This is a genomic window from Streptomyces sp. NPDC054765 (assembly GCF_053612065.1).
On sequence record NZ_JBSHBP010000003.1, the window covers coordinates 1 to 230,686 of the forward strand.

Sequence of the window (230,686 nt, forward strand, 5' to 3'; positions counted from 1 at the left end):
CCAGTCCACGGTGCCGTCCTCGCGCTCGTACGGCGTCTCGCTCGCCGGGAAGCGCAGCTTGACGGTGACGGGCGTGCTGGAGACGGGGGTGCCGGGCGGGGGCTCCGAGTCCGACACGGTGGACACGGTGGACACGGCGGACACAGCGGTCTCAGCGGTCTCAGCGGTCGGGGCCGACTCGGTGGTCGGGGCCGACTCGGCGGACTCGCCCTCCGCGTCGGCGGCGGTCTCGCCCGCCGCGGCGACGGCGGCCCGCTCGCCGGCGGCGGTCAGCGGGTCGAGGGGGATCCCGTCGCCGGAGGCGGTGGCCGGCATGGGCAGCGTCCCCTCCTCCGCCGGGGTGCCCGACGCCCGGCCGAGGGCCCGTCCCAGCCGGCGCGGCAGTTCGCTCGTCATGCCGTCGGCCATGCCGCTGATCAGCCGGCGCAGCCCGGTGGTCTCACTCGCCGACAGCGCGCCCGCGGCCAGCAGCTCGGCCAACTGCCCGAGCGAGACGACCTGGTTGATCAGGAAGCCCGGCACCGTGTCGGGCAGCCGCTCCGAGTAGGCGGCCACCCGGTACTCGTACTCCACCTCGAACTGCGCCGACGGCGCGTAGGTGCGCAGCCACTGCTGGCGGTTGCGGGAGAGAGTGAGGGAGGTGGAGCGGGAGCTGTTCGAGGAGAAGGACGCCGAGGCTCCGGCACTGCCCGTGTTGTCCGTTCCGGTCGCGACCGTGAAACCGCCTGACGGGCTGAGGCCGAGGGTGAAAGTGCCCGACCTGGAGGCCCCGCGCGTCACCGAGCTGGGTGCCGAGGAGTAGATGACCTCCACACCCGACTTCGGGCGCAGCGCGCCGCGCACGTCACCCAGGTCGCGGTGCGGCACCGGGCGGGCGTTGACCGCCAGCGTCACCCGGTACAGGCCCCCCCGGCCCTTGTACACGAAGACGATCGGCCGCTGCCACTTCTCGGCGCCCGTGCCGGCCAGTGCCCGCGTGCCGATGACCGAACCGACCTCCGCGATACGGGAGTCCAGGCCGTACACGTGTGTACCGCTGCCCGGGGTGAGCGCACCGGGGGCCTCCCGCGTCGCCTCGGCGCGGAGCGCCTCGACGAACGCGTCCAGCGGACCGGTCGGCAGGGCTTCCGGCACGGTGGCGGGGCCCAGGGCCCGGCCGTTCGAGCGGACGAAGTACGGCGGGAGGAGCCGGTCCAGCTTCGGCACCGCGGGGGACAGCCCGGCCAGCGCCGCCAGCCGCGGGTTCTCCCGGACGTCGGTCTCGGAGGCCCAGAAGACCGCGGCGCCCGGCACCCGCACCGCGAGGGTTTGGGCACCGCGCGGACCGAGTCCGACGGCGTTGGCCGGCGCGTTGCGGTAGCCCTGGGCCAGGGTGAAGACATAGGTGATGTCGGTGCGGAAGACGTGCAGCGGTTCCCTGGCTTCGACGTGCACCCGGTCGTTGAACACGGCGTCGGTGTCCGTCTCGCTCCACGACACCGAGAAGCTCTGGCTCCCGCTGCCGGTGACCGTGCGCGAGGTGTCCCCGCTCGTGCGGGTGGTGCCCGAACCGCTGAAGCCGAGCTGCACGGTGCGCTTGCCGCTCCGGCCCCGCCAGGCCGAGTCGGTAGCGGTGACGTCGCTCTCCATCCAGTTCTCGGCGCCCCGGAAGTCCTCCTCCCCCGACTGGAAGCCGAGCCCCTCGTAGACCACGTCGTGCAGGAAGCCGCGCACCTCCCCTTGGACGTCGGTGCCCAGCAGGGAGCCGGCCGCCCCGGCGTCGAAGACGTAGACGCCGCGCAGGAACTGGGGGGACCGGGCGAGGACGACGGTGCTGGACAGGGCGGCCCGGCCGGCCTCCTGGGCAGGGCTCTCAGGGTGCGTCAGGGACTCGCCGAGCGTGACGTCCTTCAGCCACTGGGCGGGCTGGGTGACGAACGACGGCAGCATCCGGCCCACCTGGCTGCCGTGCTCGGCAGTCCAGTTCAATATCCGGGCCAGCGCCCCGGGCTCGGGGCTGCCCTCAAGGTGGCCACCCGCCAGGAGCTGCTGGAACGCCGTGAACAGCTCAGCGCTGCCGAACGCCACCTTGACGTGCGCGGCGGCCGGGAGCAGCAGCGCCTCCTGTGGCCGGTTGCCCTCCTCGTCCGGCTGCATCCGGGCCAGCCGGTAGTCCTCGTCGGTGGCGGGCCGGCTGGTGGGCGCGGGGAGCAGGGCCGGCCGCTCGGCGAGGGTGCTGGCCAGCGGGACGGTCACCGCAAGGTTCCCGTTCCGCGGGGCGGAGGTCCACACGGGCTCGGTGCCCCGTCCGAAGTAGAGCTCCGCGGAGTGGGTGACCGGGATGTCGAACTGGGCGAGGCCGGCCTGGGGGTACATGAGCATGTCCAGGCCGAACCCGGTGGAGGAACCCGCTGTGTTCGCGCGCGTCCCGCCGATCGAGGCGCTGGAGGGGATGCCGCCCTTCATCGTCGTGTCGTCGGAGACCGGGCCGTGGGCCTCCCCGGAGAAGTCGCCGGACAGCGTGTGCGTGGCGGTGAACGACTCGCCGCTCGCCGTCGACATGCCGTTGCCGGACAGCGAGGACCAGTTCGGGAAGTTCCTGCGGTGGCGGGGGGAGGTGCCCTCCTGCGGCTTGGCCCGCACCACCGCGCAGGCCCGCCAGCTGTCGTACTCGAAGGGCAGCTCGAAGTAGATCGCGTGACCCGCGCCCACCATGTCCCGCGAGGCGCAGCGCAACCCGACCTGCGAGAGGGCGAGGGACAGCGCGCGCTGGTTGGCCGCCCACGCCTGGAGAGTCTTCTTGCGGCCCACCTCGTCCATCCAGGACAGCGACCGGCGTTCGGCCGGGGACAGCAGCCCCAGGGTGCGCAGCTGGGTCGCCAGCTCCTCGAACTGCTCCTCGGTACCGGTGACCTCCAGCGGCGTGGCGAACATCCCGAGCGAGCGCAGCTCCAGCATCTCCGGCGGCAGGTGCCGCTCCTGGCCCGGCAGGACGGGGACGCCGTCGACCTCGGCCTGGCTCGGCACCCGCAGGAGGTGGCCCGCGGGCCGGCTGAAGGTGAACGCATCGGAGCGGCCGCCCTCGGCGAAGACCAGGACGGCCTCGAACTCGATGTCCGCCTCCGTCAGGAGGTGCGGGTTCTCGGTGACGAGACCGAACCAGTCGTACGCCGTCCCGCCCGAGTTGAAGGCACGGTCGCGCTGGTACTGGTAGGCGGCGGAGAAGGCCGGGCCACCGCCGACACCCGAGCCGCCGGGGTCCGCGAAGGCGGGGGCGAAGGAGAAGCCCGGCTTCACGGCATTGGACACCGTGTGGGCGTTCTTGGCACCCACCGTGTAGATCAGGCTGTTCTCCAGCACCACGTTCTTCGACCTGGCCAGCACATCGGGGCTCAGCCACTTCAGCCGCGCCCTGACCTCCAGGAAGCCCAGCGGGTCTCCGGCGCGGTCCTGGAGCACCGGTGACGGGTAGGCGTTGGCCAGCATCAGCGGCAGCCCGAAGCGCTGGTTGTTCTCCGAGAGGAACTCGCCCAGCTGTTCCGCCGACTCCGACGACATCCGGCGCAGATGCGGGCGCAGTTCATCGGCCGCGACGATCGCGTCGTGCAGCGCGGCCGGGTCGCGCACGGTGTCCACGCGGATCGGCAGCACCCCGCCGGCGAGGGTCTGCGGATCGGCCGGCAGCTCCTCCGCCGACGCGAAGAGCGAGCCGAACGGGCGCGGCTCCGGGTCCTCGGTGAGGTAGTCAGGGAACCGCGCGGCGAGCCGACCGGGGGCGGACACGGGCACGATGTCGCCCCAGCCGTCGTCTTCGGCCGCCTCGTCGGTCGCGGACGCGTCGTCGGTCGCGGACGCGTCGTCGGTCACGGGAGCGGGGGCGGTCACCGGAGCGGGGGCGGTCACCGGAGCGGGGGCGGGGGCCGGAGCGGGGGCGGGGGCCGGAGCGGGGGCGGGGGCCGGGAGCGCGCCGTCGAGCGGCTCGACCTTGATCTGCGACGTCACGCCGTAGTCGTAGATGGACGACGGACCGCTGGCGAAGCCCAGCGCGGACATCACCACGTACTCCCTCACGACCGTCACCGAGGTGGCTTCCTGGTTGTGCATGAGCGTCAGCTTCGGGGTGAATCCCAGGGATGCCAGCACGGAGTTCCCCGAGCCGTTGACCGGCCGGGTGTGGCCGTAGGAGAGCGGGATGCTCCGCACCGTCTGCCGTCCACTGGTGTCACTGGACGAGACGGTGGTCTTGTTCCGCTCCTCGATCTGGACCCGCTGCCCCTCGGGCACGTCGGGGGCCATCGCCGGCGCGGGCCGGGCATCCCCGAGATCGAGCCGCCACGCCACCTGGTACCGGCGGCCCCGGTAGGTCACGATCCGGACCATGCCCTTGGCGCTCAGCGCATACGGCAGCGCCTCCAGCACCGCGTCCTGGGTGTACTCGGCCGCCACCTCCTTCTCCAGCGCCGCCCTGCCACGCTGATCCTGCGCCTCCAGGTCCTCGGCCGACCCGCCCTCGACCGCCTGGTGCATGGCGCGGACGGCAGCGCTGATACGGGCGCGCTCCCACTCCAGCATCTCGCCCAGGAGCGTGACGTGCACCGAGCCCAGGAGCCCGCGGTGGCCGTGGCCGAAGTTCGTGACGATGGCGGAGAGGCCGTCGGGGTCGGACGACTCGTCCCTGCCGGAGCCCGGGTCGTCGTCCGGGTCGTTGTCCGGCTCGTCGTCCGGGTCGTCGTCCGGATCGTTGTCCGGGTCGTCGTCCGGGTCGTCGTCCGGGTCGTCGTCCGGGTCGTCGTCCGGGTCCGAGTCGAGCGCCGGTTCGGTGTGCTGCTCGGCGGGCGGCGACGTGGGGTCGGGGGCGGACGTGTCCTCGGGCGCGGACTCGGACTCCGGCGCGGACTCGGACTCCGGCGCGGACTCGGACTCCGGCGCGGACTCGTCGCGCGCCCCGTCGGCGTCCTCCACCGTCGCGGGGGCGGCGGACTCGCGTACCGGAGGCGGCACGGACAGCGAGGACACCTCCGGGACCGAGAAGGGGGGTTGGGGACGCGCGACGTCCCAGCCCTCGTCGGCCGGCGCCGGCGTCTCCGTGCCGTCCGTGCCGTCCGTGCCGGGGCGGAACGTGAGCACGGGCAACCCGCGCTCGCCCACGCCGGACAGGTCCGTCGGCACCCTCGTGAACAGCACCTTCCGGCCGAGCCGGCCGGCGGCCCGCTGCGCCACCAGGGCAACGGACGGGTTGACCTCCGACAGGCTCAGCAGGACGGGAGTGGTCGGCTTCCACAGCAGCAGCTTGCGATCGGCGGCCAGCATCTCCAGCCAGGTGTCCACCGACACCCACTGCTCCACTCCGGCCACCTCGATCCGGACGAGGTCCGGGTCCGTCGGGTGCAGGGCGGCGCCCGCCAGGAACGGGCACGGTTCGCCCGTCCACGGCGCGTCCTCCAGTCCGGCGGACGTACGGATCTGGGACAGGTCGACGCGCATGGGCCGCGGGCCCGGCCGGAGGTCCCGCCCGGCGCAGTCGAACCCGCGCCCGCTTTCCGCCACCCGCTCCAAGGTGGCCTGGTCGGAGACGGTCAGTACCAGTGAGTCGCTGTCCTGGGCACCGAGCCGCTCCAGGCGGTGGGCGGCGACCGCATCGGGGTTGGACCCGTCCCAGCCGGCCGCGTACGTGTACGTGAAGTCCCTCCGCAGCTCCGCGTGCGGCGTGTCGTCCGGTTCGGTGGCCGGGTCGATGGCCGGGTCGATGCCGAGCACCTTCGGCAGCAGCGCGTCGGCGTCGAGCGCCGCCAGCGTCTCCTCGGCCTTGACCCGGGCCCAGAACATCCGCGAGCGCTCCGCGTCCGTCACCGCGTCCCGGTCCATCCGCAGGGCCTCGGCCGCCTCCCCCGCCAGGTCCGCGCCGCTCGTCCAGGCGACCGCCCGGTCCACCGCGTCCGGGAGCCCCGGCGCGAAGTCCCGCAGCGACGTGCCCGACCGCTGCCGCCCGGCCACCGCCAGCACCGCGCGGTACGCCCCCTGGTCCGGATCCGCGCCGCCCTCCGGCCGGGCCGCCACCACCCGGTGGAACATGTCCAACGTGAACCGGCCCAGCCCCGTGAACCGGTCGTCGGCCCGCCACATGTCGTCCAGCGCGGCGACGCCCCGCAGCAGCTCCTCATAGCCGCCCTGCCGCGCTGCCTCGGCCTGCGCCTTGACGTTCCAGCCGAACACCAGCCGCAGCGCCCGCACCCCGCGCAGCACCCTCAACCGGACCTCGGCCGACGCCTCACCCGAACCGTCATGCCAGCCGACCACCCCGGCCAACCGGTCCAACTCGGCGCCCTTGGGCTCCGGCAGGAAGATCAGCCACCGGCCGCGCCGGCCCCAGGGGTCCGTGTGCAGGATGCGGACCCACCTGCCGTCCGTCAGCTGAGCGCCCGACTGCGAACGATTGGGGGCGCGCACCGCGCGGTCGGCGATGTTCGCCCTCCACTGCCCAAAGGGAATGTCCGCGAGCGGGTCCGCTGTGAACGCCTCCTCGTCGGCCCACAGGTACTTGCGCGGCGGAACCGATCGGTCCTCGTAGGCGCCCGGCCGGCAGCCCGCGATGTCGTCCCAGCCGTTGGGGTTCGCGGTCACGCTCGGCCGCCGGCCCCACCGGCGCAGCTCCTCCGTCCCGGACACCTCCCGCTGATCCTCCAGCCCGGCGAGGAGCAAGCCGCGCTGGCTGGCGTGCAGGTCCTCGTAGTTCGCGTCGTCCTCGTCGCCGGGAGCCGGCACGGAGAGCTCCTCCGAGACGTCCTCGGCGTTCAGGTCGAGGTGCACGAACGTCCTGGCCTCGCGCAGGTGGCGGCCCAGCTCCTCGAACCCCTCCTCGACCAGGTCCGCGTCCGTGTGCGAGCTGCGGCCGTACTGCTCGCCGGTCTCGAAGTCGATGAGGGCCCGGGTGAGCACGTCGCGGAACTCGGCCATCGGGTCGCCGTTCCGCGGGTCGCGGCCCATCCCGGGCGGGTTGGGGACCCAGTCGCCCTCCGGCTTCGACGGCCGGTGCACGACCTGGATGGTGACCGCCTTGCCGGGCCGCACCCGCAGCGCCACCTCACCGCTGTGGGCCAGCACCAGCAGATCGGTCCGGTCCGCGAGCCACCGCGGCCAGTCCAGCAGCCCGTCGCCGGCGAGCGGGATCGCCAGCACGATCCGGGTGCCCAGCGGCAGCTCCAGGCGCCGCACGTCGGCGGTCACCAGCTCGATGAACTCCTCGAAGTCGACGAGCACTTCCCGCCCGCCGACGCCGCCCAGCCGCACGACGAGCTTGCCGGCCCGCACGTCGGCCGCCACGGCGTAGGGGCGCGGCACGGGCTTCGGGTCCGCCTGCTGGTCGGCGGCGCGGCGCTTCCCCGTCACATGGACCGGGATGCCGTCCAGGTCCAGTTCGACGACCTCGGACTCGCTGAAGTTCAGGCCGGGGACGCGGACGCCGCCCATCGTGAAGTACCGGCCGTCGCCCGCCGGGGCGCGCAGCTCGTCCAGGTGGAAGGCGGCCAGCGCGGCCAGGCTCGTCGCCCGCCCCGCCGCCCGAGCGCGCTCCACCAGGTCGAACAGCTCCGCACGCTGCGGCGCATCCACCGGCGTGTCCTCGTCCAGGTGCAGGATCTGCCGCGCCGACGCGTCCAGGTCCAGCGGCTGTCCGTCCAGCCGCCGGTCCTGCCCGCGCAGCACGTCCAGCAGCTCCACGGCCGCCGGGACGCCGTCACTGGTCGGCGACTTCGCCTCGGTGTCTGCCGGTTCGGTGTCCGCCGGGGCGGGCGACTCCGGTTCGGTGTCCGCCGGAGCGGGCGTTTCCGGCTCGGCGTCCATCGGCGCCGACTCCGGCTCGGCGTCCATCGGCGCAGGCTCCGACTCCGACTCCGGCTCCAACTCCGACTCCGGCTCCAACTCCGACTCCGACTCCGACTCCGACTCCGGCAGGAGTACCGGCAGGGGCGCGACGGTCATCACCGTGGCGGCCGTCGACGGGTCGGGCAGCGGTGCCGATACGGGCAGCGGGTCCGGTACCGCGAGCGGGGCGTCCTGCGGCTGGGCCGGGGTGCGGGGTGCGCTCCGGTTCCAGGCCGGCGAGGTGTCCGGATCCCGCGGCGAGGGCCGCAGGGTGAGCACGGAGCTGCCGTCCCGGCCGGTGCGCTTCAGGCCGGTCATCGCGGCCGTCGACCAGACGCCGCGGCCGAGCAGTTGGGCGAGGTCGTCGGCCAGGCCGGGCGCCAGCCGGTCCAGCTCCGGGATGTCCAGCACGACATCGACGGCCAGGTCCATGGCCAGCAGGGCGGGATCCGCGGCGAGCAGGTGGAGGATCTCGCTGTGCGGCGCCCGGTGCGTCGTCCCGTCCGGCAGGGTCAGCAGGACGTAGCGCCGGTCGGCCGGGTCCAGCGTGCCGCGGACCAGGGTGGGCATCCGGCGGCGCCACTCGTCCTTGTGCGGGTACGGCCATGGAGCCGGCTGCCGTGCGCCGTCCACCTCGACGGTCGCCAGGTCCACCACCGGCAGGGTCCGCAGGCCGGTGAAGTCCCGCGCCTGGCCGGTCTCGTCCCCGGTGCCGAGCGTGCCCGAGGCGGTGCGCTCGCCCAGCATTCCGGCCTGTTCGAGGTGGTAGACGGCGGCCACGTCCGGGTCGGTGGCGGCGCGGCCCTCGGCGAACGCCCACGTGAGCACCCGGTGCAGCTCCTCCTCACGGGCCGCGTCCACGTCTTGGTCCGGGTCCAGGTGCAGCACCTTCCGGGCGAGCGCGGGGAGGTCCGCGCCCGCCAGCGCGTCGTACGTCTTCACCCGCGCCCAGAACATCCAGGAGCGCAGGTCCGCCCCGGTGTAGGCGGTCTCCGGGGTCCGGGCGGTCAGCGCGTCGGCGCCCGTCTCGCGCAGCCACTGGACGGTCCGCGCCACCGCCGGCATCGGGGCGAACCCGCCCAGCAGGGTGCCCGGCGCGGCGCGCCGGGCGGCGGCCAGCACGGCGCGGTAGCCGTCCTGGTCCACGCCCTGCCGGCCGTCCGGGTGCGCGGCCACCGCCCGTTGGAACGCATCCAGGGTGAACGGGCCCATCCCGGACAGCGCCGGGTCGTCCCGCCACATCCGCTCCAGGGCCGCGGCTCCGCGCAGCAGGTCACGGAAGTCCGCGGCGTCCTGCACATCGCGGCCGAAGGTGATCTTCAACGCCCGTACCAGCCGCAGCGTGCGCACCCGCGCCGCGTCGGAGGCCGGCCAGGGGCCCCGGTGCAGCCCGGCCACCCGGGCCAGTCGGCCCAACTCGGCCGACCGCGGCTCCGGTCGGAAGTACCGCCACCGGGTGCGCCGTCCCTGCGCGTCCGTGTAGAGGGCGTGCACGTACCGGCCCGCGTCGTTCCGCATCGGGGCGTGGATGTGGTCCGGGGCCCGCACCGGGAGCTGGCAGGCGGTGGAGACCTGCTGGCCCGCCGGGATGTCCCGGAGCGGGTCGACGACGAACGGCACTCCGGCGGCCTCGCCCCGGCCCATCCGGCCCCGGCCGCCGTCGAGGTCGAGCGGTGTCCCGCCCCAGCAGGCCACCAGGCTGATCCAGCGGGCCCGGGAGCGGCGCAGCAGCCGGCCGGCCCAGGTCTCCGTCTCTCCCTCGCCGAGGAGCCAGTACGTACCGTCCCGCATCGCCTGGAGGAGGCGCCCCGGCAGGCCGTGCCCGAACAGGTGCGCGGCCTTCTCCTCCGAGTCCTCCGGCGTCGGGCCCGCCAGCGCGAATTCCTCGGATATCTCGTTCGTGGCCGGGTTGTAGTGCACGAACGTCGGCTGCTGTGCCAGTTGGCGGCTGAACTCCTCCCGGGGGCCCGCCAGTTCCGCTGCCGAAAAGAAGGAGCCGCCGATCCGCCGGTGGTCCCGCGTGTCGACCGCGGGGCGCAGGTACGTCTCCCGGTACCAGTCCGGCCCGTCCTCCGCGGGCTCGGACGGACGGGGGGAATCGACGGCCAGCCAGTCGCCCTCCGGCTGCCCTTCCTGGTGCACCACACGGATCACATCGGAGCTGGCGCGGAAGTCCACCAGGCCGCTGTGCACCCACACCGTGCGGTCCGTGAGGTGCGCGAACAGCTCGATCAGTGCCAGGTCGGCCTCGTCCGCGACGGAGGTGGGCCACACGATCGGGACGTCCCGGCCCAGGCCCTCCCGGGCCAGGTCCGCGCGCATCACGACGGCGGCCTCCTCGACGCTCTGCTCCCGCACCGAGCCGTCCGGCAGCCGCATCCGTACCAGCCCGTCCCGCAGGGCGGCGGAGACGGGGTAGACCGGCCCGCGCCACGGGGCCGGCTGGTGGCCGGCCCCGCCCACCAGCGAGCCGTCGGCCGACCGGCGCAGGATGTCGAACTCGGCGGCGTCGAACTCGGCGACCTCCTGCTCCCCCCAGTTCAGGCCCGGGATCCGCTCCCCCCCGTGGGTGAAGTACCGGGACCGGTCCCCGGCGGCCGGCCCGAGCCGCTCCAGGACGCCGGGCTGTTCCAGGTGGAAGGCGGCCAACTCGCCCATCGACCGCGCCTGGCCGGCCGCCCGCGCCTGCCCCACCAGGGTGTAGAGCGCGCCGAGCACCGCGAGGTCCACCACGGCGTCCGGAGCCAGGTGCAGCACCTGGCGCGCCTGCTCCTCGCGCGTCATCCGGGGCCGGCCGAGCCGGTCGGCCTCCCGCGCCGCCAGCGCGCCCAGCGTCCGCCGCGCCTCCGCGACCGACGGGCCGGACACGTTGACCACGGTGTGCCGCCGCGCGCTGTCGGTGCGCGGCGGTACGGCGGCGGCCCGTCCGCCGCCGTACCGGGCCCGCACGGTCACATCCGCCGCCCGCAGCGGCACCTGACCGGCCGGCAGGTCCGCCTGGAGGGCGGCCAGTTCCCGGTCCAGCGCCCGGTTGAAGACGGCGGCCACCGCCGCGGCCCGCGCCGTGCCGACCCGCTCGGCCCACCACTTGGTGCCGGGCAGCCCGTCGCTGTAGCCAACGATGTCGACCTCCTGGGGAGCCACCCCCAGCTTGTGGTGCGACAGGGCGACCCGCGCCACCCGGCGGGCCGACTGCTCGATCGACGCCCACTCCTTGCGCGCCGGCTGGGTGGACGCCCGCCAGAACGGTACGAACGTCGCCGAGGAGCGGGCGGGAAGGGCGGGCGCCGTTCCCGTGCCGCGCGTCGGCGCGGTGACCGGGGCCGCGAGCACCGGCTTGGCGACGGCCGGGACCGGTGCGGCGCTCGACACCGGTGACGGCTGGGCGCTCAGGGCGGACTTGAGAGGGGGAGCGGAGGGGCGCCGCACAGCCGCATCCGGCTCGGAGCCCGCCTCGGAGCCGGCGTACCCCGAATCCGCCTCGGAGCCGGCGTACCCCGAATCCGCCTCGGAGCCGGCGTACCCCGAATCCGCCTCGGAGTACTCGGTCAGCTCGGAGGACTCGGTCGCCACGGAGCCGGCGTACCCGGAGTCCGAGTACGCCCCCTCCGAGGTGACCGAGGCCGAGTCGTCCGAGGCTGCGTCGTCCGAGGCCGAGGGGCCGGAAAGGTCAGAGCCGTGGGAGCCGTCGGAGACGTCAAAGGCGTCCGCTTCGAAGACGTCCGCGGCGAAGACGTCCGACGCCGAGACACCGGACCCCAGCGCGGCGCGCACCGCGGCGCGGTCGGCGGAGCGGGACACCGGCGGCGGGACGGAAACGGAGTACGCCGCCGGAGAGTTGTGGCGTTGGGGCCCCGTCCATCCCCAGGCGTCGGCGGTCGGCGCGGGCGTTCCCGGGTGGCCCTTCTTCAGTTCGAGCAGCGAGCGTCCGTCCGGTCCCCCCTTGACCAGTTCCACCGGCAGGCTCGTCCACCACACGCCCCGGCCCAGCCGGTCGGCCAGCCGCTGCACCAGGAGGGGAGCAAGCCTGCCCAGCTCCGACAGGGCCAGCACGACGTCGACGTCCTTCGGACGCCCCTTCAGGAGGCGGTCGGCGGCCACCAGCTCGACGAACGCGTCGAGCGTGACCCGCCACTCCCGCCCGCCCACGTGCACCTTGATGCGGTCGGGGTCGAGCGGGTCCGGGGTGGCCACAATCAGGTGGGGGCACCGTGCTGGGCCACTCTTCGGATCCATGGGCTGCCACTTGGCGCGCTCCGGCCCGCTCGGAGTCCGGATCCAGGACAGATCCACTTCCCGGTGCTCATCGGCCGGCCCGAAGTTCCGCCCGTCGCCGAGGGATGTTCCCAGGACGGTGTCCTGCAGGGTGTCCGAGCCCATCGCGCCGTCGATCTCCAGCTCGTGCGCGGCCACCACGGCGGGGTGGGAGGCATCGCGTCCGGCAGCGTAGGCGACGGTGAAGGCCTGCCACATCTCTTCGCGCAGGAAGTCGTCGGGTACCAGCCGTGGGTTGAGGTTGAGCACGCCGGCGATCAGACCGTCCGGATCCACTCCGGGCGCGCGCAGTGTCTCCTCCGCCTTGACCCGGGCCCAGAACATCCGCGAGCGCTCGGGGGCACCCACCGCGGTCTGGCTCACGGCCAGGGCGTAGGACGTGTCCTCGTCCAGGTTCACCTTCCCCCGCCAGGCCAGGGCAGCGTCCACCGCCGGAAGGGTCACGAAGCCGGCGAGCGTGGTGCCGGGCCCGGCCGCCGCGGCCTGGGCCAGAACCGCCCGGTACGCGGCCTGCTTGGCGTCGGGGCCGCCCTCGGGGCGGGCCGCCACCACCCGCCGCAGCAGGTCCATCGTGAACGGGCCCAGGCCGTCGAACCGGTCGTCCGCCCGCCACATGTCGTCCAGCGCCGCGATGCCGCGCAGCAGGCCGAGGTACTCCGCCTCCGTGGACGTCCGCTCGATGTCCCAGCCGAACGTCAGCCGCAGCGCCCGGACCGCGCGCAGCGTCCGCTCCCGCGCCTGCGTCCGCGCCTCGTCCGTGTCGGCGAGCCAGCCCACCTCGGCGGCCAAACGGTCCAGCTCGGCGTCCTCGGGCTCCGGCAGGAAGATCATCCACTCTCCGGGCCGCCCCCAGGCATCCGTGTTCAGGTACCGGACGTACTTGCCGTTGATCCTCGTCAGCCCCTGGGAGCGGTTGGCGGAGCGCACCCCGAGGCGGGTGAGGTTCGCGATGCGCTGCCCGTGCGGGACCACCGCCAGCGGATCCGGGGCGAAGCTCCCCTCGACAAAGTGGGTGAGGTCGCGTATCTGCGGCATGGACGAGTCCTGGAACGCACCGGCCCAGCACCCCCCGATCGACAACCAGGTGCCGGAGATGCTCTTGCGCCGGTACCAGGCCCGCAGGGGCTCGTCCTCGGAGAGCCGCAGCTCGCTCCCGTCGTCCCGTGGCAGAGCTTGCCCCTGAGGGTCGGCGTGGGTGTCCTCCTGGAAGGCGTCGCTCTCCTTGCCGGGCGCCGGCAGCGGCAACTCGGCCGAGAGTTCCCCGGTCAGGGGGTTGCGGTGAACGAACGTCGTGATCTGGTCCAGATAACGGCCCTGGTCCTCGAACCCCAAGTCGACCAAGTCCTCGACAGAGTGCGCGGAGCGGCCGATCTGCAAGCCGGTCCGCTCACTGATGATGGCGTGGGTCAGTACGTCACGGAATTCGGCCAGCGGGTCGCCGTCCCGCGGGTCCCACGCCATACCCGGCCGACTCGCTGCCCAGTCACCCGATCGTTCCCCCCACCGGTACACCACGTCCACGGTGCTCGCGGCGCCGGACCGCACACGCAGCACCACCTCAGCGGTGTGCGCCCAGACCGTCCGCCCGGTCCGCTCCGCCAGCAGCCTGGGCAGATCCATCAGCCCGTCAGCCGCCCCGGCGAAGGCGAGCACGATCGGGTTGCCGGCGGGCAACTCCGCCAGCGCCGGATCGGCCGCCACCAGCTCGGCGAACTCCTCGATGTCCAGCTGATGCGACGACCCGTCCGGCAGCTGTGCCTGGATCCCGTCGGACGAGCCGACACCCGCCACCACATAGGGCCGCTGCCAGGAGTCGCTCCCCCACGGAACGGTCTGCCTCGGCAGCTCCTGCCACGAGTCCGTGCCGTCCGCCGACTGCAGGTGGACGAACTGGCGGGTGGTGTCCAGCTCCAGGACCTCGGACTCATGGGCCCAGTTCAGGCCGGGAACCCGGGTCTTGTCCTTGGTGAAGTGCCGGGCCCGGTCGCCCGCCACCGTGCCGCGCTCCACCAGGTCGAAGGCCGCCAGCGCCGCGAAGCTCCGCGTCATGCCCGCCTTCCGGGCCCGGCCGACCAGCGCGAACAGCCTCACGCGCGAGACCCCGTCCACGACCGCGCCCTCGCCCAGGTGCAGCACCCGGCGGGCCAGCGCCGGGATGTCCAGCGGCTTGCCGTCCCACCGCCGGTCCTCCCCGCGCAGCACGTCCAGGAGTTCCACCGCCTCCGCGTCCGCGTCCAGCCAGACCTCAAGGGTGGCGTGCCGATCCTTCGCCTCCCGCAGATCCGCCCGCTCCGGCGCGGTCGCCGTCCAGGTGCGGTCCGAGACACTCGCCTTGCTCCGCGTCCGGACCCTGAAGTGCCTGGCCTTCAGACGCTCCTCGGCCGGCAGGTCCTGCTGAAGATCCCGCAGCTCCAGAGCCAGGCGCCGCATGAACGTCCGGAAGGTCCGCTGCGCACGCTGCTCACCGGACTGCCGCGCGTCCGCATCCCAGTCCTGGCCGGGACCGCCGCGCACGGTGTCGGCGCCGTAGCCGCTGATGTCGATCTCCGGCAGCGACACACCCAGCCGCCGGTTGCGCAGCCCCGCCCAGGCCACCTGCTCCGCCAACCGCCCCACCGTGTCCTCGTCGCCATCGGTGAACACCGCGGTGAAGGGAACGAACGGCACCAGCGTCGCGTACGGCAGAGCCGGCAGCGGCGCCTCGACCGGCTCCGCGACCGACTCCGCGACCGGCGAGGACGGCACGGGCGAAGCCGGCGCCGACGGCACGGGCGAAGCCGGCGCCGACGGCACGGGCGAAGCCGGCGACGGCACCGGCGAGGACAGCACGGGCGAAGCCGGCGACGGCGTGGGGGAACCGGCCGCCCCCACCCCGGGCATCGGCTGCCCGGAGGTGGAACGAGCCAGCACCTGGGCCCGGTCGCGGGTCCGGGCACGGGCGCGGGCGCGGGCGCGCCGGTCGGCGGCGGTGCGCTCGCCGTCCGGGGCCGCGGCCCGGGTCCGGAGCTGTCCGGCGGAACCGCCGGCCCGGTCGGCGGGCGCGGCGGAGTCGGGCCGGTCGAACGGCGCGGCGCCACCCGGCCGCGGGACCTCCGCCGGGTCCTCGGGGTCCTTCGGCCGGGCCTGCTGCCAGCCGCTGTTCCGCAGCGTCGGTCCGGAGTCGGAGCCGGAGCCGGAGCCGGAGTCAGAGTCAGAGTCAGAACTCGAGTCCGTGTCGGAGTCCGACTCGGGACCGGGATCGAAGTCCAGCGTCAGCACCCGCACACCGTTGATGTCCGACTTCGACGTGCCCACCTCGAAATCGGTCCAGAAAACGGTCCGCCCCAGCCGCTGCGCGATCTGCTGGGCCAGTCCGGGCGCCCGTCGGCCCAGGTGCGATATCGCGAGGACCACCGGGACGTCCAGCGGCTGCTGGCGCAGCTGAGGGTCGACGGCCAGCAGTTCGACCAGTTCGCCGACGGGGACGCGGTCCGTTTCGCCGTCCAAGGTCAGGGACACGAAACCCGGGTCGGCCGGGTCGAGTTCGGCGCGCACCAGGGCGGGGACGGGCCTGTTCTTCGTTCCCGTCTTCTTGCCCGCTCCGCTCCACGGCGTCGCCTTCGACCCGGCGCGGGTCTCGATCCGCGCGAGATTCACCTTCGCCGGCTTCTCTCCGTCGGTGAAGTCGCGCCCCTCGGCCGTGTCCGAGCCCATGAGCGTGCTCAGGGCCGTGCCGTCATCCAGCAGGCCGGTCCTCTCCAGGTGCAGGGCGCCCACCACGTCCGGGCCCGTCACCTCACGGCCCTGGGCGAAGGCGATGGTGTAGAGGGAGCGCAGGGCGGCGTGGTCGGCGCCCTTCCCGGTACTCGCTTCGGGCAGGTGCAGCACCTTCGCGGCGAGCCGGTTGCGCTCCGCACCGGGTGGGGGCAGTGCCTCGGCGGTCTTCACCGCCGCCCAGAAGATCCGCGACCGGTCGGCGTCGCTCACCGCGTCCGGACCGGGCAGTTCGAGGATGTCCACGACTCCGGCCGCCAGGTCCACGTTCCGTGCCCAGGCCAGGGCCTCGTCCACGGCCGGGAGCGAGACGAAGTCGCGTATCCGGGTGCCCGGCGCGGCGTCCCGGGCCGCGGCCAGCACCGCATGGAAAGCGGCGGCGTCCGGATTCTGCCCACCGGCCGGGTGCGCGGCCACCACCCGCCGGAACAGGTCCATCGTGAACCTCCCCAGCCCCGCGAACCGGTCGTCGGCCAGCCACATCCCGTCCAGCGCGGCGACCCCGCGCAGCAGGTCCTCGTAGTCCTTCCGGTACTCCACCCGGTACCCGAACGCCAACCGCAGCGCCCGCACCGCCCGCAGCGTCCGAACCCGCACCTCCTCCGGAGCAGGGCCCGTGCCCGCGTGCCAGCCGACCACCGCCGCCAGCCGGTCCAACACCCGCTCCGACGGCTCCGGACGGAAGATGTCCCACCATCCCCGGCGGCCCTGGGCGTCACCGATCAGCGCCCGCCGGTACCTCCGCAGCAGCTTCTTGCCCCTCGTCGCCTGCATGAGGTACGAGACCCGGGTGACCATTCCCAACCCGTTGGCGATCTGCTGCCCGAAGCTGATCGTGTCGAGCGCATCGGCGACGAAGGGCCCGGAGTAGGAGTCGTTCAAGAAGTGGGGGTCGACGGCGTCGTCCTCCAGAGCCCCGGAATAACAGAGCACCAGGTCCATCCACTTCTGCGCGGGGCGCCCCGTGCCACCCCGCTCGGGGGGCACGGGGAGAAGGGGCGCGGTCAGGCTCTTGCGCCGCTTGAGCCAGCGCACGAACCCCCACCCCAACCCCTTGCTTTCGCCCCCCTCCATGGGGACCGTGACGCCCCCCGGTTCCGCGTGGGCATCCAGGGCGTACGGGTCGCCGAACGGCTCCTCGCCCGGACCCGGTTCGGGCCGCGGCAACGGCCGCTCGACGGAGACGCCGCCGGTCGCGGGGTTGACGTGGACGTACGTGGTCATCTGGTCCAAGTACGAGCTGTGCTGCGTGAGCGTGAAATCGCCTTCCTTGTGCAGCGAGCGCCCGATGTGCTTCCCGGTCAGGGCGCTGATGATGGCCCGGGTGAGCACCTTGGGGTACCACTCCGCAGGGGCGTCGTCGGGGTCGGGCGCCATCCCGGGCGGGTTCTCGATCCAGTCGCCCCGCCGCGTCCCGGGGGAGAAGATCTGGACCTCGCCCACCCCGTCCTTGCCGGTACCGAGCCGTGCCTCGCCGCTGTACGCCCACACCGTCATGCCGGTGCGGTCCGCGAGCGTGCGCGGCAGGTCCAGGGTGCGGTCGCCGGCGAACGGGATCGCCAGCACGATCGGCGTCCCCTCCGGCAGTCCGCGCCGCTGGGTGTCCGCGGCCACCAGCTCGACGAACTCCTCGATGTCCAGTGTCAGCTCGGAGTCGTCCGGCAGCCGGACCACCACCTGGTCGTGCCGCCCCTCGGCCGCCACCACGTACGGCGTCGTGCCCGTCGGCCACTTGGCCGGGAGCGAGTACAGGGAGTCCTTGCTGCCGGGCACGCGGACGCCGACGGCGCCCGGCCGCAGTTCCTGGACCTGCACGCCCGACCAGTTGAGCCCCGGGACCCGGGTCTCGTCCACCGTGAAGTGCGTTGTCCGGTCGTCGTCGAGCAGCCCGAGCCGCTCCAGGTGGAAGGCGCCCAGTGCCCCCAGGTTCCCCGCCCGGTCCGCCGCCCGCGCCGCCTCGGTGAGCGCGAACAGTTCCTCCCGCGCGGCGGTGTCCACCGGCGCGCCGTCCGGCAGGTGCAGCACCCTGCGCGCCACCGCCGCCAGGTTGAAGTCGCCGCCGCGCAGCCGCGCGTCCCGCCGCCGCAGCGCGTCCAGCAGGTCCCGCAGTTCCAGGCGCGGCGGAACGGCGACGCGCACCGCGGCCTGCGGGCTCGCCGCCGCGCCACCCGTTCCAGCGGCCGGCGCGGCGGGGGCGCTCTCCTCGTGCCCCTCCCAGTCGATGCTGAAGTCCGAGACCCGCAACGGTGTCGCGTCCGTGGGCAGCCTGCGCTGGAGCCGCTTCAGCTCCTTGTCCAGGCCGCGGGTGAACTCCTCGTACACGGCCTCCGCACGACGCTCCGCCACGGACGTCCGGCCGGAGGCACCCGCGCCGTAGCCGTGGACGGTGACCGACGGCAGCGGAAGCGCCTCGCCCCGCGCCCGGATGCCGAGCGCGGCCACCTGGCCGACCAGCTTCCGGATCCCGTCCCGCTCCGCCGCGGTCAGCTCGGTCCGGTCCGACGCCGGGTCCGCGAACAGCGTGGGGAGCAGCGAGGGAACGTCCGCCGCCGGGTCCGCGGACGGCGCGGCGGCCTGGTCGGTGACCGGCCGGGTGTGGACCGGCCTGGTGTGCACCGGGAGGACGGTCGAGGTGTGGGACGGACCGTCCTGCGGTCCGGGAGCGCGCGCGGTGTCCGCCGCCCGGCGCAGAGAGGGGCCGGACTCGTCGTCGGACTCGACGTCCGACGTGTCCGGGGTCCCGTCGTCGGACGTGGCGGTGGTGTCGGTGTCCGAGCCGAAGGACTCGTCGAACACCGAGCTGACGACGGAGCTGAATTCGCTGCCCGCGTCCGACGCGGTGTCCGTGTCCGACGCGGTGTCCGTGTCCGACGCGGTGTCCGTGTCCGACGCGGTGTCCGTGTCCGACGCGGTGTCCGTGTCGTACCCGGTGTCCGGGTCGGCCGCGCTGGCGAAGTCGGCGCCGACGGCCGGGCGCATGCCGGCCCCCTGGCCACTCGCGCCGGCTGCTGCCGGAGCGGACGGAGCCGCCTCGCCCGGCAGCGGCGCATGCTCCGGCACCGGGTCCGGTATGGAGCCCGGGGATTCCACCGGCTCGGCCGGGTCTTCGGGCAGGCTCTCGGTCCAGGTGACGCCGGACGACGTGCCCGAAGCGGCGGCCCGGTCCCGCACGCCGACCACCGAGCTGCCCTGCCGGCCGCCCTTGTGCAGCTTGGTCCGCAGGGCCGTCGACCACACGTGCCGGCCGAGCCGCTGGGCGAGGCGCCGCGCCATGCCGGGCGCCAGCCGGTCCAGCTCCGGGATGTCCAGCACGACGTCGACCCGCAGCGAGGACCGCCGGGAGACCACGTCCTTCAGGTTCTGCAGCACCGGGTCCTCGGCGAGCAGTTCGATGAACTCCCGCTGCGTCACCCGCCAGGTACGGCCCCGGGCGACGAGGAGAAGGTGGTTCGGGTCGGCCGGATCCAGCTTGGCCCGTACCAGGTAGGGGTCCGGGCGCAAGTTCTTCACACCCTCGGTCAGCCACGGCGCCTCCGACGGCCGGCCGTCGGACCCGCTGTAGGCGAGATCCACCACCGGGCGGGGCGACTCGCCGGTGAAGTCCCGGCCCTTCCGTGCTGCGCGCACGAGGTCCAGCGTGCTCAAGGAGGTATCGGAACCCAACAGCTTGGCGTGCTGGAGGTGGTACGCGGCCGCCACATCGGGATCGGCCGCGTCGCGGCCCTCGGCGAACGCCCGGGTCAGCGTCCAGCGCAGCTCCTCCAGCCGCGCCTCGTCCACGCTCTCGGCGGACTCCAGGTGGAGCACCCTCCGGGCCAGCGCCACCGCGTCCGTACCGTCCCGGCCCAGCACGTCGTACGCCTTGACCCGCGCCCAGAACACCCGCAGCAACTGGGTCTCTCCGGGCCGGTCCTTCTCCAGCACCTCCCGGATCACCTCGTCCGGGTCCCTGCCGTCCAGCCACCGGAGAGCGGCCTGCACCGCCGGCATCGTCACGAACGCGGTCAGCCCGGTGCCCGGAGCGGCCTGCGTGGCGGCGGCCAGTACCTTGCGGTAGCCGACCTGGTCCACGCCCTTCCGGCCGTCCGGGTGCGCGGCGACCGCCCGCTGGAAGGCATCCAGCGTGAAGAGCCCCGCCCCACGCAGGCTCGGGTCGTCGCGCCACATCCGCTCCAGCGCCGCGACCCCCCGCAGCAGTTCCGCAAAGTCCCCGACAACCTCCACATCCCGGCCGAACGTGATCTTCAGCGCCCGCACCAGAATCAGCACCCGCTCCTGCGAATGGGCCCGCCACATCTCGGTGTCGGTGCGCATGCCCAGCTCGGCCGCCCACTGGTCGAGGTCGGTTACCGACGTCTCCGGGTGGGCTGCCGACGGCTCCGGACGGCAGAGCTCCCACTGGGTACGCCGCCCCTGGGCATCCGTCCGCAGGGCATGCGTGGGATTGCCGTCGGAGTCCTCCCGCGACAGGTGGATCCGCTTGCTGCCCAGCACCCACATCCGTGACCTGTTGGAATCCCGCTGCACCGGCGAGATCTCCCGGAGCGGGTCGACGACATACGGCGCGGACACGGAGTCCTGCGACCCCCGGGCGTGTCCGGGCACCGTGCCGCGCCCGCAGCGCACGCTGTGCAGCCAGGTGCCCTTGAACGTGCGCACCAGATGGTCGATCCACTGGGCCTGCTCCGCCTCGTTGAGCTGGCGAATGCTGCCGTCCAGCAACTGGACGCTCAGGTGGCCCTCGGCGTTGCCGTGCCCGTAGTCGTGGATGGCCCCGGCTGCCGTCTCGCCGGGGGGCGTCGGCGCCGCATACTCCCGGGACACGGTGTCCGTTGCCGGGTTGCGGTGGACGAACGTCGCGATCGCGTGCAGTTTGCGGCTGAACCGCTCCCGCAGCCCCGCCAGGTCGTCGGCGTCGAAGCTCACGCTGCCGATCGGCCGGTGCGAGGACTCGCTGACCGCGGTCCGGGTGTCGACCTGCCAGAGCCAGTCCGGCATGTCCTCGTCCAGCAGCGAGTCGGGGTCGATGCGCATCCAGTCGCCCTCGGGCCGCCCCTCCCGGTGGGTCACCACGATCATGCCGGTACGCGGGTCGAAGGCGGTCTCGCCGTTGTGCGACCACACCGTGTGGCCGGTGCGGCGGGCGATCATCCGCAGCAGCATTTCGTGGTGGAGGTGCGCGGGGGCGGCGCGCACCACGAGGGGGACGCCCTTGTCCAGGCCCGCGCGCTCCAGCCCCAGGGCCACCACTTCGGCGACCTCCTCGTGGGCGGCCGGCCGCTCCCCGCCGGGCAGCGGCAGCATCATGCCGGACGGGTCGTCGTCCAGCACCATGAACGCCTTGTCCTTCCAGGGGCCGGACTTGGTCACGGTCTTGCCCTGCCGCTTGCCCGCGCCGTCGCGGCGCACCAGGCCGAAGCTGGTTCGGTGCAGCTCGGCCTTCCGCTGCGCCGTCCAGTTCAGCCCCGGAATCCGGCGGCCCTTGGAGTCGGTGAAGTGGCGCCCGGAGTCGGTGGAGTGGCCCTTGGGGTCCGGCCCGAGCAGGCCCAGCTCCTCGGCCACACCGGGCTGGCGGAGGTGGAAGGCCGCCACCTGCCCCAGGCTCTTCGCCTGCCCCGCCGCCTCGGCCTGGCCCACCAGGCCGTACAGCGCGTTGAGGACCGCACCGTCCACCTTCGTGTCCGGGTGCAGGTGCAGGATCCACTGCGCCTGCTCCTGGGGGCTCATCCGTTCCCCGCCGAACCGGCGCACGTCCCGCTCGTCCAGCGCGACCAGCGTCTCCTTCGCCTTCTTGTTCGGCGGGCTGACGACGTCGATCATCGTCTGCCACCGGGCGTCCGCCGCCTGCGGCGAGCCGGGGCCCGCGGGTGCGTCGTCGCCCCGCACGGTCAGCGTGAAGTCGCCGACCGTCAGCGGCCGCCGCCCCTTCGGGAGCTTCTTCCCCTGCGCGGCCAGCTCCCGCTCCAGCTCCCGCCGGAAGACCGCGGCCACCGCCTCGGCCCGCTGCCGCCCCACCTCGGTGACGTGCGAACGGTCGCCGTCCGGCAGGCCGTTGCCGCGCCCGACGATCCGGACCTCCTCGGGCCGCACGCCGAACGTCCAGCGCGGCAGCGCGCCGGTCACCACCTGCCGGGCCCGCTTCTGGACCGACTCGCGCTCCCCGTCGGACAGTTCGGCGGCCCCGCCCGAGAACGGCACCAGCGTCGCCGAGCGCGGGGTGGCCGCGCCCCTGCGCGCGGCCGGGCCCGCCGGTGCGTCCGGTCCGGTGGCAGGCGCTGCGTACACCGGGCCGGCGGAGGTCGCCAGCGGGGTGGGCGGCCGGTGCGCCGACGCGGCGCTGTCGGACCGGGGGCGGGAGGTGACGTCGGCGGAGCTTCCCTCGGCGAAGGACGGCAGTTCGGAAGGCGCCACAGGCCGGGGGGCCGTCGGGCCGGTCGTCCTCGCGGGTACCCGTCCGGACGGCGCCGTCGACCCGGGCCGGGCCCCGGCACCGGGCGCACCCGGGCCGGCGGGGCCCGGGAGGGCAGCCTGCCGCGGCGGTGTGTCGTCGGGGCGGGGGGAGACCCACTCCCCGGTCACCCGCCCGAACCGGCTGATCAGCACGGCCCGGCCGGTGTCGTAGGAGAAGGTCACCATCCCGGAGTGCCCGAACGCCTGGTGGCCGGTGTACCGCTCCAGCAGCCGCAGCAGCTTGAGGTCGTTCGCGGTCGGGGACGGGACGATCGCCACGATCGGGATGTTCCGGTCCAGGCGCTCCCGTGCCACGTCCGCCGCCACCACCACGGCGGCCTCTTCGACACTCAGCTTCCGGACCGACCCGTCCGGCGTGCGCCACTCGAACACACCGCGCGGTCCGTTGGCCACCCAGAAGTAGGCGTCCCCGCCCCGCCACGGGAGTTCCGTGCCGGCGGGGCCAGGCATCTGGCCCTCCAGCTGGACGCCGTCCTCGTCCAGCTGCTTGAGCCCCATACGGGTCGTGTCGAGCCGGACCATCGGCCGGTCGGTCCGCCCCTCCCTCATCGACTCGTCGATGTTCACCGTGGGGCGGCCCCAGTTCAGGCCGGGCCTCCGGCGGCCCCGCGCGTCGGTGAAGTAGCGCTCCGGGTCCGGCTCGCTCCAGCCGAGCCGCTCCAGCACCCCTGGCTTGCGCAGGAAGTAGGCACCCACCTCGCCCAGGGTCCGGGCCTGCCCGGCCGCCTCCGCCTCCCCGAAGAGGGCCACCAGCGCCAGCATCAGGTCCTGGTCCATGTCCACGGACTCGTCCAGTTGCAGCACCCGGCGTGCCTTAGCCCACGGGTTGCCCGTGCGCGGGTCCTGCCGCCCCAGCGCCGCCAGCTTCCGCGACGCGACGGTGGGGTGGACCGTGGTCACCCGGATCAGCGCCACTCGCCGCTGCTCGCGGTCGGCCATGGCCGGCGGCACGGCCACCAGACCCGAGACGCCGTTGTGCACGGACACGATCTCCTGTGCCCTCCGCGCGATCTGATCGCCCGTCCACCCCGGGTGCCGAACCCCCAGCTCCCGCTTCAGCGCCTCCTCGAAGACACTGAGCACCCGCCCCGCCCGCTCACGGCCCCGGGTCTCCGCCGACCGGCCCCTCGACCAGCGCGAGCCGTTGCCGTAACCGGTGATCACCACCTTCAGCTGATCATTCGAGGCGAGCGCCGCCACCTGCCGCGCCAACTCCGCGACCGGCGCCTCCTGCTCCCGCGACAGGGCCGAGGACGCCCGGTCGAACGGCACCAGGGTCAAGGCCGCCGGCCCGTCCTGACCCCGGCCCGCCGGCCCACCGTTCGCCTCCGGCGCGTCGTCGGACTCCGACTCGTCAAAGTCCGACGAGTCGCTCTCTCCCCCGAAGAGGGAGTCCACGTCGACGCCCGCCAACGGCCTGTCGTCCTCGTCCGACTCGCTGTCCTCGATGAGGGTCGATGAATCGGAGTCGTAGGCGGTCGACGACCCGGAGTCGCCGGCATCCGACAACCCGGCGTCGCCGGCGTCCGACGCATCGGCGTCGCCGGCATCCGACGCATCGGCGTCGCCGGCATCCGACGCATCGGCGTCGTCGGCATCCGACGCCGGCGCCAGCGGCGCGGGTGCCGGCCCGGACCGGGGCTGGAGCCTGCTGCTGCCCGCGTGGGCGGCGGTGCCGGAGGGCGTCTCGGCGGCGGGCGCCTCACCGGGCAGCGGCGCGCGCTCCGGCAGCGGGTCCGGCACCGAGCGCGGAACCGCCACCGGCTCGGCCGGGTCGACGGGCAGATGCTCGGTCCACGCCGCGCCGTTGTTCTGTCCGGGCACGCTCAGCACCGAACTGCCGTCCGGGTCGGCCGGGGACAGCGCGCTCTTCCGCTCGGTCGCGAACACGCGCTCGCCCAGCTCCCGGGCGACACGGTCCGACAGGCCGGGCACCAGCTCGTCCAGTTCCGGGATGTCCAGTACGACGCCGGCCCGCGCGGAAGGCCGCCCCGTAGCCGGGTCCACGACCGTCCGCGAGGCGATGTCCACCCGGAGCAGCTCGATGAACTGCCGGTGCGTCACGCTCTCGTCCCCCAGGAGAAGGCGCGTGGTGTCCCTCAGGTCCACCTCTGCCCGCACCAGGTGGGGCAGCAGCCCGCCCGGACGCAGCCACGGCGCTGCCGACCTGCCGCCAGCCGTCCCCATCTCCCCCAGATTCACCGGGGACGGCCCCCGACCGCGCCTGGTGAAGTCGCGGCCCTGGCCGCTGATGCCGTCGGGGCCCCACGTCGGCACGGCGGTGTCGGGACCCAGCAGGCCCTCGCGTTCGAGGCGATACGCGATGGCCGTGTCAAGGTCGGTGATCGTGCGGCCGCGCGCGAACGCCTCGGTGAGGAGGGTACGCACCTCCTCCAGCTCTTCCGGCTCCACGTCCGTCGGCGAGCTCCAGCCCAGCACCCGCGCGGCGAGCGTCTTCTCGTCCATGCCCAGCCGGAGCGGCAGCTCGTGCGCCCTGACCCGGGACCAGAACACCAGCGGGTACAGCGCCGGATCGCTCTCCGTGCTACCCAGCACGTCCGCGACCAACTCCGGCACACCGGTCGTCCGTTCCTGGACCCGCATCCACTCAAGGGCGCTCTGCACCGTAGGCATCGTCGCGAACTCGGTCAGCGCGGTGCCCGGCTCGGCCTTCCGGGCGGCGGCCAGCACGGCGCGGTAGCCGTCCTGGTCCACCCCCTGCCGGCCCTCGGGGTGCGCCGCGACCACGTGCTGGAGGGTGTCCAGCATGAACGGGCCCGCGCTCCACACCCATACGTCGATCCGCCGCATCCGCTCCAGCGCCGCGATCCCGCGCAGCAGGTCCAGGAAGTCCCCGGCATCAACCTCCACATCCCGGCCGAAGGTGATCTTCAACGCCCGCAGCCAGACCAGCAGCAGCTCCCGCGATTCGGCCTGCCGCGCCGCGGTGCCGACGGGCATGCCCAGCTCGGCCGCCCACTCGTCCAGCGTCCCGTCCTCCGGCTCCGGACGGTCGATCCCCAACCGGGGACGCCGTCCCTGAGCGTCGGTGAACAGCAGGTGCAGATGCTTGCCGTCCAGCTCGTCGAAGGTGATGAGGCCGTTGTCCGGCCCGAGCGTGAACATTCGCGTCCTGTTGGCCGCCAACTGCCGTGCCGACAGCTCCCGGAGCGGATCGACGACGCGCCGCACCGGCGCCGTCGCCGCGTGGCCCCGCTTGCCTTCCGGGTCACTGCTGTCCGGGGCCATGCCTATCAAGCAGCCCTCGGTGTTGAGCCAGGACTTCTTCTTGAACAGGCCCGTGATCCGGCCGGTCCAGTCGGCCGTCTCGTCCTCGGTGAGCATCCGGGTACTGCCGTCCAGCATCTGCAGCATGATCCGGCCGGGCAGAGCGTGCCAGAGCAGATGGACCGCGTCGGCCGGTGACGCCAGGCCGGGGCGCGGCAGCTCATAGGCCTCGGACACCATGTCCGTGGCGGGGTTGTAGAACGCGTACGAGTCCGCCTGGCCCAGGAAACGGGCGTTCCGCTCCCGCCTGGGCAGTTCGCCGGGAGGGAAGGACATACTGCCGAGTTCCCGCCCGTCCGCACCGACGGCGGGCCGCTCGTCCACCTGGAAGTACCAGTCCGGCACATCCTCGTCGAGCGGCACATCGGGATCGGCGAACACCCAGTCGCCCTCGGCCTGCCCGATCCGGTGGGCGACCTGGATCACGTTCAGGCTCTCGTCGAACTCCACCCTGCCGCTGTGCGCCCACACCCTGCGGCCCGTGCGGCGCGCCAGCATCCGCATCAGCATCCGGTAGTGACGCGTTCCGTGCGAGAGGGCCAGCACGATCGGAACACCCGCTGCCAGACCCGTCTGCTCCAGCTCCAGGGCCATCCGCTCGACGGTCTCTTCGATGCTCAGCACCATGGCCGATCCGGGTCCGTTCGGCAGCGGCATCCGCACCGCCCCGGCCGTCCCCTCAGCCCCCAGGACGAAAGCGTCCTCCCCCCAGGGGGCGGACCGCTGCGTGGCGTTCCCCCGCCGCGCGCCGGTGGCCGACTGCGGCTGGACGCTGTACTGGGAGGTGTCCAGTTCCACCGCGCCGGCCGCCAGCCAGTTCAGACCCGGGATCCGCTTGCCCCCCTGGGTGAAGCGGGCTTCGCGCAGCGGGTCGAGCACCCGCAGCCTCCGCGCCACCCCCGGCTGCCGCAGGTGGAAGGCCGCGACGTCGCCCATCGTCTTCGCCCGGCCCGCCGCCTTGGCCTGGCCCACGAGCGTGAACAGCGCCTCGCGCACCCCGCCGTCCACCCGGTGGTCCGCGGCCAGGTGCAGAATCCGGCGCGCCTGCTCGTCCAGGGTCGGCCGCTCCCCGCCGTACCGCTCCTTCTCCCGCACGGCCAGCGCGGACAGCGTCGACGCCGCCTCCGACGCCGACATCGGGCCGCGCACCTCGATCTGGGCCCGCCCGCTCTCCGCGCCGCGCGCACCACCGGCGCGGCCCGGTACGAAGCCCTCGGCGGTCACCGTGAAGTCCGTCACCGTCAACGGCAGATGACCCTTGGGGATGCTGGGCTGGAGCGCGGTCAGCTCCGCCTCCAGCGCCTGCCGGAAGACGGTCTCCACCGCGCGCGCCCGCCTGCGGGCCAACCGGTCCCGCAGAGCGGCGGGGCCGCTGCCGAAGCCGGTGATCCTGATCGGCCGAGGCGGCACTCCCAGCTTCCAGTGCGCCCAGGCGACCCGCGCCACCTGCTGGGCATACTCCTCAACCGCCTCCCGCTCCGTCCGCGAGAGGGTGGCGGAGGGGGACGAGAACTTCACATACCGCGTGGAGAGCCCCGGCCGCGGGGACGCGCCCGCCGCCTCCGCCACCCCGGACCGCGTCGGCGACGCTCCGCCGACCGGCGCGACCAGCACCTGGCCGGCGGTCGTCGCCACCGGAGTGGCGGCCAGCGGCTCCGGACCGCCGGTCACCCCACGGTACTGGGTGACCATCGTGCCCTGCTCGGCGTCGTAGTAGGAGTAGGTCCCCCCCCTCAGGCGCGACCCCGCCCGGGGCCCGGTGACCGGTGCGACGGGCACCGTCCGGCGGCCCGCCGCGGTGGGCACCATCCAGCCGCCCGGCGGCATCTCCGCGACCGGCACGCTGTCCTCTCCGACGACGGTCGATGCATCGGAGTCATAGGGGGAGTCGTAGGCGGTCGATGCATCGGAGTCGTAGGCGTCCGGCGACTCGGGGACGCCGGCGGCCGACGTCGGCGCCAGCGGCTCGGGCGCCGGCCCGGACCAGGGCCGGAGCCCGCTGCTGCCCACGTGGGCGGCGGTGCCCGAGGGCGGCTCGGCGGGACCTGCCAGGCCGGTGCTGTCCGGGAGGCCCGCCAGGTCCGCCCATACGCCTGCCCGCACGGCCACGTACCAAGGAGTCAGGTCGAAGCCGGACAGCACCAGGGCTTCGCCCAGCGAAGCCGCCGTCGCTTCCAGCATCAGCGGGAGCCCCTGCTCGAGCGGTGGCGCCTGCTGCCCGTTCCGGGTGAAGTACGAGTCCGTCAGCCCACGCAGTGCGGACCAGTTCAGCAGGGACTGGTCCGCGCCACCGGACGACTGGAAGCGGTACTGGTCGAGCAGCCAGAAACCGCGCAGCACCGCCTGGAACGACTCCTGGTTGTCCTCCAGGAACGGGCCGTAGACCAACCTGATCGCCCGCACCCAGCGCAGCACCTGCGCGGTCGTGGCGAACCCACCGGTCAACTGCGCCGAAAGGGTACGGAGTTCCTGCTCGGTCGGCCACGGCCGGAAAGCGGCCCACCAGTCGTCCGCAGGCAGGAGGAAGCGGTCCTCCAGGCCTTGCGCCGGGTCGGCGGGCGCAAGCCCCGGCTCCCGCCCGGTCGCGGTCGCCCACACCCACCGGTCCCAGCCGTTGGCCAACAGCTCGCCGCCCAACGGGTACTCCAGCGGATCCACGCCGAGCGGGCCCGCCACATCGGCACCCATCACCACCACGGAGGTGGTCGAGGCCTGGGCGGTCAGATCCGGTGCCAGGGAGAAGAAGGCATCCACCACCTGTGCGTAGCCGAACTCCTTGACCGCTCCGGACGACAGGGCGAGCTGGGCCCGCGTGCTGGTGCCGTCGATGCCCACCAGGAACGCCTTGGTGAAGGGCAGGTCCAGCGGCGCCGTCTCCCCCATCACGGATCCCGGGCTGAGCTGGGAGAAGTGCCGGGCCGTGGCTGCCAGTCCGTAGTGGTTCTGCCGTCCGTCCCACGCCACCCCCCATCGGGAGGTCACTCCTACGGGCTTCCCGTCCTCGCCGACATGCCGGGCGACGGCCAGCTCGCTCACCGGTATCTGTTCGCCATCCGCCGCGGGGATGGTACCGGCCCAACTCAACGGCTGCGGCGTCCCGTTGAGCAACCGGTCCCGCGCGTCACGTACTCGCTGGACGTTCAACGCGACAGCGTCACGGCGCTCGGCGGAGAGGCGGGGCATCATGGCCCGCGCATCCCTGACCGCCTTTTTCAGCAACTCGTCCGCGGTCCGGGGGAACGGTGTGCCCAGCACCCAGGCGCCGACGGCCGAGGCGAGGTCCATCATCGCGAAGGGCTCCAGCAGGCCGTCCACCGACGCCAGGAACGACCGGATGTCCCGCACCACGGGATCGTTCAGGATCCGCAGCAGGGATTCCCGCAGGACGGCCTCCGGCATCGGGACCGCGTTCGCCTTCGCCCGCGCGTAGTCCTTCCGGAGAACGTCCCGGAGCTGTATGGCCAATTCGGCGAGCTGAGCGGGGGTCAACAAGCGGTCGAGACCGTAATGCCGCAGCTCCACCAGGATGAGTGCGACCGCCAGCCGCCCGGAGTCGGTGTCCAGCGCACCGAACTCCTCCATACCGACGATCTGGTGCTGGGTTGGCCGCTGGCCCCCAGGGGTGCGGCCGGTCAGGCCGGTGATCACCTGATCCCGCGCGCTGAGGTTGCCCAGGCGCAGGTCGAAGGAATCGGGGGTGAACCCGCCGAGTCCCGCTGTCCGCTGGAGGGACCGCATCACTCCCAGCGTGTGCTCGCCGGCGGTCGCGCTGATCCGGTCGGCGTGGTCGCGGAGGAACTTCCGGGTGCGAGGCCTGAGTGCCCGAAGGATGTGGTCGAAGGAGTGCCGGGACGCCACGGGCAGCATGTTCTTTACGAGCATCCGATCGCCGCGCCGGCCCTTCGGCCACAGCGGAGCGGCCGGGAGAGCGGCGGTCTGGCCGAAGAGCAGCCAGGAGTATCCCCAGATCTCGTCGACGTCCGGAACCGCCGCGAAGAAGGGCATGAAGCCGTTCACGACCGACGTGTCGGCGCGGAGCAGTTCCACCACATAGTCCTGGGACACCGACTGGCCGAACCGGGAACCCCAGACCAGCAGCGGCTGGACTTCGGGGAACCCCAGATGCTGGGCGGCCATGTGGTGGATGGCCCGCAGGCCGAGAGTGCTCACCCCCTCGGTCAGCTGGGAGTAGTAGCTGTTCGCGGGGGCCTCCTCGTCCGGGAGGGTGGGGTCCAGCGTGGCCCGGTGCCCCAGGTCGGTGAGCGTCCAGCCCTCGGTCTCGCGCAGGAGGCTGCTGAGCGGGAGCGTCCTGCCCTCCCGGTCGACACGGGACACACCGTCCAGGGCCCGGCCCAGCTCGGCCACGAGATGCTCGACGGACGGCCGCGCCTCCTCGGCCGTCGTCTGACCGGGATCGCTGACGAACTCCAGGATGTACGCCGCCTCCGGCTCCTGGCCCTCGAATTGCCGGGTGGCCCGGAATTGCCCGGTGGCCGGGTCCCGGAAGACGACTCGGGTGTCGAGGAGGACCTGCCAGCCGTGTCCCTCGGCCAGTTCCCGCTTGGTCAGATCGTCCGGATCGCCCGGCTGGAACGGAATGTTGACGACGTGGTGGTCCTCGACCTCGAAACCGCCCCCCTCGTACTCCGGATTCGTGGGCGCGTCCACCAGCGCCTGCTGGGGCTCGGCCGACGGCGGGACGAGAGGCAGGCCCTCCGGCAGCACCTGGCCCGAGGGGTTCACGATCACGGCCCGCGCGTCCAGCGGCGCGATGAGCCGGGGCCTGCTGCCCAGCAGACGCCTCCCCGGGGGCAGGGTGAGATCCACCCACACCACACCGTCCTCGCCACCACGGTGATACGCCGTCCACGCATGCCCCGGTCGGCCACCCTGCCGACCCGCCAGCGCGAAGGCCACCGATCCGGCCTCCGCCGTGGCGAGCCGCTGTTCCACCGTGTCCCATGAGGTGACCGACCGCCATCCCGGCCCCGGAGCCAGCGTGTGTTCCGCCGCGCTCCGTCCCACCGCCAGATCATCCAGCGTGACCGCGGAGCGGACGCCGCCAGGGAACAGGTCGCTGCCCCGGAACAGCCTGCGGCCGAACTCCCGCACCAGCCGCACGCACCAGCCCAGCGACGGCTCCCCCGCAGTCCCGTCAGAAGGCACCGCGGCCGCCGCCACGTCCACCAGGTCGGACAGCTCAGCCGTCGTCAGCACCCTGCCGGGGCCCTGGCTGGTCGTGCCGGCGGAGACGGTCTCCGCGCCGTCGGCCGGCGCCGGGTCCGGGGTGGCGTCGGGCTCCGGGGCGAGCGCTTCGGCCGGCTGCCAGCGCTTGCGCAGCCCCAGTTCGTTCTGCCGCAGCGTGTCGGCCAGTTCGGCGGCCGAGGCCAGGCCCGGCCGGCCGAAGGTCACCAGGTGCAGCGCGACCTGCCGGACCGCGCTCCTGAAGAGGGGCTCGGCGTAGCGGGAGTCGGCGAGCACGTCGTGCAGCTCCAGCGGCAGCACCAAGAAGACAGCGGCGGCCCAGGCCGGCTCGACGCCTGTCTCTATGGGACTACCGTCGGGAAAGACGCTCGTGAGCTCTCTGTCCATGGCATACACGAACTCCTGCTTCGCCTCGCTCCACAGCCGGCGGGCGGTGTTGGCCGCCGCCGCGTGCAGCTCCGGCGTCCAGCCATGGGGCAGCACCGCCCGCAGCTTCGCCTGCGACAGCGGCTGCTTGAAGCCGTCCAACGACACCGACTCGCCGCCGTTCAGCACCAGCTCCATCCGCTGGTCGCCGGTCAGCTCAAGGCCCGCAGCCTCGACTTCCGCAGGGCGGACGCGCTCGCTCGGGGCAGCGCCCCGCAGGCCGGCGGGCAGGTCCTCGCCGGTCATCGCGCGGGCCAGCCAGCTGCGGTGGTCCGCGTCCCTGGGCACGAGGGGGGCGGGGGGCGGGCCGTCGGAGTCGGAGCCGGTCCCCGCGTCGGAGTCGGCGGTCTCGGAGTCGGTGATCGGCGCCGTGCGGGCCGCGGTCAGGTCCGGCAGCGGGACGCCCAGGGTCCGCAGCCGGGCCTCGGCGTCCTCCCACTCCGCGCGGGCCTCGGCGACCCGGGTCCAGGGCTCCGCCGCCGGCTCGGCAACGGTGGCGGCACCGGACCGTGCGTCCGCCTCGGCGGCGGCGATCGCCTCCCGCATGTCTGCCAGCGCCCGCGCGTGCGCGCGCCACGCCGAGTCGAGCATCGGGTCCGGCGCGGGCTCGGCCTCCGGCGCGGGCTCGGCCTCCGGCGCGGGAAGGGCGGCCGGGGGTACGGGCTGCGCCGGGAGGCCCTCGGCGGCGGCAGAGGGGACCTCGTCGCCTTCGAACGCCGGGGCGGGCAGCGCGTGGTGGTCCGGCTCGGTGGCGGGCGCGGCCAGCGCGAAGGTCCCGGTTCCGGCAGCGGATCCCGAGGCGGCGGGGACTGAAGGTGCCGCGGTCGCCGCCGGCTGCGGCGAGGGGGCCGGCAGCGGGTCGAGGTGGGCCGGTCCGTCGCCCAGGTCGGGGGTGGCCATCCGGATGGAGTTCTTCGGGGCCTCGGTCTGGCCGGGGAGCGGGACCACGGCGAGGGTGAAGACCCCGGTGACCGGATCGGGCCAGAGCACCATGCCGTTGGTGGAGGCGTACGTCGTCCGGGCGGTGCTGCTGGCGAACGCTCCCAGCAGTCCGCCGCCCACGGGCGCGGAGCCGGCCGGCATGGGGCCGGCAGGCAAGGTCAGGATCAGCGGACCACGCCACATGGAAGCCCGCACGCGCGGGTCACGGTAGGCCAGGTCGGCCAGCGCCTCGACCCGGTGCAGCCAGTGGACGGGCACGTCGTACACGAAGGCCGGGCCGGTGTCCCCGGACCACGGGGCCAGCTCCCTCCCGCACGCCTCGAACGTGCCGTCGGCGTTCTGTTGCAGCCGGGTGAGCCAACGGGGGTCGAAGGACTGCCCGCGCGGGCGGAGTACGTCGTGGAACTGCCGTCCCCAAGCGTTGTCGGACGTGCCCAGCACACGCGAGCGCGACAGCATCCCCTTCAGCTCCAGCTGGAAGGACGCCAGCTCGGCACGCCGGAGGTAGTTCCGACCGGCGGCGATCGCCTTGAGCATCACATCCCAAGCCTCCGGGTGGGTGGCCGCCTGCGCCGCGGGCCGGTCCAGGATGAACCCGGCGAGCTCCGCCCATCCCGCCTCGGTGAGCTTCGCTTTGTGCTGCCGGTACTTGATCACGGTCCACACCGCTCGGGACCAGTCCGACTCCTCCAGCGCCTGCGACGCGGGGTAGCTCAGGATCATCCGGGCTTGGCTGCCGCCGTCCGGAGTGGCCAGGAAGCTCAGCGCGTTGGACAGGAACCCCACGGGCATGAAGCGGGTCAGCGGCGTCCCTGGCTGCGCCTGCCACGCCCGGTTCACCACCAAGAGGAAGTCGCGGAGGAAGGTCGGCACATCCGACGCCATCGCCAGCCCCTGTGCCCGCATCCGGTCGGCGTAGGCGTTCAGCAGAGCCCCGCTCAGCTCGATGGTGAACTCACGACCGCCGGGAAGGTCCAGACTCCGATCGGCCGCCCGCATCCGCTCCAACTGCCCCATGCCGCGCAAGAGCTGCGGGAAGTCGGCGGCCTTCACCACATCGCCGTCCATCCAGTGGACCAGCACGCGTGCCAGGGCCAGGGTCTGCTCCCGGGCCTCGGCGCGCTCCTGCTCCGAGGCCCCGGGGCGCGGAGTGAGACCGGCCGCGCTCACCCACGGGTCGAGCGCCTCGCCCTTCGGTTCGGGATGCTGGACGTACCACTTGAGCGCGCCTTCGCCGCGCTCATCCGTGTACATCGTGACCGAATGCCGGTACGCGGGAGGGTTGCTGCCGGGGATCAGGTCGCTACGGCTACCGAACGTATCGTGGACAGCAAATCCCGACCTTCCCGACCGGTTCGCCACCTCGCGGAGGGTGGAACGGTCGCGGTCGGAGAGGACATTCGACACTCCCATCTGCGCACCGGAAGCAAACCAGGACGGCAACGCCGCGTCCCGCCCACCGGGAGCCGCGCCATAGCAGTTGACCAGCACGAAGCAAACGTCCAGCGGAGCCCCGGTCAGGGCCAGTTGGTGGGCGATACGCCGCCCGCTTTCCTCGACCTGCACCGCCACTTGCCCGCTCGGGGTGTTGAAGGCGCACCGCCCCGGCAAACCATGCAGGTCGACGCTGATGACGGGCCGACCGCGCCACGGCACCTGGAGCGGACCCGCGAGGGGCGTGGACCGACGGGGACGCGTGAAGTAGAAGTCCTCGATCTGGTGGAGGTTGGTGGCCCACAGGGTGACACTCCAGGCACTCATTGCCTTGGAGAACTCCATCGACACGAAGCCCACCATGCGGTGCGACCGGCCGCGATAGTCCCTTCCGCTGACGGGCAGGGCCATGATGTCCCGGTCCCACACGAGGTCCCCGCCCGGCAGGGCAGCCACCGCGGCCAGGGTCTCCCGGTCCCGCACCAGCCAGCGCGAGCGGGGCGCGACACGCGTGCGGTTGTCGTTGTCCAGTTCGAGCTGGTACCTGCGGTTGTCCTCGCGTCGCCCCCAGCGGGTCGGGCCGGTCGCGGCCCAGGTGTCGTTCCCGTACCGGCGCACGAGCTCGTCCTGGAGGTAGGTGTTCCACAGGTTGATGTCCGGCATCACCAGCAGGAAGGCGTCGTCCGGTCCCATCACGGTGGGCCCCTGCGGATCGCCCGTGACCGGTTCGAGCCGCTGCGGATCGAACTTGACCAGTTCGACGAACACCTCGAAGGGAATCGTCTCCTGGTAGCTCCCGATGCCCCGTACGGTGACGGACTGCTTGTCGGCCGGGGCGGAGTAGACGTACGGCTGGTAGTCGGCCGCCCGTCCTTCGGTCCAGGGGGCGGGCCCCTCCTCGTCGAAGACGTACGCGGTCCCCCTTCTCCCCGTCGTCAACGTCCGCGTCCGGGTCAGGTCGAGCTCGGGCATCAGCAGCGAATCCCAGTTCCAGCCGCGCGGATTACCGGGGGACACGGGGATGCGGTACTTGCGGTGGAACACCCCCTTGCGCACCAGGTAGAAGGCGGACACCGTCTCCAGGCTCGACGCGTCCCGCACCTCGTCGGCCATCGCCGCCTTCATCAGGTCCTGCTCGTCCTCCGGCATCACCACCCGGCCTTGCTCGAACATCAGAACCCGGGGGATGAGCTCTTCCAGGTCGAGCAGCCCGCCGCTCAGCTCCGGAACGTTCGCCCGCAGCCGGTCCAGCAGGGCCAGCGCGGCCCTCCGCTTGCGCCAGATCGCGGCACCGGTGGGCTTCTGGCCGTACACGTCCGTGAGGATGTCCTCGTAGTGCTGTGCCACGGCCTGCGGTACCGGGACCACGGCCACGGCACCGGGGACCGCCGTCCCGGCCGGCGCGTTTGCGTCCGGCATCTCGGTATCGGAGCCGGGCATGGCCACGTCCGCCATGTGGGCGCTCACCGGCCGGGTGAACACCGGCCGGGCCGCCGGGTCCGGAGCCCGGAAGTTGGTTGGTGGCTGGTGCAACCGGGCGGGGGCCGGGCGGGGAGCGGGCGGGGGCCCGGGTACCGGGGACGCCGGGGCGGACGGCACCTGAACCGGGGACCCAGCGGAAGAACTCGACGAGCTGCTGGACGAAGCCGACCCGAGGGGCGAGGAGGCCGGCAGGTCGGCGTCCCCCGGGAGGACCAGTCGCAAGGCCGTCTGGGCCTGGGGGTCCCCGGGCTCCGGGTAGACCGCGACCGTGCAGAGTCCGGATTTCGGATTGATGTACAGCTTGCTCGGGATGCTCCAGCCGAACGCCTTCTTGCCGGTGTTGCGCGCCAGGGCACCCGGCCCGTGGAGAACGGGATCCTCACCGGCCGGTACGGCCCGGTCACTCGTCAGCAGCATCGTGCCGCCGTGCGGGTCCTGCCGCACCCAGTGATCGCGGTACGCCAGGTCGCCGATCTCGCCATCCGTGGCATGGTCGCCGGCCACGTCGTAGATGATCGGAACCGGTATGCCCCTCCGGGACCAGGGGGACTGGACTCGGCCCACGACCATGTCCGAGCCATCGGCCGCCTTCCTCAGCAGCGTGATGTGGTCGGGGTCGAAGCGGTCGAATCTCCCAAGGCCCCTGCCGAAAGAACGGGCCCACACAGTCCGCTGGGAGTCGTACGCCCACGTGGCAGGGGTGAAGGCACCGCCCCGTTCCTTGACGTGGGAGGCCAGCTCATCGAGGTTCCTGCTGTCGCGGCCGTCGGCCACCGCTCTGCGTACCGCGTCCAATGCCTCCGGCCAGCGCGTCGGGTCGGGGCCGGGCAGGAGCAGCATCCTGCGCGCCAGCTCGCCCCGGTCCTGGCCGCCGCGCGAGAAGCGGGCTGTTTCGACGTCGGCCCACACGGTCCGCGCCCACTGGTGCTCGGCGACCGGCGCGCCGGCGTGCATCCCCAGCACGTCCCGGATCATCGGCTCCGGGTCGGCGAGGGACGACAGCCACTGCAGTGCGTCCGTCACGTCCGGCAGGGGCAGCCATCCGGTCAACGGACCCTGTTCGCCCGCCTGCCACCGACGTGCCGAATCCGTCAGCAGGCCGGTGTAGTCGTCGACGGTCACGTCCGGCATGTCCTGCCCGCCGCCGGCGTGCTCCCAGGCCAGCGCTTCGAACAGGTCCATGGTGAACTGCTCGCCACCGGCACGGTTCAGGTCCGGGTCGTCTTCCCGGCGCGCCTCCAACGCCCCGATGCCGCTGATCAGTTGCCCGTAGTCAGGCCGGTCGCCCACGTCCGCGCCGAAGACCAGCCGCAGCGCCCGCACCAGCCGCAGCGCCCGATCCCGCACCTCCGGCGACGCCGGGTCGGAGCCGTCGTGCAGATGCGCCCGGACCGCCACCGCGTCGAGCTGGTGGCCCTTCGGCTCCGGACGGAACTTCTCCCACCCCGCCTCGTCGCCCCGCAGGTCCCCGTGGGCGATCATCAGGGCCTCTTCGGGGGGGAGTTGCGGGGCGTACTTCTCCGCGAATTCGACGGAGTTCGTGAAGTTGGTGGTGAAGACGGTCCGGTCGGACTCGTTCGACGTGTACTGGCTCGCCGGCGGGTCGGTGAGCGGGTCGGCCCCGGCCGGCATCCGCCCACGAGAGGTCGCCGAGCGGCGGCCGTCGGCGACCGGCGGATTCGGTACGTCGCGGAACTTCCCACCGGGCATGGCGCCGAAGCAGGACAGCAGCACGATGGGGTGGTCGAGCGGCAGACCGGACAGCGCCACCTGGCGCGCGACCCGGCGCCCGGTCTCCGCCCCGTCGGCTCTCTCGTGCCCGTCCTCGGTGAACCACTCGGACCACCCGGCTCCCCCGTGCATGTTCGCGAAGAACGGGGTGGGCCGCTTCTCCTTGACCCACGGCAGGAGACGCGCGGTGCGCAGTTCGGCGCGGCCGGGACGATAGAGGATCCACCGGGTGGTCTGGGCAAGCCGGCTGTAGATCCGGCTGCGGTAGCTTCCGCCGTCCGGCTCCTCGCGGAAGTCCATCGAGATGTAGGTGTTGAAGCGGTGGTCCGGGCCCGCGATCGGGATGGCGATGTCGCGCCTGCTCCAGTCGACCGGGCCGCCGTGCGGCAGCTTGGCGGCCGCGGCCACCGTCGCCGGTTCCCGCAGCAGCCACTGTCCGTGGAACCCCTTGCCCTCCTGGATCTGCCGCACGAGCATGGCCGGGGTCGACTTCCCCTGCGGAACCCATCGCAACAGGCCGTTGGAGGCCCACACGTCGTGGCCGTGCTGAGCGACCAGCGCGTCCTGGAGGTTGAGGTTCCAGCCGCTGGCCTCGGACATCGCCAGCAGGAGGGGGACGTCCAGGCCCACCTTGGGCCCCGCCGGCTTCGGGTCCGCCGGAGCCGCCGGAGCCGCCGGAGCCAGGTCCTCGTTGAACGCCATCAGCGCGGCGAACACCTCAGGGGTCACCACCTGTTGGAAGCCCTTGTCGCCCCGCAGCAGGATCCCCGCCTGGTCGGACTCCGCGGCCAGCAGGTACGGGTCGGTGCCCCACGGCGCGGAACCCTCCTCCTGGAAGGAGACTCCGCCCTGCGCGTCGGTCACCTCCAGTGCCGTCCTGCCCAGATCGGCGTTGATCGGCACCCGCGAGCCCCTCGGGCTCCAGTCCCAGCCCCTCGGCTCGCCGTTCTTGCCGTAACGGCGGAAATCGGCATGGAACACGTCCCGGCGCACCAGGTGGACCGCGGTCAGGACCACCAGATTCGGGGCGCCCTCGGCCCGCGAGTCCATCGCCACGTTCAGCAGCTCGCGGCGCTGCTCCTTCGTCACCGCTGCCGCGGGGTCCAGCAGCAGCACATGACGGGCCAGCTTGTCCAGGTCGAGCGGGCCGCCTTGGAGAGCCAGTTTCTTCTTCCGCAGCGCGTCCAACCCCCGCAGAGCCGCCCGCTGCTCCGACCGGACGGTCCGGGCGTCCGGGTCGCCGCTCGGCGGACCGTACAGCTCGGTGAGGAGGTGCTCGTAGGGGTCCACTACGCGCGACGGCTGCGTGGCAGGGGCCGCCGCAGGCGTGCCGGGCCCGGTGGTGGCGGTGCGGGGCCCGGCCGGGGGCCTGCTGCTGCCGGCCGGGGACGTGCCGGGCCCGGTCGAGGACTTCGTACGCCCGCCGGACGACTTGCCGCGCTTGCCCGACGGCGCCGTCCCGGCCCCGGACCGGGGCATGTTCGTCCGCGGCTCCGGGCGGTCCGCGTACGCCGCGATCAGCGGTGCGTCGCTCTCCCACCCGGGGGCGGGCGAACGCAGCGGGGACTTCGGGTCGTCCACCGGCTGGGTGTACACCGGCCGGGTCGCGGCGGGCCGGTCCGCCTGGTCCGCCGGGACGCGGTTGGCCGGCGGGGCGGGCAGGCGGGTGGGCACCCGGCCCGAAGACTCCTCGGCGGAGGAGGAGACCGCGGGCAGGGGATCGCCGTGGACGGGGTTGGCCCATCGCCATGTGCCCTCCGGGGCCCGCTGTTCCCCGGTCTCCGGGTACACCGCGAGGGTGAGAACCCCGGTCTTCTCATCGCGGTGCAGTCCGGTCGTCCGAGTGGAGGCCCACGCTTGCTTGGCCATGCTGCGGGCGAGTTCGGCCAGCGCGCTGCCGAAGGGGCCACGGCCGGCCCTGGGGGCGCGCACGAGCGTCGTGACCACCGGGACGTCGGTGGGCAGCGCCCGCAGCGCCGGGTCCCGGTAGGCCAGATCGGCGAGCTGTCCGAGCGGCGGAAGCGAACCGAAGCCGGCGTAGACGAAGGGAGACGACCCGCCCTCCGCGTTCCAGGGAGCGTCCTCGGTGATGCCGCTGGGTACGAACGAGCCGTCCGGCGCCCGTTCCATCAGCGTGATCTTCGTCGGATCGAAATTCTCGGGGGCGTAGGACTGACCGGGCCGCTGGGATATCCCCCTGCCCCACGACGAGCCGTCCGGCGCCTTCAGCAGCCGCTCCGGGGACAGCAGGCCGGCCAGCTCCAAGCCGTGCGAGGCCAGCTCGTCCAGGTTTTGGGCGTCCCGGCCGGCCGCCAGCGCCCTGCGTACCGCGCCCATCGCCTCCAGGTAGCGGCCGGGATCCGGCTCGTCGAGGCGCAGCATCCGCTGGGCGAACCCGCCCTGGTCGGTGACCCCGGCCGCGATCTGCTCGGTCCTGACCAGCGCCCACAGAGCCCGGGAGTAGTCCGCCTCCCCCAGCGGCGCCTCGGCACGCAGGCTCAGGATGTCCCTGGCCGCGTTGTCCCGGAACTGCCGTGCCGACATCGCCTCCAGCGCCCGGGTGACCTCCGGCAGCCTCAGCCAACCGGTCAGTGCCGCACCGCGCTCGCCGTCCTCCCACCGGTCCGCCGACTCCGTCAGCAACGCCCGGTAGTTGTCGGGGGAGACTGCCGGGATACCCATCCCGCTCCCCGCGTGTTCCCGGGCCAGCTCCTCGAACAGCTCCATGGTGAACTGCTCGCCACCGGGGCGATGCAGGGCCGGGTCGGCTTCCCGGCGCGCCTCCAACGCCCCGATGCCGCTGATCAGTTGCCCGTAGTCAGGCCGGTCGGCCACCTCCGCGCCGAAGACCAGCCGCAGCGCCCGCACCAGCCGCAGCGCCCGGTAGCGGTTCGCCTCCGACGCCGGCCCGCTGCCGTCGTGCAGATGCGCCAGGCGCGCCACCTCGTCCAGCTCCGCGCCCTCCGGCTCGGGCAGGAAGAACACCCAGTCCGCCGGGACGCCCCGCTCGTCCGTGAAGAGGACCCACACCAACTCGTCGGAGGTGCTGCCCTCCACGACGTCGCGCTCGGGCTCCAGGGCGATCTCGTACGGGGCGGCGTACGCCCCGCGCTTGGCCTCGTTCGCGGCGTACTGGCCGACGGGCAGGTCCGCCAGCCGGTCGAAGACGGCGGGCCTCGGCGTCGCGGCGGAGCAGGAGCCCACCAGGAGGGGGGCGCCCGGGTCCAGCCCGGCCCGGTCCACCTGGCGGGCCATCCGGCGTGCGGACTCCCGGGCGGGCAGGTGCCGTTCCCCGAGCACCGTCTGCCAGACGCTGGACCCCGGCAGGCCGTGCATGCCCGCGTCGAACGGCGATACCTTCCAGCGCACCTCCTTGGGAGGCTCGGCGGACTTCCCGCGGCCCTTCCCGAGCACGACATAGCGCCTGACGGCAGCGGCTCGGGCGTAGTTCCTGGTGCGGCTGCGGCCCTTGTCCGGCTCGGCCGCGAAGTTGAACGAGACCGAGCCACTCATGCGGTGGTCCGGGCCCGGCAGGGGCCAGGTGATCTCTTCCTGGTACCAGTCGACCGCCCCGTCCCGCACCTCGGCCGGGTCCCGCCGCAGCCAGCTCCCCCAGACGCCCTCGGAGCCCCGGTTGTCGAGCGCGGGCACGAACCGGGGCTGCGGCCCGGACAGCGGTACCCAGACCAGGTTGCCGCCGGTGGCGAAGGCGGACCGGTTCTGCTGGTGCGCCAGGGCGTCGGGGAGGTTCAGGTTCCGCGCCAGGACGTTCGGCATCCACAGCAGCAGCGGGACCTCGGCCGGGACCTCGGGCAGCACCGGGTCGAGATCCACCAGCTCGGCGAACACCCGGTGGGGGGCCCGGCGGGTGAAGCCCTGCACCCCGCGCACCCGCACCGAGCGCGCGGTGCTGGTGCCGGCATAGAGGTACGCCTTGTCACCCCACGGGGCGGCGCCGATGTTCGTGACGGCCGTCGCGCCGCTCTGATCCGTCGTCACCATTCCCGACGTGCTCAGGTCCGCCTGTGGCGGAACACCGGAGCCCCAGTCCCAGCCCCTCGGGTTCCCCTGGTCGTCGAGAATGCGGAACCGGGCGTCGAACACGCCCTTGCGCACCAGGTGGACCGCGGACAGCCGGTCCAGGCTGCGCGGCCCCCCGGCGCGCGGATCCAGCGCCGCCTTCAGCAGGTCGCGCAGGTCCGCCGGCGTCGCGGGCTCGGTCCGCTCCAGCATCAGCACCCGGCGGACCAGCGCCTCCAGATCGAGCGAACCGTCCGGCCGAAGCCGCCGGTCGCCCGCGCTCAGCGCGTCCAGCCGCTCCAGCGCCGCACGTACGTGCGTCCGCTCGTGGTCCCCACCAGCCGACGCCCCGAACAGCGCGTGGAGCACCGCGTCGTAGCCCGGTCCCACCGCCTTCGGGAACGGCACCGGCTTCGCCGCCGGCACCGGCACGACCGGGGACGCGGACCGGGCGGGGGACGACTGTCCGGTGCCCGGCGACGGGGCGTTCGTCGGGTGCGCCCGCAGCCTGGACGCCGTGTTCACCGGCGCCGGCACCCTCGGAGGCGCTCCCGGACCGGGCTTGGGCGCCGGACCGGCCTGGGGCCCGGACTCGGAGCCGCTGTCGGAGTCGGAGTCCGAATCGGAGCCGGACTCGAAGCCCGAGTCGGGGCCGGAATCCAGGCCGGGGCCGGGGTCGGAGTCGGTCTCAAGGCCCGAGTCGACGCTGTCGTCGGAGTCGGACTCGTCGTCGGAGCTTGAACTCGAACTGGAGCTGGAGCTGGTCTCGTCGTCGTAGTCGGACTCGTACTCCGAGCTGGAGTCGGAACTTGAGCTGGAGCTGGAGCCGGACTCGGAGTCGGTCTCGTGCTCCGATCCGGAATCGGAGCTGGAGTCGGAGCTGGAATCGGACTCCGACTCCGCGTCCGCGTCGTCGGCCAGCTCCTCCACCGGCCGCGCGAAGATCCGCCCGGGGGTGCCCGAGGCGTTGGTCGGGATCGAAGTCGTCGGGGCCTGGAGCGAGTTCGAGTCGCCGTACCAGGGGGTCGCCGGCGGATCCGTCGCCGGCGCGGGGGCCGCACCGGGGATCCCCTGGGAGAGCACGTCGGCCTCGTCGGGACCGATCTTGCTCCACGTGCCGGGCGGCGCCTGTGTCATGCCCTCCAGCGGGAACACCGCAACCGTGTAGACCTGCTTCTTCTCGTCGAAGTGCACGCCGACCGAGAGCGTGGAGAAGTGCTGTTCCCTGCCGGTGTTGCGGGCCAGCTCGACCGGCAGGCTGCCCGCCACGGGCGGCCCGGCCGGGCCGGTCCGGCGGATGGCCTGCACCAAGTGGTGCTGCGTGGTCAGCGCACTCAGGAAGGGGTCGTGGGAGGCCAGGTCGCTGAACTGCCCGGCCGGAGCGAAGTCCTCGTTCGCCACGTAGACGATGGGGGCGGCGGCGTCCTTGCCGAACCAGGGGGCCGGTTCGGTGCCGTACGGCTCGAAGGAGCGGCCGTCGTCCGTCTGCTGCATCAGCGTGACCACTCTGAGGTCGATGTTCCGCGGCGGGTACGACTCGCCGTTCAGGATCCGCGCCCACGTGCCGCCCTGACGGTTCTTCAGCAGCCGGTCCGGAGACAGCGCACCGTCCCGCTCCAGCCCGTGCGAGGCCAACTCGTCGAGGCTGCCCGGGTCACGGCCGGCCGCTATCGCCCGGGTGGCCGCCATACGGGCATCCGCGAACCGCGCCGCCGCATCCGCCGCGCCCAGGCGCAGGATCGTCGCCGCGAAGGCACCCCGGGCGGCCGCACTGGTCATCCCGTCGGTGAGCAGTTGGGCCTTGCCCCCCGCCCACAGCGTCCGGGACCACTCCCACTCCCCGACCGGCGCGCTGTCGTCCAGGTCCAGCACGTCCCTGATCACCGGCTCCGGGTCCGGGAGGGAGGCCAACTGCCCGAGGACCTCGATCGTCTTCGGCAGTCCGAGCCAGCCCGTCAGCGCAGGCCGCGCGCGCTCGTTCCACCGGTTCCCGGCGTCCTCCAACAGTCGGCCGAAGTGCTCCTCGACGAGCGGCGGCACCGCGCCCACCGCGCCGCTCCGGGCCGCCGGCGCCTGCCCGTACAGCTCGCGGTGCTTGTCGACCAGGGCCTCGAACAGGTCGACGGTGAACAGCCGGGCGCCCCGCCGCTGCGGGTCGTTCAGCGCGGGATCGGCCGCCCGCATCAGTTCCAGCGCGCCCATGCCCCGCAGCAGCAGCCGGGCCCGGTCGTGCCGCGGATCCGGTACCAGCCGCGCGTCCCGCAGCGGCAGCGCGTGCTCGTCGACGGCCAGGAACCGCCCGTTCATGTCCTTGAAGGGAGGGGCGATCCGCCGCAGCGCCCGCACCACCCGCTTCGTCCGCGCCCGCACGTCGTCGGACGCCGGGCCGGTGCCCGGGTGCAGACCGGTGAGGCGCGCGCACTCGTCCAGCGCCTCGTTCTTCGGCAACGGCCGGAGGGCGACAATGCCGGTCTCGACGGTCACCCCCTTGCCCCGGGGGTCCGTGCCCGTCCCGAGAACCGGCTGCTGGGGGTGCAGACCCAGCTGCGGGAGCTCCGAGCCGACGCCGAGATAGCCCTCGGCCGGCAGCGCGAACACCGTCTGCCCCCGGTCGTCCGCCAGCAGTTCGAGTTCCGACATGTCCGCGAGCGGATCGGTGCCGCGCGCTTCGCGGCCGTAGACCGACCCGCTCATCTGGGGGCGGTGCCGCTCTCGCCCGGACGCCCCGAAGCAGTTCTGCGCCACGATGGGGTGCCGCCTGGAGCGGCCCAGCTGGTCGATCGCCGCGCTCATCCAGGCGACGGACTCCGCCCCGGAGGTGGTCCTCGTCCCGCCGGGCGTGGGGAAGCTGGTGCCGCCCCTTACCCCGTGGATGTCGAGGTAGACCGGCGACGGGAGATCGAACTCCACCCACGGCACCTGTCGCAGGTCCGCAGCGCGCACCTTGCGACCGAAGCGCATCAGGACGGACCACGAGAGCCCCGTCAGCAAGGTGTCCCGCACGCTGCGGCGCCAGCGCTCGGGCCCGGACATGGCGGTGTAGTCCATCGCCGCGACCACGCTGGGACGACGGTCCGGACCGCCGAACGTCCTAAAGGCCAGCTCCCGGCTCCAACGGGCCGCGACGCCCGTGCCCGAGGCCACCGCTGCCCGTGCCAGGGCCGGATCCGCCCGCAGCCAGTTCCCCCACGCGTTCTCGTGCTCCCTGGCGAACAGCGTGAGCATGAACGGATCCGAGGTGCCGCGAGGCTGCTCCCACTTCGGGACGGTGTCGGTGCTCCAGGTCTCCCGCTCGTACTTGGCCGCCAGCCCGTTGGGCAGCACGAGGCCCCGCTCGCGGATCCGGCCCATCGCCAGCAGGAAGTCGGCATCCGCCGGGACCCGCCCGAGATCCGGGTCGAACGCCGGCAGCTCGACGAAGACCCGGTGCGGTACACGCCGCCAGAAGTCGCCCCGCCCGGCGATCCTCATCTCCGTCGGGCTGCTCGGCGCGGAGTACACGTACGGCTCGGGCTTGCCGTCCCTGAGCCACGCACTGCGGTCCACGTTCACGGAGGGCCTGCCGTCCCGGCCGACGATGACCGTCGCCGACTGCCCCAGGGTGAAGCCCTTGGGCATCTGCCCGGTCCAGTCCCAGCCCCGGGGGCGGTCGCCGGCGCCGGGCGCGAGGCGGAACTTCTCGTCGAACGCCCCATTGCGCGCCAGGTAACCGGCGGAGAGCACCGCCAGGCTGTCCACCGTCAGCCCGAGTTCCTCCAGCGTTTCGGCGTTCAGGGCCAGGTCGAGCAGCTCCCTGCGCTGCTCGGGCGTCGGCTCGCCCTGCCCGAGCATCAGCACATGGCGGGTGAGCGCGGCGATGTCGAGCGGTCCGCTCGCCAGCTCCGGCTCCGGCTCCAGCTGCCGCAACCCGTCCAGCCGGGCCAGCGCCGCCCACTCGGCGGAGTTCTGGTCCTTGCCCTGCCCGGCGTACAGCTCGTCGAGGATCTCCTGGTAGCGCTCCTCGACCGACTGCGCCTCCTGCGGGCTGTCCAGCTCCATCGGCGAACCGGGGGACGTGGAGCGGGCCGACGGCGCCGGGGCGCCGGACCGCGGGGCGTGGGTCACCACCCTCGGCCGGTCGGCCAGGGCGGCGTCCCGCCTTCTGCGCGACGTCCTTCGGTCCTCTCCCCGCCCGCTGTTGGCGTCCCGCATCGTGTCCGCCACCGGCAGAACGGGAATGCGCGGCGCGGAGGCGGCAGCGGAGGCGGCTTGGCCGTCGGCCGTCTCGAACACGCGGCTCGGTGCATAGCGGGGTGTCAGGTCGAAGCCGGACAGTCCCAGTTCCACGCCCGTCTGGTCGGCCAGCGTGGCCATCAGCGCCGGCAGCCCCTGCGCGAGCGGCGGCACCGGCTGCCCCTGCCAACGGGCGAAGGACGTCATCAGCCGGTCGAGCGCATCGGCGGTCAGCAGCGCCTCGTCCTCGCGGGAGGCCCGGAACTGGTCCACCAGCCAGAATCCGCGCAGCAGCGCGTCGAACGCCGCCCCCTCGTCCTGGTCCTCCAGCTTCGGGCCGTAGATCGACCGGATCGCCAGCACCCAGCGCAGTGCCTGCGGACCACGGGCCCGGTCGCCCGTTATCCGCTCCGCGATCGCGCCGAGCTCGGGCCCGGCCGGGTCCGGACGGAATCCCACCCACCGGTCGCCCTCCTCCAGCTGGAAGCGCGCGGACGGGTGCTGTTCAGACGGGTGCTGTTCAGGGGCGAGGCGCACGATCTTCGGTTCCCGCCCGCTCGCGAGCGCCCACACCCACCGGTCCCACTTGTTGGCCAGCAACCGGCCGGCCACCGGTTGCTCCAACGGGTCCGCCGTCGCGGGCCCCGCCAGGTCGGTGCCCATCGCCACCACAGCCGTCTCCGACGACAGCGCGGTCAGCTCCGGAGAGAGGGAGAAGAGCACATCGACAAGCTCTGCGTAGCCGAACTCCTTGACCTCACCCGACGTCAGAACCAGCCGTGCCCGCGCCGCGTCCCCGTCGACATCCAGCAAGAACGCCTTCGTGAACGGCAACGGGTGGCCGTCCGTCTCCCCCGCGTCTGCCGGGCCGCCCTCGTCCCGCGACTTCCGCGGGAACACCCTGGTCAGCAGGGCGTAGGAATCCCGCTTCCCGTCCGCCACACCTGCCGGACGGGAGGACACCCCCACCGGCACCCCGTTCTCGTCCACGTGCTTGACGGTGGCCACCTCGGACACCCGCACCGGCTCACCGTCCGCCGCGTCGACGGTGTCCCAGCGCACGACCGGAGCAGGTGTCCGCGCCGCCAGCTCCGCCAAGGCGGCTCGCGCGTTGTCGATGACCGAGCGAGCCGACCGGCGGAGCTGCGCGGGCACTTCGGAAAGCCGGTCCGCCGCCTCCTGGACCGCCTTCGACAGCAACTCCCGTACGGGAGAGTCCTCGGGCAGGGGCACTCCCATCGCGTAGGCACCGATCGCTGCGGTGATATCCCGGGCTTCCGATGATTGCAGCAGCAGATGCTTCGCCTCATCGGGCTGCGGCAGACCCTCGACAGCCAGTTCCAGGAAAGGCCCGAGACCCTGTACCACGGGATTCTGCAGGATGCGCGAGAGGGCTTTCCGCAGAGCGGACTTGGACAACGGGACCGAAGACGCTTTCGCCTGCTCATAGTCCTGCTGGAGAAACTGCGTGATCTCCGCTACCGCCTGGGGCACCTGCTCCGGCAGCATCTGTCCGGAGTCATACCCGAAATTCCGCAGCTCCACCAGAATGAGTGGCACTGCCAGCCTGCCCGAATCCGTGTCCAGAGCGTCGAAATCCTCCATGCCGACGCTGTCGAACTGGCTTACCCGCTCTCCCTGGGAAGTGCGCCCCGTCAACCCGAAGATCGCGTGCTCGCGCACACTCGGAGCTTTCTCGGTGGAGATGTCGAAGGCCCCGTCGGGCAGACTGCCGAAATTCGGATACTTCTGCCGGTATGCGTCCATGGCGCTCTTGATGTCCTCGACGGACATCCGGCTGATGTGATCTGCGAAATCTTGCAGGAATTCCCGCACACTGGGCCTGAGCGCGCGTCGAACATGATCGAATGAATGACGAGAAGCCGCAGCCAGGAAATTCTTGGCGTTTACGGTGAGGCGCTGCCGGACTTCCGGCCTCTGCATAGCCATGGAAATCTGTACAGCGAGGGTCCTGGCGGCGACGCCGTTAAACAAGAACCACGCGTATCCCCATGCATCCTTGATTTCCGGAACGGCTGCGAAGAAGGGCATGAGCCGCTTCGCCCTCGCTCCATCGACACCCATCACCTCGCCCACATATTCGGCGGCGGCCGCTTGGCCGAACTCGCTGCCCTGCTCGAAGAGCGGCCGCAACAGCTCGCCATTGACCAACCGCTTAAGAGCCAGGTGCTGAAGACCCAGCAGACCGAGCGCGCTCACACCCGGGGTGGGCTGCACATAGACACGGCCGTCGTAATCGCGGAGGGCGCGGGGAACCCTGGCCAAGTCGCCCAGGCTGCTGGTACGCCAGCCGTCTTCTCTCCGCAGAAGGCCGGCCAGCGGCATCTGGTGCTGCTGTTCATCAGGAAGGCTCAGCGCCCGCCAGGCCTTGTCCAGATGGCGCATCGCCTCCTTGGGGGATTGCCGAAGCTCCTCGTCCACCACAGCCATCGGATCGACGACGAATTCACCGATGTGCGTGACTTGCGAAGCCGGCAGCTGTCCGCCGGGAACGTCTGGTTGAGAACTGTGCTGCAATGCCCTGGTGGCGGGATTCCGGTAGATCGTCAAATTCTCCACGACGAGTTTCAGACCGGGGCCCTCGGCCAGCACCATCTTCTGGAGATCCCGCGGGGGGCCGTCGATCGTGATGAGGATGCGATGCCGGTTCTCGAGCTCCAGGCCCAAACCCTCGTACCGATGCTCCGTGGGCGCGTCCACCAGCGCCTGCCAGGAATCGGAGGACAGCGGGGAGAGCGGCAGCACGTCCTCCTGCACCTGGCCCGTCGGACCGACGATCACCGCGCGGGCGTCCAGCGGAACGGTGTCCGGCAGCTTGGCGGTCAGCCGGCTGCCCTTCGGCTGCAGCAGATCCACCCACTCCACACCGCCCCCGGCGAGGTGGTACGCCGCCCACGCATGCCCCGGCCGGCCACCCTGCGCTCCCGCCAGTACGAAAGCCACCGACCCAGGACCCGCGCCCTTCGCGGACAGTCCGTCCGCCACCTGATCCCACGACCGCACCGACCGCCACCCCGGCCCCGCCGCCAGCGCATGCTCGGTCGCACTCCGGCCCACCGCCAGATCATCCAGCGCAACAGCCGACCGCACCCCACCCTGGAACGGATCCACTCCACGGAACAGCCTGCCGCCCAGCCCCCGCACCAACGCCGCGCACTCGCCCAGCGTCAGCACACCCACCGGGCCCTGCTCCACACCCGTCGGCACATCCGACCGACCCTGCTCAAAGGCCTCAACGACCTCATCGACCAGGCCCGACAACTCCTCTCGCGACAGCGCCCGATGGGAGTCCCGCGACTCCGCCGCCGGCGCCACAGCACCGTAGGTCGCCATTCCGGGTGGCAGGGGGAGCGCCGCGCCGGGCGGCAGGGGGGCCGGCAGGCCGACCAGCGTGCCGGGCAGCGGACCGACCGGCATGCTGGTCGGCGGACCGACCGGCATACCCACCGGGAGGGGCATCCGCATGCCCGTTGGTATCGACCCCGGCAGCAGCCCCGGCACCCCCACCGGGGCAGGGCGCGGCAGGCCGATGGGCGCCGGGCCCACGGGCGGTGCCACGACCGGGCGCGCCGGGGCCGGCGGGTCGCCATGCGACGGATTGATCGCCGCCCACACGCCAACCAGGCTCGCCGGACTTCTCCAGTCCAGGTACAACGCGACTCTGTAGACCCCGTCGGCCCCACGGCGCAGTTCGACTTCGCACCACGGGACGAACTGCCTCCGGCCCGTATTGCGTCCGAGTTCACCCGGCAAGCTGCCCCTGAGGAGGCCAGGGTCAGGCGGCAAGGCAGGGTCGTACGGCATGGCATGGGAGATCACCCCGAGCATCGGAGTGTCGGGGCTCAGCCTCCGCAACACCGGGTCACGGTAGGCCAGATCACCGAACTGCTCCGGGTGCGCGAAGTCGCTGTCCGCGACATACACGAAGGGTGGCTCGCCCTCGCTCCAGGGAGCGGGTTCCGTGGTTTCGAGGACGGTGCCGTCGGGCTGCTTCCTGAACACCGTGACGACGGAGGTGTCGACTCTTCCGGCGCTGAACGGCCGATTGGTGAAGTTCCTGCCCCATATCTCCCCGCTGCCGTCCGTCAGCAGCGTGGTCAGTGACAGCGCTCCGGCCCGCTCGAAGCCGTGGGAAGCCAGTTCGTGCGGCCGCCTGATGCTGCGGCCGGCCGCCACCGCCCTGTGGACCGCGGTGACCGCATCGCCGTAACGCGACGGGTCCGGGTGGTCCAGGTGCAGCATGGCCTGGGCGAACGCGCCCTGGTCAGTGACCTCGTTGAGGACGAACAAGTTGCCCTTGACCTGCGCCCACAGCGCCCGTGACCACTCCCTCTCCTCGACCGGGTCGTTGGCTTCGAGCCCCAGGAGATCCCTGAGCCAGTTCTCTCGGGACGGCCGGGAGGTCATCTCCGCAAGTGTTTGGATGACGGGCTGCAATGGCAGCCAGTCGACCAGGTAACTCCCCGGCCGCTGATTCCACCTGGCCGCCGCTTCCTTCAGCAGCGCGCGGTAGCTCTCGACAGGGACCGGCTCCCCCTTCTGGGCAGGCGGCCCGTGCAGCCGGATGTGGTGGCCCATGGCGAGAAACTCGAACAGATCGAGGGTGAACTGGCGGGCACCGTCGTGGTCCAACGGACGGTTCAACGTGCTGTCGGCCTCCCGCATCCGCTCCAGCGCGCCGATACCGCTCAGCAACTCCGGGAACTCCGGGTCGATTTGCACGAAACTACCGAAGATCAGCTTCAGTGCCCGGAGCAGCTCCCGCGTCCGCTCCGGAGTCTCCGCCTGGCCGACAGGCAGATGAGCCTGGCGCCCGTACGCGTCGAGGTCCGTCCCCACCGGTAGGGGCCAGCAGGCGACCCAGCCGGCTCGGCGGTCGCGCTCGTCCGTGTGCATGATGAACACCGCTTCGTCGGAGTTCATCTGCGGGAACAGGTTCTTCATCCACGCGGTGGAAATCGTGTAGTTGGAGGCCAGCACCAGCCGCTGTTCCCTGTCCGCCACCCAGTCGGCGACGGACAGATCCCTGATCGGATCGACCCCGGCCGGCCACCCACCGGTAGAGGGCACGTTCGCCGCCCTGCGATGCCTCGGGCTCTTGGGCATCGCGCCGTAACAGGACACCAGCACGAGGGGGTACTCAGGGGGCAGCCCGGTCTGCCGTATCAGGTACGAGACCCTGCGGGCACTCTCCTCCGGTTCGAAGTATTTGGTCCCGTCCGGGGTGGGCCATATGCCCAGCCCGGGGATGGCGTGCACGCCCACCTTGACCGTGGGCATATCGGAGGGCCAGACCACCCGATACACATCTGCCGGTGAGATCGGGCGCCCTGGTTGACTGAGGACGTAATACCTGGCCGATCCGATACCCAGGGCGTCGTTGACGCGGGCCCAGCCCTTGTCGCTGTCACTGTTCAAGTCGACCGCAAGGAGCGTGTTGACGTGGTGGTCCTGGCCGACGATCGGCCAGGCGATCATCTCCCCCTTCAGGTAGGACAGATCGTCGCGTCCGGGACCGGGCCCGGCCGCGACGCGTGCCGTGGCCGGGTCCCGCTCTATCCAGCTCCCCGGGGGCCTCTTCCCCTCCTGGGAAGTCAGCCCGAGCACCGGCGCAGGCCCGTTCTCGTCTTGCATGACCTCCACCGTGGCGCCGGAGACCCAGACAGGCTGGTTGAACCGGATGGCCAGCCCGTCCGGGAGGAAGAGGTTCCGCTCGGTGACCCCGGACATCGCCAGCAGGAAGCAGGAACCATTCGCCGAGGGCAGCGGCCGCATCGGGTCGAGCGCCACCAGTTCGACGAACGCATCGAACGTCATGCGCCGCTCGAAGCGGTTGGGGCCCCGCACCGTGACCGTCGCCGAATCACCGTCCGCGGCGTAGAGTTCCAGCTTGGGTGACGTGCGATCGGCGCGCCTCCACGGACTGCGACCGGTCATCTTGAACGCCAGGTTGCCGTTCTTGTCGAACAGCGACTCTCCGGTCTTTTCCAGGTTGATGTCGCCCGGCACCTTCTCGGTCCAGTCCCAGCCCAGGTGGTTGCCCGCGGGGTCGGTCCGGCGCCACTTGTCGCCGAACACCCCCCGGCTCTTCACATAGGCCGCGAACAGCTGCGCCGTGCTCTGCACCCCCGAATGTTCCGACACCACCTTCAGCAAGTCGGCACGCATCTTCGACGCGAACCGCCCACCCGGCTTCATGATCATGTTCCGGGCCAGCTGATCCAGCTGGGTCGGACCGAACGGCCCGTCCGTCGGGCCCGCCTCCTGCGCCCACAGTCGGTCCAGCACGACCAGGGCGTCACGCGCACCGGGCGGGTAACTCTGGCCTGCGGACTGACGGCCGTACGCGTATTCGAGAAGATCGTCGTGACGCTGCGGCGCCGCCTGCTGCGCCGAGGGCGCCGCCGCAGACGTCCCGCCGGTCGCAGGGGGCGCGGACACCGGACCGGCGGAGCCGGGCGGCGAGGTGTAAGTCGCCCCGGCCCCCCACGCGGCAGGCGCCGGACGGAGGACCGCCCGGTCCGACACCTGCGGTGCGCCGTCGGCCTCCTCCCACGGCGCCGTCCGGCCGGATCCGGCCTCACCCACCGGGCGCGTGAAGATGTGCCGCGGCGGCGGCTCCAACAGCGCGCGGTTCTCCCCGGCGTACTCGCGGTTGGTGGGCGCGTCCACCAGCGCCTGCGCGGTGGAACCGGACTCCGCGAACGGCTCCAGCGCGCCCGGCTCCACCTGGCCCGAAGCGCCGACGATCACCGCTCGCCCGGCCAGCGGCGGCAGCTCCAACGGTGAGAGCCCCTGCCCCTGCCGCCGCAGCAGCTCCGCCGGCGGCTGCCCCTCCTGCGTCGCCGAGAGCCGGCCGCCCGGCTCACCCGTCAGGTTGATCCATGCCACCTTCTCGTCCGCCAGGAGGTACGCCGCCCACGCGTGGCCCGGCCGGCCCGCCCGCAGCTGTCCGGCGTCCTGCCGCCGCCCCAGCACGAGCGCCAGCGACCCCGCACCGGACCTGCGGAGTCCGCGCTCCACCTGCGCCCACGACTCCACCGAACCCCAGCCCGGCCCCGCCGCGAGCGCGTGCTCGGTCGTCGTCCGGCCCACCACCAGGTCGTCCAGCGCGAGCGCCGCCCGCGCCCCGCCCGCGAGCACCCCGGAGCCGGGGAACACCGCGGCGGCCAGGCCCCGCACCAGGGCCGCGCACTCGCCCAGCCGCGGCTCACCCACCGGCCCCCGGTCGGCGACCGCGTCCACCCGGGCGGTCAGCTCGGCGCGGGTGAGCACCCCGCCGGGCGCGGTCGCGGCGGCCGGCGAGTCGGCCACCGAGCCGTCGCGCGGCCCGCGGCGGGCGGACGAGGCGGAAGCCGCCGATCGGCCGCCGGGGGCGGCCTCTTCCTTGCCCGTGTGGTCGAACGCGTGCCAAGTGCCCTTTGGTGCTTGCGAGTGGCCGTCCTCCGGATACACGGCGATCGTGTAGACGCCCTTGTCCTCGTCGAAGTGGAGCGCGACCGGATGGTCGGAGCCCCACGTCCCACCGGTCGTGCCGAGGGCGGCCTGGGCCGCCAGACCCTCCGGCTGCCCGGCGCGGTCGACCACCAGGATCCGGACGTCGTCGGAGCCCGCGGAAGGGTCGTGGTGGAGCAAGTCGGCGAAGGGGCCGGGGGGCGCGAAGTCCTCGCCCGCGGCATACACGAACACGTCCCGCGACACCACGTCCTCGCCGCTCTTCGTCCACGGAGCGGTCTCCGTGGCGTACGGCTGGAAGGAGCCGTCCTTGCGTTCCATCAGCGTGACGACGCCGCGTTTGAAGGTTCCGCGCGGGGGATTCTCGCGGTCGGGTTGCCGGCCCCACATCCGACCGCCGCGGCTCCGGAGCAGCCGGTCGGCGGACAGCGCTCCCTCCAGCTCCAGGCCGTGCGAGGCCAGCGAGTCCAGGCGCCCGATATCACGGCCGGCGGCCACCGCCTTGACGACCGCCGTACGGGCCTGGCCGAACAGCTTCGGATCGTGCTGGTCGTGCTCGTCCAGGCGCAGAATCCTGGCGGTGAACGCGCTCTTTTCGGCGTCGCTGCGGATCCGGCTCGTGAGCTGCTCGGTCCAGATCCCCGCCCACAGCGCCCGGGACCAGTCCGCTGCCCCGACCTCCTCGGCGCCCGTCAGGCCCAGTGCGTCCCGGACCAGTCGCTCGGGATTCTCCACAGCGGCCAGCGTCCGCACCGCGTCGGTCACCTGCGGCAGCGGCAGCCAATTGGTGAGCGGAAGCGTCTCGGCCGCCGGCCCCACCTTGGCCGCGTCCATCAGCAGACGAAGGAAGCTCTCCCGAGTGACCGGCGGCAGCCCGAGCGCGAGGGTGGCCTGAGCGAGAGACGCCTGAACGCGAAGAGCGTGCTCCCACGCCAGCGTTCCGAACAGCTCGACGGTGAAATGACCGACGGCCGGGTGAGCCAGCGCCGGATCGGCCTGGCGCATCCGGTCCAGCGCGGCCACGCCCTGCAGCAGCTGTCGGCTCTCCTCGCCCACCGGGTCGCGCCGGTCCCGGAGCAGCCGCGCGTGCTCGTCCACGGCGCGCAGCACCCCGTCGCTGCCCCTGAGGGGAGGGATGGCATCTCGCAGCGCCATCACCAGACGCAGCGTCCGCTCGCGCACCGTCTCGTCCGCCTGCCCCGGCCCGGTGTGCAGACCGGCGATGCGCGCGATCTCGTCGAGCGCCACCCCCGTCGGCCTCGGCCTGGCCGTGTGCACCGCGTTCTCCGGGGTCACTCCCTGGCCCCGCGCATCCGGGTACGCCTGGAAGACGGCCTCCCCGGCGCCCGCGCCGGGGATGTCGTTCTCCAACCGGGAGACGCCGCTCACGTAGTAGCCGAGGGAGTACACGGTCGTGCCGGGGACGTCCGCCATGTGCTGGATCTCCGGCACGTCCACGAGCGGATCGGCCCCGCGCGGCTCCTGCCCGAGGAGAGCGGGCTCCGTCGTACCGCGGCGCGTCCTCGTACTGGGCATCGCACCGAAGCACTGGCTCTTGAAGACGGAGTAGTCCCCGGACGGCCCGGTCAGCGCCAGCAGGGCCTGGACCATCCGGCCGGACCTGCGCCCGGAGGTGCGCATCTGCCCGTGCGGGGTGTGCCAGATGGTGAAGCCGGGCCTACCGTGGTTGTCCGCGAAGAGGGGAGCCGGCTGCTGCAGCTGCACCCAGGGCAGCTGAAGCGCTTCCCACCGGCTCTCGTCAGGGTCCTCGATGACGTACGACTGGGCGGGGTAGCCGAAGGTGAACTCGGCGAAGAACGCGGTGGTCCACCAGCCCTTGTCCGCCTGTTCGGAGAAGTCGTCCGACGAGTAGCCCTGGAGGCGGTGGTCCGCGCCGATGACCGGCCAGAAGATCACCTTCCGGCTCCAGTGGGCGGCGTCGCCCAGCCCCAGCTCGGCCACGGTGCGCACGGTGTCCGGATCCCGCCGCAGCCAGCCGCCCCGGGGTCCCCGGTCCTCCCGGGCCGTGAGTGTCAGCACGGGCCGGATCTGGGCCGGGGCGGAGCCGGGCACATCCCAACCCGGCCTGCCGCTGGTGGACCACACCGTGCGGTCGAGCCCGGTGACGAGCCCGTCGGCCGCGTGGATGCCCTGCGCGCTGATCTGCGGCATCACCAGCAGAACGTGCGCGTCCTTCGGAACCCGGGCCAGGTCCGGGTCGAGGGCCACCGCTTTGATGAGCACCTCGAACGACCACTGCCGCATGCGCCCGGCATAGCCCGGCAGCGAGACCTCCTCCGCGTCGCCGTCAGCGGAGTACAGGTGCGGCGGCACGTCGCCGTTCATCCAGGGAGCGGGGGAGAGCACCTCCTCGCGTGTCCCGTCCGCCCGCTCGACGACATCCAGCGCTTGGCTCGGATCCATGTCGGCCGGCACGTCCGCCGTGCCCCAGCACCAGCCCCGGGGATGACCCTGGCCGTCGGGCGAAAGGCGGTGCCGGTCGGCGAACAGCCCGTCCCCATGGGTCCACAGGTGGTGGACCGACAGCTCCGTCCAGGACGTCGCCTCGGGCCGCTCCACCGCCAGCCGCACCAGTTCCTTGAGCCCGGCGTCCGACTCCTCGTACGCCTCGCCGTCCTCGAGGCGCATCACATGGCGGGCGATCACCTCCATGTCGGACCGGTCGAGCGGGCCGTTCTGCGGATTCGCAACCGCGTCGGAGCCAGGGTCCGAGCCGTAGTCCGAGTCGGAGTCCGGGTCGAAGTCCGAGTCCGGGTCCGGTTCGGAATCCGCGTTCGGGTCCGGGATCGGGTCCGTACGGTACAGCCGGGCCAGCCGGGCCAGCGCCTCCGCGCGCTCCTGCCAGGAAGCCTCCCCCTGCACGTCCCGCGGGCCGTAGAGGTGCTCCAGAAGCTCGCTGACCGGCTCGGGCGACCCCTGGCCCGCCGATCCGAACAGGGACCGGGGCGAACTCGCGGACACCGGGCCCGGCGTCCGCGGAGAACGGACCGGCTCCTGGATCCGGCCGCTGCGCCGGCCGCGGGGCGCCTTTGGCCCGGAGACCGCCCCCTGCCGGGAGCTGCCGGGCCGGTCCCCCACCTCCGACACCGGTCGCGTGAACACCGGCCTCGGCGGCCGGGCGGCGTTCGTCCGTACCGACGCCGTCGCCTCCGGCTCGGCGCCGCGCACCTGCGACGGTGATGCGGCACCCGGGCCGGTGGACGGCACGCCGCGCCCCGCCCTGGTGGCGGAGGACCGGCGGGATCGATGTGCATGAGGAGATGCCGAGTCGAGGAGCGAGCCGGCGGAGGATGATGCCGTGCCGGAGGCAGCCGCGAGCTCCTCCCGGACACCCTCGTAGGGCACATAGCCCCAGATGTCTTCCGGAACCGTGGAGCTGCCCGCCTCCGGAGACACAGCGACGGTGAGGGTGCCGTCCTCGCCCCGGTACAACGTCACCGGGTGTGTGCAGGCGTACCAGTCCTTGGACGTGTGGAGGGCGACCTGCGCCGGAAGACTGTCCACTTCGAGGTCGTCGCCCGGCGGCATGGCCCGGCCGACCACCAGGATGCCCGGGGTTCCCTTGTCCAGCCCCCGCAACACCGGGTCGCGGGAGGTGAGATCGGCGAACGCGCCGGTTGGTGCGTAGCCCTCGTCCGCGACGTACACGAACGGAACCGGGTTGTCCGGGTCGTCCTCGTCGTACCAGGGGGCGGTGACCTGCCGGTCCGGCACGATCGAACCATCGGGCAACCGCTTCATGAGCGTGATGACCGTGTGGTCGAAGTCCCCGTCCTCGAACTCCCCGGTGAAGTCCCTGGCCCACAGGTTGTCGTCGGAGTCGGAGCGCAGCGCGTCCGAGGACAGCACGTCCTCCAGCTCCAGGCCGTGCGAGGCCAGCGCGTCGAGGTCGCCCGGGTCGCGGCCGGCGGCGATCGCCCGGACCGCCGCGAGATGAGCCTTCGGGAACAGCCCGGAGTCCGGCTGGTCCAGGCGCAGGACCGCCGCCGCGAACTCCCCCTTGGCCGCCGCGTCGGCGTCCCAGCCGACGATCCGCGCGGCCTTGACCTCCGCCCACAGCAGACGCGACCACTCCCGCTCCCGCACCGGCGCATCGTCCGCCAGCCCCAACGCCTCCCGCGCCAGAGCCTGCGGGTCGCTCGCGCGCCCCACCATCTCCAGCGCCCCGGACACCTCCGGCAACGCGATCCACTCACTCAGGCCACGTTCCGGCTGCTCGGCCCATGCCCTGACCGCATCCTCCAGCAGACGGACGGAACTCCGCTGCCGGTCCGCCGACGACAGCGCCGCCGCATCGCCGGGCTGCCCGCTCAAAGCCCGGTGCTTCTCCCCCAGCAGCTCCAGCAGATCCATGGTGAACAGCGGGGCATTCGGCCGGTTCAGTTGGACGTCCCGCTGCCGCATCAGCTCCAGCGCACCGATGCCCCGCAGCAGCACCCGGCACATCTTCCCCCTCGGGTCGTCGGGGTCCCGCAGCTGCAGCGCATGCTCGTCCACGGAACGGAAGTTTCCGTTCCGGTCCTTGAAAGGCTGGAAGACCCGGCGCAGCGCCATCACCAGAAGCAGGGTCCGCGCCCGGACCTCGTCGGACGCCGGTCCGGAGCCCTGGTGCAGACCCGCGCCGCGCGCGAGCACGTCGAGCCACTCGGCCTTCGGCCTCGGCCGGTCGACGGCCCACGCGTCCTCCGGGGTGATCTCCTTGAACCGCTGGTCGGGGTGCACCTCGAACACGCCCTCGTCCGCGCCGATCCCCGGCATGGACACCCGCGTGACGCCGACGGTGGCGAGGTAGCGGAAGGGGAACACCGTTTTGCCGAGGTCGTCCGCCCGGTACTGGCTCTCCGACAGGTCCACCAGCGGATCGGCCCCGCGCGGATCGGTGTCGTGGACCGAGCCGTCTTCCTCCCAGGAGCTTCCCCCCTCCCTGGGCGTGGCGCCGTAGCACTGGTCCATCACGAAGGGGTGGTCATCGGACAGCCCGGTCAGCGCCACCAGGGCAGCGGTCCTCCGGGCACCCTCCCGCCCGGAGGTGGTCTCCCTCCCGTGCGGGGTGTACCAGGCGGTGGCGCCCACTTCACCGTGGTTGACCCCGAAGACGGGAGACGGCAGGTTCTGCGCGACCCACGGCACCGGGCGCGCTGCCAGCCGCTCGGCATCGGGGTAGCGGATGACGTACTTCTCGACCGGCGTACCGGCGGTGAACCGGGCGTAGAACGAGGTGACCTTCCAGCCCCCGTCGCCCTCCTCGGCGAAGTCCATCGAGATGTAGCCGGTGAGGCGGTGATCGGAGCCGATGATGGGCCAGTAGGACAGGCGCCGGCTCCAGTAGGCCGCGTCGCCCAGGCCCCGGGCGGCGGCGGCGCGTACGGTCTCCGGGTCCCGCCGCAGCCAGCCGCCCAGGGGGTCTCGCTGCTCTCGCGCGGTGATCGCGAGCACGGAGCGGTTCGGGTCCCCGGCCGGCCGCGTCCACCCCAACCTGCCGCTGGTGGACAACACGTTCATGCCGTACTTGGCCACGAGCCCGTCGACGAGGTGGATCCCCCGGGAGCTGACCGCGGACATCGCCAGCAGGAGGTCCGTACCCTCCGGGACCCGGGCGGCGTCCGGGTCGAACGCGGGCAGCTCGATGAACACCTCGAACGGCACACGCCGCATCCGGCCGCCGAAGCCCGGCAACGCGACCCAGGACGCGCTGCTGGACGCGGAGTAGAGATACGCGTCCTCCCACGGAGTGGCGACCAGCTTCTCGTCGCGCGTCCCGTCCTCCCGCTCGATGACCTCCGCCGCGACGCTGAGATCGGCGTCGGCAGGCACACCCTCCGGGTTCCAGTTCCAACCTCCAGGACGGCCCTGCGCACCGGCCGGAAGACGGTACCGGTCGGCGAACAGACCCTCCCCGAAAGACGACAAGTGGTAGGCCGACAGCTCCGCAAGGCTCTGCGCCTGCGGACGCTGCACCGCCACCCGCAGCAGCTCGGTGATCGACTCGTTCGTCAGCTGCTCCTCCGGATCGAGGTGCAGCACGCCGCGGGTCAGCTTCGCCAGATCGAACCGGCCCCGTGCCAGGTCGGGGTGCGCCCTGCGCAACCCGTCCAACCGCTCCAGCAGCCCGTCCAACGCCCCGTCCTGAGCCGCCGCGACCGGGTCCAACGACGCGAACAGCTGCTCCATGGCGCGCAGCTGAGGCTCCGGAACAAGCTGCCCCTGCTCGTCCTCGGAACTGTCCAGGGACATGTCCGAGCTACCGGACTCCGACGTGACGGGGGAGGTCGGCACCGGGCCGGGCCGCGAAGCGTGGGGCCGCGAGGAGAAGATCATCTCCTCGGGCCGGGCGCCCCGCCGGCCGGGGCGTGCCGGTGCCCCGGAGGCCGCCCCCGACGTGCGGGAGCTGCCGGACCGGTCCCCCACCTCCGACACCGGTCGCGTGAACACCGGCCTCGGCGGCCGGGCGGCGGGGGCCGCCTCGACCATCCGCGACGGGTGATAGACGGGGATCAGTGCGTAGCGGGCCAGGTTCAGGTCCGCCCCGTTCGCACTGGCCACCACGTTCATCATCGGCGCCAGCTCCTGCGCGAGCGGTCCGTCCGGCTGTACCAACCCGTCGGGGAAGGACGTCATCAACCGGCGCAGTGCGCCCATCGTCAGCAGCGACCGGTCGCCCCGTGTGGCCCGGTACCGGTCCAGCAGCCAGAATCCGCGCAGCACCGCGTGGAACGCTCTCCGGTCCGCCTCCAGCAGCGGGCCGTAGACCAGCCGGATCGCCCGCACCCACCGCAGCACCTGTGCAGGCGTGGCCTGTCCTGCCGTCAACTCGCGGGAGAGGGCCAGGAGTTCCGGCGTGGCCGGGAACGGACGGAAGCCCACCCACGAGTCGCCCTCCGCCGGCTCGATCTGCGCGGACGGGTTCCGGTCCCGGGCGTAGGCCACGATCTTCGGCTCGCGCCCGCTCGCGGTCACCCACAGCAGCCGGTTCCACTCCGTGGCCAGCAGCTCACCGGCCTGCGGATGCTCCAGCGGATCCGCCTCCGCCGGACCCGCCAGGTCGGCGCCCAGCACCACCACGGCCGTCTCCGACGCCTGCGCTCTCAGATCCGGGGCGATATCGGGGAGCACGTCGGCCAGCTCCGGGTAGCGGAACTCCTTGGTGACACCCGACTTCAACGTCAGCCGCGCCCGATCCGCGTCCCCGTCGATACCCACCAGGAACGCGTGGGAGAACGGTACCGGATGGGTATCCGTCACCCGCGGCACACCCTTCGCGCCGCCCTCGTTCTCCGGCGTCCTGGGGAAGACCCGGGGCAGTAGCCCGTAGGACTCCTGCCGCCCGTCCCAGGCCGTCGCCGGACGGGAGTCCACCCCCACCGGTTCGCCCTTCGGGGCCCGGTGCAGGGCGAGGGCGATCTCGCCGACCGGCACCAGCTCCCCGTCCGCCGCCTCGATCACCGCGTCCCACTGCACCGCTTCCGGCAGCTCCGCCGGATCCGCCAGCTTCGCCAGGACGTCCGACGCGTCGTCGACGATCGGCACGATCCGCTGGAGGTCCCGCCGGGAGAGCGCCGGGAAGTGGGACTCCGCCTCCTGCACCGCATCCCGCAGCAGCCCGTGCACCTCGTCGGGCAGCGGAGTGCCCAGCACCCAGGAACCGACCGCCGAGGCGATGTCCATGGTGGTCAGGTTCTCCAGCAGCGGAGGCGCACCACCGGGCAGCGGCAGTCCCTGGGCCGCCAGCGCCAGGAAGGGGCGGAGGTCCCGCACCACGGGGCTGTCCAGGATCCGCAGCACAGACGCACGCAGCGCGGACTCGGGCATGGGGAAACGGTGGGCCTTCGCCCGCGCGTAGTCCCTCCGCAGGACCTCCGCCAGCTCCGTCGCCAACTGGCGCAGCTCCCCCGGCTGCATCAGGCGGTGGAAGCCGTAGTGCCGCAGTTCCACCAGGATGAGGGCGATCTGCAGCCGGCCGGAGGCCGTGTCGAGTGCGTCGAAGTCCCGCATGCCGGTACTGGCGTACCTGTCCAGCCGCTGTCCGTCGGAAGTGCGTCCGGTCAGCCCGGCGTTCATCTTCTCGCGGGGGCTCACGTTGTCGCTGCGGATATCGAAGATGTTGACGGGGACTTTCCCGAAGTCCGGCACGCTCTCCCGCAGACCCTCCCGAAGCCCCTCCATCAGCAGCTTCAGCTCGTCAGCGGCGTTCTCATTGATCTGGTCGACGTGAGCGTGGAGGAACTTCCGGGTGCGCGGCCTGAGGGCCCTGAGGAGGTGTTCGAAGGAGTGCCGGGACGCCACGGCAAGAAGGTTCTTGATGAGAATGAGGTCGTTGTCGCTCTCCTTCATCCGACGCGAGATCGGCTCGGCAGCGGCCTCGTTGAACAGCAGCCAGGCGTATCCCCACACCTCGTCGACATCCGGGACAGCGGCGAGGAAGGGTGCGAGTTCTTCGGCCAACGACGCATCGGCACCGGTGAGTTCGTTCACGTACTCACTGGCGACACGGTGGCCGACCTTGTTGCCGCTGAGGAGGACCGGCCTCATGGTCGGCTGCGTCAGCCGGCGCAGGGCCAGGTTCTGGATGTTCCGTAGGCCGAGGGCGCTCACGCCCGCCGTGAGCTGATCGCTGCGGCCGGGGCCGTCGTCCGGGAGAGCCGGATCGACCGCGGTGACCCTCTTACCGAGACCGGTCAGCTCCCACCCTTCGGTCTCCCGCAGGAGATCGCCCAGCGGCAGCGACTCCCCCAGGACGTCGACGCGGCTCAGCGCCACCTGGGCCCGCTCCAGGGCGGAGAGCCCCTCTTCGAGGGATTGCCGCTCCTCCTCGGGCACCACCTGCACCGGGTCGCCGACGAGCTCGACGACGTACCGCTGCTCGTTCCGTGGCCCGGGTTCCCCGGGTGCGACCCGCGGGGGCTTGGCCTGGAACTTTCCGGTGGCGGGATTCCAGTAGACCTTTCTCCGCTCGACAACGGCCTTCAGACCGCGCCCGTAGGCCAAGGGGGAACCGCTGAGATCCGGGGGGTCACCCTCCTTGTGCTGGATGTGGATGACCCGGATGTCCTCGTCCTCGGCCCCCCACCCGGCGTACTCGCGGTTGGTGGGCGCGTCCACCAGGGCCTGCCAGGGGTCGGAGGACGGCCCGCCCTCGAACAGCGGCAGCCTGTCCTCCCGCACCTGCCCCGACAGGCCGACGATCACCGCCCGTGCGTCCAGCGGAACGATGTCCAGCGGCTCGTCCGACAGCGGGGCGCTGCCCTCCCGCGGCGTCAGGTCCGCCCACACCACACTGCCGTCCGCGAGCGCGTACGCCGCCCACGCATGACCCCGCCGGCCGCCCTGCGCCCCCGCCAGTACGAACGCCATCGACCCCCGCCCGGACGCCCGCACCGCCTCGGCCACCACATCCCACGACCGCACCGGCCGCCACCCCGGCCCCGCCGCCAGCGCATGCTCGGTCGCGCTCCGGCCCACCGCCAGGTCATCCAAAGCGACAGCGGCCCGCACCCCACCCTCGAACACCCCGTTGCCCAGATCCCCCACCAGCGCAACACACTCGCCCAGCGTCGGCGCACCCACCGGCCCCCGCCGGATCACCTCGTTCACCAGCGTCTCGAACCGGTCCCGCGACAGCGCCCGGCGGGATGCGAGGTCCGGGACCGGCGCCAGGTGCGGGTCCAGCACCCGCGTCCGCGTGCTCTCCGGCGTCGGGGTGCTGGCGGCCGACTCGGCGTCGCTGCCCTCGTAGTGCTCCTCCCCCGCCGGAACCCAGCGGGTGGTGGTGACGCCGTTCTCGGTGACCGTCCGCTGCTCGTAGGACGTGCTGTGGAACAGCTCGATGGTGCGGGTGGCGTCCGCCGGGCCGACGGGCTGGTGCGTCCGGAAGTCGAGCGGCCCGACCTCGCCGTACCGGCCGGCCCGGAAGACGTCGACGCGGACGTCGAGGACGTGCGCCAGCAGTGGCAGGAACGCCTCGCCCTCGGGGGAGTTCCAGTGGTCCGCCCAGTCCAGGACCGCGGCGGTGAGGGCGGTCAGCTCCTCGTCGCTGAGCGGCTCGTGGCGGAGCAGCAGGTCGGCCAGTTCGCCGCGCAGCCCCTCGTCGGTCGCGAAGCGGCCCTCCGCCGGCAGCTGGACGTCGAGTTCGCCCAGCCTGGTGACCAGTTCCGCCAGGTCCATCGCGGCGACGCGGGCCGCGAACGAGTCGTCCCCGAGGTTGCTGAGGCGGTACTGCCACAGTGCCTCGGTGGCGCCCCGGCCGCGGCGGGTCAGCAGCTCGTCCGCGACCAGCCCGCGGGCGGCGGCGAGCACGGCGGCGTGCGGGGTGTCCGCCAGCGCGTCGGCGGGTCCGGCCAGCTCGCGCCGGACCCGGGCCGGGTCGGACAGCCACGCGTGGGCGTCCGGGTCGCGCTCGGCCAGGCCCGGAAGGCGGTCGCGCAGCAGCGTCGGGTCGCTCGCCAGGACGGCGGACAGCAGACCGTTGCCGTCCTGCGGCACCGACTGCCGGGCGCCCCGGGGGCGGGGCGGGCGAGTGTCCGCCTCGCCGGTGGCCTCCTCGTTGACGCTCTCCTCGTTGCCGCTCTCCTCGTCGTCCTCGCGCCGGCCCGCCGCGGCGGGGGCGGGGAGTGCGGCAGTGGTGACGTCGCGGTCGGGTGAGGCGGGGGCGGCGTCGTCCGCCAGGTCGCTGGACGTGGTGGCGGTGGCGGTCGGCGGAAGCGGGGTTGCGGGGGCCGGGGAACCGGAGCCGGTGGACGTGGTGGCCGCGCGCACGAGGGGCGGCAGGCCCAGCTCGCTGCGGGCCTCGTCGGCGCGCGCGACGCCGGACTCCGCATCCGGTCCGTGGGTCAGCAGGTGGCCGGCGACCTTCCGTACGGCGCCGCGGAAGTCGACGCCCGCGAACCGGGAGTCGGCCGACGCCGGGTGCGGATCGGGCGGCAGCACCAGCGAGAAGGCCGTGTCCCAGGCGCGGGCGACGTCCTGGGGCGCGGTGCTCCCGGGGGCCGTGCCGGCGAAGTCCTGGTACGCCGACTCCCAGATCCGGCGCGACGCCTGGGCCGCGACGGTGTCGAGCCGGTCCGACCAGGGGCCGGGCCGCACCATGAGCAGCCGCGCCTGGTCCAGCGGCGTGAGCCCGCTGTCGCGCACGGGCAGCTTGCCCTCGTTCAGCTCGGCGGCGGTGCGCTGAGCGAGGTCCGGGGTGAAGCCCGCCGCCTTCAGCTCGGCGACGCCCACCATCTCGTCCGGAGCGAGCGGCGCGGGGCCGTCGGTCAGGTCGGCCGCCACCAACTGCTCGGCTATCCAACGGCGTTGGGTGTCGTCACGCTGGACGCGGGGCACCTGGTCGGCGGCGGTCCCCGGGCCGGCTGTGGTGCCTGGCACGGTGCCGGCGCCCGGCATGCCGGCGGTCTGGGTGGGCACGGACGCCGGGGGCGTGGGGGCACCCGGTTCGTCGCGCTGCCCAGGGTCGGCGGCCGGGGCGCGATGCGCTCCCGCCTCGTGGTCCGGGTCCGCCTGCGGATCCCCGGCCGTCACCGCGTCCGGGCGGGAGTCGGCGTCCGGCTGCGACGTCTCGGAGCCCGTCGTCCCGGACACATCCCGGGCGCCGGGGCCACGGGTCCCCTGGCCGCCGGGCTGCCCGCTCCCCTGGTGCTGTCCCGACGACTGCTGGCCCGACGGCTGCTGACCACCGGGCGTACCCGGCGTCTGCGGGGTGGAGGAGGCAGGGGGCGGGCTGCTCATCTCCGGGTGGAGCGCCGGGTCCGGGCCGGAGGTGGTGGACTGGTCTGCCGGGCCCACGGCGGACCCCGGCAGCCCGCCACCCGGCAGCGGCGAGGCGCCGACCGGGCCCGGCCCGGCCCCGAGGCCCGGCCCCAGGAGGCCGTTGCCGGTGTTCAGGCCCGTGGCGCCGGGGTGGGCGCCGGGGGTGGACAGCGGACCGCCGTCGGTGCCCTCGCCGTCCGGCAGCGGGTTGCGGGCGCCGTCCGAATCGAGCCCGTCGCCGTAGCCCGGGGTGCCGTCGAAGCCCTTGGTGAGGGGCGAGTTGAGGTTCGACCCCTGCGGCAGGCTGTTCGCAGGCAGGTCGAGGCCGGTGGTGGTGTTCGTGCCGGGCGGCATCGCCGGCGGGATCTCCGAGGTGGTGGAGCCGAAGTCGGAGCCGGCGTCCGACCCGCCGTCGAAGATGCTCTCGTAGTCGGTCGAGTCGGAGTCGTACTCGGAGTCGGTGGAGATGCTCGACGGCGTACGGACCGGCGGGATGGCGGGCGGCGTTCCCAGCGGGGTGGTGCGCGGAGTGCCGGTAGGGGTGCCTGGCAGGGGGGCGTTGTGGGTGGGGGCGGTCTTCGGAGTCGAGGACAGCGGCAGCGGGCCGGACGGCGCGGGCAGTGCGGGGGGAGGCGTGACCGGGGGGGTACCGGAACCCGTCAGGGAGTCGGTACCTCCGTTCACGCCTCCTCCGGCACCGCCCGAGTCGTGGGAGTTCGTGGTGTTCGGGGAGAAAGTGCGGTTGTGGAAGCCGGTGAAGAGGTTCCCGTTCGGGAACACCTTCTTGTGCAACCAGTTGCCGGGGCCCGTGAGCCCGGAGTGCAGGCCGCCGTGGATGTTGTCGCTGGCCCCGGCGCCCACGAGGGTCGACCAATTGAACTGCCACTGGCCGTACAGCGCTCCGCTGACGAGGATCTCGGACAGGGTCTCGCCGAGCCCGTGGGTCGCGAAGGTCTCCGGGATGCGGTAAGCGGCGTTCGCGATGCGGTCGTGCTTCTTGAAGTGGTTCGCGAGATCCGGGTTGTTGAAGAAGTTCTTGTTGTTGAACAGGTCCTTGTCGAGACCCGCGAACTTCTTCTTGTCGAACTTGTTGAACAAATCCTTGTCGAAGTGGTTCTTGAAAATATCCGAGAGCTTGTTCTTGAAGAGGCCGCCCAGGGACGAGAACCCATGGATGAACCCGCCGGCCGCCAGGCCGAACAGCCCGCTCTCTGCGACGTTCTGCCAGTCGATCCCGGACGGCCGCTTCTCGGGCGGATTGATCGTCAGCTGGGCCAGGTTGACCGCGAGGGACTGAACCATCTCCTCGAACATCTCGAAGACGCTCGGCCCGAGCGGCAGATAACTCAGTAGCCGGTGCATCGCCATCAGGATGTTGAACGCCGCCCGCGCCTTGGCCATCGCCGCCTCTCCCATGGAGAGACCGCCGGTGAAGAAGGCCATCGCGGCGTCTATCGCCAACTCGATGATCATGGTGGCCAGCTCGGCCCAGATCTCCCACTGCGCCGACTGCAGCTTCTGGGAGAGCATGACCTGCTGGCCGCTCATCTTCCGCAGCTGGCCCCTGAACTGGTCGAAGACGTTCGCGCCGGCGCTGGCACCGGTCAGCATCCCCATGGCCTGCTTGAACGAGTCGGCCACCTCCGACGGGAACGCCTCGGAGGTCAGGCGGACGGTGTCCTGGATCTTCGTCTCGAATTCGGTGACCCTCCCCGAGAGGTCATCGAACAGAGCTTGGCTGTCGAAGCCGAGATCCGCCACGCCGCTGGGCGGGAACTCACCGGTCAGCGCAAACATCCACCCCCGCTCTTCGGCGCTATAGATCTGGCCCTGGTACTTCTCCAGCATCTAGTGCTTCCCGCCACCGGTGTGGTCGTCACCGCTGCCGTCACCACTGCCGTCACCGTTGTCCGGGTTACTGTGCGCCTTCGCTTTGCTCTGCGCGTCGCTGATGAGGTCGTTGGCGACCCCCTTGGCTCCCTTAATACTGTTGACGGTCTCCAGTACGGCGGCGGCCGCTGCCGGGAAAACCTGTTCGAATGAGGCCAAGAGTCCGATGGGCAGCTTCTTCGCCTTTTCCCAGTCCGGTTGCGTCTGCTGAAAGAACTGGTCGGTATCCTCACTGCCCTTCTGGCCGTTCCACCCGTCGTAGTCTGCGGCGTGCGCGACGAATTCCTCGTGCATTTTCTGCGGAAATTCCCCCAGGTCGTGGAGGGCTTCCGCAGCCTTGCGCATCGCGGGGAGATCGGGGTGGAACGTACCGTCGCCGCTCACGCCCGGCCTCCCGGAGTCGCGTCCGTGTCGTCCTCGACGATCTCGTCACGCAGCCGGGACTTGGACCGCCCGGCGCCGGTGCGCTGACCGCCGGAGAGGGCCGAGCCGAAGATCCGCTCCCAGTCGATGTCGACACCGCGGCCCTCCGGCACATGCGGGTTGGGCGCGGTCAGCGGCGCGAAGGTCTCCATGACCCGCTCGGCGATCCGCCGCCGGCCCTCGCCGAACGCCTCCATCACCGAGGCCGCCAGCTGCGGACCGGCCATGCCGGCGAACTTGTTGTCGGGGAACGTGAGCCCGGTCAGTTCTCCCTGCGGCCCGACGGTGACCTCCACCGCGCGGTCGCGCGAGCGCACCGTCTCCGAGGTGTTCCGCAGATCCTGCTCGGCGCGGGCGATGGCCGCCCGGGTCTCTTCCAGATGGGCCCGTGCCTGGGCCATCCGCTCCTGCATCGATTCCGTCATCGCGGCCTCCTCGCTTCCTGCTCGTCGCTCATCGCCCGATCACCGCCGGTGCGCCACCCTCGTCGGAGCCCCAGACGTCCTCGTCCTCCGGCATCCACGCCTCGCGCTCCCGGTCACCGCTCTGTGTCTGCTGCCGGTCCGGACCGCCGTGCCCGCCGCCCATCGGTGTCGAGAAGGGGCTGCCGCTGCTGGTGTTGATCACCGCTTCGCGATCATCGTAACGCCCGTTGCCAGAACGACCGTTCGACGGCCTACGACGGTTGCTGACCACGTCGCCGCTGTCGATCACGGTCCGGGTGCGCTCCGAGGGGCCGCCCTCGCCGCCGCGGCCGCCGCCGCCACCCATGCCGCCCATGCCGCCGCCCATCATTCCCGGGCTCATCGGCATTCCACCGGGGGCACCGCCCGCACCGGAGGGAGGCCCGCCAAGGCTGGCGGCGGCGCTCCCGGCGCCGCCCTGCCCGCCGGCGCCCCCGGGCTGGGGGTCGTACAGCTCCTGCTCGTAATCCGGCTGCTGACTGCCGTGCGAGCGCAGGCCACCAGGACCCGAATGCGGAGTATCGGGCCCTGAACCGCCGTTCAGGTAGCCGGAGTTCGTCGTGCCGTCCGGGCTCATCAGGGAGGTGGCACCGGTGTGCGGGTCCACCGTGCTCCTGCTGCCGTCCGGGTACTCGGTCACCACCTGCCCGTGCGAGTCCAGATGGGAGACGCTGCCGTCGGGGTTGGTGAGCACATCCCCCGCGTTCAGCGGCCCGGAGTGGACCGCGCCGTCGGGGCCCGTGACGGTCGAAGTCTGTGTCTGCGGGTCGATCATGGTCTTGCTGTGGTCCGGGTAATCGGTGACCACGCGCCCGTGCGAGTCCACATGCGAGTGGCTGCCGCCGGGGTTCGTCAGCGAGTCGTCGCCGTTGACCGGGCCGGTGATGTGGTCCGGCAGATGACTCTGGTGATCGCCGTACGAGGAACCGCCGTGCTGGTTCCCCAGGATGTCGCCGGCCTGATTCCGGTACTGCTCCTGCTTGTGCTGCAGCTCGTCCTGGCGCTGCTGCTGCTTGTTCTGGAGCTCGTCCTGCCGCTGCTGCTGCTTGTTCTGCAGCTCCTCCTGGCGCTGCTGCTGCTTGTTCTGCAGCTCCTCCTGCTTCTTCTCCTGTTCCTTGCGCTGCTCTTCCTGCTGCTTTTGCTGCTCGTCCTGCCGCTGCTCCTGGTGGTGCTGCTGTTGCTCCTGCTTGGTCTCCTGCTCCTTCTGCAGCTGCTCCTGCTTCTTCTCCTGCTCGGCCTGCTTCTCCTCCTGCTTGTGCTGCTGCTCCTCCTGCTTGGCCTCCTGCTCCTTCTGCAGCTCCTGCTGCTTCTTCTCCTGCTCGGCCTGCTTCTCCTCCTGCTTCTTCTGCTGTTCCTCCTGCTTGGCCTCCTGCTTCTTCTGCAGCTCCTCCTGCTTCTTCTCCTGCTCGGCCTGCTTCTCCTCCTGCTTGTGCTGCTGCTCCTCCTGCTTCTTCTCCTGCTCCTTCTGCAACTCCTCCTGCTTGCGCTGCTGTTCGGCCTGCTTCGCCTCCTGTTCCTTCTCCTTCTTGTCCTGGTCCTTCTTCTGCTGCTCCTGCAGGATCCGCTGCTGGACCACCTGCTCGTTCTGCCGCTGCTCCTGCTTCTGCTGCTGCTCCTCCTGCTTCTTCTCCTGTTGGGCCTGCTTCTCCTCCTGCTTCTTCTCCTGCTCGGCCTGCTTCTCCTCCTGCTTGTTCTGCAGCTCCTCCTGCTTCGCCTCCTGCTTCTTCTGCAGCTCCTCCTGCTTCTTCTCCTGCTCGGCCTGCTTCTGCTCCTGCTTGTGCTGCTGCTCCTCCTGCTTCTTCTCCTGCTCCTTCTGCAACTCCTCCTGCTTGTGCTGCTGTTCGTCCTGACGCCGGCGGTCCTCGTCGCGCTGGCGGTCCGCCTTGTCCTCCTGCTCCTTCTGGTGCTTCTTCTCGTCCTCCCGGATACGGTCGGCTTCCGCCTTGTCCTTATCCCTCTGCTCTTCCTGCTTCTTGTTCCAGGCGTCCATCTTCGCCTGGTTCTCTTTGTTCAGCTTGTTCTGTTCATCCTTATCCTTCTTGGCGTCATTCTTGTCCTTGAATGCCTGGTCCCCCCGGAGGGTGCTCTTGAGGTCCTCACCTCGCGGCGGACGAATGTCGCCAATATCAAAGTTATGCGCATTCCATGCATTGGTAACGTTCCGCATCGCGGTTTCCGCCGGCTTGCCCAAATACTCACGGACACCGTCCCACCAGCGATTCCGCGCCTCCTCGCCAATGGCCTTCCACGTCGCCACGTTGTCCAGCGGCCCGTACCTGTGCCCGTACCCGTCCTCGGCCTGGTTCTCGAATCCCGGTTTCGTCACGAGGCTCTCGGTGTCCGGCTTGTAGCCGCCGTCGAGGGAGTTGTAGCCGCCGCCGGAGCTGCTGGTGTGCACCTTGAGCATGAAAATGTTTTTGTTCCAGACGTTGTCCATGACGTCGGAGAGGATCTCGCTGAGAAAGAACAGCGGGTTACTCCTGCGCCCGGTCGACCACAATTCCCATGCGTCGTACAGCTTCTGGACTTCCTTGCGGAGCACCTCACCCGCAGCGCGGACCGCGGCACCCTGCCGCGATCCGTAGGACTTGCCGGCGGTGTTCTCCATGTCCTCGACGATGCGCTCGTAACGCCGCACCAGAAAATGGACCAGATTCCACCAGACTCCGGCGGCCTCACCCTTCCAGTTGTCGTTCTCGACCGCGCCGAGGATCTTCTCCCAACCGTCGAGCTCCGCCTTCCGTTCGCCGACGAAATTCTGCACGCGGTCGAACGACTTGGCCGTCGCCTCGAAGGAGGACAGATCAACGTAATTCGCCTCCGGAATGGCCGGGGGCCAATCGAAGTCGCGCGTGCCACTGTCCTTCGTGAGCAGCCAACTCAGCGCATTCCCCGTACCAAAGGAGTACCGGTCGAGATCCCGGGTATCCCAGGTTTTTTTATCGGTGTCGTCCTTACCAGGGAACTCCCCAGTGGTCCCCCCGTTGACTTTGACATCGGGAGTCGGCTTGCCCCCGTCATCATGCGTCCGGTCACCGAGCAGCTGAATCTTGACCTGGCGCTTTTTGGCCCCGCCGTCATTGATGTAGAACGGCAGGACAAATTCCAGGTCCTGGATCTGGGTTCCGAGGTTCTTGAGCGTCCAGTCGGTATCAGCGACCTCGGGGATCTTGCCGTTGTCCGGCTCCCCGATCGTGACATGCATCAGGGGAATGCCGTCGGCGCTCGTCAGCGACGTGAAGATTTGTTCGACCGTCGGCGCCTTGTAACCGGTGAAGGTCTCGATGACGTTATGCCAGTCATCGTTATCCGGACTCATCGGCACTCGGTCGATTGCCATCACGGGGCTCCAGCGGAAGGAATTCGAACGGGACTCGGGGCGGGATCACACGGCGCGGATCACCGGTGACAGTTCAGGTTAATTTTTGCCACCGCCACCGCCGCCGTCACCGCCGCCGCCGTTACCGCCGCCGCTACCCATGGACTCGGAAATGTCGTCCGCCACGTCCTCGAAGACGTTGTAGAACTTCTCGCCGTCGATCTTGTCCAGGCTTTCGCCCTCGGTCTTGAGCAGCGTCTCCATCGCGTCGCGCAGGTTGCTCTCGATGTGCTCGAACAGCTTCTTCTGATCTCCGACGAAATCGCCGAGCTTTTTGGCCGAGCCGGCGATGCTTTTGACCAGATCCCCAGCGATGCCGTCCTGGCCCATCTTGCCCAGCGTCAGCGGCCGCTTCTGGGAGTAATGAACATTATCCGGAATGTCCATCAGGTTGGTGATGCTCTGCACCATGATGTCGTTCCGGCCACCCGCGAACCGATCCGCGGGCGCGTCGACGAGGATCTTCTCGATCGCCCCCCGGAATTCATGGAGGTCCCCGTCGATGAACTTTTTGATCCACTCTTTGTTGAGGACGAGCGGTCCGCCGCCCTTGTTCTCGTCTGCCATGGTGCCGCTCCTTCTCCGTCCGTAGCCCGCCCTCGGCGCAGCTCTCGCGCGCCCATGAACCAGCACGGGCGGCCCTCCGCGTTCGTCCCCGACGCCGACGACCGCCCGTTACCGCATCCGTCGCCGGTCAGGCGCCGATCCGCACGCCTTCCCAGCCCTGCGCCGAGCGCTTCTGGTTCTGGTCGAAGGCCTGGGACACGTCGTTCAGCACGTCTGCGTGGCTGGTGAGCAGACTGCCCATTTTGTCGGCGGCGCGGTTCCACGCCTCCTGCTTGGCCTGGTAGACGTCCGCGTCGTCGCCGACCCAGCTCGCCTTGAGCGTCTGCAGCTCCTGGTTCAACTGCTGGAGCCAGCTCTGGACCTGATTGGTCTGCACGCGCAGGTCTTCGATCGCGTTGTTGGAGCGATTGAAGTCGACGTAGATATTGCCGTCGGAGAAGTCATTCGCGCCACCGGGCATGGCGAACCTCGTTTCGGTCGGTGTGTACGTTCAGGGAGATGCTGAGTCGACGCGTCGCGGCCTCGGTACGCGGGCCGGCAACCCGATCAGCCCGCGAGCGTGTCGAAAACGGCGCTGGACTTCTGGAACGCCTGATTCACGTTGTCGTTCGCGGAACCCCGGGTCAGACCGCTCTGCTGCAACGTGGTGTTCAGCTCGTTGACCATGTCGCGCAGGTTCTTCTCGATGATCTGGGCCTGCTCGTCCCACTGGTCCAGCAGAGAACGGAAGTTACCGCCGACATCGCCGCCGAGACCCACGTTGTTCTTCGTGTTCTCCAGTTCCTGACGGCTGCGCTGCACACCGGTGAACGCCTGCTCCAGGGCGTTGATGCCGTTCCGTGTGGCTTGCTCTTGCTGCTGTGCCATCTGTCCCATGGGCGCGTCCCCTTCGGCTGTAATTCGCCGCCAGGCGAGGCGCGCTGGCAGCCGGTGCCCTCAATTGCATGGAGCCGACCTCCAGTTGGCCCATACAAAGCGATACTAGAAGTCCGTAAACCTCTTTTGCAATACTATCTGCCAAGAATCCACGTGATGTTCGCAATTTTCCGATCCGGCTGTAGGCAGATCGCTACGGCGTGCACTCGCCGCCGGCCCGACCTCATTCCGCCCCTTGCCGATGCTGTGTTGTCGCCCGCTGGTTCTCGCACTTCGGTGCCGTCGATTTCTCGTTCCCGGAACTCGCCGCCTGCGGCGTCAGATCCGGCCCGGTCGGAAGCATGGAAAGCAGTGAGGACGGCAAGCCCTGCGCGCGGGCCCCGGTATAGCCGAGCGCTTTCAGCGTGTCCTGCGACGGCAGCCGGTACTTCATTCCGGTGTCGGTCACCAGATACAGCGTGCTGCCGACATCGCTGCCGTCGGCGCCGAGCGCGTGCACCAGGGCGCCGCGGCCCGGTCGCACGGCGATCCGGTTGACCGTCACACATGCCGGGACCATCCCCTCCGTCGGCGCCTGCGCGGTGGGGCCCAGCTCCCGGGGGTCGGCCAGGGTCACGCTCACCCGCGTACCGTCGCCGGCCGACCGCACCCCCACGCACGGCGTCTGCCCCACGCCGAGGTCGACCAGCTCCGGCGGAGCCTCGGGCATCCCTTCGGCGTGGTCGGACAGCCCGGAGACCGGTGCCAGATGTCCGTTCAGCGCATCGGTGCCCAGGCTCCGGGCGGCGGCCGAACGGCCCGCGTACGTCTTCTCCTTGGTCTCCGGGGCGCCGAGCACCAGCGCCGCACCGGTGGCGGTGAGCGGGGCCAGGCCCTCCTTGCGCAGCTGGTAGTAGCGGGCCCGCGCACCGGAGGCGGCGACCTTGAAGATCTCGCCGACCCGGGTCTGCCCGCCGCCCAGCACCGGTCCGGCGTCGCCCAGGCCCGGCACCTCGGGCGGGGTCAGATCAGGGCCGGCGGGCAGCGAGTTGAGGAGTGCCGCCGAGACCTGCAGCGGCTTGTCCGCGCCGTAGCCGAGCGCCTCGGGGGCGTGCGCCGTGCCGTCCAGGCGCAGCTTGCGGCCCTGCCACACCAGGTAGTTGTCCTTGTCGGGACCGCTGACCAGCAGTCCCTGTCCCTCCTTGAGGCCCGGCCCGGCGGGCTCGGTGCCCACGGCGACCGTGGTGCCGGTCGAGCCGGTGCCGGATCCCGAACACACCTGCCACGGGCCGCTGTCCAGGTTGCCGGTGCCGGGCGGCTCGTCCGGGGCACCCGGTATGCCGATGGGTGCGCCGTGCGGGGTGCCGTCCAGCGAAGGGCCGCCGATCGGCATGACCTTCATCTTGTCGCCGACCAGCAGCCGCGCCGAGGTGAAGTTGCGCACCGGCCGCAGCCTGCCGCCGAGGAAGAGGTAGCGGGCGCCGGTGTCCTTGTTGACGACCAGGGTGCCCGGGGCCCGCCAGGACTCCTTGGTACCGGGCTTGAGCAGTCCGAAGACGAAGGCTCCGGCGCACAGCAGTATCGCGATCAGCACGCTGATCGCGATCCCGCGGTTGGTGCGGCCCTGCGGGCTCTCCGGGGCGTCGGGGTCGGCACGCAGCATGCCGGAGGTCAGCCGCCCCATGATGAACAGGTGCGCCTGGACCTGGTCCCGTTTGTCCTGCATCGCTCACACTTCCCGTCTCAGGCCAGCAGCCCGCGCAGGGCGCCGTACACACCGAGCACCCACAGCGCCAGCGGCAGCAGGCTGACCGCAGCCAGGGTGTGCAGGATCTCCGCCGCCCGGCCCCAGTAGGGCACGAGCCGGCGGCCCGGCACCGTCCAGGAGGCGATGGACACGGCAGCGGTGAGGGCCAGCAGCGCGACCATCACCAGGGGACGCCGGTCGGGTGCGAAGGAGACGGCGACGGCGAGGATCAGCAGGAGCGGGCCCACCGCGCCCGGAATGATCAGCGAGAGCCGCTGCCAGGCGTTGCCCAGGCCGCGGCCGTGCAGCAGCAGGAGCAGCGACAGCGCCACGACCATGATCGAGGCGGCCAGGTCCGCGTACCACGCGAGCACGCCCAGGCAGCCGGCGCAGACCGCGCCCACGGCCCCGTACAGCGAACTCATCCAGCCGTCCGCGAGCACCGCGCGAGCGGCGACGCCGCTGGGCGAGTGCGGCTCGATGCCTACCTGCAGCTGCTGGGCGTTGGTGGGCAGGGGCGGCATCCGCAGCCCGGACATCCGGAAGGACAGCGAGGGGACGAACGCGCCGAGCACCACCGCCACCAGGGCGACGACCCCGGCGACCTGGTGCGGTGCGAGGTCCACGGTGAGCATCAGGGCCCCGGCGAGCGCGCCGAACACCGCGACGACGGCGATGCCGAGAAAGAGCGAGGCGAAGGCGGAGACCGCCGCGAGGACGACGATCGCGCCGCCGGCGCCCGCCGCGCAGGCGGCCAGCAGCCGGAACCCGACCATCGCATGGGCGTCCGGGCCACTCAGCTCGCCGCCGGGCAGCAGCCAGCCGGCGAACGCGAGGTAGGGCGCCGCCATCGCGCCCAGTGCCGCGCCCGCTCCGGCGTCGCCGACGGCACGGCTGGCCGAGCCCGCGCCGGCAATCAGCAGCAGACCGGCCACTGCCGCGCACACCGCGCGCAGCCCCGCCGACCCGCCGGGCAGCGCGAGGACGGCCAGTCCGCCGGCGAGGGCGAGGACCGCGAGGCCGCGCAGCAGCCGGCGGCTGGCCTGCGGGGTCCAGCCGTAGGGGCTTGCGGCCATGGTGGTGGAGATGCCGTCCACCAGGTCGTCGAGGTGGACCTCGGGGAGCGCCTCGGTGCGCGGCCTGAGATAGAGGGTCTCGCCGTCGCGCAGGTCGTAGGAGTCGAGGGTGCGTTCCTCGTCCATCGGCTCGGCGCCCAGCCGTTGCAGCACCCAGCCGCCGTGGTCGATCCCCGCCTCTTCGAGGTCGTCACCGCCATAGCCGACGACGGCGGGCAGCAGGTCGGCCACGGGAACGTCGGAAGGCACCGCGAGGTCGACGCTCTTGCCGGGCGCGCGGACCGTCAGACGGCACAGCCCGGCCGTCTGGATATCACTCATGGGGCTGGCTCACGCTTCTCCGGACGGATTCGGAAAGTGCTCCGGACCCGTGCGAGGGTGGCTGGGTCGATCGGTTCGTGGGCGAAGGCGAACTTCCTCCCACACGTGGTGGTGTCGGGCATTCGCCGTACGGTGCTTTCACCGTACGGGGCGACAGAGCAAACCGAAATACCAGGTGAGCAAAGTGGGCACAGGCAAGGGCATGTTGGCCATGAATTGACACAAAAATGAGCACGTCAATTCTGACAACGACCCTTCCCTCCATCGAAGATGCCCTTGTGCCGCGCAGCGCTGCCCGTTAGGAGACCGTCCGTTGAGTGTGGTTCTGTTCCGCAGGCCGGCCCGCCGCCGCGGCCCGGACATGCCCGAAGGGGAGTTGACCCTCCAGGAGCCGCCGACACTGCCCGAAGTGGTGCCGGACAGCTCCGCCGTGTGGACCTATCTGCCCATGGCGATGATGTCGGTCTCCATGATGCTGATGTTCATGCGGCCGGGCATGAGCGGTAACTCCGGGGGCCACTTCATGTACCTGGCCGTCGGCATGATGGTGCTGGCGTCCGGGGCCATGATGGTCGGTCAGATGATGCGCAAGGCCAGTGAGCGCAAACAGCGGCTCAAGGGCGAGCGCCGGGACTACCTGCGCTACCTCACCCAGACCCGGCGCAAGGTGCGGGCCGCGGTGTCCGACCAGCAGAAGGCACTGGCCTGGCGGCACCCCGAGCCGGCCGCACTGTGGTCGATGGTGGGCACCACCCGGCTGTGGGAACGCCGCCCGCAGGACGAGGACTTCGGCGAGGTCCGGGTGGCCGTGGGCGACCAGCAGCTGGGGCTGCGGCTGACGCCGAACTCCACCACGCCCGTGGAGGACCTGGAGCCGCTGTCCGCGCATGCCCTGCGCAGCTTCATCCGGGCCTACGCCACCGTGCCCGAGCAGCCCATCGCCATCTATCTGCGGGCCTGGGCCCGGGTGCTGCTGCGCGGTGACGAGGAGCGCACGCGCTCCCTGGCCCGCGCCATGATCGCCCAGTTGGCGACCTTCCACGCGCCGGACGACGTGTGGGTGGCGCTGTGCGTGTCGGATGAGCGGCGCGCCGAGTGGGAATGGGTCAAGTGGCTCCCGCACAACCTGCACCCGCAGGAGAGCGACGGCGCCGGCCCGGCCCGGATGTTCGTCTCCGCCTTCAACGAGCTGGAGGACCTGCTCGGCGCGGAGTTCCTGGAGCGCCCGCCGTTCGACCCCGACGCGGTCGCCGGGCGCGAGGAGCCCTTCACCGTGATCGTGGTGGACGGCGGGAGCGTCCCCTCCGGACACCGGCTGGACGGCTCCGGCTTCCGCAACACCGTGGTCCTCGACCTGAGCGGGGCGCTGACCTGGCGGCCGGGCCGGGTCACGCTGCGCTTTGAAGTGTCCGAGGACGACTTCGCGCTGGTGCGCACCGACCGCGAGCGCAAGGAGCAGACCACCCGGCTCGGCCGTCCCGACCGGTTCGGGCCGACCGGCTCCACCGCGCTGGCCAAGCGGATCGCCCCGTACCGGATGGGGGTGGGCGCGGACACCTCCGCACCGCTGTCCACCAACCTGGAGCTGACCACGCTGCTGGGGATCTCCGACCTGTCCCGCCATGAACCGCACGCCCATTGGCAGCGCAGCACCGGCCCCGCCCGGCTGCGGGTGCCGATCGCGGTGAGCGCCGACGGCGCCCCGGTGGAGCTGGACATCAAGGAGTCGGCGCAGGGTGGCACCGGGCCGCACGGCATGCTCATCGGGGCCACCGGCTCCGGCAAGAGCGAGCTGCTGCGCACCCTGGTGCTGGCGCTGGCGCTCAACAACTCCTCCGAGACACTCAACTTCGTCCTCGTCGACTTCAAGGGCGGCGCCACCTTCCTCGGCCTGGACGAGCTGCCGCACACCTCGGCCGTCATCACCAACCTGGCCGGCGAGGCCGCGCTGGTGGGCCGGATGCAGGACGCGCTGCACGGCGAGCTGATGCGGCGCCAGGAGCTGCTGCGCTCGGCCGGCAACTACACCTCGGCGCTCGACTACGAGAAGGCGCGCGCCTCCGGCGTCCCGCTGGCGCCGCTGCCCAGCCTGTTCGTCGTGGTCGACGAGTTCAGCGAACTGCTGGCCGCGCACCGGGAGTTCATGGAACTGTTCGTGATGATCGGGCGGCTCGGGCGCAGCCTCGGTGTCCATCTGCTGCTCGCCTCGCAGCGGCTGGACGAGGGCCGGATGCACCAGCTGGAGAGCCATCTGTCCTACCGGATCGGGCTGCGCACCTTCTCCGCCATGGAGAGCCGCGGCGTGCTCGGGGTGCCGGACGCCTACCAGCTGCCGCCGCAGCCGGGCAGCGGCTACCTCAAGTCCGGGGTGGAGGCGCTGACCCGCTTCCGCGCCGCCTATGTCTCCGGCCCGTACCAGGAGCGCCACTCCAGCGCCAACCAGGCCCGGGTGGCCAGCCAGACCGTGCCGTGGACCTCCGGCTACGTGGTGCCGCGCCAGCTGCCCGACCTTCCGGAACCCGAGCCGGAGCCGGAGGAGGAGAGCGGTGACACCCTGCTGTCCGTCGCCGTGGACCGGCTGCGCGACGCCGGTCCGCCCGCCCACCAGGTGTGGCTGCCGCCGCTGGACCAGCCCGCCACGCTCGACCAGATCCTGCCGCCGCTCACCCCCGACCCCGAGCTGGGGCTGACCACCGTGGGCTGGCCGGGCCGCGGCCGGCTGACCGTGCCCATCGGCATCGTCGACAAGCCTTTCGAGCAGATGCGCGACCTGCTGACGGTCGACCTGTCCGGCGCCGGCGGCCATGTGGCCATCGCGGGTGGCCCGCAGAGCGGCAAGAGCACCCTGGTGCGTACCCTCCTCACCGCGCTCGCCGTCACCCACACCCCGCGCGAAGTGCAGTTCTTCTGCCTCGACTTCGGTGGCGGCACGCTGGCCTCGTTGTCCGAACTGCCGCACACGGCCGGCGTCGCGGCGCGGCTGGAGAGCGAGCGGGTGGGCCGTACGATCGCCGAGATCACCTCGCTGCTGAGCGCGCGGGAGCGGTTCTTCCTGGAGCACGGCATCGACTCGATGCCGACCTTCCGCCGGCGCCGGGCCGCCGGGGAGTTCCCCGAGCAGCACTACGGCGACGTGTTCCTGGTCATCGACGGCTGGTCCACGGTGCGGGCGGACTTCGACCGCTACATCCAGACGTTCAACGGGATCGCGGCCCGCGGCCTCAACTACGGCGTGCACCTCATCGTCACCACGGCCCGCTGGGTCGAACTCTCCTCGGGCGTGCGCGATCAGGCGGCCACCCATCTGGAGCTGCGGATGGGTGACGCGATGGACTCCGAGATCGACACCCGCCGCGCCTCGACCGTCCCGAGGCTGGCCGGCCGCGGACTGACCCGGGAGGGCAAGCTGCACTACCTGGGCGCGCTGCCCCGCATCGACGGCAGGGAGAGCGCCGAGGACCTGGCCGACGGGGTGGCCGGCCTGGTGTCCGCCATCAAGGAGAGCTGGCCCGGTCAGCAGACCCCGCAGGTGCGGATGCTGCCGACCCGGCTGCCGGTCGGGCAGCTGCCCGCACCGGAGGGCGACATGCGGATGCCGATCGGCCTGGAGGAGAACGAACTCTCCGTGGTCTGGCACGACTTCGCCGAGAATCCGCACCTGTTCGTGGTGGGCGACACCGAGAGCGGCAAGACGAACATGCTGCGGCGGACCGCCAAGGCCATCATGGACCGCTACACCCCGGCCGAGGCCCGGATCATGGTGGTCGACTACCGCCGCGACCTGGTCGAGGCGATCCCGGACGAGTACCGCCTCGGGCACGCCGTCTCCGTCGACGCGCTCAAGGACCTGGTCGACGGCGCCGCCCGCGCGGTCCGCACCCGGCTGCCGGGGGAGGAGATCACCCCGGCCCGGATGCGGCTGTGCGACTGGTGGACGGGGCCGCGCCTGTTCATCCTCGTCGACGACTACGACATGCTGGGCACCGGCATCGGCAACGCGCCCTTCGACCCGCTGCTCACGCACCTCGCGCTCGGCTACGAGGTCGGGCTGCACATGGTGGTCGCCCGCGCGGCGGCCGGGGCCAGCCGCGGTCTGAGCGAACATCTGATGCGACGCCTCCAGGAGGTCAACACCCCCGCCCTGCTGCTGTCCTGCCCGCCGACCGAGGGCTACCTCATCGGCAACATCAAGGGCCGCACCATGCCGCCGGGACGCGCCACGCACGTCGTCCGCCGGAAGGCGACCCAGGTGCAGACGGCACTCATGGACGACGGGGAGTGAGGTGCCGCGCCCGGCGGGGCCGCCCTCCCGCCGGGCCGCGGTCCACGCGCCATGACGATCCGGTGCCCTTCCCCGTGAACTTTTGCCGCTGTGCGTGCATCTGACTTAGCGCATGAGGTTGAAGCGGCCTCTGCGGATGGGACAGAGCACGATGAATGAGCAGTACGGCAACACCGGCGTCACCCGCACCACCCGGGCACGCGGGCGCATGGCCCGGCCCGTCGGCGGCGCCCGCACGCCGGACACCGGACGCAACCGATGAGCAGGCCGCGGTCCGACGGGGAGTCATCGATGTCACCTGTCCCGCCGTCGCAGGGCAACGGGCGCCGGCGCTCGCGGTCACGCTCCGTGCTGCTGGTGGTGTGCGGTGTCACGCTGGTCGCCGCGGCCGCGGTCCTGGGCGTCGGGTTCGTCTCGGAGCACCATCCCGGGCGGGCCGGCGGCGGGGCGACCGCGCCGCCGCCGGGCGCATCCGACGGGCGCTACCCGGCGAACGGCCCCGGGGAATTCCGCATGGCGACGGTCTCAGGACCGCGGATCGGCAGCGCGGGCCGGTTCTTCCACTACGAGGTCAAGGTGGAGAACAACCTGGCCCAGACCCCGAAGGCGATCTCGGACGAGGTGCATCGGATCCTGGCCGATCCTCGCGGCTGGACGGCCGGTGGCGAGGCGTCCTTCCAGCAGGTCACCAGCGGCGCACACGACTTCACCGTGGTCGTCGCCACGCCCGGCACCGTGGACCGCATCTGCGGGCAAGGCGGCCTCGACACCGGGGGCGAGGTCAACTGCCGCGTCGGCAAGAACGTGGTGGTCAACATCAAGCGCTGGCTGCTGGCCAACCCCTACTACCAGCACAACCTGCCCGACTACCACGCGCTGACGATCAACCACGAAATAGGGCACTTCCTCGGGCACGGGCACGCGTCGTGTCCCGCGCCGGGCCGGCCCGCTCCCGTGATGATGCAGCAGATCAAGGGGCTGCACGGCTGCGTGGCGAACCCGTGGCCGTACGACCGTCACGGCACCTATCTGACGGGGCCGCCGGTCGCCTGACCGGCCGGGACCCGGAGGGGACCCGGCCGGGCCGGATTGCCGCCGGTGATGCCGTCGCCGCGGACGTCGCCCCGGGCGACCGAGCCGGGCGGCGACGGCGTCCTGGCGACGACGGTGGGCTACTTCCCGGCGAACCCTTCCATGGTTCGCCGGTTCTCATGCCACAGCTCGGCAAAGCTGCTGAACTTCTCCAACTGGCCGTACTTGGGCTGGAAGAGGTAGGCGGCCCACTCGCCTTCCGGGCTGCTCTCCGTCGGGTCGAGAAACCAGAAGTCCTCGCCGTTCGTGACTTTCAGCGTCCGCTGGAACACCGGCACATACTCTCCGGGGTCATCCCCTTGGCCGTAGAGGTCGATGAAGCTCCGGCCCCAGTCGGAGTCGCGCAGCCAAGAGATATCCGCACAGGAGAGGACGAGGTCGACCCAGCAGCCGGCAGTCAACGCGGGACCGGCCCCGTCACTGTTTCTTGTCCCTCTCACTTGGGCGCCGCCGGCCGGTGGCCGTCCGCTCCGACACCCGGCACGCGCCCCGGAAACCTGAAAAAACCTCTGCCCCGGCGTGACACCGGGGCAGAGGAAGACACGGTCTTACCGGTCGTTATGGAATGAATGGGTCACCAGGGGTACATGATGACCGCAAAACCGTTGTCGACACAGTCGAACCCCGTCAGCAAACCCTGCTGGGCAGCCTGGTTACCGAGCGTCTGGCACTCCTGGAAGGATGCCGTGTAGTGGGGCAGGAGACGGGTCTCGGCGGAAGCCGGGCCCGCCATGGCGAGGACCAGGGCTCCCGTGGCGAGGACGCCGAGACCGGCCTTTGCGGCCAGTGCGGTCTTGAACATGACTTCTCTCCCGTTTCGGTCACAACGTAGCGACCATGACGGGATAGCGCACCGCCTGGCCCTACGGAGCATCTGCGCGCAACCGCGCGCCATCACTGGCGTGATGGGCGCAATGCTGGAACATCACGATGCTCACCACAAGGTCAGGACATATCCAGCACGAGGTCAACGCGCGCTCGCGACGACGGGCCGGGACCGAACCGCAGGGGAACTGCTGGTGGGCGCCGATCAGCAGATGCCGGTAACCGGGCTCTACGGACCTGAGGGTGGGTCAGGGGTGGGCGCGGTAGGCGGTGGGGGGCCGTCCGAGCGCGGCCGTGAAGGCTGCGGTGAAGGCTGCGGGTGAGGAGTAGCCGAGGCGCGTGGCGACGGCCGTGACGGGCGTGTGGGCGAGTAGGGGGATTGCCGCGAGGATGCGGGCGCGGGTGCGCCACGCGGCCGGTGATGTTCCGGTGGCGGCACGGAAGGTCCGGTCCAGGGTTCGTTCGCCGAGGTTGAGCCGGGCGGCCCAGGTGGTGTTCGTGATGTCCAGGGTCGGGTTGGCGAGGTAGTCCAGGCACAGGTCGCGCGTCGGCCCGCGCGCGGGGAGCGGCAGGGACAGCGGCAAGGGGGTTGCTGCGGCGAGTTCGTGCAGGATCAGCAGGACGAGCTGTCCGTCGCGACCGTGGGTGTCGTAGTCGACGGGCACGTCAGCGGCGGCGACGAGGAGCTGGCGCAACAGGGGTGGGACCTCAATGACGGTCGCGGCGCCCGGCCACCACGGCACGGCGCGGGGTTCGACGTACAGGCTCAAGGTGGTGACCCCGTCGAAGTGGACCTCGTGATCGGTGTCGGGTGGGATGAGGACGGCTTGCGCGGTCGGGACGGTCCAGGCGGCATCGTTGAGCTGGACGTTCATCACGCCGTTCGCGGCGTGCAGAACTTGCGCACGGCGGTGTCGGTGCGAGGGCAGCAGGTAGCCGTCCGGGTAGTCCGTGGCGATGGGCAGGACGTCGCGGTCGAGGTGATCGATCCGGGCGAGGGGGATGTTCCGCACGCACCGACCCTACTGTCGGAAACTCGATAGGTTGTGGCGTCCTGTCGATTGCTGGCCTTCGGGTCGGGGTGGTGGCATCACGGGGTGACTTTTCTTGTGCTGCTGCTCATCGGTGTCCTGGTCGGAGTGACGACGGTCGTGTTCGGGTTCGGTGGCGGGTTCGTGGCCGTTCCGCTGATCGCGTGGGCCGACCACGCGCTGGGCGGTGAAGCGTTGCGGGTGGCTACCGCGACGTCGCTGCTCGTGATGGTGGGAAACGCGGCGATCGCCACGGCGGCCACGCCGCGTTCGACGTTGGCGTGGCTGGCGCCGCGTCGCGTCCTGCTGGGGTGCCTGGCCATCGGTGGTCTGTTGGGAGCGGTTGCGGCGCCGGGCTTGCCCGGCGCGTGGGTGCGGTGGGCGTTCGTGGCATACATCGGCGCGACGTTCGTCGATCTTGTCTTGCGGCGCGGGTTCGTGCGGACGCGCCCGGTGGCCCCGGACGCCGGCGCGGACGGGGAAGGCCGTGGCGCGCGGCACGCGATCCCCGCCCCGGCCGGGGTGCTCATCGGGGCGGTCGCGACTCTGCTGGGTGTGGGGGGCAGTGTGATGACCGTTCCTGCCTTGCGTCGAGCGGGTGCGCCGATGGCTCAGGCCACCGCGTTGGCGAACCCGTTGACCTTGGCCATCGTGGTGCCCGCCGCGGTGCTGACCCTGGCGACGGGGCGGCCGGTGCCGGGCGCGCAGGGGATGGTCGGTTCGGTCGATGTCTTCGCGGCGGCCGCGCTGCTCGTCAGCGCGCTGCCCGTCATCGTGGTGCTCCGTCGACGTCCGCTGCCGCTCCCGGACCGAGTTCACGCGATCGGGTATCTGGCCCTGCTTGTGGCCTCCGGTGCGGCTGTCGCGGCAACGTGAACCGCCTGCTGGAGACCTGGGCCCGTACCCGGGCGCTGCGCCCGCCCTCGCCACGCGGCGGGGGCCGTCGTCCTGTTCGCAGAACCCTGCACATGCGCGCCGGCCTGCGCTTTTCCGTCTCTGTCGAGCGACGGGCCTACCGGCCCCCGCCCCCCGCAGGCGCCGGCCGCTCGTCGTCGGGCGCCCCGGCCGGCCGCCAGCCCCTGGCCCGGCCCCGGGGGATCACCACGGCGCCGCCGGCCACCAGCAGCACCAGCGCGCCGCCCGCTCCGGCGATGAGCAGCGCACGGTTCTGCGGCCCGCGCGGCGCCGGCGCCGGGACGTGCGCCGCGGCCTGCCGGGGTGCGGTGCCCTGCTTGTCGGTGAGCAGCGTCGTGAGCGCCGCGTACGGGTCGAGCCGCGGCGGGTCGTCCGGGTAGCCGGCCACCGTGAGCTGGCGGGCGACGTCCTGGGCCGTCATCTTCGGGTGCCGGGCGCGGACGAGGGCCGCGGCACCTGCCACATGCGCGGCTGCCAGCGAGGAGCCGGATCCGAAGTAGTGGCCGTCACCCTTGGGCCCGACGCTGACCACCGCGTCGCCCGGGGCCCCCAGGTCCGCGTTGCGCGCCTGGGGGGCGTCCTGCGGACGCTGCCCGTCGGGGCCGTAGTCCATGACGGAGAGCACTCCGGGCGCGGACGCGGGCCAGTACCAGGGCGCGGGCTGCACCGGCTTGCCGGTACTGCTGTCCTTCGGGAGGGTGTCCGGGACGATCGGAGCGACAACGAGGGCGCCCCGCTCGGCCGCGTACGCGACGGCCGCGGTCAGCTCGTCCTTGCCGGTGGCCACCGCCTGCCCGACGTAGATGACACCGGCTCCCCGGTCGGCCGCCGTGCGGATCCCGTCGGCGAGCTGACCGGCCGTCGTCTCGCCCCGGGCGTCCGTGCCGCGCACCGCCAGGATCCGGGCCTGCGGCGCGAGTCCGGCCACCCCCACGCCCGCGCCGGGCGCGGCGGCGATCAGGCCCGCCGCGAAGCTGCCGTGGCCCACGCAGTCCTCGCCCGCGTCACCGACCGCCTCGACCCGGCCGGACAGCGCGGGGATGCCGGTCCCGACGCCGGTGTCCACCACGGCGACGGTCACCCCGGCGCCCTCGCTGAACTTCCAGGCCCGGGACAGCCCCAGCGGCTGGTAGGTCCACGGCTGCTTCTCGGCCTTGTCGGTCGACGCCTTGGCGCACGGCGCGCCGGCGGGCAGCACCGAGGTGACGGTGGGCAGTTGGATGTCACCGGCGGCGGCCGGCGCCGCTGCGGCGGCCAGCGAGAGCGCGGCCAGCAGTGCGGCGGCCACCGCCCGTGCCACCGGAAGACGGTGAGAGAGTGCGCGTCGCATGCGCGCATGGTACGTGGCGGGTACCCACGTTCGACAGTGCGGGCGGCCCACCAGGACGGGTAACTCGCCGGACATGCCTGGCTGATGGCGACCGACTTCCCGTAGCCTGCTGGAGTGCGCGTCCTCTGACCGCCACCACAGCCCCCAAAAAACTCGGGTCACCGGGGCCGGAAAGCACCACAACGAGGAGGTCCCAGCGTGTCACGGCAGTTGCTCAGGGTCGACCCGGACGGGACGGACGGTTTCCCGACGATCGGCGAGGCCCTGGCGCAGGCGCGCACCGGAGCCGTCATCCGCGTCAAGCCCGGCCGCTACCGGGAGAACCTCACCGTCAAGACCCGGCTGACCATCGTCGCCGACGGCGAGCGCGGCAGCGTGGAGATCTGCCCGGCGCGCGGCACCGCCGTCGTGCTGGTGGCGGACGCCGTGATGCTCACCGACCTGATGCTGCGCGGCGGCAGCGAGGACCTGCCGGTGGTGGACGCGCCGCGCGGCCAGGTCGCCATGGACGGCTGCACCGTGGTGGGTTCGGGCTGGACCGCGGTCCTGGCCCGGGAGACCGGCTCGCTGGCCATGCGTGACTGCCGGGTCTCCAACCCGGAGGGCGCCGGTGTGGTGGACACCGCGCCCACCGACAGCGTCGTCGCCGACTGCCTGATCGAGCACCTGGGCACCTCCGGCGTCGTCCTCGGCGAGCAGGCCCGCACCACGGTGCGCGGCTGCCGCATCCGGGACGCGCAGGGCAACGGCGTGCTGGCCAACGGCGAGGCGCAGGGCCGGGTGGAGAACTGCGACATCTCCGGCACCGAGAAGCCGGCCATCGCTCTGGAGGGCCGGTCCGCCACCCGCGTGGTGCGCACCACCGTGCACGACACCTCGGTGGGCGTCTACGTGACCAGCGGCGCCCGGCCCACCCTGGAGGAGGTCACGGTCACCGACACCAGCGGCCCCGGCATCGTGCTGTCCCAGGGCGCCGACCCGGAGCTGCTGCGCTGCGCCACCGCACGGACCAAGGGCAACGGGCTGACGGTGACCGAGCGCTCCCGGGGCGTCCTGGAAGGCTGCAGGTTCGACACCGCCGCCGTCGCCGCGATCCGGGTGGCCGGGTCCAGCGCCCCGCTGCTCACCGGCACCACCGTGCGCGAGTGCGCCGACAAGACGGCCGCCGTCCTGCTGGCCGAGGACTCCTCGGCGGAGTTCGACCGCCTGGAGGTGCTGGACGCGTCCGGCGTCGGCGTCTCCATACGCACCGGCGCCAATCCGCTGCTGCGCAAGGCCCGGATCACCGGCGCCGGCGGCCACGCCGTGGAGGTCCTGGAGGACGGCCGCGGCCGGCTGCACGACTGCACGATCGAGCGCTCCGAGGGCGCCGGTGTGTTCATCGCGAACGGCGGCGCGCCGGAGCTGGCCGACACCGTGCTGCGCGCCACCGGCCAGGCCGGCGTGCACATCGGCTCCGAGGGGCGGGCCACGGTACGCGACTGCGAGATCGACGCCGGCCACGCGGCCGGCCTGCACGTGGACAGCGGCGGCGAGTTGACCGCGAGCCGCACCCATGTGACCGGCTCCGGGGCGCACGGCCTGCTGGTCGCCAACGGCGGCCGGGCGGCGCTCGACGGCTGCCAGCTGAACGGCAGCACCGGCGACGGCGCCCGGGTCGACAGCTCCGAGCAGGTCACCCTCACCGACTGCGCCGTCCGGGACAACCGGGGCGCCGGGCTCAAGCAGACCCGCGCCAGCGAGCGGCTCACCGTCGAGGGGCTCAACAGCACCGGCAACTCCGCCCCGGACTCCTGGGGCGAGACCGCGGGCGACCTCGCCGCCGAGGGGGCCGGCAGCGGGCCGGGCCGGCAGCTGCAGCAGGGCCCGCTGGGAGAGCTGGAGTCGCTCATCGGGCTGGGCGACGTCAAGCACCAGGTGCGCACCCTGATCAGCCTCAACCAGCTCGCGCAGCGCCGTGCCAGCCTCGGCATGCCGGCCCCGCCGATGAGCCGCCACCTGGTCTTCTCGGGCCCGCCCGGCACCGGCAAGACCACCGTGGCCCGGCTCTACGGCGGCATCCTGGCCGAGCTGGGCGTGCTGCCCTCCGGCCACCTGGTGGAGGTCTCCCGGGCCGATCTGGTCGCCCAGGTCATCGGCGGTACGGCCATCAAGACCACCGAGGCGTTCAACGAGGCCATCGGCGGCGTGCTGTTCGTCGACGAGGCGTACACCCTGTTGTCCGACAGCAAGGGCTCCGGTGCCGACTTCGGCCGGGAGGCCATCGACACGCTGCTGAAGCTGATGGAGGACCACCGGGACGACGTGGTGGTCATCGTCGCCGGATACACCGAGGAGATCGCCTCGTTCCTGACCTCCAACCCCGGTCTGGCCTCCCGCTTCACCCGCACCGTCGAGTTCGCCAACTACTCCGTCGCCGAGCTGGTGACCATCACCGAGAGCATGTGCGAGGCGCACCGCTACGCGCTGGACCCGAGCACCCTGGACGCGCTCGCCCGGCACTACGAGCAGATGCCGCGCGATGCCGGGTTCGGCAACGGCCGTGCGGCACGCCAGGTGTTCGAGGAGATGGTGGACCGGCAGGCGTACCGGCTCGGCTCGCTGGACAACCCGGCCGAGGCCGACCTGTCACTCCTGCTGCCCGAGGACGTCGCGGACCAGGCGGCGGCCGCCCAGACTGCGGACGGGCGCGGCTCCGCCGAGCTGCTGGCCGAACTCGACGCCATGATCGGCCTGCACGCCGTCAAGCAGGAGGTCACCGACCTGGTCAACCTGCTCTCGGCCACCCGGCAACGGCAGGCCGTGGGCCTGCCCGTCCCGAAGATCAGCCACCATCTGGTCTTCTCCGGCCCGCCCGGTACCGGCAAGACCACCATCGCCCGGCTCTACGCGGACCTGCTGCACTCCCTCGGGGTGCTGAACACCGGCCGGCTTGTGGAGGTGGCCCGCGCCGACCTGGTGGGCCGCTATGTGGGCCACACCGCGCAGCTCACCAAGGAGGCGTTCGACAGCGCCCTGGGCGGCGTGCTGTTCATCGACGAGGCGTACACCCTCACGCCGGAGCACGCCGGCTCCGACTTCGGCCGGGAGGCGGTGGACACGCTGCTGAAGCTGATGGAGGACCACCGCGACGAGGTCGTCGTCATCGTCGCCGGATACACCGAGGAGATGCACCGCTTCCTGGCCTCCAACCCGGGCCTGGCCTCCCGCTTCGCGCGCACGGTGGAGTTCGAGAACTACTCCACCGACGAGCTGGTGGAGATCATGAGCCGCTACGCGACGGCCTCCGGCTACGACTGCGCGCCCGAGACCCGCGAGGCGCTGCACGCCTACCTGGACCGGCTGCCGCGCGACCGCTCGTTCGGCAACGCCCGCACCTCGCGGCAGACGCTGGAGGCGATGATGACGCGGCAGGCCCGCCGGATCGGGGCGATCTCCGCACCCAGCCTGGACGACCTGCGGCAGCTGCTGCCCGAGGACCTGCCCCAGGAGGCCCGGCTGACGGCGGGCTGACCACCGGACGGCCCCCCTCCCGGCCGAAGCGGCAGGGGCCGCGTCCTGGCTGCGTTCCGGCGGGGCGGGCCAGGGCGCCGGTGCCCGAGAGCTTCTCCGGCCTGCTCGGTGCGGAGACCGGCACCACGTTCGGTCCGGCCGGGGCCGTGGCGGGGCGGATGACCGGGCAGTAGAGGTGCGGGCAGGTCCGCCCGTGCGGGCAGGTCCGCCCCCGCCCGCTCCGTCCCCTCCGTCCGCCCCGCCCGCCCCGCCCCCGGCCGGTGAATCACCGGGGGCCCCGCGCGGGTCCGGTCCGTGGGCAAGAGGAGCGCGAGATCAGCGGCGTCGGTGCCGCCTCACCGCGGTACCGGGCCGTACAGCTCGCGCTCCCGCAGCAGTTCCGCCGCCCTCGTCAGCGCGGCGGACAGCCGGCGCCGGTAGGTGCTGAAGGACAGTGACGCCCGGCTCGCCGCGGCCTGCTGGCTGCGCGGCCCGCTCAGATAGGTGATCTCCAAAACGTCACCCAACTGCCGCTGTCCGGGAAGCGCACGCAACTGCGCCACGGTCTCGGTCAGCACCGCGCGCAGCGCCGCCGCGTCCGCGCCGGGTGCCACCAGCCGGGTCCCCAGCAGCGCGCTCTCCGCGAGCTGCCGCGGGTTCAGCGCGCTGCGGTAGGCGTGCTTGACGGCGTCCGCGAACTGCGGCCACGGCATGACGGGAGCCGCCCCGTCGGTGACCGGCGCGGGGTTCGCCGAGGGCTCGTCGGCCAGCAGCCGGGTGCGCAGCGCCACGGCCCAGCGGTCGAAGGGTGCGCTGCGCCAGTCCTGCACGAACGGCGCCACCCGCTCGCCGTGCGGGCCGTCGACCGGGGCCGTGCGCTGCTGCCCGTACAGCTCGAGCAGCGACGACAGCGCACGCTGGTCCTGCGCCGTGCACGTCCAGCTCATCGCCAGGCCGGGCGTGGTCGCCCACAGCGTGGTCAACGCGGAGCAGGCCACCGCCGCGCCGCCGGTGCTCCAACGCCCCAGCAGCAGCCGCTCACTGCGCCGCAGCGGCGACCGGCCGGCCGCGTGCTCCAGCGCGGCGTGCGCCACCGGATCGTCGGGCAGCCCGGTGGCACCGGCCTCCAGGCAGGGCGCGACGAGCGTGCCGGCAATCCCGCGGCGGCCGTCCTTCGCGACGATGAAGGCCGTCGGCTGGTGGTCCCACCACTGCCGTGCCAGGCGGCCGGCCGCCCAGCCGTGCTCCTTCTCGATCGCGGCCAGCACGTCGTCCAGGTCCGCCGGACGGGCGGCCCGCAGCTGCAGGCGGTCCGCGCCGTGCCAGTCCACCGCCTCCCGCGCGATCCGGTTCGTCCGGCCCAGGTAGGCCAGCCCCGCACCGAACACCCAGCGGCCGCCGCCGTGCTCCGCCAGCCGCTCGGCCAGGTGCGCGTGCAGCCGGCGGAAGAGGCGCTCGTACGTCTCCAGTCCGCGCCAGCGCAGATCGGCCACCAGCGCTTCCCGCACCAGTTCGTGCGGGACCAGGCCGTCGGCGGTGCTGTGCACGAACGACAGACCGCTCAGCCAGGCGCACAGCGTCCGCGCCTCGGCCACCGGTACCTCCAGCGTGTGCCGCACCAGTTCCTCGGTGGTCACCCGGGCCAGCGCCAGCACGCGGAGCGCGTCGGCCCGGTCCGGCGACGGGCTCTCCCGCAGCAGCAGTCGCAGCAACTCGCGCACCAGCTCAGGGGAGTCGCCCAACTCCCAGCCGCGGTGCGGCTCCCCGGCCCGCGTGGCACGTTCCCGCGCGTCGGCGAAGAGCGCCAGGGCCAACGGCAGTCCGTGTGCGGCCCGCACGAGGTCCGGGACGGCCGGCCCGTCCACGTCCCGGTGGAGCAGCAGCTGCGCGGCCTCGGCGTCGTCCATGCCGTCCAGCTCCACACTGCGCAGCGCGTGCCACCACTGCGCGTCGGTGCGCCACTCGGCCGACGGGGGCCGCCGGCCGCCGACCGCGACCAGCACATGCGCGGGCATGCGTGGCAGGAACTCGTCACGCAGCCAGTGCTCCAGCGCTCCCAGCGATTCCGCCGAGTCGACCAGCAGCACCTGCGCCTCCTCCAGCGGGCCCTGCGCCTCCAGCGCGGCCAAGAACGCCTCCGGCGTCGGATCCGTGCGCCGCATGTCGACCCAGCGGGCGGCCCTGCCGTGCGTCTTCGCCTCGTCCGCGAACCGGCGCAGCAGGGTGCTCTTGCCCACGCCGCCCATGCCGTGCAGCCATACCACGAAGCAGCTCCGCCGGTCGCTGAGCAGCAGGTCCCGCAGCATCCGCAGTTCGGCGACCCGGCCGGTGAACACCCGTCTCCGCAGGGCCGCCAGCGCGTCCCCGTGCGAGTCGGCCGGCAGGGACGGGGAAGATTTCCGCATCGTCTACCCGCTGAACCGCTGGTTGCCGTCGGCGCGCGCGCCGAGGACACCGACGACATCGCAGCCGGTCGCCGCCCCGCCCACCCGCGCCTGCCCGGCCACGAGTTCCGTGCCGGCCGATAGAGCCACATCTGTGATCATTGAGCCTGTGTTTCCTGCTTCGGGGGGCCGACGCCCTGATGGCGGATACTGACGATGCCGCGCCGCAGGGCACCGGCACATCGGTGAAAACTACGTAGTGCGAACGGTTGCGCAATGTGGCGCCCGATGGCCATAGGGACAACTCCCGCAGCCGGCCGCGCGAGGAAATCGCCGGCTTGCGGCAGACGTTGCACAGGTGTGCGTCGCTCCGTCAGCCGGCGCACCGCTGAACGCCGCCCCAAGGGCTCCGCCTGCCGGCACCGCGCAGGGTGCGGCGACGAGCGGTGGGACAGTGGCGCTGAAGCTCATTTCGGGTCCCCCCGGGGCAGTCGGTGTCGCTGTCTCCTCGGTACGTCACCCACTCTCACCGGACCCGCTATCGCAGGGCTGCCACTCCGCTAACATCCGGCTAACACGGGTGTGAGCAGCGGGGACGCCAAAAAGAACCCGAAGAACCGGGCGCGGCCGCCTGGTCGGGATACACACAACTGCGGGCGGTATCCGGGGTCGTCTTGCCTCGCTCGACAGGATTCGGCCCCGTCAGTTCCCCCCTGCCGGCTCTCCTCCCCGCCGTCCTCATCGGCGGCGCCGACTGCGCACTGTCCGCCTGGCCCGTTTGTCCGCTTCCTCCACGCGTCGACCATGCGGAGCTTCGCGCGGACCTTACCTTCCGGGCTGCCAGAACGACATCGTTTTCTGCTCGATAGTGGTATCGTTTACTGAGCTGGGTATCACGAAGGGAGTCATCCACATGGCGAGGACCGTCATCGACCTCGACGAGGACATGGTCACCGAAGCCATGCGCATCTTCGGCACCAAGACGAAGGCGAAGGCCGTGCGTCTCGCCATGGAGGATGCCGTCAAGCGTCACCTGCGCCAGGAGCTCTTCGACGCCATGGATGCCGGCGAGCTCGACTTCAGCGAGATCATCGAGACCACCGGCCCGCGCAACGCCGACGGGTCCCTTAAGCGCGACAACGGTCAGGACAAAGGCCGCGCCGCCTGATGCAGGACCGCTACCTGATCGACAAATCCGCCCTGGCACGCTGGACGAAACCGGGCGTGAAGGAAGTTCTCAAGCCGCTGCACGAGCGCTACCTGCTCGCAGTGTGCCAACCCACCGAGTACGAGATGATCCATTCGGCACGGGACAACGCCGAGGCCACCCGCATCAGCACCTGGCTTCACGCTTTCGACTACCTACCCACCGACGACAGCGCCTTCAGCCGCGCTCTGGAGATCCAGCGCTGCGCCCTCAACGCGGGCTTCCACCGCGCCCTGTCCCTCCCGGACCTGCTGATCGCCGCCACCGCCGAAGCCAACCGACGGACCGTCCTCCACTACGACGGCGACTTCGACATGATCTCCTCCCTCACCGGCCGGCCCACCGAATGGGTCGTCCCACCCGGCACCGCCGATTGATGAGGACGCCGGCCATTTCTGCCTGCGGTGATGTGTCTGACACCAGGGCTGACGTGCGCCCATCGGAACATGATCACTAGACGCCGACGTGCCCCTCGGAACCTGATCACTAGACGCCGACGTGCGCCCATCGGGACATGATCGAATGGGGCTTCACCCTTCCACGGACGTCGCTACGGGACAACACCCACCGGTTGCGGGCCGGATGCACGCGCTCGTCATCGGCCTCCAGGGTGGCCATTGCGGTCGTGGCCACCCGTAGGAATTCCGGGCTCATCCATCCTTCCCAGTGGCCGGTTTCCCGTTCGCGCCCGCGTTGTCAGACCGGTCTGAGAGTCTGGGATGCGTGTCCGTGAAGTCCAGTCCGAAATTCGGCGAGAGGTCCAGCGCTTCGCCGCCTCAGCCCTTCTCCTACCTGCAAGCGCCGAACGCCGCCCTGTACGGCCGAGTCCTGGAGGTGTTCGCAGAAGCCAGGGAGCGGTTCATCGTTCATCTGCGGCCCGAGGACGTCGCCGCGGAGCTGCGGTCCGAGGTGGACAGGGCGCCGGTGCCGGTCGAGGCGGTCGGCGGCGCGCTGGACCAGCTGGTCGGCTGGGGCAATCTCCGCGCGGACCCCGATACCGGCCGGGTGACCTCGGTCGAGGACTTCCACCGGGCGCGCTTCCTGTACCAGCTCACCCGTCACGGCCAGGCCGCGCTGCAAGCGGTCGCGGTGTACGACGAGGCGCTGGGCCGGCGCGGCCAGCTGCAGTCGGTGGCCCTGGCGGACATCGCCGAGCAGCTGGCCGCGCTGCTCGTACTCGCCCAGAAGAAAGACCCTGACCCGGCCAAGGCACATCTCGCGCTGCTGGCCCTTGCCGAGCGGTTCGGCAGCCTCGCCGACAACGCCCAGGCGTTCATGGCCTCACTGCGCCGCACCATCGACTTCCAGGAGGGTGACGAGGAGGCGTTCATCGCGTACAAAGACCGGCTGGTGGAGTACGTCGAGCGCTTCATCGCCGACCTCGCCAACCGCGGCGCGCAGATCGCGGACCTGCTCACCCGGCTGAACGCGGCAGGGGTGGAGCGCTTGCTGCTGTCCGCCGCGCAGCGGGAGGCCGGCGACGCCGTACCGGAAGCGGGAGCGGACGGGCAGGAAGCGGAAGAAGCCCGGCTGGCTGCGTCGCGGGCCGCGCTCACCGCGTGGGAGAACCGCTGGCGCGGCCTGACCGACTGGTTTCTCAGCCGGTCCAGCCGGCAGCCGTCGCAGGCGAAGCTGCTGCGCGGGGCGGCGGTCAGCGCGATCACCAGCCTGGTCAACACGGTGGCCACGCTCAACGAACGGCGTGGCGGTCGCTCCGATCGGTCGGCCGACTTCCGGGCGCTGGCCCGCTTCTTCGCGCAGGCCCCGGATGACAACGCGGCGCACCGGCTGTGGCGGGCGGCCTTCGCCCTCACCCCGGCCCGCCATCTGACGGTGGACGCCGAGACCGAGGCGGCATGGCAGGAAGCGGATCTGCCGGGCACCACGCCATGGGCACAGGCACCGCCACTGGAGATCAGTCCGCGGCTGCGTGAGACGGGTTCGTACGAGCGGCGTGGGCGGCCCACCCGGGTTGCCGACCGCTCCGCGGCGCGGCAGGTGCTGGCCGAGCAGGTCGAGCGCGAAGCCGCTCAGACTGCCGCGGCCCGTGCCCGGCTTGCTACCGGCGGCCCTGTCCCGCTGTCCGACCTGGCCGGCCCCGACGGGCTCGACCCGCATGCGTTCCGGCTGTTCCTCGCCGTACTCGCAGACGCGCTGTCCGCGCGGCTGCCCGGTGAGAGCGAGTCCTCGGCGATCACTGGCGACGGCACCATGGAGGTCCGCCTGAAGCTGGTGGACCCCGACGCGGTGGTGCGGATCCCGACGGCGGACGGTGTGCTCTCCGGTCCTGAGCACGTGATCGAGATCATCGACCTCGTTTCCGGGCCGAGCTCCAGGGAGGCCGAGCCGGCCTCGACAGGTCTGATGCCGGCCGGTGCCGCGGGAGGAACGAGCCGACCGCAGTACGTCCGATGACGCTTGCAATCACGAACGACACTGAGGGAGGGACGCACCGATGAGCACCGTTCCAGCCACCGAGGCACAGGCAGAACGCCGCCGGGCGACCCGCGCGCTGCTGGCCTCACCGCTGCTGACCAGTGGGAGTGAAGAGTTCCGGCTGGTCCGTAAACACGGGGGTGAGCTGGCGTCCTGGTTCACCCAGGAGACCGGCTGGCGACTGGTGGTCGATGCCGAGACCGCCCGGCTGTACAAGACCCCCGCCCGGTTGGACGACGCCACCAGACCGGCCCGCGCGCCGCGCACCAAGGTGCCGTTCACCCGGCGCCGCTACGTCCTGCTGTGCCTGGCGCTGGCGACACTGGAGCGGGCCGACGGACAGACCACCCTGGGCCGGCTCGCCGAGGGGGTGCTGACCGGGACCGCCGACCCTGTGATCGCGGACGCGGGAATCGTTTTCCGCATGGAGCGCCGGGAAGAGCGCTCCGACCTGGTGGCGGTCGTCCGGCTGCTGTTGGAGTGGGGAGTGCTGCACCGCGTCTCCGGCGATGAGGAGGCGTACCTGTCAGAGGCCTCCAACGATGTGCTCTACGACGTGCGCCGGCGTGTCCTGGCTGCGCTGCCGGCCGCCACCCGCGGCCCGTCCACCGTCGAAACCACGGATCCGGATCCGGATCCGGACCAGCGGCTCAGCACGCTCACCTCGGAAGTCGCCCCCGACACCGAGGAGTTGCGGCTGCGAGCGCTGCGCCACCGGCTCACTCGCAGACTGCTGGACGACCCTGTGGTGTACTACGCCGAGCTACCCGAGGACGAGCGCGCCTATCTGGTTTCCCAGCGCTACGCGATCACGCGCAGGATCACCGAACTCACGGGTCTGGTGCCGGAGGCGCGGGCGGAGGGCGTCGCGATGGTGGACCCGGACGACGAGCTCACCGACGTCCGCATGCCCGAGCAGGGCACCGACGGGCATGTCACGCTGCTGATCGCCGCCCACCTGGCCACGGCCGAGGCGGCCCGCACCGAAGAGCAACTCCACACACTCATAAGAGAGTTGGCCGTACAACACCGTTCCTACTGGCGTAAGTCCGCCGCCGAGCCCGCGGCCGCCGCCGAGCTGGTGGCCCAGGCCCTGGACCGGCTCGCCGCTCTCGGCCTTGTCAGCCGGGACGGCGGGACCGTCACAGCCAAGCCCGCTCTGGTCCGCTATGCCCTGGCCGCACCGACCATCCGAAAGGCCCGCTCCCGCGCATGACCGCCGCGCCGTCCACCGCTTCCGCCGCCCTGCCCGAGCCCGTCCGCAACCGCTGGCAGCCGCTGCGCGCAGGGCTGACCGACATCTTCTACTACGACGCCGAGGAGTTCCGCTTCCACGACGGGCGGCTGCTGTTGCGCGGCAACAACGGCACGGGCAAGTCCAAGGTCCTCGCGCTCACGCTGCCGTTCCTGCTCGACGGTGACCTCGCCGCCCACCGCGTCGAGCCGGACGGCGACCGCGCCAAGCGGATGGAGTGGAACCTGCTGCTGGGCGGCAAGCACCCGCACGACGAACGCACCGGTTACACCTGGCTGGAGTTCGGACGGACCGGTGAAGACGGCCGGCCTCGGTACCGGACCATCGGCTGCGGGCTGAAGGCGGTCAAGGGGCGAGGCATCGCCAAGCACTGGTTCTTCACCACCAGCCTGCGGATCGGTCCCGACCTGCCGCTGATGTCCGCCTCCCGGGTTCCCGTCACCCGCGAACGGCTGCGTGAGGTACTGCAGGGCCACGGACTCGTCCACGACACCGCCGCCGAGTACCGCAGGGCCGTGGACGAACAGCTCTTCGGCCTCGGCCAGGAGCGCTACGAGGCACTGGTCAATCTGCTCATCCAGCTGCGTCAGCCGCAGCTGTCGAAGCGGCCCGACGAGAAGCTGCTGTCCAGAGCACTCACCGAGTCGCTGCCACCGCTCGATCCGGCGTTGATCGGGGAGGTCGCCGAGGCGTTCCGCGGCCTGGACGACGAGCGACACGCGCTGGCCGCGCTCACCGAGGCATCCACGGCCGCCACCGCCTTCCTCACCCACTACCGCCGTTACGCCCAGATCGCCGCCAAGCGGCAGGCCGCCGTCCTGCGGGTCGCGCACAGCCGGTACGAACACCTGGGCCGCGATCTGACCGAGGCCGAGACCGAACACGCGGAGGCGGACGAGCGGTTGGTGACGGCGGGGTCCCGGCTGGAGGAGCTGGCGGACGCGCGGGCGGCGCTGACCGCCACCCGGGACGCGTTGAACCGCAGTCCTGAGATGGACGCCGCTCGCGAGCTGGAACAGGCCGGCAAGGCAGCCGGGACGCTGCGCGCGGTCGCCGACGACCGCGCCTCGGCCGCCCGGACCGCCCAGCGGCTCGCGGACGACTGGCGGCGGCGGGCCGCCGACTCCCGGGCTCGCAGGGATGCCGACCGGTCGGCTTTCGCTGAGGCCGACGGGGCGGCCCGGCAGGCCGCTGAGGCCGCCGGAATCGATCACGGCCCGGTCGCCGAGTCGCTGGAAGAGGAGGATCCGGGGTCCCGACTTCCTGAGTCCGGTTTTCCGGAGGCCCGCAGGGCAGGCGAGCGCGCCGTTGAGCGGCGCCGCCAGGCCGTGGCCGGTCTGGCCCGGCTGCTCACCCGGAATGAGCGAGCCGAGGGGCGGGCGCGTGCGGCGCAGACCGAAGCCGCCCGCGCGGCTTCGGATGGGGAAGCGGCGAGGGAGCGTGTCTCCGAGGCCGGGCAGGCCGTCAGCGAAGAGGCAGCCGGCCTCATCGCAGCGTGGCGCGGGTGGGCTGCGGGAGCGGTCGAACTGCGCCTGGACGATCCCGACCAGGCCGGCGCCGCATTGGAGGCGTGGACCGACACCCTGGACGGTCCCAACCCGGCCGCCGAGGCGGCCGCCGCGGCCTACCGCACTGCGATCGGCACGCTCACCCGACGGGAAACGGAGCTCGACGCCGAGCGCGCCGCCGCGCGGCGTGAACTCGCCGGGGTTGACGAGGAGATCACCCGCCTGGAGTCCGGCGGCCATGACACCCCGCCTCCGGCGTACACCCGCGATCCACAGGCCCGCACCGACCGTCCCGGCGCGCCACTGTGGCGGGCCGTCGACTTCGACGACGCCGTACCGGAGGCCGATCGCGCCGGGATCGAGGCAGCCCTGGAGGCCGCCGGACTGCTCGATGCCTGGATCGCGCCCGACGGCACACTGCTCGACGCCCGCACCTACGACGCGCTGCTGCTGCCGGGTTCCGCTGCCGCCCCCGGCCCCGGCCTGACTGCCGTACTGCGCCCGGCCGTGGACCGGGCAGACCCGCAGGCCGGCGCGCTGGACAACGGCGCCGTGCACGCCGTCCTGGCCGCGGTCGGCCTCGGCGAGAGCCCGGACCACCACACCTGGGTCGCCGCTGACGGGAGCTACCGGATCGGCGCCCTCACCGGGCGCTGGGCCAAGTCGGCCGCCCGCTTCATCGGCGAGGGCGCCCGGGAAGCGGCCCGCCGCACCCGCCTCACCGAACTGGCCACCACGCGCACGGAACTCGGCGTACTCCTCGACGAGTTGGACCAGCGGCGCCGCGCCCTGCGGGAGCGGGCCACGGCACTCACCGCCGAACAGCGCGCCCAGCCGTCCGACCAGGCGCTGCGCGAGGCCCATGCCCGCGTCGGCCATGAGGCCGCGTCCGCCCGCCGCCTGGCAGAGCGACGGGCGGAGGCCGAGCAGGACGCGGCCACGCGCCGGGAGGAAGCCGAGAGGGCGCACCAGGAGGCCGCGGAGTACGCCTCGGACACCGGGCTGCCCGCCGCCCGCGAGACACTGGACCAGATCCGCGACGCGGTCTCCGGCTACGCAGCCGTCCTCGCCGCACTCCTTCCGGCCGCCGCCGCCCGGACGCGTTCCGCCGCCTTCGCCGCCGAAGCCGCCTCGGAGGCGGTCACCGCAGCGGGTGCGCAGGCCGAGGCCGACGAGGCCGCCACCGTCGCCCGCCGGAGTGCCGACGCCGCCGCCGAGCGCCATCGGGTGCTGGACGACACCATCGGGGCGAGCGTGGCGGAACTCCACCGCCAACTGGCCGCAACCGACGCGGCGCTCGCCGCACGGGACGCCGAGGAGAAGTCGACCCAGCGCGCTCGCGAGGCTGCCCTGACCGCCCGAGCCCGAGCCGAGGGCCGCTGCACCGAGATCCGCAGCCGGATCGAGGAGGCGACCGGCGAACGCGACCGCGCGGTGACCGCCCTGCGCTCCTTCGCGGCCACCGGCCTGCTCGCCGCCGCGCATCCTGCCATCGCCGTCCCGCCGCTGGACGAACCATGGGCCCCGACGCCCGCCGTCACGCTGGCCCGCACCATCAACACCGAACTCGCCGGGACGGACGACTCCGACCGCCGCTGGGAGCTGATCCAGCAACGGATCTCCGCCGAGCACAAGGTGCTCACCGATGCCCTGGGCCGTCACGGCCACTCCGTGGGCATGACCCTGCACGACGGCATCATGATCGTTGACGTGGTCTTCCAGGGGCGCACCCACGACGTTCCGGCCCTCGCCGACTCCCTGCGCGAGGAGGTCGACCAGCGCGACCGGCTGCTGTCCGCCAAGGAACGCGAACTGCTGGAGAACCACCTGGTCGGCGAGGTCGCCGGAGCCTTGCAGGAACTGATCGCCGCAGCCGAGGAGCAGGTGGCCGCGATGAACCAGGACCTGGCCGCCCGTCCCACGTCGACCGGTATGACCTTGCGCTTGCGGTGGCAGCCCGCCAAGGCAGCCCCCGAGGGTCTGGAGGCCGTACGCGCCAGGCTGCTGCGGCAGTCCTCCGATGCCTGGTCGCCGGCCGACCGTGCCCAGGTGGGGAAGTTCCTGCAGGCCAGAATCGCCCAGGACCGCGAGGACCACCCCGGGGACTCCTGGGCCGACCAGCTCACCCGCGCCCTGGACTACCGCGCCTGGCACGCTTTCACCATTCAGCGGCGGCAGGACGGCCAGTGGAAGCCGGCCACCGGCCCCGCTTCCGGCGGCGAACGGGTGCTCGCCGCCTCGGTCCCGCTCTTCGCCGCGGCCTCCTCGCACTACTCCTCCGGCAGCCCGCACGCCCCGCGCCTGATCGCGCTGGACGAGGCGTTCGCCGGTGTGGACGACGACTCCCGCGCCAAGTGCCTCGGCCTGCTTGCCTCGTTCGACCTCGACGTGGTGATGACCAGCGAACGCGAGTGGGCCTGCTACCCGACCGTGCCCGGCATCGGCATCGCCCAGCTGAGCCGGCGCGAGGGGATCGACGCCGTCCTGGTCACCCCCTGGCGCTGGGACGGCAGCGCCCGGATCCGCCGGCAACGCCCCGACCCCTACGTCCCCCTCCCCGCCCAGACGTCCACGGCCGCCGACGAACCGGCACAGACGTCTCTCCTGGAGGGCGAGTAACCCGTGCCGGAGACCGACCAACCACGGCTGCGTCGCCTGCTCGGCACACCCGAAACCTCCTGGCTGCTGGAACGCGTCCGAGACCGGATGGCCACCGGCCGCGCACTGGACACCGCCGTCACCCTGAAGGCCGCCACAGCCGAACAGCGCCGCGCGATCGAGCTGCTGCTCGGGCGCCGTCTGCGCTCGGGCGCTTCGCTCACGGTGCCGCTGACCGAGGTCGACCGCACCCTGCGCGAGTCGCTGACCTGCCCGGACGGCCTCGCGGCAGCGGTGGTGGCGCTGACCGGCCCCGTGACCGACCGGCGCGCTCAGCACGCCGCCGAGGCCGCCGCCTGGCAGCAGGCACTGGCCGAGTTCGACATACCGGCGATCACCGGGCGAGCCGGCCTGGCATCCTGGCGAGCCGAGCTGGAGGCGACCGGTCTCCTCAAACGCCTCTCCGGGGGCGCCCCCTCGACGGCCCGCACACTGGCCACCGAGGCGGTACACGTACTCTCCCAGCTCCCGGCAGCCCACAGCATCAGCCTCCCCGTCCTCGCCGCCCGCGCCCTCGGCGACGCTCACGCACTGGACGAAGGCCGTCCGCTGGCCGCGCTCGTCTTCTCCGCTGTCCGTGCACTTGCCGCGCTGCCCGCGGGCGCGGCGTCCGATACCGAAGGCCGCCGGGCCGCCTGGTCGGCCGTAGGCGTGGCCTTGGACGAACTCTCCTCGCGCGTACTCGTCCTCGGTCTGCCCGGCTCTCCCCGCAGTACCACCGGCCGTATCCTCGCCGCCGCGCACGAAGGCGGTGAACCCTGCTTGCTGACGCTACGTCAGCTGACCCGGGAGCCGCCCGATCTCGGAGTGGCAGGACGGCGGATCCGAGTCTGCGAGAACCCCGCCGTACTCGCCGCCGCCGCTGACGAGCCGGCCCCCGGCCGCTGCCCACCGCTCGTCTGCGTCGAGGGCAACCTCTCCCTCGCCGCACGTACCCTGCTCACCCAACTCGCCGACCGTGGCTGCCCGATCGCCTACCACGGCGACTTCGACTGGGGCGGCGTCCGCATCGCCACAGGCGTCCTGCGCCTGCCCGGCGCCGCACCGTGGCGCTACGACGCCCCCGCCTACCTGGCCGCCGTCGAACGCGGCCTCGGCACACCGCTCACCTCCGGCACCCCGACCCCCACCCCCTGGGACCCGGCACTCGGCGAGGCCATCGCCGAGCACGGCATACGAGTCGAGGAGGAACATCTGCTGAACCAATTGCTCGCAGACCTCAGCTCGGGGTGAACACGAGGTTCGGGATGAACACGAGGTCACGCCGCTCGTAGGCGCCATCCCAGTAGCGCTCGTCGAGACCGTACGGGCTCCAGCCCTTCAGGCAAGGCTTCAGATCCTCGCCCACAGCGCGTGCGCTTCCCCCATTTTCCGGCCTGCTCGCGAAGCACACCGGCGTACCGGGCCTCAACGGCTGCTCCTTCGCCGCAGGTGCGGAACGTGCCGCACGGCCGGTACCCCGGAGCGCCGCGGCGCCCCCACACGCAGGCCGGCGATACCTCATGCATACGGACGTAGATGAGGAGCAGAGTGACAGACCATGTACGACGGTGGCTGGCGGAGAAGGCGATGCCGCTGCGCAGCCTGGACGTGGACGCGCCCGACGACGACTTACGGGCTCTGATGCCGCTACTGAGCGACGTGCGGGTGCTGGGGATGGGAGAAGCCACCCACGGTACCGCGGAGTTCTTCCGGCTCAAGCACCGCCTGCTCAGGTTCCTCGTCGCCAGGATGGGCTTCACCACACTGGCGATGGAGGCAAGCTCATCCGCATCTCAGGCGGTGAACGATTATGTCCTGCACGGAAGCGGCGATGCGGCAAGCGTGGTCGCCGGCCTCGGATTCTGGACCTGGCGCACCCACGAGATGCTGGCAGTGGTCAACTGGATGAGGGAGCACAACCGCACGGCACCGCCTGGACGGACGGTGCAGTTCATCGGCATCGATCCGCAGCGCTGGCGAACCTCGCGCCGGGACCTCCTGCCAAGGGCCTCCACCGCGAGGCCGAAAGCACGACGAGCTGCTTACTGACCGCCGCCCTCATATCCCCCTACATCGGCAGCCTGACCGCGAGCGAGTGGCTCGACCGGTGGCTGGCGGACAAGCGCATACAGAAGTCCGGCCTGAACCGCTATGAGACCGACATCCGCGTGCACTTGAAGCCGCGCATCGGGAACCGACGCCTCGACCGGCTGCGCGTCAGCCACCTCAGCCAGATGTTCACGGATATCCGCGACGCCAACGCCCAGATCCTGGAGCAGAACGCTCAAAAGGCAGGCCGCGATCGACGAATTGGCGGCTGTGCCGTGGAAGGGCGCGGAGAACCGCGCCCGCCGAAAGGCAATGAAGGCGGCGATCGACGCGATGCCACCCTTCCGACGCGTCACCGGCCCCGCCACGCGCCTGCACGTGCAAGGCCACACTCCGCGCGGCCCTGAACGACGTGATCGGGCGGCAGATCATCACGTTCAACCCGGCCACCCACGTCGAGATCGACCCCGTACGCAAGCCGAAGGCCCTGGTGTGGACGGACGAGCGGGTCGCCAAGTGGGAGCAGACGGGCGAGAAGCCGTCGCCCGTGATGGTCTGGACGCCCAAACAGACCGGCTCCTTTCTCGATCATGACACGCGATTGCCGAACGGAACCAATAGGGGCTCGGTGCTACTGACCCGCCCTCGCCAGCGCATTTCGGACCAGCCAGCCATAATCGCAGGCCACAGGCAACGCTCTTTATGTGTCCCGTTCCGTGAGATACTCCTCGATGGCTCGCCTCACCGAGGAAGGCGTGGACGCATCACGGGGGTTGTTCATACCTAGTAGCGAAAGAGAAAAGACTACTCTTCGGACCACCTGCTCGCCTTCCGCGTTGAGAGCGTCAATTACCTTGAGCGTGTGTGAAATCGCGTAATAGGCGGGGCTCACTTCCGTATAGTCAGGATGAACAACGGGCCTTTTCTCCGAATCGAGGATCACGGGCACGCTTGGCGGAATAATAACGACGCCAGGAAGCCCGTCGCCCGTTACGTTGGTGACGATCTGCGCCGCGGTCGTGTTCGGACGCCCACCGTACCGCTCAAACGCGTAGACCCCAGAGATGACTACGGCGTCAGCCTCGATATATGCAGCTCGCTCCTTGGTGAATGAAACCTCCGGAAGCGGAGAAAGGTGCGCTTCCCAGAGGGCGAGCGTTGAATCATTATCCGAGGTAATGATGATGTTCAAGTTCATTCGAGTCACCGATGCGGCAGGGACGGGATGACCCTCACGCGCCCTGCATGCCTGAGTTGGTCGGAGTTAAGGATAAATGGGCTATCAACGCCCTCATCTGCCAGGTGGTGCAGGTAATTTTCCGGCGGAATGACGTCGCGACGGATCACCGCCCGGGTCAGGGTATACGGTTGGTAGCCGTCATGTGCCCCGAAATCGCGGTAGGCGCCTCGTGCGTAGGCTGCCGCTCCTTCCGGAGTTTCGGAGAAGTACTTGACTTCTTGGCCGGGGCCGTTGCGGTAACGACGGTTGGCTGACCCCATGATGTCTCCCAACTCTCCTGGCATGACAGCACGGTAGATGTACATCTCGCCGGTTTTGAGCCGATCAGAGCACCCCTCTTCGGGCGCCAGCCCCAGAGGGTCGGCCCATGTGTGTGGGTTGGTGACGTAGGTGGCGGGGTTGGGTGCAGGCTTGAGACCCAACGGATCCGTTGTGATGTAACGAGCTGTCTCTGGATCGTAGTAGCGGTGGAAGTTGTAGTGGAGCCCGGTTTCGGCGTCGAAGTACTGTCCGGGGAATCGCAGCGGCGTGTAGGCAGTGCTGCTGCTCGTCCAAGTCGTGGTTCCCCACAATGTGCTACGGGTTCGCCAAGTGATTTCACCTCGGAGATCGACCAGTTCGGTCGGTGTGCCGACCAGGTCGGTAACAATCGCAAAGAAACGCTGGTCGATGTCCTCTTGGGAGGCGTTGGGCGCCGTGATGCGTTCGGTCTGCGTTAGGGGGCGTACCCCGTCGTGGTCCCAGGAGAGCGTGACGGGGTACTTGTGCGTCGGCGAGGTGGTGGTCTGCTCGGCGAGGTTGGCGCCGTCCCAGGTGAAAGCGGTCTCCTCAGCCGTTTCCCCCGCGGCTGTCAAGCGGCGCTTGACAATGCGCCTGCCCAGGGGATCGTGAATGTAGCGCCATCGCGTGCCGTCGGGTGTGGTAACTGCAATGAGGCGGTCTTCGCCGTCCCACTCGTAGCGCCAGGTCTCGGGACGGCTGGACAGACGAGTCTTCTGTCTGAGAGTGATACGTCCTTGTGCATCGTGCTCGTAGCGGACATTGCCGGCTCGGCCGACCCTGGTGCCGGCGACGGTGCGCGAGCCGCGGGCCTCCGCACCGGGATGTTTGGCCGGCCAGTCGGCGCTGGTTTGGTTTCCTGCCTCGTCGTAAGCGTAGGACTCTGTCCAGTTGTGGGCGTGTACCCCTGTGACGCGGCCCACTTCATCGACATCGAAGCGACGTGTACCGCTCAGACCGTCCTCAAGCGCGGTCAGATGGCCATCAGGCCTGTAGGTGTACTGACGCTGCTGGAGCGTCAGAGAAGCGGTTCTCACCGTTTGGCTTATAAGGCGACCGGCGGGGCCCCAGGAGGAATCGAAGGAGAGATCATCGCCGAGGCGGCGGCTGATCTCATGACCAGCCACATCGTACCGGAAGGCGATATCACGGCCGGAAGCGGTTAGCTGAATGGGATTACCTACGGCGTCGTATCGCCAGTGCGACTCTGTTCCCATGGGGGTACGCCGGGAAGTACGACGTCCGAGGATGTCGTAGGTGTGCGCAAGAGTACGGCCGTTGGTGGTCTCAGATATGACGCGCCCCATCACGTCGCGCTCCAGTGACATTGTGGCGTCAGCTGAGCCCGCGTGCACCAAGTGTCCGGCCGAGTCGTACGCGAAGGTGGTGCGTCCGCCATCGAGCACCTTTTCGATGACCTGCCCCAGCACGTCGTGGCCATAGGTGATGGTTTGGCCGAGTGCATTGGTACGGCTGGCCAATTGTCCGGCAGCATCATAAGTGTAAGTTATGGTGCTGCCGTCGAAGTCGGTCTCAGATATAAGCCGACCTGCCGGGTCATAGGTGTATGACCACTCCAAGCCTTGAGCATTGATTACCTTGACCAGCTGGAGTCCGGCGTCGTACGAGTACCTGGTCCGCGCTCCCTCAGGGGTGGTTTTGGTTGCCAGCTTGTCGAAGTGTGTATACGTGTACCACGTAACACCGCCGATGGCGTCAACATGTGATGTGCAGTTACCTTCGCCGTCGTAGGCCCATGACTCGCGTGCGCCGTCCGGTTTGATCCGGGACGCAATCTTGCCTTCCACGGTCCATGCAAGCTGTGTGGTGGCCCCGAGAGGATCGATGACAGCCGTGATACGGCCGAAGGAATCGCGCTCGTATCGGGTGGTCGCACCCTGCGGATTCGTTTCGACGACAGGCAGGCCAGCACGATTGCATTCTATTCGGGTGACGCTTCCCAGCGCGTCGGTGACTGCGGAGAGGTTGCCACGACCATCATAGGTGTACTGAGTGCTTGCTCCGCTGGGATCGGTAGCGGATGTGCGGTTGCCACGTTCGTCGTAGCTGTAACGCCATGTACCGCCTCCGGGACCCACTATCTGAACCGGCAGGTTGAGCTCGTTGTACGCCACGGTGGCTGTGCGACCATCGGGGCGCGTCGCCGAAGCGGTGTTCCCTGACTCATCGTAGGTAAAGCTAGTGGTCCGCCCAAGTGGGTCGGTCGTGCTCAGCAAGTGGTTATAGCGGTCGCGTTCGGTGCGTGTGACACCACCGGCAGCATCGATCTCTGCGACTACCTGGTTCGCGCGGTTGATGTGGAATTGCTGAATGTGGCCAGATCCGCTGGTCGTTGTGGTGACCTTCAGTCCTGTGGCCTCATCGAGATCGCCGTAGTCGATGCGCAGGCTCATGTGCCCGGCTTCGCCGCTCTCTGCGACGCATCGGTCCTGGTCGTCGTATGTGTAGTGGTAGCTGCTGTTGTTGGTATCGGTCCAGGATTCGACTCGGTCGAGACGGTCGTAGCTGAACTGCAAGGGCAATCCAGAAGAATTGGCAACCGCAGTGAGATTGCCGTTGGTGTAGCCGTAGCTGGTAAGAAGCTGGTCACCCTCGTCCGCGGAGGCTCCCGCAAGGTAGAGGCCGCTTATGCAGCCGCCTTCCGTTGCGATCTTCAGGTGGTAACCGGATCCGTGCTGGATGTCCGTAGGGGCGCCGTCAGCGTCATATCCGAAAACAATGAAGTTTCCGTTACGGTCGGAGATCTCATCCAACAGGGCGACGGATTCGCTGTAGTCGCTGAAGCTCCAGGTGATTCCGCTGGCCGGATCACTGACGACGTATCCGCGATCGTCCGTGCGCTCCAGGGGCCAGCGCGGCCCCTCAGAGGGCAGCACCGAGGTGCCGTCTCGTGGGTGGGGATAGGTCAACAGCAGGCCGTCCTCATGGACGAAGATGAGGCCCTGCGAGTCGATTTCCAGACGCTGGTCTGCCGTGCTCGTCCACGATGGCCCGAACCATTTGCCAGCACGGTATCCGGACTCGACGCGTCGGCGGAACACCAGCGGGAGGGTGCCGGGCAGCTCTACGTCAGTCTGCGGCAGGTACATCTTCCCGGTCGCCAGGTCGATGGGGTCGGTGCCGTTGGAACAGACACTGTCCTGGGTGCGGCTGTTGCCATGAGGATCGCTGTCGGTTGCTTGACGGGCCGGCCCCTTGGACTCGCTGGCACCCTTCGTGCCCGGCCCCTTGCCACCGCTGTTGTTCGGCCCTTTGGGATCCTTCTTGCCGTCCTTGCCGAGGCCCCTGAAGTGGTCAGCCAGGCCCTTTTCGTTCTCGTGATGGTTCTTGGCCATCTGCTTGATGCCACGGGGCATGTTGTCGTCGAGGTGCTTGGCGGTCTTTTTGAGACCGTCCTCGATGCCTTCGATGACCTTGTCAAGCATCGTGTTCGCCGCATCGGCGATGAAATCCTTGCCACGGGTGCGTCCGTGGTGGCTCTTGGCCCGGCCGATCTTGCCGCCAGCCTTGTTACGGAACGTGCCGCCGGCGCTCTCCAGACTGGTGACGACGCGGTCGTGCTCGTCCTTGTCGAAGCTGAACCCGCCAGCTCCGCCCGAGCTGCTGCCGCCTCCATCGATACCTCCTCCACCACCGCGGCGGCCGCCGGCGCTGAGAAGTTCCATGTGGCCGCTGGCGGCCGACTTGGCGGCACCCTTGGCATCCTGTACGCCTTGGCTGAAGCCTTCCTTGCCCGCCTTGGCTGCATGACCGAGGTCGATGCCGTCCTGGGCACCGAGGGCGTTAGCCCCGAGCTGGACGACCAGGTCGCCGACCATCGCGCCGAGGGCTTCCTCGACGGGGGTCAGCGCGATGCTGATGACCTGTTCGGCTACCTGCTGGCATACCTCCTTGAAGAGGCGTTTGACGATCATTCGGGTCGCCTGGGTGGCGCCGAGCGCGCCGATTTCGGAGAGCCCCAAGGTGAAGGGGGCCGCTGCTTGCGCGGCGATCACTTCTGCCGCGAGGATGCCGAGCTGGATGAGTGCGGCGACCTTGGCACCCTCGATGAGGACGGCAACGCCGTCCATGGCGGTACCCGCCATACGGCCGCAGTCGGCCAGCCCCTTGAGATGCTGGCCGTTGATCTTCCCCCAGTGCGCGTTCAACGCCTCCACGGCAACGGAACCGCCCGCCGAACCCACCAACCCCTGGATCGCGGTGTGGGCCTCGTTCGCACCCTCATCGATGTCGTCGGCGAACTCCCGCATGGAATTGGCCATCTCGCGGTAGTCATCCTCGTCCACGTTCGGCCACGAAACACCGATCAGGTCGAGCAGTTCATCCGCCCAGCCCGGCAGCACAACACCCACGCGAAACACGCCCCCCAAGGCAAGCTGAAGTTCTCGGACGAAAGACGCTCTCACCTCGTCAGGCGGTTCCTCAAGTCAGAAGCTGCCGAATTACCGGTATATGGAGAGGACGGTTGAGGTGGGAAGCAGCCCGCTGGCTGCCGAGCGCGCACTGGGCCCCATCGAGCACAACACCGTTGAATTCTGCATCAAGCGGTCGCCCCGTACGGCTCACACTTCGAGATATTCGAGCCCAAGACGGATAGCGGATTCCGTGTGATCGCGCTCTATAACGACACGGTCGGCGTGCTGAAGCAGCACCGCACGGCAGGACGCCGAGCGCGATGAATAGAGTTCAGCCCAGAGGTGAGACCGGCCTGGTCTTCCCTGAGGAAGACGGTCCCCTGGGTGCGCCCCAGCAAGGTTGAGGCCACTGTCCAGCTGGTCCCGCTCCAATGGATGACCGAGGCGGAGATGGCTCCCGAGGCCGCCAAGAAGGCGAAGGACGCAGCGAAGGCCCAGGTCACAGGGGAGAAACAGACCAGGCGGAAGAGCCCGAAAGGTAGAGCACCGGACCGCTCCGCTCACGCAAGTCACCCCACGGCGCCTCGGCCGTGTGATGCGCCATGCCCCGAGCAACAGAAAACCCCAGGTCACGACCTATGTAACCTGGGGTTTCAGCTGAGCCGCCTTCGGGATTCGAACCCGAGACCTACGCATTACGAGGGCTCGCAAGATCATCCCGGGTGGTGCTGGGCGGTGCCGTCGAATCCCGTTTTCCCTGACCAGAGGCTTGCGACCTTGATCGGCGTGATGCCTGGTCCGCCCCCGTGTCACCCAGTCCGCTCACGCAGCGCTCACGCAGATCGCAACCGTCGCAGGCTTGATCGGCGGCTTCAGATCACCGTTGAGGGCGAGTGCTTGTTCAGGTAACTCTTGAAGGTCTTCCTGATCTCTGCCTGGAGGTAACCCGCCTGCGGCGAGTTGGGCACCACATCACGCTCGAAGCCTCGCTTCCGAGCATCGAGGTACCTGACGATGCTCGGTGAACCGATGTTGGAGACGAAGAGCTCGCTCTGAGTACGGATGTCGGCGCGCAGGCCCTCAAAGTTCCGCGCCAGCCCGATGCCGAGGTTGGACGTGTAGTACTTGCACTCGACGATGAGGATGCTCTGACTTCCGCGCGGCGCAACGTCCTGTTCACGGCTCAAGGCCGCCTCCTCGGCGGGCAGTACCAACACGTCACACTCGTGTAGGACACCTGACGAGCCGGTCACGAAGACGCCAAGGTGGACTTCGAGGGCGGGAGCGCCGTCGAACTCGATCACGGCGTGGGTGAAGGGCTGGCTGTCCCCGTAGAGATGACCCGGCCCTGTCCGGAAGACGAGGTTGTTGACCTTAGCCCCGTAGACGTCTTCATACCTGACGGTGGCGCCATGCCGACTCGCGGTAGCCACGATCAGCGAGAAGATGAATCCTTCGTAGACATCGGACGGCTTCGATGCGGCGTCGTACGAAATCGTCCCCACCGCCAGAAAGCTCTTGATCTCCCCAATCAGCTGATCGACCGCAGTCACCTCTGCACCTCCCGCGACACCTCAGTCACCAGTTGGCTAACTCGTTCACGCCGTTCCATGGGCACCCGGTTCGCCAGGATCTCCGTTCGGCTGCGACGCGACCGAGTGCTTTCGTCTGGTTCGAACACGACTCCCTCAACCATGGTGCGGCGACCGTCGTCACCGTCGGGCTCTGTCTGAAGCGTCTTCAGCGTCTCCAGTTCGATCTCAGGCAGCTCGACAAGCACCCGCCTCACCGCATCAAGCAGAAGCTGGACACGTTCCTGGTCCGTCATGGCTCGCGTAGCGATAACCAGCGTCCCTCGCTTACGCGACGCCTCATACTCACCGGCGCCGAGCAGGTTCCGATCCACCGCCTCGTAGCGGAGCGCTGCCGATGCCGGCGTTGCGGCATGGGACTCATCGCCGCGGCGTTGGGGGCGCCGACGCAGGATCTTCTCCTCCGGCACGCCTGCTGCAATCGCGGCATCGACATCATCGAGAACCCAGGCCAATGCGGTTCCTTGTAGCGCTTCGCGGAGCGCCTGCTCAGTGCGGCGCAGTTCGAACGGGTTCATGCCCCCCCTTGCCTAGAAGACCTACGGCCGTTGACGCTCACCGCCTTGTGGCGCGCCTGTCACTCGTGACAGGCGCGCCATGCAGAGTCTCTGGCGACTGGGCGGTGGTGTCGGCACCGGGAGTCGCCAAAGCAGGCAGGGCACCATTCCCCCAGACCAGAGACGCCCGACCTTGAACACCCTGACGCCGGGTCCACCGGGGTGCCGCCCAGTACACTCACGCAGTAGGGGTGCTCATTCCGGCTTGGCAAGCGCGATCAGAGACTCCCACGACCCCTTGGCATCCTTGATGGTCTTCTCAGTCGCGAAGATGTACCGCCACGTGCCGAACTCGCCATAGTCCCGTACGAAGCGCGCCCAATCCTCAGCAGCTCGCCGCTTCTCCAACACCTCGGGATCATTCGCTCGGTCGTTAGCCTTGCCCTCCACGACCCAGTACGTTCCCTCGGCGTCGAGGACGATGAAGTCCGGATAGTACTTCTTCCCGTTGTCCCGCTCGATCCAGATGGGTCCCGGGTCGTAGTTGCGCAGCCACCACTGAACGCTGGGGCTCGCGTCAAACAGGTGCGCCATGGCGTACTCGGTGCTGCCGGCGTCGAAGGAGGCAACCGGTTCGACCGAGTGCTCCCAGCCCTCGTACCAAAGGTCCTTACGGAAATCCGCCCACTTGCTGACGACGTTCGAGGGCATGGGCGGCGGAGGGACAGTCGGAACGTCTACCGGCCGGAAGGCGTAAGCGGGCTGGAGCTTACGGGTGTCGTAGGCGGTCTTGACCAACTTGCCGAGGGCAGTGGCTGCCTGGGCGGCACGCAGTTCACCCCACTCGTGCTCCTGGTCTTCCGCGGTGACGCCGGCTCCCGCCAAGAACTCGCGGACAACGCGTTCGGCCGCTCGGGATTCGGCAAGCGTCTCCTCCACGTAACCGCTGTTCCAGATCCGCCCAAAGAGATCGTTGCGGAGCTCGGAGATTGAGATGAACTTTTGGGTGGCGTCAACCGATTCGGTTGCCGTCACGAACGTGCCCACCTTGCTGTCCAGCCCACGCTGGGCGTCGACCGCCTGCCGCACCAACGGGACCTTGAACTCGTGCTTGTAGGCGGCGCCCTCAGACCGCGCGGCCGCGTTGTCGATGTAGCTGAAGGAGAAACGAACAGGAAGAATCTCCCGCTCACGCCTGGGGAAGCGGATCGTCGGCGCACCGGCGACCTTGGCGCGAAGCGTTGCGACGGCCTTCGTGTCACGCTTGCCTTGGGCCATGACAGCGTCAAACGACTCCACGTGCAGCAGCGGAGAGCCGTCCACCAAGTCGTCACCGATGACACGCGGACGGGAGGTGAAGGTCAGGATCTGCTGCTCATCGCCGCTGCTCGGCTGGTCCGCAATAGGGGCCGGCTGCGGACGGCCCTTGTCCAGGTCACCACCGTCAGCGGGCAGAACCTGTTGCAGCAGCGCATCCTTGTTCGCCAGAAGTTGCCGGTAGGACTCGTGGGCAACGAGGTCAACCGTGTCCACCATGGGAGTACCGACCCGCCGCCCGTAGGGCAACCGCAGCCCTCGGCCGAGGACCTGCTCCGTCAGGGTCTCCGACGCGAGAGCCCGCAGGCCGACGATGACCCCAATGTTCTTGACGTCCCAGCCTTCCTTCAGCTTGTTCACTGAGACCACGACGCGCACCGGCGAGTCGGCCTCTTCCACCGCAGCCAAGGCCCGCAGTGCGGTGTCGCTCGACTGCGAGGTGACGGTGAGCACCTGCCTCTCACCGGGAAACATGTCATCGGCTGTCAGCCTGTTTGCGACGCGCTCGGCGTCAGGGATGTCACGGCATACCACGAACAGCACAGGGTGCACGGGCGTCCTGCCTTGCGCTTCTGCCCATGAAGTCCATGCGGCGTCCTTTATCCGCAACAGGTGGCAGGCGTCGGCAAGGACCGTGCTCTCGTCCTTCCGGCCATCCGGGCGGTAGACGATCACAGGGATCTTCACAAAGCCATCGGCAATGGCCTCGGCGAGGGAGTACTGGAAGATCGGCTTCACACCTGGTGCTGGTGTTGCGGTGAGTCCGACGACTGCCCGCGCACCCAGGTCCTCGATGGCCTGGTTGAATGACTTGGCCTTTGAGCTGTAGACGTGATGCTCGTCCGCGATGACTACGAGGTCCTCTACCTGCTGAAGGTGCTGATAGAGGCCCGTGCCGATGAACTCGTCTCGGGCCCGGACCCGCCTGGACGTCTTGTCGCTGGGCCGGATCAACTGCTGCACGTTGAAGACGAACAGCTTCGTGACCGTGGTGTCGTGCAGCGCGTCGCCCACCTGCCCTCGAGAGAAGTTATCCGAGGTGATCACCAACGGCTCGACATCGCTGCCCTGCACAAACTTCGCATGCCCAGGGGTGAAGTTGGCGACCGTCTTGTCCTGGATCGTCGTCCCCGGCGTGACGACCAGGATGTTCCGAACTCCCTGCGCGGCCAGGTAATCCACCAGGCCGGCAAGGATGTACGTCTTGCCGACACCCGTCGCCAGATCGCACACCACTTCGCGGCCATCCCCGTCCGCGATCTCCTCGGCAACCGCGCGGACGGCGGATGCGTTGGGTGCCCGAAGGTCCAACCTCGCCGCGATGTCGTCCACAAGCGAGGCGTCATAGTCGATCCAGGTCATCGCACAGCCTTCCCGCGACGCACCAGGTCGCGAGGTGCCTTAAGCACCTTGGACCCCCGGCTCAGCTCCGCAACGAGACTCTCAGCTTCGGGCGTGACGCCCCTGCCGACGATCACTGCTCGTTCTCCCTCATCCAAATGCCCAATAACGCCTCGGGCCACGACCTCGTCCACGACGCCGTCGACAACGGCCAGCCGAGCACGTCCCTTCGTGCCGCAGAACGGCCCATCGTCGGTGCTGTCGTACATGAAGCCCAACTGGGCTGTGACGACGGAGGCAAAGTCTTCGCCCTTGACCCAATCCGCGAGGAAGACGCGGCCATCTACGATCTCGAACGCGGACGGTGCCGCCTTGAGGCTCCTGAAGCCGCCTCCGCCTTCCCATCCAACGGTCTTGGTGACGCCTCCCGGATCGTCGCCAGCGACGACCTTCTCCAATCGGGGACGGGTGAAGGTCTCAGCCGTCTCGTCGAGGATCTCGGCGGTCACCCAGCGGCGTCCCATCTTGTGCGCTACCGCAGCAGTAGTGCCCGAACCGGCGAACATGTCGACGACAACGTCGCCCGGATCAGTGGCGATCTGGATCACGCGCTTCAAGAGGGCCTCAGGCTTCGGGGTCGAGAAGATCCGCGACCGGTCGAAGAGCTTGGTCACCTCGGCCTTCGCCTGGCGGTTGTCGCCGACCTCGTCGTGCGTCCAGAAAGTGGTAGGCACGAGGCCGCCCAATTCCGACTGGAATCGCTTTCGGAACGGGAAGGTGCGCCCCGTCTTCCCCCACCAGAGCCGGTTGTCCTCACGTAGTCCGTCGAATGTCTCCCTTGAGCACGACCACCAACGGTTGCCTCGCGGGGAAAACACGTCGCCGTGTGGACCGACCACCTCATAGCGGCCGTCCTCGTATGCGTGGGAGGCCGTGAGGTCCGACCTGCGCCAAGGGCCACGAGGGTCGTTGTCCGGGTTCCAGAACTCCTGATCGCTCAACTCAGTGCGATCGATCTTGTTGAGCACAAGATCGCTCTTGGAGCGGGCGTAGACAAGGAGGTAGTCATGCACCGAGGAGAGGTGCTGGGCTGAGTTGTTGCGAGCGTGGATCTTCTGCCAGACGACGGTCCCGACGAAGTTGCCACGCCCGAAGACCTCGTCCATGAGAACGCGGCAGTACGCCATCTCGGCATCGTCCAGATGCACCCAGACCGATCCGCCAGGGGCCAGGAGGTCGCGGATAAGCAGAAGTCGGTCACGCATCATCGTGAGCCAGACAGAGTGCTCGAGCGCGTCGTCGTAGTGCTGGAAAGCCTGGCCCGTGTTGAATGGCGGGTCGATGTAGACGAGCTTCACCTTGCCGCGGTAGTGATCACCGTACTCTGGGTTACGAACCAGGGCATGCAGGGCGTCATAGCTGTCGCCGTGAATGAGAAGGTTGTCCGCTGCCGTGCCGGTGACATCGCCGGCCTTGCCGGTTTCCTGCAGTAGCCGGACTTCTGTAACCCGCGGGTCTTGCCGTGAAACCCACTCGTATCCGCCGTCCGCCGTGTTCCGCAGGGCCTCATCCCTGCCGACCCACGACAGGGTCAGGCGCCCACTCGTCACCCGCGACCACTCCCATGCACCTCGATCGGTCCGCGATTCAGACGCAGACCACAACACTCACTGCAAAGGTACCGGCCACCGCCGACAGCGACGGGCGGTTGCGAGTCGTCGGTGCTGCGGTTCTGCAAGTAGGCGCCATCCAGCACAGGCGGTGTGTGGCGCCTCACAACCTCCTAGCCGGCCTCGGACCCCTACTACTCGCGAGATGCCCGTGGCAGATCACCGTCTTGTGGACGACATAGCAGTCCGGTGATGAGCGGATGTCGTCCATGGCGAGCCTCGCACCCTTGACTCCACGAGAGGCGTGAGGCGGAAGAGAATCCGCACGAGGTAGACGTCGGCAATCTCCTGGACGAGATACAGGTGACTGCCGTGTCGGTGAGCAGAGGTGGTCCTACAGGTCGCGAAGCGCTACGAGAGCTCGCCCCACCACAAAACGGGCCCTAGCGGACTCGACGCCGTCAGGCGCGGCGGGTAGCCATGGCGGTGGTCGTCCCCGACAGCGATGCCCTCCTGGTGGGCCGGCGGTGCGACGACGCTGCCGGAATCACGTGGCAGTTCCCGGCCGGGGTCATCAAACCGAGAGGCGCGGCGGAGACCACCATCGTGCGGAAGGCCTTGGACGAGACGGGTCTCCGTTCGGACCAGTGGAGGTCACCTCCCAACAGCCAGACAGCTGTTCCACGCCTGGTGACGTCCGGATGGACTCAGTACAGGGCGAGGGGGCGCGGGATCGTGTTAGGTGATTACGTCACGTCCTGTTTTGGCTGTTCAGGGACTTGCTGGCCTCGCGGATCTGCATTGACAGTGGCGTCGGACATGTTGCTCGCTCCCGTTTCGGGTCCGCCAGTAGCCCTGTGACAAGGCATGGGTGGCTGTGGATTCCTAAGATTGCCCCCGGTCACCTTGGTGAAGGTGCAAGGGTGTCGAGATGGACGCTGGAGTGGCTGCCCTTCTCGGTGCGGCAGTGGGAGGTCTCCTCGGCGCGGGTGGGACCATCGGCGCGGCTGCGCTGTCCGGACGAGCTCAAGGGCGCAGCCAGCATTCACACTGGCGACGTCAGGGGCGGCGCGAGGTTTACAGCCGATTTCTTGAAGCCATCAGCGCGCACCAAGAGGCACTTGGGCACCTCTCCTCTATCGCATACGCCGCGATCCGGGGAGATCACTCCCCGGAGGAACTCAATGTGGCCTGGCAGGAGGCATCGGCTCTACTTCCCGCAGTACGAACCGCCGGCCCAATTGTCGTGATCGAAGGGCCACGCAGCGTGGCTGAACTGGCCGAAGACATCGTGAACCTTGCTACCACGGCGACCAGCAACGCCCGGTCCTATTCCCTTATCCACGCCCGACAGGCGTACGACGACTCGGCGTTGGGGCAACGCTCCCGGAACGTGAACGAGGCAGTCTCAGAGCTGAAACAGAAGCTCTCAGCCTTCGCCGATTTGGCGCGGAATGCTCTGGATGCCCCGGATGGCGTCCATTCATGACGCATGGCCCCCTCTGCGCCCCACGCCGGGCGATTCCGCCAGGCAAGTCTTTGCGGCCTCCTGGAGGAGGGCTGGACATCCAACGTGAGCCGTCCGCGGAGTCGGGGCCACCTGGCGACCGGATGCGCAACATGTACGTACTCCACCCCATTGGCCGGGGTGGATACCGAAGAGACGGATGAGGTTGACCGGTTCGGCCGTCCAGCGAGCATCGCAGGGGCAGCATAGGCGTGGCATGTTCGCCGGCCGCAGCCATCGCACGCAGGGCGGCGAGGAAACAAGCAGCAGGGCAGGAGCAGATCACGTGACCGAGCGAACCATCTACCTCGACCCCGACCCACGCGACTGGCGCTCCCGGAAGATCTGTGTCCGGGCCACTCGCTGGTACGCCAAGATCGGCCTCGATCGTGATGGGTACGTCGACTCCACGTCCTCGCGTAGAGACGACCCCGAGCTGCCCACCGCCTACACAGAAGCGGTCGACAGGGCGCGCGACGCGTCAATCGACCGCATCTGGTACGACGGCTTCCCGGGAAGCTTCTCGTGTGGGAACGGCCCACGTTGGGTCGATCTGTTCGTCCAGTTCCCGCATGTCGAGGCTACGGTCGAAGCGCTCCGCTTAGCCGAGCTCGACCGCGACTACAGCGGACTCCACGCGCTCGCCGACCTGCTGGCACTCCCCATCGATGACTGGCTTGCTCCTGGCGAGCGAGAGCTGGTCCGCGGCGTCGACTTCGACTCGCAGCCCGGCGCGTTTCTGAGGTTTCTGCGCGGCAAGGCCAAAGGGCGCGGAGTGCGCCTCAACGGTCGGGCGACCGCCGGGAGCGTGTGGGTACGGCCGACGCTGTCGCTCGCCGAGAAGCAGCGACGGGAAATGTTTCCCGAGCAGTACCCCGGCTGGGAGGATCGCTGGACCGGGTACGTCGAATCGGATAATGCGCCCGTCCGTCCCTGGGTGGGCGGCCGAGACCAGGGCCTCAGTTACGGCGCAACACCCGTTCATTTCCGCGCTGTGGAGACGCCGGGTAGCCGCGATTGCCCTTGTGGCATGGACTTGCGGGAGCCTTTTGGAGACGGCAAGGAGCACACCGCTCACCACGCGGCGTGGGCTTTCGGCATTCGGGTACCCAGGAACCTGGAGTGGTGGGGTGATCTGGCCGTCGTGACGACGCAGTCACCCATTTCGTGGAGGAAGCTGTCCTACCAAGTGGCGCGGATGCCACAGAAAGAGAACCACTACGACTTTCGCTCGTGGTCCCACCTTGACGAGCCTGAGGCGACCCCAGACAACATGCGCGCATACCTCTTGAAGGTGAACGGGTACGTCATCGGCTACCTCGCCGCCCATGACACCAGCGAGCACCGCAGCTGGGATCTGATCGACGGGTCACGGTACGGCGACCAGGATGACACCCTGCGCCCACGGATCATCCTCGTCTGGGTGGCGGACTCCTACCGCCGTCAAGGCGTCGGCGCCACGCTCGTGCAAGCACTCGCCGACGACTTCGGATGCCAGATCCCCGATGTGTCCTGGTCGAGCCCGGTCAGTGACGCGGGCCAACGCCTCGCACGCCGGGTGTCACCCGCAGGCATCTGGGTCAGCTGACCCGCCGGCAGGTTCCGTGCCGCCGGCCGGCGGGCAGTACCAAAGGTAGGCGCTGCCCGCCGAAGTTGCTCCTACCCCTCGTGGTCCGCGGCCGCCAGTAAGCCTCAATAAGACATGACGTGCAGTCCTCAGACCAAAGGTTCACTTCGGATGCCTGCCCCCGAAAAGGCTACCGACGGCGCCTACGCGGACAGAGACCGTCAACATCTCTGAAGGTCCTCGGCGATCTGTGCCGCCATGTGGCGTGCGGGTTCGAGGCGCGGATCCTCGGGGTGGGCGTCCGGGACCAGGATCTTCGCGCAGATAAACAAGATCATTAGCTTGCCATCCCGGCTCTCCAGATCCTTGGACCGTTCGCGGCGGACGCGCTCCGCCAGAACCGGAACGGCAAGGGAGTTGCCCCACAGTGACGCAGAATCCAACCCTTGAGGAGCCACGCCCCAGTCCTCCCAGTCGAACAGGCAGAACTTCGGCCCGGTCACGTTCGCCCAATTCAGATCCGCGTGCGCCGGCAGCCACCGTCTCACTGTCGCATCGACACCACCGGGGAGAAAGCGATGGACCGCTTCAGCGACACGGCTCTGCGTGATCATCACGGTGTCTGGGGTGGCGACGCGCCTCGTGTGCTGCTCGGCCAAGGCATCCAGCGACGTATTGAACGCCTGCCACCAGTCGTCCGGCAGCGTCGGCTCGGCGGCTAGGACACTGTTGCCGACGGGCGCTCCGGGCAGAAGGTCCGTCTCATCGGCCCGCCACATCACGGCGTCCCCAGGCTGTCTCCACGCAGCTCCTCGATGCCACTGCGGCTTGGACACCCCCTCCAGAAGAGCAGCGCATTCGGTGCCGTTCCAGCCTTGGCTGCCGATCTTGTCAAAGCAACGCCGCTCAACCCGCACCCACGTGCCACGATCTGTAGGCGCCCCCAGCGTTCGACGCTTGCGCACCAGAGAACCCCGGTCCAATTGTGTTCGAAGTGCACGCTCGACCTCGTCGAGCACGCCATCGAGCGGCGCAACTCGCAGATCTGCTGACGCGTTGGCAGATGAGGAAGATGACACCGAACCTCCTTGGGACGGACCGAAAGCTAGCAAGAAACCGGGATGTCCAATCCACTTATCTGCTGGAGAGCGCCCGAATGCCAAAAGTTGGAGCGCTGATTGGGATGCCTCAGCGAGACAGGCTGTGACGCCACTGTCGCTCACATGCCGCCTGACCGTCCGAGGACGACGATCCGAACGCCGTTCAGTGCCGTGACGGCAATGCCACTGCGTTCGTCTTCGCACGGTTCGATGGCGAAGCGCGCGAGACCCTCGACGGCCCGCCACGGGGAGTCCTAGATCGTCGCCCCAGGAGATCACTCGCGGCACCAGAGGTTATGCAGTCCCAGCAGCTACGTGACGCTCGAACCAGTTAGCCTCCCGGCTGCCCGTTTCCGTACGACGCGGTCTGTGCTCAGCGCAGCGTCGGCGAGCAGGTGGATGCGCCAGTACAGATGGAGTCGGCCTTCGGCCGTGACGTCGGGCCGACTGGCGAGAGCGAGTACCGGCGTGGGGTCGTCGAGGTCGAGGCGTACGGCGAGACGAGCGAGGTCGGACCGATGGTCGCCGAAGATGGCCAGCTCCCAGTCGATGAGTAGTCGGGCACCAGCAGGTCCGCAAAGAAGGTGCCCCGGCTGCAGGTCGTGATGGAGCAGCACTGGCTGAATGGCATTGTTGCTGGCGTCGACTTCTTGGTGGAGGCGTCGGGCCACGGCGCGTAGGGCCGGGACGGCTGCCGCGTACATGCGCAGGCGGTCGTGGAGGTAGTCGGTCCAGCTGGGGTGTTGTCGGGCTCCGGCGAGGCGGCCGAAGTGCGTGCCGGGGATGCGGTGGATGGCGGCCAGCGGTTCGGCGAGGTCTGCCAGGAACCGGTCGATGGGCACAGGCTTCGCGTGCAGTGCGGCCTGTGCGGTCCATGGAGGGGTGCTGCTGCCGCTGGACGCGGCGAGCAGCTGTGGACATGGGACACGGTGGCTAGTCAGGAGCCGGAGAGCGGCAACTTCGTTGGCGGCACGGCTCGGGTCGCCGTAGTGCTTGAGGATGTACGGCGTCGGTCCTTCCACCGACCAGACGCGATTGGCCTGGCCGGTGGTGATCTCGCGGGCGCTGGGTGGGACGCGGCCGTCGATACCGTCCATAGCGCTGTCAGGCGACATCGCCGAGGTAGGTGCCGGGGGGCTTAGGCGCCTCCGTGAGGGAGGCGACTGGCTGGCGGATGGCCTGCGGCAGCAGGTTGAGGGCAGGGACTTTGCCCAGCGGCACCCATTCCAGGCCGGTCTGCACCTCGTCCTGGGCATGGCCGCCGAGTTGGCCGGGATCGCTGGTGGGGGTGCACAGGAAGATCGCTTCGATGCGGTGGGTGTCGGCTTCGCTTTCAGGGTGGTCGTGGTTAGCGCCGATGTATTCACGGAGCCACAGCAGCCGCTCGACGGTGACGGTCAGGCCGGTTTCCTCGTCGACTTCGCGGGCGACGGCGTCGCCGAGACTCTCTCCGGGGTGTTGGCCGCCTCCAGGGAGGAAGTAGCACTCCTGGTCCTCCCAGACGGCACGCATGAGGAGGATCTGGTCGTCGTGGAGGACAACGGCTTTGGCCGAGGTGCGAATTTCGGGGGTGGCGGATTCAGTCACTTGCTGGTCCAACTTCCTATGTGGATTGGGTGGTGCTTCAGCGCTCAGTCTTGCCGAAGGTGGTCGCGTGTCCGGTGATGCGGCGGAAGATCATCCGCCAGGGGCCGACGAGACGGATGAACGGTTGGGCGGGGCTGCTTGCGATCAACCCTGCTCGGCGGCCGCGTGTGGGGCATGGAGCAGCAGCGACGCGGCCGGTCGGGAGTACCACCGCGGTATGGAGGGCAGGGGCCAGTCCGATGAGCCGAGCGGTCAGGACCGGGCCATGCAGCAGGACACCCGCGAGGGCAAGCGCGGACCACAGGGGACTGGCCCAACAGGCGGAGATCACGGCGGCGGCGATCAGCGGAGCGCCGGCGACCCAGGCGATCTCGTCGGCCCATTCCCGGAGTACCAGGAGTGCCTTGCCGATGCGGGTGAGTGCGCTCGGCAGGTGAGCAACGGCCTTCGCATGGCGGCCCGGTCGGGCTGACGTGAGGAAGGCGAGGGCGTGGAGGTTGGTCAGACCGCGAGGCTCGGTATAGGGCTCGTCCAGGACGGCGACGGTGGCGGGTGCGATGTCGGCACCGAGGAGGGAGAGGCGGTGGCCGGTGCCCAGATCCTCCATCGGTTCGGGGAAGCCACCGAGGGTTCGTACGGTCGGCAGGTGGACGGTCATGCCACAGCCGACGCCGTAGATCATTGGCCGCAGCAGTGTCCTTATAGATCTTGGGGCCTGGGTGGTGGTGAGCCATTGCGTCAGGCGGACTCGGGCGAGCTCGATACCGAGTGAGCGGCGGAGCTGGTACAGCCATTCCCCCGCGAGGAACAGGCCGGTGGCACCAGACGGAAAGGGGCGTCGGCCGAGCAGTGGCAGGCGCTGCTGTTGGATCAGGGCCGGTGGCCGGCCGGTGAGGGCTCTGTGGCGAGTGGCCGTCTCGGCGAAGGCGGTCAGCGTGCGGACGTCCGGGATAGCGTCGGCGTCATAGACGCAGAGAAAGGTGTTGTCCGCGTCGTTCTCGTCGTGCCAGCCGAGGGGGCCGAGGATCTCGTCGAGGCGGTTGACGGCGTGGTTGAGCTGTCCGGCTTTGCGGCCGCCGGTGTCGGGTTGGTGCAAGTGCACCAGACGCAGTCCGACCGCTGGCTGGTCTTCGGCAAGGGCTGCGACGGTTTCGCGGGTCGTGGGCTCTGCGTCGTACAGCTCGGCGAGAAGGGGGAGGCGCTTCTCTCTGGGAGCGGCATTGACCTCCCGGGCGACGTCGCCGCAGCGGGCGCGGGGGAACATCCCGCGCAGTTGCACCTCGGTGAGGCAGCTGGTGTCCGCCAGTGCCGGAAGGCGATCACGGTCGCGCCGGCGGGCGTTCTCTTCTCGTTCGGTGGTGATGGCGACGACCACTGCACGTTCTCGTGGGTAGTCGAGGGCCGTGAAGGCGGCGATCGTCTCGGGGGCGAGGGTTTGCTCGCGGAGCATGGGCAGCAGGACCACCAGCCACGGTCGGCCCTCGTCGGTCGAGACGGGGTCTCGGCGTGCGTTGTCCAGCAGCCAACGGGCGCAGAGTTCGACTGCGACGAGTGCCCAGAGCCCGCGGGCCAGCAGGAGGGCGAGCAGGACGGGAACGGCGTAGTGGAACCACAGCTCGACCAATATCATCGTTCCTCCTCCAGCAGGCGGTAGACGGAGCGAACTTGATCGGCGATGCGCGGCCAGGCGAAGAGCTCGGCGCGCTCCCGGGCCGCGGCCCGTCGTGAGGCATGGGCGGCGGTTCCGAGTTCGCCGAGGAGGGTTTCGACGGCTTCGGCGGCGGCAGCTGCGTCACCGGGCGGTGTGAGCAAGGCGGCCGGGCCGTGGCCCGTGTAGTACGAGATGCCGCCGGTGTCGGTGGCGACCACCGGGGTTCCACAGGCCAGAGCTTCCAGGAGTGCGTTGTTGGCAGTTGCGTCCGTCAGGGGGAGGAACACAGCCGCGGCCCGGCGGTAGAGCAGGGCGATAGTGAGTTCGCTGACTCCTTCCAGCACGCGCACGGCCGGGTGCCAGGTGCGCCGGTCGGCCTGGCGCGTGACGACAACCATCTCGATGTCGTTGCCGTACCGTCGGTGGAGCCGGTCGTGGACCATGTCCAGGACGTCCCAATCGCGCAGCCACCAGCCCACGGTCAGGAGCATTGGCCGACCGCCGGTCTCTGGGGCCCCTGCTGGCGTGAAGGCGGCGGTGTCGATGCCATGCGGGATCAGGTGCACGCGCTCCTCGGACAGGTAGTTGGCAAAGAACGCCAACTGGTCGGGGGCAACGGCGATGATCTGGCTTGCGTGGGCGGCGAGCCGCCGCCAGTCCGTGGCCTGCATGAAGCGGGCCAGGTGTGCGGGTGGCTGGTGATAGGTGACGGCGGTGGGACCCGGTCGGTGGCGGGAGAACCAGAACTGCTCGTCGCCGTAGAGGATGTGGGCGGGCCCGCGCCCGGCGAGGACGCGTGCATCCGTGGCGAAGTGCTCGGCCGGGTAGAACGGCAGAGGGCAGCGGCGGCGGAGCCAGTGATGGGTGGCAGTGGCGATCTTCTGGCCGGTGATTCCTCGTGGCGCGGTGATGCGCCTGGCTTCCGGCAGGTAATCAAGGAGCCGGTCGTAGCCCCCATGGTGGCTGTGCCAGGGAACGCGGACAGCCGAGGCGATCACCGTGTGCGGCACGGTGCCACCGCCCTCGTAGCTGCGGGCAACAGACTCATGGCTCGGAGCGCCGGTGCAACGGCCGTGGATCTGGTGAGGCGCAGCACGGGCAGCCCATGGGGCTTGTTGGGGCCGAGATGGTGGCGCCAGCGACGGCGGTGCTGGCGGTGATGGGCCGGGCCCCAGAGGAGAATCGAGTCCCTGGCGAACAGATGTCGGAACGTCTCCTGGTTGCCGGCGAACAGCTCCTCGCCACGGGCGGCTCGCCGGAGTGAGCGCTTGAGAAGCCTGGGCAGGCAGGTGCGCAGGGGGAGGTCGAGCCAGATCGCCAGCTGGGCGTGGCCCAGCAGCATCTCGCCGACAGGCCCGCTGTAGTTGCCATCGGCGATCCAGGTCTCTGCGCTGAGCGCGTCCCTGGCCCGCTTCTGGAAGATCACGGCGTCAACGGGCGTCCAGCCCGCTCCCCAGAACAGGTTGTCGAGGTCCAGGTGAGGCAGTCCCGTGTGTCCGGCAATCTCGGCGGCGATGGTGGATTTCCCAGAAGCCACGGGACCTACAACGGCGATGCGTTTCGGTGTCACGAGAGCCTCCTGGCCACGGCGTCGGCGAGGTGTTCCAGCAAGTGGGGAATACGAACGCCGGCGGTGACCCTGAACACCGGGACTTTCGCTACCAGGTCGTCCAGTACCTGGTCGGCCTGAGCGCGCAGTCCCTCCACCGACCGGGTCTGACACGCGAACCACGGATGGAGCCAGTCCTCGTCATCCGGGGTACAGCACGCGGCGGCCAACTCGGCGCGGGCGGTTTCGCCGTGCAGCCCCTGGATGCTGAGCGGGGTGTCGTCGTTGCGAAGCCGTGGCAGAAGCACGAGCCGCAGTGGAGCGCCCTCGCGGACCTGGGCCGCGAAGGCGGCGGCGAAATCCCGCGGGGTGCAGCTTGCCTTCTGATCCGTACCGAACGTGCGAGGGAGCACCCGGTGCGGTGGCAGGGCCTCGCGCGGCGTCAGAGCGGACAGTGTGCCTCCGGCGATGCGGATGGACAGCGGGACACCGATGACGTCGGCCGCGTTCTGAGTGAGCATCGCGCGGTCGGAGGCCACCAGGTCCGCGCGGCGGTGGCAGGCGAGAGCGGCGAGCACGGTGGTCTTGCCAGCTGTGGTCGGTCCGGCGATGAGCACCCCGTTTCCGTCGATGGACGCCGCAGCGGCATGGAAAGCGGTCCAGCCCCGGTCTTCGCCGCACCGCATCACGACTTCCCGGACGATGCGCAGCAGATAGCGCTCTCCGCGATGTGCATCAGGGTGGAGAACGATATGCAGGCGTCCGGTGGAGTCGTGCGCATAGAGATGGTCCTGGGACAGGTGCGAGCGGGGATGAGGGCGCCACCAGTCCACGTCACCCACCCGCGACCGCAGGTACGGCTCACCGCGGAACGGCTCGACGCACCGGCTTTGCACCGTCTGGAGGCGGGCGGTCCGGTCTGCGAACAGCTCACGGTCGTAGCGGATACGGATGCTGGACAGCCGACCACAGGGTGGGGCCAGCGCGGCCTCGGGGACGAAGCTGTGCAGGTGAGTGCGCTGTTCGACGGCGAAGTCCTGGTCCACCTCGACATCGAAGGCGTGTCCGGCGAAGGTGACAGACGTCGTCGTGGTGGTGGTCATGAGCGGCTCCCCGCGGGAACCGCGTCCTGGCTGCTGAGAAGCTCCTCGGTGGCCCCCGTGACCAGACGGCGTGCGATATCGACGCCCATCTTCACCGCGTGGTCCATGTTGCCGATCTCGTACCGCCAGGTACCGAACCGGCCGCGAGGGTAGATCGCTTGGTCTTCCAGCCACGGCACCGTCAACGCCAGCGCCTCGCCCCGGTCCAAAGTGGGGATCGGGTAGGCGTACGGGATCATCTCCACATGGGCTGTGGCCAGCTCGGCCAGCCCGGGAACCAGGCGATGTCGCCGCAGCGCAGCATCGGCGGCTTTCACCAGGGCACGCTGGTTGACCCGAGTCCCGGGCATCACGGAGATCTCCGTCATCCATGAGCTGAAGGCGGTGGTGTCGGCGCCGGGGACGTTGGCAGGCGCGTACTTGCTGAAGTTGGTGGCGCGGTAGAACGGCACGTCGTCCTCTGGGAAGTAGAACCATGACCGTTCGTCCAGGGTGGGGGCTCGGTATCCGAGGCCGACCATGGCGACGGTGGTGTGCTTCAGCCGGCGGGCCGCCTCCCGTACGTCGGGTGGGCTCGTCGTCGTCATGGCGGCGAGTCGGTCCAGTGGCATGGTGGCTACGACCTGGTCGTAAGGGACCGCCTCCCCGCTCTCCAGTCGCACGAGGCAGGCGCTCGGGTCGATCGACGTGGCTGGGGCTCGGGTGCGGACTCGGTTGCCCAGGCGGGCGCCCAGTCGTCGCCAGATCTCTCCAGTGCCCCCGATGGAGGGGAAAGCGAACGTGGAGTTCGGCCCCCATTTCGGTGCGGGGGCTTTGACGCCGTAGAAGGCTGCCAGGATCTCGTCGAGGTCGACCGGTGCCACTCGCTCCGCGACCCAGCCCGCGCTCATCTTCTCTGGTGAGATCGCCCAGACCTTGGTGTTGTACGGGGCGAAGAAGCGCTCAACGAGGCCGCTTCCGTACTGGGCCTGTAGCCACGTCGCGAAGTCGGTGTCAGTCGGCAGGGTCTGTTCGCGCTGTTGGCAGGCGTGGGTCAGCGACACCAGGCACGCTTCGGCGTCGGCCTGCGGCAAGCAGTGGAGGTGCTGCTGGAAGGGGTAGGGCACCCAGCGGTCGCGGAATCGGATGTACGAGGACCGGTCGTGGTGCAGCAGTTCATGCGGGGCGAAGAGCTCGCCCAGGAGCCGGTCGAACTCCCCGAAATGGGAGAAGACCACGTGGCCCCCCAGGTCCCAGGTGAAGCCGGCACGATCGACCACGGATGACGCCAGCCCTCCGACGGTGGGCGACGCCTCCAGCAGGGTCCAGTTGCGGTGGCCGAGCCGGTCCAGCTCGCTCGCGCACGCCAGTCCGCAGGGGCCGGCACCGAGGATGACGATGCGGCCGGGTAAGGGATCTTGGGCTTTGGGCATGGATTCCTCTTTCCTGTAAAGGCGTTCGTGATCGGTGTGAACAGGTCGCATCCCCGTCAGATCTCGCCTTTGGGCGTGCGAGGGTTGGGAGCAGTGATCTTGAAGGTGATCCAGACGGTCTTGCCGATGCCGTGCTGCTCGTCCACGCCCCACCCATCGGACAGTTCGTCCACCAGGAGCAGGCCGCGACCCGAGGTGTCATCAAGGCGCGGATGCTGCCGATGCGGGCGGTCCGCATCCTGATCGTGAACCTCCAGCCGAACCACCGATCCGCTGATGGCTAGCCGTGCCCGAAATCCGAAGCTGGGCGGACCTGCATGTACGAGCGCGTTGGTGGCGACCTCTGACAGGCACAGACACACGTCATCGAGGCGGTCCCGGACTCCCCAAGCCGACAGAGCCTCGACGGCGAACTTCCGTGCCTCACTCACGGACGAGCCGTGTGGAGAGAAGGTCCGCTCGCGCCGCAGGGGTGGGCCGCTGTCGCTCCAAACCTCCGCGCTCCGAATCCCGGTACGGGGCGCTGCCTGTCGCCGCATCGCGCTGTCACCTGCTGCTGGCATTGCCGGAACACCACCTCGTCGCTCGCGTTCAGGGCGGGCATCGAGCCTGACGTCCAAGCGGCACGCCTCACCACGACATGAGTGCCGACGTCTGATTCGGGCTTGGCGAAGTGGACGACATGGGTACCGTCACGTTGCCGCCGTCTCCACCGCCATCTCCTCGCACACGGCAGCTTTCACTCCCGTATGGCGGCATTGCGGGGCTACCGTCGAACCGACGAGCCGACCGGAACCCATCGGGGGATTGATGGCTCAAAGGCCCACTCTTCTACGGACATTGATCACCAGGCGCCACTGGCAGGTGTTCGAGACCTTCAAGCTTCACTTCGAGCGCACTGCCAACGAACTCGCCGAACAGGACCGTGATCCGACGCTTGTCGGCCTGACGGTGTCCAAGCGGCAGTTTGAGCGGTGGTACGGGGGCGAGGTGAAGACCCGCCCCTACCCGGCCTTGTGCCGGGTACTGGAGGCGATGTTCCGATACCCCGTCGACGTCCTGCTCGGTCCAGCGGACGAGGGCGTTGGCGCAGTCGATGCCGTTCCCCAGCTTCGGCTTGTCATGCCGACACGGCCGCCGTCCCCCTCGCTCGAACCCAGAGAAGGAGACAGCGGCTTCGACGGCATCGATTTCACCAGCAGACCCGTTCCAGGCGACAACGCCGGCCGGGACACGTTAGAGAGGCAGGTCGCCATGGCAGCTCGCCGTGCATTCCGCTTCAGCGCGATGGCAGAAGGCAGCAACGTAGGTCCCGAGACCCTGGACGAGCTCCACCAGGAGGTACGTCGTCTAGCCGCCGCCTACCCGCAGCTGCCGCTGGCTCCCCTCCTCGGCGACCTCGTCGAAGTCCAAGACCTCTCCTTCCGCTTGCTCGAACACGGCCATGTCCGCCCTGGCCAGGCCCGCGAGTTGTACCTGCTCTCCGCCATCACCTCCGGCATGCTCGCCAAGGCCAGCCACGACCTCGGCGACCCGCGATCGGCCATGACACAGGCCCGCACCGCCTACGTATGCGCGGACAACGCCGACCACCACGCCATGCGCGCCTGGGTCCGCGGCCTGCAATCCCTGATCGCCTACTGGGACGGCCGACACCAGGAAGCCTCCAAATACGCTGCCCTCGGCATCTCCCAGGTGGCAGGCGTAACCGGCACCAGCGCCGTATGGCTGTCTTGCTTGCAAGCCCGTGCAGGAGCCGCACTCGGCGATGTGGCAGCCGTACGGAATTCCCTCGCAGAAGCCGAACGGGCCCGCGATGCGGCGTCCCCCAACGACCTGGACGAGTTCGGCGGCATCATGACCTTCCCCGTACCACGCCAGCTCTACTACGCCGCCGACGCCACCGCCTGGCTGCCGAACGCCCCCGAGGCGGAGCATCAAGCTGAAGCGGCCGTCGCCGCCTACCGCCAAGCGGAACCTGAAGAGTGGGCTTTCGGCGACCAGGCCGGCGCCCACACCGACCTTGCCCTCGCCCGAATCCACGCCGGAAGCCTCGACGGTGTCGACGAGGCCATGCGGCCCGTTCTCGACCTGCCCGCCGATCAGCGCATCAACGGCATCGTTGCCTCGGTGCGGCAGGTCCACACCGCGCTGCGTGATCCCCGCTGGCTCACCGCACCCGAGGCTCGCACGACACGGGAGGAAATCGAAGCGTTCACCGCGACCCCTGTCGCCGCCCTGCCCAGGTAACACCGCCTGCGAGTAGGGTCCCGACCATGCATCCGGTCGACATCGCAGGCCCCCGGCTTCAGTTGCGCGAACTCACCAGCGACGACGTGGACGCCGTACACGCCATCTACGGCGACGCCGAGGCCACCCGCCACCTGAGCTTCGAACCCCGAACCCATGAACAGGTCGGGGAGATCGTCGCCCGATCCATCGCCTCCTCCGGCGAGCAACCCCGCACCGAATACGCCCTCGGTGTGGTCCGCCAGGAGGAAAGGGACCTGGTGGGCTTCGCCCGCCTGGCGCTCGACCCGCACGCCCAGAAAGCCGCCACCATCGGCTTTGCCCTGCGCCCCCACACATGGGGAGCGGGCCTGGGCACCGAAACCGTTCACCTCATGTGCGACCTCGGCTTCAACCACCTTGGCCTGCACCGCATCTGGGCCGCTCGCGCACCGCTGAACGCCGCCTCCGCCAAGACCCTGCTCCGCGCCGGCATGACGGAGGAAGGCCGCATTCGGGAGCACGTGTTCGTACGAGGAGCGTGGAGGGACTCGATCACGTACTCAGTCCTCGATCATGAATGGCGGGGTTCAGATGGATTCGCGGCAGTTGGCGGATGACACTCCCTGCATCGTGACCAGGCGCAAAGCGCCCCGCCTGCTATGAGCGAGCCGTGCGATCAGGGGGACGCTGCATCCCCACCGCTCTCAATCCGTCGCCCGGCCAACACATCCGCGGCCCGGCGCACTCGACATACCGGGCCGCGGTTGCTTGGTCTCAGATCAGGGGTCGCGCCAATCGTCACTTCTGCGCTGGCGAGCATCCGGGCGATTTACATCGGAAGGCTTCCGACTTCCGATGTATCCACTTCCGTCGACGCAAGAACACCCCGAAATCGCATTAACCCCAAGGCGAAGGACGCTTAGGGAAAATTTCGGCCATGATTTCTCGCGCACGCTCGCCAGATACCACCGGAGCCCGATACTCCGATTTCCGTACATGTTCGAGGAAATCGACTGGAAGGGCAATGTGGTAACGCGAAAGGTAGTAAACGAGGTCAACAGGCCAGACCCATTCACCATCCGTCACCAGCGACCCGGCACCACCGACCCACTCGTCTCCGGAGATGACATCACGCTCAGCGCCCATGGTGCTGAAGATCTCCTCCCCGCCTTTGAGGTAGGAGAGAATTCGATGTTCATCAGGTGCGGGCGGGCCGTCCATGGCTTGGGTCAGAGACTCGCTGTAGACAGCGGGGTCACCATCCTCATTGCCTTCGGCAAAGAAACCTACTCGGCGAATCATCATTCCTCGCAGCTGTGGGCGTCAGTCGGTGATGGGAAGGAATATCCGCCAGTATCCACCCTTGTCGATGACGGGTTCCTGGATTCCCAGCGTGCGATCCACTCCCATGCGATTGGTCGGCGCGTAGACAGGGGCTCCCATTTCATTTGCCACGGACTGCGCCAGCGGCTCCGCCCCGGCTCCCGAGTGGCAGGATACCAAGCGAATAGGCCCACCCGTGTAGTTCGGATTGTTGCGAATACTTTCCACTACCTGGTGAGGGCTTATCTCGTAAGTGGTCTTCGCTACGCCTGCTGGATTGACGTGTCCTGCGATAAAGACGTTGTCGGGCGTGCCGTGCACGACAACGTCGTGGACACCATCAACACGTCTTACCCGTTCCAAATTTGAGAGAGTACGTGGATCGTAGCCGATGGTTGTCGTCTGCTTACCGTGGTAGATCGGATGGCCGGACGGCAGTATGTCGTCACCTGCTTTGGCAGGAGGGGCCAGGGCTTTCGATTCCTTTGCGTGATAGAGCTGCCAGGTACGCCGCTTGCCCATCTGGTCGATCGCTGGGCGAAGACGGAGACCGTCGAGCTTGGTATCCGCAAGGACCGCCTTGAAGCCGCCGGCGTCTCCAACAGCCTTGGCAGTGCGGGCCGCGCCACCAAATGCACCACCCAGCAAGACGCCGGTGACCCCAGCATCTCTGGCCTCGGCAAGGTTGATGCCGTGTTGGTCGCCGAGGAGGTTGCGTCCGCCCTGGGCGACGACCACGTCTACGGTGATGGCTTCGATGCCGCCGATGGCGGCGGTGGCCAGGACAGTTCCGGCGATCTCGGCGACGGTGGCGGAAACGGCGACGCCCGCCGTACTCGCTGCGGCGACGATCGCCTCGGTGGCGCCGAGTGCCGCGACCTCGGTGATGCCGCCGGTGAAGACGGCCAGGGCCGTACCGACGACCAGGACCGCACCGGCGATCTCCAGCTCGTGCTCGATCTTCTTCTTGGCCTCGGCGACCTGGTCGGCGTACTTGTCCAAAGCCTTAGCCATGTCACGGGCAGCGCTGGCCACGTCGTCAAGGTAGCCCTTGCCACCGCCGTGGTATTTGCGCCAGAACTCCCCAAACGAATCGATCGACTTGCCCTTGTTGTTGTCGATTACGTCCTGGGCCTTCTTGTGGCAGGCGGCCGTGCAGTCCTCGACGTCGTCGGCGAAGGTGCGCCAAGCGCGGGCGGCCTCCCGGAGTTCGTCCTCGTCGCCCTCCGGCCACCACATGCCAGTGAGGTCCTGGACGATCTCCTTGGCTTTGTCGCCAGCGCCCATCACTTACCGCCCTCAAAGCCGGCCTTGGCTGAGTGGTCAGCGTCTTCGTGGTTGGCTGCCATGTCGTTCATGGCCTTGGTGATGCTGGACAGGCCCTTGACCAGGGCCGCGGCCGCCTTCTCGATCTGCGCCCGGTGCGGGGCGTAGGCGTGCTCGAACTTCTTGCCCTGCTCGTCACCGCCCCACGGCTCCCCCAGCCCGCCGAGCGTGTGGCGAAGCTTGGTCGCCGCCCGCTCCAAGGCGACAGACTCTCGGTGGAATGTTGGAGCGGCGGACTTGAGTTGGTCGGTGTCTACGTCAAAGCCGTCGCCAGCCATGCCGTGCCTCCCCCTTGGCCGTGTACTCGTAACGCGTCGCGAGCCGCCGACAATGCTTCGGCTCACAGATGGCGACCCTCGCATACAGCACTGACAATCGCCCTGGTAGGAGCGCATTTCAGCCACGGTGCAGCACCGCCCGGCAGTAGGCCCAGGGCAAGACCGCAGCCCCCTACCAGCCGGATTGCGGCAGGGGGCGATGCACCCAAGCTCACGTCCAACCACTCGCTGCACGGCCGCAGCGAGCCACGGTCATGCAGCGGCGTATTGGGCAGCTAGCGACGCGGGCGGCGCTGCTGCGCGGCCGGTGCTGTAGTTGCCGCCGTTGGCTGGGCGACGTCAGGCCCGAGGGGCGGGTGCGGGACCGCGGTGGTGGTGCGGAGGCGGGCTGCTGCGGCGCGGCGGTTGGGGATGGGGTTGCGTCCGGTGTGTTGGATGCGGGTGATCAGGACGCGGGCGGGTTGGCGGGCGGTGGCCAGTTCGCGTTGGGCGGCTGCTTCCTTGAGGAGTTGGTGGGGTTTGTGGCCGCGGGCTTCGGCGTCGGCGAGGACGGTGGCGAGGGCCGGCCAGCCGGTGTCGGTGAGGATCTGCTCGGCGTGTTCGGGGATGGCGGCGCGTATGTCGCTGGCCAGAGAGCGACGGGTCTCCTCCTTCGGCTGCCGTTGCGCGAGGTCTGTGAGTTCCTGGGTGAGGGCGTGGTCGGCGGCGCTCTGAAGGTGCTGGAGGGCTTGGCGAGCGGCGTCGGCTTGGTGGGCGTGGCCCTTGGCCTCGTGCCAGCGTCCCGCGACGATTGCGGCCCAGACGAGGGCTGCGACCAGGACGGCGAGGGCGCTGCCGTCGGGGCCGGTGGCGGTGTGGGCGATGTCGCGAGCCGCGTTGCGCAGAGTGTGGGCGGCTCGGTCTTCTGCCCGGATCTGGGAGCGCTGGGCCCGTGCGAACGTCTTCGAGGCGGCTTGAAGTTCAGCGCGCAGGTCGGTGGGCGCTGTCTGGGCGGTGGCTTCGATCAGTTCACCGAGCGCGGCGACGTGTGCCTGGGCTCGTGCGTCGTCGGCAAGGTCGGTGTGGAGACTGTCGAGGGCGTCAATTGCTCGGTGCCAGGGGGTGCTGGGCTGGGCCCGGCGGGCGGTGGGGTGCTCTTCGGGCTGGCTGGATTCGAGGCGGGCCTTGATCTTGGGAAGGGAGAGGTCAGGGGCGATCTTTCCGCCGGGGTGGAAGATCTGTTCGTCGTCCTTATTGAGGTCGCCGGGGCGTCCGACTGCGTAGCCGAGGAGGTCGCCGGACGGTCCCCGCTTGGCCTTGACTCGGATGCCCTCGGCTTCGAGGTAAGCGAGGAGTTCCTCGGCGCTTGTGGCGTTGGGGATAGCGGCGCGGATGCGGTCCTGGAGCCACTCCTTGCTGGTCTGCTCCCAGCCGAGGCGCTGGGCCTTGTGCATCTCGGCCTGGCTGGGGTGCCGGGTGCCGGTGCGGTCGCCCTTCTTCAGACGGCGCAGACCGTAGTCCTTCTCGATCTCGCGGCATGCGTCCCCGACGCGGATGCCGCTGTCATGGAGTTTGGGGCGTCGGCCGTCTTCGCGGACGGTGGTGGCGAGGATGTGGATGTGGTCGTCGGCGTGACGTACGGCGATCCAGCGGCAGGCCAGGTCATCACCGGCAGGGGCGATGCCGGCCGCGGCGACGACGCGCTGGGCAATCTCGCCCCATTCGGCATCAGAGAGATAGCGGTCTTCGGGCGCGGCACGGACGGGGCAGTGCCAGACGTGGTCGGTGACAGGCTTGCCGAACTCGCTGTTGCGCAGGCGGACGGGCTCGTCGAGGTGGCGGGCGAGTTCGGTGAGGGTGGCCATCTCATCGCGGCCGGGATCGGGCATGCCGAGCATCACGAAGCCCGCCACGATGTGCGGATCGAAGTGTTCGTCGTGGGTTCCCCGGCCGTAGAGGTAGGCAAGCAGGCCACGGGTGTTGGCGCCGGGCGCCTTGATGGCGGCGATCACGCGGCAACGTCCTCCCCCGGGTCGACAGGCTGGCGCAGGGCCTCGGCGATCAGTTCCAGCACATGGTGGAGTTCGTCGAGGCGCTCGCGGATGTCGGGTGGGGTGAGGTCGCTGTTGAGGGCGCGGGCGATCTGGTTGATGTTGACGCCGATGCGGTTGAGCTGGCGCAGGACCTGGGCACGGAACATGTGCGTGCGGCGGCGATCCTCGGACAGGGGCAGGTTGGCAGTGAACCGGCCTGCGATGAAGGCCAGGACGACATCGGCGGCGAAGCCGGACTCGCCCTTGTAGCCGTGCTCGGCAGCAGCCTCCTGAAGGCCGGCGTGCTCGTCGTCGGTGAACCGCAGCGGGCCGACGCGGACGGTGCGCTTGTTGCCGCGGAAGCGACGGATCGTGGGCTGGGCGCTCTTCACGACGGGCTCGCCGATGGCGGTCTCGGCGGCACGGGCGGGCCGAAGGGTCTCGCGTTGGACTGCGTGGAGCGTGTCCGGGTCGGGGCCGCCCTCGGCCCCGACCTCCTGGCCCGGCGTCCCCTGGCGCTGGGCCGTCTCCGCCACCCCTGGGGCGGGGACCCCCGAAGTCCGGCCTTGAGTCGGACTCGGGGTACTACTGGCTCCGCCAGGGGCCGCCCTTCCGAACGCCCGCCGCAAACGCCCCATCAGACCAGGGGACTTCGTCAGCGGCAGCGGCTCATCGAGGGTGTCCTCGGCCTGGTGTGGGTCATGCGTCATGGGTGTTCTCCGGAAGGGACAAGCGGGGCAGGCGGGCTGACGGGGAAGGTTGGGCAGAGCCGGCGGTCACCGCCTCGCCCACAGGTGTGGATGACTGGGCGGTGAGCGTGACGGTGACCGGCTGGTGGGGTGACCGGAAGGGGTTCCGGCCACCCCCTAGGGCAAGCGGTCAGTCCCTATCGGGGCCGGTGCCGGAGGCGGCTTCGAGCTCGGGTCGAAGGACTTCCATCACCTCGGTCAGCCGTTCCCCGCTGACCGTCAGTCCCTTGTCCCGTATGGCCTTTTGGACAAGGGCCCGGGTGGCTTTGCCCTGCTCTGCAGCGGCGATACGACCGATCTCCACGAGTTCCTCGACCGTGGCCCCAGCTGGGCGGCCCCCACGTGGCTTGCTGTCCGATTCCCGGAGCTGAGGTTCCGGCGACCGGGCGGAACTGCCAGCCGGTGGCTCAGTGGCACGGACAGCAGCATTGGTCGCTGCCTCCGGTCCCTCATCCAACGCCGTTCCCAGTCGGCCGATCGGCTGGTCGACCAGCTGGTGGATCTGCCGCATCAGGACGCCGAAGGCCAGCAGCGCGGCGGTCGGGGGTACGGCAGCGACCACATAGTCGAGCAGGGGCTTCGCTCCGGGCCCGCCGGCTCCGCTGACCCCGGCTACGTTCAGCGCGATGGAACCGACCGACCCAGTGGCCGTGAGGGCGATGGCCCACCCATCGGTGAGCCGCCGCAGGCCCGCGCGGAGCATCAGCAACTCCCCCGCGACGATGAACGCATCCAACGTCGCGGGCCAGGCCCATTGGCGTACGGGGGAACTCTTGAGCCCGTGCTGTCCGGCGACCTCGGCGAGGTGCGCGTAGGAGAGCCAAAACCCACCGGCGGTCAGGGCGACAATGACGGTTCCCGCCGCAACGAGCGCATACGTCTCGGCGGTCTGTTTGGTCATCACCAACTGCCCTCCTGAGCGCGGAGTGCGGCACGCACCGGTCTCCTGATCGGTGTGGTCGGCGAGTGGTGCGAGGGTCGTCAAGCGGGGTTCTCCTGTGGTGGTGGCGTGGTCCGTCTTGGCCGTCTTGGTCGTTGAAACCGCAGGTCAGGGCAGGTACGGCACAGGTGTTGGCGTTCCGTCTCGGCGGCGGTGCCGACGTGTTGCGGCACCGCCGCCCTCGCGGAACGTGGAGGTGGCGGTGGACGGGGCGGATCCGTCTTCCGTCTTGCTCGAAGGCCCTGTGACCTGCGGTGATACGGCAGGGACGCCTAGGACGGCACAAGACGGAGGTGGGAGACGTCCTGGCGGTCAGCGCGCCGTTGGTGATCGCGTTGCCGTCTTGGGCCCGGCTGCCGTCTTGCCTGCACTGCGTTTGACCTGCGGGATCACGGCAGGGACGGCAAGGACGGCAAGGACGGCAACCGGAGGGGCGGGGCTCAGCCCGAGCTGGGCGCGGGACCGGCGTCGACCGGGTGCACGGTGGGGCAGTAGCGCCGCCACGCGTCGAGGAACTTGTTGCGCATGTAGCCCTTGAGCTGCCTTCCGTCGGCCATGCGCACGTTGCCGGGCCGAATGTCGAAGTCGCGCAGCATCCTGCTGAGCTCTCGGGCCGTTAGGCCGTCACGTCCCCGCTCCGCCCACGGGGCTTCGGGGTCTTGGCGCAGGTGGTGGAGGAGGTCCCCTGTGGACAGGCTGTCCACCTCACGCTGGGCGAAGAAGACCCGGCGGATGTCGGCGAGGATTCGTGCACCACTGGGGTGGTCTTCCTCGGCCGCCACTTCGGCGGCGACCATCCGCGCGCAGGCGACACGCGCCAGCCGGGGCCAGCGACCGCCTGCCAGATCGGCGACGATCACCAGGGGCTCCCACGTGTCGGCGGCGCGGTCTTCGACCGGCATGACCGGCTCCAGGTTCGCGGCCTCCTCCAGCAGCGGCCTGGCCCACGCGTGGATGCGGTCGCGTATCTCGTGCAGGGCGGGGATGTCGCGGCGGGAGCGGAAAGGCCGGACCTTCTCGCCCTCGGCCCGGCGCCGCATGCGGATCACCACCGACCGGTCCATGACCGTGTCCGGCAGGTCCCCGATTCCCGCGATGGCCGCCATGGCGAAGGTGGCGAACTTGTGCGGGGTGTGGTCGTTGCCGACGACCCGGGTGACGTACCGGCCGCGCTGATGACCGGCGTTGAGCAGGCCACGCGTCTCCTCGTTCTTCTCCGCGACCTTGGGGCCGAAGATGGTGTCGGCCTCGTCCACCAGCAGCGTCGGCGGCTCCTCCTCGTTGATCGAGCGGAAGATGGCCGCCGGTGTGGTGTTGATGGTCAGCATCGGCTCGTGGACCGTCTCGGTCAGCACGTCCAGCAGCCGCGACTTTCCGCAGCGTTTCGCCGGTCCTACCACCGCCAGACGCGGGGCGTGCTGCCACGCGGGCTGGAGATGTGTCGCCGCCACCCACAGAGTGATCGCGTCCAGCGCCTCCGACGAGGGTGGGATCACGAACTGGGCTGTGCCTCTAACTGGCTCCGCTTCATTCGCACTAACCGTGCACCCCCACAGCCCCTGACCTGGGAACAAACCACGTCAGAGACCTGGGCCCTTAGCGAAGCGTTAGCAACCAACTTCGCCACCGGCGCTCACCTCGCGTCACACCACACGATCGCGCGCATCGGCGCGAGGAATGGGGGGCCAAGAGTCACAGGTCCATGACTGCTCCCATAGCGTCTCCGAGCCTCTCGGAGATCTTGGAGGTCTTCATCCGGCTCTCTGCCATCGTCTTCGCGTGGGCACGCTGCACCTCAGCCGGCTCCGGGGCAATCCCGGCCTCGCCTCTCGCCTTGATGGCGTCCTCGATCAGATCCGCGAGTCGCACAGTTTGGGCGTGCGTAGCGTTGATGTAGTCACGGATCACTTCGATCTGCTGGCCCAACTGCGCGCGCAGTTGGGCAGTACGGATCGCCGGATCCACGAACTCCTGATCTGTGCGGGCTGACTGCTCTCCCTCTTCTTCGTCCTGGTCCACGGGCTCTTGGTTTTCGTCCGGCAGTTCGCTTCCCGACTCGTCGCCCACACTGCGCACACCAGCGACCTTGGGAAACATGAGGTCGTACCAGCCCTTGTCTGCCAGCATGTCCACCTGCGGCTGTCCATCTGAGCCGGGCGCCCAGAAGGTCCCTGGCGCCTTGCCACCGACGCCTTCTGTTGCCTCGGGGGCGGCAAGCACTGCCGAGGCAAAGGCCACCAAGAGCTCATGGGTCACCATGTCGTGCGCGGGCTCGGCAAAGGCGCGTACGAGCGCGAGCACAGCATTTGACGGCGTCCGCCGAACGCCCTTGCGGTCAGCGCTGGTCTCGGATCCCTGCCCCGCCGTGATGAACGGTTCCGGGGCGTTGACGAGTCCCGGCACTAGATGCCGACGGACCAGTACACGCCATGCGTCACCATCCCCCGCCTCACAAGCGCTGAGGAGTTCCTTGAGGGACCGCGCATCTGGGCTGACGCCGAACTGGGCCTCCTCTGCGGTGAACAGTCCGCCCATGCTTGCCAGGTTGCGCTGATGCACGAAGTGCTGCGCGATGGCAGCCGCCCATACCTCGGTCCTGCGCTCAGCTCTCTTACCGGCCTTCGAGCTCCACGGCGCCTCCTGCAGGGCCCCTCGCACAACCGGCCAGTTCCGACCTGTAGGCATCCACGCACGGGGAGGAAGATCCTCAGGACGTGGCGGCACCGGTGGGAACATAAGCACCGTCGTGCAGCGGATCGCCGTATCTCGCAGGTTCGCCGATGTCGGCTCCGCCTCTTCCGGAAGCAACGGCTCCAATGGATCAAGCGGCCCCGCCCCCACAAGGGCGTCAACGATGCCTGGCTCATCTAGGTCCGACGCCTCCACGCGCCCCTTGGCCACCTCGCTTGCAAGGAGAGCGGTAAGCTGATTTGCCTCTTGGTAGGCAGTGAGCACGAGCGTCCACAGACCCAGACTTCGGTCACCGTCTTCGAAGTGGAGCTGGCCACGAAGGTGATCGTGGATGTTGAGATCCCGCAGGGAAGCCTCAAGCCGCGTGGGTGACGCGGCACCAACAACGACACGAGCCGGGACCTGCGCGATCCTCTCCGCACGATGGGCACGCCTCTCCGAAGCCTCGCCCGGAGCAGAAGGCTCGATAAGCTCAGCGTTCAGCCGGGCACTGATGCGACGCAGAATCTCTGGCAGACCACGCAACAGCAGGTTGCGGTCTGGCTTTTCGCCCTCACGCACTAGAAGCGGTTGCGGCACCCCCGTGAGCAGTTGCTCGGACTCGATCCCAAACAGTTGCAGGCGCGCGTCCGCTCGGTTGTTGCCTGTCACCTGCATCAACCGCCAGGCGGCAAACCTGCTGCCATCCGGATCCGACATTCGCGTCTGCTGCAGGACGGCGACGGTGGGCTCCCGTTGCCCCTCATGCGCAAAGGCTTCCGTGAGGGAGTACGGACGCATGCGGCCTCGGTCACGCAGCTTTCGCACCGCAAACCGTTGCACGGATGCCGCCAGCTCTACAGTCATCACTTCTGTGGTGAGCGCAGTTCGAGCAACGCCGTCCTCTTGAGCAGCCTCGACTTGAGGAAGCGGCCGACGGTCACTCAGTGAAGCCACAGCCTCCCGGCAATCGGCGGCAAGTCGCTCACGCATCTGCTCAGCAGCCTCAACCGCCTTAACCGCCGCGTCCTTCTCGGCTGCGGAGGCATCCTGCTTCATGGCCCGCTGCGCGTCCTTCGCGCGGCGAAGAGACGCCTCGGCCCCAGCTAGGGCAATCTCGGTGGCCACAAGGTGCTCATGGCGGTCGGTGTTCTCCCGAGTGGGGCGTACCCAACTACTACGCGTCCTGTCGTTAAGGGGCCACGGCATTGTGCCGGCACCATTCAACGCAACGTTTAGCAGGAGGAGAGCATGCGCCGTGCCTCGCCCTTCAATGTGATAGGCGGAGGCTTTCAACCGAGACTCGCCGCCCTTCCGCGACGTCTCGATGATGCGCTTCGCTTCTCCCGTGGCAAGGGCAGGCGCAAGGCCATCAATGACAGCTTGTCGAGGAGGCGGGACGAGGCCCTCTTCCTCACATGTGTTGGCGATCGCCCGGTACAGCTTTTCCGGGTAATCCTGAGCAGTCGGGTATGAGAATGCCCCTTGGGGGTCTTTCCGACGTGATGCCATCGCGGGGACAGCCTTCCTCCCGGCAGCAGGCAACCACGCATCGCCGACCGGGTGTATACGAACGCGGCTAGCAGGAGCCAGGCGCGGCACGCACCCGGAAACCGCAGGGCGCTGTTCCACCAGAGCCGTACGTGGGCTACCGCTTGCCGCTCTGTGGCCCTTGAGCCACGAAGCGGGACGGCCGTCGACCCCAACGAGGCCGTCCTATGAGCGGTATGGCAGCTGAAGGCTCCGCGCCCAACTTCTTGAGAGCAGAGACCTCATGGCTCACGCTCATTGCCCTCCGCCGACGGCGGCACGGGGGAGACGGTAGCGACAGGATCACTGACGTGCTCCGCCAGCATGCCGGGCGAGGTACGCCATGCGCATCAACTTCGGGAAATTTCTGGGCAGTTCGGAGAATATTATGTACACAACCAACATATGCGGTAGGGGTCCTCATGCACGCAATGCCGAGGCATGGGCATCATTCAGCTGCACCACGTCGCCGGCGGTGGCCATACTCGAGGTAGGCGACTTAGCTCACCTCGCAAGCCGCACAGGGGCCTGCGGCACCATCTGGCAAGCAGATCCACCCCGACATGCTGTCGCCCCTCCAGCCGAAGTTCACCGCGAACCACAACAAGTCAGCCAGGGCTGAATCTGCCCAGCCGCCTCACGGTCGGCGAGTGGCATCGACGTGAAAGATCGCGTCGGACACACTCGGGCACAGCGGCCACTAAGACCGCCAAGGAGGCGAAGAGCACGTCGGAAGCCCAGGGCAATGTCGAGAAGAAGAGCAGCAGAAGACCCTCCAAGATGTACGCACCGAGCCGCTCCGCTCACGCATCGCTCACGCAAGCCATCCCACGGCACCACGGCCGTGCGACGTGTCATGCCCGGAGCAACGCAAAAGGCCAGGTCACGGGCTATGTGACCTGGCCTTTTCACTGAGCCGCCTTCGGGATTCGAACCCGAGACCTACGCATTACGAGTGCGTTGCTCTGGCCAACTGAGCTAAGGCGGCGTGGTGCGCGGCCCAGTTTACACATCGCAGAGGGGTGCTCTGTAACCGGTTCAGGAGCTGGTCAGGGGAGGGCGGGGAGTGGGGTGATGGGGTGTGAGGCGGGTCACTTGCAGTGCTTGTTCTTCGGGGGGACGGTGCCGTCGAGGAGGTAGGTGTTGATCGTGGTGTCGATGCATTCGCTGCCGCGGCCGTAGGCGGTGTGGCCGTCGCCCTCGTAGGTGAGGAGGGTGGCGCTGGAGAGCTGGGCGGCGAGGGCCTTGGCCCAGATGTAGGGGGTGGCCGGGTCGCGGGTGGTGCCGACGACGAGGATCGGGGCGGCGCCCTTGGCCTCGATGCGGTGGGCCGCGCCGGTGGGCTTCACGGGCCAGTACGCACAGCTCAGTGCGGCCCAGGCGAAGGTTTCGCCGAAGACCGGGGAGGCCTTGCGGAAGCTGGGCAGGGCGGCGCGGACCTGGGCGGGGGAGGTGAAGGCGGATGCCTCGTCGAGACAGTTGACGGCGGGGTTGGCGTACATCTGGTTGCTGTAGGTGCCGTTCGGGTCGCGCTCGTAGTAGCTGTCGGAGAGGGTGAGCAGCCCGCGGCCGTTGCCGTCCTTGGCCTGGGCGAGGTATTCGCGCAGGACGGGCCAGACGCGTTGGTCGTACATGGCGGCGATGACGCCCGTGGTGGCCAGGGACTCGGTGAGCTTGCGGTCCTCGCCCGTCGCTGCCGGGTGGGCATCCAGCTTCTCGAAGAGGGCGGAGAGCTGCCGGCCGGCGTCCTCGGTGCTCTTGGTGCCGAGGGGGCAGTTCTTCTGCTTGATGCAGTCCGCGGCGAACGCCGTGAAGGCGGTGTTGAAGCCGCGGGTCTGGTCGAGGTTGACGGTGCGGGCGTCGAGCACCGGGTTCATCGCGCCGTCGAGGACCAAACGGCCGACACGGGAGGGGTAGAGGCCGGCGTAGGTCGCACCGAGGAAGGTGCCGTAGGACGCGCCGACGTAGTTGAGCTTGTCGTCACCCAGGACGGCGCGCAGCACGTCCATGTCACGGGCGGCCTCGATGGTGGAGACATGTGAGAGCAGCTTGCCGGAGTGGGCGGCGCAGCCCTTGGCGAAGGCACGGAAGGCGCCGGTGAGCTTGTTGACCTCGGCCTGGGAGTCCGGGGTCTGGTCGACCTCGGTGTAGCGGTCCATCTGTTTGTTGCCGAGGCACTCGACCGGCGCGCTGCGGGCCACGCCGCGCGGGTCCATCGCCACCATGTCGTAGCGCGCACGGACGGCGGGGGGCTGTGGTGCGTACTGCTGGAGGTAGTCGATCGCCGAACCGCCGGGGCCGCCCGGGTTGACCATGAGGGAGCCGATCCGGCTGCCGGTGCCGGTGGCCTTCTTACGGGCCACCGCGAGCTTGAGGTCACCCGCGCCGGGGTTCGCGTAGTCCAGTGGCGCCTTCATCGTCGTGCACTCGAAACCGCTCACACCGCAGGGCCGCCAGCTCAGCTTCTGGTCGTAGTACGGCCGGAGGCCGGCCGGGGTCGAGGCCGGGAGGGGCGCGAGGGTGGCGTCGGCGGCGGGGCGCTGGGCACCGGCCTCCGACGTACGGCCCGGGGATCCCTCGCGGTCGGGGGAGGAACTCCCCGAGGAGCAGCCGGAGATCAGCAGAGCGGTGGCCGCGAGGAGGGCGGCGGAGGTGCGGAGCAGGCGGCTGGTGGCCATGGATGGTCCCTTGGTCTCGGTCCCTGGAAGGTGGAGTGCGGTGTGTGTGGGTCCCTGGAAGGTGGAGTGCGGGTGGAGGCGGTGGTGGCAGTGGTGGCAGTCGAGGCGGGGGTGGCAGTGGAGGCGCCGGCTGAGGCCCGGGGTGGAGCCGGGCCCCGGCAGCGGCCCTGTTCGCGGGCCCCGGCAGCGGATGGCGACGGTCAGACGGCGGCGGTCAGATGGCGACGGTCGGATGGCGGAGCCAGGTAGCCGTTTCGAACGGAGAGTATCCGGATGGGAACGTTATGTATGCATCTCCTTGAAGGGGCGGCCGGTGAACGGCGGGGTCGGAGTGCTGCGGCGGGGTCGGAGTGCTGCGGTGGTCGTGGTCAGCCGGCGCGGAGGGCGGCCGTCATTGCCTCGACCGCGAGGAGGGGGGCCACATTGCGGTCCAGGGCCTCGCGGCAGGCGATCACTGCTTCTATGCGGCGGAGGGTGCGTTCGGGGGTCGAGGTGGTGGCGATGCGGTGGATGCTGTCGCGCACCTCGTCGTTGGCGAGGGGGACCGAGGCGCCCATCTGGCGGGCGAGGACGTCGCGGTAGAAGCCGGTGAGGTCGACCAGGGCGAGGTCGAGGCTGTCGCGCTGGGTACGGGTGGAACGGCGCTTCTGCTTGTCCTGGAGCTCCTTCATGGCGCCGGCCGTGCCGCGCGGCAGACGTCCGCCGGTGCCGGCGGCGGCGCCGAGCGCGGCGCGCAGTTCCTCGGTCTCCTTGGTGTCGACATCCTCGGCGACCTGCTTGGCGTCCTCCCCCGCGGCGTCGATCAGCTCCTGGGCGGCCTTGAGGCAGCCGCCGATGTCGTCGACGCGGAGCGGGAGTGTGAGGACGGCCGCCCGGCGGGCACGGGCACGCTCGTCCGTGGCGAGCCGGCGGGCCCGGCCGATGTGCCCCTGGGTGGCGCGGGCGGCGCGGGCGGCGGCCTCCGGTTCGATGCCGTCCCGGCGGACAAGGACATCGGCGACGGCGTCGACCGGCGGCGTACGCAGGGAAAGGTGGCGGCAGCGGGAGCGGATGGTGGGAAGGACGTCCTCAACGGAGGGGGCGCAGAGCAGCCAGACCGTACGGGGGGCGGGCTCCTCCACCGCCTTGAGGAGGACGTTGCCAGCGCCCTCGGTGAGGCGGTCGGCGTCCTCCAGGACGATCACCTGCCAGCGGCCGCCGGCCGGGGAGAGGGAGGACCGGCGCACCAGGTCGCGGGTTTCCTTGACACCGATGGACAGCAGGTCCGTACGGACGATCTCGACATCCGCGTGGGTACCGACCAGGCTGGTGTGGCAGCCGTCGCAGAAGCCGCAGCCGGGGGCGCCGCCCTCATGGGCGGGATGGGAGGAAGCCGGCACAGCGCGGTCCGGGCTGACGCACTGCAGGGCGGCGGCGAAGGCGCGGGCCGCGGTGGAGCGGCCGGAGCCGGGCGGACCCGTGAACAGCCAGGCGTGCGTCATCTGAGAGGCGCCGCTGCGGTCGGCGGACGGCTGCGGCTGCTCACCGGGCCGGGGCGCCCCGGCCGCACGCTCCGCAGTGATGAGGGCGTCCGCGTCGCGCGCGGCCGCGGCCAGCTGCGCGGTCACCCGGTCCTGGCCGACCACGTCGTCCCATACCGCCATCGCTGTCCGCCGTTCCTGATCCGTTCGTGCTGCTCGTGGTGGGCGGAGCGCGCCTGCGCCCGGCCGCACACCACGCATTGCTCCGTGCTCGACCCATTGTGGTGCAACCCACTGACAAACGAATCCGGAAGCCGGCGCCGGACGGCCCCGCGGACACCCATCCGGCGTCCCGGACGGCCCCACGGACACCCGTCCGGGACGGAAAACGGCCGGGGGCGCCGCGCGTGCGCGGGGGCCCCCGCCGGGGGGGGGGGCGGGCCGGCCCCGCGCGCGGGGCCGGCCCCCGCCCCCCCGCCCCCCCCGGGCGGCCCCCCCCCCCCCCCCCCGCCCCCGCCCACCCCCCGCGGGCGCCCCGGCCCCCCCCCCGCCCCCCGGGCGGGCACTAAACCGGGCGGGGGCCGCAGCTCTGCCGCGGCGCCCCCGGCCGTGGGTGCGTACGTGCCGGCCCGGCTAGCGGCGCCGTCCCCGGCCGCCGCGACGGCCGTTCCCGCCCGCCCCGCCGTCCGCTTCCCCGTCCTCGTTCTCGTTCTCGCCCAGCAGCTCGTCGGCGAGCGTCGGCAGATCATCCAGCGGGGTCTCCTCCGCCCATTCGGGGCGGGGGCGGCTGCGCTTCGGGGTCTCCACGGGACGGCCCGTTGCCGGGTCGATCTGCGGGAGTTCACGGGTGCGCTCGACGCGCGACTCGGCCGGGGAGCCGGACGGCCGTCCCGTTGCCGTGCCGTTCGCCGTCCCCGCCGGCTCCGCCGTCTCCTTGTGGAACATCCACGACGGCACACGGTCGGCAGGATCGCCGCCCCGGCCGTCCTGTCCCCGTCCGCCGTCGCCCCGTCCGCCGTCGCCCCGTGCGCCGGCCTCACGTCCGCCGGCCTCACGTCCGCCGGCCTCGCGTACGGGCGGCAGGACGGTGGTCTCCTCCGCGTCCGAGCCGGTTCCGCGGTCGTGCCGGGCGTCCCGCCCGTCCCGCACCGGGGGCAGTACGGCCGTCTCGTCCGCCGCCCCGTACGGGTGCCCGCCCTGTGCCTCGGGCCACGACAGCGCTTCCGTGCGCTCGGCGTCCGCACCGGAGGCGGGCGCCTCAGCAGACGTCTCAGCAGACCTCTCGGCAGACGGCTCGGCAGACGACTCGGGCGCGCTCTCCGCCAGCCGCTTGCGCAGATCCGCGACCGGCGTCTCCGCGGTGGGAGCATCGGCCGCCTCGTCCGCGGCCCTGGCCTCGGCGGCCGCCTTGGCCTCCGCCGCGGCCGCCGCCTCCGCAGCCGCCCGCCGTGCCTCCTCGGCGCGGACCAGCGCCGCCTCGGCCTTGCGCTGCTTCTCCAGGCGCCGCTCCTCGGCCTCCTTGCGCAGCCGCGCCTCTTCCTCGTGCTGCTTGCGCAGCCGCTCCTGCTCGGCCTCGCGGGCGCGCTCCTCGGCCTCGCGACGCTGCCGCTCCGCCTCCGCGGCCTGACGCGCCTCCTCGGCGCGCTTACGGGCCTCCTCCGCCTGGCGGGCCTCCTCGCGCGCCCTGGCCTCCTCGGCCTCGCGGCGCTTGCGCTCCTCTTCCTCGGCACGCAGCTTGGCGAGCTGCTCCTGGCGCTCGCGCTCCAGGCGCTCTTCCTCCGCCTTGCGCGCGGCCTCCTCCTCAGCCTTGTGGCGGGCCTCTTCCTCGGCGGCCTTACGGGCCTCGGCCTGCGCCTGGATCTCGGCCTCGGACAGCGGGAGCACCTGGTCGAGGCGGTGCCGTACGACCGTGGTGACGGCCTCCGGCTCCTGTCCGGCGTCGACGACCAGGTAACGCGCCGGGTCGGCGGCGGCCAGTGTCAGGAAGCCGGCCCGCACCCGCTGGTGGAATTCGGCGGGCTCGGACTCCAGCCGGTCCGGCGCCTCCGTGAAGCGCTCCCGTGCGGTCTCCGGCGAGATGTCGAGCAGCACCGTCAGATGGGGGACGAGGCCGTCGGTCGCCCAGCGCGAGATCCGGGCGATCTCCGTGGGGGCGAGGTTGCGCCCGGCGCCCTGGTAGGCGACCGAGGAGTCGATGTACCGGTCGGTGAGGACGATCGCACCGCGCTCCAGGGCGGGCCGGATGACGCTGTCCACGTGCTCGGCCCGGTCGGCGGCGAACATCAGCGCCTCCGCACGGTCCGAGAGCCCGGACGTCGAGACGTCCAGGATGATCGAGCGCAGTCGCTTGCCGATGGCGGTGGCGCCCGGCTCACGGGTCACCACGACCTCGTGGCCCTTGTTGCGGATCCACTCCGCGAGCGCCTCGACCTGGGTGGACTTGCCGGCGCCGTCGCCGCCTTCCAGGGCGATGAAGAAGCCGGTGAGGGCGGGCGCCTGCGCCGGTTCGCCGCCGCGCAGCGCCTCGCGCAGATCACGCCGCAGCGGTACGCCCTGCCGGTCGTCGACCTTGCCGAGCACCAGTGCGGCGACCGGCAGCAGCAGCGCGCCGGCCAGCATCAGGATGTAGGCGGCGCCGCCGTAGGCGAAGTTGAAGGTGCCGTTGCCGAGGTGGTGCGGGCCGATGACGGCCGCGAGCAGCGGCGCGACGATGGCGGCCGACGCGACCGTGAGGCGTACGACGGCGTGCAGATGCTCGGTCGTACGGGCGGTGCGGGACTCCTCGGACTCCTGCTCCAGCAGCACATGCCCCGTATTGGCGGCGACTCCGGCGCTGACGCCGGACAGCAGCGCGAGCACCAGCACCGTCGTCGGGTCCGGGACCAGCCCCATGGCCAGCAGTCCGAGGCCGGTGGCGGCCACCGCGAGGGCGAGCAGCCGGCGCCGGGGAAGGGCGGGCAGCACCCGCTGGGCGCCGCGGATACCGACGGCCGTGCCGCCGGTCAGCGCGAGCACCAGCAGCGCGAAGGTGGCCGGGCCGCCGGCCAGGTCGTAGCCGTGCAGGACGGCGAGCGAGACGGCCGCGGCGATCGCGCCGGCCACTGCGGCGCAGGCCGTCACCAGCAGCGGGAGCGCGCCCGTGCGGCCCGTGTCGGCGCCCGGACGGGCCGTGCCGTTCTCCGGCTTCCCGCCCTGTCCCGGCTGTGCGCTCTTCGGTGCCGCGGTCTTCGGGCGGCGCAGCCCCTCCAGTGGGGAGCGCGGCCGCGGCGTCTGCACACCGGGGAGCTCGATGAAGTACAGGATCGATACGGAGGCGGCGAACAGACCCGCGGCGACATACGAGCCGAGCGCGGCCTGGTGGAGGTGGAACCAGTCGATGCCGGTGCCCAGCAGCTTGCTGACGAGGGTGACGACCACCAAGGCGGCGGCCGCGATCGGCAGTGAGACGAAGCCGGTGCGCAGCGAGAGGCGGCGCAGGGCGTCCAGGTTGTCGGGGAGGGGCCGTACGGCGGCGCCCTCGGGGGGCGGTGCGGGCAGCAGCCCGGGGGCGGCGCTCTCCCGTGCGACGGTCCAGAAGCGTTCGGCGACACCGGTGACGAAGACCGTGACCAGCAGCCAGGGCAGCGCGTCGCCCGGCGTCCAGTCGATCCAGAGGGGGGCGATGACCAGCAGCGCGAGCCGCAGCACATCCGCGCCGATCATCGTCCAGCGCCGGTCCAGCGGCCCCGAAGGCGCGGTCAGCGCCGACAGCGGCCCCAGCAGGACGGCCCCGAAGAGCAGCATCGCCAGCATCCGGGCCGCGAAGACCGCGGTGACGGCGAGGGCTGCGCCCCGATAACCGCCGCCGAAGACGGGTTCGCCGCCCAGCGGTACGTACAACGCCGCCTGTAGGGCGAGCAGTACGAGGACAAGCATGGACAGGGCATCGCCGATGCCCCCGACAAACTGGGCGCTCCACAGTCGCTTCAGTGGGGGGAAGCGGAGCAGGGCTCGCACGGCGCGCTCGCGGGAATCCGCCGCTAGGGCGCCTGAAGTGGGGGTCACGACCGTTGGCTGCTCGGCACGCGTCATCCCGCCAGCCTATCGGGAGGGTGCGCGTCGTCGAGCGCCCACCCGAACAAATGGGCGGGCACATCGGAACGAATCCGCTGTGCCCGCCCATGTCCTGCGCTTTTACCGGCGCCGCCGGCTCCGGTGCAGGGTTCAGTCCTCCGCCGGCGCCGCCGTCTTCTTCGCCGCCGCGGTCTTGGCAGCGGCCTTCTTGGCGGTCGTCTTCTTCGCCGTGGTGGTCTTCTTCGCCGCGGTCTTCTTGGCGGCCGTCTTCTTCGCGACCGTCTTCTTCGCGGCCGTCTTCTTGGCCGGCGCCTTCTTGGCGGTCTTCTTCGCCGGGCCCTTGGCGCGCTTCTCCGCGAGCAGTTCGTAGCCGCGCTCGGCGGTGACCGTCTCGACGTCGTCGTCCCGCCGCAGGGTCGCGTTGGTCTCCCCGTCGGTGACGTACGCGCCGAAGCGGCCGTCCTTGACCACCACCGGCTTGCCGCTGACCGGGTCGGTGCCCAGCTCCTTCAGCGGCGGCTTGGCGGCGGCCCGCCCGCGCTGCTTGGGCTGGGCGTAGATCGCCAGTGCCTCTTCGACGGTGATCGTGAAGAGCTGCTCCTCGCCCTCCAGGGAGCGCGAGTCGGTGCCCTTCTTCAGATACGGGCCGTAGCGGCCGTTCTGTGCGGTGATCTCCACGCCCTCGGGGTCCTTGCCGACGACGCGCGGCAGCGACATCAGCTTGAGGGCGTCCGCCAGGGTCACGGTGTCCAGGGACATCGACTTGAAGAGCGAGGCGGTGCGCGGCTTGACCCCCTTCTTAGCGGTCTTGCCGGACCCATTCGCGACGCCCTCGGGCAGGATCTCGGTGACGTACGGGCCGTAGCGGCCGTCCTTGGCGACGATCTGGTGGCCGGACTCCGGGTCCATGCCCAGCTCGAAGTCGCCGCTCGGCTTGGCGAGCAGCTCCTCCGCGTACTCCACGGTCAGCTCGTCGGGCGCCAGGTCGTCGGGGACGTCGGCGCGCTGATGGCCCTCGGCGTCCTTCTCCCCGCGCTCGACGTACGGGCCGTAGCGGCCGACCCGCAGCTTGATGTCGTCGCCGACCGGGAAGGACGAGATCTCCCGGGCGTCGATCGCGCCCAGGTCCTCGACCAGCTCCTTGAGCCCGCCGAGGTGGTCGCCGTCGCCGTTGCCGGCGTCCGAGGCGGCTCCCTCGGCATCGCCCTCGCCGTAGTAGAAGCGCCGCAGCCACGGCACGGCCTGCGCCTCACCGCGCGCGATGCGGTCGAGGTCGTCCTCCATCCTGGCGGTGAAGTCGTAGTCGACCAGCCGGCCGAAGTGCTTCTCCAGGAGGTTGACCACCGCGAAGGAGAGGAACGACGGGACGAGCGCGGTGCCCTTCTTGAAGACATAGCCGCGGTCGAGGATCGTGCCGATGATCGACGCATACGTCGACGGGCGGCCGATCTCGCGCTCTTCCAGCTCCTTGACCAGCGTGGCCTCGGTGTAGCGGGCGGGCGGCTTGGTGGCGTGCCCGTCGGCGGTGATCTCCCGCGCGGCCAGCGCGTCGCCCTCGGCGACCTGCGGCAGCCGGCGCTCGCGGTCGTCCAGCTCGGCGTTGGGGTCGTCGGCACCCTCCACATAGGCCTTGAGGAAGCCGTGGAAGGTGATGGTCTTGCCGGACGCGCTGAACTCGGCGTCCCGGCCGTCGGCGGCCCGGCCACCGATCTTGACGGTGACGGAGTTACCGGTCGCGTCCTTCATCTGCGAGGCCACGGTCCGCTTCCAGATCAGCTCGTAGAGCCTGAACTGGTCGCCGGTCAGACCGGTCTCGGCCGGGGTGCGGAAGCGGTCGCCGGAGGGGCGGATCGCCTCGTGCGCCTCCTGGGCGTTCTTGACCTTGCCGGCGTAGGTGCGCGGCTTGTCCGGGAGGTAGTCGGCGCCGTACAGCTGCGTCACCTGCGCGCGGGCCGCGGCGACCGCGGTGTCCGAGAGCGTGGTGGAGTCCGTACGCATATAGGTGATGAAGCCGTTCTCGTACAGCTTCTGCGCCACCTGCATCGTCGACTTGGCGCCGAAGCCGAGCTTGCGGCTGGCCTCCTGCTGGAGGGTGGTCGTCCGGAACGGCGCGTACGGCGAGCGGCGGTAGGGCTTGGACTCGACCGAGCGGACCGCGAAGTCGGTGTGCTCCAGGGCGGCGGCGAGCGCGCGGGCGTTCGCCTCGTCCAGATGGAGCACGTCGTTCTTGAGCTGCCCGTTGGCACCGAAGTCACGGCCCTGGGCGACACGGCGGCCGTCGACGCTGTTCAGGCGGGCGGTCAGCACCGACGGATCGCTGGCGTCACCGGCCCGGCCGGTGGCGAAGGTGCCGGTCAGGTCCCAGTACTCGGCGGAGCGGAACGCGATGCGCTCGCGCTCCCGCTCGACGACGAGCCGGGTCGCCACGGACTGCACGCGACCGGCCGACAGCCGGGGCATGACCTTCTTCCACAGGACCGGCGAGACCTCGTAGCCGTAGAGGCGGTCGAGGATCCGGCGGGTCTCCTGGGCGTCGACCAGCTTCTGGTTCAGATCGCGCGGATTGGCGACGGCCTCGCGGATCGCGTCCTTGGTGATCTCGTGGAAGACCATCCGGTGGACGGGGACCTTGGGCTTGAGGATCTCCTGGAGGTGCCAGGCGATGGCCTCGCCCTCGCGGTCCTCATCTGTGGCGAGGTAGAGCTCGTCGGACTCGGCCAGCAGCTCCTTGAGCTTCTTGACCTGGTCTTTCTTGTCACTGTTGACGACATAGATCGGCTGGAAGTCGGCGTCGACATTCACGCCGAGACGGGCCCAGGGCTCGCCCTTGTACTTCGCCGGGACCTCTGCGGCGCCATTGGGCAGATCGCGGATGTGTCCGACGCTCGCCTCGACCACGTAGCCAGGGCCGAGGTAGCCCTTGATCGTCTTCGCCTTGGCAGGCGACTCGACGATGACGAGTCGGCGGCCGCCGCCGTCTGTGGTCTCGCTGGTCGGGGACAACTTCGCTCTTCTCTCCGGTCGACGCTGGATAGTCCCCCGGCCGGACGCCGGAGGCACACTGCGGTGACGCTTGACGCTGCGGAGTGTGACGGTACCTCCCGGCCCCGTGTCAAACGGAAAAACCCCGCAACGCCACTCGAACGGTAACCCGACTACATGCCTTCATGCCGCCCGGACCGCATCAGGCGCTTGCCACGGGCCCGGGACACACCTTGTGGATCATGACGGAGCCGCGCTGCTCCCCGTCGCCCACCTCGGCCTTTCCCCGAGCGCCGCAGCCCCGGCACCCTCGGTGATCTCACACAGTGACGGATTCCCGGCGGTTCGCCGCTCACCCGCGGCGGCACACCGCACCGTCCGCGGGCCGGCGACGGTCACAAGGCGGCGCCGGATGCCGTCATTGCCTTGATACAGCACGTAAGCGGACTGGCAGGATGGACACGGCACGGCTCGCCGTTCGAGTCGAGTACTGCCGTCATCACGCACACTCGGGGGGACATCACCCATGGCGAACCAGTACCCCGGACCGCCTCCTGACCAGCCGCCCGGTCAGCCCGGCCGGCCCGGCGAGAACCCGTACGCCAAGCCGGACGACGGCCGGCCCGCCGACACCGGATACGGCTACCCGCAGGGCGGGCGCCCGGGGGACCCCGGATACGGCTATCCGCAGGCCGGCTCGCAGCCGCAGCCCGGATACGGCTATCCGAACGAGGTCCCGCAGCCGCCGCCCGCGCCCGGTTTCCCGCCGAGCGCTCCGCCACAGCCGCCGCAGCCGCCGTCCGGGGCGTTCCAGGGCGGTACCGGAGAGTTCCAGGGCGGCGCCGGCGGATTCCAGGGCGGTCCCGGTGGGTTCCAGGGCCCGGCCCAGCCCGGCGGGATGATGCTCTCGCTCGGCGACATAGCGGTGACCGGGGACACGATCATGACGCCCGCCGGGCCGATGCCGCTCAAGGGCGCGGTGTGGACGGCGACGGATATGTCGCGGACGGAGGAGAAGATGCCGACGCACGCGATCGTGCTCGCCATCATCTTCTTCCTCTTCTGTCTGCTCGGTCTGCTCTTCCTGCTGATGAAGGAGCGGGTGACCACGGGGTTCGTGCAGGTCACGGTGAACAGCGGCGGCCGGCACCACTCCACGATGATCCCGGTGCAGTCGCGCGAGCAGGTGGTGTTCCTGCTCAACCAGGTCAACTACGCCAGGTCGCTGAGCGTGTGAGCACCGGGCAGCCCTGGGGTCCCGCCGAGCCGGCGGGACCCACGGGGGCGTCGGAACCCACGGCGGCGTCGGTCCGGAAGCGAACCGTCCGCAAGGCGTCCGTCACCCTCGCCGTCGGGCTGTCGGCCGCCGTCTATCTCTGGCACACCAACCCGCACCAACCGGGGCAGCTGCTGATCCCGTGCCCGTTCAAATGGGCCACCGGGCTGCTGTGCCCGCTGTGCGGCGGGACGCGGATGGCGTACGACCTGATGCACGGCGACGTCGTGACGGCCTTCCATGACAACGCCGTGCTGCTCGTACTGGGCGGGCCGGCCCTGGCGTACGCCGTCGGGCGTGGGCTGGTCGCGGGGCTCGGCGGGCGCGTCCACCGGCCACGGCTCTCGGCCCGCGGCAATGCCGTGGTGCTCGGCATTGCCGCGGTGTGGATGGTCGCCCGCAACCTTGTCGGTTAGGGACGTCGGAGGGTCCGGCGGCAGTCCGGACCCTCAGGCGTCAGCGGACGGTGACCTTGACCACCGGCGAGACGGTGCTGCCGGCTCCCATGCGGAGCTGGTTGACGCCCTTGATGCCGAGCTTGACCCGCACCGAGTACGCACCGCCGGCGTTGACCGGCGTCTGTGCGGGCAGCGAGACCCACTTGGCGCCCTGCTTCTGCTGGACGGTGACCTTGGTGCCGGCCTTGATGCCCTTGGCAACGCCGGAGATCCGGAACTCCTGCCAGGCATGGACCGTGGTCGCGCTGGCCTTGGCCGTCAGCGTCGCGGCGGCCGGGGCGGCGGCCACGACCGGCGAGGGCGAGTGGAGGTGCTGCGGCGCGGCGAAGGCCGCGGCCGAGCCGCCGGCGATCAGGGAGACGGCGATGGCGCCGACGGCGGCGTAGCGGAATGCGCGGTTCATATGGGTTCCTCACTGAACGGTCGTGAACCTGCTGGTCGTTGGTGACCTTCATGAAGGAACATGCCCGGCAGCCGAGGAAAGTTCCCCCGCACCACCACACATCGGCCATCCGTAACAGAACTGGCCGGAAGTGAACGTAGCGCCCCATGGCGGCAGTTGTGAGCGCCGGCCCGCGGCCCGCTCACCGCCGGCCCGCGGCTCTTGCCGTGTCGGCCCGCGGCTCTTGCCACGGCGGCCCGCGCCCCGCCGCTACAGCGCAGCCAGCAACCAGCAGCCCGTAACCAGGAACACCGCCCCGGACAGCAGCGCCGTCACGGTGGCGACCGGACGGCTGACGCCGTCGGCGACCGGCGCGCCGGTCCGTACGCATACGCCCGTCCACACCAGCAGTCCGGCGCCGAACAGCGCGAACGCCGCACCGGCGAAGGCCTCGGGTCCACTCTCCATGCGCGCAGCGTGGCACTCCGGGGCGGCATCCCGGCGAACGCCGGATGAACGACTTCCGCCCCCGCCCGCCCTGCCCGCTACCGCTCCCCCGCCGCCGTCAGCCGCCCGCGGCCACCGGCTCCAGGAAGCCCTGCTCGACCAGCATCCGGATCGAGGCCGGCGTACGGTCCCGCAGCAGGACCGGGTCCTCACCGACGAGTTGGGCGATGGCGTCCAGAATCCGGCCGGCCGGAAGCGAGCCGTCACTCACCCCGGCGAAGCCCGCGCCGACCGTGTCCACCTTCGTCGCCCGCCGCATACCGCGGTTCTGCCGCAGCACCACATGCTCGGGGTCCTCCGCCCCCGGCAGCCCGACCTGCTCCTGCACCACCTCGTCGGCGAGCCGGAAGTGGCCGGCCAGCAGCGCCGCGTCGTCCGTGGCCCGCAGATAGTCCTGGCGGGCGAAGTGCCGGACGACCGACTCCCCCAGCGGCTGTTCCACCGGATGCGGCCATTCCTCGACCGTGACCGACGGGGAGTCCGACCCGGACTTGCGCAGTGTGATCCAGCCGAAGCCGATGGCCTTGGTCTTGCGGGCCTCGAATTCGTCGAGCCAGGCGTCGTACCGCGCGGCGTACGCCTCGTCACCGGCCCGGTGGTCGCCCGCGTCCCGCAGCCACAGCTCGGCGTACTGGGTGATGTCCTGCACCTCGCGCTGCACGATCCAGGCGTCGCAGCCACGCGGCACCCAGGAGCGCAGCCGGTCCTGCCACTCCTCGCCCGCCACATGCTGCCAGTTGGCCAGCAGCTGGCAGTAGCCGCCGTCGTTGAGATGCGCGGCGGACTGCTGGACGAGCGTCCGGCACAGGTCGTCACCGCCCATGCCGCCGTCACGGTAGGTGAGCCGGGCGCCCGGCGAGATCACGAACGGCGGGTTGGACACGATCAGGTCGTACGTCTCGTCACCGACGGGCTCGAACAGCGAGCCCTCCCGCAGGTCCGCCGGCCCCGCCCCGGACAGCGCCAGGGTCAGCGCGGCGATCCGCAGTGCCCGGGGGTTGAGGTCGGTGCCCGTGACACGGGTGGCGTGCTGTGCGGCATGCAGCGCCTGGATGCCGGAGCCCGTACCGAGATCGAGCGCCTTGCCGACCGGCCTGCGCACCGTGATCCCGGCGAGGGTCGTGGACGCACCGCCGACCCCGAGCACCAGCTCCGCGCGGTCGGCTTCCGCCACGCCCCGGATGCCGCCGGCGCCGCCGACCGCACAGCCCAGGTCGGAGACGATCCACCAGTCCTGCCCCTCGGGGCCGCCGTACGGGCGCACGTCCACGCTCGCGCGCAGCTCGTCGCCGTCCTGCACCAGCCAGCCGTCGGCGAGGCAGTCCGCGACCGGCAGTGCGGCCTGCGCCCGTCGCAGCTCCACCGGGCGCTGCAACAGGAACAGCCGCACCAGGGTCTCCAACGGGCTGTCGCCGCGCGTCGCGCGCAAGGCCGGGACGGTCTCGCTGCGCGCCAGCGCGGCATACGCCGGCGCGCCGAGCAGGTCCAGCAGCCCGTCGGCGGTGAAGGCGGCGGTCTGCAACGCCTCGCGCAGCCGGTCGGTGCGGGCGTTGCTCTCGGGGTCCTGGACATCGGCGGTGGGGAGGTGCGTACTCACGCCCACCATTGTCGGCCCTGCCACTGACAATCGGCGACGGCCCGGCGCCACACCCTTCTCGGGCGCGTCGCCGGGCCGTAGCGGCTCGGTTGCGGTGTCGCCTTCGCCGCGGGTTTCCCCGCGTGTGCCGGCGCTCCTGGCCTACGAGCTCTTGGACTGCGTGGGGGCCGGGGAGCCGGACGCGGCCGGGTTCTGGCAGCCCTTCTGGGCGGCCATCGCCGTGCCGACGTCGCCGGACTCCAGGTTCTTGAAGGCCGCCTCGCTCTGCTTGTTGAGCTTGTTGATCCCGTCGGAAAGATTGCGCAGGCCGTCCGCGAACTTGAGTTTGTCCGAGGTGTCGAGATTGTTGACCTGCTTCTGGAGGTCCGCGTAGCCCTTGGAGAGCGAATTGAGCTCCTTGACGGCGTTCTGCTGGGCCTGCTTGCCCTGGTCGGTGGGCGGCGGCCCGGCCTTCTCCAGGGACGTGGCCAGCGAGGCGTAGGCGCTGGAAATCTTCTGGAAGGCCGCCGAGTCCGTCTGCTGGACCTTCTTGGAGTCAGTGTTGCCGTTGTCGGCCGTCTGCATCGCGCCGTTGGCGTCCTGGATCTGCTTGAAGTGAGCCTGCGCAGGGTCGCAGAAACTCTTCGCCCAGGCATTGAGCTTCTTGTTGCTGTCGTCGCTGCAGCCGGTCAGCGCGAGCACCAGTGCCGCACCGCCGGACAGTGCAGCCACAAGCTTCTTGTTCACCGGATTGGTCCCTTCCATGGCTCTCGGCCCCGGAACATACACGTCCAAAGGGCCTGGGCCACCGGTCGGGCATCCGGCCCCGCCCTCATTGCAGCCATTTGCACCAAGGACCGCAGGGCCACCCGGGCACGCGGAAGGCGGGTGGCCGGCGCCTGCAAAATGCGCCGTCCACCCGCCCAGTTGAGCGGTCCACGAGCCCTTCCGGAGGTCGTTTCCGGCTAGGACGCCACCACCGTCTTGGCTGACTTGGTGATGCTTTCCGGGTCTTCGGAGTTGCCTTCGTCACCTACGGCGATTCCGCGCCTCTTGGAGATGTAGACCGCACCGACGATGACGGCGATCGCCAGCACCGCGACCACGATCCGTACCCCGGTGCTCTTGTCCTGGCCGTATGAGAACTTCACCACAGCGGGCGCGATCAGCAGCGCCACCAGGTTCATGACCTTCAGCAGCGGGTTGATGGCCGGTCCCGCGGTGTCCTTGAACGGGTCGCCGACGGTGTCGCCGATGACCGTCGCGGCGTGTGCCTCGCTGCCCTTGCCGCCGTGATGGCCGTCCTCGACGAGTTTCTTGGCGTTGTCCCACGCGCCACCGGAGTTGGCGAGGAAGACCGCCATCAGGGTGCCGGTGCCGATCGCACCCGCCAGGAACGAGCCGAGCGCGCCGACGCCGAGCGAGAAGCCGACCGCGATCGGGGTGAGCACCGCCAGCAGTCCGGGCGTGGCCAGCTCACGCAGCGCGTCCTTGGTGCAGATGTCGACGACCCGCCCGTACTCGGGCTGCTCGGTGTAGTCCATGATCCCGGGATGCTCGCGGAACTGCCGGCGCACCTCGAAGACCACCGCGCCCGCCGACCGCGACACCGCGTTGATCGCCAGCCCGGAGAACAGGAAGACCACCGAGGCACCGAGGATCAGCCCGACCAGGTTGTTGGGCTGCGAGATGTCCAGGCTGAGCCCCATGCCGGCGGCCGCGCTGCCGATGTCCCGTACGGCGGTGGCGATCGCGTCCCGGTATGAGCCGAAGAGCGCGGCCGCGGCCAGTACGGCCGTCGCGATGGCGATGCCCTTGGTGATGGCCTTGGTGGTGTTGCCGACCGCGTCCAGGTCGGTCAGCACCTGCGCGCCGTCACCGGTGACATCGCCGGACATCTCGGCGATGCCCTGCGCGTTGTCGGAGACCGGGCCGAAGGTGTCCATCGCCACGATCACGCCGACGGTGGTCAGCAGGCCGGTGCCGGCCAGCGCCACCGCGAACAGCGCCAGAATGATCGAGGCGCCGCCCAGCAGGTACGCCCCGTACACCGCCAGGCCGATCAGCACCGCCGAGTAGACGGCCGACTCCAGACCGAGCGAGATGCCGGAGAGGATGACCGTGGCCGGGCCGGTCAGCGAGGTCTTCCCGATGTCGCGCACAGGCCGGCGACTCGTCTCGGTGAAGTAGCCGGTCAGCTGCTGGATCAGTGCGGCCAGCACGATGCCGATGGCGACCGCCACCAGCGCCAGCATCCGCGGGTCGCCGCTGCGGCCCAGCACCTCGGCGTCGGTGACGCCGGTCAGGTCCTGGTAGCGGGACGGCAGGTAGGTGAACACCGCGACGGCCACCAGCACCAGCGAGATACCCGCGGAGATGAAGAATCCACGGTTGATCGCCGTCATACCGCTGCGGTCGTTGCGCCGGGGCGCGACGACGAAGATGCCGACCATCGCGGTGAGCACCCCGATCGCCGGGACCAGCAGCGGGAAGGCGAGTCCGGCGTCACCGAAGGCCGCCATGCCCAGGATGAGGGCGGCGACCAGGGTCACCGCGTACGACTCGAAGAGGTCGGCCGCCATACCGGCACAGTCACCGACGTTGTCGCCCACGTTGTCCGCGATGGTCGCGGCGTTGCGCGGGTCGTCCTCGGGGATGCCCTGCTCGACCTTGCCGACGAGGTCGGCGCCGACGTCAGCGGCCTTCGTGAAGATGCCGCCGCCGACCCTCATGAACATCGCGATCAGCGCGGCCCCGAGACCGAATCCCTCCAGCACCTTGGGCGCGTCGACCGCGTACACGAGCACCACGCAGGACGCGCCGAGCAGGCCCAGCCCCACGGTGAACATGCCGACGACGCCACCGGTACGGAATGCGATCTTCATTGCCTTGTGCGAGACAGCCGTAAGATCCTTTTTCCCGGTGTCCCCCTCGGCCGGAGTGGCTTCCCGAGCCGCTGCCGCCACACGCACATTGCTGCGTACGGCGAGCCACATGCCGATATAGCCGGTGGCCGCGGAGAATCCGGCGCCGATCAAGAAGAAGGCGCTGCGTCCGGCGCGCTGCGTCCAATTGTCCGCGGGCAGCAGCATGAGCAGGAAGAACACCACGACGGCGAATACGCCGAGGGTCCGCAACTGCCGTGCCAGGTAGGCATTTGCGCCTTCCTGCACGGCCGCCGCGATCTTCTTCATACTGTCGGTTCCCTCACCGGCCGCGAGCACTTGGCGGACCAGCACCGCCGCGACGGCCAGCGCCGCCAGGGCGACCACGGCGATCACCAGCACGATGCCGCGATTACCCGCCGTGAGCGAGGGCCCGGCCAGAAAAGTGGGGGTGTCAAGCAACTGAGGGGTGTAAGGCCCCGCCATTCGTCCTCCTTGACGTTTGGCACATGGGCGCGCGGAAGCACGCTCAGGCGTCCTGAGCAAGATGTGGACGGATTGTAGGGAGCCGCGGTTGATCAAAACAGTACGCGTCAAAGGGAATTCGCCGACAGCAGCGAAGATCAAAAGGCTCACGCCGCATGCAATTCGCCCGGACGAAGGAATGCGACGAATTCGCTGACCACCACCCGATGATCTCTCTGTCGTACTGATCGTCCTTTGATCGCAAACTGATCGTCGCTGCTCAAGGACACCGCCTCGGAATCCGAGACGGTGGAGACCTGCGTGACGCCGGAGAGAATTGATCCGCCCGTCTACGGCCGAACGGGTGACCCACGGCGGCCGGACCGCTCCCCCACGCCCGATGAGGGGCCGTCAGATCGAGTCCGGATCGCAACGCATCAGGCCGGGGGCGGAGCGGGGCTGGAGCGGGGGTGGAGCGGGGGAGCAGAGCCGAGGCGGGGACTGGGGCGGGGAGCCGGAACGGGGCTGGGACGGGCCGGGACGGGGCCGGGGCGGGGCCGGGGCGGGCCGGGACGGGCCGGGACGGGCGGCTGCCGCGGGTCTCCTGCGTCGGGCATCCTGATGGCGCGCTCGGGCCGACGGCGCGCTCGTCCCGATGGCGCGCTCGTGTCGCGGTCGCGGGACCTGTCGGGCGCAGAGGGAGCCCGCTCGCGGTACGGCAGGGAGGCGCACGGAGCAGCCGCCGCCCACGGGACGGCGTCGCTCTGCACACCAGCGCGTGGACCGGCCCCGTCACCAGCGCGTGGACCGATCCCGGCGTCAGCACGGGGACGGGTCCCGCCATCAGCACGGGGACGGGTCCCGCCGCACCGGAGAGCCGACGGACAAGATCAAGAAAAACCGGCCGGCCGGATGGTGGATGCCGGATGCCGTACGGGGCGCGAAAGCCCGGTCAGCGCATGATCGACGGTGGCGGGGCGGCCGACCGAGGGATGGACTAGGGCAGCAGGCAGCAGGCCGTGCACGCCCTACTGCCTACGGACGTGAGCCGGCCTCCAGGGCGTTCCCCGCAGGCGCGCCACCCGGGCGCTACGGCAGGACCGCAGCCGTCGCGGTGGGCCAGGTCATGCGGATCAGCCCGCCGTCCTTGCCGGCGGTCACCTCGACATCGTCGACCAGTCCGCTGATCACGGCGAGGCCCATTTCGTCCTCGCCGTCGGCGTCGCTCTCCGCGGCGCCCCCGGTCTCGTCGCCCCCCGCCCCGGCGCTGCCGGAGTCGCCGGACACGCCGTCGCCCACCTCGATCGAGAACTTCTTCTCGTCCTCGATCAGCAGGACGCGGACGGGCTCCGCGATGTCATGGCTCTCGTGCAGCCCCACGGCCCGGCTGCACGCCTCACCGACGGCGAGCCGCACCTCGTCCAGCACGGCCTCGTCCACCCCGGCGCGCCGTGCCACGGCAGCCGCGACCAGACGGGCGGTGCGGACGTGCTCGGGAAGGGCGCTGAAGCGAAGTTCGACGGTGGCCATGCCATCCCCCTCGTTTTGCGGGCGTGCGACGCAGGGGGCCGGACACCGTGTCCGGAACCCCCCACTGCTTCCTCCCCCCGCGCCCGATGGCCCGGGGGACCGGTGAAGCCGTCAGTCAGTGGCTGCGACGGCTTCGTCGACCGAGGTGTGAATCGGGAACACCTTGGTCAGTCCGGTGATACGGAAGATTTTGAGAATGCGCTCCTGGTTGCAGACCAGGCGCAGCGAGCCCTCATGGGCGCGCACCCGCTTGAGTCCGCCGACCAGCACGCCGAGCCCAGTGGAGTCCAGGAAGTCGACACGTTCCATGTCCACCACGAGGTGGTAGCTTCCGTCGTTCACAAGCTCGACCAGCTGCTCCCGCAGCTTGGGCGCGGTGTATACATCAATCTCGCCACCGACCTCGACGACCGTACGGTCGCCAACGGTCCGGGTCGACAGGGACAGGTCCACGGATCCTCCAGCACCTTGCTATCGAGCGGTCGCCCCCCTGGGGCCTCCCCACCGACGGTAGGGGCGGATCTGGCAGCCGCGATGGCATTCAATCACTTACCGGCAGGCGTGCACGACGCCCTTTGAGCATTGTCCGTCACTCCGGTGACACACTCGATGCCGATGGCCTCCATTCCAGTCCCGCCGGATGCGGGCGCGCGCCCTTCCCCAGGCATGATTCTCGAACGTCTCGCCCGGGGCGCGACCCGCGCTGCGCGCATCACTCATACGGAGCACTTGCCCCCGCGCATCGGCAGCCATGCCGACTGGCCGGAACAGATCCGGCCGGAAGTGATCGGTGCCATCCGTTCGGCCGGAATCGATCGTCCCTGGGCCCACCAGGCACGGACATCCGAACACGCACTGCGCGGCGAGTCGGTCGTCGTCGCCACCGGCACCGCCTCGGGGAAGTCCCTGGCGTATCTCGCGCCGGTCCTCTCCACGCTCCTGGACGGCTCCGAGGCCCCGAACGGGAGGGGCGCCACAGCTCTGTATCTGGCCCCTACGAAGGCGCTGGCGGCCGATCAGCGGCGTGCCGTACGCGAACTGGCCGCCCCGCTGGGCACGGCCGTGCGGCCCGCGGTCTACGACGGGGACACCCCCGTCGAGGAGCGCGAGTGGGTCCGCCAGTACGGCAACTACGTGCTGACCAACCCCGACATGCTGCATCGCGGCATCCTGCCGGCGCACCCCCGCTGGTCCTCCTTCCTGCGTGCGCTGCGCTATGTCGTCATCGATGAATGCCACAGCTACCGCGGCGTCTTCGGCTCCCATGTCGCGCAGGTCATCCGCCGGCTGCGCCGCATCTGCGCCCGGTACGGTTCCGAGCCGGTCTTTCTGCTCGCCTCCGCCACGGCCGCGCAGCCGGCGCAGGCCGCGAGGCGGCTCACCGGTCTGCCCGTGGTGGAAATCACCGAGGACACCTCGCCGCGCGGTGAGTTGGTCTTCGCGCTCTGGGAGCCGCCGCTGACCGAACTCCACGGCGAGCAGGGCGCCCCGGTCCGCCGGACGGCCACCGCGGAGACCGCGGATCTGCTCACCGACCTCGCCGTCCAGGGCGTACGCACCGTTGCCTTCGTCCGCTCCCGGCGCGGCGCCGAACTGATCGCCCTGATCGCACAGGAGCGGCTCGCGGAGGTGGACCGCTCGCTGCCCGGACGGGTCGCCGCGTACCGGGGCGGCTATCTGCCCGAGGAGCGCCGCGCCCTGGAACGCGCCCTGCACAAGGGCGATCTGCTCGGTCTGGCCGCCACCACCGCGCTCGAACTGGGCGTGGACGTCTCCGGTCTGGATGCCGTGGTCATCGCCGGCTATCCGGGGACCCGGGCGTCCCTGTGGCAGCAGGCCGGCCGGGCGGGACGCTCGGGGCAGGGCGCGCTCGCCGTGCTCGTGGCCCGCGACGACCCGCTGGACACCTATCTCGTCCACCACCCCGAGGCGCTCTTCGACCAGCCCGTCGAGTCCACCGTCCTCGACCCCGACAACCCCTACGTGCTCGCCCCCCACCTGTGCGCGGCTGCCGCCGAACTGCCGCTCACGGAAGATGACTTCGCCCTCTTCGGCCCCGCGTCCGGTGGTCTGATGCCGCAGCTGGAGGCCGCGAACCTGCTGCGCCGGCGCGCCAGGGCCTGGCACTGGACGCGCCGCGAGCGGGCCGCCGACCTCACCGACATCCGCGGCCAGGGCGGCTCGCCGGTGCAGATCGTGGAGGCCGGCACCGGACGGCTGCTGGGCACCGTCGACGCCGCCGCCGCGCACTCCACCGTCCACGACGGCGCGGTCCACCTCCACCAGGGCCGTACCTATGTCGTCCAGCACCTGGATCTGGCCGACGATGTGGCGCTCGTCGAGGAGGCCGGCCCGCCGTACTCCACGACCGCCCGCGACACCACCGCCATCGCCGTCCTCGAGACCGAGACCGAGATCCCCTGGGGCGGTGCCCGGCTGTGTTTCGGGTCCGTCGAGGTCACCAATCAGGTCGTCTCCTTCCTTCGCCGCAAGCTGATCACCGGCGAGGTCCTGGGCGAGACCAAGCTCGACCTGCCGCCCCGTACGCTGCGCACCCGCGCGGTGTGGTGGACGGTCACCGAGGACCAGCTCGACGCCGCCCGCGTCAATCCCGAGCAACTGGGCGGCGCGCTGCACGCCGCGGAACACGCCTCCATCGGCATGCTGCCGCTGTTCGCCACCTGCGACCGCTGGGACATCGGCGGCGTCTCCGTGCCCCTCCACCCGGACACCCTGCTGCCGACGGTCTTCGTCTACGACGGCCATCCGGGCGGCGCCGGATTCGCCGAGCGCGCCTTCCGTACGGCCACCGCATGGCTGACCGCCACCCGCGATGCCATCGCCTCCTGCGAATGCGAGGCCGGCTGTCCCTCCTGCATCCAGTCGCCCAAGTGCGGCAACGGCAACGACCCGCTCCACAAGCGGGGAGCCGTCCGGCTGCTGGGTGAGCTCTTGCGCGGGGCGCCGCAGGGGGCGTAGCGGGTGTGCTGCCACGGGCCGGGCGCGGCGTGCGGTAGCCGTGAGTGCGCCGGCTGTGGCGGACCGGGCGCGGTCCACCACAGCTGTGGCGGACCGGGCGCAGGGCGTGGCAGCCATGGCGGGCCGGGCGCGGTGTCCGCCGGGTGTGGTGAACGGGGGCCGGCGCGTGGCAGCCCCGGCCGGCCGGGCCCGCGCCGGGGCACCGTGCCCCGGCGGTCCGGCTCGGGCCCGTACCCGGGCGGTGAACGGGCTGTGGCCCGCCTCGGCCGAGACATCGGCGACCGGGCCGGCCAGCACGCAGCGCACCAGCCGGGTGTGCTGCGCGGCCGCCACCCGGCGGGCCGCCGCACAGGCGCGGGCCGGGCCCTGCAGGGCGTGATCCGCGGCGGCCAGTGCCGCCAGGTCCGCGGCGCCACCCGCTTGGTGCCGCGCCGTGACGGCCCGGCCCACGCCCATCAGGGCCACGAAGACCGCGCACAGCGCCGCCGCCGCGAAGACCGTCCAGACCGTCGCCGAGCCCTCATCGGTGCACCGTCTCCTCCGCAAGAGCCACCGCCTCCCCTCCGACATTCACCGTCAGTTGCCCCACACCGGGCAGCCCGGCCTCGACCCGTACGCGCACCAGGTCGCCCTCCCGCGTCAGTGCGACCCGGGCGCCCCGTGGAGCCGCCCCCCGCGCCGCCGAGAGCACCGCCGCCCGCGGTTCCGACCGCGCCGCGGCGCGCGCCCCGGCGCGGGCCGCGTCCACACACTCGATACGGGCGCAGACCGCCATCAGCCCCCAGATGAGCGCCGCCACCACCGCCACCAGCACGGGCAGGACGACAGCGGCCTCCGCTGTCACGAACCCGGCGTCCCGCGGGGCGCCCCGGGCCCTGGGGCGCGGGGGCCGGGGACGCTGCGCCCCGGCACGCGGGGCTCCGCTGTCAGAACTGGACATTGATCGCCCTCTCGAGCACCGACCGGAGCAGCGCCTGCACCGGTCCGCTCGTCACGACCTTGTAGAGCACCGCCGCCAGGGCGCACGCCGCGAGCGTCCCCACGGCGTACTCCGCCGTGGTCATCCCCCGGTCGTCGGCCCCGAGTGCGCGCAGCTCCGCCCACCACCGCCGAAACATTCCAGCCTGAAACATTCCATCTCCCTTTGCATGACCTCTGATGAACGACCTCTGCTGACCGGCCTCCGACATGGCCGGTGGCCGGCTCCGTCCACCGGTGATCGGCCGGTGAGCCGGTCCCGGCCACCGCCTTCACCCACCGGCCGCGAACCGTTCTCCTCGCCCCGGCCCTCGAACTCGCTCCTCCCGCATGTCAGTTACGCCCCAGCAGTCCGCTTGCCAGGCCGATCAGCACCGGCGCCACCCCGAGCGCCAGGAACGCCGGCAGAAAGCACACCGACAGCGGCAGGGTGACCAGCACCCCGGCCCGCCGGGCCCGCGCGGTCGCCGCTCGGGCCTGCTCCGCACGGAGTTCGGCGGCGGTCCGGGAGGCCGACTCGACGGCCGGCACCCCGGATATCCCGGCGCGCTCCATACAGCGCGCCAGCCCTTCGGCACCGGGGAGGGCGGCCAGCCGTGGCCATACGACAGCGGGTTCACCGCCCAGGCGGAGTTCCGCCGCCACCTGGCGCAGCCGCTCGGCAACCGGTCCGTCGAGCGACCGGCCCACCGCTTCGGCCGATTCCCGCGGTCCGGCCCCGGCCGCGAGGCAGGCCGCCAGCAGATCGCCGGCCGGTGCCAGTGCCGCCCCTACCTCCGCGGCCGCCAACCGCGCCGCCTCCGCGCTTCGTTGGTGCGCCAGCCGGCGATGCGCTCCGTAGCCCACGGCGAGCCCCGCCAGGACACCTGTCACGCCGCCGACGAGGATGACCATGAGACCTGCCGCGCCCAGGGGCCCGGCCCATTCCCTGAGCCGCCCGTTCCGTGGCGCACCACGCTTGGTCGTCGCCGCTCGCCCGCGCCACCGGAGCCGGGCGGACGTCCCGCTCCGGGCGGCCCGGCCGGAGCGGCCGGGTCCGGCGCCCCACACACCGGGCACCCGCCTCCGCGCGGCTCGTCCGCGACGTGCTTCCCGCGTCAGCACCACCGCACTCAGCACCGCCATCATGGCCGCAACCGCCGTCCCCACCCTGTGGACAACTTCCGCGCTCACACCGATCCCCTCCTACGCGTCTTCCGCGGCCGCGACGATCCGGGCCGTCCAGACCACTCCGCACCACTCCAGGAGCCCACCGACCGCCAGGCAGCCCCACCCGGCCGGGGTGTGCAGCAGGACCCGCAGGGGGTCGGCACCGAGCGCGCTGCCCATCAGGAGCCCGCCCACCGGCAGCAGGGCGAGCATCACCGCAGTGGCCCGGGGCCCCGCCAGCTGAGCCCGTAGGTCGTCGCGTTGATCCCGTTGGGCGCTGAGTCCGGCCGCGATCCGCTCCAGCCCCGAGGCCAGTCCCGCGCCGCCCTCCACCGCCACCTGCCAGCACGCGGCCATGCCGGTCAGCCCCTCGGCTCCCGGCAGCCGCGCCGCCGCCCGCAGCGCCTGCGCCACGTCTCCTCCGTACCGCGCCGCCGCCACCACCGCCGAGCCGGCCGCTCCGAGGCCAGGCGCCCCCGCGGCGAGCAGGGCCTGGGCGGGCTGCCGCCCGGCCCGCAGCTCCCCCGCCACCGCCGTGCACCACCCGATCACCGCGGCAGCCCGCCGGTCCCGCGCACGCACCGCTCCGCGGGCGGCCAGCCACCGCCGCACAAGGAAGACGGCCGCCACAGAGGCGAGCAGCGGGAGCACGGATCCGCCCAGCACCCCCAGCACCAGCCCGGCCGGCAGACACCAGACCTCCCGCCCGACCTCCCCTCGGCGCCCGAAGCTCCACCGCCGCCCCGCTTCCCCCTCGACCACCCGCCCCCTGCACCACTTCCGCACCCCCACGCCCCGCAACCAGGCCCATCGGCCCGCTTCCGGATCCGCTTCTCCCAGGCCCCCGAACAGCGCGCGGGCCCGCCGCCGTACGTCGTCCCGCCGGCCGCCTGCCAGCCGCACCGCGCCCGGCACGCAGAGCACCGCGGCCGTCAATGCCACACCGCCCGCGCTCATCGGCCCCCACCGCCGCCCCGTTCGCACAGCCGCAGCAACTGCCCCCAGCCCCGCGCCTCCTGGAAGCCGTCCGGACTCCAGACGGCCGCCGGCACGGTCACCACGAAGCCGTCGCGGTCCCGCTCCAGCACATGCAGCTCGGCGATCCGGCGCCGGCCGGACCGGTCCCGCACGAGATGCAGCACGACCGAGAGCGCGGCCGCCAGCTGGCTGTGCAGCGCGGCGCGGTCCAGCCCGGCCGTCGACCCGAGGGCCTCCAGGCGCGCGGGAACATCGCATGCGGCGTTGGCATGGACCGTGCCGCTGCCGCCCTCATGGCCCGTATTGAGCGCCGCCAGCAGGTCGGTGACCTCGGGGCCGCGCACTTCCCCGACCACCAGCCGGTCCGGGCGCATCCGCAGCGCCTGCCGTACGAGGTCCCGTAGCGTCACCCGGCCGACGCCCTCCTGGTTGGCAGGCCGGGTCTCCAGCCGCACCACATGGGGATGGTCCGGGCGCAGCTCCGCCGAGTCCTCGGCCAGGACGATCCGCTCGGCCGGTCCGGCCAGCCCGAGCAGCGTGCTGAGCAACGTGGTCTTCCCGGAGCCCGTACCGCCACTGATGAGGAACGACAGCCGGGCCGCCAACAGCGCCCGGAGCAGCCGGTCGCCGCCCGGTGGAACCGTGCCGGCCGCCACCAGCTCCGCGAGGCCGAAGGCCCGCGGCCGCAGCACCCGCAGCGACAGACAGGTCCCGGCGACCGCCACCGGGGGCAGCACGGCATGCAGCCGGGTGCCGTCCGGGAGCCGGGCGTCGACCCATGGACGGGCATCGTCCAGCCGCCGGCCGGCCACCGCCGCCAGCCGCTGGGCGAGTCTGCGTACCTCTGCCGCGTCCCGGAAGCGGACGTCGGTACGCTCCAGGCCGCCGCCGCGGTCCACCCATACCTCGTCCGGTGCGGTGACCAGGACGTCCGTGACATCGGGGGCGGTCAGCAGCGGTTCCAGCGGCCCGCTGCCCACCATCTCCGACCGCAACGCGGCCACCACGCCCAGCACTTCGGCATCCCCCAGGAGCCGCCCCTGTTCGCGCAGCGCCACCGCCACCCGGGCGGGCGTGGGCTCCGCCCCGGCCTCGGCGAGCCGTCTGCGCACCGCCTCCAGCAGGTCCCGGCCCTGACTCATGACCGGCCTCCGCCCCGGACGGCCGCACGGGAAACCACGGGGCCGGTCGCCGGCCACGGCATCGCACCGGCCCTCGTTCCGGTCTCCGGCCCCGGACCGCCGCCCGGCTCGGGCCCCGGACGCGCGGCGGATCCCGGCCCGCCGTCCTCGCTCCCGCTGTCCGTCACCCGCCCCCAGAACCCCGCGCAGAACCGTGCCAGCGGTCCGCGCAGCTGCGCCCCCGGTGGCACGCCGCGCGCAAGATCCGCCAACAGGCCTGCCTCCCACGGCACTTCGCCGGCCAAGGGCAGCTCCATGAGGCGGGCGATATCGTCCGGCGGCAGGCCGTGCCCGTGGCGTCCGGGAGCCCCGCGCGCCACCACCCGCAGATCACCGAGCACCTGTTGCACCCCGGAGGCCACCCGCTGGGCCGCCGCGACCGCGCGCAGCTCCGTCGGGACGATCAGCAGGCCCATGTCCACCTGGGCCAAGGCCTCCGCGACCGCCTCGTCGACCCTGCGCGGCAGGTCCACCACCACGACGCCGCCGCGCCGCCGCGCCGCGGCCATGACCGCGCGCATGGCCGGGGGCGGGATGGTGACATCGCAGCCCCGGTCCCAGCTGAGGACCCGCAGCGCGTGCAGCCGCGGCAGCGACTCCGCCAGGGCGCGGCAGGCCACCCGGCCGCGCGATTCGGCGAAGGCGGGCCAGCGCAACCCCTTTTCCTTCTCGCCGCCCAGCAGGACGTCCAGCCCGCCGCCCAGCGGATCCCCGTCGACGAGCAGGGTGCGCCGGCCCGTACGAGCCGCGGTGACGGCCAGCGCGCCTGCCAGAGTGCTCGCTCCGGCGCCCCCGCGGCCGCCGATGACGCCGACCGTCAGGGCCGGGGGCCCGACGCCCTCGATCGCGTCGGCGATCCGGTCGGCCAGCCAGCGCTCGCCGTCGGGGAGGGCGAGGACGCTCTCGGCCCCGAGGGCGACGGCCTGGCGCCAGAGGTCCGGGTCGTCCGGATCCCTGCCCGTGAGGATCACGCCCGGCCGCCGTCCGGCGCCGAGCAGCCGGGGCGCGCAGTCGCCGCCGACGATCACCAGGGGCGGCGCTTCCCAGTCCCCTTTACGGGCCGGCAGGCCGTGGGCCACTTCGGGCAGCGCGCCGGCCGCCGCACACAGTCGCAGAAGATCGTCGAGGAGCCGTTCGTCCTCGGTGATGATCAGCGGTCCGCCCCGCTCTTCGTTGGTTCGGACCGGTCGTTCCGATGGCGTGGTTCCGGCCATGTTCTGTCCCCCTGTCGCTACACCACTCGCACATCCGCGAACTCGCGGACTTTCACGGTGCAGCGATCCGGGAAATCTTGCGGATCTTGACCCAAAATTGTGGACAACTCCGCGGCTGTGGATATCCCCGTCACCTATTCCAGCGACGAACGGCTACTTCTGGGACTCAAGAGAGTCTTCCTCAGGGCAGCACGGCAACTACGGTGTGTAATGGGATGCGCGCAGCGAGGCCCCGGGCGCAGCTCGGACAAGGAGTGGGACGGATCGGCGTCCGGCGACGGAAAATGCATCCGGACATGCGACGACCCCCGCCGGGGGGGAGAGCGGGGGTCGTCCCCACGGCCGACTCGGGGGGGGAGGAGCCGGACCGGGTTAGCACGGTCGCGAACGATCCGTGACTTCCATGGTGTACCCGAGAGCCTTCTCAGGCAAACCCACGCGCCACACCTTACGCCGAATGGTGGGCGCCTATGCTCGCCCCGTGGAAAACCACTCCGTGCCTCACTCGACGCCCCGTACTGCCGCGTTCTTCGACTTGGACAAGACCGTCATTGCAAAGTCGAGCACGCTGACCTTCAGCAAGTCGTTCTACCAAGGCGGCCTGATCAATCGGCGGGCCGTACTGCGCACCGCGTACGCCCAGTTCGTGTTCCTGGCGGGCGGCGCCGACCACGATCAGATGGAGCGCATGCGGGAATATCTCTCCTCGCTGTGCCGCGGCTGGGACGTCGCACAGGTGCGGGAGATCGTCGCCGAGACGCTGCACGATCTGATCGACCCCATCATTTACGACGAGGCGGCCTCACTCATCGAGGAGCATCACGCCATGGGACGGGACGTCGTCATCGTCTCCACTTCGGGCGCCGAAGTCGTCGAGCCGATCGGTGAACTCCTGGGCGCGGACCGGGTGGTGGCGACCCGTATGGTCGTCGGAGAGGACGGCCGTTTCACCGGAGAGGTGGAGTATTACGCCTACGGCCCGACCAAGGCGGAGGCCGTCCGGGAACTCGCCGCGTCCGAGGGCTACGACCTCGAGCGCTGCTATGCGTACAGCGATTCGGCGACCGATGTCCCGATGCTCTCGGCGGTCGGCCATCCTTACGCGGTCAATCCGGACCGGGCGCTGCGCCGCGAGGCGCTCGCGCGCGGCTGGCCGGTTCTCTCCTTCAACCGTCCGGTACCGCTCAAGCAGCGGCTGCCGGCACTGTCGATGCCCTCGCGGCCGGTGCTCGCCGCCATGGCCGCGGCGGGTGCGGCCATGGCCACCGCGACGCTGGTCTGGTACGCCAGCCGGCGGAAACCCACAAAGCCACGTCTTGGCCTTATCGGCCGCAGCGGTCGCGCCGCCCGTAATGCCCGTATTTGAAGTCAAACGTAAAGATCTGCAACGCGGGGTTCCGCTTGCCTCGCCCGAGTAGTACAAAGGACTTAACGGCCCGCGAGACCAAGGACATCCGAGAGGAACACCTTAAACGCAGGAAGTGGCCCACGGACCGATGCATGAATGCCGGGCACCCACGCGACGCCGACCCGTCGATTACGGGCCAGCCGCACCAGGTATCCGGACGAAGATTCCGACCTGATGGGCACATATTCGAGCACGCATGGTAACCCGGCGGACATGCCAGCGGCGGTACCGGTCATTGGTACCGCCGCAACCCTGTTCAGGGGCGAATGACGCAATGTTTCAGGAATTCATGAACGTCGCACAAGCTTCCACCGCGGCTCCGCTTATGCGGCGCCGCGCTGCAGTGCCTCACAGACTGCGGCGCTCTCCCGCACGCCCAGTTCCACCGCACGTCCGCAGTGCGCGATCCATGCCGCGACGCCCTCCGGGGTGCCCGAGACATAGCCTTCCAGTGCCGCGACGTAGGCCGCGCGCCCCAGTTCGGCGTACCCGACCTCGGCAGGGCAGATGGACTTCGGGTCCAGTCCGCTGCCGATCAGCACGATCCGCTCCGCGGCCCGCGCCACCAGCCCGTTGCATGTGGCGAACGGCCGCAGGGCGAGCAGTTCGCCGTGCACCACCGCCGCGGTCACCAGGGCCGGCGCCTCGGTGCCGGCGAGCAGCAGCCGCGACAGCCCGTCCAGCCGCCCGGCGACCTCGTCGGCGTCCGGCAGCGCCAGCTCGATGAGCGGTTCGTCCACCGGTTCGCCGGCCAGCCGGGGCCGTCCCACCGTCTCGTCCGCCGGCTCTCCCGGCCGCCGCTCGGCCTCGTCCGGACTGCGCCCCCCGCCCGATGCCGCCACCAGATGCAGGCGCGCCAGCACCCGCAGCGGCGACTGCCGCCAGACGCTGAGCAGCTGCCCGGCCTCGGCCGTCAGCCGCAGCGCCGCGCCAACCGTCCGCGGTTCGCCCTCGACACCGAAGTCGGTGCGGCGGCGGACCTCTTCGAGCGCCCAGTCGGCTCCCGACAGGGCCGCGGAACCGCGCGCTCCGCGCAACGCCGCCTCGGAGGTCACCTCGTTGCTGCGGCGTCGCATGACCCGGTGCCCGTAGACCCGGTCGACGGCCTTGCGTACGGAGTCCACGGAGTCGGCGACCCCCGGGAGCGAGGCCAGGGTCGCGAGCGGGTCGCCGCTCGCTTTCGGGGGTGCGGGGGTCGTCCCCCGGGAGTTTCCAGCCATGGGTACGACCCTACGCATCACCGGGCCCGACCCCTCGAAGGAGTGGTCTTCCTCACGCAGGCCTCTCACCTAGAGCGATACCGCACTTACCCTTGGTGAACATGAAGATCGCTTTCGTAGGCAAGGGCGGCAGCGGCAAAACCACCCTGTCCTCCCTGTTCATCCGGCATCTCGCCGTGGCCCGGCTCCGCGTGATCGCCGTGGATGCCGACATCAACCAGCATCTGGGCGCCGCTCTCGGGCTCGACGAGACGGAGGCCGCCGCGCTCCCCGCGATGGGCGCCCACCTCCCGCTGATCAAGGACTACTTGCGCGGCAGCAACCCACGGATCCCGTCCTCCGAGTCAATGATCAAGACCACCCCGCCCGGCGAGGGCTCACGGCTGCTGCGGGTCGGCGAGGACAACCCCGTCTACGACGCCTGCGCCAGGACGGTCCAGCTCGACGACTCCGCGGTGCGGCTGATGGCGACCGGCCCGTTCACCGAGTCCGATCTGGGCGTGGCCTGCTACCACTCCAAGGTCGGCGCGGTGGAGCTGTGCCTCAACCACCTCGTGGACGGCCGCGAGGAGTATGTCGTCGTCGATATGACGGCCGGTTCCGACTCCTTCGCGTCCGGGATGTTCACCCGCTTCGACATGACCTTCCTGGTCGCCGAGCCGACCCGTAAGGGCGTCGCCGTCTACCGCCAGTACAAGGAGTACACACGGGACTTTGGAGTCCCCCTGAAGGTCGTGGGCAACAAGGTGCAGGGCCCCGAGGACCTCGCGTTCCTGCGTGACGAGGTCGGCGACGACCTGCTGGTGACCGTCGGCCACTCCGACTGGGTGCGCGCCGTGGAAAAGGGCCGCGCAACCCCCTTCACCTGCCTGGAGGAGGCCAACCGCCGTGCCCTGGAGGGGCTGCACCACACGGCGGACGCCGCCTACGGGCGACGCGACTGGGAGCGCTATACGCGCCAGATGGTGCACTTCCACCTGAAGAACGCGGAGAGCTGGGGCAATGCGAAGACCGGGGTCGACCTGGCGGCCCAGGTCGACCCCTCGTTCGTGCTTTTCGAAGGGACGGCTACCCCACAGCTCGCTTGACCTGCCGTGCGGCGCGGGCGGGCGCGGCCGGTTCGGCCGGCTTGCTCGTCGGCACGGACGGGGCCGGTGCGGACGGGCCCGGAGAGTCGCTGGAGAGATATGCCGCCCAGCCGTCCTCCGGCGCCCGGCCCACCGGCAACGCCTGCAGCTTCGCCAGCACCTCCGGGTCCTGTACGTCCAGCCAGTCGGTGAGCTGCTTGAAGCTCACGCACCGCACGCCCTTACGGGGGCAGATGTCCTTGATGGCTTCCTCCACGGCCCTCATGTAGGTGCCGCCGTTCCAGGATTCGAAATGATCGCCGATGAACAGCGGGGCGCGGTTGCCGTGGTAGGCGCGCTCGAAGGCCGCGAGCAGGCCGTCACGCATCTGCTTGCCCCAGGTGGCGTACATCGCGGGGTCACCCTCGGTGGTGCCGGACTGGTTGGCCATGAAGTTGTAGTCCATCGAGAGGGCCTCGAAGGCGCGTCCGGGCAGCGGGATCTCCTGCAGCGGAAAGTCCCAGATGCCGTCGGTCCGCCGCGGCCAGGTCTGCCGGCCGCCCGCCGAGCTGGCGTCGTAGCGGAAGCCCATCTCCTTGGCGGCGGGGAGCAGATTGCGCTGCCCCTCCAGGCACGGTGCGCGGCCGCCGACCAGCTCCTGGGAGTAGTCGAACGGCAGGGGCGGCTCGCCCGTGAGGCCCGCGTTGGTCTTCCAGTGCTTCACGAACGCCTCGGCCTGCTCGATCTCGCTGATCCACTCCTCGGGCGACCAGGTGCCGACGCCGCCGTGCGGGCCGCAGAAATGGCCGTTGAAGTGGGTGCCGATCTCGTTGCCCTCCAGCCAGGCGGCGCGCATCTGGGTCACGGTGTCCTTGACGCCCTGGACGTCGTTGAAGCCGATGTCCGAGGCGCCGGCCGGGTGCCGGGGAGGTTCGTACAACTCCCTGTTGTCGGTGGGCAGCATGTAGACACCGCTGAGGAAGTACGTCATCGCCGCGTCGTACTTCTTGCCGACCGCGCGGAAGTGCGAGAAGAGCTTCTGGCCGTCCTCGCCCGCGCCGTCCCAGGAGAACACCACGAACTGCGGGGGCCGTTTGCCCGGCTTGAGGCGGCGGGGCCGGGGCTGGCGGGGCTGCGCTCCGGTGTACGCGGTCGACCCGTCGCCGATCAGCCGGACCGTCCGGGTCGGGGCCTTGGGCACCGCCCGCCCCTTTCTGCTGCTCGGCGGTGGTCCGTTCTGGGTGGCCGCCGAGCAGCCGGCCACCGCTGCCAGGGCGACCGCCGTCGCGATGGACGCCGTCACCTTCGATGCCGTCACCTTTGCTGCGGCTGCCATCAGCCACCTCGTTCCTGGTGCCTGTGCGCACCTTCCGAGTGATTGATCGGAATAACCGCGCACAAGCTCTCATACACCAAGAAGAGGGATTTAAATGACAAGCCAAAAGTCATTATATTCACCCAATAGGAGGAAGGATGACGGCATATGCCTGAAAAGCCTTCTCCTGGCCTTTACCTGTCATTACGGTTCATTTACCGATGCTTGAGAGTCACCGGACCGTCGCCCATCGGCCACGATCACCGGCCGGCTCACGTCCCGCCGCAGTACACCGCCGCCCCACGATCGCGCCCCGCGCGACCGCGTCGCCCCGGAGGAGACGGGAATGCCGCAGATCGAGAAGCCGCCGCCGCAGCCGCCGCGCACACCGCACCACCCCGAGGCCCCTCCCGGGCCCCCTGTGTCCACCGGGTCCGGCCCCCGCACGGACAAGGCCGGCCGGGCCGCCCTCCGCCGGGACCTTTCCGCCTCGGTCGTCGTCTTTCTGCTCGCCGTTCCGCTGTCGCTGGGCATCGCCCTGGCCACCGGAGCCCCGCTCCAGGCGGGCCTGGTCGCCGCGGCCGTCGGCGGCCTCGTCGCCGGTCTGCTCGGCGGCGCCCCGCTTCAGGTGAGCGGCGCGGCAACCGGCCTCCTGGTGGTCACCGCCGACCTGGTCCAGCGGTACGGCTGGCGCGCCACCTGCGCCGTCACGGTGCTGGCCGGGCTCGCCCAACTCGCCCTGGGCGCACTGCGCGTGGCCCGTGCGACGCTGGCCGTCAGCCCGGCGATCGTGCACGGCATGCTGGCCGGCATCGGGGTCACCATCGCCCTCGGACAGCTCCATGTGGTGCTCGGCGGCCGCCCCGACAGCTCGGCCCTCGACAACGCCACCGCGCTGCCCGGCCAGTTGGCGCACCCGCACGCCGCCGCGCTGCTGATCGGCGCCGTCACCGTCATCGTGCTCATCGGCTGGGGACGGCTGCCGGGGCGCGCCGGACGGTGGGCGCGGGTGCTGCCGGCCCCACTGGCCGCCGTGCTCGCCGCGACGGCCGTCAGCGCGGGGACGGCGGTGGCGCGCGTGGAGCTGCCCTCCTGGCGGCCGCCCGAGCTGCCCGCGCTGCCGGACGCTTCGCTTCCGGCGCTCGCCGCCGCGGTGCTGACCGTCACCCTCGTCGCCAGTATGGAGTCGCTGCTGTCCGCGGTGGCCGTGGACCGGCTGGCGGCCGAGCGGCCGGGCCGCCCCACAGGGCGGGCACGGCTCAACCGCGAGCTGGCCGGCCAGGGCACGGCCAATGTCGTCTCCGGACTGCTGGGCGGGCTGCCGGTCTCCGGCGGCGCGATCCGTGGCTCGGCAAATGTGCGGGCCGGCGCGGCCACCCGCCGGGCCACCGTGCTGCACGGCGTATGGGTGCTGCTGTGCGCGGGCCTGTCGGCCGCGGCGCTGGAGCTGATCCCGCTGGCCGCGCTCGCCGCGCTGGTGATGGCCGTCGGCGTCCGGATGGTGAGTTTCGCGCACATCCGGCACGTCCAGCGGCACCGCGAATTCCCGGTGTACGCGGCCACCTTGGGCGGGGTCGTCCTCTTCGGTGTGCTCCAGGGCGTGGTGACGGGCATCGCGGTCGCGGCCTTCCTGGCGCTGCGCCGGCTGACCCACACCCGTGTCGTGGTGACGGAGGGGGCCGACGGCTACCGGGTGCGCGTCAGCGGGCAGTTGACGTTTCTGGCGGTGCCGCGGCTGACCCGGGCGCTGGCGCAGGTGCCGGCCCACACCGATGTCGTCGTCGAGCTGTGCGGCTCGTTCATGGATCATGCCGCCTACGAGGCACTGCAGTCCTGGTCCACCGCCCATCGTGCGCACGGCGGCTGGGTGACGCTCGGCGGCCGCTCGGGCCGGCCGATCGCCGAGCCGGCCGGCGCGCACTCCTGCCGGCCGTGGACACCGTGGCGCAACCATCACTGCACCCGGCCCGCCCCGGACCGGGCAGCGGCTCCGCAGAGCAGCGGCAGTCAGCTGCTGGGCGGGGTCAGCGCGTTCCAGCGCCATACGGCTCCACTCGTCCGCGAGGAACTGGCCCGGCTGGCGCGCGAGGGCCAGCGGCCCACCCAGCTGTTTCTGACCTGCGCCGACTCCCGGCTGGTCACGAGCATGATCACGTCCAGTGGGCCGGGAGATCTGTTCACCGTGCGCAATGTCGGCAACCTGATGCCGCCGCCCGGCTCGGACGCCTCCTGCGACTCCGTGGGCGCGGCGATCGAGTACGCGGTGGAGGTGCTGAAGGTCGGTTCGGTCACGGTGTGCGGCCATTCGGGGTGCGGGGCCATGGGGGCGCTGCTGGACTCGCCCGCACCGGAGGAGGCCGAGCCGACCCCGCTCGTCCGCTGGCTGCGGCACGGCCGCCCGAGCCTGGCCCGTATGCAGCGCATCGGACGGCTGGGGCGGGGCGAAGTCGCCCTGAGCGGGCGGCCGGTGAGCGACGACCAGGAGCGGCTGGCACTCGTCAACGTCATGCAGCAGCTCGATCACCTCAGGGCGCACGCGTGTGTGGCCCGCCGGGTGGCCGAGGGCGCGCTCACCCTGCACGGCATGTATTTCCATGTCGGCGAGGCCCAGGCGTATGTACTCGACGAGGCCACCGGGCGGTTCTGCGCGGTCCGCGGCGAACCGGCGCCGGTGACGGCCTGACCTGCGCGGCGGCCCCTCAACAGCCCTGGAACGCACCGCCCGCAAATAGGTCTACACCAATAGTTTTCCACAGCCCTTGTCAGGGCCGGGCGTGGGCTGATGAGCTATGACCTGGGGAGACACCGGACGCCCTGGGAATGGGAGAAGTTGTGAGCAACGAAAGCCTGGCCAACCTGCTTAAGGAGGAGACGGGAGTATGAACGAGCACCCTTCCCTCTCCAACCTGCTCAAGGAGGAGCGGCGGTTCGCGCCGCCCGCCGATCTGGCCGCGAACGCCAACGTCACGGCCGCCGCGTACGAACAGGCCGCGGCGGACCGGCTGGGCTTCTGGGCCGAGCAAGCCGAACGCCTGTCCTGGGAGACCGCACCCACCCAGACCCTCGACTGGTCCAACGCCCCCTTCGCAAAGTGGTTCGCCGACGGCAAGCTCAATGTCGCCTACAACTGCGTGGACCGGCATGTGGAGAACGGCCTGGGCGACCGGGTCGCCCTCCACTTCGAGGGCGAGCCGGGCGACACCCGCGCGATCACGTACGCGGAGCTGCAGCGCGAGGTCTCCCAGGCCGCCCATGCGCTGATCGAGCTGGGTGTGCGAAGCGGCGACCGGGTCGCCATCTACATGCCGATGATCCCGGAGACGGTCGTCGCCATGCTGGCCTGCGCGCGCCTGGGCGCCCCGCACTCCGTCGTCTTCGGCGGCTTCTCCGCGGACGCGCTGGCCACCCGCATCAACGACGCCGACGCCCGCGTGGTGATCACCGCCGACGGTGGCTACCGCCGCGGCAAGCCGTCCGCCCTCAAGCCCGCCGTCGACGAAGCGCTGACCAGGCCCGGCACGGAGAACGTCCGCAGCGTCCTGGTCGTCCGCCGCACCGGCCAGGAGGACATCGCCTGGCACGAGGGCCGTGACGTGTGGTGGCACGAGACCGTCGGGCGGCAGAGCGACCAGCACACGCCCGAGGCCTTCGACGCCGAGCACCCGCTGTTCATCCTCTACACCTCCGGCACGACGGGTAAGCCCAAGGGCATCCTGCACACCACCGGCGGCTACCTCACCCAGGTCTCGTACACCCACCACGCGGTCTTCGACCTCAAGCCGGAGACCGACGTCTTCTGGTGCACCGCCGACGTCGGCTGGGTGACCGGCCACTCGTACATCACCTACGGCCCGCTCTCCAACGGCGCGACCCAGGTGCTCTACGAAGGCACGCCCGACACCCCGCACCAGGGCCGCTGGTGGGAGATCGTGCAGAAGTACGGCGTGACCATCCTCTACACCGCGCCGACCGCGATCCGCGCCTGTATGAAGTGGGGCGACGACATCCCGGCGAAGTTCGATCTGTCGTCGCTGCGCGTCCTCGGGTCGGTGGGCGAGCCCATCAACCCCGAGGCATGGATGTGGTACCGCAAGCACATCGGGGCCGATGCGACGCCGATCGTCGACACCTGGTGGCAGACCGAGACCGGCGCCATGATGCTCAGCCCGCTGCCGGGCGTCACGGCCACCAAGCCCGGCTCGGCCCAGGTGGCGCTGCCCGGTATCGCCGCGACCGTCGTGGACGACGACGCCCGCGAGGTCCCCGACGGCGCCGGCGGCTACCTCGTGCTGACCGAGCCCTGGCCGTCCATGCTCCGTACGATCTGGGGCGACGACCAGCGCTATCTCGACACCTACTGGTCGCGCTTCGAGGGCAAGTACTTCGCCGGCGACGGTGCCAAGAAGGACGACGACGGCGACATCTGGCTGCTCGGCCGGGTGGACGACGTGATGCTGGTGTCCGGCCACAACATCTCCACCACCGAGGTCGAATCGGCGCTGGTCTCGCACCCGAAGGTGGCCGAGGCTGCGGTCGTCGGCGCCGCCGACCCGCAGACCACCCAGGCCATCTGCGCCTTCGTCATTCTGCGCGGCGGGGCGGCGGAGGACGAGGGCCTGGTCGAGGAGCTGCGCGCGCATGTCGCCCAGCAGCTGGGCCCGATCGCCAAGCCCAAGCGGATCCTGCCGGTCGCGGAGCTGCCGAAGACCCGCTCCGGAAAGATCATGCGGCGGCTGCTGCGTGATGTCGCCGAGAACCGCGACCTCGGCGATGTCACCACCCTCACCGATTCCTCGGTCATGGACCTGATCCAGGCGAAGCTGCCGGGCGCGGCCAGCGAGGACTGAGCGGACGACCCGAGGGGCACCCGGCCGGCGCGGCCCGGGTGCCCCTCGGCCGTCTCCGGCAGCCCGCCTCCCTGGCGGGCCCGGCCCCGCGCAGAGCCCCCGGCTCCTCCCCGGCACCCCGGCCGCGGCCCGCCTCTCCAGCGGCCCGATGCCCGTATTGCCCGTAAAGTGAGGCCACCGGACAGCCGTTTGCACCCGCCCGGTAAAGTGGGAACCGCGTCAATGACGCGCTAAGAAACTCAGGGTGCGCCGGGAAGTCTGGTCGGCAACTGCAACAGCCGTACGCAGCTACCGAGAGCCCCGGAGGTCACCGCGTGAGCGCCCCCACCAACCGCCGTTCCCCCTTCCTCGGGCGGATGCCGCTGCCCGAACGGAACTACATCGCGGACGCGCTGCGTGCCGAAACCGTCGGTGGCGTCCTCCTGCTCGCCGCCGCCGTAGCCGCCCTGATCTGGGCAAACACCCTCGGCGGGAGCTACGAAGCGGTCCGCGGATTCCACCTGGGACCGTCCGCGCTGGGCCTGGACCTGTCCGTCCAGCACTGGGCCGGCGACGGGCTGCTCGCGCTCTTCTTCTTCGTCGCCGGCATCGAGCTCAAGCGCGAACTGGTCGCCGGGGAGCTGCGCGACCCGAAGGCCGCCGCGCTCCCCGTGGTCGCCGCACTCTGCGGCATGGCGATGCCGGCGGTCGTCTACTTCAGCGTGAACAGCATCGGCGGGGGCTCGCTGCAGGGCTGGGCGGTCCCCACCGCCACCGATATCGCCTTCGCGCTCGCCGTACTCGCCGTCATCGGCACCTCGCTGCCCGCCGCGCTGCGCGCCTTCCTGCTCACGCTCGCCGTCGTCGACGACCTCTTCGCGATCCTGATCATCGCGGTCTTCTTCACCTCCACGCTCAATTTCCTGGCCCTCGGTCTCGCCGTCGCCGGCCTGCTGGTCTTCTATCTGCTGCTGCGCAAGGGCGTCCGCGGCTGGTACGTCTACGTCCCGCTCGCCCTGGTCATCTGGGGCCTGATGCAGAACAGCGGAGTGCATGCCACCATCGCCGGCGTCGCCATGGGCCTGATGCTGCGCTGCACCCGGCGCAACGGGGAGACACAGTCCCCGGGCGAGCACATCGAGCATCTGGTCCGCCCGCTCTCGGCCGGCCTCGCCGTGCCGCTGTTCGCCCTGTTCTCCGCGGGCGTGTCCATATCCGGCGGCGCGGTCCATGACGTCTTCACCCGCCCGGAGACGCTGGGGGTCGTCCTCGGCCTGGTGGTGGGCAAGGCGTTCGGCATATTCGGCGGCACCTGGCTCACCGCCCGCTTCACCAAGGCCGAACTCAACCCCGACCTCAAGTGGCCGGACGTCTTCGCCCTCGCCTCCCTGGCCGGTATCGGCTTCACCGTCTCGCTGCTCATCGGCGAACTCGCCTTCTCCGGGAACCCGGTGCTGACCGATGAGATCAAGGCATCGGTGCTGATCGGCTCGCTGCTGGCGGCCGTCTTGTCCGGCATCCTCCTCAAGCTCCGCAACACCAAGTACAAGGCGCTGTGTGAGGACGAGGAGCGGGACGAGGACCAGGACGGCATCCCCGACATCTACGAACTCGACAATCCGGAATACCACCTGCGGATGGCGGCCATCCATGAGGCCAAGGCCGCGGAACACCGGCGGCTTGCCGAAGTGGCCTCCGGCTCGCATGCCGGAGACGATGGTCCGGCATGATCTGAGAGGCTTTGCATCCGGGTGAAGAAAAGAGGGAGACGGCGATGAGCGCAGCCGACGACAGCACGGACCGCAGCCTCGGACAGCTGGTGGCCACGGCCACCGCCGAGATGTCCGCGCTGGTGCACGACGAGATCGCACTGGCCAAGGCGGAGTTCCGCCAGGACGCCAAGCGGGCCGGCATCGGCAGTGCCGCGTTCATGGTCGCGGGCGCGCTGGCGCTGTTCGCGCTGCCGGTGCTGAGCTTCGCGGCGGCGTACGGCATCCACCACCTCGGCCTCGGCCTCGCCTGGTGCTTCCTGATCGTCGGCGGCGCCTTCCTGGTGCTCGCCGGGCTGCTGGCCCTCCTCGCGATGGCCAAGATGAAGAAGATCAAGAAGCCGGAGAAGTCCATCAACTCCGCCAAGCAGACCGCGGCCGTGCTCCAGAACGCCAAGCCGCACCCGCGCCTGGAGCCGGTGGAACACCCGGTGCTGGAGTCTGTGACACGCTCATCGGTATGACAGCCCCTGACAGCACGGCTTCGGTCGTACGGCTCGGCGTCCCCGGTGGGAGAGAGGTGTCGCACCGCGACGTCGCGGCCAACGGCGCCCGCTTCCACATCGCGGAGATGGGCGACGGCCCGCTGGTGCTGCTGCTGCACGGCTTTCCGCAGTTCTGGTGGACCTGGCGGCACCAGCTCCCGGCCCTGGCCGAGGCGGGCTTCCGCGCGGTGGCGATGGATCTGCGGGGCGTCGGCGGCAGCGACCGCACCCCCCGCGGCTACGACCCGGCGAATCTCGCCCTGGACGTCACCGGCGTCATACGGTCCCTGGGCGAGCCGGACGCCGCGCTCGTCGGGCACGACCTGGGCGGTTATCTCGCCTGGACGGCGGCGGTCATGCGGCCCAAGCTGGTGCGCCGGCTGGTCGTGTCCTCGATGCCGCACCCGCGGCGCTGGCGCTCGGCGATGCTCGCCGACGTCCGGCAGAGCGCCCAGAGTTCGCACATCTGGAACTTCCAGCGGCCCTGGCTGCCCGAACGCCGGCTGACGGCGGACGACGCGGCGCTGGTGGGCCGGATGATCCGCGACTGGTCCGGGCCGCGGCTGCCGGACGACGAGGACCTCGCGGTCTACCGGCGGGCGATGTGCATCCCCTCGACGGCGCACTGCTCGATCGAGCCGTACCGCTGGATGGTGCGCTCGATGGCGCGCCCCGACGGTATCCAGTTCAACCGCCGGATGAAGATGCCCGTACGGGTCCCGACCCTGCATGTGCACGGTTCGCTCGACCCGGTGATGCGCACCCGCAGCGCGGCCGGCTCCGGCGAGTACGTGGAGGCGCCGTACCGCTGGCGGCTGTTCGACGGCCTGGGGCACTTCCCGCACGAGGAGGACCCGGCGGCGTTCTCCACCGAGCTGATCAACTGGCTCAAGGACCCGGAACCGGACCGCTGACGTCCCGTCCGCCGGCGTCGTCCAGGGGGCAACGAGAGCCCCGGGGCCGACCGTTGAGGGAGGGCGGGCGCACCTCTTCCGCCGTGCGCCCGCACCCCGCTGAGCGGGCGGGCCGGGCCGCTCAGCGGGGCACGTCTGCCCGAGGCTCGAACGCTCGTATGACGAACGGCCACTTGCCCGGCGCATAGGCCAATTGGCCGTCCCCGAGGCGGTTACGGACCTTGGGCCACGGGCAGAGTCGAAGGTATGGGCTGGACGCACGACTACCGTGACGTGGCACGCAACCGCCGCAGCAGCGCCGTTGCAGTGGGTACTCAGGACAGGGGAACCCCGGACCTCGGGTCCGGCGCATCCCCCGACCCGGCGCACCCCATGGGCATCCCGCGCATCCTGCGCCGCAGAGCGCGCTGGATGAGCGCGCGGCTACGCCATCCCCGTACCTGAACCACGGCCCGCCGGCGAGGCGCGGCAAGCCCGTCTCGCCGCATCCGACGCACCCGCCGGCACGGGCCCGGCCGTGGAGCTGCCGGGCCCGCTCCGGGGACTGTGCGGACAGGTCTAGATCGCGCAGCCCTGACTGCCGACCTGTTGCTGGGCCGTACGCCCCTTGAGGACGTCCTGGCGGACCTCGTCGGCGGTCAGCGCATAGCCGGTGTGGGAGTCGTCCAGCGACTTCGCGAAGACGACGCCGTAGACCTTGCCCTGCGGGGTGAGCAGCGGGCCGCCGGAGTTGCCCTGACGGACCGTGGCGTAGAGGGAGTAGACATCGCGGCGGACCGTGCCGCGGTGGTAGATGTCCGGGCCGTTGGCCTGGATACGGCCGCGGATACGGGCGGAGCGCACGTCATAGCCGCCGTTCTCCGGGAAGCCGGCGACGATGGCGCTGTTGCCGCTGCTCGCGTCCGCCTTGGCGAACTGCAGCGCGGGCGCCTCCAGTGAGGGCACTTCCAGGACCGCGATATCGCGCTGCCAGTCGTAGATCACGACCTTGGCGTCGTACATCCGGCCCTCGCCGCCCACCTGGACGGTCGGCTCGCCCACTCCGCCGACCACATGGGCGTTGGTCATCACACGGTGCCGGCCGAAGACGAAGCCGCTGCCTTCGAGGACCTTGCCGCAGCCGGGGGCCGTGCCGACGACCTTGACGATGCTGCGCCTGGCCTGGGCCGCCACCGGGCTGGCGGCCAGCCGGGGGTCGGGGGCCGGCACATCGTTGATCGGTTCGTTGGAGAACGGCGTGAAGACCTGGGGGAAGCCGTTCTGCGCGAGGACCGAGGAGAAGTCCGCGAACCAGGTGCCGGCCTGCTGGGGCATCACCCGGGACACACCGAGCAGCACCTTGGAGTTACGGACCTCCTTGCCGAGCGTCGGCAGGGACGTACCGGCCAGCGCCGAGCCGATCAGCCAGGCGACCAGCAGCATCGCCAGGACGTTGACCAGCGCGCCGCCGGTCGCGTCCAGCGCTCTCGCCGGTGACCAGGTGATGTGGCGGCGCAGTTTGTTGCCCAGATGGGTGGTGAGCGCCTGGCCCACGGATGCGCACACGATCACGATGGCCACCGCCGCGATCGCCGCGAAGGTGCCGGGCGTCGCATCTCCGGTGACCTCGTTCCAGATCACGGGCAGCAGATAGACCGCGATCAGGCCGCCCCCGAGGAAGCCGATCACGGACAGGATGCCGACGACAAAGCCTTGCCGATAGCCGATGATCGCGAACCACACGGCCGCGACCACCAACAGGATGTCCAGGACGTTCACGCCGGACACCGTCTCACGAGCGCCAGTCCAGCGGGACCGCCTTGTCACGGTCCCACGGAATCTCCCAGCCCGCGTAGTGCAGGATCCGGTCGATCACTCCGGCCGTAAAGCCCCAGACCAGGGCATTATCGACAAGGAACGCGGGTCCGGTATGGCCACGGGGATGGCGGGCTGTCACGCGGTGGGCGGGATCCGTGAGATCCGCCACGGGAACCGTGAAGACCCGGGCGGTCTCCGCCTGGTCGACCGCGCCGACCGGGGTCGGCCGGCGCCACCACCCCAGTACGGGGGTCACCACGAAGCCGCTGACGGGGATGTAGAGCCGCGGCAGCACACCGAAGACCTGCACACCCGACGGATCGAGGCCGGTCTCCTCCTGGGCCTCACGCAGCGCCGCCCGCACCGGGCCGGGCCCGTCGGCGTCGCCGTCCTCCGGATCGAGCGCGCCACCGGGGAAGGAGGGCTGGCCGGCATGCGAGCGCAGGGTGCCGGCCCGCTCCATCAGGAGCAGCTCGGGCCCGCGGGGGCCGTGTCCGAAGAGGATCAGCACCGCGGACTGCCGGCCGCCGCTCTCCGGCGGCAGAAAGCGGCTGAGCTGGCGCGGCTCGATGGTGGCGGCCGCACGGGCGACCGGGGCCAGCCACTCGGGCAGCCCCTCGGCCGTGACCGTGGCGTCCCGGCCGGACGCGGCGCCGGACGCCGCCCCGCGGACGTCCGCCTCCTCGCCGTACCGCTGCTCCCGTGCACTCCTCATACGCGCCCCCTCAGGCCTGGCGTCGATCGTCGGTCCCCTCCGGGCGGGCGGCCGTCATGAAGCGGCTGTCCGGGGCTCCATCGGGGGCGCGGGCTGTCCTGGATAGCCCGCCGGTGGCTTCAGCCGCTGCCCCGGCCGGCCGCCCAGCTCGTACTTGAGCAGCTTCTTCGCCTTCTCCGGGTCCGTCTCGCCCTCGCCGTACGACGGGCACAGCGGGGCGATGGGGCAGGCTCCGCAGGCGGGCTTGCGGGAGTGGCAGACACGGCGGCCGTGGAAGACCACCCGGTGCGAGAGCATCGTCCACTCGCTCTTGGGGAAGATCTCGGCGACATCCGCCTCGACCTTCTCGGCGTCCTCCGCGGTGGTCCAGCCGAAGCGGCGCGCGAGGCGGCCGAAGTGGGTGTCGACGGTGATGCCCGGGACGCCGAAGGCGTTGCCCAGCACCACATTGGCGGTCTTGCGGCCGACCCCGGGAAGCGTGACGAGGTCCTCCAGGCGGCCCGGCACCTCGCCGCCGAAGCGGTCGCGCAGCGCGGCCGACAGACCGAGCAGCGACTTCGCCTTGGCCCGGAAGAAGCCGGTCGGCCGGATCAGCTCCTCCAGCCGCTCGGGGTCCATGGCGGCCATGTCCTCGGGCGTCGGGCAGACCGCGAAGAGGCGCGGGGTGGTCTGGTTGACCCTCAGGTCGGTGGTCTGCGCGGACAGGACCGTCGCGACCAGCAGCTCGAACGGGTTGGTGAAGTCCAGCTCGGGATGGGCGTACGGATACAGCTCGGCCAGCTCACGGTTGATCCGGCGGGCCCGTCGGACCATGGCGACGCGCGACTCGGGCTTGCGCGCAGCGGCCTTCTTGGCGGGGGCCTTCGCGGTGGCCGTCTTCTTGGTGCTCGCCTTCTTGGCGGGCGGCTTTTCGGCGGCCGGCTTTTCGGCGGCCGCAGTGGCCTTCTTCGTGACGGTCTTCTGGGCGACCGCCTTCCGGGCGGTGGTCTTCTTCGTGACGGACTTCTGCGCAGCGGCCTTCTCGGCCGCCGCCGGCTTCTGTGGAGTTTCGTTCACGGCGGCCTTCTTCCCTGCCGAGGTCCTGCCTACCGAGGTCTTCCGCGCGGAGGTCCACGCGGAGGTGTCCCGCGCCGCCGGCCGCGACGCGCCGGTTCCGCGGACGACCGGCTTCCGGCCGGACGTCACCCCGGAGGGCGATTTGTTACTTTTACCGGAATTGGATGAGCCGCCGGACGGCTGTTCGCCCACAGCGGAATTGCGCCCCGTACTCACTCGTCCGGCCCCCCACTCCTCTGCTCTCACCGGCGTATTGGACACTCGGCCAGACTAAGGCCAGCCACTGACATCCGGCTTGATCACTGTGATTCCTGACCCCAATCGGCCCCCTGCCTTACGGCTCGGCGCACCGGTCCGGCAAACTTGTGATTGATCGCACTGTTTTGCATTCCGGCATGATGGGGACCACAGTCCCCCGGAGCATGTCGACAAGGAGAGATCTCGTGGACGACGTTCTGCGGCGCGCACCGCTCTTCGCGGCGCTCGATGACGAGCAGGCGGCCGAGCTGCGCGCCTCAATGGGAGAGGTCACGCTCGCCCGCGGCGACGCCCTGTTCCACGAAGGGGACCCCGGCGACCGCCTGTACGTGGTCACCGAGGGCAAGGTGAAGCTGCACCGCACTTCCCCGGACGGCCGGGAGAACATGCTCGCCGTCCTCGGCCCCGGTGAGCTGATCGGTGAGCTCTCGCTCTTCGACCCCGGCCCGCGCACGGCCACGGCTTCCGCCCTGACCGAGGTCAAGCTCCTCGGCCTGGGCCACGGCGACCTTCAGCCCTGGCTGAACGCCCGCCCCGAGGTGGCCACGGCACTGCTGCGCGCGGTCGCCCGCCGGCTCCGCAAGACCAACGACCAGATGTCCGACCTGGTCTTCTCGGACGTGCCGGGCCGCGTGGCCCGCGCCCTGCTCGACCTGTCGCGCCGCTTCGGCGTGCAGTCCGAGGAAGGCATCCACGTCGTCCACGACCTGACGCAGGAGGAGCTGGCCCAGTTGGTCGGCGCCTCCCGTGAGACGGTCAACAAGGCGCTCGCGGACTTCGCGGGGCGCGGCTGGCTGCGCCTGGAGGCGCGCGCCGTGATCCTGCTGGACGTCGAGCGGCTGGCCAAGCGCTCGCGCTGACCCGGCTCGTACACACAGCCTTGGCAGGGCCCCGCTCCGGCGGGGCCCTTCGCCATGGTGCGGCCGGCCTCTTCGTCGCGGGTCGCCGGACCGGCTCGCGCCCCGTCATCGGGGGCGCCGGCGCCTCCTCCCCCGCCGGTAATAGGTCGCCGCGCCACCGGCCCCCTCGCCATAGTGGCGCCATGACCAACGGCACGGGGCTGGACCGGGACGGCTCCGGCCGCCCCCGCCGTCAGCCCTCGATCAGCCCGTGCTCGCCCAGGTAGTCCAGCTGTGCCCGCACCGACAGCTCGGCGGCCGGCCACAAGGAGCGGTCGACCTCGGCATAGACGTTCGCGACGACCTCGGCAGGCGAGCGGTGACCGGCCTCGACCGCGGTCTCCACCTGGGCGAGCCGGTGCGCCCGGTGCGCCAGATAGAACTCCACCGCCCCCTGGGCGTCGTTCAGCACCGGCCCGTGCCCCGGCAGGACCGTCGCCACCCCGTCGTCGACCGTGAGGGAGCGCAGCCGGCGCAGCGAGTCCAGGTAGTCGCCCAGCCGCCCGTCGGGGTGTGCGACCACGGTGGTGCCGCGCCCCAGGATCGTGTCGCCGGTGAGCACCGCACGATCGGCCGGGAGGTGGAAGGAGAGCGAGTCCGCGGTGTGGCCCGGTGTGGGTACCACGCGCAACTCCAGGCCACCGGTGGTGATGACGTCGCCCGCGTCGAGCCCCTCGTCGCCCAGGCGCAGCGCCGGGTCCAGCGCCCGTACGGCCGAACGGGTCAGCTCGGCGAACCGGGCGGCGCCGTCGGCGTGGTCGGGGTGACCGTGGGTCAGCAGGATCAGCGCGATGCGCTTGCCGGCCCGCTCGGCGGTGTCGATGACGGCCCTCAGGTGGCTCTCGTCGAGCGGCCCGGGGTCGATGACGACGGCGAGGTCGGAGTCCGGCTCAGCGACGATCCAGGTGTTGGTGCCGTCCAGCGTCATCGGCGACGGGTTCGGGGCCAGTACGCACCGAGCACGCGCCGTGGCGGGTCCCGGGATCACGCCGCCACGGGGCCGGCCGGGGAGGGCGGAAGCTTCGGTCATGCGGGGGTCCCTCCCGAGGGGCCGGGGCGGTCCGAGGGGCTGCCGCCGTCCCCGGGCGCACCGGTATCGGCGCCGGTCTGCGCGATGTGCTTGGTGAACTCGTCGTGCCCCGGCCAGCTCAGCTCGATCTCGCCGCCGACGAGGCGGGCCCGTGCCAGCACCGGCGTCAGGTTCTGGGCCTCCGCCGCGGCCAGCACGTCCGCGGACGTGGCGTACGGCTGCAGCGAGCGCAGCGTCGCGATGGTCGGCGGCATCATCAGCAGCTCACCGCGGTCGTAGCCGGCGGCTGCCTCCTTGGGCCGGATCCACAGCGCGAGGTCCGCCTCGCCAGGGGGGATGGGGGTGTCCGCCGGACCGGTGGGGGTGCCCCCGGTCGCACCGAGTGGAGGCCGGGGGATGGCCGAAGGCCCTTGGGGGAGGGTCCGCTGGCCCTCGGGGAGCGCCGCCACGAAGAACCAGGTGTCGTAGCGCCGCGGCTCGAACTCCGGGGTGATCCAGCGGGCCCAGGCACCGAGCAGATCGGAGCGCAGGACCAGGCCGCGGCGGCCCAGGAAGTCGGCGAAGGACAGCTCGTGGGCGACCAGGGCGGCGCGGTCGGCCTCCCATTCCTCGCCGGTGGTGTCCGCGACGACCGTGTCGGCCGAGGCGCCCGCGAGCAGCACACCGGACTCCTCGAAGGTCTCGCGGACCGCGGCGCAGACGATGGCCTGGGCGGTGGCCGGGTCGACGCCCATACGGACCGCCCACTGGGCGCGCGACGGGCCGGCCCAGGCCACCGGGCGCTCATCGCGGGGGTCGACGGAGCCGCCCGGATAGGCGTACGCGCCTCCGGCGAAGGCCATGGAGGCGCGTCTGCGCAGCATATGGACGGCGGGGCCGCCGGAGGGGGAGTCCCGCAGCAGCAGGACGGTGGCGGCCCGCCGGGGCTCGGCGGGGGTCAGCTCGCCGTTCGCGAGCGCCCGGATACGGTCCGGCCACTCCGGCGGGTACCACTGGCCATTGGTCGTGGACGACATGGCCGGATGCTATGCGCTCGCGCGCGGATGTTCGAGGGCGTCTTTCGCACCAAGGGGCCCCTGCTGACGAGGGGCCCCTACAGGCGCGCGGCACACACTCCGGGCATCGGCACCCTTACGGAGTGCCTATTCGGCGGTCTCGACCTGGATCTCGACCTCGACCGGGGCGTCGAGCGGCAGCACCGCCACGCCCACGGCGGACCGGGCGTGCACGCCCTTGTCGCCGAGGATCTCGCCCAGCAGTTCGCTGGCGCCGTTGAGGACGCCCGGCTGGCCGGTGAAGTCCGGCGCGGAGGCCACGAAGCCGACGACCTTCACGACCCGCTGGATCTTGTCCAGGTCGCCGATGACGGACTTCACGGCCGCCAGCGCGTTGAGCGCACAGGTGGCGGCGAGCTCCTTGGCCTGCTCGGCGCTGACCTCGGCGCCCACCTTGCCGGTGGCCGGCAGCGCGCCGTCCACCATCGGCAGCTGGCCGGAGGTGAAGACGTACGAGCCGGAGCGCACCGCGGGCTGGTAGGTGGCCAGCGGCGGCACCACCTGCGGCAGCTTCAGGCCGAGCGCCGCGATCTTGTCCTCCGCCGCGCTCACGCCTTCTCCCGCTTCAGGTAGGCCACCAACTGCTCGGGGTTGTTCGGGCCCGGCACGACCTGGACCAGCTCCCAGCCGTCCTCGCCCCAGGTGTCCAGAATCTGCTTCGTCGCGTGCACGAGCAGCGGCACGGTCGCGTATTCCCACTTGGTCATGGGCCCGAGCGTAATGCCTGTCCACGACAGCCGTGGACGCCGTCCGCCGCCGGCCGCCCGCACCCGTCCCGCGCGGCCTTCGGGAGCACGGCCGCCGGGCCCCTACGGGGCATCCCTGATCCGCCCCGGAGGGAATGCGGGCGGATTCTCCGGGGCTTGCCAGGCGCATCCCGTGCGTAGCCGGGACGCGGACTGGTTAGGCTCCTTGACGTGAGCAGGCTCCATGTCGTCAGCGGTAAGGGTGGCACCGGCAAGACCACGGTCGCCGCTGCCCTAGCCCTCGCCCTGGCCACCGAGGGTCGCCGTACCCTCCTGGTCGAGGTCGAGGGCCGGCAGGGCATTGCCCAGTTGTTCGAAACCGAAGCGCTTCCTTACGAGGAACGCAAGATCGCAGTGGGTCCGGCGGCGGAAGGTGCGTCGCCCTGGGGCCCCTCCCGGACGGAGTCCGCGGGAGATGCCCCCCGGGGCGGTGGCGGCAGGCGGGCCGGCGGTGAGGTCCACGCCCTCGCCATCGACGCCGAACGCGCCCTTCTGGACTACCTCCAGATGTTCTACAAGCTCGGCAGCGCCGGCCGGGCGCTCAAGAAGCTCGGCGCGATCGACTTCGCCACGACCATCGCGCCGGGCCTGCGGGACGTCCTGCTGACCGGCAAGGCGTGCGAAGCGGTGCGCCGCAAGGACAAGAGCGGGAAGTTCGTCTACGACGCGGTCGTGATGGACGCCCCGCCGACCGGCCGCATCACCCGCTTTCTGAACGTCAACGACGAGGTCGCCGGCCTCGCGAAGATCGGCCCGATCCACAATCAGGCGCAGGCCGTGATGCGGGTCCTCAAGTCTCCCGAGACCGCGGTGCATCTGGTGACGCTCCTGGAGGAGATGCCGGTCCAGGAGACCGCGGACGGCGTCGCCGAGCTGCGCGCCGCCGGCATCCCCGTGGGCGGCATCGTCATCAACATGACCCGCCCGGCGCTGCTGGACAACGGCGACCTCGACAGCGCCGCCCGCGGGGCGCGTACGGGCGTCGCCAAGGCGCTCTCCCAGGCCGGTCTGGGCGGCGCCCGCCGCGGCGGCCTGGCGGACCGGCTGATCGACCCCCTGCTGGAGCAGGCGCGCGAACACGCCGAGCGGGTCGAGCTGGAGCGCGCCGAGTACGCCGAACTCACCGCAATCGGCCTGCCCACCTACGAGTTGGAGCTGCTCCCCGAGGGAGTGGACCTCGCCGGGCTCTACCACCTGGCGAGAGACCTGCGGAAACAGGGGCCCATATGACCTCGGACAACACGACGCTGGACGCCTCGGCCCCGCGGCTCGAGGTCGATGCGCTGATCGACGACCCGCACACCCGCATCGTGGTGTGCTGCGGCTCGGGCGGCGTCGGCAAGACCACAACCGCCGCGGCCCTGGGCGTCCGCGCCGCCGAGCGCGGCCGCAAGGTCGTCGTGCTCACCATCGACCCGGCCCGGCGGCTGGCGCAGTCCATGGGCATCTCCGAGCTCGACAACGTCCCACGCCAGGTCAAGGGCGTCGATGAGTCCGCGGGCGGCGAACTGCACGCGATGATGCTGGACATGAAGCGCACCTTCGACGAGATCGTCGAGGGCCATGCGGATGCCGACCGGGCCCGCGCCATCCTGGAGAACCCCTTCTACCAGTCCCTGTCGGCCGGCTTCGCGGGCACACAGGAGTACATGGCCATGGAGAAGCTGGGCCAGCTCCGCGCGAACGACGAGTGGGACCTGATCGTCGTCGACACCCCGCCGAGCCGCTCCGCCCTGGACTTCCTGGATGCGCCCAAGCGCCTCGGCTCCTTCCTGGACGGCAAGTTCATCCGGGTGCTGATGGCACCGGCGAAGGTGGGCGGCCGGGCCGGCATGAAGTTCCTCAACGTCGGCATGTCGATGATGACCGGCACCCTCAGCAAGCTCATGGGCGGTCAACTCCTGCGCGACGTCCAGACGTTCGTAGCCGCGATGGACACCATGTTCGGCGGCTTCCGCACCCGCGCGGACGCCACCTACCGTCTGCTGCAGGCACCCGGCACGGCGTTCCTCGTGGTGGCCGCGCCGGAGCGGGACGCGCTGCGCGAGGCGGCGTACTTCGTCGAGCGGCTGGCCGCCGAGCAGATGCCGCTGGCCGGCCTCGTGCTGAACAGGGTGCACGGCAGCGGCGCCGCCCAACTCAGCGCCGAACGCGCACTGGCCGCCGCGGAGGCCCTGACGGACCGCATGGCGGAGGACACCCATGCGGACGCCCATGCGGAGAGCCACACGGACGGCCACACAGACGGCCACACGGACGGCGATACCGACACCGGGGCGGACGACGCGGCGAAGGACACCGGGGCGGCCCCGGACCCGGCCACCGCTCCTGCCTCCGGCTCCGGCTCCGGCGCGGAAGCCGCGCCGCCCCCCGGCCGCGCAGAAAATAATCTTGAAGCCACCGGCATTGTGGATCTCGACGCCGGGAAGGCTGGATCACGTACCGTCGGCAGCCTCTCCCCCGCTGCCCCGGCGGAGCACGGAACACCCACCTCGGCCTCAACGGCGCAACTGGCCGCCGGGCTGCTACGGCTGCACGCGGAACGCATGCAGGTCCTCGCGCGCGAACGTCGCACGCGGGACCGCTTCACCGCGCTGCATCCCGAGGTTCCGGTGACGGAGGTCGCCGCGCTGCCCGGCGATGTCCATGACCTCGCGGGACTGCGTGCCATCGGCGACCGCCTGACACGGAACCCCACGGACACCGACGACTGAGCCGCAGGCACGGCCGACTCAACCACCCACGACGACTCAGCCACCCACGACTCAGCCACCCACCCGCCACGAAGCGCCCTCACCCAAGAAGCGCCTCATTCACACCTTCACGTGTCAGACATCTTCGTGTGCCACACGCATCACATGGCGCACCAATACAGCGCGCCCCACCCTTCATCGACGCCCAACTTTCGGGCGCGCCAGGGCCATTGATGGCACGTCACCATGCACCCATCAGAACGCGCCACCCTCCGAGCCTTCTCGGCCAATCCTCGCGGCCGGAGCCCGGCTGCCCGGACTACCCCACCGCGGCGAACTCGTCGAAGATCTCGTCCTCACAGTCCAGCGGCAAGATGCCCGTGCTGCGCTCATATTCCGTACGCGCTGTCTCCAGCAGCCGACGCCATGACGTCACGGTCGGGCGGCGACGCAGCAGCGCCCTCCGCTCGCGCTCGGTCATCCCGCCCCACACGCCGAACTCCACCCGGTTGTCCAGGGCATCGGCCAGGCACTCCGTGCGCACCGGACATCCGGTGCACACCGCCTTGGCGCGGTTCTGCGCCGCCCCTTGTACGAACAGTTCATCCGGATCAGTAGTGCGGCAGGCTGCCTGTGCACTCCAGTCGGTTACCCAGCTCATGCTGGCGCCGTCCTCTCCCGAATCGAGGCTCCCCCACGGCGGCAATCGGCATATTCACCGTTGCCAGTTGAGGACGTTACGGAAGGCAGGCAGGGCGCAACACCCCCTTCGGGCCCAATCTTGAATGGCCCGAACGGACTATGCGTACGCGGCAGATCACCCAACGGAGTGACCGAACGGCATATGTCACTTTGCACACAAGACGGGACAGTTCGCCGCCCTGACGCGGGATTTCTCTCGACATACACGGGCACGTGGGGGCGCGGCCCGCGGGAGTAGGGGTTGACGAACCGATGCGTAACCGTTCAGCTGTGGTAGCTGAGTCCAGGCTAAACGAACAGGTGCGCCCCTGTCCGGCGATTGAGAACGTAGGCTGCCCTCATGCCTAAGAAGCGCGACGGCGGAGGTCTGTCCAAGACGCAGCAGGCCGCCAGGTTCCTCGGTGTCAGCGTCCTGGCCGGAGCGGTGCTCGCCGGCCTCGCGCTCCCGGCGGCCGGGGCCCTCGGTCTCGCCGCCAAGGGATCGGTCGAGGGCTTCGACGACATCCCGGCGAACCTCAAGACGCCGCCGCTCAGCCAGCGGACCAGGATCCTGGACGCCAAGGGCGGCGAGATCGCCAAGGTCTACTCCCGCGACCGCACGGTCGTCGGCCTCCAGGACATGTCGCCGTACATCCAAAAGGCGATAGTCGCGATCGAGGACGCGCGCTTTTACCAGCACGGCGCCATCGACATGAAGGGCATCCTGCGGGCGCTCAACAAGAACGCCCAGTCGGGCGGCGTCTCCCAGGGCGCCTCGACCCTGACGCAGCAGTATGTGAAGAACGTCTTCATCGAGGAGGCGGGCGACGACCCGGACAAGGTCGCGCAGGCCACCCAGCAGACCCTCGGCCGCAAGGTCAAGGAGCTCAAGTACGCGATCCAGGTCGAGAAAGAGCTCGGCAAGCGCAAGATCCTGCAGAACTACCTCAACATCACGTTCTTCGGGCAGCAGGCCTACGGCATCGAGGCGGCCGCCCAGCGCTACTTCAGCAAGCACGCCAAGGATCTGAGCCTGGACGAGTCGGCGCTGCTGGCCGGCATCGTCCAGTCGCCCAGCCGCTACGACCCGGTCAATGACCCGCAGGAGGCCACCCGGCGGCGCAACACCGTCCTGCAGCGGATGGCCGACATGAAGGACATCACCCAGGCGCAGGCCGACGCGGCCGCCAAGAAGCCGATCAAGCTTGCGGTCAGCCGCCCCAAGAACGGCTGCATCACCGCCACCGACGGCGCCGGCTTCTTCTGTGACTACATCCGCAAGGTCTTCCTCACCGACAAGGCCTTCGGCAAGAACCGCACGGCCCGGCTCAAGCTCTGGGACCAGGGCGGCATGACGATCCGCACCACCCTCGATCCGCAGACCCAGAAGTCGGTGCAGGCATCGATAAAGGAGCACGTCTACAACGACGACCCGGTGGCCACCGCCGCCACCATCGTCGAACCGGGCACCGGCAAGATCCTCGGCATGGGCCAGTCCCGCCCGTACGGCTTCCGCGAGAACGAGACCGTGATCAACCTCTCGGTGAACCACGACATGGGCGGGGGCGCCGGCTATCTGCCCGGGTCGACCTTCAAGCCGGTGGTCGCCGCGGCCGCGCTGGAGCAGGGGACGAACCCGGAGCAGGAGTACCCGTCGCCGTACCGGATGCCCTATCCCAGCCCGGTCCAGACCTGCGACGGTGAATGGCAGGGCAACGGCTCCGAGAACGTCGAGAACGAGAACAAGGACGAAGTCGGCCCGTACGGCATGAAAGAAGCGACCGCCAAGTCGGTCAACACCTACTTCGTGCAGCTGATCAGCGACATGGGTGTCTGCCCCGCGGTCAAGATGGCGCAGAAGATGGGCATCGAGCGGGCGGACGGCAAGCCGCTGCAGCAGGTTCCGTCGATGACGCTCGGCACCCAGGAAATGTCACCGCTCACGATGGCGGCCGGATACGCCGCCTTCGCCAGTGGCGGCCAGTACTGCTCCCCGGTGGCCATCGAGTCGATCACCGACGCGCGCGGCCGGGAGATGAAGGTCCCGCAGACCAGTTGCCGTACCGCCATGTCCAAGAAGACCGCGGACACGATCAACACGCTGCTCAAGGGCGTGGTCGAGGACGGTACCGGCAAGGAGGCCGGGCTCAAGGGCCGCGACAGCGCCGGCAAGACCGGCACCACCGACAGCCGCTATGCCGCCTGGTTCGTCGGCTACACGCCCAACGCGGCCGGCGCGGTCTGGGTCGGCGACCCGCAGCACAGGCGGAAGATGTACCACATCACCATCGGCGGCGTCCCCCACGACAAGGTCTACGGCGCCGACACCCCCGGCCCCATCTGGCGTGACGCGATGACCGGCGCGCTGGCCGGCCGGCCCGCCCCCGCCCTGCCCACCGTCCCGATCGACGACCCCGCCAAGGACAAGCCCCAGGGCAACGAGGGCGACAAGGGCCGCGGCAAGCACAAGCCCGGCCGGGGCGGCCACGGCGGCGACAACAAGCCGGGCGGCGGCTGGAGCATTCCCGGCTTCCCCGACATCCTGGGCGGCGGCAACGGCGGCTGGTGAACCGCCGGTTGGCCGTACGCCGGAAGACTCCGGCCCGTACGACGACCGGCGTCGGCCCGTACGACGCAGGACGAGGGGCGCCCCATGGGGGCGCCCCTCGTCCTTCCCTCAGAAATCCCTCCGGCCGCTCAGCCGGCCAGCAGCTTCTTCACCACCGCGGCCACCCGGCCGCCCTCGGCACGGCCCGCCACCTGAGGGTTGACGATCTTCATGACGGCGCCCATCGCCCGCGGCCCCTCGGCTCCGGCACCCTTGGCCTCCGCCACGGCCGCCGCGACCAGCTGCTCCAGCTCCTCGTCGGTCAGCTGCTTGGGCAGATAGTCCGCGAGCACTTCGCCCTCGGCGCGCTCGCGCTCGGCCGACTCCCCGCGGCCACCCTTCTCGAAGGCGTCCGCGGCCTCCCGGCGCTTCTTCGCCTCCCGCGCGATGATCTTCTCGACCTCGCCGTCGGACAGCACGCGCGCCTCGGTGCCCGCTACCTCCTCCTTCTGGATCGCGGTCAGCGTGAGACGGAGGGTGGAGGAACGCAGCTCGTCGCGCGCCTTGATCGCGGTGGTGAGGTCGTCCTGCAGCTTGGACTTGAGCATGGTCATGCCGTCGAGTATGCCCCCACCCACCGGCAACCGCCGCGTCTTATCCCCCGGCCCCGCCACGCCCGCCACCCGTCGGGGCGCCTCCCTCACGCTGCACCTACCCCCCGCACTCTGCGACGATGGGGACCATGCGCGCGCGATACGGAGTACCCCTGACCCTGACCGCAGTCGGCGCGGCCGGCCTGGCCTACGCCGCCGGCTTCGAAGTCCGCTCCTTCCGCCTCCGGCGCATCACCGTGCCCGTACTGCCCCACGGCATGCGGCCGTTGCGCGTCCTGCAGGTCTCCGACGTCCACATGGTCAGCGGACAGCGCAAGAAACAGCGCTGGCTGCAGTCGCTCGCCGGGCTGCGCCCCGACTTCGTCATCAACACGGGCGACAACCTCTCCGACCCCGAGGGCGTCCCCGAGGTACTGGACGCGCTCGGCCCGCTGATGGAGTTCCCCGGCGCCTACGTCTTCGGCTCCAACGACTACTACGGTCCCAAGCTGCGCAATCCCGCCCGCTACCTCATCGAGCGGATGCAGGGCCGGCACGGCCTCAACGGCAACGCGCCCGCCGTGGGCGTCGTCCACAACCCGTGGGAAGAGCTGCGCGACGCGTTCGACGCCGCCGGCTGGGTCGGCCTGTCCAATTCCCGCGGCCGCCTCAAGCTGGAGGGCGTCGAGATCGCCCTGACCGGCCTGGACGACCCGCACATCAAGCGCGACCGCTACGCCGAGGTCGCCGGCGGTCCGGAGTCCGGCGCCGATCTCTCCCTGGCCGTCGTCCACGCCCCCTACCTGCGCACCCTGGACGCGTTCACCGCCGACGGCTACCCCCTGATCCTGGCCGGCCACACCCACGGCGGGCAGCTCTGCATCCCGTTCTACGGTGCCCTCGTCACCAACTGCGACATCGACACCGAGCGCGCGAAGGGCCTGTCCACCCACACCGCCGCCGGCCACACCTCCTACCTCCATGTCTCCGCCGGCTGCGGCACCAACCGCTACACCCCGGTCCGCTTCGCCTGCCCCCCGGAAGCGACGCTGCTGACGCTGACGGCGAAGAGCTGAGGCGGGCGGGGCTGCCCCGGAGCACAGCAGGTCCCCGGCGGGCGCATGCAGGTCCCCGGCGGGCGGCCGGGGCCGAGGGATGGGCGGGGCGGCACTCGTACGTACCCGGGGATTCCCCGGACCACGGCTCTCCCCGGCTCCGGCTCACCCCGGACAGCAGCTTCCCCGGACTCCTGCCCTCTCGGACTCCGGCTCCCCCGGTCTCCCGACCGGAGCACCCTCGGCCCGGGGCTCGGGCCACCCCGCGCCCCGGGCCGGGTTTTGCCGGATGAGGTCTCCCGGATCCGTTGATCATCCCCCTGACGTGGAGGGATGTCCGACCCCACCCGGACCTCGCAGTCCACGCGCCATGCCGCCGGCCCGGCCGGCGCCGCCGCCCGCACCCCGGCAGCAGCCGTAGCCCCCACGAGCCGCCACCCCTTGGTGGCCGCCTTCCGTGCCCTCATCGCCACGGCCGCCCTGACCGGTCTGCTCCTCGCGGGCCTCGGCGCCGGCAGCCCGGCCCCTCTCCTCACCCGCTTCACCGTGCAGGCCAACCTCGCCGCGGTGCTGGTCTCGGCCCGCTCCGCCCATCGCGCCTGGACCGGCCGCCGCCCCGTGAGCCCCCGCATCACGGGCGCGCTCCTCCCCGCCCTCGCCCTCTCCGCCCTCATTCACTACGCCTTCCCGGCCGCCGACTCCACCGCCTTCACCCTGCCGGCCGCCCCCGCCACCGGTGTGACCCAAGCCATCGCCCACCTGCTCCTGTACGCCGTCACTCCCCTCGCCGTCGTCGCCGACTGGCTCCTGCTCACCACCCCCCGCGGCTTCCGCCTGCCCTACGCCTGGCAGTGGCCGGCCTACCCGCTCCTCTACCTCGCCTTCACCCTGGTCGTCCCCGCCGCCGCCGGCGCCCCCTCCCCGACCGTCGCCACCGCCGTCACCCTCGGCCTGGCCCTCTGCGCCCTCCCCTTGATCACCATCGGGATCGACCAGGCCAGGCCCGCTCCCCGGCTCCACAACAACCGGATTTCACCTACGGGGATCGGTCCGCTAAAGTAGAGCTCGTTGCTTCGGGGTGTAGCGCAGCTTGGCAGCGCGCTTCGTTCGGGACGAAGAGGTCGTGGGTTCAAATCCCGCCACCCCGACTGAGAAGTAGCAGGTCAGGCCCGGTTTCCGGAAACGGAAGCCGGGCCTGGTGCATTCTTGGAACCCTCTCGGGAGTGAGCGGCGAGCGGATCTTGAATTCGCGCCCGCCCGGCGGTGCCCGCTGACGCCCCTTCAGGGGCCTTCCCTTTGACTGCCGGACACGGCACCGGAAGTGATCCGGGTCACAGGGGCGCGCTCGCGCGGTTGCCGGTTGCCCATTGCCTCGACGGGGCAAGTGCCGGGGCTCAGCTCGCCCTTGTGCCGGCCGGTGAGCCCGCCCGGACCGCACTCCTGGCCCGAGCCGCAGGACGGAAACCACGCCGCGCCGTCCGGCGCCGGTCCCTCCCCTGTGGGGACCGGTGCCGAACCGCGCAGGCGGCGGCGGTCCGTGCCGTACGGGCGCGGACCAGGAAAGGGCCGACACGTGGTCGACGGGATCGCAGTCCGGTGGGACCGGCTCCGCAGGTCCCGCGCGCTCATGCGCCGAGACCTTCACCACCGGCTCGTGACTCCGACGGAAGGAGGCGAGAAGATGCGTGAAGTGTGGTCTCTCCGGACGCTGAGCCGGTGGCCGCTCCGGGCAACGCCCGGATGGTGCGCCGCTGCGTCGTGATCCTGCCAGCTGCGGCTCCCGCCGAGGTGGTTCCGGCATCGGGTCCACTGCTTCACCACAGGTCAGCCAACTAAGGTGAGTTTTCCGGTCCGGATATCTGAGTGCGGGGGAAGTAAGGGGTGGAGGCCTTGAGTTCCGACTCAGGGGCACGCTCAGCCTTCGCTGAACGTCTCGCGCTGCTGTACAAGGAGGCGGGCAACCCTCCCCTCAAGAAGGTGTCCGAGGCGGTCGTCCGGCTGCAGCGGGTCGACGAGCGTGGGCGGCCCGTGCGGGTGTCCGTGCAGCGGATCAGCGACTGGCGACGGGCCAAGAACGTGCCTGCGCAGTTCGCCGCCCTCGCGGCGGTGCTGCACATCCTGATCCCCCAAGCGCGGCGTCTGCGGCCCGCGCCGGTGTCCACGGGCCTGTACGACCTGGCCCAGTGGCAGCGTCTGTGGGAGCGGGCGGTCGCCGGCCCGGCCGGCGACCGCGTCGTGGCGTCCGCGGAAGAGAAGGAGCACCCTCCGGGCGAGGCCGCGACCGTCGCCGGTGTGTGCCCGTACCGGGGGCTGGCTTCGTATCGCCGGCAGGACGCCCGGTGGTTCTTCGGCCGGGAGCGGAGCACGGATGCCCTCGTCGCTCAGCTCCGCGCGGCGGAGACGACGGGCGGTTTGGTGATGCTCGTGGGCGCCTCGGGGGCGGGAAAGTCCTCCCTGCTGAACGCCGGCTTGGTGCCCGCGCTGCGGAACGGCGCACCGGGCGGCGGGACAGGCCGGGAGAACCAGGAGAACCAGGAGAGGGAGGTGCTGCAACTCGTTCCGGGAGGGGATCCTCTCGCGGAGCTGACCCGCCGGATCCCTGGACTGGCACACGTCATCTCCGGCACCAAGGAGACGGCGGCGAAGGAGCCCGGTACTCCGGGCTTCGCGCACGCGGCGCGGGAGGCCGCCGCGGCATGGGCGGGGCGCGGGACGCCCTCGGCCGCCCGTCCGGTCATGATCGTGGACCAGTTCGAGGAGGCGTTCACCCTCTGCTCCGACGAGGCTGCCAGGCGCACTTACCTCCAGCTCCTGCACGCTGTGTGCACTCCCGCCGGCCCGGGTGAACCGGCCCCCGTACTCGTCATCCTCGGCATCCGCGCCGACTTCTACGAGCAATGCCTCGGGTATCCCGAACTGGCCGACGCGCTGCAACACCGGCACATGGTGCTCGGGCCGCTGACCACCACGGAGTTGCGCGAAGCGGTGACCGGCCCGGCCAAGGCCGTGGGCCTGGAACTCGAACCGGGACTGGCGGAACTGATCGTCCGGGAGGTGAGCGCCGACGGTCCCGGTGGAACGCACGACGCGGGGGTGCTGCCGCTCCTCTCCCACGCCCTGCTCGCCACCTGGCAGCGGCGGAAGGCGGGACGGCTGACGCTGTCCGGCTACCGGGCGGCGGGCGGAATCCAGGGAGCGGTGGCGGCGACCGCCGAGCGGGCCTGGTCCGGCCTCGACCCGACCGCGCGCACGGCCGCGCGACTGCTCCTGCTCAGGCTGGTCCGGCTGGGCGAGGACACCCAGGCCACCCGTAGGCGGGGGACGCGGCGCCACCTGGCGGACGAGTCGACGGACCCGGGCAAGACGGAGGAATCGCTCGAAGCGCTGGTGCACGCCCGCCTGGTGACGCTCGACGCGGAGGCGGTGGAGATCACCCATGAAGCGCTGCTCCACGCCTGGCCGCGTCTGCGCGACTGGATCGACGAGGACAGGAACGGCCATCTGCTGCGCCAGCAGCTGGAGGAGGACGGCAGGGCCTGGGAGGGCTCTCACCGCGACACGTCGCTGCTGTACCGGGGTTCCCGTCTGGAGCAGGCCCGCACCTGGGCGCAGTCTGCCGGTGACACCTTTCTGACCCGCAGCGCGGTGGAATTCCTGGCTGCTTCGGTCAGACTGCGCACCCGCACGGTCTGGATCAGCCGTGGCGCGGTGGCGGCTCTGGTCGTCATGGCGATGCTGGCTGCCGGTTCGGCGGTGGTCGCGTGGCAGCAGCGGGACGACACCGTTTTCGAGCAGGTGCTGGCCGAAACCGATCGCGCCCAGTACACCGATCCGTCCTTGTCGGCTCAACTCGATCTGGTGGCACACGGCTTGCGGCCCGACGACGAGGGCACGAACAACCGGTTGATCTCGATCGTGAACGCGCCGCTGGCCACACCGCTTCTGGGCCACACCGGCGCCGTCTACCTCACCTCGTTCAGCCCGGACGGGCGGATCCTGGCCACCGCCGGCTACGACCGGACCGTTCGCCTGTGGGACGTGGCGGACCGGACGCGCCCCAAACCCCTGGGCAAGCCCCTCACCGGCCACACGAGCTGGGTGAGCACCGCCGTCTTCAGCCCCGACGGACGCACCCTCGCCAGTGCTTCGGACGACGGCACGATCCGGTTGTGGGATGTGCGGGATCCGCGCCACCCCCACCTGCTCGGGGCGCCCTTGACCGGCCATGACGGCACGGTCTACCTCCTCGCCTTCAGCCCCGACGGACGCACTCTGGCCGCCGCCGACGAGGATCACACCGTCGGCCTGTGGGATGTCCGCGACCCGCACCGGCCGAAGGCGCGCGGTGCCCTGACCGGCCCCACCGCCGCCGTACGGTCCGTGGCGTTCAGCCCCGACGGACAGACGCTGGCGGCCGGTGGCGACGACACCACGATCAGGCTGTGGGACCTGGCCGGCCCGCGTCGTCCTGAGCCGATCGACACGGTACTGACCGGCCACACGGGCACGGTGCACTCCGTGGCCTTCAGCCCTGACGGCCGTACTCTCGCCAGCGGCAGCGCGGACAACACCATCCGGCTCTGGAACGTGGCCGCCCCACGTCACGCGGCACCGCTCGGCGCACCGCTGACCGGCCATACCGGTCCCCTGTGGTCCGTGGCCTTCAGCCCCGACGGAAACATGCTCGCCGCCGGCAGCGCGGACAGCACGGCGAGCCTGTGGAACGTCCGTGATCCGGCGTATCCGTCACAGGTCGGCGAGCCTCTCGCGGGCAGCAGCGGTGAGATGTACGCGGTGGGCTTCAGCCCTGACGGGCGGACCCTTGCCACGGGGAGCGGCGACAGCAAGGCCCGGCTGTGGTCGATTCCGACGGCAGACATGATCGGCCGGAGCGGAGCGTTCCGCCCGGACGGGCACGTGCTCGCCACGGCCGCGCGCGATGGACGGATCCGGCTGTGGAACGTGCAGAATCCTGACCGGCCCATGTCGCTGGGCAGGCCGTTCATGCCCGCGGACGGTGGCGACCGTTCGCTGGCCTTCTCCCCCGACGGCCACACCCTCGCGGTGCTGACGGCGAACCGGGCGGTGTACCTGTGGAACGTCACCGATCCGGCCCGGCCGGTCCCCTACGGCCCGCCCGTCACCCTGCGGACACGGTTCATGGGCCCCCACGCGCTGGCCTTCAGCCCGGACGGGCGCACCCTCGCGACCGCTTACGACGACCGCACCATCCAGCTGTGGAACGTCAGCGACCCGTCCCATACCTCCCGGCTCGGCGCGCCGCTCACCGGGCACAAGGGCTACATCAACTCCCTGGCCTTCAGCCCGGACGGGCGCACGCTCGCCAGCGGCAGCGCGGACGCCACCATCCGGCTCTGGAACATGGCCGACCCACGTCATGCCACCCCGCTCGGCGCGCCTCTCACGGGACACCTGGGCCCCGTCAACGCGCTCGCCTACAGTCCGGACGGTCACACCCTGGCCAGCGGCAGCGACGACGACACCGTCCGGCTCTGGAACACGTCCGACCCCCGCAAGGCAACCCGGCTGGGTTCCCCGCTCACGGGCCACACCGAAGCGGTCGTATCGCTGACGTTCAGCAAGGACGGCCACACCCTGGCGAGCGGCGGCAGTGACACCACGGTCCGGTTCTGGCGTGTCACGCTCCCGTCCAAGGCCGCCCCCATCGGTCAATCGACGAGCCCCAACGCCAAGACGGGCAATTTTCTGTCGTTCAGTCCCACGAGCCACCTGCTCGGAGTGTCGAGCGGGGCCGGTACCGTCCGGCTGTGGAACCTGGACGCCGACGAGGCAATTCGTCGCATCTGCTCGACCACTCGGGGTGTTCTGACACCGGAAAAATGGCGCGAATATCTGCCCCATCTCTCGTACGCGCCGCCGTGCGGCAGGTAACGAAGCCGGGGTCGGCCGGCGGCACGCGTCGGCGCGTCAGGCGGGATGCCGCCGGCCGGCTCTACGGCGCCCTTGGTTCTCCGCTTCCGCCCGTGCCGGACCGCGCTACGTGACTCCGATCACAACTCTGCATGACAATTCCGAAGTTGGCTCCCCGTCGCGCAGGAAGCCTTGCTAGTCTTGGCTGTAGCCCGATCGCTGGTGCATCCCCCGTCGCCAGCGATCGGGCGCTTTCATGCCCTGCGCAGAACATGAACAGCAGGAACGGGAAACGGGAACGGGACGGGAACGGGACGGCTAAGTCAGCCCGCTCACTCCGGTCCGTCAGGTGCCGGCCTCTCGTCCGGACCCGTTCGGGAAGAATTCGGGAAGAAAAGGCCGTGGGTTCACACCCCGTCCCCCTTCCGAAGAAACAACGGGTCAGGGCGGCGCGCCACTCCCCCTCTCTTCATGAGCTGCACGGACCACGAAGAACGTCTCCCCACCCGTCAACACCTCTTGAGGAGTCATAGGCTGATGCCGTCCCGCCGGCCCGCCGGCCAGGGCGCCAAGGAACGGAACGGTGAGCACCCATGGCAGTGGCAGAGGCAGGCGCAGGCGCAGTGGCAGGCGCAGTCGCAGTGGCAGGTGAGCGGATCGCGGACGCGCTGCGGCAGTCCCTCGGCGCCGGCCGGCTGAAGCCGGCGACCGCACGGACATGCGGTTCACCACTCGCCCTGGAGAGGTGGTGAGTGCCGTGCGCCGGCGCATCATCATCATCATCACTGCCGTCCATGCACCGTCGGCGCACTACCTGCCGGAGGCCTATCACTCGCTCTGCCGGCAGGAGCTCCCCGACGGATGGGAGTGGCAGTGGGTCATCCAGGAGGACGGGCAGAGCGAAGAGGTCGCCCCGCACGTCCCCGATGACGCGCGGGTGACCTTCCGGCAAGGACGGCCCGGCGGTCCCGGCGTTGCCCGCACCATCGCCCTCGCGCACGCGGACGGCGAGTACATCAAGGTCCTGGACGCCGACGACCAGATGCCACCCGGAGCGCTGGCCCGCGACCTGGCCGCCCTCGAAGCCGACAGCGGCCTCGGCTGGGCGACGTCACGCGCCCTCGATCTGCTGCCCGACGGTTCCACGGCCGGCTTTCCCGGCGACCCGGAGCCGGGGCCGATCGAGCGGGGAGCCGTGCTCGACTTCTGGACGGCGCATGGTTACCGCGCCCAGGTCCACCCGGCGACGCTGTTCGTCCGCCGCGACCTGCTCGTCGCCCTGGGCGGGTGGATGGCCCTGCCGGCTTCGGAGGACACGGGGCTGCTGCTCGCCCTGAATGCCACGAGCCGTGGCTGGTTCTCCTCCGAGGTCGGGCTCCACTACCGCAAGTGGACCGGCCAGGCGACGAGCCAGGCCTCCCACACCGACACCGCCGAGCGCGCTGCCCGTATGGCGGTCGTGGAAGCCAGGGCGCGGCAGCTCGCGCGCTTCGAGTGGCGTTACCCCGCCGGCGGTTGATCCGCACCACCCCTTGACCGGCGCCTCGTGGACGACCCGGACCACGACGTGGCACGGTGCCGGACGGGATCGGTGCGCGTGGTGCGGCCAGTGTCCGTGGCGTACCCGGGGTGCATGGTCCAGCCGGGGTGCTTGGCGTACCCGGGGTGCATGGTGCAACCGGGGTGCACGGTGCAACCGGGGTGCACGGTGCAGCCGGTCAGGCCTGGTCGAAGGGAAGTTCCAGCATCCGGATGGCATTGCCGCGCATGATCTTGTACGTCACGTCCTCGGGCAGACCCGCCACATGCTCGGCCGCCACCTGCTTCGTGTGCGGCCATGTCGAGTCGACGTGCGGGTAGTCGGTCTCGAAGGTGGCATTGTCGACGCCCACGGTCCCGATCGATTCGATGCCGTGTCTGTCGCGGAAGAAGCAGCAGAAGATCTGCCGGTAGTAGTACGACGACGGCGGCTCGGGGATCAGGTCCTTCACCCCGCCCCACGCCCGGTGCTCCTCCCAGACGTCGTCGGCACGCTCCAGTGCGTACGGGATCCACCCCATCTGCCCCTCGCTGTACGCGAGCTTCAGCCGTGGGAACTTCACGAGGACGCCGCTGAAGAGGAAGTCCATCATCGAGGCCATCGCGTTGTTGAAGCTCAGCGAAGCCTGCACGGCGGGCGGTGCGTCCGGCGACGCCGCCGGCATCTGTGACGACGACCCGATATGCATGTTCACGACCGTCCCGGTTTCCTCGCACGCCGCGAAGAACGGGTCCCAGTACCCGGAGTGGATGGACGGCAGCCCCAGGTACGTAGGGATCTCGCTGAAGGTCACCGCCCGCACCCCGCGAGCGGCATTGCGCCGGATCTCGGCGACCGCCAGGTCGATGTCCCACAGCGGGATGAGGCACAGCGGAATCAGCCGGCCGCCGCTGTCCCCGCACCACTCCTCCACCATCCAGTCGTTGTAGGCCCGGACGCAGGCGAGCCCGACCTCCTTGTCCTCGGCCTCCGCGAAGGTCTGCCCGCAAAAGCGCGGGAACGTCGGGAAGCAGAGCGATGCCTCCACGTGATTGACGTCCATGTCCGCCAGCCGGGCCTTCGGGTCCCAGCACCCGCGCCGCATCTGCTCCCGGGTGATCCCGTCCAGCGTCATCTCGTCGCGGGAGAAGCCCACGGCGGCGATGATGCGCTTGTACGGGAAGATCAGCCCCTCGTACTCCCACCAGTCCGTGATCTGGCCCTCGGGGTCCGTGGTGAACCGGTACTTTCCGCCGACGTACGCCAGCTCGCCGATGCCTGCGGTGAAGGGCTTCGGTCCCCTGTCCTGGTACTTCTTCGGAAGCCAGGTCTCGAAGAGGTGCGCGGGCTCGATCACGTGATCGTCCACGCTGATGATCCTGGGAAGCTCCGCCGTGCCGCTCTCGTTGCTGATCACGCTGTACCCCCAACTGCCCGCCGGTGTGTCACGCCCGGACCGAAATCTGACGCTCCATCAGTTTCGAGGTTATGGGCTCACCCCTGCGACGACAAGGCGCGGCCGGGAACTCTCCCTCTTGCGAGATCGCCCGAGGTCCGCTGAACTGGCGCTGAACTGACACTTCGTCAGATTTGGTGGATGAGTCGAGGGGACAGCATGCAAACGATCTGGCTCAACGGTGCCGAGTGGTTCGCCGTCCTCCGTATCGGCCTGGGGCTGTGGTGGCTGGAGAGCTGGCGCCACAAGGACAAGAAGACGTGGTTCGCCGGTGGCGGCATCACCTGGGCCGCCGGCATCGCGGCCGAACACCGATGGCCCGCGGTGCGCACGAGCTTCGACCGGTTCGTGAAGCCCCGCCCCCGGCTGATGGCCTACCTCGTCGCCTACGCGGAGCTGGCTCTCGGGCTCGGACTGATCGTGGGCTTCCTGACACCGATAGCCCTGGTCGCGGGTTTGGTGCTCAACCTGATCTACCTCGTGCTGATGATCCACGACTGGGCGGAGCAGGGGCAGAACCTGATGATGATGTTGGTCTCTGCCGCCTCGCTGTGCGCCATGAGCTGGCAAAGCTGGTCGCTCGACGGCGTCTGGGGGCTCTTTCTGTAGTCAGGTCAGCGGCTTTGGAGGGGGCATCGGCGGTGCCGATCCGGCCGATGGGGCAGGCATGTTCCAGCGGTCGGCCGGCACGTTGCGGCGGCCGGCACGTCGGTCAGCCGGCACGCCCGTCAGCCGGCACGCCCGTCAGCCGGCACGCCCGTCAGCCGGCACGCCCGTCAGCCGGCACATCCGTCGGCCGGCACATCCGTCGGCCGGCGCGCTCCGACTTGCGGTTTCCGCTGCGTCAACTTCTACGGTCGTCCGTACGGCCGGAGAGACCGGTCCGGCGATGGGAGGCACGGCAATGGCCTGGTCGATCGCGGATGTGGCCCGGATGTCCGGGGTGACATCCCGCACGCTGCGGCATTACGACGAGATCGGTCTGCTGCCGCCCGCCCGTATCGGAAGTAACGGGCACCGCTACTACGAGGAGGCAGAGCTGCTGCGGCTGCAGCAGATCCTGCTGATGCGGGAGTTGGGCCTGGGACTGCGCGAGATCCAGGCGGTTCTGGACCGCCAGGTCGATCGGGTGGCCGTGCTACGCCAACACCACCGGCGGCTCCTGGCGGAGCGGGACCGGCTGGAGACGCTGGTCCGCACGGTCGGGCGGACCATCGCCGCACTCGAAGGAGACGAGGACGACAGCGGCATGGCAAAGATCAACAGACCGGAGAACCTGTTCGAGGGATTCGAGCCCTCCCCCGCTGAGGCCGAGGTGCAAGAGCGGTGGCCCGAGGCGTGGGAGCAGTCCCGTCAGGCCATCGAGACGATGACCGCCGAGGACCAGGAGCAGTGGCAGCGTGAGGTGACGGCGCAGATGATTCGCATCGCGGAGTTCATGGTGGGGGGCACACCGGTCGCCGATCCTGCGGTGCAGGCCGAATTGGACGCCCACTACCAGGGCGTCTGCCGGTTCTGGACCCCGAACGCGACCGCGTACAAGGGACTGGGACAGACCTACGTCGACGACCCGCGGTTCCGCGCGAACTACGACAAGATCGCCGACGGGCTGGCCGTCTACCAGCGCGACGCGATGGTCGTCTACGCCGATGCCCGGCTGCGCTGACCGGCTGCGCACAACGGCTCGGCGCCTTCGGGAGGAAGCCGCCGAGCCGCCGTCATGAGGTCATGGCGCCGTGGCGTCGTGGCGCCGTGGCGCCGTGGCGTCGTGGCGTCATGACATCCGTCGCGAAACGGCAGTCAGAGGCGGTTGATCAGGTCCACACAGGCCGTGTGGGAGCTGCCCTTGTACCTGACGCAGAGCTTTCCCTCGCCGGTATTGGTCGGGACGGTGCGGCCGATGATCTGGCCACCGGAGCGCTTGGCCGTGATGGTGTAGTGGTGCTGCGGTGCTGAGATGTAGACGGTGGCCGTCTTCCGGCTCTTGGGCGGGTTCGTCCAAGCGGTGGTCACTACACCGGGGTTGGGCGAACCGGACTGTCCGGAGGTCGTGAGGCAGATCTGCGGGCCCGACCAGTCATGACTGCACGCGGAGGCTGCGGCGTGCGCGGCAGGAGTGGTGGCGACGCCGCTCAGAACGACGGCACCGGCCACGGTCAGGGCGCGCCATATGCGTGATCGCTTCATTGTGGGGGGAGCTCCCTGTCTTCGCTTGGGGTGTCAGAAGATGCGGTGGCCTCGGGCACAGTGCTCACACAGCGAGGCCGAAAAGCACCCTAGTTGATCTTGATCTTGACTTGCCTCGGTACCGGCACCTCGGGGAGCTCCGGGGCGCGGGTGCGGGGCGTGCGGTGGTGTGTGTGGGGGGGGTGGGGAGTGGGGCGCGCGGCATGCGGCATGCGGTGTGGGGAGCGTGGCGTGCGGCACGTCAGTTCTTCTCGTGGAAGGTCACGGGGCTGTCGTCGCTCAGCTCCGTGAAGAGCTGCTTCGCCTTCGGGGCGTTCCACTTCACGACGCTGCCCTTGGGGGTGTGGAAGCCGAGGTTCGACACCGGGACGTTGAGGCGCTTGCCGTCGCCTGTCGTGACGCCCTTCATCGCCTTGAACAGGGAGGTGAGATTGGGCAGGCCGGTGTCCTTGTCCACGATGAGCGTGCCGAGCCCGGCGCTCATGGTCGGGTAGACCTTGGTCGGGTCGAGCAGGATGCCCGGTGTGGCGGCCTTGTGGGCGAGGGCGGCCAGGAACTTCTGCTGGTTCTGGCTGCGCCCCAGATCGCCCTTGGCCTCCTGGTGGCGTTGGCGGACGAAGGCGAGCGCGGTGCGGCCGTCGAGGGTGTGGCAGCCCTTCTTCAGGTTCTCGCCCGACTTCTCGTCCCTGACGTCCTTGTCCAGGCAGATCGGCACGCCGCCGACCGCGTTCACGATGCCCACGAATCCGGCGAAGCCGATCTCCGTGTAGTGGTCGACGTGCATGCCCGTGTTGTGCTCGATGGTCCGGACGAGCAGATCGGGGCCGCCGAACGAGAATGCCGCGTTGAGCTTGTTCTTCGACGCGCGGTAGTGCTTGCCGGTGTCGGGGCGGATGTACGGCGGGATGGTCACCCACGAGTCGCGCGGCAGACTCACCATCGTCGTGCCGTGGACGCCGGTGTGCAGCAGGATCATCGAGTCGGTGCGGCGGCCCGCGTCGGCCGAGCCGCCGGTGTGCAGATCCTTCTTGGCCTGCTCGGACAGGCCCACACGGCTGTCGGAGCCCACGATCAGGTAGTTGGTTCCCCGGCCCTGGGGCATCCGGTCCGCGATCTTGCCGAGATCGACCTCGCGATTGAGTTTGGTGTCGGCCCAGACGTAGGTGCCCAGGGAGCCGGTGGTCAGCACGGTGGCCAGGAGGATCACCAGTCGCGTGATGCGGCGGCGCCGACGGGACCGGCCGTTGGCCCGCCGGCCCCTGCGGGCACGGCCGTTACCCGGGCCGGTACGGCCGTGGCCCGGCCCCGTGCGGGTGGCGTCCGGGCCGGTGGGGCCGTTGTACGGGGCCGGGGGCCCGTTGTACGGACTCGGGGGGCCGTTGTACGGACCCGATGGACCGTCGTACGGACTCGGGGGACCGTCGTACAGACCACGGTCGTACGGACTCGGGGGACCGTCGTACGGACTCGGGGGACCGTCGTACGGACTCGGGGGACCGTCGTACAGACCACGGGGGCCGTCGTACGGACCCGAGGGACCGTTGTACAGACCCCGGGGCGGCGGCGCAGGCGAACGGGCGCTGTGCGGGGGGCTGTTCATCGAGCGTGCCGGGTGCGTCCGGGGCGGGTGTCCGGCCTGGGGCCACACCTGCCCGGTGTTGAGGTGCGCCGTCCCCGCTTCGCCGCCCCGCCAGTCGTGATCGGGCGGCTCGTCCAGCCAATCAGTCATGCGCGGAAGTCTGCACTGTCATGTCCTCTTCACCAAATGGTACTTGGATCTGCACAACCGAACGGGGTGTGGCCAGGGGCCGTCAACAGAACCCGAGAGCCGCCCGGCCCGGCAGCGGACGAGCCCCCCGGGAGGCTCTTCCGGCTCTCATTGCGAGGACAGGCTCTGATACGCAACCGGCTGCCCGATGTGCTGGGCGGCGGTGCCGGAACGGTGCATGCGCTGCCACTTGAGCCTGGTGCCGAGCAGGAAGGCCACCACGGACTGGATGACCACGAGGTACATCAGCTGCCGGTAGATGAACAGTTGGAACGGCATCGCCCAGAGCGACCTCACCGGCTCGCCGTCGAGCCGCAAGGCGTATCCGGCGCAGGCCAGCTGGAGGGCCAGGAAGGCGACCCATACGCCGGCCGAGAGTACCGGGCCGCGGAACAGCGCCCCGTACAGGGCGAAGACGTCGACGATCGGCGCGAACAGCGGCAGGACGACCTGGAAGAGGGCGAGATAGCTCAGCCCGCGGCGTCCGAAGCGTCCGGCCGGGCCCATTTCGACCACCGCACGGCGGTGCTTCCACATGGCCTGGAGCGTGCCGTAACACCAGCGGTACCGCTGCCGCCACAACTGGCGCAGCGAGGTGGGCACCTCGGTCCAGGCGATCGCGGACTCCTCGTAGACGACCCGCCAGCCCGCCTGCCACAGGGCCATGGTGAGGTCGGTGTCCTCGGCGAGGGTCTCTTCGCTGACGCCGCCGACGCCCATCAGCGCGTCGCGGCGGAAAGCGCCGATGGCGCCGGGGACGGTCGGCATGCACTCCAGCACTTCGAACATCCGCCGGTCGAGATTGAACCCGAAGACGTACTCCAGGTGCTGCCACCTGCCCAGCAGGCGGCGGCGGTTGCCGACCTTGGTGTTTCCGCTGACCGCACCCACGGCCGGGTGCGCCAGTGGCTGGATCAGCCGGTAGATGGCGTCCGGTTCGAAGACGGTGTCGGCGTCGACCATGACCACGATGTCGTAGCGGGCATGGCTCAGTCCGGTGTTGAGAGCGGCCGCCTTGCCCGCGTTGAGCTGGCGGATCACCTCCACGCGGGGATCGCCGATCCGGGAGGCGATGTCCGCCGTGCCGTCCGTCGACCCGTCGTCGATCACGATGACCTGCAGGTGCGGGTGGCTGGAAGCGAGCAGCGAACGGACGGTGGACTCGATGCCGGCCGCTTCGTTGTAGGCGGGAACGAGGACCGCCACCGGGTCGGTGACCTCCCGCAGCCAGGGGGAGCCGGGGCGGAAACGCGTGAGCCGCCGGACATGGGCCCGAGCGAAGAAGACGAGCGAGGCCAGCCGCAGCACCCCCAGCGCGCCGGCGATGCCCAGCACCCAGGTCATACCGTGCACAAAGGCGTACCCGACGGCCCTCGCCCAGACCAGGGCCGTACCCACCCCGCGCTCGACGGGGGAGACCGGCGTCTCGGCCGCGGCCAGTCCGGTCCCGGACGTCACGGTGGTGAACTTCTGCACGTCCGGGTTGCCGAGCAGCTTTTCGGTCTCTTGGTAGGCGGTGTCGGTCTGGCTGAACTGCCGGATCACGCCTTGCGACGGTTTACGGAACCACCGGTCGGCGGCGACCAGGGTGTAGCCCTCCGCGCCGGCGTGCCGGGCAGCCTTCCACTCCGCGCCGCACATCGTGTCCACCGCGGTGGTCCGGGGCAGCCTCAGCAGCTTGGTGTGGATGCCCGCCGTGCCCGCCAGCGCTTTCTGCGTGAGGGAGAGTTCCAGCCGGGCGCGGAGGGGCGATGCCGAGCCCATGACCGCGCCGGTGTAGGTGTTCGAGCCGATCTCATGACCCTCGTCCCGGATCCGCCGTACGAGGTCGGGGTATTTGGCGGCCTGGGCGCCGTACAGGAAGAAGGTGGCGTGCGCATGGTGTCTGCGCAGCAGGTCGAGCAGGCGTGGTGTCCATACGGGGTCGGGGCCCCCGTCGTAGGTGAGCGCCACGGTACGGGCGGGCATCGCGGCGGACCGCACGGTGCCGCCGGTGAGGCGTACCACCGGGCCGCCCTTGTCCACCGCCCTGGGCACCGGTTCGGTGCAGTCGCTCCGGGTCTTGGCGGCGTCGACCTCGTGCGTGGTCCAGCCTTCGAACAGCAGGGCGCCGAACGCCAGGGGAAGTAAGACGCTCAGCAGCAGCCAGTGGCCGCGCGGGTCCCGGGACTGCGCATGCCGGCCCCGGTTGGCGCGGCGCCTCACGTCGAGACCGGGGTGGCCTCGGCCGGGGCCGGTGCGGTGAGTCTCGGGGCGCGTCCGGCAGCGGCGGCCGGGTTCCGCAGGACCTTTCCGTGCCGGACGGAAACGTCGGCACATGGCTGAGAAATACGTTTTTTATGCCGTTTCGTTTTCCGGCTGGCCTCACACATGGTCGGCGAGTGTACTCATCACCTATCCGGTTCAGCGGCTCAATTCCAAGATCTCTCGCCTCGGTGACAAGACTCCGGTGTACTGCCCCCACCCCGCCCTCCACGCGTATTTGGCCAGGTCAGGGGATTATCCGCGGTCATCTTGCCCGGTATTGCCCCCTCCGCCCCGCGGAGTTTTGCCACCGCCGCCTGAGAGGGTGGTTACATCTGACGTCGCCTCATCGCGACGCGGACGCGGGGGCGCTCGCCGTCCGGGCTCCTGGCCGGAAAAACCCTTATCGCCTGGCTCCGCCGGACCTTAATTTTGACTGTGTGACCGGATACGAAATCTGGTCACGGAGTCATGGGGGGCGGTCCATGGACCGGGGGGAACGTCGCGAGCGCATCCTCGAAGTGGCCGGGGAGTTGCTGCTCGCCTGGGGCTACGGCCGGGTGACGATCGACGAGATCGCCCGGCGCGCCAAGGTCGGCAAAGGCACGGTCTACCTCCACTGGAAGACCAAGGACGCGCTGTTTCTGGCCGTCGTACTGGAGGCGCAATTACGCAGCCATCAGGGGCAGTTGGTCCGGATGCGCGCCGACCCGCTGGAGATCCTGCCGAGCCGGATGCTGCGCTGCCGCTTCCGTGACTTCCTGGGCGAACCGGTACTGCGCGCCCTGTACACCGACGACGTCGATGTCCTCGGCCGGCTCCACGACACCGCGAAGAGGGAGCTCGCGGAGCTGATCGCCGAGGGCGACCGGTTGCTGCGCCGCCACCTCGAAGTGCTGCGCGAACACGGCCTGGTGCGCGACGACCTCGAGGTGCACCACCAGCAATACGCCTTGCTGGCCACGGCCGCCGGCTTCTTCACGGCCGAGGCCCTGCTCGTCGGCCGCGCCCCGGCCGCCCCCGAGGTGCGCGCCGATGTACTCGCCCGAACGATCCGCAGCGCGCTGGAAACCTCACCCGCCCCCGAGGCCGCAGCCGCCGCAGCCGCGCCGGAGGTCATCGCGCTCTACGAACGCATGGGGGAGCTCACCACCCGCGAGATGCGCCGGCAGGTACGTGACTGACCGCTTCCACAGCCATGGCCGGTTCTGGCCGCGGCCGGCCTTCACCACGGCCGGCCTTCGCCACCACCACCACCGCCACCGCCGCCCGTGTCGGGCCCCTGCCCCTTCCGCCACCTCTTCCCCTTCCGCCCCGCCCTCCGCCCCTCCCCTCGGCTCCCTACCGACTTCCCACCCGACTCCCAGAACGACTCCCAACCCGGAGGAGAACGAAAGATGTCGGCATCACCCACCTCTCCGTTCGCCGCGCACGTCGGGAAACACCCGGGCGAGCCGAATGTGATGGAACCGGCGCTGCTCGCCGACCCGTTCACGGGCTACGGCGCGCTCCGCGAGCAGGGCCCGGCCGTACGGGGCCGGTTCGTGGACGACACACCCCTCTGGTTGGTGACGCGCTTCGAGGAGGTCCGCCAAGTCCTGCGCGACCAGCGGTTCGTGAACAATCCGGCCTCGCCGTCCCTGGACCACCCGGCCGAGGACACCCCGGCGACCCGGCTGATGGACATGCTGGGCCTCCCCGAGCACCTCCACGTCTACCTGCTCGGATCGATTCTCAACTACGACGCCCCCGACCACACCCGGCTGCGCCGTCTGGTGTCGCGGGCGTTCACGGCCCGAAAGATCACCGGCCTGCGGCCGCGGGTCGAGCAGATCGCCGATGAGCTGCTGGCCCAGCTCCCCGGATACGCCGAGGACGGTGTCGTCGATCTCATCCAGCACTTCGCCTACCCGCTGCCGATCACGGTCATCTGCGAACTGGTCGGCATACCCGAAGCGGACCGCCCGCAGTGGCGGGAGTGGGGTGCCGACCTCGTCTCCCAGCAGCCGGACCGGCTCGCCACCGCGTTCCCGGCGATGATCGAGCACATCCACCAGATGGTCCGGGAGCGGCGCAGCACGCTCACCGACGACCTGCTCAGCGAGCTGATCCGTACCCATGACGACGACGGCGGCCGGCTCAGCGACGTCGAGATGGTCACCATGATCCTCACACTCGTCCTCGCCGGCCACGAGACCACCGCCCACCTCATCAGCAACGGCACGGCGGCCCTGCTCACCCACCCGGACCAGCTCCGCCTGCTCAGGGAGGACCCGGCGTTGCTCCCCCGTGCCGTCCATGAGCTGATGCGCTGGTGCGGGCCGGTGCAGATGACCCAGCTGCGTTACGCCACCGACGACGTCGACCTCGCCGGCACTCGCATCCACAAAGGCGACGCCGTGCAACTCATCCTGGTTGCGGCGAACTTCGACCCCCGCCACTACACCGACCCCGACCGTCTCGATCTGACCCGGCACCCCGCCGGCCACGCCGAGAACCATGTGGGTTTCGGCCACGGGGCGCACTACTGCCTGGGCGCCACACTCGCCAAGCAGGAGGGCGAGGTCGCCTTCGGCAAACTGCTCGCGCACTACCCGGCCATGTCACTGGGCATCGAACCGGAACGTCTGCAGCGGTTGCCACTGCCGGGCAACTGGCGACTGAATGCACTGCCGGTGCGATTGGGCTGAGCGCCCACGCCGTGACGAGCGCCCGATGCGCAGGGCCGCGGGACCGTACGGACGGCAGTCCCGTGGCGCGGGCGGGTGCCCGGCCTCGTGCTCAGCGGGTACGACTCGCCTTCAGCGGGTACGACTTGCCTTCAGCGAGTACATGAGGGGGATGCGGGGGCGGTCGCCGGGGAAGCGGTGGTAGCCGTCGTCGTCGCGGCGTAGTGCGGTGAAGCGCTGGAACATCGTCATGTCGTGTTCGTGCAGGAAGTCGATGCGCAGGCCGGTGCGGGCCACGGCGGAGACGACATCGCCGAGCGGGTGCTGCCATTCGACGCTGCGGTTGTTGACCGTCGGTGCGTCGAAATCCGTGTACGTGCCGGGGGTTTCGTCCACCCAGGCGTCGCGGCTGAAGTAGTCGTGGACGATGCGCGATCCGGTCTCGTCGTCCAGGGCATCGCACAGCGGGTGGAATTCGGCGAGGTAGAGGAAGCCACCGGGGGCGACGAGGGAGGCGGCGGTGTCGGCCCAGCGCTCCAGGTCCGGGAGCCAGTTCAGGGCGCCGATGCCGGTGTAGACGACGTCGTATGCGGTGTCGGGGACGGCTTCGGCGGCGTCATAGATGTCGGCGGCGACGAACGTGGCGCGGTCCGGACCGTAACCGAACTCGGCAGCCAGTTCGCGGGCGGTGTCGATGGCGGGTTCGCAGAAGTCCAGGCCGACGACGCGGGCCGCGCCACGGTGAGCCCAGGAGAGGGTGTCCTGGCCGAAGTGGCACTGGAGGTGGAGGAGGGACCGGCCGGTGACATTCCCCACCTCCGCGATCTCGAAGTCACGGAGGACGTCGCGGGCCCGGCGGAATCCGTCCTGGTCGTAATAATCGCTGGCGGTGTGGATGGCGACGCGCTCGTCCCACCTCGCACGATTGGCCTCACGCCAGTCGTCAGGGCCGGTGTGTCTTCGCATCCGGCGAAGTTATCCACAGGCTTGTGGCCCTCGCCAACGGTTTTCCGGCGCCGGGCGCAGAATGGGCCCATGACTGACGAGACGACCGCAGATCCAGGCCCCACCACCGCTCCGACCCCTTCCACGACCGGCTCCCGCCACACGGCTGAGACGAGGACCGGTTCGGCCGGGCCGATAGCGGTGACGGGCGGGGCGACGAAGGATTCAAGAGGCTCTGCGGGCTCTGCCGGTTCCACAGGCTCGGACGGCTCGGGCAGCTCGGACGGCTCGGACGGCTCGGCGGATTCCCGCGGCGCCGACGACGCGATGCCGGACTGGGAGAAGCGCTTCCGTGCGCCGCGGATCGGGCTGCCGGACTGGGCCGAGGACGCCCCGGACCGTTCCCTGTTCGTCTCGAACGCCACCGGCACCTTCGAGCTGTACGCGTGGGACCGGGCGACCGGCAGCCAGCGGCAGGCCACGGACCGTCCGAACGGCACGACGGACGGCACGCTGTCGCCGGACGGCCGGTGGATCTGGTGGTTCTCGGACACCGACGGGGACGAGTTCGGCGTCTGGATGCGGCAACCGTTCGAGGGCGGCCCGGACGAGCCGGCCACCCCGGGCCTCGCCGCCTCGTATCCGGGAGGTCTGGCGATCGGCCGGGACGGGACGGCGGTCGTCGGGTGCTCCACGGACGAGGAGGGCTCGACGGTCCATGTCGTACGGCCGGGGGAGCCGCCGGTGGAGATCTACCGGCACCGCGAGTCGGCGGGCGTCGGCGATCTCTCGCAGGACGGCTCGCTGATCGCCCTCGAGCACACCGAGCACGGCGATGCGATGCACTCCGCGATCCGTGTCGTGCGGCCCGACGGCTCCACGGTCGCGGAGCTGGACGACACCAACGGCGGGACCGAGGAGCTGGGCCTGTCGGTGATGGGTTTCGCCCCGGTGGACGGGGATGCCCGGCTGTTGGTGGGCCACCAACGGCGCGGCCGCTGGGAGCCGATGATCTGGGATCCGCTGACCGGGACGGAAACGGCCCTGGAGATCGACCTGCCCGGAGACGTGGGTGCCGACTGGTATCCCGACGGGTCGGCGCTGCTGGTGGAGCACGAATACCAGGCCCGGAGCGAGCTGTGGCGCTACGAGCTGGGTGAGCCGGGCAGCACCGGCGCTCCGGTCGGCCGCCCGCTGCTGACGCGGGTCGAAACCCCGGCCGGCACGGTCTCGGGCGCGACGGCGCGGCCGGACGGAACGGTGGAGTTCCTGTGGTCGTCGGCGGCGCAGCCCCCGGAGGTGCGTTCGACGAGCGGCACGGTGGTGCTGGACCCGCCCGGTATGAAGGCGCCGGGTTCGGTGCCGGTGCGGGACGTGTGGGTGGAGGGTCCCGGTGGCCGTATCCATGCGCTGGTGCAGCAGCCGGAGGGCGAGGGCCCCTTCCCGGCGGTCTTCGACATACACGGCGGTCCGACCTGGCACGACAGCGACGCGTTCGCCTCGTCGCCCGCGGCCTGGGTGGACCACGGCTTCGCGGTCGTACGCGTCAACTACCGCGGCTCGACCGGCTACGGCCGCGCCTGGACGGATGCGCTCAAGCACCGCGTCGGGCTGATCGAGCTGGAGGACATCGCCGCGGTGCGCGAGTGGGCGGTCTCCTCCGGCCTGGCCGACCCGGAGCGGCTGGTGCTGGCCGGCGGCTCCTGGGGCGGCTATCTGACGCTGCTGGGGCTCGGTATGCAGCCGGAGGCATGGGCGGTGGGTCTGGCGGCAGTTCCGGTGGCGGACTATGTCACGGCGTACAACGACGAGATGGAGGCCCTCAAGGCGATGGACCGGACCCTGCTCGGCGGCACCCCCGAGGAGGTCCCTGAGCGCTTCGAGGCCTCGTCGCCGCTGACATATGTGGACGCGGTGCGGGCCCCGGTCTATATCTCCGCGGGCGTCAACGACCCACGCTGCCCGATCCAGCAGGTGGAGAACTACGTCCAGCGGCTGGAGGGTCGCAGCCATCCGCACGAGGTCTACCGCTACGACGCCGGGCACGGCTCCCTGGTCGTGGAGGAGCGCATCAAGCAGGTCCGCCTGGAACTCGACTTCGCCCAGCGGTATGTGATCGAGAAGAGGTAGAGGAGGACCGGGGCGCCGGTAAGGCCGGTAAGGGCCAGAAGTCCGGTAAGGGCCGGAAGTCCGAGGGGCGGCGGGTCGGCACGGGCGCCTCCGCGGGGTTGCCCTGTGGATCGGCGTGACACGGCGAGGTGGCCCACGGGAGCGGTGCGCCCGTGGTGCCGCCCGTGGTGGGGCGCGGCGGGGTGCTCTGTGGGAGCGGGGCGCCGCGGAGGCTCAAGGGGCGACGCGGCGAGGTGGTTCGCGGGAGCTGCGTACCGCGACGGACGCGGGGGTGGCCCTCCCCTCGTCGCCCCTGCCGGGCGGCGGCCTGCCGGGCGGCGGCCTCTGCGGCGAGCCGCACGACCGCTGCCCGGTCCGCCGTCAGCCATGGGACCGCGGTGGGGAGGGTGGGAGGGGCGGGGGCGGGGGGCAGGTCAGCCAGCGGCGTGATGTGCCAGAGCCGCATGAGGATCAGTGCCCTCGCTCGTATGGTCGGTGTGCACGGTCGCCGCCGTGAGCCGGGGGACGGCGTGGATGAGGGCGTGCTCTGCGGCCACCGCGAGTGCATGGGCCTGCACCACGGTCAGACGGGAGTCGACGACGATATCGGCCTCGGCACGCAAGGTGTGGCCGATCCAGCGCATACGGACCTGTCCGACGCCGCGGACGCCGTTCACCGTACGCAGTGCGGTCTCGGCGGCGTCGATGAGTCCGGGGTCGACGCAGTCCATCAGCCGCCGGTAGACCTCCCTTGCCGCATCACGCAGCACCATGAGGATGGCGGCGGTGATCAGCAGGCCGATGAGGGGGTCGGCCGCTCGCCAGCCGAGGGCCGCGCCGCCCGCACCGAGGAGGACGGCGAGTGAGGTGAAGCCGTCGGTACGGGCGTGCAGGCCGTCGGCGACGAGTGCGGCCGAGCCGATCCTCCGGCCGGTACGGATGCGGTAGCGAGCCACCCACTCGTTGCCGGTGAACCCGATCACAGCGGCCACGGCCACGGCCCACAGATGGGTGACGTCACGAGGGTTCAGCAGCCGGTCCACGGCCTCGTAGGCGGCCAGCGCCGAGGAGGCGGCGATGGTCAGCACGATGGCGACGCCCGCGAGGTCCTCGGCCCGGCCGTAGCCGTAGGTGTAGCGGCGGTTCGCGGCCCGGCGTCCGAGGACGAAGGCGATGCCCAGCGGAACGGCGGTCAGCGCGTCGGCGCCGTTGTGGATCGTGTCGCCGAGCAGCGCCACCGACCCCGACAGCGCCACGACCAACAGCTGGATCACGCTGGTCAGGCCCAGGATGCCGAGCGAGAGCCACAGGGTGCGCAGTCCCTCGCGCGAGGTCTCCATCGCGGCATCGACCTTGTCCATGGCCGCATGGCTGTGCGGGGTGACGAGGTGGGCGAGCCGGTGCCGGATCCGCGACAGGCCGCCGGAACGCCGGGAGTCATGCGTGTGGCCCTGACCCTGACCCCGACCGTGGCCGTCGCCGTCGCCGTCGCCGAGACCGAAACCGAGACCGAGACCGAAACCAGGGTCGTGGCTGTGGCCATGGCCGTGATCGTCGTGGTGCGCCCGATCATGGCCGTGCGGGTGGGTGCCGTTGCCTGCCATACGGCCTACCGTGGCACGCCGATCCGATTGCGGCTACTGCCGTGATACGCCCTCTGACCAGGTGCAACATCGTTGCAGAAAGGGGGGCAGGGTCGGGGTTCAGGCCCGCCCGGCCGGCGCCGCCTCGCCTTGACCGCCGCCCTGCTCCTCCGCCTGGCCGTCGCCCTGCTCCTCGGCCTGACCGGCGCCGCGCTCGCCGCCCTGCTCGCCGTCCCCGTCCTCACCCCGGAGCGCGTCACCCCGGAGCGCGCCCTCAACCCGGAGCGCACCCTCGTCCCGGAGCCCGTCCTCACCCCGGGCCGCGCCCTCAGAATCCTGCACGTCCCCGTCCCCGTCCCCCTCCGGCGCGATCCCCAGCGCCGCGTCCTTGGCGGCTTCGGCATCGCGGCGGAAGAGGCGGAACCACATGAAGACGACGAAGCCGGCGAAGACGAACCACTCGCCGGTGTAGCCGAGGTTCTGGAAGGCCTTGAGGTCCAGGCCGCTGCCCTCTGCGGCGGCCGGGGGGACGGCATGCAGCGGCGCCTGGGTGTCGGTGAGCGTGATCCAGGCGTCGTAGACCTCGTACGGCACGATGTTGACGAGCGACGCCGCGCTGATCATGCCGAGCTGGCCCGGCGGCAGTCCGCCGCCGGCCTGTACGCCGTCGGTGCCCTGGTTCTCGGAGGCCTGCAGCGCTCCGGTGACCGTCACCTCGCCCTTGGGCGGCGCGGGCACCTTCGCCGTGTCGGCCTTCGCACCGGCGTCGCCGGGCAGCCAGCCCCTTACGACCGGCAGCGCCTTGCCGCCGTCGGTACGCAGCAGGTCGAGGACATAGAAGCCCTGCTGCTCGCCGTGCCGGTCCTTCAAGGTGCGGTCCGGTACGAGCAGTTGGTGGGCGGTGTCGTAGTGCCCGCGGGCGCTGGCCTGCCGGCCGGAGGTGACCGTGTCGACGGGCAGCAGACCGGCCAGCGGACGGGCCGCCGCGGCCTTTGCGGAGGCGGAGCGGTGCTCCTGCTGCCGGTGGGTGTTGACGCGGTCCTCGAAGCGGCTCAGCTGCCAGCTGCCCATGAAAATGCAGAGGGGGATCGCCAGCAGGGCGAACACATTGATTCCCCACCACCGCGGGGTCAGCAGGAACCGGTACACACCCTCAAAGGTACGGGGCCCGTACGGCGGTGCCGCACCGACCCCTCCGGGGCCCGCCCCTCCCCCGGACCCGCCTCCCCACGGACCCGCCCCTGCCGCGGGCCCTGGGCCGTCGGCTGCTACGGGGACGCCAGCGCCTCGGTGCGGTACACGGTTCCGGAGCAGGCATCCGTGATCCTGGCGTCGGCCGCGGCGGGCTCGCCGGCCTCCGGTGTGTGGGTGAGAACGATTCCACGGGGCGCGGCACCGCCCCCGGCGCCCTCGTCGCCGCCCGCCTGGCCGCCGCCGGCACCCGTCGCCGTGGCACCGGTATCCGGCGACTGGCCCGGGTCCTTGGAGGGGGCGGGGGTCGGCGAGGGGCCGGGGCTGACGCAGCCGGTGGTGCCGCCGCCGGATTGCGGGATCCAGGCGAACTTGACCTCGTAGGCCTGCCCTGGCTTGAGAACGAGCTGGTCAGGGGTGGTGGCCGGGTCGGGCAGGCCGGTGGCCTCGTCGCCCGAGGTGTGGTCGACGACATGGATGTGGTCGGGATTCGTGGCGCCCTGCGCGACCAGGCCGAGGGTGCCGCCGCCCTCGACGGAGCATGCGGTGCCGGAGGTGTTGACCACCCGGAACATGCCGTAGATGCGGCCCGTGGAGTCCGCCGTGCCGACCTTGCTGGTGCCCTGGCCGAGCTGGTCGCGCCCGCAGGCCGGCGAGGTGACGTCCATGGTCTCGTCCGGGGCGGGGGTGCCGGCGCCCGCACCGGGGCCCGCGCCGTTCTTCCCCTTGACCTTGCCCGTGCCGGGCGGCATGACCGTGCCCGGCAGCCGGCCGTCCCTGCCGGCCGGCTGCGGACCGGCCTGTTCGGTGCCTTCGCCGTGTGTGGCCCCGCTGCCGTCCTGGGCGTGCTGGCTGCTCGCCGCGTTGGCGGGCCGGTCCTCGGAGCTGTCGGCGAGGTTCGCCACATGGACCATGGCGGGAATGGACGTGCCGCCGAGCAGCAGCGCGGCCGCCGCGCCCAGGACGGCATGCCGGCGGCGCTGACGGCGGGCGGGCACCGCGCGGCGCAGCTGTTCCAGCGCGTCCGGCGACGGTTCGAGGGCACCGACGCGGGACTGCAACAGCCGCCGCAGATCGTCCTCGCCGCCGAAGCCGCCGGTGGGGTGGCTCCGGCCGTGGCCGTCGCCGGGACCGCCGCCCGCGCCGCCGCCGAATCCACCTCCGGCGTGCCCATCACTGCCGTACGCGTGGCTGTCGGCACCGTCCCCGGCGCCCGCTCCGCCCGTGCTGACGACAGGTGCTGCCTGCATGCCCGCGTCTGCTCCGCCCCCGGCGCCGACGGGTGTTCCCCGCGGGCCGGCGGGTGCTCCCACGACGCCGGCGGGTGCGTTCTCCGTCGCGGCCGGTGCGATCTCCGCCGCGGCCGGTGCGCCGTCCGCGGCACCGATGTCATCGCTGTTGCCGGATTCTTGGCCGGATTTCGCACCCTGCCCGGATGCGAGGCCCCGCCGCCGGTGCGCACCCGGCTCGTCGCCCGGGTGGCTCTGCGCCTCACGCGCCGCATAGAGCCCAGGGGCCACGGCCACATCGTGCAGAGGGTCGTACGGAGCGCCCCCACGCGCCGAGTTGAGCGGGCCGAGCCCGCTGCCGTGTGCGCCGCTCCGGTTCATCGGGTCGATCGCATTGCTCGAACTGCTCGAACTGCCCGACGTGCCGGAGGAGAGCGGCCTGCTCGGCGTGATCGCGTCGCTCGGTCCGTTCGACGTGACCGGGTTGCTCGACGTGACCGGGTTGCTCGGCATGACCGAGTTCCTCGGTCCGTTCGACGTGCGCGGGCTGCTCGGGCGGGTCGCGCCACACGAGCCATACGAGGCGAACGGGTCGAACGGGTCGAACCGGCCGAACGTGGTGCCACTCATGCCGGAGCCTCCATCGCGACGCGGAGCGCCGCGATGCCCCGCGACCCGTAGGCCTTGACGGAGCCCAGCGATATGCCCAGCGTCTGGGCCACCTGCGCCTCGGTCATATCGGCGAAGTAGCGCAGCACCAGCACCTCGCGCTGCCGGCGCTGCAGACCGCGCATCGCCTGGATCAGCTGGTCCCGCTCCAGCAGGTCGTAGGCGCCCTCCTCGGCGCTCGCCATGTCGGGCATCGGCTTGGAGAGCAGCTTGAGCCCGAGGATGCGGCGGCGCAGCGCGGAGCGCGAGAGGTTGACGACCGTCTGCCGGAGATAGGCGAGGGTCTTCTCGGGTTCGCGCACCCGTCCGCGCGCGGAGTGCACGCGGATGAAGGCCTCCTGGACGACGTCCTCACAGGAGGCGGTGTCGTCGAGGAGCAGCGCGGCGAGACCGAGCAGGGAGCGGTAGTGCGCGCGATAGGTCTCGGTGAGGTGGTCGACTGTGGTGCCCGCTGCCATCGCGTCGTCAGTGTCCCCACGCTGAGGAGGAATCTGCGCGGGGCGCGTGGTGGGCCAGGGTGCGATCACTGGCATGCCCCCGGGCGCAAGGGCGCGCGGCGGGCGCACTGTTGCGCCTGCTGCCCCCGCTGGGGCGACGGTGAATCCGAGTACCTCTGCCACGCCTGTTGGACACGCTTCCCCCTATAAGGGTTGTACGCGCAAGGCACCGCTTTTGACGATGCATTAAATGCCCTCATGCGTACCAGCTCTTCCTGAATGTCCCCATTACCCCTACGCAGAGACCCCGATACCCGGGCCCCCGCATGGCGGCCCGCGGACATCCCGGGCCACCCTGAGGGCAGCCACAAAGACGCTCCCCGGCCAACTGCCGGTTGCAGTACGGCGGGGAGGGAATGGTCGAACAGATCGTCAGCCCAGATCAAGAGGTGAGGACCGGCCATTCGCTCACAGGATCTTCACGCGCCCGACAAAGTATCGCCCAGGCGCCCGGCGCACGGCGGCCGATCCCGCCAAGTCACCCCCCGCATCATGGCCGATCCCGCCACGTCACCCCCCGCTCCACAGCCGGAGCCCGTACCGGCAACCCCGCCGGACCACTACAAGCAGCCCCGCACCCGCCCCCGCATTCTCGCCTGATCCGCCGCATCGGCCCGTACTGGTATTCCGTACCGGCATTCCGTACTGGCCCCGCACCGGAACAGAACGGACCGGACCCCCTACGGCCCCCCGATGGAACCCGCACCGGCACCACCGGCACCACCGGCCCCCGCCAAACCCCTACGGCACCCCGGCCCTACCCCCGAAGATCCCCCGCCACCAGCTCGCCCACCTGCGCCATGTTCAGGGCCGCCCCCTTGCGCAGATTGTCCCCGCAGACGAACAGCTCCAGCGCCCGCGGATCGTCCAGCGAGCGCCGCACCCGGCCGACCCAGGTCGGATCGGTACCGACGACATCGGCGGGGGTGGGGTACTCGTCCTCGGCCGGGTCGTCGCTGAGGACAACCCCGGGGGCCGCGGCCAGGATCTCGTGCGCACCGGCGACCGAGACCTCGTTCTCGAACCGGGCGTGCACGGTCAGCGAGTGCGTGGTGATCACCGGCACCCGCACACAGGTCGCGGTGACCGGCAGGTCCGGCAGCCCCAGGACCTTGCGGGACTCGTTACGGATGTTGAGCTCCTCGGAGGACCAGCCGCCCTCCTGGAGCGAGCCGGCCCAGGGCACGACATTGAGGGCGATCGGCGCCGGGAACGGCCCCAGCGTGTCCCCCACGGCCCGTCGCACATCGCCGGGCCCGGTCCCCAGCTCCGTCCCGGACACCGCGGACAGCTGCGCCCGCAACGTGTCGATGCCGGCCTTCCCCGTGCCGGACACGGCTTGGTACGAGGAGACGATCAGCTCGCTCAGCCCGTACTCGGCATGCAGCGCACCCAGCGCGACGATCATCGAGAGCGTCGTGCAGTTCGGGCCGGCGATGATGCCGCGCGGCCGCACCCGTGCCGTGTGCGCATTGACCTCGGGTACGACGAGCGGCACGTCCGGGTCCATCCGGAACGTGCCGGAGTTGTCCACGACCACCGCGCCCTTGGACACCGCGACCGGCGCCCACTGCGCGGAGACCTCGTCGGGGACGTCGAACATCGCGACGTCGATACCGTCGAAGGCCTCCTCGCTCAGCGCGACGACCTCGACCTCCGCGCCCCGCACCGTCAGCTTGCGGCCGACCGAAGGCGGGGCGTCCCCCCTGCCCATGGCGATCCCCCCTGTTCGAGCGGAGTCGGGAACAGGGGGGAGCGGCTGAGAGCTCGGGGGAGCGGCGATCAGCCGGATCTCGCCCCAGATGTCGGCCCGCTCGGACAGGATGCCGAGCAGGACCGAGCCGACGGTGCCGGTGGCACCGACGACGGCGAGATGCGGCTTGGCGGCCGTACGGGCCTGTGCCCACGCCGTGTCAGCGAGGGACGGACGGCCCGCCTCGGCCGGAATCATCGCCCGGTGCCGCCATAGACCACGGCCTCGTCACTGTCCGTGTCGAGACCGAAGGCGGTGTGCACGGCGCGCACGGCCTCGTTGACGTCATCGGCACGGGTGACGACCGAGATGCGGATCTCGGAGGTCGAGATGAGCTCGATGTTCACGCCCGCGTTCGACAGCGCCTCGAAGAACGTCGCCGTGACGCCCGGGTTGGTCTTCATGCCCGCGCCGACCAGCGAGATCTTGGCGATCTGGTCGTCGTAGCGCAGCGAGTCGAAGCCGACCGCCGCACGGGTCTTCTCCAGGGCCGCGACGGCCTTGCGGCCCTCGGCCTTGGGCAGCGTGAAGGAGATGTCGGTCAGCCCGGTCGATGCGGCCGACACGTTCTGCACGACCATGTCGATGTTGACCTCGGAGTCCGCGATCGCACGGAAGATGCGCGCGGCCTCGCCCGGCTTGTCCGGGACTCCGACGACCGTGACCTTCGCCTCGGAGGTGTCATGTGCGACGCCCGAGATGATTGCCTGCTCCATCGGCTGGTCCCCTTGCGGTTCGTTGCTGACCCACGTGCCCTTCAGCCCCGAGAACGAGGAGCGGACGTGGATCGGGATGTTGTAACGGCGTGCGTACTCGACGCAGCGGTGCAGCAGCACCTTGGATCCGGAGCTGGCCAGCTCCAGCATGTCCTCGAAGGAGATCCAGTCGATCTTCCGGGCCTTCTTCACGACCCGGGGGTCGGCGGTGAAGACACCGTCCACATCGGTGTAGATCTCACAGACATCGGCGTTCAGGGCAGCCGCCAGCGCGACGGCGGTGGTGTCCGACCCACCGCGCCCCAGCGTCGTGATGTCCTTCTTGTCCTGGGACACACCCTGGAACCCGGCGACGATGGCGATATTGCCCTCGTCGACGGAGGTCTTGATGCGGCCCGGCGTGACGTCGATGATCCGTGCCTTGTTGTGCACGGAATCGGTGATGACGCCGGCCTGGCTGCCCGTGAAGGACTGCGCCTCATGGCCGAGGTTTTTGATCGCCATCGCCAGCAGGGCCATGGAGATCCGCTCTCCGGCGGTCAGCAGCATGTCGAACTCGCGCCCCGACGGAATCGGGGACACTTCCTGCGCGAGATCGATCAGCTCGTCCGTCGTGTCGCCCATCGCCGAAACCACCACGACAACCTGGTTGCCGTTCTTCTTGGCTTCGACGACTCGCTTGGCAACGCGCTTGATGCCCTCGGCATCCGCAACGGATGAGCCGCCGTACTTCTGCACGACAAGGCCCACGTGCGCTCCTCGCAACTGTCTCATCGGGAGTTTCCTCCCGGACCCCCGGAAATGGGGGTACTGCGGTCGGCTCAGTCTAACGAGCGAGCGGAGTCCGCCCTGCTGATACCGCATCGTGAGACGCGTGACTCACTGTTTGACCACCGTGATCGGCTTGATCACCCATGGCCACCTGACCTCGTGAGTTCCGCGTCCCGCGGCGGTATCCACACGGCGCACCGTTGCGCCTGCCCGGCGAGCACATGCCCGCTCCAGCCCGGTACACACGAAAACGTAACCCAGCTCACAGGGTCCGGCCACGGCGCGAGGCATCACGGGAGGACCGGCGTCAGGCGCCTCGTGCGCCCCCGGCGGCCGCCCCCGGCCTCAGCTCCCCCGCAGCCCCAGCGGCCCCGCGATCTCCGCCGCCATGACCCGGCCGGCTTCCTCGGCGAGCCGTTCCTCGTCGGCGGTGACGTCGCTGTCGGTGTCCAGGCCGTCCAGCTCGACCAGTGGCTGGTCGAGGCGTACGTGGGCGACCAGCGACTGCAGCGCGCGCAGGGCGGCCGAGGCGGTCGGGCCCCAGTTGGACAGGTAGGAGAACTGCCACCACCACAGGGCCTCGCTGACCCGGCCCGCGCGATAGTGCGCCAGGCCGTGCCGCAGATCGGTGATGATGTCGGCCAGGTCGTCGGAGATCCGGCTGGCGACCGGCTCGCTGCGCGGCACATACGGGTCGAAGACCTCGGAATAGATGTCCACCGGGTCGAGCAGGACCGCAAAGCGCTCGCGCAGCTCGTCGACGTCCGGCTCCGGGCCGGTGTCCGGCTCGTACCGCTCGTCGGGGACGAAGTCCTCGTGGGCGCCCAGACGGCCGCCGGTGAGCAGCAGCTGGGAGATCTCCAGCAGCAGGAAGGGGACCGCGCTGTCCGGCTCATCGCCCTTGGCGACCTCCGTCACCGCGACGATGAAACTCTCGATCGAGTCGGAGATCGATACGGCGAAGTCGTCCGGGTCCTGTGTCGCGTTGTGCAGCGTGGCATCAGACATCGAGAAGTCTCCTCCCTTCGAAGGCCCGCCCGAGCGTGACCTCGTCCGCGTACTCCAGATCACCGCCGACCGGCAGTCCGCTCGCCAGCCGCGTCACTCTCAGGCCCATGGGTTTGATCATGCGGGCCAGATACGTGGCCGTGGCCTCGCCCTCCAGATTCGGGTCGGTGGCCAAGATCAGCTCGGTGACGGTGCCGTCCGCGAGCCTGGCCAGCAGTTCCCTGATCCGCAGGTCGTCGGGGCCCACGCCCTCGATCGGGCTGATCGCCCCACCGAGGACGTGGTAGCGACCGCGGAACTCGCGCGTCCGCTCGATCGCCACGACGTCCTTGGGCTCCTCCACGACGCAGATGACCGCCCGATCACGCCTCGGGTCCAGGCAGACCCGGCACTGCTCCTCCTGCGCCACATTGCCGCAGGTGCCGCAGAACCGGACCTTCGCTTTGACCTCCATCAGCGCGTTCGCGAGCCGGCGGACATCGGTCGGCTCGGCCTGAAGAATGTGGAAGGCGATCCGCTGCGCGCTCTTGGGACCGACGCCGGGCAGCCTGCCCAGCTCGTCGATCAGGTCCTGGACCACGCCTTCATACACGGAACGTCTTCTTTCTCTTCTGCCGTGCTGCGTACGCTAGTTGGCTACTCCTCAGAAGGGGAGACCGGGGATTCCGCCACCGCCCAGACCCTGGGCGAGCGGACCGAGCTTCTGCTGCTGGAGCTGCTGGGCACTGGCGTTGGCGTCCCGGACCGCCGCCAGCACGAGGTCGGCGATGGTCTCGGCCGTCTCCTCCGCGGAGTCGGCGTCCACCGCCTTGGGGTCGATGACCAGACTCTGGAGCTCACCGGAGCCGGTCACCGTCGCCTTGACCAGACCACCGCCGGCGGAACCCTCGACGGGTGTCTCCGCCAGTTCCTGCTGGGCGGCCGCAAGGTCCTGCTGCATCTTCTGGGCCTGCTGAAGCAGCTGCTGCATATTGGGCTGACCACCGGGGATCACGACGTGACTCCTGCCATACGACAACGATTGGTGCGGTAGCCCGAGCCTACGTGTTTCACCGGCCCGGCGCCCTACGCCGTAGGGAGGAGCACGGGTGTACGCCTGGTGTACGCCCGCTTACCGGCCCACCGGCTTTCCGCCCCCCTTCGGCCCCCCTCTGCACCGCTGTCCCCGCACCGCGGCCCTTGTACCGCTCTCCGGTCAGGCGCCCGGTATGGCAGCCCACGCAGCAGCCTTGACGGTGCCTGCGCGGTGCCGAGGTGCCGGCCGCGCGGTGCCGAAGTGCCGGCCGCGCCGTGCCGAGAGTCAGCTACACGCTGCCGAGGTGTCAGCTACTCGTTGTTGAACTCTTCCACCACCGTCGCACCGAGTTCGCGCACGATCAGGTCGTGGCCGCTGAGCGCGGAGTCGACGAGATCGGGGTCGTCCTCGGCCGGCATGTCGTACTCGATGGACATCGGCGGGGGCTCCGGCGGCGGGTACGAGGCCTCCGCCGCGGCACCGCCCTGGCCGCCGCCCGCGGAGGCCGACGGCGAGACGGCCTCCCGCGCCATCCGAGCCCCCTGGCTGCCGCCGGCGCTGCCGCTGCCACCACCGGATGCGCCACCGCCCGGCCCGTACTGGCCCCCGGACGACGGTGACGCCGGCGGGGCGCCCTGCTGGGGCGGGGACTGCGGCCCGCCCTGCTGCGGGGCGCCGGGCGCTCCGCCACCGAAGCCACCCCCGCTGCCGCCGCCGAAACCGCCCCCGCCACTACGGGGAGCGCCGCCGGCCGGCGGATTGGCGCCGCCCGACGGGTCGACGATCGCCTCGACCCGCCACTGCACCTGGAACCGCTCGGCCAGCACGTCCTTGAGGACGTCCTCGCTTCCGCCGTTGGCGAAGCTGTCGCGGGCACCGGCATTGGGGAAGCCGATCTGCAGTGTCGTGCCGTCGAAGCCGGAGACCTGGGCGTTCTGGCTGAGCAGGATCCAGGTGAAGCGGCGGCGGGCCTTCACCGCATCCAGGATGTCCGGCCACATCTGCCGCACCTGGGCGGCACCCTGCGCCGCCCCCGGGGCCGCCCCGGGCTGCGGCTGCCGGGACACGGGCGCGGGCGGTCCGGCCGCCGGCTCGGGCGGCGCGGCGGGCGCACCGCCCTGCGGTGCCTGTCCACCTTGTCCCGGCGCCACGGCCGTGGGCCAGCCGCCGGGCTGCCGCCCGGCGCCGGGGCCGCTGCCGCCCGCGTTGTCTCCGCCGCCGGCGTTGCCCTTGACCGCACTCCCGGGCCAGGCTCCGGGCCGCGGAGCCGCGGCCTCCTGGCCACCGCCCTGCGCCGGGCCGCCCTGCGGAGCCTGCACGGGGCCGCCCTGCGGAGCCCCCGCGCTACTGCCGTCGCCCCGCTGCGGCTCCCCGCCGGGCCCGGCCACCGGCCCGCCGGACGCCTCCGCACCGGCCGCCGGCGCGGCCGGGCCAGGAGCCGCCGGGGCGGCCGGAGCCGAGCCGGCCGGAGCCCCTGCGCCGCCACCCGCACCGCCACCCGCCGCGCCCCGCACCGCGGCACGCGCGGCGGCCGGCCCGGACGGTCCCGCCGGATGCGCCTCCGGCCCCGGTACATATCCGGCCGCGGGCCCGCCACCGGACGCCACCACGGGCGACGGCCCCGTCCCGGGCTCTCCCCCGGGACCCGCACCGCCGCTCATGCCACCGGCCCCGCCCAGCAGCGCCGCCCCCGCGCCACGCTCCAGGCGGTCGAGCCGCGCCTGCACCGACCGCTCGTCGTCGTACGCCGCGGGCAGCAGCACCCGCGCACAGATCAGCTCCAGCTGCAGCCGCGGCGAGGTCGCCCCGCGCATCTCCGTCAGGCCCGCATTGACCAGATCGGCGGCCCGGCTCAGCTCGGCCGCCCCGAAGACGGACGCCTGCGCCGTCATCCGCTCCACCACATCCGCGGGGGCGTCGATCAGCCCCTTCTCCCCCGCGTCCGGCACGGCCGCCAGGATCACCAGATCCCGCAGCCGCTCCAGCAGGTCCGCAACGAAGCGCCGCGGGTCGTTACCGCCCTCGATGACCCGGTCCACGACCTCGAAGGCCGCCGCGCCGTCCCCCGCGGCGAACGCCTCCACGATCGAGTCCAGCAAGGACCCGTCGGTGTATCCCAGCAGCGCCGTCGCCATGGCATACGTCACACCGTCCGTACCGGCGCCGGCGAGCAGCTGGTCCATCACGGACATCGAGTCACGCACCGAGCCGGCTCCGGCGCGCACCACCAGCGGCAGCACCCCGTCCTCGACCGGGCTCTCCTCCCGCCCGCACACCTCGGCCAGGTACTCCCGCAGGGTGCCCGGCGGCACCAGCCGGAACGGGTAGTGATGCGTACGCGACCGGATCGTCCCGATGACCTTCTCGGGCTCGGTCGTCGCGAAGATGAACTTCAGATGCTCCGGCGGCTCCTCGACGACCTTCAGCAGGGCGTTGAAGCCCGCGGAGGTCACCATGTGCGCCTCGTCGATGATGTAGATCTTGTAGCGGCTGCCGGCCGGCCCGAAGAACGCCTTCTCCCGCAGCTCACGGGCGTCGTCCACGCCACCGTGCGACGCCGCGTCGATCTCGATCACGTCGATCGAGCCCCGGCCGTTCCTGGCCAGGTCCACACAGGACTGGCACTTCCCGCAGGGCGTGGGAGTGGGACCTTCCTCACAGTTGAGGCAGCGCGCCAGGATGCGCGCGCTGGTCGTCTTGCCACAGCCACGCGGCCCACTGAACAAATAGGCGTGATTGACCCGATTGTTCCGCAACGCCTGCTGCAGCGGATCGGTCACGTGCTCTTGCCCGATGACCTCGGCGAAGGTCTCGGGCCGGTAGCGGCGGTACAGCGCAAGGGACGACACGCATACGACGATATCGGGCCGCACTGACAACCGACCGGCCCCGCAAACGCAAGCGCCCCCCACGCACCCGCCAGAGCCGACCTACCCTTGCTGCCTTCCGGCCCTGGGGGAGTTCAGTCAGATAGCGCCACGTGAGGGGCTGCGCACCACAGTAGCGGATCCCCCGCCCAAGAAACGACCCGGACCCCCGCCCCGGCCCACTCCACCCCCTCGCCGGCCCCCGCCTCCGGATCATGTTCGCGAGCACTCCCCAACGTCTTGTATTGTTTGCGGCGGAGGATTCGCCTAGTGGCCTAGGGCGCACGCTTGGAAAGCGTGTTGGGGGCAACCCCTCACGAGTTCGAATCTCGTATCCTCCGCCATTGCTCTCACCGGGCAATACGTCGAAGGGCCTCACCGCTTGCGGTGGGGCCCTTCGACGCTTCTCAGCCCTCGTTGTCCTGGTCTTTGTCCACAAGGGCTGTTCCCGGGGTTCCCCAGATCGCCGCGCCGATCTTCCGGGCCACTTCCTTCAACAGGTGGTCGGGGACATGGAGATACCGCGCCGCATCCGTGCGGCCCCGCCCGGTTCCCAGCCCATGATCTGGTCGATCACCCGGTCCGGGACGCCCAGCACCATGAGCACCGTTCCGGCCCTGTGCCGGACGTCGTGCAGTCGGGCCTCCAGGTGGCGGGCGACGACCGAGGTCCGGTAGGCCATCGCTGATCAGGTGATCCAGGCTCCAGCGATCAAGGAGTTCCCTCACGAGGTGGGCGACCAGGCGGCCCTCCAGATCGGCCGGGCCGACGTCGTGGGCGGTGACGATGTGGCGGCTGTGCGCACACATGAGACCGATGGGCCCGACCCCATGTCGGGCCCATCGGTCGTTTTGCTTCACGGAACGCCCTCGGCGGGGTTCAGCGGCACAGGGCGGTGTCCACGGCGCGTTCGAGATTCCTCCGGCCCGCCTCGTCGGTGAGCTGCATGGTGACCGCGACGTTGGTGGCGCGGCCGTCGTCGGTGGCGCCGCCCCGGGTCTCGTACCCCGGGAAGCTGCCGCCGTGGCCCCAGGAGAGGCCGCCGCACGGCAGCGGCCTGCTGACGAGTCCAAGTCCGTAGCGGGCGCCGGGGCCGAAGGTCGCTTCGGCGGGGACGGTGGAGCGCATCTGGGCGAGCTGGGCCGAGGGCAGGAGGCGGCCGGCCAGGAGTGCGCTGAAGAAACGGTTGAGGTCGGAGCCGGTGGAGACCATCTGGCCTGCCGCCCAGCCCCAGGAGGGGTCGATCTCCGTGATGTCGCGCAGCGGCACGTCCGCCGATTCCCGGTAGTAGCCGTGGGGGTGGGGCTCCCGAATGCTCGCGTCACCGGGGGCGGGGAAGTAGGTGTGGCGCAGCCCGGCGCGTCGGACGACGCGCCGGTCGATCTCCTCGGCGAGGGGGCGGCCGGTGACCTTCTGGACGAGCAGGCCGGCGAGCACGTAGTTGGTGTTGCTGTACTTCCAACT

Annotated in this window: 125 protein-coding genes, 3 tRNA genes, 1 other RNA gene and 4 pseudogenes (1 of these 133 cut by a window edge); 46 read left to right on the top strand and 87 right to left on the bottom strand. The window is 70.8% G+C overall.

Annotated elements, in window-relative coordinates:
- From ACWGJY_RS03085 to eccD, 9 genes are all read right to left on the bottom strand, one after another.
- The coding region (locus ACWGJY_RS03085) for a lonely Cys domain-containing protein (RefSeq protein ID WP_453259054.1) at positions 1-66,165 on the bottom strand (66,165 nt) is incomplete at its 3' end.
- Positions 66,166-66,591, bottom strand: coding sequence for a hypothetical protein (locus ACWGJY_RS03090; RefSeq protein WP_453259055.1), 426 nt, complete (start codon positions 66,589-66,591; stop codon positions 66,166-66,168).
- Positions 66,588-67,055 carry a YbaB/EbfC family nucleoid-associated protein gene (locus ACWGJY_RS03095; RefSeq protein ID WP_453259056.1) on the bottom strand — a complete coding sequence of 156 codons (468 nt, stop codon included), beginning with the start codon at positions 67,053-67,055 and terminating at the stop codon, positions 66,588-66,590. Before ACWGJY_RS03095 ends, ACWGJY_RS03090 begins: the two co-directional genes overlap by 4 nt.
- Before the next feature lie 28 nt (positions 67,056-67,083).
- Positions 67,084-70,434: an AAWKG family protein gene (locus ACWGJY_RS03100; RefSeq protein WP_453259057.1), complete on the bottom strand. Its 3,351-nt coding sequence runs from the start codon at positions 70,432-70,434 to the stop codon at positions 67,084-67,086.
- Positions 70,435-70,512: 78 nt separating this feature from the next.
- A complete protein-coding gene (locus ACWGJY_RS03105; RefSeq protein ID WP_453259058.1) occupies positions 70,513-71,040 on the bottom strand; it encodes a type VII secretion system-associated protein in 528 nt (175 codons plus the stop codon).
- A 127-nt stretch (positions 71,041-71,167) separates the two neighbouring features.
- Complete coding sequence (locus ACWGJY_RS03110) at positions 71,168-71,500, bottom strand: WXG100 family type VII secretion target (RefSeq protein WP_453259059.1); 333 nt, start codon at positions 71,498-71,500, stop codon at positions 71,168-71,170.
- Positions 71,501-71,586: 86 nt separating this feature from the next.
- Positions 71,587-71,916 (bottom strand): hypothetical protein, encoded by a 330-nt coding sequence (locus ACWGJY_RS03115; protein ID WP_453259060.1) that lies wholly within the window; start codon positions 71,914-71,916, stop codon positions 71,587-71,589.
- Positions 71,917-72,139: 223 nt separating this feature from the next.
- Positions 72,140-73,621 carry a type VII secretion protein EccB gene (gene eccB, locus ACWGJY_RS03120; protein WP_453259061.1) on the bottom strand — a complete coding sequence of 494 codons (1,482 nt, stop codon included), beginning with the start codon at positions 73,619-73,621 and terminating at the stop codon, positions 72,140-72,142.
- A gap of 17 nt (positions 73,622-73,638) precedes the next feature.
- The gene (gene eccD, locus ACWGJY_RS03125) at positions 73,639-75,039 is read right to left on the bottom strand and encodes a type VII secretion integral membrane protein EccD (protein ID WP_453259062.1); all 1,401 of its coding nucleotides are present in this window, start codon (positions 75,037-75,039) and stop codon (positions 73,639-73,641) included.
- 319 nt (positions 75,040-75,358) lie between these two features.
- On the opposite strand from eccD, the gene eccCa reads away from it, so the two are divergent.
- From eccCa to ACWGJY_RS03140, 3 genes are all read left to right on the top strand, one after another.
- A complete protein-coding gene (gene eccCa, locus ACWGJY_RS03130; RefSeq protein ID WP_453259219.1) occupies positions 75,359-79,321 on the top strand; it encodes a type VII secretion protein EccCa in 3,963 nt (1,320 codons plus the stop codon).
- Between the two features lie 136 nt (positions 79,322-79,457).
- Complete coding sequence (locus ACWGJY_RS03135; RefSeq protein WP_453259063.1) at positions 79,458-79,583, top strand: hypothetical protein; 126 nt, start codon at positions 79,458-79,460, stop codon at positions 79,581-79,583.
- A gap of 29 nt (positions 79,584-79,612) precedes the next feature.
- The gene (locus ACWGJY_RS03140) at positions 79,613-80,374 is read left to right on the top strand and encodes a DUF3152 domain-containing protein (RefSeq protein WP_453259064.1); all 762 of its coding nucleotides are present in this window, start codon (positions 79,613-79,615) and stop codon (positions 80,372-80,374) included.
- Positions 80,375-80,493: 119 nt separating this feature from the next.
- Here ACWGJY_RS03140 and ACWGJY_RS03145 read toward each other — a convergent pair whose 3' ends face one another.
- From ACWGJY_RS03145 to ACWGJY_RS03155, 3 genes are all read right to left on the bottom strand, one after another.
- Positions 80,494-80,814 (bottom strand): hypothetical protein, encoded by a 321-nt coding sequence (locus ACWGJY_RS03145; RefSeq protein ID WP_453259065.1) that lies wholly within the window; start codon positions 80,812-80,814, stop codon positions 80,494-80,496.
- A 173-nt stretch (positions 80,815-80,987) separates the two neighbouring features.
- Positions 80,988-81,215: a hypothetical protein gene (locus ACWGJY_RS03150; RefSeq protein ID WP_453259066.1), complete on the bottom strand. Its 228-nt coding sequence runs from the start codon at positions 81,213-81,215 to the stop codon at positions 80,988-80,990.
- 271 nt (positions 81,216-81,486) lie between these two features.
- Positions 81,487-82,251, bottom strand: a complete 765-nt coding sequence (locus ACWGJY_RS03155) for an AraC family transcriptional regulator (RefSeq protein ID WP_453259067.1) — start codon at positions 82,249-82,251, stop codon at positions 81,487-81,489.
- A gap of 84 nt (positions 82,252-82,335) precedes the next feature.
- Between ACWGJY_RS03155 and ACWGJY_RS03160 the strand changes: the two genes are divergently transcribed.
- Positions 82,336-83,145: a TSUP family transporter gene (locus ACWGJY_RS03160; RefSeq protein WP_453259068.1), complete on the top strand. Its 810-nt coding sequence runs from the start codon at positions 82,336-82,338 to the stop codon at positions 83,143-83,145.
- 136 nt (positions 83,146-83,281) lie between these two features.
- On the opposite strand, the gene ACWGJY_RS03165 is transcribed toward ACWGJY_RS03160, so the two are convergent.
- A complete protein-coding gene (locus tag ACWGJY_RS03165) occupies positions 83,282-84,514 on the bottom strand; it encodes a S8 family serine peptidase (protein ID WP_453259069.1) in 1,233 nt (410 codons plus the stop codon).
- 198 nt (positions 84,515-84,712) lie between these two features.
- Here ACWGJY_RS03165 and ACWGJY_RS03170 point away from each other — a divergent pair, with 198 nt between their 5' ends.
- Complete coding sequence (locus ACWGJY_RS03170) at positions 84,713-88,027, top strand: right-handed parallel beta-helix repeat-containing protein (protein ID WP_453259070.1); 3,315 nt, start codon at positions 84,713-84,715, stop codon at positions 88,025-88,027.
- 335 nt (positions 88,028-88,362) lie between these two features.
- Here the strand turns inward: ACWGJY_RS03170 and ACWGJY_RS03175 are convergent, their stop codons facing one another.
- Positions 88,363-90,411 (bottom strand): AAA family ATPase, encoded by a 2,049-nt coding sequence (locus ACWGJY_RS03175; RefSeq protein ID WP_453259071.1) that lies wholly within the window; start codon positions 90,409-90,411, stop codon positions 88,363-88,365.
- A 3-nt stretch (positions 90,412-90,414) separates the two neighbouring features.
- Positions 90,415-90,552, bottom strand: coding sequence for a hypothetical protein (locus tag ACWGJY_RS03180; protein WP_453259072.1), 138 nt, complete (start codon positions 90,550-90,552; stop codon positions 90,415-90,417).
- 751 nt (positions 90,553-91,303) lie between these two features.
- Here ACWGJY_RS03180 and ACWGJY_RS03185 point away from each other — a divergent pair.
- The 6 genes from ACWGJY_RS03185 to ACWGJY_RS03210 all read left to right on the top strand — a co-directional run bounded on the left by ACWGJY_RS03185 (position 91,304) and on the right by ACWGJY_RS03210 (position 100,687).
- Positions 91,304-91,558 (top strand): type II toxin-antitoxin system VapB family antitoxin, encoded by a 255-nt coding sequence (locus tag ACWGJY_RS03185; RefSeq protein ID WP_453259073.1) that lies wholly within the window; start codon positions 91,304-91,306, stop codon positions 91,556-91,558.
- Positions 91,558-91,974 (top strand): PIN domain-containing protein, encoded by a 417-nt coding sequence (locus ACWGJY_RS03190; RefSeq protein ID WP_453259074.1) that lies wholly within the window; start codon positions 91,558-91,560, stop codon positions 91,972-91,974. The genes ACWGJY_RS03185 and ACWGJY_RS03190 overlap by 1 nt, the downstream gene beginning before the upstream one ends.
- Positions 91,975-92,320: 346 nt before the next feature.
- Positions 92,321-94,012: a TIGR02677 family protein gene (locus ACWGJY_RS03195; RefSeq protein ID WP_453259075.1), complete on the top strand. Its 1,692-nt coding sequence runs from the start codon at positions 92,321-92,323 to the stop codon at positions 94,010-94,012.
- Between the two features lie 40 nt (positions 94,013-94,052).
- Positions 94,053-95,249, top strand: coding sequence for a TIGR02678 family protein (locus tag ACWGJY_RS03200; RefSeq protein WP_453259076.1), 1,197 nt, complete (start codon positions 94,053-94,055; stop codon positions 95,247-95,249).
- Positions 95,246-99,415, top strand: coding sequence for a TIGR02680 family protein (locus tag ACWGJY_RS03205; RefSeq protein ID WP_453259077.1), 4,170 nt, complete (start codon positions 95,246-95,248; stop codon positions 99,413-99,415). Before ACWGJY_RS03200 ends, ACWGJY_RS03205 begins: the two co-directional genes overlap by 4 nt.
- 3 nt (positions 99,416-99,418) lie before the next feature.
- A complete protein-coding gene (locus tag ACWGJY_RS03210; RefSeq protein WP_453259078.1) occupies positions 99,419-100,687 on the top strand; it encodes a TIGR02679 family protein in 1,269 nt (422 codons plus the stop codon).
- Here ACWGJY_RS03210 and ACWGJY_RS03215 read toward each other — a convergent pair.
- Complete coding sequence (locus ACWGJY_RS03215; protein WP_453259079.1) at positions 100,674-100,802, bottom strand: hypothetical protein; 129 nt, start codon at positions 100,800-100,802, stop codon at positions 100,674-100,676. The genes ACWGJY_RS03210 and ACWGJY_RS03215 overlap by 14 nt on opposite strands.
- Positions 100,803-101,023: 221 nt before the next feature.
- Here ACWGJY_RS03215 and ACWGJY_RS03220 point away from each other — a divergent pair, with 221 nt between their 5' ends.
- Complete coding sequence (locus ACWGJY_RS03220; RefSeq protein WP_453259080.1) at positions 101,024-101,485, top strand: erythromycin esterase family protein; 462 nt, start codon at positions 101,024-101,026, stop codon at positions 101,483-101,485.
- A 23-nt stretch (positions 101,486-101,508) separates the two neighbouring features.
- A pseudogene (locus tag ACWGJY_RS03225) lies at positions 101,509-102,074 on the top strand (tyrosine-type recombinase/integrase); the annotation flags it as partial.
- A gap of 111 nt (positions 102,075-102,185) precedes the next feature.
- Here the strand turns inward: ACWGJY_RS03225 and ACWGJY_RS03230 are convergent.
- The 6 genes from ACWGJY_RS03230 to ACWGJY_RS03255 form a co-directional block, all read right to left on the bottom strand.
- Positions 102,186-102,683 (bottom strand): hypothetical protein, encoded by a 498-nt coding sequence (locus ACWGJY_RS03230; RefSeq protein WP_453259081.1) that lies wholly within the window; start codon positions 102,681-102,683, stop codon positions 102,186-102,188.
- Between the two features lie 5 nt (positions 102,684-102,688).
- Positions 102,689-107,377, bottom strand: coding sequence for a DUF6531 domain-containing protein (locus ACWGJY_RS03235; RefSeq protein WP_453259082.1), 4,689 nt, complete (start codon positions 107,375-107,377; stop codon positions 102,689-102,691).
- Between the two features lie 875 nt (positions 107,378-108,252).
- A complete protein-coding gene (locus tag ACWGJY_RS03240) occupies positions 108,253-108,933 on the bottom strand; it encodes a hypothetical protein (protein WP_398043985.1) in 681 nt (226 codons plus the stop codon).
- Positions 108,930-109,490 carry a hypothetical protein gene (locus tag ACWGJY_RS03245; RefSeq protein WP_406209713.1) on the bottom strand — a complete coding sequence of 187 codons (561 nt, stop codon included), beginning with the start codon at positions 109,488-109,490 and terminating at the stop codon, positions 108,930-108,932. Before ACWGJY_RS03245 ends, ACWGJY_RS03240 begins: the two co-directional genes overlap by 4 nt.
- A 234-nt stretch (positions 109,491-109,724) precedes the next feature.
- Positions 109,725-112,148 (bottom strand): DEAD/DEAH box helicase family protein, encoded by a 2,424-nt coding sequence (locus ACWGJY_RS03250; RefSeq protein WP_453259083.1) that lies wholly within the window; start codon positions 112,146-112,148, stop codon positions 109,725-109,727.
- The gene (locus ACWGJY_RS03255; protein ID WP_387239819.1) at positions 112,145-113,737 is read right to left on the bottom strand and encodes a site-specific DNA-methyltransferase; all 1,593 of its coding nucleotides are present in this window, start codon (positions 113,735-113,737) and stop codon (positions 112,145-112,147) included. Before ACWGJY_RS03255 ends, ACWGJY_RS03250 begins: the two co-directional genes overlap by 4 nt.
- A 462-nt stretch (positions 113,738-114,199) precedes the next feature.
- Between ACWGJY_RS03255 and ACWGJY_RS03260 the strand changes: the two are divergent.
- From ACWGJY_RS03260 to ACWGJY_RS03270, 3 genes and pseudogenes are all read left to right on the top strand, one after another.
- Positions 114,200-114,598 (top strand): annotated as a pseudogene (locus ACWGJY_RS03260) (NUDIX hydrolase); the annotation flags it as partial.
- 70 nt (positions 114,599-114,668) lie between these two features.
- Positions 114,669-115,226 carry a hypothetical protein gene (locus tag ACWGJY_RS03265; protein ID WP_453259084.1) on the top strand — a complete coding sequence of 186 codons (558 nt, stop codon included), beginning with the start codon at positions 114,669-114,671 and terminating at the stop codon, positions 115,224-115,226.
- A 304-nt stretch (positions 115,227-115,530) separates the two neighbouring features.
- On the top strand, positions 115,531-116,832 hold the full coding sequence (locus ACWGJY_RS03270; protein ID WP_406209722.1) for a GNAT family N-acetyltransferase: 1,302 nt from the start codon (positions 115,531-115,533) through the stop codon (positions 116,830-116,832).
- A 200-nt stretch (positions 116,833-117,032) separates the two neighbouring features.
- Here ACWGJY_RS03270 and ACWGJY_RS03275 read toward each other — a convergent pair whose 3' ends face one another.
- The 9 genes from ACWGJY_RS03275 to ACWGJY_RS03315 all read right to left on the bottom strand — a co-directional run bounded on the left by ACWGJY_RS03275 (position 117,033) and on the right by ACWGJY_RS03315 (position 125,644).
- A complete protein-coding gene (locus ACWGJY_RS03275) occupies positions 117,033-117,890 on the bottom strand; it encodes a hypothetical protein (protein ID WP_453259085.1) in 858 nt (285 codons plus the stop codon).
- 332 nt (positions 117,891-118,222) lie between these two features.
- The gene (locus tag ACWGJY_RS03280; RefSeq protein WP_406209728.1) at positions 118,223-119,008 is read right to left on the bottom strand and encodes a phosphotransferase family protein; all 786 of its coding nucleotides are present in this window, start codon (positions 119,006-119,008) and stop codon (positions 118,223-118,225) included.
- A gap of 7 nt (positions 119,009-119,015) precedes the next feature.
- Complete coding sequence (locus tag ACWGJY_RS03285) at positions 119,016-119,498, bottom strand: NUDIX domain-containing protein (RefSeq protein ID WP_351269080.1); 483 nt, start codon at positions 119,496-119,498, stop codon at positions 119,016-119,018.
- Between the two features lie 37 nt (positions 119,499-119,535).
- The gene (locus ACWGJY_RS03290; protein WP_453259086.1) at positions 119,536-121,128 is read right to left on the bottom strand and encodes a hypothetical protein; all 1,593 of its coding nucleotides are present in this window, start codon (positions 121,126-121,128) and stop codon (positions 119,536-119,538) included.
- Positions 121,125-122,159 carry a glycosyltransferase family 4 protein gene (locus ACWGJY_RS03295; protein WP_453259087.1) on the bottom strand — a complete coding sequence of 345 codons (1,035 nt, stop codon included), beginning with the start codon at positions 122,157-122,159 and terminating at the stop codon, positions 121,125-121,127. The genes ACWGJY_RS03290 and ACWGJY_RS03295 overlap by 4 nt, the downstream gene beginning before the upstream one ends.
- Positions 122,144-122,719, bottom strand: a complete 576-nt coding sequence (locus tag ACWGJY_RS03300; RefSeq protein ID WP_453259088.1) for a hypothetical protein — start codon at positions 122,717-122,719, stop codon at positions 122,144-122,146. Before ACWGJY_RS03300 ends, ACWGJY_RS03295 begins: the two co-directional genes overlap by 16 nt.
- Entirely contained in the window at positions 122,716-123,801 is a 1,086-nt protein-coding gene (locus ACWGJY_RS03305) for a hypothetical protein (RefSeq protein ID WP_453259089.1), read from the bottom strand. The genes ACWGJY_RS03300 and ACWGJY_RS03305 overlap by 4 nt, the downstream gene beginning before the upstream one ends.
- Positions 123,798-125,213, bottom strand: a complete 1,416-nt coding sequence (locus tag ACWGJY_RS03310) for a protoporphyrinogen/coproporphyrinogen oxidase (protein WP_453259090.1) — start codon at positions 125,211-125,213, stop codon at positions 123,798-123,800. The genes ACWGJY_RS03305 and ACWGJY_RS03310 overlap by 4 nt, the downstream gene beginning before the upstream one ends.
- A gap of 56 nt (positions 125,214-125,269) precedes the next feature.
- A complete protein-coding gene (locus ACWGJY_RS03315) occupies positions 125,270-125,644 on the bottom strand; it encodes an ATP-binding protein (protein WP_266734234.1) in 375 nt (124 codons plus the stop codon).
- Between the two features lie 409 nt (positions 125,645-126,053).
- Here ACWGJY_RS03315 and ACWGJY_RS03320 point away from each other — a divergent pair, with 409 nt between their 5' ends.
- Both ACWGJY_RS03320 and ACWGJY_RS03325 read left to right on the top strand, forming a co-directional pair.
- Positions 126,054-127,463, top strand: coding sequence for a hypothetical protein (locus tag ACWGJY_RS03320; protein WP_453259091.1), 1,410 nt, complete (start codon positions 126,054-126,056; stop codon positions 127,461-127,463).
- A 26-nt stretch (positions 127,464-127,489) separates the two neighbouring features.
- Positions 127,490-128,062, top strand: coding sequence for a GNAT family N-acetyltransferase (locus tag ACWGJY_RS03325; protein WP_453259092.1), 573 nt, complete (start codon positions 127,490-127,492; stop codon positions 128,060-128,062).
- A 280-nt stretch (positions 128,063-128,342) separates the two neighbouring features.
- On the opposite strand, the gene ACWGJY_RS03330 is transcribed toward ACWGJY_RS03325, so the two are convergent.
- The 13 genes from ACWGJY_RS03330 to topA form a co-directional block, all read right to left on the bottom strand.
- The gene (locus tag ACWGJY_RS03330; RefSeq protein ID WP_453259093.1) at positions 128,343-128,750 is read right to left on the bottom strand and encodes a hypothetical protein; all 408 of its coding nucleotides are present in this window, start codon (positions 128,748-128,750) and stop codon (positions 128,343-128,345) included.
- 18 nt (positions 128,751-128,768) lie between these two features.
- Positions 128,769-130,055, bottom strand: coding sequence for a WXG100 family type VII secretion target (locus tag ACWGJY_RS03335; RefSeq protein WP_423608069.1), 1,287 nt, complete (start codon positions 130,053-130,055; stop codon positions 128,769-128,771).
- On the bottom strand, positions 130,055-130,294 hold the full coding sequence (locus tag ACWGJY_RS03340) for a WXG100 family type VII secretion target (RefSeq protein ID WP_453259094.1): 240 nt from the start codon (positions 130,292-130,294) through the stop codon (positions 130,055-130,057). Before ACWGJY_RS03340 ends, ACWGJY_RS03335 begins: the two co-directional genes overlap by 1 nt.
- A 353-nt stretch (positions 130,295-130,647) precedes the next feature.
- A complete protein-coding gene (locus ACWGJY_RS03345) occupies positions 130,648-132,363 on the bottom strand; it encodes a relaxase/mobilization nuclease domain-containing protein (protein ID WP_453259095.1) in 1,716 nt (571 codons plus the stop codon).
- Entirely contained in the window at positions 132,360-132,920 is a 561-nt protein-coding gene (locus ACWGJY_RS03350; protein ID WP_453259096.1) for a MobC family plasmid mobilization relaxosome protein, read from the bottom strand. The genes ACWGJY_RS03345 and ACWGJY_RS03350 overlap by 4 nt, the downstream gene beginning before the upstream one ends.
- A 343-nt stretch (positions 132,921-133,263) precedes the next feature.
- Positions 133,264-134,034: a DUF2637 domain-containing protein gene (locus ACWGJY_RS03355; RefSeq protein ID WP_453259097.1), complete on the bottom strand. Its 771-nt coding sequence runs from the start codon at positions 134,032-134,034 to the stop codon at positions 133,264-133,266.
- A gap of 479 nt (positions 134,035-134,513) precedes the next feature.
- Positions 134,514-135,629 (bottom strand): DUF3631 domain-containing protein, encoded by a 1,116-nt coding sequence (locus ACWGJY_RS03360; protein ID WP_453259220.1) that lies wholly within the window; start codon positions 135,627-135,629, stop codon positions 134,514-134,516.
- A gap of 136 nt (positions 135,630-135,765) precedes the next feature.
- Entirely contained in the window at positions 135,766-137,802 is a 2,037-nt protein-coding gene (locus tag ACWGJY_RS03365) for a hypothetical protein (protein ID WP_453259098.1), read from the bottom strand.
- A 1,385-nt stretch (positions 137,803-139,187) separates the two neighbouring features.
- Positions 139,188-139,261: transfer RNA gene (locus ACWGJY_RS03370), tRNA-Thr, on the bottom strand.
- A 103-nt stretch (positions 139,262-139,364) separates the two neighbouring features.
- The gene (locus ACWGJY_RS03375) at positions 139,365-140,951 is read right to left on the bottom strand and encodes an alpha/beta hydrolase (RefSeq protein ID WP_453259099.1); all 1,587 of its coding nucleotides are present in this window, start codon (positions 140,949-140,951) and stop codon (positions 139,365-139,367) included.
- 368 nt (positions 140,952-141,319) lie between these two features.
- The gene (locus ACWGJY_RS03380) at positions 141,320-142,594 is read right to left on the bottom strand and encodes a DNA polymerase III subunit delta' (RefSeq protein ID WP_453259100.1); all 1,275 of its coding nucleotides are present in this window, start codon (positions 142,592-142,594) and stop codon (positions 141,320-141,322) included.
- A 450-nt stretch (positions 142,595-143,044) separates the two neighbouring features.
- On the bottom strand, positions 143,045-146,482 hold the full coding sequence (tmk, locus tag ACWGJY_RS03385; protein WP_453259101.1) for a dTMP kinase: 3,438 nt from the start codon (positions 146,480-146,482) through the stop codon (positions 143,045-143,047).
- Positions 146,483-146,614: 132 nt separating this feature from the next.
- On the bottom strand, positions 146,615-149,467 hold the full coding sequence (topA, locus tag ACWGJY_RS03390; protein WP_453259102.1) for a type I DNA topoisomerase: 2,853 nt from the start codon (positions 149,465-149,467) through the stop codon (positions 146,615-146,617).
- Between the two features lie 505 nt (positions 149,468-149,972).
- Here topA and ACWGJY_RS03395 point away from each other — a divergent pair.
- Both ACWGJY_RS03395 and ACWGJY_RS03400 read left to right on the top strand, forming a co-directional pair.
- Positions 149,973-150,683, top strand: coding sequence for a hypothetical protein (locus tag ACWGJY_RS03395; protein WP_453259103.1), 711 nt, complete (start codon positions 149,973-149,975; stop codon positions 150,681-150,683).
- Positions 150,680-151,138, top strand: a complete 459-nt coding sequence (locus ACWGJY_RS03400; RefSeq protein WP_453259104.1) for a DUF2752 domain-containing protein — start codon at positions 150,680-150,682, stop codon at positions 151,136-151,138. Before ACWGJY_RS03395 ends, ACWGJY_RS03400 begins: the two co-directional genes overlap by 4 nt.
- A 40-nt stretch (positions 151,139-151,178) precedes the next feature.
- On the opposite strand, the gene ACWGJY_RS03405 is transcribed toward ACWGJY_RS03400, so the two are convergent.
- The 7 genes from ACWGJY_RS03405 to bldG form a co-directional block, all read right to left on the bottom strand.
- Positions 151,179-151,583, bottom strand: a complete 405-nt coding sequence (locus tag ACWGJY_RS03405) for a hypothetical protein (RefSeq protein ID WP_453259105.1) — start codon at positions 151,581-151,583, stop codon at positions 151,179-151,181.
- A gap of 249 nt (positions 151,584-151,832) precedes the next feature.
- Positions 151,833-152,030, bottom strand: a complete 198-nt coding sequence (locus tag ACWGJY_RS03410; RefSeq protein WP_453259106.1) for a hypothetical protein — start codon at positions 152,028-152,030, stop codon at positions 151,833-151,835.
- Between the two features lie 97 nt (positions 152,031-152,127).
- The gene (locus tag ACWGJY_RS03415) at positions 152,128-153,666 is read right to left on the bottom strand and encodes a DUF7059 domain-containing protein (protein ID WP_453259107.1); all 1,539 of its coding nucleotides are present in this window, start codon (positions 153,664-153,666) and stop codon (positions 152,128-152,130) included.
- Positions 153,667-153,807: 141 nt separating this feature from the next.
- Positions 153,808-154,392: a small secreted protein gene (locus tag ACWGJY_RS03420; RefSeq protein ID WP_453259108.1), complete on the bottom strand. Its 585-nt coding sequence runs from the start codon at positions 154,390-154,392 to the stop codon at positions 153,808-153,810.
- Positions 154,393-154,610: 218 nt separating this feature from the next.
- Positions 154,611-157,016, bottom strand: a complete 2,406-nt coding sequence (locus ACWGJY_RS03425) for a sodium-translocating pyrophosphatase (RefSeq protein ID WP_453259109.1) — start codon at positions 157,014-157,016, stop codon at positions 154,611-154,613.
- A gap of 1,068 nt (positions 157,017-158,084) precedes the next feature.
- Positions 158,085-158,525, bottom strand: coding sequence for an ATP-binding protein (locus tag ACWGJY_RS03430; protein ID WP_453259110.1), 441 nt, complete (start codon positions 158,523-158,525; stop codon positions 158,085-158,087).
- Between the two features lie 111 nt (positions 158,526-158,636).
- Positions 158,637-158,978 (bottom strand): anti-sigma factor antagonist BldG, encoded by a 342-nt coding sequence (gene bldG, locus ACWGJY_RS03435; protein ID WP_004571875.1) that lies wholly within the window; start codon positions 158,976-158,978, stop codon positions 158,637-158,639.
- Positions 158,979-159,134: 156 nt separating this feature from the next.
- On the opposite strand from bldG, the gene ACWGJY_RS03440 reads away from it, so the two are divergent.
- A complete protein-coding gene (locus ACWGJY_RS03440) occupies positions 159,135-161,504 on the top strand; it encodes a DEAD/DEAH box helicase (protein ID WP_453259221.1) in 2,370 nt (789 codons plus the stop codon).
- A gap of 273 nt (positions 161,505-161,777) precedes the next feature.
- On the opposite strand, the pseudogene ACWGJY_RS03445 reads toward ACWGJY_RS03440, so the two are convergent.
- From ACWGJY_RS03445 to ssd, 7 genes and pseudogenes are all read right to left on the bottom strand, one after another.
- A pseudogene (locus ACWGJY_RS03445) lies at positions 161,778-162,074 on the bottom strand (Rv3654c family TadE-like protein); the annotation flags it as partial.
- Positions 162,025-162,444, bottom strand: a complete 420-nt coding sequence (locus ACWGJY_RS03450) for a TadE family type IV pilus minor pilin (RefSeq protein WP_453259111.1) — start codon at positions 162,442-162,444, stop codon at positions 162,025-162,027. The pseudogene ACWGJY_RS03445 and the gene ACWGJY_RS03450, both read right to left, overlap by 50 nt.
- Positions 162,431-162,637 carry a DUF4244 domain-containing protein gene (locus tag ACWGJY_RS03455; RefSeq protein WP_453259112.1) on the bottom strand — a complete coding sequence of 69 codons (207 nt, stop codon included), beginning with the start codon at positions 162,635-162,637 and terminating at the stop codon, positions 162,431-162,433. The genes ACWGJY_RS03450 and ACWGJY_RS03455 overlap by 14 nt, the downstream gene beginning before the upstream one ends.
- Before the next feature lie 178 nt (positions 162,638-162,815).
- Positions 162,816-163,355 (bottom strand): type II secretion system F family protein, encoded by a 540-nt coding sequence (locus ACWGJY_RS03460; RefSeq protein WP_453259113.1) that lies wholly within the window; start codon positions 163,353-163,355, stop codon positions 162,816-162,818.
- Positions 163,356-163,667: 312 nt separating this feature from the next.
- Complete coding sequence (locus ACWGJY_RS03465; protein ID WP_453259114.1) at positions 163,668-164,588, bottom strand: type II secretion system F family protein; 921 nt, start codon at positions 164,586-164,588, stop codon at positions 163,668-163,670.
- Positions 164,585-165,751 carry a TadA family conjugal transfer-associated ATPase gene (locus ACWGJY_RS03470; RefSeq protein WP_453259115.1) on the bottom strand — a complete coding sequence of 389 codons (1,167 nt, stop codon included), beginning with the start codon at positions 165,749-165,751 and terminating at the stop codon, positions 164,585-164,587. Before ACWGJY_RS03470 ends, ACWGJY_RS03465 begins: the two co-directional genes overlap by 4 nt.
- Positions 165,748-167,004 carry a septum site-determining protein Ssd gene (gene ssd, locus ACWGJY_RS03475; protein WP_453259116.1) on the bottom strand — a complete coding sequence of 419 codons (1,257 nt, stop codon included), beginning with the start codon at positions 167,002-167,004 and terminating at the stop codon, positions 165,748-165,750. The genes ACWGJY_RS03470 and ssd overlap by 4 nt, the downstream gene beginning before the upstream one ends.
- 457 nt (positions 167,005-167,461) lie before the next feature.
- Between ssd and ACWGJY_RS03480 the strand changes: the two genes are divergently transcribed.
- Positions 167,462-168,370 carry an HAD family hydrolase gene (locus ACWGJY_RS03480; protein ID WP_453259117.1) on the top strand — a complete coding sequence of 303 codons (909 nt, stop codon included), beginning with the start codon at positions 167,462-167,464 and terminating at the stop codon, positions 168,368-168,370.
- 365 nt (positions 168,371-168,735) lie between these two features.
- On the opposite strand, the gene ACWGJY_RS03485 is transcribed toward ACWGJY_RS03480, so the two are convergent.
- Complete coding sequence (locus tag ACWGJY_RS03485; protein WP_453259118.1) at positions 168,736-169,632, bottom strand: oxidoreductase; 897 nt, start codon at positions 169,630-169,632, stop codon at positions 168,736-168,738.
- Positions 169,633-169,733: 101 nt separating this feature from the next.
- Between ACWGJY_RS03485 and ACWGJY_RS03490 the strand changes: the two genes are divergently transcribed.
- Positions 169,734-170,720 carry an ATP-binding protein gene (locus tag ACWGJY_RS03490; protein WP_453259119.1) on the top strand — a complete coding sequence of 329 codons (987 nt, stop codon included), beginning with the start codon at positions 169,734-169,736 and terminating at the stop codon, positions 170,718-170,720.
- Here the strand turns inward: ACWGJY_RS03490 and ACWGJY_RS03495 are convergent.
- Positions 170,701-172,035, bottom strand: coding sequence for a hypothetical protein (locus tag ACWGJY_RS03495; RefSeq protein ID WP_453259120.1), 1,335 nt, complete (start codon positions 172,033-172,035; stop codon positions 170,701-170,703). The genes ACWGJY_RS03490 and ACWGJY_RS03495 overlap by 20 nt on opposite strands.
- Positions 172,036-172,360: 325 nt before the next feature.
- On the opposite strand from ACWGJY_RS03495, the gene ACWGJY_RS03500 reads away from it, so the two are divergent.
- From ACWGJY_RS03500 to ACWGJY_RS03525, 6 genes are all read left to right on the top strand, one after another.
- Complete coding sequence (locus tag ACWGJY_RS03500; RefSeq protein WP_453259121.1) at positions 172,361-174,697, top strand: SulP family inorganic anion transporter; 2,337 nt, start codon at positions 172,361-172,363, stop codon at positions 174,695-174,697.
- Between the two features lie 196 nt (positions 174,698-174,893).
- A complete protein-coding gene (acs, locus tag ACWGJY_RS03505) occupies positions 174,894-176,861 on the top strand; it encodes an acetate--CoA ligase (protein WP_453259122.1) in 1,968 nt (655 codons plus the stop codon).
- Between the two features lie 356 nt (positions 176,862-177,217).
- Positions 177,218-178,570, top strand: a complete 1,353-nt coding sequence (gene nhaA / locus ACWGJY_RS03510) for a Na+/H+ antiporter NhaA (protein WP_453259222.1) — start codon at positions 177,218-177,220, stop codon at positions 178,568-178,570.
- 44 nt (positions 178,571-178,614) lie between these two features.
- A complete protein-coding gene (locus ACWGJY_RS03515) occupies positions 178,615-179,073 on the top strand; it encodes a phage holin family protein (RefSeq protein WP_453259123.1) in 459 nt (152 codons plus the stop codon).
- A complete protein-coding gene (locus ACWGJY_RS03520; RefSeq protein ID WP_453259124.1) occupies positions 179,070-180,008 on the top strand; it encodes an alpha/beta fold hydrolase in 939 nt (312 codons plus the stop codon). The genes ACWGJY_RS03515 and ACWGJY_RS03520 overlap by 4 nt, the downstream gene beginning before the upstream one ends.
- Positions 180,009-180,254: 246 nt before the next feature.
- Positions 180,255-180,452, top strand: coding sequence for a hypothetical protein (locus tag ACWGJY_RS03525; RefSeq protein ID WP_453259125.1), 198 nt, complete (start codon positions 180,255-180,257; stop codon positions 180,450-180,452).
- A gap of 114 nt (positions 180,453-180,566) precedes the next feature.
- On the opposite strand, the gene ACWGJY_RS03530 is transcribed toward ACWGJY_RS03525, so the two are convergent.
- The 3 genes from ACWGJY_RS03530 to nth are packed head-to-tail and all read right to left on the bottom strand — an operon-like array spanning position 180,567 to position 183,705.
- On the bottom strand, positions 180,567-181,766 hold the full coding sequence (locus tag ACWGJY_RS03530) for a MarP family serine protease (RefSeq protein WP_453259126.1): 1,200 nt from the start codon (positions 181,764-181,766) through the stop codon (positions 180,567-180,569).
- Positions 181,767-181,779: 13 nt separating this feature from the next.
- Positions 181,780-182,520: an NUDIX hydrolase gene (locus ACWGJY_RS03535; protein ID WP_453259127.1), complete on the bottom strand. Its 741-nt coding sequence runs from the start codon at positions 182,518-182,520 to the stop codon at positions 181,780-181,782.
- Between the two features lie 54 nt (positions 182,521-182,574).
- The gene (gene nth / locus ACWGJY_RS03540; RefSeq protein WP_453259128.1) at positions 182,575-183,705 is read right to left on the bottom strand and encodes an endonuclease III; all 1,131 of its coding nucleotides are present in this window, start codon (positions 183,703-183,705) and stop codon (positions 182,575-182,577) included.
- A gap of 314 nt (positions 183,706-184,019) precedes the next feature.
- On the opposite strand from nth, the gene ACWGJY_RS03545 reads away from it, so the two are divergent.
- Complete coding sequence (locus ACWGJY_RS03545) at positions 184,020-184,694, top strand: Crp/Fnr family transcriptional regulator (protein ID WP_006604164.1); 675 nt, start codon at positions 184,020-184,022, stop codon at positions 184,692-184,694.
- A 232-nt stretch (positions 184,695-184,926) separates the two neighbouring features.
- On the opposite strand, the gene ACWGJY_RS03550 is transcribed toward ACWGJY_RS03545, so the two are convergent.
- The 4 genes from ACWGJY_RS03550 to ACWGJY_RS03565 form a co-directional block, all read right to left on the bottom strand.
- Positions 184,927-185,763, bottom strand: a complete 837-nt coding sequence (locus tag ACWGJY_RS03550) for an MBL fold metallo-hydrolase (RefSeq protein ID WP_453259129.1) — start codon at positions 185,761-185,763, stop codon at positions 184,927-184,929.
- A complete protein-coding gene (locus ACWGJY_RS03555; protein WP_453259130.1) occupies positions 185,760-186,779 on the bottom strand; it encodes an NUDIX hydrolase in 1,020 nt (339 codons plus the stop codon). The genes ACWGJY_RS03550 and ACWGJY_RS03555 overlap by 4 nt, the downstream gene beginning before the upstream one ends.
- Positions 186,780-186,905: 126 nt before the next feature.
- Positions 186,906-187,370, bottom strand: coding sequence for a RidA family protein (locus ACWGJY_RS03560; RefSeq protein WP_453259131.1), 465 nt, complete (start codon positions 187,368-187,370; stop codon positions 186,906-186,908).
- On the bottom strand, positions 187,367-187,525 hold the full coding sequence (locus tag ACWGJY_RS03565; RefSeq protein ID WP_003967454.1) for a DUF4177 domain-containing protein: 159 nt from the start codon (positions 187,523-187,525) through the stop codon (positions 187,367-187,369). The genes ACWGJY_RS03560 and ACWGJY_RS03565 overlap by 4 nt, the downstream gene beginning before the upstream one ends.
- Before the next feature lie 210 nt (positions 187,526-187,735).
- On the opposite strand from ACWGJY_RS03565, the gene ACWGJY_RS03570 reads away from it, so the two are divergent.
- Both ACWGJY_RS03570 and ACWGJY_RS03575 read left to right on the top strand, forming a co-directional pair.
- The gene (locus ACWGJY_RS03570; protein WP_453259132.1) at positions 187,736-188,794 is read left to right on the top strand and encodes an ArsA-related P-loop ATPase; all 1,059 of its coding nucleotides are present in this window, start codon (positions 187,736-187,738) and stop codon (positions 188,792-188,794) included.
- On the top strand, positions 188,791-190,278 hold the full coding sequence (locus ACWGJY_RS03575; protein ID WP_453259133.1) for an ArsA family ATPase: 1,488 nt from the start codon (positions 188,791-188,793) through the stop codon (positions 190,276-190,278). The genes ACWGJY_RS03570 and ACWGJY_RS03575 overlap by 4 nt, the downstream gene beginning before the upstream one ends.
- 298 nt (positions 190,279-190,576) lie before the next feature.
- Here the strand turns inward: ACWGJY_RS03575 and ACWGJY_RS03580 are convergent, their stop codons facing one another.
- A complete protein-coding gene (locus tag ACWGJY_RS03580; protein ID WP_088799104.1) occupies positions 190,577-190,918 on the bottom strand; it encodes a WhiB family transcriptional regulator in 342 nt (113 codons plus the stop codon).
- 381 nt (positions 190,919-191,299) lie between these two features.
- On the opposite strand from ACWGJY_RS03580, the gene ACWGJY_RS03585 reads away from it, so the two are divergent.
- Positions 191,300-193,507, top strand: a complete 2,208-nt coding sequence (locus tag ACWGJY_RS03585; RefSeq protein WP_453259134.1) for a transglycosylase domain-containing protein — start codon at positions 191,300-191,302, stop codon at positions 193,505-193,507.
- Positions 193,508-193,635: 128 nt separating this feature from the next.
- Here the strand turns inward: ACWGJY_RS03585 and ACWGJY_RS03590 are convergent, their stop codons facing one another.
- Positions 193,636-194,100: a GatB/YqeY domain-containing protein gene (locus ACWGJY_RS03590; RefSeq protein WP_453259135.1), complete on the bottom strand. Its 465-nt coding sequence runs from the start codon at positions 194,098-194,100 to the stop codon at positions 193,636-193,638.
- Positions 194,101-194,228: 128 nt separating this feature from the next.
- Here ACWGJY_RS03590 and ACWGJY_RS03595 point away from each other — a divergent pair, with 128 nt between their 5' ends.
- The 6 genes from ACWGJY_RS03595 (at position 194,229) to ACWGJY_RS03620 (ending at position 202,545) form a co-directional block, all read left to right on the top strand.
- A complete protein-coding gene (locus ACWGJY_RS03595) occupies positions 194,229-195,155 on the top strand; it encodes a metallophosphoesterase (RefSeq protein WP_453259136.1) in 927 nt (308 codons plus the stop codon).
- 312 nt (positions 195,156-195,467) lie between these two features.
- Positions 195,468-196,196 carry a Pr6Pr family membrane protein gene (locus ACWGJY_RS03600; protein ID WP_453259137.1) on the top strand — a complete coding sequence of 243 codons (729 nt, stop codon included), beginning with the start codon at positions 195,468-195,470 and terminating at the stop codon, positions 196,194-196,196.
- Between the two features lie 12 nt (positions 196,197-196,208).
- A tRNA-Pro gene (locus ACWGJY_RS03605) sits at positions 196,209-196,282 on the top strand.
- A gap of 733 nt (positions 196,283-197,015) precedes the next feature.
- A complete protein-coding gene (locus ACWGJY_RS03610) occupies positions 197,016-201,047 on the top strand; it encodes an nSTAND1 domain-containing NTPase (protein WP_453259138.1) in 4,032 nt (1,343 codons plus the stop codon).
- Positions 201,048-201,649: 602 nt separating this feature from the next.
- Positions 201,650-201,778 carry a hypothetical protein gene (locus ACWGJY_RS03615; RefSeq protein ID WP_453259227.1) on the top strand — a complete coding sequence of 43 codons (129 nt, stop codon included), beginning with the start codon at positions 201,650-201,652 and terminating at the stop codon, positions 201,776-201,778.
- The gene (locus ACWGJY_RS03620; RefSeq protein WP_453259139.1) at positions 201,745-202,545 is read left to right on the top strand and encodes a glycosyltransferase family 2 protein; all 801 of its coding nucleotides are present in this window, start codon (positions 201,745-201,747) and stop codon (positions 202,543-202,545) included. The genes ACWGJY_RS03615 and ACWGJY_RS03620 overlap by 34 nt, the downstream gene beginning before the upstream one ends.
- Positions 202,546-202,744: 199 nt before the next feature.
- Here the strand turns inward: ACWGJY_RS03620 and ACWGJY_RS03625 are convergent, their stop codons facing one another.
- Positions 202,745-203,962 carry an amidohydrolase family protein gene (locus ACWGJY_RS03625; protein ID WP_453259140.1) on the bottom strand — a complete coding sequence of 406 codons (1,218 nt, stop codon included), beginning with the start codon at positions 203,960-203,962 and terminating at the stop codon, positions 202,745-202,747.
- A 198-nt stretch (positions 203,963-204,160) separates the two neighbouring features.
- Here ACWGJY_RS03625 and ACWGJY_RS03630 point away from each other — a divergent pair, with 198 nt between their 5' ends.
- A complete protein-coding gene (locus tag ACWGJY_RS03630; protein WP_453259141.1) occupies positions 204,161-204,610 on the top strand; it encodes a DoxX family membrane protein in 450 nt (149 codons plus the stop codon).
- A gap of 295 nt (positions 204,611-204,905) precedes the next feature.
- Complete coding sequence (locus tag ACWGJY_RS03635) at positions 204,906-205,667, top strand: MerR family transcriptional regulator (protein WP_453259142.1); 762 nt, start codon at positions 204,906-204,908, stop codon at positions 205,665-205,667.
- 134 nt (positions 205,668-205,801) lie between these two features.
- Here ACWGJY_RS03635 and ACWGJY_RS03640 read toward each other — a convergent pair whose 3' ends face one another.
- The 3 genes from ACWGJY_RS03640 to ACWGJY_RS03650 all read right to left on the bottom strand — a co-directional run bounded on the left by ACWGJY_RS03640 (position 205,802) and on the right by ACWGJY_RS03650 (position 210,161).
- Positions 205,802-206,188 (bottom strand): hypothetical protein, encoded by a 387-nt coding sequence (locus ACWGJY_RS03640; RefSeq protein ID WP_453259143.1) that lies wholly within the window; start codon positions 206,186-206,188, stop codon positions 205,802-205,804.
- Positions 206,189-206,429: 241 nt separating this feature from the next.
- Positions 206,430-207,917 carry an LCP family glycopolymer transferase gene (locus ACWGJY_RS03645; protein ID WP_453259144.1) on the bottom strand — a complete coding sequence of 496 codons (1,488 nt, stop codon included), beginning with the start codon at positions 207,915-207,917 and terminating at the stop codon, positions 206,430-206,432.
- A gap of 147 nt (positions 207,918-208,064) precedes the next feature.
- Positions 208,065-210,161: a bifunctional polysaccharide deacetylase/glycosyltransferase family 2 protein gene (locus tag ACWGJY_RS03650; protein ID WP_453259145.1), complete on the bottom strand. Its 2,097-nt coding sequence runs from the start codon at positions 210,159-210,161 to the stop codon at positions 208,065-208,067.
- Between the two features lie 524 nt (positions 210,162-210,685).
- On the opposite strand from ACWGJY_RS03650, the gene ACWGJY_RS03655 reads away from it, so the two are divergent.
- Together ACWGJY_RS03655 and ACWGJY_RS03660 are read left to right on the top strand one after the other, a co-directional pair.
- Positions 210,686-211,384, top strand: a complete 699-nt coding sequence (locus tag ACWGJY_RS03655; protein WP_453259146.1) for a TetR/AcrR family transcriptional regulator — start codon at positions 210,686-210,688, stop codon at positions 211,382-211,384.
- A 213-nt stretch (positions 211,385-211,597) separates the two neighbouring features.
- Positions 211,598-212,890, top strand: coding sequence for a cytochrome P450 family protein (locus ACWGJY_RS03660; protein ID WP_453259147.1), 1,293 nt, complete (start codon positions 211,598-211,600; stop codon positions 212,888-212,890).
- Between the two features lie 111 nt (positions 212,891-213,001).
- Here ACWGJY_RS03660 and ACWGJY_RS03665 read toward each other — a convergent pair whose 3' ends face one another.
- A complete protein-coding gene (locus ACWGJY_RS03665) occupies positions 213,002-213,835 on the bottom strand; it encodes a class I SAM-dependent methyltransferase (RefSeq protein WP_453259148.1) in 834 nt (277 codons plus the stop codon).
- 306 nt (positions 213,836-214,141) lie between these two features.
- On the opposite strand from ACWGJY_RS03665, the gene ACWGJY_RS03670 reads away from it, so the two are divergent.
- Entirely contained in the window at positions 214,142-215,944 is a 1,803-nt protein-coding gene (locus tag ACWGJY_RS03670) for a S9 family peptidase (protein WP_453259223.1), read from the top strand.
- 413 nt (positions 215,945-216,357) lie between these two features.
- Here the strand turns inward: ACWGJY_RS03670 and ACWGJY_RS03675 are convergent, their stop codons facing one another.
- Positions 216,358-217,332, bottom strand: coding sequence for a cation diffusion facilitator family transporter (locus ACWGJY_RS03675; RefSeq protein ID WP_453259224.1), 975 nt, complete (start codon positions 217,330-217,332; stop codon positions 216,358-216,360).
- Positions 217,333-217,368: 36 nt separating this feature from the next.
- Here ACWGJY_RS03675 and ACWGJY_RS03680 point away from each other — a divergent pair, with 36 nt between their 5' ends.
- The gene (locus ACWGJY_RS03680) at positions 217,369-217,572 is read left to right on the top strand and encodes a hypothetical protein (RefSeq protein WP_453259228.1); all 204 of its coding nucleotides are present in this window, start codon (positions 217,369-217,371) and stop codon (positions 217,570-217,572) included.
- Between the two features lie 54 nt (positions 217,573-217,626).
- Here the strand turns inward: ACWGJY_RS03680 and ACWGJY_RS03685 are convergent, their stop codons facing one another.
- From ACWGJY_RS03685 to ffs, 10 genes are all read right to left on the bottom strand, one after another.
- Positions 217,627-218,655, bottom strand: coding sequence for an SURF1 family protein (locus ACWGJY_RS03685; protein WP_453259149.1), 1,029 nt, complete (start codon positions 218,653-218,655; stop codon positions 217,627-217,629).
- Positions 218,656-218,774: 119 nt separating this feature from the next.
- Positions 218,775-220,556, bottom strand: a complete 1,782-nt coding sequence (locus tag ACWGJY_RS03690; protein ID WP_453259150.1) for a hypothetical protein — start codon at positions 220,554-220,556, stop codon at positions 218,775-218,777.
- A complete protein-coding gene (locus tag ACWGJY_RS03695; RefSeq protein ID WP_453259151.1) occupies positions 220,553-221,215 on the bottom strand; it encodes a SigE family RNA polymerase sigma factor in 663 nt (220 codons plus the stop codon). The genes ACWGJY_RS03690 and ACWGJY_RS03695 overlap by 4 nt, the downstream gene beginning before the upstream one ends.
- Before the next feature lie 634 nt (positions 221,216-221,849).
- Positions 221,850-223,043 carry an aspartate-semialdehyde dehydrogenase gene (locus tag ACWGJY_RS03700; protein ID WP_453259152.1) on the bottom strand — a complete coding sequence of 398 codons (1,194 nt, stop codon included), beginning with the start codon at positions 223,041-223,043 and terminating at the stop codon, positions 221,850-221,852.
- A complete protein-coding gene (locus ACWGJY_RS03705) occupies positions 223,040-224,311 on the bottom strand; it encodes an aspartate kinase (RefSeq protein WP_030285545.1) in 1,272 nt (423 codons plus the stop codon). The genes ACWGJY_RS03700 and ACWGJY_RS03705 overlap by 4 nt, the downstream gene beginning before the upstream one ends.
- Before the next feature lie 366 nt (positions 224,312-224,677).
- Positions 224,678-225,340 carry a DUF5063 domain-containing protein gene (locus tag ACWGJY_RS03710; protein ID WP_453259153.1) on the bottom strand — a complete coding sequence of 221 codons (663 nt, stop codon included), beginning with the start codon at positions 225,338-225,340 and terminating at the stop codon, positions 224,678-224,680.
- Positions 225,333-225,932, bottom strand: a complete 600-nt coding sequence (gene recR / locus ACWGJY_RS03715) for a recombination mediator RecR (RefSeq protein ID WP_362603699.1) — start codon at positions 225,930-225,932, stop codon at positions 225,333-225,335. Before recR ends, ACWGJY_RS03710 begins: the two co-directional genes overlap by 8 nt.
- Before the next feature lie 51 nt (positions 225,933-225,983).
- Complete coding sequence (locus ACWGJY_RS03720; RefSeq protein ID WP_444474449.1) at positions 225,984-226,334, bottom strand: YbaB/EbfC family nucleoid-associated protein; 351 nt, start codon at positions 226,332-226,334, stop codon at positions 225,984-225,986.
- Positions 226,335-226,666: 332 nt separating this feature from the next.
- Positions 226,667-229,204: a DNA polymerase III subunit gamma and tau gene (locus ACWGJY_RS03725; protein ID WP_453259154.1), complete on the bottom strand. Its 2,538-nt coding sequence runs from the start codon at positions 229,202-229,204 to the stop codon at positions 226,667-226,669.
- A gap of 45 nt (positions 229,205-229,249) precedes the next feature.
- Positions 229,250-229,348: signal recognition particle sRNA small type (gene ffs, locus ACWGJY_RS03730), an RNA gene on the bottom strand.
- A gap of 130 nt (positions 229,349-229,478) precedes the next feature.
- On the opposite strand from ffs, the gene ACWGJY_RS03735 reads away from it, so the two are divergent.
- Positions 229,479-229,566 (top strand) — tRNA-Ser (locus ACWGJY_RS03735).
- A gap of 63 nt (positions 229,567-229,629) precedes the next feature.
- Here the strand turns inward: ACWGJY_RS03735 and ACWGJY_RS03740 are convergent.
- Positions 229,630-229,868: pseudogene (locus ACWGJY_RS03740) on the bottom strand (site-specific integrase); the annotation flags it as partial.
- Positions 229,869-230,101: 233 nt separating this feature from the next.
- Positions 230,102-230,686 carry the final stretch of a serine hydrolase domain-containing protein gene (locus tag ACWGJY_RS03745; protein ID WP_453259155.1) on the bottom strand. The gene runs 591 nt beyond the window's last position, so the window shows 585 of its 1,176 coding nt (coding positions 592-1,176); the start codon falls outside the window, past its right edge — the gene reads right to left on this strand; the stop codon is at positions 230,102-230,104.

Bases quoted from the DNA above. Each gene is read 5' to 3' on its own strand.
- ACWGJY_RS03290 (WP_453259086.1), bottom strand. From the start codon at position 121,128: ATGATATTGGTCGAGCTGTGGTTCCACTACGCCGTTCCCGTCCTGCTC.
- ACWGJY_RS03630 (WP_453259141.1), top strand. From the start codon at position 204,161: ATGCAAACGATCTGGCTCAACGGTGCCGAGTGGTTCGCCGTCCTCCGT.
- ACWGJY_RS03620 (WP_453259139.1), top strand. From the start codon at position 201,745: ATGCGGTTCACCACTCGCCCTGGAGAGGTGGTGAGTGCCGTGCGCCGG.
- ACWGJY_RS03670 (WP_453259223.1), top strand. From the start codon at position 214,142: ATGCCGGACTGGGAGAAGCGCTTCCGTGCGCCGCGGATCGGGCTGCCG.
- ACWGJY_RS03395 (WP_453259103.1), top strand. From the start codon at position 149,973: ATGGCGAACCAGTACCCCGGACCGCCTCCTGACCAGCCGCCCGGTCAG.
- ACWGJY_RS03430 (WP_453259110.1), bottom strand. From the start codon at position 158,525: ATGGCCACCGTCGAACTTCGCTTCAGCGCCCTTCCCGAGCACGTCCGC.
- ACWGJY_RS03575 (WP_453259133.1), top strand. From the start codon at position 188,791: ATGACCTCGGACAACACGACGCTGGACGCCTCGGCCCCGCGGCTCGAG.
- ACWGJY_RS03330 (WP_453259093.1), bottom strand. From the start codon at position 128,750: ATGATGATTCGCCGAGTAGGTTTCTTTGCCGAAGGCAATGAGGATGGT.
- ACWGJY_RS03185 (WP_453259073.1), top strand. From the start codon at position 91,304: ATGGCGAGGACCGTCATCGACCTCGACGAGGACATGGTCACCGAAGCC.
- ACWGJY_RS03115 (WP_453259060.1), bottom strand. From the start codon at position 71,916: ATGGGACAGATGGCACAGCAGCAAGAGCAAGCCACACGGAACGGCATC.
- ACWGJY_RS03710 (WP_453259153.1), bottom strand. From the start codon at position 225,340: ATGTCTGATGCCACGCTGCACAACGCGACACAGGACCCGGACGACTTC.
- ACWGJY_RS03665 (WP_453259148.1), bottom strand. From the start codon at position 213,835: ATGCGAAGACACACCGGCCCTGACGACTGGCGTGAGGCCAATCGTGCG.
- ACWGJY_RS03205 (WP_453259077.1), top strand. From the start codon at position 95,246: ATGACCGCCGCGCCGTCCACCGCTTCCGCCGCCCTGCCCGAGCCCGTC.
- ACWGJY_RS03425 (WP_453259109.1), bottom strand. From the start codon at position 157,016: ATGGCGGGGCCTTACACCCCTCAGTTGCTTGACACCCCCACTTTTCTG.
- ACWGJY_RS03655 (WP_453259146.1), top strand. From the start codon at position 210,686: ATGGACCGGGGGGAACGTCGCGAGCGCATCCTCGAAGTGGCCGGGGAG.
- tmk (WP_453259101.1), bottom strand. From the start codon at position 146,482: ATGACGCGTGCCGAGCAGCCAACGGTCGTGACCCCCACTTCAGGCGCC.
- ACWGJY_RS03305 (WP_453259089.1), bottom strand. From the start codon at position 123,801: ATGACCACCACCACGACGACGTCTGTCACCTTCGCCGGACACGCCTTC.
- ACWGJY_RS03495 (WP_453259120.1), bottom strand. From the start codon at position 172,035: ATGGCAGCCGCAGCAAAGGTGACGGCATCGAAGGTGACGGCGTCCATC.
- ACWGJY_RS03365 (WP_453259098.1), bottom strand. From the start codon at position 137,802: ATGAAGCAGGATGCCTCCGCAGCCGAGAAGGACGCGGCGGTTAAGGCG.
- ACWGJY_RS03410 (WP_453259106.1), bottom strand. From the start codon at position 152,030: ATGGAGAGTGGACCCGAGGCCTTCGCCGGTGCGGCGTTCGCGCTGTTC.
- ACWGJY_RS03690 (WP_453259150.1), bottom strand. From the start codon at position 220,556: ATGAGTGGCACCACGTTCGGCCGGTTCGACCCGTTCGACCCGTTCGCC.
- ACWGJY_RS03580 (WP_088799104.1), bottom strand. From the start codon at position 190,918: ATGAGCTGGGTAACCGACTGGAGTGCACAGGCAGCCTGCCGCACTACT.
- ACWGJY_RS03525 (WP_453259125.1), top strand. From the start codon at position 180,255: ATGGGCTGGACGCACGACTACCGTGACGTGGCACGCAACCGCCGCAGC.
- ACWGJY_RS03230 (WP_453259081.1), bottom strand. From the start codon at position 102,683: ATGAACTTGAACATCATCATTACCTCGGATAATGATTCAACGCTCGCC.
- ACWGJY_RS03480 (WP_453259117.1), top strand. From the start codon at position 167,462: ATGGTGGGCGCCTATGCTCGCCCCGTGGAAAACCACTCCGTGCCTCAC.
- ACWGJY_RS03700 (WP_453259152.1), bottom strand. From the start codon at position 223,043: ATGATTCCGGCCGAGGCGGGCCGTCCGTCCCTCGCTGACACGGCGTGG.
- ssd (WP_453259116.1), bottom strand. From the start codon at position 167,004: ATGGCCGGAACCACGCCATCGGAACGACCGGTCCGAACCAACGAAGAG.
- ACWGJY_RS03250 (WP_453259083.1), bottom strand. From the start codon at position 112,148: ATGACCTGGATCGACTATGACGCCTCGCTTGTGGACGACATCGCGGCG.
- eccD (WP_453259062.1), bottom strand. From the start codon at position 75,039: ATGAGTGATATCCAGACGGCCGGGCTGTGCCGTCTGACGGTCCGCGCG.
- ACWGJY_RS03465 (WP_453259114.1), bottom strand. From the start codon at position 164,588: ATGAGCGCGGGCGGTGTGGCATTGACGGCCGCGGTGCTCTGCGTGCCG.
- nhaA (WP_453259222.1), top strand. From the start codon at position 177,218: ATGCCGCTGCCCGAACGGAACTACATCGCGGACGCGCTGCGTGCCGAA.
- ACWGJY_RS03455 (WP_453259112.1), bottom strand. From the start codon at position 162,637: ATGTTTCAGGCTGGAATGTTTCGGCGGTGGTGGGCGGAGCTGCGCGCA.
- ACWGJY_RS03635 (WP_453259142.1), top strand. From the start codon at position 204,906: ATGGCCTGGTCGATCGCGGATGTGGCCCGGATGTCCGGGGTGACATCC.
- ACWGJY_RS03280 (WP_406209728.1), bottom strand. From the start codon at position 119,008: ATGGACGGTATCGACGGCCGCGTCCCACCCAGCGCCCGCGAGATCACC.
- ACWGJY_RS03555 (WP_453259130.1), bottom strand. From the start codon at position 186,779: ATGTCGTCCACGACCAATGGCCAGTGGTACCCGCCGGAGTGGCCGGAC.
- ACWGJY_RS03200 (WP_453259076.1), top strand. From the start codon at position 94,053: ATGAGCACCGTTCCAGCCACCGAGGCACAGGCAGAACGCCGCCGGGCG.
- ACWGJY_RS03595 (WP_453259136.1), top strand. From the start codon at position 194,229: ATGCGCGCGCGATACGGAGTACCCCTGACCCTGACCGCAGTCGGCGCG.
- ACWGJY_RS03140 (WP_453259064.1), top strand. From the start codon at position 79,613: ATGTCACCTGTCCCGCCGTCGCAGGGCAACGGGCGCCGGCGCTCGCGG.
- ACWGJY_RS03095 (WP_453259056.1), bottom strand. From the start codon at position 67,055: ATGACGGAATCGATGCAGGAGCGGATGGCCCAGGCACGGGCCCATCTG.
- ACWGJY_RS03310 (WP_453259090.1), bottom strand. From the start codon at position 125,213: ATGCCCAAAGCCCAAGATCCCTTACCCGGCCGCATCGTCATCCTCGGT.
- ACWGJY_RS03500 (WP_453259121.1), top strand. From the start codon at position 172,361: ATGCCGCAGATCGAGAAGCCGCCGCCGCAGCCGCCGCGCACACCGCAC.
- ACWGJY_RS03490 (WP_453259119.1), top strand. From the start codon at position 169,734: ATGAAGATCGCTTTCGTAGGCAAGGGCGGCAGCGGCAAAACCACCCTG.
- ACWGJY_RS03535 (WP_453259127.1), bottom strand. From the start codon at position 182,520: ATGAGGAGTGCACGGGAGCAGCGGTACGGCGAGGAGGCGGACGTCCGC.
- ACWGJY_RS03405 (WP_453259105.1), bottom strand. From the start codon at position 151,583: ATGAACCGCGCATTCCGCTACGCCGCCGTCGGCGCCATCGCCGTCTCC.
- ACWGJY_RS03550 (WP_453259129.1), bottom strand. From the start codon at position 185,763: ATGACCGAAGCTTCCGCCCTCCCCGGCCGGCCCCGTGGCGGCGTGATC.
- ACWGJY_RS03440 (WP_453259221.1), top strand. From the start codon at position 159,135: ATGCCGATGGCCTCCATTCCAGTCCCGCCGGATGCGGGCGCGCGCCCT.
- ACWGJY_RS03100 (WP_453259057.1), bottom strand. From the start codon at position 70,434: ATGGCAATCGACCGAGTGCCGATGAGTCCGGATAACGATGACTGGCAT.
- ACWGJY_RS03135 (WP_453259063.1), top strand. From the start codon at position 79,458: ATGGGACAGAGCACGATGAATGAGCAGTACGGCAACACCGGCGTCACC.
- ACWGJY_RS03175 (WP_453259071.1), bottom strand. From the start codon at position 90,411: ATGCGGAAATCTTCCCCGTCCCTGCCGGCCGACTCGCACGGGGACGCG.
- ACWGJY_RS03660 (WP_453259147.1), top strand. From the start codon at position 211,598: ATGTCGGCATCACCCACCTCTCCGTTCGCCGCGCACGTCGGGAAACAC.
- ACWGJY_RS03485 (WP_453259118.1), bottom strand. From the start codon at position 169,632: ATGGCTGGAAACTCCCGGGGGACGACCCCCGCACCCCCGAAAGCGAGC.
- ACWGJY_RS03515 (WP_453259123.1), top strand. From the start codon at position 178,615: ATGAGCGCAGCCGACGACAGCACGGACCGCAGCCTCGGACAGCTGGTG.
- ACWGJY_RS03105 (WP_453259058.1), bottom strand. From the start codon at position 71,040: ATGGCAGACGAGAACAAGGGCGGCGGACCGCTCGTCCTCAACAAAGAG.
- ACWGJY_RS03245 (WP_406209713.1), bottom strand. From the start codon at position 109,490: ATGAACCCGTTCGAACTGCGCCGCACTGAGCAGGCGCTCCGCGAAGCG.
- ACWGJY_RS03450 (WP_453259111.1), bottom strand. From the start codon at position 162,444: ATGTCCAGTTCTGACAGCGGAGCCCCGCGTGCCGGGGCGCAGCGTCCC.
- ACWGJY_RS03355 (WP_453259097.1), bottom strand. From the start codon at position 134,034: ATGACCAAACAGACCGCCGAGACGTATGCGCTCGTTGCGGCGGGAACC.
- ACWGJY_RS03190 (WP_453259074.1), top strand. From the start codon at position 91,558: ATGCAGGACCGCTACCTGATCGACAAATCCGCCCTGGCACGCTGGACG.
- ACWGJY_RS03565 (WP_003967454.1), bottom strand. From the start codon at position 187,525: ATGACCAAGTGGGAATACGCGACCGTGCCGCTGCTCGTGCACGCGACG.
- ACWGJY_RS03335 (WP_423608069.1), bottom strand. From the start codon at position 130,055: ATGGGCGCTGGCGACAAAGCCAAGGAGATCGTCCAGGACCTCACTGGC.
- ACWGJY_RS03265 (WP_453259084.1), top strand. From the start codon at position 114,669: ATGGACGCTGGAGTGGCTGCCCTTCTCGGTGCGGCAGTGGGAGGTCTC.
- ACWGJY_RS03520 (WP_453259124.1), top strand. From the start codon at position 179,070: ATGACAGCCCCTGACAGCACGGCTTCGGTCGTACGGCTCGGCGTCCCC.
- ACWGJY_RS03590 (WP_453259135.1), bottom strand. From the start codon at position 194,100: ATGACCATGCTCAAGTCCAAGCTGCAGGACGACCTCACCACCGCGATC.
- ACWGJY_RS03640 (WP_453259143.1), bottom strand. From the start codon at position 206,188: ATGAAGCGATCACGCATATGGCGCGCCCTGACCGTGGCCGGTGCCGTC.
- ACWGJY_RS03180 (WP_453259072.1), bottom strand. From the start codon at position 90,552: ATGATCACAGATGTGGCTCTATCGGCCGGCACGGAACTCGTGGCCGGG.
- ACWGJY_RS03375 (WP_453259099.1), bottom strand. From the start codon at position 140,951: ATGGCCACCAGCCGCCTGCTCCGCACCTCCGCCGCCCTCCTCGCGGCC.
- ACWGJY_RS03110 (WP_453259059.1), bottom strand. From the start codon at position 71,500: ATGCCCGGTGGCGCGAATGACTTCTCCGACGGCAATATCTACGTCGAC.
- ACWGJY_RS03600 (WP_453259137.1), top strand. From the start codon at position 195,468: ATGTCCGACCCCACCCGGACCTCGCAGTCCACGCGCCATGCCGCCGGC.
- ACWGJY_RS03165 (WP_453259069.1), bottom strand. From the start codon at position 84,514: ATGCGACGCGCACTCTCTCACCGTCTTCCGGTGGCACGGGCGGTGGCC.
- ACWGJY_RS03380 (WP_453259100.1), bottom strand. From the start codon at position 142,594: ATGGCGGTATGGGACGACGTGGTCGGCCAGGACCGGGTGACCGCGCAG.
- eccB (WP_453259061.1), bottom strand. From the start codon at position 73,621: ATGCAGGACAAACGGGACCAGGTCCAGGCGCACCTGTTCATCATGGGG.
- ACWGJY_RS03585 (WP_453259134.1), top strand. From the start codon at position 191,300: ATGCCTAAGAAGCGCGACGGCGGAGGTCTGTCCAAGACGCAGCAGGCC.
- ACWGJY_RS03150 (WP_453259066.1), bottom strand. From the start codon at position 81,215: ATGTTCAAGACCGCACTGGCCGCAAAGGCCGGTCTCGGCGTCCTCGCC.
- ACWGJY_RS03470 (WP_453259115.1), bottom strand. From the start codon at position 165,751: ATGAGTCAGGGCCGGGACCTGCTGGAGGCGGTGCGCAGACGGCTCGCC.
- ACWGJY_RS03325 (WP_453259092.1), top strand. From the start codon at position 127,490: ATGCATCCGGTCGACATCGCAGGCCCCCGGCTTCAGTTGCGCGAACTC.
- ACWGJY_RS03645 (WP_453259144.1), bottom strand. From the start codon at position 207,917: ATGACTGATTGGCTGGACGAGCCGCCCGATCACGACTGGCGGGGCGGC.
- acs (WP_453259122.1), top strand. From the start codon at position 174,894: ATGAACGAGCACCCTTCCCTCTCCAACCTGCTCAAGGAGGAGCGGCGG.
- ACWGJY_RS03220 (WP_453259080.1), top strand. From the start codon at position 101,024: ATGCCGCTGCGCAGCCTGGACGTGGACGCGCCCGACGACGACTTACGG.